The 225386-nt window shown below is 69.0% G+C and carries 212 protein-coding genes, 7 tRNA genes, 3 rRNA genes, 1 other RNA gene and 1 pseudogene (1 of these 224 cut by a window edge); 116 read left to right on the top strand and 108 right to left on the bottom strand.

The features are described 5' to 3' along the window. The 7 genes in view from pknB to FHU35_RS16485 are tightly spaced (at most 46 nt apart) and all read right to left on the bottom strand, a layout consistent with a single transcriptional unit that may run on beyond the window. Window positions 1-1220, bottom strand: partial view of a Stk1 family PASTA domain-containing Ser/Thr kinase gene (pknB, locus tag FHU35_RS16515; RefSeq protein WP_145740614.1) — the 5' portion only. The gene continues 739 nt to the left of window position 1, outside the view; the window shows 1220 of its 1959 coding nt (coding positions 1-1220); it begins with the start codon at window positions 1218-1220; its stop codon lies beyond the left edge, outside the window. Continuing rightward, the gene (locus FHU35_RS16510; RefSeq protein ID WP_145740611.1) at window positions 1217-2569 is read right to left on the bottom strand and encodes a serine/threonine-protein kinase; all 1353 of its coding nucleotides are present in this window, start codon (window positions 2567-2569) and stop codon (window positions 1217-1219) included. Before FHU35_RS16510 ends, pknB begins: the two co-directional genes overlap by 4 nt. A 3-nt stretch (window positions 2570-2572) precedes the next feature. Next, complete coding sequence (locus tag FHU35_RS16505; RefSeq protein WP_145740609.1) at window positions 2573-4027, bottom strand: peptidoglycan D,D-transpeptidase FtsI family protein; 1455 nt, start codon at window positions 4025-4027, stop codon at window positions 2573-2575. Continuing rightward, window positions 4024-5448 carry an FtsW/RodA/SpoVE family cell cycle protein gene (locus tag FHU35_RS16500; RefSeq protein WP_145740607.1) on the bottom strand — a complete coding sequence of 475 codons (1425 nt, stop codon included), beginning with the start codon at window positions 5446-5448 and terminating at the stop codon, window positions 4024-4026. Before FHU35_RS16500 ends, FHU35_RS16505 begins: the two co-directional genes overlap by 4 nt. Continuing rightward, the gene (locus FHU35_RS16495; RefSeq protein ID WP_145740605.1) at window positions 5448-6890 is read right to left on the bottom strand and encodes a PP2C family protein-serine/threonine phosphatase; all 1443 of its coding nucleotides are present in this window, start codon (window positions 6888-6890) and stop codon (window positions 5448-5450) included. Before FHU35_RS16495 ends, FHU35_RS16500 begins: the two co-directional genes overlap by 1 nt. Continuing rightward, window positions 6887-7348, bottom strand: coding sequence for an FHA domain-containing protein FhaB/FipA (locus tag FHU35_RS16490; RefSeq protein WP_145740603.1), 462 nt, complete (start codon window positions 7346-7348; stop codon window positions 6887-6889). The genes FHU35_RS16495 and FHU35_RS16490 overlap by 4 nt, the downstream gene beginning before the upstream one ends. Window positions 7349-7394: 46 nt before the next feature. Beyond that, a complete protein-coding gene (locus FHU35_RS16485; protein ID WP_145740600.1) occupies window positions 7395-8717 on the bottom strand; it encodes an FhaA domain-containing protein in 1323 nt (440 codons plus the stop codon). 214 nt (window positions 8718-8931) lie between these two features. Here FHU35_RS16485 and FHU35_RS16480 point away from each other — a divergent pair. The 4 genes from FHU35_RS16480 to FHU35_RS16465 all read left to right on the top strand — a co-directional run bounded on the left by FHU35_RS16480 (window position 8932) and on the right by FHU35_RS16465 (window position 12138). After that, window positions 8932-9014 (top strand) — tRNA-Leu (locus tag FHU35_RS16480). A 354-nt stretch (window positions 9015-9368) separates the two neighbouring features. After that, entirely contained in the window at window positions 9369-10157 is a 789-nt protein-coding gene (locus tag FHU35_RS16475) for an IclR family transcriptional regulator (protein ID WP_145740599.1), read from the top strand. A gap of 359 nt (window positions 10158-10516) precedes the next feature. Next, window positions 10517-11149, top strand: coding sequence for a hypothetical protein (locus tag FHU35_RS16470; RefSeq protein ID WP_145741441.1), 633 nt, complete (start codon window positions 10517-10519; stop codon window positions 11147-11149). Window positions 11150-11481: 332 nt separating this feature from the next. Further along, a complete protein-coding gene (locus FHU35_RS16465) occupies window positions 11482-12138 on the top strand; it encodes an SDR family oxidoreductase (protein WP_145740598.1) in 657 nt (218 codons plus the stop codon). Here the strand turns inward: FHU35_RS16465 and FHU35_RS16460 are convergent, their stop codons facing one another. Next, window positions 12139-13473, bottom strand: coding sequence for a D-arabinono-1,4-lactone oxidase (locus tag FHU35_RS16460; RefSeq protein WP_145740597.1), 1335 nt, complete (start codon window positions 13471-13473; stop codon window positions 12139-12141). 88 nt (window positions 13474-13561) lie between these two features. On the opposite strand from FHU35_RS16460, the gene FHU35_RS16455 reads away from it, so the two are divergent. Then, window positions 13562-14767, top strand: coding sequence for an amino acid deaminase/aldolase (locus FHU35_RS16455; protein ID WP_145740594.1), 1206 nt, complete (start codon window positions 13562-13564; stop codon window positions 14765-14767). On the opposite strand, the gene FHU35_RS16450 is transcribed toward FHU35_RS16455, so the two are convergent. Continuing rightward, the gene (locus tag FHU35_RS16450; protein WP_246110356.1) at window positions 14737-15429 is read right to left on the bottom strand and encodes a TetR family transcriptional regulator; all 693 of its coding nucleotides are present in this window, start codon (window positions 15427-15429) and stop codon (window positions 14737-14739) included. The two genes, FHU35_RS16455 and FHU35_RS16450, sit on opposite strands and share 31 nt — an antisense overlap. A gap of 367 nt (window positions 15430-15796) precedes the next feature. On the opposite strand from FHU35_RS16450, the gene FHU35_RS16445 reads away from it, so the two are divergent. Continuing rightward, window positions 15797-19189 carry an L-tyrosine/L-tryptophan isonitrile synthase family protein gene (locus FHU35_RS16445; RefSeq protein ID WP_246110355.1) on the top strand — a complete coding sequence of 1131 codons (3393 nt, stop codon included), beginning with the start codon at window positions 15797-15799 and terminating at the stop codon, window positions 19187-19189. Between the two features lie 640 nt (window positions 19190-19829). Here FHU35_RS16445 and FHU35_RS16440 read toward each other — a convergent pair. Next, complete coding sequence (locus FHU35_RS16440; protein ID WP_145740590.1) at window positions 19830-20168, bottom strand: hypothetical protein; 339 nt, start codon at window positions 20166-20168, stop codon at window positions 19830-19832. Window positions 20169-20671: 503 nt separating this feature from the next. On the opposite strand from FHU35_RS16440, the gene FHU35_RS16430 reads away from it, so the two are divergent. The 4 genes from FHU35_RS16430 (at window position 20672) to FHU35_RS16415 (ending at window position 26102) form a co-directional block, all read left to right on the top strand. Further along, the gene (locus FHU35_RS16430) at window positions 20672-22042 is read left to right on the top strand and encodes a helix-turn-helix domain-containing protein (protein ID WP_145740586.1); all 1371 of its coding nucleotides are present in this window, start codon (window positions 20672-20674) and stop codon (window positions 22040-22042) included. A gap of 53 nt (window positions 22043-22095) precedes the next feature. Then, window positions 22096-23004 carry a phosphotransferase family protein gene (locus FHU35_RS16425; RefSeq protein ID WP_145740585.1) on the top strand — a complete coding sequence of 303 codons (909 nt, stop codon included), beginning with the start codon at window positions 22096-22098 and terminating at the stop codon, window positions 23002-23004. A 182-nt stretch (window positions 23005-23186) separates the two neighbouring features. Then, on the top strand, window positions 23187-23495 hold the full coding sequence (locus FHU35_RS16420; protein ID WP_145740583.1) for a hypothetical protein: 309 nt from the start codon (window positions 23187-23189) through the stop codon (window positions 23493-23495). A 189-nt stretch (window positions 23496-23684) separates the two neighbouring features. Beyond that, window positions 23685-26102 carry an L-tyrosine/L-tryptophan isonitrile synthase family protein gene (locus tag FHU35_RS16415; RefSeq protein WP_145740581.1) on the top strand — a complete coding sequence of 806 codons (2418 nt, stop codon included), beginning with the start codon at window positions 23685-23687 and terminating at the stop codon, window positions 26100-26102. Between the two features lie 151 nt (window positions 26103-26253). Here FHU35_RS16415 and FHU35_RS16410 read toward each other — a convergent pair whose 3' ends face one another. The 3 genes from FHU35_RS16410 to FHU35_RS16400 all read right to left on the bottom strand — a co-directional run bounded on the left by FHU35_RS16410 (window position 26254) and on the right by FHU35_RS16400 (window position 28056). Continuing rightward, window positions 26254-26793, bottom strand: coding sequence for a copper resistance CopC family protein (locus FHU35_RS16410; protein ID WP_145740579.1), 540 nt, complete (start codon window positions 26791-26793; stop codon window positions 26254-26256). Beyond that, a complete protein-coding gene (locus FHU35_RS16405; protein WP_145740577.1) occupies window positions 26790-27524 on the bottom strand; it encodes a YcnI family copper-binding membrane protein in 735 nt (244 codons plus the stop codon). The genes FHU35_RS16410 and FHU35_RS16405 overlap by 4 nt, the downstream gene beginning before the upstream one ends. Before the next feature lie 85 nt (window positions 27525-27609). After that, window positions 27610-28056, bottom strand: a complete 447-nt coding sequence (locus FHU35_RS16400; protein WP_145740574.1) for a hypothetical protein — start codon at window positions 28054-28056, stop codon at window positions 27610-27612. A 459-nt stretch (window positions 28057-28515) separates the two neighbouring features. Here FHU35_RS16400 and FHU35_RS16395 point away from each other — a divergent pair, with 459 nt between their 5' ends. Genes FHU35_RS16395 through FHU35_RS16375 form a run of 5 tightly spaced genes read left to right on the top strand, consistent with a single transcriptional unit; the run spans window position 28516 to window position 33741 of the window. Then, window positions 28516-30117: a BCCT family transporter gene (locus tag FHU35_RS16395; RefSeq protein WP_145741437.1), complete on the top strand. Its 1602-nt coding sequence runs from the start codon at window positions 28516-28518 to the stop codon at window positions 30115-30117. A gap of 4 nt (window positions 30118-30121) precedes the next feature. Continuing rightward, window positions 30122-30769, top strand: a complete 648-nt coding sequence (locus FHU35_RS16390; protein WP_145740571.1) for an ABC transporter permease — start codon at window positions 30122-30124, stop codon at window positions 30767-30769. Next, the gene (locus FHU35_RS16385; protein ID WP_145740567.1) at window positions 30762-31982 is read left to right on the top strand and encodes an ABC transporter ATP-binding protein; all 1221 of its coding nucleotides are present in this window, start codon (window positions 30762-30764) and stop codon (window positions 31980-31982) included. Before FHU35_RS16390 ends, FHU35_RS16385 begins: the two co-directional genes overlap by 8 nt. Next, window positions 31979-32746: an ABC transporter permease gene (locus tag FHU35_RS16380; RefSeq protein ID WP_145740565.1), complete on the top strand. Its 768-nt coding sequence runs from the start codon at window positions 31979-31981 to the stop codon at window positions 32744-32746. Before FHU35_RS16385 ends, FHU35_RS16380 begins: the two co-directional genes overlap by 4 nt. Then, window positions 32743-33741 (top strand): glycine betaine ABC transporter substrate-binding protein, encoded by a 999-nt coding sequence (locus FHU35_RS16375; protein ID WP_145740562.1) that lies wholly within the window; start codon window positions 32743-32745, stop codon window positions 33739-33741. Before FHU35_RS16380 ends, FHU35_RS16375 begins: the two co-directional genes overlap by 4 nt. 48 nt (window positions 33742-33789) lie before the next feature. On the opposite strand, the gene FHU35_RS29650 is transcribed toward FHU35_RS16375, so the two are convergent. After that, window positions 33790-34545 (bottom strand): DUF6474 family protein, encoded by a 756-nt coding sequence (locus FHU35_RS29650; RefSeq protein WP_222429408.1) that lies wholly within the window; start codon window positions 34543-34545, stop codon window positions 33790-33792. A 175-nt stretch (window positions 34546-34720) separates the two neighbouring features. Here FHU35_RS29650 and FHU35_RS16365 point away from each other — a divergent pair, with 175 nt between their 5' ends. Further along, on the top strand, window positions 34721-36355 hold the full coding sequence (locus FHU35_RS16365; RefSeq protein WP_145740558.1) for a TM0106 family RecB-like putative nuclease: 1635 nt from the start codon (window positions 34721-34723) through the stop codon (window positions 36353-36355). A 145-nt stretch (window positions 36356-36500) separates the two neighbouring features. Here FHU35_RS16365 and FHU35_RS16360 read toward each other — a convergent pair whose 3' ends face one another. Together FHU35_RS16360 and FHU35_RS16355 are read right to left on the bottom strand one after the other, a co-directional pair. Next, window positions 36501-37259 (bottom strand): SDR family NAD(P)-dependent oxidoreductase, encoded by a 759-nt coding sequence (locus FHU35_RS16360; protein WP_145740555.1) that lies wholly within the window; start codon window positions 37257-37259, stop codon window positions 36501-36503. Window positions 37260-37314: 55 nt separating this feature from the next. Beyond that, entirely contained in the window at window positions 37315-38271 is a 957-nt protein-coding gene (locus FHU35_RS16355; RefSeq protein WP_145740552.1) for an aldo/keto reductase, read from the bottom strand. Window positions 38272-38431: 160 nt separating this feature from the next. Between FHU35_RS16355 and FHU35_RS16350 the strand changes: the two genes are divergently transcribed. Next, window positions 38432-39736 (top strand): UDP-glucose dehydrogenase family protein, encoded by a 1305-nt coding sequence (locus FHU35_RS16350; RefSeq protein WP_145741433.1) that lies wholly within the window; start codon window positions 38432-38434, stop codon window positions 39734-39736. A gap of 83 nt (window positions 39737-39819) precedes the next feature. After that, a complete protein-coding gene (locus FHU35_RS16345; RefSeq protein ID WP_145740550.1) occupies window positions 39820-41622 on the top strand; it encodes a gamma-glutamyltransferase family protein in 1803 nt (600 codons plus the stop codon). A 109-nt stretch (window positions 41623-41731) separates the two neighbouring features. On the opposite strand, the gene FHU35_RS16340 is transcribed toward FHU35_RS16345, so the two are convergent. The 5 genes from FHU35_RS16340 to FHU35_RS16320 form a co-directional block, all read right to left on the bottom strand. Beyond that, window positions 41732-42868, bottom strand: coding sequence for a glycerate kinase family protein (locus FHU35_RS16340; protein ID WP_145740548.1), 1137 nt, complete (start codon window positions 42866-42868; stop codon window positions 41732-41734). An 18-nt stretch (window positions 42869-42886) separates the two neighbouring features. After that, window positions 42887-44308, bottom strand: a complete 1422-nt coding sequence (locus FHU35_RS16335) for an SLC13 family permease (protein ID WP_145740546.1) — start codon at window positions 44306-44308, stop codon at window positions 42887-42889. Between the two features lie 232 nt (window positions 44309-44540). After that, window positions 44541-45203 carry a response regulator transcription factor gene (locus FHU35_RS16330; RefSeq protein WP_145740544.1) on the bottom strand — a complete coding sequence of 221 codons (663 nt, stop codon included), beginning with the start codon at window positions 45201-45203 and terminating at the stop codon, window positions 44541-44543. Continuing rightward, the gene (locus FHU35_RS16325; protein WP_145740542.1) at window positions 45200-46657 is read right to left on the bottom strand and encodes a sensor histidine kinase; all 1458 of its coding nucleotides are present in this window, start codon (window positions 46655-46657) and stop codon (window positions 45200-45202) included. Before FHU35_RS16325 ends, FHU35_RS16330 begins: the two co-directional genes overlap by 4 nt. Then, window positions 46647-46922 carry a hypothetical protein gene (locus FHU35_RS16320; protein WP_145740541.1) on the bottom strand — a complete coding sequence of 92 codons (276 nt, stop codon included), beginning with the start codon at window positions 46920-46922 and terminating at the stop codon, window positions 46647-46649. The genes FHU35_RS16325 and FHU35_RS16320 overlap by 11 nt, the downstream gene beginning before the upstream one ends. Before the next feature lie 140 nt (window positions 46923-47062). Here FHU35_RS16320 and FHU35_RS16315 point away from each other — a divergent pair, with 140 nt between their 5' ends. Continuing rightward, window positions 47063-50284 (top strand): glycosyltransferase, encoded by a 3222-nt coding sequence (locus tag FHU35_RS16315; RefSeq protein ID WP_145740539.1) that lies wholly within the window; start codon window positions 47063-47065, stop codon window positions 50282-50284. Window positions 50285-50359: 75 nt separating this feature from the next. Here FHU35_RS16315 and FHU35_RS16310 read toward each other — a convergent pair whose 3' ends face one another. Next, window positions 50360-51601, bottom strand: coding sequence for a hypothetical protein (locus FHU35_RS16310; protein WP_145740536.1), 1242 nt, complete (start codon window positions 51599-51601; stop codon window positions 50360-50362). Between the two features lie 239 nt (window positions 51602-51840). Between FHU35_RS16310 and FHU35_RS16305 the strand changes: the two genes are divergently transcribed. Both FHU35_RS16305 and msrA read left to right on the top strand, forming a co-directional pair. Further along, window positions 51841-53331, top strand: a complete 1491-nt coding sequence (locus tag FHU35_RS16305; protein ID WP_281290240.1) for an acyltransferase family protein — start codon at window positions 51841-51843, stop codon at window positions 53329-53331. A 20-nt stretch (window positions 53332-53351) separates the two neighbouring features. Further along, entirely contained in the window at window positions 53352-54008 is a 657-nt protein-coding gene (gene msrA / locus FHU35_RS16300) for a peptide-methionine (S)-S-oxide reductase MsrA (protein ID WP_145740535.1), read from the top strand. Between the two features lie 170 nt (window positions 54009-54178). Here the strand turns inward: msrA and FHU35_RS16295 are convergent. Then, window positions 54179-54251: transfer RNA gene (locus FHU35_RS16295), tRNA-Gly, on the bottom strand. Between the two features lie 93 nt (window positions 54252-54344). Beyond that, window positions 54345-54743: a PPOX class F420-dependent oxidoreductase gene (locus FHU35_RS16290; protein WP_145740533.1), complete on the bottom strand. Its 399-nt coding sequence runs from the start codon at window positions 54741-54743 to the stop codon at window positions 54345-54347. Window positions 54744-54992: 249 nt separating this feature from the next. Between FHU35_RS16290 and FHU35_RS16285 the strand changes: the two genes are divergently transcribed. The 15 genes from FHU35_RS16285 to FHU35_RS16215 all read left to right on the top strand — a co-directional run bounded on the left by FHU35_RS16285 (window position 54993) and on the right by FHU35_RS16215 (window position 68907). Then, on the top strand, window positions 54993-55430 hold the full coding sequence (locus tag FHU35_RS16285) for a DUF983 domain-containing protein (protein WP_186459459.1): 438 nt from the start codon (window positions 54993-54995) through the stop codon (window positions 55428-55430). A gap of 39 nt (window positions 55431-55469) precedes the next feature. Further along, complete coding sequence (locus tag FHU35_RS16280) at window positions 55470-56321, top strand: Fpg/Nei family DNA glycosylase (protein ID WP_145740529.1); 852 nt, start codon at window positions 55470-55472, stop codon at window positions 56319-56321. A gap of 168 nt (window positions 56322-56489) precedes the next feature. Further along, window positions 56490-57743 (top strand): histidine kinase, encoded by a 1254-nt coding sequence (locus FHU35_RS16275; RefSeq protein WP_145740527.1) that lies wholly within the window; start codon window positions 56490-56492, stop codon window positions 57741-57743. Between the two features lie 9 nt (window positions 57744-57752). Continuing rightward, window positions 57753-58664: a S49 family peptidase gene (locus FHU35_RS16270; protein ID WP_145740525.1), complete on the top strand. Its 912-nt coding sequence runs from the start codon at window positions 57753-57755 to the stop codon at window positions 58662-58664. 303 nt (window positions 58665-58967) lie between these two features. Beyond that, window positions 58968-59804 carry a LytR/AlgR family response regulator transcription factor gene (locus tag FHU35_RS16265; protein ID WP_145740523.1) on the top strand — a complete coding sequence of 279 codons (837 nt, stop codon included), beginning with the start codon at window positions 58968-58970 and terminating at the stop codon, window positions 59802-59804. 10 nt (window positions 59805-59814) lie between these two features. Further along, window positions 59815-60219, top strand: a complete 405-nt coding sequence (locus FHU35_RS16260; protein WP_145740521.1) for a DUF485 domain-containing protein — start codon at window positions 59815-59817, stop codon at window positions 60217-60219. 109 nt (window positions 60220-60328) lie between these two features. Next, entirely contained in the window at window positions 60329-62068 is a 1740-nt protein-coding gene (locus tag FHU35_RS16255) for a sodium/solute symporter (RefSeq protein ID WP_145740519.1), read from the top strand. Between the two features lie 351 nt (window positions 62069-62419). Continuing rightward, a complete protein-coding gene (locus FHU35_RS16250) occupies window positions 62420-62734 on the top strand; it encodes a DUF485 domain-containing protein (RefSeq protein WP_132626942.1) in 315 nt (104 codons plus the stop codon). Between the two features lie 14 nt (window positions 62735-62748). Next, complete coding sequence (locus FHU35_RS16245; protein ID WP_145741429.1) at window positions 62749-64365, top strand: solute symporter family protein; 1617 nt, start codon at window positions 62749-62751, stop codon at window positions 64363-64365. Between the two features lie 181 nt (window positions 64366-64546). Continuing rightward, the gene (locus tag FHU35_RS16240) at window positions 64547-64903 is read left to right on the top strand and encodes a rhodanese-like domain-containing protein (protein WP_425474144.1); all 357 of its coding nucleotides are present in this window, start codon (window positions 64547-64549) and stop codon (window positions 64901-64903) included. Beyond that, the gene (locus FHU35_RS16235; RefSeq protein ID WP_246110353.1) at window positions 64900-65811 is read left to right on the top strand and encodes a DUF4328 domain-containing protein; all 912 of its coding nucleotides are present in this window, start codon (window positions 64900-64902) and stop codon (window positions 65809-65811) included. The genes FHU35_RS16240 and FHU35_RS16235 overlap by 4 nt, the downstream gene beginning before the upstream one ends. Before the next feature lie 51 nt (window positions 65812-65862). Continuing rightward, window positions 65863-66648, top strand: coding sequence for a glycerophosphodiester phosphodiesterase (locus tag FHU35_RS16230; RefSeq protein WP_145740516.1), 786 nt, complete (start codon window positions 65863-65865; stop codon window positions 66646-66648). Window positions 66649-66672: 24 nt separating this feature from the next. Beyond that, the gene (locus FHU35_RS16225) at window positions 66673-67626 is read left to right on the top strand and encodes a DUF5926 family protein (RefSeq protein WP_145740514.1); all 954 of its coding nucleotides are present in this window, start codon (window positions 66673-66675) and stop codon (window positions 67624-67626) included. Window positions 67627-67795: 169 nt separating this feature from the next. Beyond that, on the top strand, window positions 67796-68374 hold the full coding sequence (locus tag FHU35_RS16220; protein WP_425474143.1) for a SigE family RNA polymerase sigma factor: 579 nt from the start codon (window positions 67796-67798) through the stop codon (window positions 68372-68374). Continuing rightward, a complete protein-coding gene (locus FHU35_RS16215; RefSeq protein WP_145740510.1) occupies window positions 68374-68907 on the top strand; it encodes a hypothetical protein in 534 nt (177 codons plus the stop codon). The genes FHU35_RS16220 and FHU35_RS16215 overlap by 1 nt, the downstream gene beginning before the upstream one ends. A gap of 53 nt (window positions 68908-68960) precedes the next feature. Here the strand turns inward: FHU35_RS16215 and FHU35_RS16210 are convergent, their stop codons facing one another. From FHU35_RS16210 to FHU35_RS16200, 3 genes are all read right to left on the bottom strand, one after another. Then, on the bottom strand, window positions 68961-69521 hold the full coding sequence (locus FHU35_RS16210) for a ferritin (protein WP_145740508.1): 561 nt from the start codon (window positions 69519-69521) through the stop codon (window positions 68961-68963). 272 nt (window positions 69522-69793) lie between these two features. Next, entirely contained in the window at window positions 69794-71014 is a 1221-nt protein-coding gene (locus tag FHU35_RS16205) for an arginine deiminase (RefSeq protein ID WP_145740506.1), read from the bottom strand. Between the two features lie 119 nt (window positions 71015-71133). Further along, complete coding sequence (locus tag FHU35_RS16200) at window positions 71134-71943, bottom strand: CPBP family intramembrane glutamic endopeptidase (protein WP_145740504.1); 810 nt, start codon at window positions 71941-71943, stop codon at window positions 71134-71136. 136 nt (window positions 71944-72079) lie between these two features. On the opposite strand from FHU35_RS16200, the gene FHU35_RS16195 reads away from it, so the two are divergent. After that, window positions 72080-72457, top strand: coding sequence for a hypothetical protein (locus FHU35_RS16195; RefSeq protein ID WP_145740502.1), 378 nt, complete (start codon window positions 72080-72082; stop codon window positions 72455-72457). 282 nt (window positions 72458-72739) lie between these two features. On the opposite strand, the gene FHU35_RS16190 is transcribed toward FHU35_RS16195, so the two are convergent. Continuing rightward, on the bottom strand, window positions 72740-73522 hold the full coding sequence (locus FHU35_RS16190) for a DUF2470 domain-containing protein (protein ID WP_145740499.1): 783 nt from the start codon (window positions 73520-73522) through the stop codon (window positions 72740-72742). A gap of 332 nt (window positions 73523-73854) precedes the next feature. Here FHU35_RS16190 and FHU35_RS16185 point away from each other — a divergent pair, with 332 nt between their 5' ends. From FHU35_RS16185 to FHU35_RS16155, 7 genes are all read left to right on the top strand, one after another. Next, the gene (locus tag FHU35_RS16185) at window positions 73855-74736 is read left to right on the top strand and encodes a hypothetical protein (protein ID WP_186459457.1); all 882 of its coding nucleotides are present in this window, start codon (window positions 73855-73857) and stop codon (window positions 74734-74736) included. Continuing rightward, on the top strand, window positions 74733-75938 hold the full coding sequence (locus FHU35_RS16180) for a fumarylacetoacetate hydrolase family protein (protein WP_145740496.1): 1206 nt from the start codon (window positions 74733-74735) through the stop codon (window positions 75936-75938). Before FHU35_RS16185 ends, FHU35_RS16180 begins: the two co-directional genes overlap by 4 nt. Window positions 75939-75942: 4 nt before the next feature. Next, on the top strand, window positions 75943-76629 hold the full coding sequence (locus tag FHU35_RS16175; RefSeq protein WP_145740494.1) for an IclR family transcriptional regulator: 687 nt from the start codon (window positions 75943-75945) through the stop codon (window positions 76627-76629). Window positions 76630-76800: 171 nt separating this feature from the next. Then, on the top strand, window positions 76801-78312 hold the full coding sequence (locus FHU35_RS16170; protein WP_145740492.1) for a cytochrome ubiquinol oxidase subunit I: 1512 nt from the start codon (window positions 76801-76803) through the stop codon (window positions 78310-78312). 9 nt (window positions 78313-78321) lie between these two features. Beyond that, window positions 78322-79344, top strand: a complete 1023-nt coding sequence (cydB, locus tag FHU35_RS16165; RefSeq protein ID WP_145740490.1) for a cytochrome d ubiquinol oxidase subunit II — start codon at window positions 78322-78324, stop codon at window positions 79342-79344. Then, entirely contained in the window at window positions 79341-82565 is a 3225-nt protein-coding gene (cydD, locus tag FHU35_RS16160) for a thiol reductant ABC exporter subunit CydD (protein ID WP_246110352.1), read from the top strand. Before cydB ends, cydD begins: the two co-directional genes overlap by 4 nt. A 56-nt stretch (window positions 82566-82621) precedes the next feature. Continuing rightward, window positions 82622-83770, top strand: coding sequence for a GAF domain-containing sensor histidine kinase (locus tag FHU35_RS16155; RefSeq protein ID WP_145740488.1), 1149 nt, complete (start codon window positions 82622-82624; stop codon window positions 83768-83770). Window positions 83771-83779: 9 nt separating this feature from the next. On the opposite strand, the gene FHU35_RS16150 is transcribed toward FHU35_RS16155, so the two are convergent. Beyond that, complete coding sequence (locus FHU35_RS16150) at window positions 83780-84175, bottom strand: Rv3235 family protein (protein ID WP_222429407.1); 396 nt, start codon at window positions 84173-84175, stop codon at window positions 83780-83782. 109 nt (window positions 84176-84284) lie between these two features. Between FHU35_RS16150 and FHU35_RS16145 the strand changes: the two genes are divergently transcribed. The 4 genes from FHU35_RS16145 to rrf all read left to right on the top strand — a co-directional run bounded on the left by FHU35_RS16145 (window position 84285) and on the right by rrf (window position 90296). Continuing rightward, the gene (locus tag FHU35_RS16145; RefSeq protein ID WP_145740486.1) at window positions 84285-84668 is read left to right on the top strand and encodes an HAD-IA family hydrolase; all 384 of its coding nucleotides are present in this window, start codon (window positions 84285-84287) and stop codon (window positions 84666-84668) included. A 557-nt stretch (window positions 84669-85225) separates the two neighbouring features. Then, window positions 85226-86748: ribosomal RNA gene (locus FHU35_RS16140) — 16S ribosomal RNA — on the top strand. Window positions 86749-86987: 239 nt separating this feature from the next. Then, window positions 86988-90061 (top strand): 23S ribosomal RNA (locus FHU35_RS16135). 118 nt (window positions 90062-90179) lie between these two features. Continuing rightward, a 5S ribosomal RNA gene (rrf, locus tag FHU35_RS16130) occupies window positions 90180-90296 on the top strand. Together the 16S, 23S and 5S rRNA genes form the textbook arrangement of a ribosomal RNA operon. Before the next feature lie 204 nt (window positions 90297-90500). Here the strand turns inward: rrf and FHU35_RS16125 are convergent. Next, complete coding sequence (locus FHU35_RS16125) at window positions 90501-91262, bottom strand: TrmH family RNA methyltransferase (RefSeq protein ID WP_246110351.1); 762 nt, start codon at window positions 91260-91262, stop codon at window positions 90501-90503. Window positions 91263-91343: 81 nt separating this feature from the next. Between FHU35_RS16125 and FHU35_RS16120 the strand changes: the two genes are divergently transcribed. Both FHU35_RS16120 and FHU35_RS16115 read left to right on the top strand, forming a co-directional pair. Beyond that, window positions 91344-92780 carry a WS/DGAT/MGAT family O-acyltransferase gene (locus FHU35_RS16120; protein ID WP_145740481.1) on the top strand — a complete coding sequence of 479 codons (1437 nt, stop codon included), beginning with the start codon at window positions 91344-91346 and terminating at the stop codon, window positions 92778-92780. Then, window positions 92777-93274, top strand: coding sequence for a DUF6912 family protein (locus FHU35_RS16115; RefSeq protein ID WP_145740479.1), 498 nt, complete (start codon window positions 92777-92779; stop codon window positions 93272-93274). Before FHU35_RS16120 ends, FHU35_RS16115 begins: the two co-directional genes overlap by 4 nt. A gap of 4 nt (window positions 93275-93278) precedes the next feature. On the opposite strand, the gene FHU35_RS16110 is transcribed toward FHU35_RS16115, so the two are convergent. The 3 genes from FHU35_RS16110 to aroA all read right to left on the bottom strand — a co-directional run bounded on the left by FHU35_RS16110 (window position 93279) and on the right by aroA (window position 96548). Then, window positions 93279-94130 (bottom strand): SCO4651 family lipoprotein, encoded by an 852-nt coding sequence (locus tag FHU35_RS16110; RefSeq protein ID WP_145740477.1) that lies wholly within the window; start codon window positions 94128-94130, stop codon window positions 93279-93281. A gap of 125 nt (window positions 94131-94255) precedes the next feature. Next, window positions 94256-95263 (bottom strand): ribosome small subunit-dependent GTPase A, encoded by a 1008-nt coding sequence (gene rsgA, locus FHU35_RS16105; protein WP_145740475.1) that lies wholly within the window; start codon window positions 95261-95263, stop codon window positions 94256-94258. A 16-nt stretch (window positions 95264-95279) separates the two neighbouring features. Then, window positions 95280-96548 carry a 3-phosphoshikimate 1-carboxyvinyltransferase gene (gene aroA / locus FHU35_RS16100; RefSeq protein ID WP_145740472.1) on the bottom strand — a complete coding sequence of 423 codons (1269 nt, stop codon included), beginning with the start codon at window positions 96546-96548 and terminating at the stop codon, window positions 95280-95282. Window positions 96549-96677: 129 nt separating this feature from the next. On the opposite strand from aroA, the gene FHU35_RS16095 reads away from it, so the two are divergent. The 3 genes from FHU35_RS16095 to FHU35_RS16085 are packed head-to-tail and all read left to right on the top strand — an operon-like array spanning window position 96678 to window position 98779. Then, complete coding sequence (locus tag FHU35_RS16095; RefSeq protein ID WP_145740470.1) at window positions 96678-97433, top strand: SOS response-associated peptidase; 756 nt, start codon at window positions 96678-96680, stop codon at window positions 97431-97433. Window positions 97434-97454: 21 nt separating this feature from the next. After that, window positions 97455-98171 carry an SOS response-associated peptidase gene (locus tag FHU35_RS16090; RefSeq protein ID WP_145740468.1) on the top strand — a complete coding sequence of 239 codons (717 nt, stop codon included), beginning with the start codon at window positions 97455-97457 and terminating at the stop codon, window positions 98169-98171. After that, window positions 98168-98779 carry an alpha/beta hydrolase family protein gene (locus FHU35_RS16085; RefSeq protein WP_145740466.1) on the top strand — a complete coding sequence of 204 codons (612 nt, stop codon included), beginning with the start codon at window positions 98168-98170 and terminating at the stop codon, window positions 98777-98779. Before FHU35_RS16090 ends, FHU35_RS16085 begins: the two co-directional genes overlap by 4 nt. A gap of 283 nt (window positions 98780-99062) precedes the next feature. Here the strand turns inward: FHU35_RS16085 and ybaK are convergent, their stop codons facing one another. Next, on the bottom strand, window positions 99063-99539 hold the full coding sequence (ybaK, locus tag FHU35_RS16080; protein WP_145740464.1) for a Cys-tRNA(Pro) deacylase: 477 nt from the start codon (window positions 99537-99539) through the stop codon (window positions 99063-99065). Window positions 99540-99766: 227 nt separating this feature from the next. Here ybaK and FHU35_RS16075 point away from each other — a divergent pair, with 227 nt between their 5' ends. Together FHU35_RS16075 and rsrA are read left to right on the top strand one after the other, a co-directional pair. After that, window positions 99767-100435 carry a sigma-70 family RNA polymerase sigma factor gene (locus FHU35_RS16075; protein ID WP_145740462.1) on the top strand — a complete coding sequence of 223 codons (669 nt, stop codon included), beginning with the start codon at window positions 99767-99769 and terminating at the stop codon, window positions 100433-100435. Continuing rightward, a complete protein-coding gene (gene rsrA / locus FHU35_RS16070; RefSeq protein ID WP_145740460.1) occupies window positions 100432-100752 on the top strand; it encodes a mycothiol system anti-sigma-R factor in 321 nt (106 codons plus the stop codon). Before FHU35_RS16075 ends, rsrA begins: the two co-directional genes overlap by 4 nt. A gap of 32 nt (window positions 100753-100784) precedes the next feature. Here the strand turns inward: rsrA and FHU35_RS16065 are convergent, their stop codons facing one another. The 3 genes from FHU35_RS16065 to FHU35_RS16055 form a co-directional block, all read right to left on the bottom strand. Further along, complete coding sequence (locus FHU35_RS16065) at window positions 100785-101423, bottom strand: response regulator (protein ID WP_145740458.1); 639 nt, start codon at window positions 101421-101423, stop codon at window positions 100785-100787. A 57-nt stretch (window positions 101424-101480) separates the two neighbouring features. Then, window positions 101481-101996 carry a DoxX family protein gene (locus tag FHU35_RS16060; RefSeq protein ID WP_145740455.1) on the bottom strand — a complete coding sequence of 172 codons (516 nt, stop codon included), beginning with the start codon at window positions 101994-101996 and terminating at the stop codon, window positions 101481-101483. A 74-nt stretch (window positions 101997-102070) separates the two neighbouring features. Then, window positions 102071-102685, bottom strand: coding sequence for a macro domain-containing protein (locus FHU35_RS16055; protein WP_145740453.1), 615 nt, complete (start codon window positions 102683-102685; stop codon window positions 102071-102073). A gap of 173 nt (window positions 102686-102858) precedes the next feature. Between FHU35_RS16055 and pheA the strand changes: the two genes are divergently transcribed. The 4 genes and pseudogenes from pheA (at window position 102859) to FHU35_RS16040 (ending at window position 105050) form a co-directional block, all read left to right on the top strand. Next, on the top strand, window positions 102859-103782 hold the full coding sequence (pheA, locus tag FHU35_RS16050) for a prephenate dehydratase (RefSeq protein WP_145740451.1): 924 nt from the start codon (window positions 102859-102861) through the stop codon (window positions 103780-103782). Beyond that, window positions 103779-104426 (top strand): histidine phosphatase family protein, encoded by a 648-nt coding sequence (locus FHU35_RS16045; protein ID WP_145740449.1) that lies wholly within the window; start codon window positions 103779-103781, stop codon window positions 104424-104426. Before pheA ends, FHU35_RS16045 begins: the two co-directional genes overlap by 4 nt. 28 nt (window positions 104427-104454) lie before the next feature. Then, window positions 104455-104682, top strand: a pseudogene (locus FHU35_RS29935) (maleylpyruvate isomerase N-terminal domain-containing protein); the annotation flags it as partial. Beyond that, window positions 104601-105050 carry a TIGR03086 family metal-binding protein gene (locus tag FHU35_RS16040; RefSeq protein WP_246110349.1) on the top strand — a complete coding sequence of 150 codons (450 nt, stop codon included), beginning with the start codon at window positions 104601-104603 and terminating at the stop codon, window positions 105048-105050. The pseudogene FHU35_RS29935 and the gene FHU35_RS16040, both read left to right, overlap by 82 nt. A 45-nt stretch (window positions 105051-105095) precedes the next feature. On the opposite strand, the gene FHU35_RS16035 is transcribed toward FHU35_RS16040, so the two are convergent. Both FHU35_RS16035 and FHU35_RS16030 read right to left on the bottom strand, forming a co-directional pair. Beyond that, entirely contained in the window at window positions 105096-105446 is a 351-nt protein-coding gene (locus FHU35_RS16035; RefSeq protein WP_145740447.1) for a metallopeptidase family protein, read from the bottom strand. Window position 105447: 1 nt separating this feature from the next. Further along, window positions 105448-106446, bottom strand: a complete 999-nt coding sequence (locus tag FHU35_RS16030; protein WP_145740445.1) for a septum formation family protein — start codon at window positions 106444-106446, stop codon at window positions 105448-105450. 128 nt (window positions 106447-106574) lie between these two features. Here FHU35_RS16030 and FHU35_RS16025 point away from each other — a divergent pair, with 128 nt between their 5' ends. The 3 genes from FHU35_RS16025 to serS all read left to right on the top strand — a co-directional run bounded on the left by FHU35_RS16025 (window position 106575) and on the right by serS (window position 110047). Further along, a complete protein-coding gene (locus FHU35_RS16025; RefSeq protein WP_186459456.1) occupies window positions 106575-107252 on the top strand; it encodes a hypothetical protein in 678 nt (225 codons plus the stop codon). A 3-nt stretch (window positions 107253-107255) separates the two neighbouring features. Beyond that, window positions 107256-108422 (top strand): glutathionylspermidine synthase family protein, encoded by a 1167-nt coding sequence (locus tag FHU35_RS16020; RefSeq protein ID WP_145740444.1) that lies wholly within the window; start codon window positions 107256-107258, stop codon window positions 108420-108422. Window positions 108423-108781: 359 nt separating this feature from the next. After that, window positions 108782-110047 carry a serine--tRNA ligase gene (gene serS / locus FHU35_RS16015; RefSeq protein ID WP_145740441.1) on the top strand — a complete coding sequence of 422 codons (1266 nt, stop codon included), beginning with the start codon at window positions 108782-108784 and terminating at the stop codon, window positions 110045-110047. A 66-nt stretch (window positions 110048-110113) separates the two neighbouring features. Here the strand turns inward: serS and FHU35_RS16010 are convergent, their stop codons facing one another. Beyond that, a complete protein-coding gene (locus FHU35_RS16010) occupies window positions 110114-110740 on the bottom strand; it encodes an endonuclease (RefSeq protein WP_145740439.1) in 627 nt (208 codons plus the stop codon). Between the two features lie 266 nt (window positions 110741-111006). After that, complete coding sequence (locus FHU35_RS16005; RefSeq protein WP_145740437.1) at window positions 111007-111879, bottom strand: LLM class flavin-dependent oxidoreductase; 873 nt, start codon at window positions 111877-111879, stop codon at window positions 111007-111009. Between the two features lie 118 nt (window positions 111880-111997). Between FHU35_RS16005 and FHU35_RS16000 the strand changes: the two genes are divergently transcribed. Then, entirely contained in the window at window positions 111998-112810 is an 813-nt protein-coding gene (locus FHU35_RS16000; protein WP_145740435.1) for an HAD family hydrolase, read from the top strand. A 123-nt stretch (window positions 112811-112933) separates the two neighbouring features. Here FHU35_RS16000 and FHU35_RS15995 read toward each other — a convergent pair whose 3' ends face one another. Further along, window positions 112934-113992 (bottom strand): peptidoglycan recognition protein family protein, encoded by a 1059-nt coding sequence (locus FHU35_RS15995; RefSeq protein WP_145740433.1) that lies wholly within the window; start codon window positions 113990-113992, stop codon window positions 112934-112936. A 132-nt stretch (window positions 113993-114124) separates the two neighbouring features. Then, on the bottom strand, window positions 114125-115366 hold the full coding sequence (locus tag FHU35_RS15990) for a glycosyltransferase 87 family protein (protein WP_145740431.1): 1242 nt from the start codon (window positions 115364-115366) through the stop codon (window positions 114125-114127). A 298-nt stretch (window positions 115367-115664) separates the two neighbouring features. On the opposite strand from FHU35_RS15990, the gene glf reads away from it, so the two are divergent. The 5 genes from glf (at window position 115665) to FHU35_RS15965 (ending at window position 122229) form a co-directional block, all read left to right on the top strand. Continuing rightward, complete coding sequence (glf, locus tag FHU35_RS15985; protein ID WP_145740430.1) at window positions 115665-116855, top strand: UDP-galactopyranose mutase; 1191 nt, start codon at window positions 115665-115667, stop codon at window positions 116853-116855. Between the two features lies 1 nt (window position 116856). Continuing rightward, complete coding sequence (locus FHU35_RS15980) at window positions 116857-118812, top strand: glycosyltransferase (protein WP_145740427.1); 1956 nt, start codon at window positions 116857-116859, stop codon at window positions 118810-118812. A 22-nt stretch (window positions 118813-118834) separates the two neighbouring features. Next, a complete protein-coding gene (locus FHU35_RS15975; protein WP_186459454.1) occupies window positions 118835-119407 on the top strand; it encodes a phosphatase PAP2 family protein in 573 nt (190 codons plus the stop codon). Continuing rightward, on the top strand, window positions 119400-120509 hold the full coding sequence (locus tag FHU35_RS15970; RefSeq protein WP_145740425.1) for a decaprenyl-phosphate phosphoribosyltransferase: 1110 nt from the start codon (window positions 119400-119402) through the stop codon (window positions 120507-120509). The genes FHU35_RS15975 and FHU35_RS15970 overlap by 8 nt, the downstream gene beginning before the upstream one ends. 145 nt (window positions 120510-120654) lie before the next feature. Further along, window positions 120655-122229, top strand: a complete 1575-nt coding sequence (locus tag FHU35_RS15965) for an alkaline phosphatase D family protein (RefSeq protein ID WP_145740423.1) — start codon at window positions 120655-120657, stop codon at window positions 122227-122229. Between the two features lie 103 nt (window positions 122230-122332). Here FHU35_RS15965 and FHU35_RS15960 read toward each other — a convergent pair whose 3' ends face one another. From FHU35_RS15960 to dprE1 (FHU35_RS15920), 9 genes are all read right to left on the bottom strand, one after another. Beyond that, the gene (locus FHU35_RS15960) at window positions 122333-123595 is read right to left on the bottom strand and encodes an NAD(P)/FAD-dependent oxidoreductase (protein WP_145740421.1); all 1263 of its coding nucleotides are present in this window, start codon (window positions 123593-123595) and stop codon (window positions 122333-122335) included. Further along, window positions 123592-123990: a GtrA family protein gene (locus FHU35_RS15955; RefSeq protein ID WP_145740419.1), complete on the bottom strand. Its 399-nt coding sequence runs from the start codon at window positions 123988-123990 to the stop codon at window positions 123592-123594. Before FHU35_RS15955 ends, FHU35_RS15960 begins: the two co-directional genes overlap by 4 nt. After that, window positions 123977-124987: a glycosyltransferase gene (locus FHU35_RS15950; RefSeq protein WP_145740417.1), complete on the bottom strand. Its 1011-nt coding sequence runs from the start codon at window positions 124985-124987 to the stop codon at window positions 123977-123979. The genes FHU35_RS15955 and FHU35_RS15950 overlap by 14 nt, the downstream gene beginning before the upstream one ends. A gap of 2 nt (window positions 124988-124989) precedes the next feature. Next, window positions 124990-128016, bottom strand: a complete 3027-nt coding sequence (locus FHU35_RS15945) for an arabinosyltransferase domain-containing protein (protein WP_246110348.1) — start codon at window positions 128014-128016, stop codon at window positions 124990-124992. 137 nt (window positions 128017-128153) lie between these two features. Beyond that, window positions 128154-131330: an arabinosyltransferase domain-containing protein gene (locus tag FHU35_RS15940; RefSeq protein WP_145740414.1), complete on the bottom strand. Its 3177-nt coding sequence runs from the start codon at window positions 131328-131330 to the stop codon at window positions 128154-128156. A gap of 126 nt (window positions 131331-131456) precedes the next feature. Further along, entirely contained in the window at window positions 131457-132281 is an 825-nt protein-coding gene (locus FHU35_RS15935; RefSeq protein WP_145740412.1) for a class I SAM-dependent methyltransferase, read from the bottom strand. 509 nt (window positions 132282-132790) lie between these two features. After that, window positions 132791-133552, bottom strand: coding sequence for a decaprenylphospho-beta-D-erythro-pentofuranosid-2-ulose 2-reductase (gene dprE2, locus FHU35_RS15930; RefSeq protein WP_145740410.1), 762 nt, complete (start codon window positions 133550-133552; stop codon window positions 132791-132793). After that, the gene (gene dprE1, locus FHU35_RS15925; RefSeq protein ID WP_145741414.1) at window positions 133549-134901 is read right to left on the bottom strand and encodes a decaprenylphosphoryl-beta-D-ribose oxidase; all 1353 of its coding nucleotides are present in this window, start codon (window positions 134899-134901) and stop codon (window positions 133549-133551) included. Before dprE1 (FHU35_RS15925) ends, dprE2 begins: the two co-directional genes overlap by 4 nt. Window positions 134902-134909: 8 nt before the next feature. Continuing rightward, the gene (gene dprE1, locus FHU35_RS15920) at window positions 134910-136274 is read right to left on the bottom strand and encodes a decaprenylphosphoryl-beta-D-ribose oxidase (protein WP_145740408.1); all 1365 of its coding nucleotides are present in this window, start codon (window positions 136272-136274) and stop codon (window positions 134910-134912) included. A gap of 174 nt (window positions 136275-136448) precedes the next feature. On the opposite strand from dprE1 (FHU35_RS15920), the gene FHU35_RS15915 reads away from it, so the two are divergent. After that, window positions 136449-136880: a GtrA family protein gene (locus FHU35_RS15915; RefSeq protein WP_145740406.1), complete on the top strand. Its 432-nt coding sequence runs from the start codon at window positions 136449-136451 to the stop codon at window positions 136878-136880. A gap of 456 nt (window positions 136881-137336) precedes the next feature. On the opposite strand, the gene FHU35_RS15910 is transcribed toward FHU35_RS15915, so the two are convergent. The 5 genes from FHU35_RS15910 to FHU35_RS15890 all read right to left on the bottom strand — a co-directional run bounded on the left by FHU35_RS15910 (window position 137337) and on the right by FHU35_RS15890 (window position 144092). Further along, window positions 137337-140552: an arabinosyltransferase domain-containing protein gene (locus FHU35_RS15910; RefSeq protein ID WP_484336722.1), complete on the bottom strand. Its 3216-nt coding sequence runs from the start codon at window positions 140550-140552 to the stop codon at window positions 137337-137339. A 297-nt stretch (window positions 140553-140849) separates the two neighbouring features. Further along, complete coding sequence (gene glfT1 / locus FHU35_RS15905; RefSeq protein ID WP_145740402.1) at window positions 140850-141761, bottom strand: galactofuranosyltransferase GlfT1; 912 nt, start codon at window positions 141759-141761, stop codon at window positions 140850-140852. Then, window positions 141758-142576 (bottom strand): galactan export ABC transporter ATP-binding subunit Wzt/RfbE, encoded by an 819-nt coding sequence (gene wzt / locus FHU35_RS15900; protein ID WP_145740400.1) that lies wholly within the window; start codon window positions 142574-142576, stop codon window positions 141758-141760. Before wzt ends, glfT1 begins: the two co-directional genes overlap by 4 nt. A 14-nt stretch (window positions 142577-142590) precedes the next feature. After that, window positions 142591-143454 carry a galactan export ABC transporter permease subunit Wzm/RfbD gene (gene wzm / locus FHU35_RS15895; RefSeq protein ID WP_246110347.1) on the bottom strand — a complete coding sequence of 288 codons (864 nt, stop codon included), beginning with the start codon at window positions 143452-143454 and terminating at the stop codon, window positions 142591-142593. Between the two features lie 104 nt (window positions 143455-143558). Continuing rightward, window positions 143559-144092 (bottom strand): bacterial proteasome activator family protein, encoded by a 534-nt coding sequence (locus FHU35_RS15890; protein ID WP_425474142.1) that lies wholly within the window; start codon window positions 144090-144092, stop codon window positions 143559-143561. A gap of 135 nt (window positions 144093-144227) precedes the next feature. Here FHU35_RS15890 and FHU35_RS15885 point away from each other — a divergent pair, with 135 nt between their 5' ends. Continuing rightward, entirely contained in the window at window positions 144228-145427 is a 1200-nt protein-coding gene (locus tag FHU35_RS15885) for a cysteine desulfurase-like protein (RefSeq protein ID WP_145740394.1), read from the top strand. An 86-nt stretch (window positions 145428-145513) separates the two neighbouring features. Here FHU35_RS15885 and FHU35_RS15880 read toward each other — a convergent pair whose 3' ends face one another. Continuing rightward, window positions 145514-146491, bottom strand: coding sequence for an NAD(P)H-quinone oxidoreductase (locus FHU35_RS15880; protein ID WP_145740392.1), 978 nt, complete (start codon window positions 146489-146491; stop codon window positions 145514-145516). A 153-nt stretch (window positions 146492-146644) separates the two neighbouring features. Between FHU35_RS15880 and FHU35_RS15875 the strand changes: the two genes are divergently transcribed. Then, on the top strand, window positions 146645-148153 hold the full coding sequence (locus tag FHU35_RS15875; protein WP_145740389.1) for a M28 family metallopeptidase: 1509 nt from the start codon (window positions 146645-146647) through the stop codon (window positions 148151-148153). Between the two features lie 79 nt (window positions 148154-148232). On the opposite strand, the gene FHU35_RS15870 is transcribed toward FHU35_RS15875, so the two are convergent. Both FHU35_RS15870 and FHU35_RS15865 read right to left on the bottom strand, forming a co-directional pair. Beyond that, complete coding sequence (locus tag FHU35_RS15870; RefSeq protein ID WP_145740388.1) at window positions 148233-148829, bottom strand: hypothetical protein; 597 nt, start codon at window positions 148827-148829, stop codon at window positions 148233-148235. A 158-nt stretch (window positions 148830-148987) separates the two neighbouring features. Next, complete coding sequence (locus FHU35_RS15865; RefSeq protein ID WP_145740386.1) at window positions 148988-149416, bottom strand: hypothetical protein; 429 nt, start codon at window positions 149414-149416, stop codon at window positions 148988-148990. 107 nt (window positions 149417-149523) lie between these two features. On the opposite strand from FHU35_RS15865, the gene FHU35_RS15860 reads away from it, so the two are divergent. Further along, window positions 149524-150204: a TetR/AcrR family transcriptional regulator gene (locus tag FHU35_RS15860; RefSeq protein WP_186459452.1), complete on the top strand. Its 681-nt coding sequence runs from the start codon at window positions 149524-149526 to the stop codon at window positions 150202-150204. A gap of 1 nt (window position 150205) precedes the next feature. Here the strand turns inward: FHU35_RS15860 and FHU35_RS15855 are convergent, their stop codons facing one another. The 6 genes from FHU35_RS15855 to FHU35_RS15830 form a co-directional block, all read right to left on the bottom strand. Then, window positions 150206-150853, bottom strand: coding sequence for a dihydrofolate reductase family protein (locus FHU35_RS15855; RefSeq protein WP_145740381.1), 648 nt, complete (start codon window positions 150851-150853; stop codon window positions 150206-150208). 147 nt (window positions 150854-151000) lie between these two features. Next, complete coding sequence (locus tag FHU35_RS15850) at window positions 151001-151189, bottom strand: hypothetical protein (RefSeq protein ID WP_145740379.1); 189 nt, start codon at window positions 151187-151189, stop codon at window positions 151001-151003. 80 nt (window positions 151190-151269) lie between these two features. Further along, on the bottom strand, window positions 151270-151488 hold the full coding sequence (locus tag FHU35_RS15845) for a helix-turn-helix domain-containing protein (RefSeq protein WP_145740377.1): 219 nt from the start codon (window positions 151486-151488) through the stop codon (window positions 151270-151272). Between the two features lie 50 nt (window positions 151489-151538). After that, on the bottom strand, window positions 151539-152426 hold the full coding sequence (locus tag FHU35_RS15840) for an LLM class F420-dependent oxidoreductase (RefSeq protein WP_145740375.1): 888 nt from the start codon (window positions 152424-152426) through the stop codon (window positions 151539-151541). A 78-nt stretch (window positions 152427-152504) separates the two neighbouring features. After that, a complete protein-coding gene (locus FHU35_RS15835; RefSeq protein ID WP_145740372.1) occupies window positions 152505-152954 on the bottom strand; it encodes an SRPBCC family protein in 450 nt (149 codons plus the stop codon). A 13-nt stretch (window positions 152955-152967) separates the two neighbouring features. Continuing rightward, window positions 152968-153882 (bottom strand): RNA polymerase sigma-70 factor, encoded by a 915-nt coding sequence (locus FHU35_RS15830; protein ID WP_246110346.1) that lies wholly within the window; start codon window positions 153880-153882, stop codon window positions 152968-152970. Window positions 153883-154043: 161 nt separating this feature from the next. Here FHU35_RS15830 and FHU35_RS15825 point away from each other — a divergent pair, with 161 nt between their 5' ends. Both FHU35_RS15825 and FHU35_RS15820 read left to right on the top strand, forming a co-directional pair. After that, window positions 154044-154817, top strand: coding sequence for a sporulation protein (locus FHU35_RS15825; protein WP_145740370.1), 774 nt, complete (start codon window positions 154044-154046; stop codon window positions 154815-154817). Between the two features lie 227 nt (window positions 154818-155044). Further along, the gene (locus FHU35_RS15820) at window positions 155045-155803 is read left to right on the top strand and encodes a S1 family peptidase (protein WP_145740367.1); all 759 of its coding nucleotides are present in this window, start codon (window positions 155045-155047) and stop codon (window positions 155801-155803) included. Window positions 155804-155919: 116 nt separating this feature from the next. Here the strand turns inward: FHU35_RS15820 and FHU35_RS15815 are convergent, their stop codons facing one another. Next, window positions 155920-156354: a hypothetical protein gene (locus FHU35_RS15815; RefSeq protein ID WP_145740365.1), complete on the bottom strand. Its 435-nt coding sequence runs from the start codon at window positions 156352-156354 to the stop codon at window positions 155920-155922. 48 nt (window positions 156355-156402) lie between these two features. Then, window positions 156403-156846, bottom strand: a complete 444-nt coding sequence (locus FHU35_RS15810; RefSeq protein WP_145740362.1) for an ASCH domain-containing protein — start codon at window positions 156844-156846, stop codon at window positions 156403-156405. Window positions 156847-157278: 432 nt separating this feature from the next. Between FHU35_RS15810 and FHU35_RS15805 the strand changes: the two genes are divergently transcribed. Next, window positions 157279-157587, top strand: a complete 309-nt coding sequence (locus FHU35_RS15805; protein WP_145740360.1) for a hypothetical protein — start codon at window positions 157279-157281, stop codon at window positions 157585-157587. Window positions 157588-158478: 891 nt separating this feature from the next. Here FHU35_RS15805 and FHU35_RS15800 read toward each other — a convergent pair. After that, window positions 158479-159231 carry a hypothetical protein gene (locus tag FHU35_RS15800; RefSeq protein WP_145740357.1) on the bottom strand — a complete coding sequence of 251 codons (753 nt, stop codon included), beginning with the start codon at window positions 159229-159231 and terminating at the stop codon, window positions 158479-158481. Window positions 159232-159392: 161 nt separating this feature from the next. After that, complete coding sequence (locus FHU35_RS15795; protein WP_145740355.1) at window positions 159393-159647, bottom strand: winged helix-turn-helix domain-containing protein; 255 nt, start codon at window positions 159645-159647, stop codon at window positions 159393-159395. 81 nt (window positions 159648-159728) lie between these two features. Between FHU35_RS15795 and FHU35_RS15790 the strand changes: the two genes are divergently transcribed. Continuing rightward, complete coding sequence (locus tag FHU35_RS15790; RefSeq protein ID WP_145740351.1) at window positions 159729-159917, top strand: hypothetical protein; 189 nt, start codon at window positions 159729-159731, stop codon at window positions 159915-159917. 517 nt (window positions 159918-160434) lie between these two features. On the opposite strand, the gene FHU35_RS15785 is transcribed toward FHU35_RS15790, so the two are convergent. The 3 genes from FHU35_RS15785 to FHU35_RS15775 form a co-directional block, all read right to left on the bottom strand. Further along, the gene (locus tag FHU35_RS15785; RefSeq protein WP_145740349.1) at window positions 160435-161280 is read right to left on the bottom strand and encodes a hypothetical protein; all 846 of its coding nucleotides are present in this window, start codon (window positions 161278-161280) and stop codon (window positions 160435-160437) included. A gap of 384 nt (window positions 161281-161664) precedes the next feature. Continuing rightward, the gene (locus FHU35_RS15780) at window positions 161665-162411 is read right to left on the bottom strand and encodes a formylglycine-generating enzyme family protein (RefSeq protein WP_246110345.1); all 747 of its coding nucleotides are present in this window, start codon (window positions 162409-162411) and stop codon (window positions 161665-161667) included. A 242-nt stretch (window positions 162412-162653) separates the two neighbouring features. Then, window positions 162654-163433 carry an aminotransferase class IV family protein gene (locus FHU35_RS15775; RefSeq protein ID WP_145740345.1) on the bottom strand — a complete coding sequence of 260 codons (780 nt, stop codon included), beginning with the start codon at window positions 163431-163433 and terminating at the stop codon, window positions 162654-162656. Window positions 163434-163629: 196 nt separating this feature from the next. Between FHU35_RS15775 and FHU35_RS15770 the strand changes: the two genes are divergently transcribed. Further along, window positions 163630-163830 (top strand): hypothetical protein, encoded by a 201-nt coding sequence (locus tag FHU35_RS15770; protein ID WP_145740343.1) that lies wholly within the window; start codon window positions 163630-163632, stop codon window positions 163828-163830. Between the two features lie 26 nt (window positions 163831-163856). Here FHU35_RS15770 and FHU35_RS15765 read toward each other — a convergent pair whose 3' ends face one another. After that, window positions 163857-164240 (bottom strand): GntR family transcriptional regulator, encoded by a 384-nt coding sequence (locus FHU35_RS15765; RefSeq protein ID WP_186459451.1) that lies wholly within the window; start codon window positions 164238-164240, stop codon window positions 163857-163859. A 104-nt stretch (window positions 164241-164344) separates the two neighbouring features. Between FHU35_RS15765 and FHU35_RS15760 the strand changes: the two genes are divergently transcribed. The 9 genes from FHU35_RS15760 (at window position 164345) to FHU35_RS15720 (ending at window position 172621) form a co-directional block, all read left to right on the top strand. Beyond that, window positions 164345-164605 carry a hypothetical protein gene (locus FHU35_RS15760; protein WP_145740339.1) on the top strand — a complete coding sequence of 87 codons (261 nt, stop codon included), beginning with the start codon at window positions 164345-164347 and terminating at the stop codon, window positions 164603-164605. Then, window positions 164602-165135 carry a hypothetical protein gene (locus tag FHU35_RS15755; protein ID WP_145740338.1) on the top strand — a complete coding sequence of 178 codons (534 nt, stop codon included), beginning with the start codon at window positions 164602-164604 and terminating at the stop codon, window positions 165133-165135. The genes FHU35_RS15760 and FHU35_RS15755 overlap by 4 nt, the downstream gene beginning before the upstream one ends. 121 nt (window positions 165136-165256) lie before the next feature. Then, window positions 165257-166108 (top strand): ABC transporter permease, encoded by an 852-nt coding sequence (locus FHU35_RS15750; RefSeq protein WP_145740330.1) that lies wholly within the window; start codon window positions 165257-165259, stop codon window positions 166106-166108. Next, window positions 166105-168309, top strand: a complete 2205-nt coding sequence (locus tag FHU35_RS15745) for an FtsK/SpoIIIE domain-containing protein (RefSeq protein WP_145740328.1) — start codon at window positions 166105-166107, stop codon at window positions 168307-168309. The genes FHU35_RS15750 and FHU35_RS15745 overlap by 4 nt, the downstream gene beginning before the upstream one ends. 141 nt (window positions 168310-168450) lie before the next feature. Next, the gene (locus FHU35_RS15740; protein WP_145740326.1) at window positions 168451-168708 is read left to right on the top strand and encodes a hypothetical protein; all 258 of its coding nucleotides are present in this window, start codon (window positions 168451-168453) and stop codon (window positions 168706-168708) included. A 10-nt stretch (window positions 168709-168718) separates the two neighbouring features. Then, the gene (locus FHU35_RS15735) at window positions 168719-169720 is read left to right on the top strand and encodes a bifunctional DNA primase/polymerase (protein ID WP_145740324.1); all 1002 of its coding nucleotides are present in this window, start codon (window positions 168719-168721) and stop codon (window positions 169718-169720) included. 29 nt (window positions 169721-169749) lie between these two features. Further along, the gene (locus tag FHU35_RS15730) at window positions 169750-171045 is read left to right on the top strand and encodes a DUF3631 domain-containing protein (RefSeq protein ID WP_145740321.1); all 1296 of its coding nucleotides are present in this window, start codon (window positions 169750-169752) and stop codon (window positions 171043-171045) included. Beyond that, complete coding sequence (locus tag FHU35_RS15725) at window positions 171042-171341, top strand: helix-turn-helix domain-containing protein (protein ID WP_145740319.1); 300 nt, start codon at window positions 171042-171044, stop codon at window positions 171339-171341. The genes FHU35_RS15730 and FHU35_RS15725 overlap by 4 nt, the downstream gene beginning before the upstream one ends. 11 nt (window positions 171342-171352) lie before the next feature. Further along, a complete protein-coding gene (locus FHU35_RS15720; protein WP_145740317.1) occupies window positions 171353-172621 on the top strand; it encodes a tyrosine-type recombinase/integrase in 1269 nt (422 codons plus the stop codon). Between the two features lie 92 nt (window positions 172622-172713). Here the strand turns inward: FHU35_RS15720 and FHU35_RS15715 are convergent. Beyond that, window positions 172714-172798, bottom strand: a tRNA-Ser gene (locus FHU35_RS15715). 50 nt (window positions 172799-172848) lie between these two features. Then, window positions 172849-173277, bottom strand: coding sequence for a MarR family winged helix-turn-helix transcriptional regulator (locus FHU35_RS15710; RefSeq protein ID WP_145741409.1), 429 nt, complete (start codon window positions 173275-173277; stop codon window positions 172849-172851). 169 nt (window positions 173278-173446) lie between these two features. Between FHU35_RS15710 and FHU35_RS15705 the strand changes: the two genes are divergently transcribed. The 4 genes from FHU35_RS15705 (at window position 173447) to FHU35_RS15690 (ending at window position 176727) form a co-directional block, all read left to right on the top strand. Then, window positions 173447-174418 carry an ABC transporter ATP-binding protein gene (locus FHU35_RS15705; RefSeq protein WP_145740315.1) on the top strand — a complete coding sequence of 324 codons (972 nt, stop codon included), beginning with the start codon at window positions 173447-173449 and terminating at the stop codon, window positions 174416-174418. Further along, complete coding sequence (locus FHU35_RS15700) at window positions 174415-175185, top strand: ABC transporter permease (RefSeq protein ID WP_145740312.1); 771 nt, start codon at window positions 174415-174417, stop codon at window positions 175183-175185. Before FHU35_RS15705 ends, FHU35_RS15700 begins: the two co-directional genes overlap by 4 nt. A gap of 281 nt (window positions 175186-175466) precedes the next feature. After that, a complete protein-coding gene (locus FHU35_RS15695; protein WP_145740310.1) occupies window positions 175467-176279 on the top strand; it encodes a L,D-transpeptidase family protein in 813 nt (270 codons plus the stop codon). Window positions 176280-176328: 49 nt separating this feature from the next. After that, window positions 176329-176727, top strand: coding sequence for a hypothetical protein (locus tag FHU35_RS15690; protein ID WP_145740307.1), 399 nt, complete (start codon window positions 176329-176331; stop codon window positions 176725-176727). A gap of 219 nt (window positions 176728-176946) precedes the next feature. Here FHU35_RS15690 and hisC read toward each other — a convergent pair whose 3' ends face one another. After that, entirely contained in the window at window positions 176947-177999 is a 1053-nt protein-coding gene (gene hisC / locus FHU35_RS15685) for a histidinol-phosphate transaminase (RefSeq protein ID WP_145740305.1), read from the bottom strand. A 311-nt stretch (window positions 178000-178310) separates the two neighbouring features. Between hisC and FHU35_RS15680 the strand changes: the two genes are divergently transcribed. The 4 genes from FHU35_RS15680 (at window position 178311) to FHU35_RS15665 (ending at window position 181323) form a co-directional block, all read left to right on the top strand. After that, window positions 178311-178997 (top strand): dienelactone hydrolase family protein, encoded by a 687-nt coding sequence (locus tag FHU35_RS15680; protein ID WP_145740303.1) that lies wholly within the window; start codon window positions 178311-178313, stop codon window positions 178995-178997. Window positions 178998-179062: 65 nt separating this feature from the next. Beyond that, a complete protein-coding gene (locus FHU35_RS15675; RefSeq protein ID WP_145740301.1) occupies window positions 179063-181039 on the top strand; it encodes an acetoacetate--CoA ligase in 1977 nt (658 codons plus the stop codon). 79 nt (window positions 181040-181118) lie between these two features. Continuing rightward, window positions 181119-181208, top strand: a tRNA-Ser gene (locus tag FHU35_RS15670). Between the two features lie 42 nt (window positions 181209-181250). Next, window positions 181251-181323, top strand: a tRNA-Arg gene (locus tag FHU35_RS15665). A gap of 104 nt (window positions 181324-181427) precedes the next feature. On the opposite strand, the gene FHU35_RS15660 is transcribed toward FHU35_RS15665, so the two are convergent. The 11 genes from FHU35_RS15660 to FHU35_RS15610 all read right to left on the bottom strand — a co-directional run bounded on the left by FHU35_RS15660 (window position 181428) and on the right by FHU35_RS15610 (window position 188987). Further along, a complete protein-coding gene (locus FHU35_RS15660; protein ID WP_145740299.1) occupies window positions 181428-182621 on the bottom strand; it encodes a tyrosine-type recombinase/integrase in 1194 nt (397 codons plus the stop codon). A gap of 1 nt (window position 182622) precedes the next feature. Further along, window positions 182623-182805 carry a helix-turn-helix domain-containing protein gene (locus tag FHU35_RS15655; RefSeq protein ID WP_145740296.1) on the bottom strand — a complete coding sequence of 61 codons (183 nt, stop codon included), beginning with the start codon at window positions 182803-182805 and terminating at the stop codon, window positions 182623-182625. Window positions 182806-182807: 2 nt separating this feature from the next. Further along, entirely contained in the window at window positions 182808-184181 is a 1374-nt protein-coding gene (locus FHU35_RS15650; protein ID WP_145740293.1) for a replication initiator, read from the bottom strand. A 114-nt stretch (window positions 184182-184295) separates the two neighbouring features. Continuing rightward, window positions 184296-185012: a hypothetical protein gene (locus FHU35_RS15645; protein ID WP_246110344.1), complete on the bottom strand. Its 717-nt coding sequence runs from the start codon at window positions 185010-185012 to the stop codon at window positions 184296-184298. A gap of 185 nt (window positions 185013-185197) precedes the next feature. Continuing rightward, a complete protein-coding gene (locus FHU35_RS15640) occupies window positions 185198-185386 on the bottom strand; it encodes a hypothetical protein (RefSeq protein ID WP_145740288.1) in 189 nt (62 codons plus the stop codon). Window positions 185387-185397: 11 nt separating this feature from the next. Beyond that, window positions 185398-185967 (bottom strand): GGDEF domain-containing protein, encoded by a 570-nt coding sequence (locus FHU35_RS15635; RefSeq protein WP_145740286.1) that lies wholly within the window; start codon window positions 185965-185967, stop codon window positions 185398-185400. A 75-nt stretch (window positions 185968-186042) separates the two neighbouring features. Continuing rightward, window positions 186043-187524 carry an FtsK/SpoIIIE domain-containing protein gene (locus tag FHU35_RS15630; protein ID WP_145740284.1) on the bottom strand — a complete coding sequence of 494 codons (1482 nt, stop codon included), beginning with the start codon at window positions 187522-187524 and terminating at the stop codon, window positions 186043-186045. Between the two features lie 85 nt (window positions 187525-187609). Beyond that, on the bottom strand, window positions 187610-187789 hold the full coding sequence (locus FHU35_RS15625) for a hypothetical protein (protein ID WP_145740282.1): 180 nt from the start codon (window positions 187787-187789) through the stop codon (window positions 187610-187612). Further along, window positions 187789-188037 (bottom strand): hypothetical protein, encoded by a 249-nt coding sequence (locus FHU35_RS15620; protein ID WP_145740280.1) that lies wholly within the window; start codon window positions 188035-188037, stop codon window positions 187789-187791. The genes FHU35_RS15625 and FHU35_RS15620 overlap by 1 nt, the downstream gene beginning before the upstream one ends. 100 nt (window positions 188038-188137) lie before the next feature. Then, the gene (locus FHU35_RS15615; RefSeq protein ID WP_145740278.1) at window positions 188138-188371 is read right to left on the bottom strand and encodes a hypothetical protein; all 234 of its coding nucleotides are present in this window, start codon (window positions 188369-188371) and stop codon (window positions 188138-188140) included. A gap of 295 nt (window positions 188372-188666) precedes the next feature. Continuing rightward, window positions 188667-188987: a hypothetical protein gene (locus tag FHU35_RS15610; RefSeq protein WP_246110343.1), complete on the bottom strand. Its 321-nt coding sequence runs from the start codon at window positions 188985-188987 to the stop codon at window positions 188667-188669. Window positions 188988-189165: 178 nt separating this feature from the next. On the opposite strand from FHU35_RS15610, the gene FHU35_RS15605 reads away from it, so the two are divergent. Together FHU35_RS15605 and FHU35_RS15600 are read left to right on the top strand one after the other, a co-directional pair. Further along, window positions 189166-190011, top strand: coding sequence for a GntR family transcriptional regulator (locus FHU35_RS15605; RefSeq protein ID WP_145740274.1), 846 nt, complete (start codon window positions 189166-189168; stop codon window positions 190009-190011). Next, window positions 190008-190667 (top strand): HAD family hydrolase, encoded by a 660-nt coding sequence (locus FHU35_RS15600; RefSeq protein WP_145740271.1) that lies wholly within the window; start codon window positions 190008-190010, stop codon window positions 190665-190667. Before FHU35_RS15605 ends, FHU35_RS15600 begins: the two co-directional genes overlap by 4 nt. Before the next feature lie 23 nt (window positions 190668-190690). On the opposite strand, the gene FHU35_RS15595 is transcribed toward FHU35_RS15600, so the two are convergent. Then, complete coding sequence (locus tag FHU35_RS15595) at window positions 190691-190861, bottom strand: MerR family transcriptional regulator (RefSeq protein WP_246110399.1); 171 nt, start codon at window positions 190859-190861, stop codon at window positions 190691-190693. 1784 nt (window positions 190862-192645) lie between these two features. Here FHU35_RS15595 and FHU35_RS29320 point away from each other — a divergent pair. After that, entirely contained in the window at window positions 192646-192795 is a 150-nt protein-coding gene (locus FHU35_RS29320; RefSeq protein ID WP_186459449.1) for a hypothetical protein, read from the top strand. A 591-nt stretch (window positions 192796-193386) separates the two neighbouring features. On the opposite strand, the gene FHU35_RS15590 is transcribed toward FHU35_RS29320, so the two are convergent. Next, the gene (locus FHU35_RS15590; protein WP_145740267.1) at window positions 193387-193677 is read right to left on the bottom strand and encodes a hypothetical protein; all 291 of its coding nucleotides are present in this window, start codon (window positions 193675-193677) and stop codon (window positions 193387-193389) included. 390 nt (window positions 193678-194067) lie between these two features. On the opposite strand from FHU35_RS15590, the gene FHU35_RS15585 reads away from it, so the two are divergent. Next, on the top strand, window positions 194068-194490 hold the full coding sequence (locus tag FHU35_RS15585; protein WP_145740265.1) for a hypothetical protein: 423 nt from the start codon (window positions 194068-194070) through the stop codon (window positions 194488-194490). Window positions 194491-194522: 32 nt separating this feature from the next. On the opposite strand, the gene FHU35_RS15580 is transcribed toward FHU35_RS15585, so the two are convergent. The 5 genes from FHU35_RS15580 to FHU35_RS15560 form a co-directional block, all read right to left on the bottom strand. After that, the gene (locus tag FHU35_RS15580; RefSeq protein ID WP_186459448.1) at window positions 194523-195089 is read right to left on the bottom strand and encodes a GrpB family protein; all 567 of its coding nucleotides are present in this window, start codon (window positions 195087-195089) and stop codon (window positions 194523-194525) included. Between the two features lie 28 nt (window positions 195090-195117). Then, a complete protein-coding gene (locus tag FHU35_RS15575; RefSeq protein WP_145740260.1) occupies window positions 195118-195405 on the bottom strand; it encodes a putative quinol monooxygenase in 288 nt (95 codons plus the stop codon). A gap of 58 nt (window positions 195406-195463) precedes the next feature. Next, entirely contained in the window at window positions 195464-196009 is a 546-nt protein-coding gene (locus FHU35_RS15570) for a DinB family protein (RefSeq protein ID WP_145740258.1), read from the bottom strand. A gap of 115 nt (window positions 196010-196124) precedes the next feature. Beyond that, window positions 196125-196319 (bottom strand): hypothetical protein, encoded by a 195-nt coding sequence (locus FHU35_RS15565; RefSeq protein WP_145740256.1) that lies wholly within the window; start codon window positions 196317-196319, stop codon window positions 196125-196127. Between the two features lie 133 nt (window positions 196320-196452). Continuing rightward, the gene (locus tag FHU35_RS15560) at window positions 196453-197742 is read right to left on the bottom strand and encodes an MFS transporter (RefSeq protein ID WP_222429406.1); all 1290 of its coding nucleotides are present in this window, start codon (window positions 197740-197742) and stop codon (window positions 196453-196455) included. Between the two features lie 43 nt (window positions 197743-197785). Here FHU35_RS15560 and FHU35_RS15555 point away from each other — a divergent pair, with 43 nt between their 5' ends. Further along, entirely contained in the window at window positions 197786-198853 is a 1068-nt protein-coding gene (locus FHU35_RS15555; RefSeq protein WP_145740253.1) for a GlxA family transcriptional regulator, read from the top strand. On the opposite strand, the gene FHU35_RS15550 is transcribed toward FHU35_RS15555, so the two are convergent. From FHU35_RS15550 to FHU35_RS15535, 4 genes are all read right to left on the bottom strand, one after another. Further along, window positions 198843-199046 (bottom strand): hypothetical protein, encoded by a 204-nt coding sequence (locus FHU35_RS15550; protein WP_145740251.1) that lies wholly within the window; start codon window positions 199044-199046, stop codon window positions 198843-198845. The two genes, FHU35_RS15555 and FHU35_RS15550, sit on opposite strands and share 11 nt — an antisense overlap. Before the next feature lie 310 nt (window positions 199047-199356). Next, entirely contained in the window at window positions 199357-199827 is a 471-nt protein-coding gene (locus tag FHU35_RS15545) for a YbaK/EbsC family protein (RefSeq protein ID WP_145740248.1), read from the bottom strand. Between the two features lie 45 nt (window positions 199828-199872). Then, window positions 199873-201051, bottom strand: a complete 1179-nt coding sequence (locus tag FHU35_RS15540) for a cytochrome P450 (RefSeq protein WP_145740246.1) — start codon at window positions 201049-201051, stop codon at window positions 199873-199875. A gap of 23 nt (window positions 201052-201074) precedes the next feature. Next, window positions 201075-201758 carry a TetR/AcrR family transcriptional regulator gene (locus FHU35_RS15535; RefSeq protein WP_145740245.1) on the bottom strand — a complete coding sequence of 228 codons (684 nt, stop codon included), beginning with the start codon at window positions 201756-201758 and terminating at the stop codon, window positions 201075-201077. A 211-nt stretch (window positions 201759-201969) separates the two neighbouring features. Between FHU35_RS15535 and FHU35_RS15530 the strand changes: the two genes are divergently transcribed. Beyond that, window positions 201970-202161 carry an antitoxin gene (locus FHU35_RS15530; protein WP_145740243.1) on the top strand — a complete coding sequence of 64 codons (192 nt, stop codon included), beginning with the start codon at window positions 201970-201972 and terminating at the stop codon, window positions 202159-202161. A 150-nt stretch (window positions 202162-202311) separates the two neighbouring features. Here the strand turns inward: FHU35_RS15530 and FHU35_RS15525 are convergent, their stop codons facing one another. Beyond that, complete coding sequence (locus FHU35_RS15525; RefSeq protein ID WP_145740240.1) at window positions 202312-203283, bottom strand: prephenate dehydrogenase; 972 nt, start codon at window positions 203281-203283, stop codon at window positions 202312-202314. A gap of 122 nt (window positions 203284-203405) precedes the next feature. On the opposite strand from FHU35_RS15525, the gene FHU35_RS15520 reads away from it, so the two are divergent. From FHU35_RS15520 to FHU35_RS15510, 3 genes are all read left to right on the top strand, one after another. Continuing rightward, window positions 203406-203894: a tRNA adenosine deaminase-associated protein gene (locus FHU35_RS15520; protein WP_145740237.1), complete on the top strand. Its 489-nt coding sequence runs from the start codon at window positions 203406-203408 to the stop codon at window positions 203892-203894. Further along, a complete protein-coding gene (locus FHU35_RS15515) occupies window positions 203891-204364 on the top strand; it encodes a nucleoside deaminase (RefSeq protein WP_145740235.1) in 474 nt (157 codons plus the stop codon). The genes FHU35_RS15520 and FHU35_RS15515 overlap by 4 nt, the downstream gene beginning before the upstream one ends. A gap of 213 nt (window positions 204365-204577) precedes the next feature. Further along, a tRNA-Ser gene (locus FHU35_RS15510) sits at window positions 204578-204662 on the top strand. 159 nt (window positions 204663-204821) lie between these two features. Here FHU35_RS15510 and FHU35_RS29645 read toward each other — a convergent pair. Further along, the gene (locus tag FHU35_RS29645) at window positions 204822-205109 is read right to left on the bottom strand and encodes a hypothetical protein (protein ID WP_222429405.1); all 288 of its coding nucleotides are present in this window, start codon (window positions 205107-205109) and stop codon (window positions 204822-204824) included. Then, entirely contained in the window at window positions 205106-205423 is a 318-nt protein-coding gene (locus FHU35_RS29640) for an alpha/beta fold hydrolase family protein (RefSeq protein WP_222429404.1), read from the bottom strand. Before FHU35_RS29640 ends, FHU35_RS29645 begins: the two co-directional genes overlap by 4 nt. 183 nt (window positions 205424-205606) lie before the next feature. On the opposite strand from FHU35_RS29640, the gene FHU35_RS15500 reads away from it, so the two are divergent. Both FHU35_RS15500 and FHU35_RS15495 read left to right on the top strand, forming a co-directional pair. Further along, window positions 205607-205945 (top strand): GatB/YqeY domain-containing protein, encoded by a 339-nt coding sequence (locus FHU35_RS15500; RefSeq protein ID WP_246110342.1) that lies wholly within the window; start codon window positions 205607-205609, stop codon window positions 205943-205945. A 117-nt stretch (window positions 205946-206062) separates the two neighbouring features. Continuing rightward, window positions 206063-207862 (top strand): endonuclease/exonuclease/phosphatase family protein, encoded by a 1800-nt coding sequence (locus FHU35_RS15495; RefSeq protein WP_145740233.1) that lies wholly within the window; start codon window positions 206063-206065, stop codon window positions 207860-207862. A gap of 2 nt (window positions 207863-207864) precedes the next feature. Here FHU35_RS15495 and FHU35_RS15490 read toward each other — a convergent pair whose 3' ends face one another. Beyond that, window positions 207865-209226 (bottom strand): FAD-binding oxidoreductase, encoded by a 1362-nt coding sequence (locus FHU35_RS15490; RefSeq protein ID WP_186459447.1) that lies wholly within the window; start codon window positions 209224-209226, stop codon window positions 207865-207867. Between the two features lie 150 nt (window positions 209227-209376). Then, window positions 209377-209462: transfer RNA gene (locus tag FHU35_RS15485), tRNA-Ser, on the bottom strand. A gap of 121 nt (window positions 209463-209583) precedes the next feature. On the opposite strand from FHU35_RS15485, the gene ffs reads away from it, so the two are divergent. Both ffs and FHU35_RS15475 read left to right on the top strand, forming a co-directional pair. Next, an RNA gene (gene ffs, locus FHU35_RS15480) (signal recognition particle sRNA small type) lies at window positions 209584-209678 on the top strand. A 59-nt stretch (window positions 209679-209737) separates the two neighbouring features. Continuing rightward, complete coding sequence (locus FHU35_RS15475) at window positions 209738-212044, top strand: DNA polymerase III subunit gamma and tau (RefSeq protein WP_145740228.1); 2307 nt, start codon at window positions 209738-209740, stop codon at window positions 212042-212044. A gap of 6 nt (window positions 212045-212050) precedes the next feature. Here the strand turns inward: FHU35_RS15475 and FHU35_RS15470 are convergent, their stop codons facing one another. Next, window positions 212051-213853: an alpha/beta hydrolase family protein gene (locus FHU35_RS15470; protein ID WP_145740226.1), complete on the bottom strand. Its 1803-nt coding sequence runs from the start codon at window positions 213851-213853 to the stop codon at window positions 212051-212053. Window positions 213854-214072: 219 nt separating this feature from the next. Between FHU35_RS15470 and FHU35_RS15465 the strand changes: the two genes are divergently transcribed. The 8 genes from FHU35_RS15465 (at window position 214073) to FHU35_RS29315 (ending at window position 221592) form a co-directional block, all read left to right on the top strand. Further along, window positions 214073-214393 (top strand): YbaB/EbfC family nucleoid-associated protein, encoded by a 321-nt coding sequence (locus FHU35_RS15465; RefSeq protein WP_222429403.1) that lies wholly within the window; start codon window positions 214073-214075, stop codon window positions 214391-214393. 16 nt (window positions 214394-214409) lie between these two features. Then, window positions 214410-215006 (top strand): recombination mediator RecR, encoded by a 597-nt coding sequence (gene recR / locus FHU35_RS15460; RefSeq protein ID WP_145740223.1) that lies wholly within the window; start codon window positions 214410-214412, stop codon window positions 215004-215006. Window positions 215007-215334: 328 nt separating this feature from the next. After that, on the top strand, window positions 215335-217029 hold the full coding sequence (locus tag FHU35_RS15455; protein ID WP_145740221.1) for an ABC transporter substrate-binding protein: 1695 nt from the start codon (window positions 215335-215337) through the stop codon (window positions 217027-217029). An 83-nt stretch (window positions 217030-217112) separates the two neighbouring features. Further along, on the top strand, window positions 217113-218123 hold the full coding sequence (locus tag FHU35_RS15450) for an ABC transporter permease (protein ID WP_145740219.1): 1011 nt from the start codon (window positions 217113-217115) through the stop codon (window positions 218121-218123). Between the two features lie 6 nt (window positions 218124-218129). After that, window positions 218130-219062, top strand: coding sequence for an ABC transporter permease (locus FHU35_RS15445; RefSeq protein ID WP_145740217.1), 933 nt, complete (start codon window positions 218130-218132; stop codon window positions 219060-219062). Window positions 219063-219074: 12 nt separating this feature from the next. Further along, window positions 219075-220073, top strand: coding sequence for an ABC transporter ATP-binding protein (locus tag FHU35_RS15440; RefSeq protein WP_145740215.1), 999 nt, complete (start codon window positions 219075-219077; stop codon window positions 220071-220073). A gap of 144 nt (window positions 220074-220217) precedes the next feature. Next, the gene (locus FHU35_RS15435) at window positions 220218-221327 is read left to right on the top strand and encodes an ABC transporter ATP-binding protein (RefSeq protein WP_145740212.1); all 1110 of its coding nucleotides are present in this window, start codon (window positions 220218-220220) and stop codon (window positions 221325-221327) included. Window positions 221328-221415: 88 nt separating this feature from the next. Then, window positions 221416-221592: a hypothetical protein gene (locus FHU35_RS29315; RefSeq protein ID WP_186459445.1), complete on the top strand. Its 177-nt coding sequence runs from the start codon at window positions 221416-221418 to the stop codon at window positions 221590-221592. 9 nt (window positions 221593-221601) lie between these two features. Here FHU35_RS29315 and FHU35_RS15430 read toward each other — a convergent pair whose 3' ends face one another. After that, a complete protein-coding gene (locus FHU35_RS15430; RefSeq protein WP_186459444.1) occupies window positions 221602-222501 on the bottom strand; it encodes an EamA family transporter in 900 nt (299 codons plus the stop codon). Between the two features lie 72 nt (window positions 222502-222573). On the opposite strand from FHU35_RS15430, the gene FHU35_RS15425 reads away from it, so the two are divergent. Next, window positions 222574-223485 (top strand): LysR family transcriptional regulator, encoded by a 912-nt coding sequence (locus FHU35_RS15425; protein ID WP_145740207.1) that lies wholly within the window; start codon window positions 222574-222576, stop codon window positions 223483-223485. Here FHU35_RS15425 and FHU35_RS15420 read toward each other — a convergent pair. Beyond that, entirely contained in the window at window positions 223474-225090 is a 1617-nt protein-coding gene (locus tag FHU35_RS15420; RefSeq protein ID WP_145740204.1) for an alpha-amylase family protein, read from the bottom strand. The genes FHU35_RS15425 and FHU35_RS15420 overlap by 12 nt on opposite strands. Continuing rightward, window positions 225087-225299: a hypothetical protein gene (locus tag FHU35_RS15415; protein ID WP_246110341.1), complete on the bottom strand. Its 213-nt coding sequence runs from the start codon at window positions 225297-225299 to the stop codon at window positions 225087-225089. Before FHU35_RS15415 ends, FHU35_RS15420 begins: the two co-directional genes overlap by 4 nt. Between the last annotated feature and the right edge of the window lie 87 nt (window positions 225300-225386).

Below are 225386 nucleotides of genomic sequence, written 5' to 3'. Positions count from 1 at the left end.
TGGTTGACGATCTTCCCGCGCTTGTCCTCGGGAGAGGGGCACGAGCGGGGGAGCACCATCCAGCCTTCGGACTTGGCCTTCTCGGAGGCGGCCGGGGCCGTCATGCCGACCAGGTTCGGCACCGGGACGCGATCCGGATCCCCCGCTCCGACCAGCATCGTCACCAGCCAGGCGGCCAGCGCGAACACGGCGACGCAGGCCAGGGTGACCAGCGCTACGACGGTGTTCTTGCTGCGCCGGCGCTCCGGCTGGGCCGGCGGGTAGTCCTCGATCTCGTCCGAGCGGTGCCGGCCGGAGCCGATCATCTCGGTGGCGCCGCCGCCCTGGCCGAGCATCGCGGTGTGCTCTTCCTCCGACATGATCATCGGAGCCTTCGGGCGCTGACCGGACAGCACCCGCACCAGGTCCGCGCGCATCTCCGCCGCGGACTGGTAGCGGTTGGCCGGGTTCTTGCTCAGCGCCTTGAGCACCACCGCGTCCAGCGAGGCCGGCGTCGCCGGAACCACGTCGGACGGCTTGCGGGGCTCCTCCCGGACGTGCTGGTAGGCGACCGCGACCGGCGAGTCACCGGTGAACGGCGGCTCCCCGGTGAGCAGTTCGAAGAGCACGCAGCCGGAGGCGTAGACGTCGCTTCGCGCGTCCACCGCCTCGCCGCGCGCCTGCTCCGGGGAGAGGTACTGGGCGGTGCCGATGACCGCTGCGGTCTGGGTGACCGCCGCCTGGCCGTCGTGCAGCGCGCGGGCGATGCCGAAGTCCATCACCTTCACCGCGCCGGAGCGGGTGATCATGATGTTCGCCGGCTTCACGTCGCGGTGCACGATCCCGTGCCGGTGGCTGAAGTCCAGCGCCGCCGAGCCGTCCGCCATGACCTCCATCGCCCGCCGAGGCGACAGCGGTCCCTCGGTCTTGACGATGTCGCGCAGCGTCCTGCCGTCGACGTACTCCATGACGATGTAGGGCAGCGGCCCGCTCTCGGAGTCCGTCTCACCGGTGTCGTAGACAGCGACGATCGCCGGGTGGTTCAGGGCTGCGGCGTTCTGCGCCTCGCGGCGGAAGCGCAACTGGAAGGTGGGGTCCCGGGCTAGGTCGGCACGCAGGATCTTGACCGCGACGTCCCGGCTCAGACGGGTGTCGCGGCCCTTGTGCACCTCCGACATACCGCCGTAGCCGAGTGTCTCGCCGAGCTCGTAGCGGTCGGATAGCAGTCGAGGTGAACTCATCGAATCGTCGTTCCGATCCTTGTCAACGATCGTCCCATCTCACCCGCTGGAGGCATTCCGATCATGGGTCCCTGCCGTTGCGAAGTTTGTCCCAAACCGTTCGTGGAATCCAGGCTCGAGGTGGCCACCGGACCGCGTCCGGGCATGCCCAGGTCGAGCCTGTGGATCCCCCAATAGGTCAGCAGACCGATGGCGACCAGCAAGACTACCGCCAGCAGCGCGACCAGGATCCAACCGACGACCCTGGTGTTGCCGCTATCCCGGTGAGCATTGCCACCCATGGCCCCTGCCACTCCCGCGCTACCGGCCGGAACCGGCATCGGGGCCTGCTGCTGTGAAACCTGGTGTTGCTGCACCGCCTGCACGGGTTGCTGGGGCGGGATGATGCCGGGCGGATAGGTGTTGCCCATCGGCGGCGGACCCGGCGGTACCGGGTGCACGCCGGTGCCCGGCCCGTGCACGTTCACCGGTCGCTGCTGTTGCGCGACCAGCGCCGACGGTGTTGGAAGCGGACGACCCGCGCGCACCGCGGCGACCGCGGCGGCGAACTCCCCGCCGTCGGCGTAACGCCGCCGGGGGTCCTTCACGAGGGTCGCCTCGATCAGCGCTCGCACTCCCGGCGGAACGTCCGGCGGGAGCGGCGGAGCGATGTCGCGGATGTGCATCATGGCGACCGTCACCGCGTTCTCGGAGAGAAACGGGCGGTGCCCCATCAGGCACTCGTAACCGACCACGGCCAGCGAGTACACGTCGCTGGCCGGTGTCGCGTCACTGCCGAGGGCCTGTTCCGGCGCGATGTAGTGCGCCGTTCCCATCACCATCCCGTTGCGGGTGACCGGTGCCGCGTCGGCCGCCTTGGCGATGCCGAAGTCGGTCAGCTTCACCTTGCCCTCGGGGGCGATCAGGATGTTGCCGGGCTTGACGTCCCGGTGCACCAGACCGCGCTCGTGCGCGGCCTGGAGCGCCTGGCCGGCCTGCTCCAGCATGTCCATCACGTGATCGGTGTTGATCCGTCGTTCACGAGCCAGGATCGCCGCCAGCGGCTCTCCCTCGACCAGCTCCATCACCAGGTAGGCGGTGTCCTCCGGACCGTCCGGTACGGCAGCGGTCTCGCCGTAGTCGTGGACCGCTGCGATTCCCGGGTGGTTCAGCGACGCCGTGGTGCGGGCCTCGGTGCGGAAGCGGTGCAGGAACTCGGCGTCCCCGCACAGCTCGGCCTTGAGCACCTTGACCGCCACCGTCCGGTCCAGCCGGACGTCCACCGCCTCCCACACCTCGCCCATGCCGCCGACCGCGATGCGGCGGCCGAGGCGGTAGCGCTCGGCGAGTAACTGGCCGGTGGTCAGCACGGATCAGCCACCTCCCCGCAGACCGGCCCGGATGACCTCCCGGCCGATCGGCGCGGCCAGCGAGCCACCGGTGGCCTCGTCGCCCTCGTCGCCACCGTTCTCCACGATCACCGCGACGGCGATCGTGGGGTTGGCGGCGGGGGCGAACGCGACGTACCAGCCGTGCGGCTTGTCACCGGGGTCGCCGTGCTGTGCCGTGCCCGTCTTGGAGGCGATCTCGATCCCGGTGATCTTGCCGGAGCCCTTGGTGTTCTGCTCCGACTTGATCATCATGTCGCGGATCTTGCCCGCGACGTCCGGGCTGACCGCCTGGCTGAGCTCCTCCGGCCGGAGGCTGTCGAGCTCCTCCATGTCCGGTGCCTTGGTCGAGGCCACCACCTGCGGCTTCATCACCTTGCCGCCGTTGGCGATCGTCGCCGCCATCATCGCGTTCTGCATCGGCGTGACGCGCACGTCGCGCTGTCCGATGCCGCTCTGGTAAAGCGCCGCGGGGTCGGACATCGGCCCGAGGTCGGACTTGGCCACGCTCATCGGCATCTGGATGTCCTGCCCGAAGCCGAAGGACGCCGCGGTCTCCCGCAGCTTGTCCGCGCCGACCTTGCCCGCGATCTCGGCGAAGGCGGTGTTGCAGGAGTGCGCCAGCGCCTCGGTCAGGGTGTTGCCCGAGCACTTCTTGCCGCCGTAGTTCGGCAGCGGCGTCGACGAGTTCGGCAGCGTGATCGAGGCGGCGTCCTGCACCTTGCTGCTCGGGTTGTACCCGCTCTCCAGCGCGGCCGCCGTGGTGATCAGCTTGAACGTCGAACCGGGCGGGTAGATCTCGGAGACCGCGCGGTTCGCCATCGGGTTGCCCTCGGCGCTGTTGAGCGCCTCCCACTGCTCGGCGACCTGGTTGTTGTCCGGGCCGGTGAGCAGGTTCGGGTCGTAGGACGGCGCGTTGACCATCGACAGGATCTCGCCCGTCGACGGGTTCAGCGCCACGACCGAACCCTGGTAGCCCTTCTTGGTCAGCTGCTCGTAGGCGACCTGCTGCATCTCCGGGTTGATCGTCAGCTCGACGCTGCCACCGCGCGGCGTGCTGCCGGTGATCATGTCCGAGAGCCGGCCGAACGCCATGCTGTCGTCGGTGCCGTTGAGGATCTTGTCGTTCGCGCGCTCGACGCCGTTCGATCCGTAGAAGAACGAGTAGAACCCGGTGACCGGCGCGTACATCGGGCCGTTCGGGTAGTTCCGCTGGAACTTGTAGCGGTCGTTCTCGATCGGCTGCGAAGTCGCCAGCGACTGGCCGGACGCGATGATCTGGCCGCGCTCCCGGGAGAACTCCTCCAGCTGGGTGCGCGTGTTGCGGGAGTCGTCGCGGTACTCGTCGGCCTTGATGACCTGGACGTAGGTCATGTTGCCCATCAGCAGCAGGACCATCGCCATCATGGCCAGCGCCACCCGGCGCAACGGCTTGTTCATCGGGGACGCTCCACCAGTTCCGTATGTGCTTCCGCGATCGGCGCCTGCTTCGGCTTCGGCTTCGCGGGGGCCTGCGGGCGGCGCGCCGCGTCCGACACCCGCAGCAGCAGGGCGATCAACACGTAGTTGGCGAGCATCGACGAACCACCGGCCGCCAGGAACGGCGCCGTCAGACCCGTCATCGGGATCAGGCCCGTCGAGCCGCCCGCGACCACGAACAGCTGCAGCGCGATGGTGAACGAGAGACCGCCGGCGAACAGCTTGCCGAAGGAGTCGCGCACCGCCAGGGCGCTGCGCAGCCCGCGCATCATCAGCAGCACGTAGACCAGCAGCACCGCCATCAGCCCGACCAGGCCGAGCTCCTCGCCCAGCGCCGGGACGATGAAGTCGCTGAACGACAGCGGCGTCACGTTCGGCATCCCGCTGCCCAGACCCGAACCCGGGATGCCGCCGTGCGCCATCCCGAACAGGCCGGTGCGCAGCTGGTAGCCGGGGTCGGAATCGCCGTCGGGGACCTGCATCATCGGGTCCAGCCAGGTGTTCACCCGGACCTGGACGTGCGAGAACAGGTTGAACGCGAGCACGGCGCCCAGCGCGAACATGGACAGGCCCAGGCCGACCCACACCGCGCGCTCGGTGGCGATGTAGATCATCACCAGCACGATGCCGAAGAACAGCAGCGAGGTGCCCAGGTCCTTCTCCAGCACCACGATGCCGATCGACAGGACCCAGGCGACCAGCACCGGGGCCAGGTCGCGCGGGCGCGGCCAGTCCACGCCGAGGAACCGCTTGCCCGCCGTGGTGAACAGCTCGCGCTTGCCCACCAGGAACGAGGCGAAGAAGATCAGCAGCAGGATCTTGGCGAACTCGCTCGGCTGGATCGAGATGAAGCCGAGGTTGACCCACAGCTTCGCGCCGTTGGCCTCCGAGATGCTCGCCGGCAGCACACCGGGCAGCGCCAGCAGCGCCAGCCCGACGAAACCGCAGGTGTAGCCGTACTGCGCGAGCGTCCGGTGATCCTTGACCAGCCACAGCACCAGCGCGAACATCGCCACGCCCGCCGTGGTGTAGAGGATCTGCTTCGGCGTGTACGGCGCCCCGACCACGGGGGCCAGGTCCAACCGGTGCAGCATCACCAGACCGACCCCGTTGATCAACGAGACCAGCGGCAGGATCAGCGGATCCGCGTACGGCGCGAAGTAGCGCACCGCGAAGTGCGCGGCGCCGTAGAGGACCAGGAACGCGACACCGTAGAACAGCAGCTCACGGGTGACGGTCTGCTCCTGCGAGACCTCGACGACGACCAGCGCCGCCGTCACGATGATCGCGGAGAAAACGAGCATGAACAGTTCGGTGCCCCGCCGAGTGGTGACTCGGGGGGCCCCGTTGACTGCTCCGGTCGTAGCGGCCGGTTCGGACATCAACTCACCGTCCGGCAGTTCACGCCCGGCTTCGGCTCCTCCGGTAGCAGCGGCGTCGCGTCCGCCGCGGAGGACTCCGGCGGCAGGGCCTGACCAGGCGGCGGTGCGCCCTGGGTGGACGGCACCGGTGGCTGACCCGGAGGTGTCGGCGCTCCCGGGGGAGTGCTGCCGGGAGCGGGCGGAACCGTCGGCACCGAAGGCTCGGGCGTCTGGCACTCGGGCAGCAGAGCGGTCATCCGCAGCCGCCGCATCGCCTCCCGCGCCTCCGTGAGGCCGTTGACCTCGGTGATGCCGTTGCGCACGTCGGGCCGCTGAGCTTCCTGGAGGTCGCTCAACTTGATCGGCTGGCAGTCCTTGGCCGAGTCCGGCGCGCACGAGGTCTCGACCTGCCAGTTCAGCGCGACACCGAGAGTGCTGCCCTGAACGCCTTGGTAGATCACGACCTCATCAGCGCGGTTGACGCCGATGTAGTACTGGTTGAGCACCCACCAACGCCCAACCAGCGCGACAGCCGCCAGCACGATGAGCACGCCGCATGCCACCACCAGCGACCAAAGCCAGCGCCGTGTGCGCGGCTGCTGCGCTGGAGGTGAGGTGGGCTCGAAACGCTTCGGCTGCGGCCGCGGCATGGTCACCGCGGAAGCGCGCGCCGCCGACGAATCGGGTTGCGGATGCTCATCGCCATTTCCCGCCGCACCCCCGACTATGGGGGCGTCGTCGCCGAACTCGACGTCGACGACGTCGGCGATGATGACGGTCACGTTGTCGGGACCGCCGCCCTTCAGCGCGAGCTCGATCATCCGGTCCGCGCACTGCTGCGGATCCTGGATGCGCAGAGCTTCCGCCATCGTCTCCGTGCTCACCGGGCCGGTCAGGCCGTCGGAGCACAGCAGGTAGCGGTCGCCCGCGCGAGCTTCGCGGATCGCCAGGCTCGGTTCCACCTCGTGGCCGGTCAACGCGTGCAGCAGCAACGAGCGCTGCGGGTGGTTGGCGGCCTCCTCCTCGGTGATCCGGCCTTCGTCGATCAGCGACTGCACGAAGGTGTCGTCGTGGGTTATCTGGGTCAGCTCGCCGTCGCGGACCAGGTACGCGCGGGAGTCGCCGATGTGCACCAGACCCAGCTTGCTGCCTGCGAACAGAACAGCGGTGAGTGTGGTGCCCATCCCGTCGAGCTCCGGGTCGTTGGCCACCAGCTCGGAGATCGCACCGTTGCCGTCCAGCACCGCGTTGCGGAGCTGTCCGAGCAGGTCGTCACCCGGCTCGTCGTCGTCCAACGGCGCCAACGCCGCGATGACGACCTTGCTGGCGACCTCGCCGGCGGCATGTCCACCCATGCCGTCCGCGAGGGCGAGTAGTCGTGGGCCGGCATAGACCGAGTCCTGGTTGTTGGAGCGCACCAGGCCGCGGTCGCTGCGGGCTGCGTAGTGAAGGACGAGGGTCATGAGCGCAGCTCGATCACCGTCTTGCCGATTCTGATCGGAACGCCGAGCGGAACCTTTGTCGGTCCCGTGACCTTCGCCCGATCGAGGTATGTGCCGTTAGTGGAGCCTAGATCCTCCACGTACCAGTCGGAGCCGCGGAGCGACAACCGAGCGTGCCGGGTCGACGCGTAGTCGTCGTCCAGCACCAACGTGGAGTCATCGGCTCGGCCGATCAGGATCGGCCGGCCGTCCAGGGAAATGCGCGTGCCGGCGAGAGCGCCGTGCGTGGCCACCATCTGGCGGGGCACCTTGCTCTTGCCCCGGGCCTTGCCCGGGGCTCGACTCGCACCTGGCATCGGGACGCGCATCCCCGACGCGGAGTAGAGATCTGAACGAACCACGCGAAGCGCAGCTAGCACGAACAACCAGAGCAGGGCGAGAAACCCTGCTCTGGTCAGCTGAATAACCAGCTCCGGCACTTGTTGTGAACGCTCCTACTCGTATCCGGGGACCGGCGATCCGCGCTCAGCCCTGCTGGGCGCGGAAGACCAGGGACGAATGCCCGACCCTGATCACGTCACCATCTGCCAACTGCCAAGTCTGCACCGGAGTGCCGTTCACCGTGGTGCCGTTTGTCGAACCGAGATCAGCCAGCATCGCGCTCTGACCATCCCAGGTGATCTCGATGTGCTTGCGCGAGACCCCCGTGTCGGGCAGTCGGAACTGGCCCTCCTGGCCGCGGCCGATGATGTTCGAGCCGTGCTGCAGCGTGTACGAGCGGTTCGAACCGTCGTCGAGGTGCAGCGTGGCGGTCATCTGACCACGCGGACCACCGGCCGGGTAACCGCCGGGTGCGCTCTGCGGGTAACCACCGCCGGGCTGGCCGAAGCCGCCCTGGTCCGGGAAACCGCCCGGGGCGCTCTGCGGGTAACCGCCACCCGGCTGTCCGTAGCCCTGGTCGAAACCGGGCTGCTGCGGGTAACCCTGGTCGAAGCCCTGCTGCGGCTGACCGTAGCCCTGGTCGTACCCGGGCTGCGGCTGGCCGTAACCCTGGTCATAACCCTGCTGCGGCTGACCGTAACCGGGGTCGAAGCCCTGCTGCGGCTGACCGTAACCGGGGTCGAAGCCCTGCTGCGGCTGTCCGTAGCCCTGGTCGAAACCGGGCTGCTGGGGCGGCTGACCGTAACCCTGGTCGTACCCGGGCTGCGGCTGACCGTAGCCCTGGTCGTACCCGGGCTGCGGCGGCTGGCCGTAGCCCTGCTGGTCGTAACCCTGCTGCGGCTGTCCGTAGCCCTGGTCGTACCCGGGCTGCGGTGGCTGGCCGTAGCCGTAGTTGGGGTCCTGGCCTTGGCCGTAACCCTGGTCGTAGCCGTACTGCCCCTGCTGGTTGTACGGATCTCCCTGGGGGTAGTGGCCTGGTGGCTGGCTCATGGGTCGGTCTCCTGCGGTACGCGGTTGTGTCGGCCGTCGAGTTACATCGGGGTCAACGGTCGAACTGATTCGAAACTGTCCCGTGTGCAGCGTCTCAGAGCGCTCCAGGGAGACTACGACGTCACCATATGTGTCCCACGCTTGCTCGGTGAGATGCTCTTGAACGCAGTCGGCGAGGAGGTCCGTGACCCGGTCCTCATCGCCCGAGAGTCGATCATGGTCCGACGGGCTCAATTGCACAACGTAGTGGTTACAAGCGAGCAACCGTCCACCGGCAAGCTCCCTGACCTTCAGCTCGGCATCTCGCTGCAGCGCCTGGGCGACTTCCTGGGGGACGACCTTCCCGCCGAACACGCGCGCAAAGCCATTGCCGACCACGCCTTCGATCCGGCGCTCAAAGCGCTGCACGAGGCCCACGGCAATATCCCTCCACGCGTACGACTCCTGCTGACCATCGTATCTGGGCCCGCGGCCCGAGACACCGCCCTGTTCCCAACTTCCTGACCCCCCTGGGCAGACCCCTCTCAGGGCCGTGCTAATCTTCTTCTCGCCAACAGGGCAGCAGGGAAAGCCGAGGCCAACCCCGCTGCTCAACGGTGAGAAGCGGCAAGCTAAGCTTTCATCGTGCCACGGGCGAGTGGCGGAATGGCAGACGCGCACGGTTCAGGTCCGTGTGTCCGAAAGGACGTGAGGGTTCAACTCCCTCCTCGCCCACCGAGAAATCCCCTCCCGGCTCATGCTTCGCCGGGAGGGGATTTCTCTATTTTGGGGGGTCGAACCCCCCACGCCCCCCACGGTTCGGCTGAGCGCTTATGGCCTGCTCCCTTGGGTTTCGGGTTCTCGGCCTGCTCTCGGACCAGCACTTCCGCCGGTTGCGGCCCTCTTCGCTGACGGTTGTTCGGTGCCGTTCTCCTTCTGCCCTCTTGGCCTGATGTGGGCTTGTGCTGTTTGTCATGGGGGTGGGGTTCAGCGTTGAGCGAAATCTTTTCGTGATCTTTCTTGGTGTTCTGTGGGTGGTGTGCTGGGGTGGGGGTGTCCGGCTGGGGGTGTGTGCTCGGAGGTGGCCTCGTGGCGGGAAACAGTCGGGATCCCGGTCGGTCGGTGACCGCTCGCGCGTTGAGCGTGCTGACGGCCTTCGACGCGGATCACCCCAGGTTGACGTTGACCGCGATCGCCACGCGGGCCGACATCCCGCTGGCCACCGCGCATCGCCTCGTGCGCGAGCTGGAGCTCTGGGGAGCGCTGCAGCGCGACTCCGACGGGCGGTACGTCATCGGCCTGCGGCTGTGGGAGATCGGCCTGCTGGCCCCGGTGAACGGGCGGCTGCGCGAAGCCGCGCTGCCCTACATGCAGGAGCTGTGCGAGACGACGCACGACAACGTGCACCTGGCCGTGCGCGACGAGCTCGACGCCGTCTACGTGGAGAAGCTCACCACGCCCCGGGCCGTGCCGATCATCTCCAGGACCGGCGGGCGGTTGCCGCTGCACGCGACCGGAGTCGGCAAGGTGCTGCTCGCCCACGCGCCCGCCACCGCGCTGCACACCTGCTGCGAGCGCGGGCTCACCCGGCACACCGCCTACACCATCACCGAGCCCGGCCGGCTCGGTCGCGAGCTCCAAGGCGTGCGGACGCGCGGCTACGCCTCGGCCAACGAGGAGATGACCCTCGGGAACTGCTCGGTGGCGGTGCCCGTCCACGACGCCTCCGGAACCGTCGTCGCGGCCCTCGGCGTGGTCGCCCACAGCGTCCGCGCGGACGTCGCCCGGCTCGTCCGCGCACTGCTCCCCGCGGCCGACGGCATCCGGCAGCGCCTGGCCGACGGCGAACGGGTCAACCTCGACGTGCTTCAACGGTGAATAATCTTCCGCTTACCGGGTGAATAATCGTCCGGCTGTACATTTGTGCAGGTCGGATGACCGGTGCAGATATCATGCGGCGATTTCCGTGGCCACGAATGATGGGTGGGAGGCGTGGTCGGCCGGGTGTCGGGTAGCGCTCACCTGTTTGGCCGCATCGCTGGGCTGAAGCCCCCATGTCATTCGTCGACCGGTCACCGACAGCTGCCCGCCGCCGATCGCAGCGACCCCCGATGAGCAGCGCAGAACCGCCTCGGAGCTGTTTTAGTCAACTTGGCCACGCACTGGTGGCCGGGGGAAGTTGACAGTCGTGGAGCGAGTGCACGAAAGCGCGAGGGAGGCGGAACGCTGTGACCGCAATGCCGGGACATGCCTGGTCCGAAGACGAGCTCCGAGCCTGCTCGACGACGCAGGTGCGGTCGCCGCTGGGCCAAGCGGCCTCGATGGGCCGGCTCGCCCAGCGGTCGGTCGACGCCATGGGCTGGTCCGGCAGCGTGCTGCCGCCGGTCAAGCTGCTCGGGCGTCAGATCATCGCCACCGCGGAGGTCGTGCCGGACGCGCACGCCGAGCGCCTGGTGTTCGGCAGCGACCCGGTCCTGGACCGAGCGGAGATCGCGACCTGGGTCTGGCCCGAGATGGACGGCCGGGTGCCGCCGCCGGCGGCCCGCATCACCGGAGTCCTGGCACCGGCCCGGCACTGGCGCACCGCGCTGACCGCAGCCGTGCCGTTCGCCCGCTTCGCCGACGCGGCCATCGTCGTGCCGCGCAGCGTGGCCGTCGCCCCGGACTTCGCCGAGACCTGCCTGATCCGCGCCCGCCAGTTCGGCATCGCGGTGCTCAGCGCCGACGGTGACGACGTCCGGGAGGAGCTCCCGGGGCACAGCTTCGACGACGCACCGCCCGTGGAGCACACCGCGATCTCGCGGTGGGTGAACGAGGTCGTCTACCAGCAGCTGCTGTCGGCCGAAGCCCCGACGCCGTCGCGCAGCTGAGGACCCCTCGGCCGCAGTTCCAGTTGGACCGGGGGGCTTCAACTGGAACTGCGCTTTTCCAAAACCGGCGGGCGGGGGAGTTGCTCGCCGGAAGGGGGGAGAGGAGCGGACGGAGGCCCGCCCGAACCACGCACCGCGCAGCGTGGGGCGGGCACTCCGTCCGCTGCGGCACGAAGAGATCTGTGATCAGGTGAGGACCCGGCGGCCCGAGAACCGGGCAATCCCGAGTTGTCCACAGCTCTGTCCACAGGTGTGTTGTCCACAGGAATCGGCAGTTGTCCACAGGGCGTGCTTGAACGGTTGAGCAGGGCCTCCGGGCATACCGTGGGGACATGCGCATCGTCATCGCAGGAGCCCACGGGAAGATCGCCCGGCCGCTCGGCCGACTGCTCTCCGAACGGGGCGATCAAGTCCTCGGAATCATCCGCAACGCCGACCACGCGGCCGACCTCGAAGCCGACGGAGTCGAGCCCCTCGTGCTCGACCTGGAGAGCGCCGAGGCCCCGGCGCTGGCCGACCGGCTGTCCGGAGTGGACGCCGCGGTCTTCCTCGCCGGAGCGGGCCCGGGCAGCGGGGCCGCGCGCAAGGACACAGTGGACCGCGGCGCCTCCGCGCTGCTCGCGGATGCCTGTCAGCGGGCCGGAATTCGACGTCTCGTGCAGGTGAGCTCGATGGGCACCCGCGGCCCGAACCCGTCCGACGTGGACCCCGTGTTCGGGGCCTATTTGGACGCCAAGCGGGCCGCCGAGGACGACCTGCGCGGACGCGATCTCGACTGGACGATCCTGCGCCCCGGGCGGCTCACCGACGACGAGCCGACCGGCCGGGTCAGGCTGGCCGAGGACGTCGCCCGGGACGTCGTCACCCGTCGCGACGTGGCCGCCGTGCTGGCGGCCCTGCTGCACGAACCGGGGACCGCCGGACGGGCTCTGGAACTGGTCGGCGGTGACGTGGAGATCGCCGATGCCGTGCGCGCCGCGGCGGGGTAATCAGTTCGGGTTATCCACAGGCCCCAGGACCCGATCCAGGTACGAGTTGTGGAAGATCCCGCCCGGATCGACCGAGGCGCGGACCTGCCGAAACCGGTTGAACCGGGGGTAAAGCCCGGACAACGCCTCGGCGTCCAGGCGGTGCATCTTCCCCCAGTGCGGCCGTCCGCCCGCGTCCCGGGCGATCGACTCGAAGGCGTCGAAGAAGTGCCGGTAGGGCATGCCCCGGTACTGGTGCACCGCCACGTAGCCGGTGTCCCGGCCGTGAGCGGTGGACAGCCACACGTCGTCGGCCTGGGCGACCCGCACCTCCACCGGGAACATCACCGGATCGGCCAACCGCCCGGCCACGCCGCGCAGCTCGCGCAGCACGTCCGGGATCAGCTCGCGCGGGAACGCGTACTCGGTCTCCACGAAGCGGATCCGGCGCGGCGTGACGAACACCCGGTGCGATCGGTCCTGGTACGAGCGGGCCGACCAGGTCGCCGCGCACAGCCGGTTCAGCGGCCGGACCAGGGACGGCGCCCTCCGCCCGATCCCGCACACCGCGCCGAACACGCGGTTCTCCATCACCTCGTACTCCAGGAAGTGCCGCGCCGGGTGCAGCGGGCGCGGCGGTCCCGGGTGCCGGTTGTTGCGCTTGACCATGGCCTGCCGGCTGTGCGGGAACCAGTGGAACTCGAAGTGGTCGTTGTCGTCGGCCAGCCGGTCGAAGTCGGCGAGCACGTCCTCCAGCGGCGCCGGGCGCTCCTCGGCCGCCAGCGTGAAGGCCGGGACGCAGCGCAGCGTCACGGTGGTGATGACGCCGAGCGCGCCGAGCCCGATCCTCGCAGCTGCGAACAGCTCCGGGTTCTCCGTCGCCGAGCAGCGCACCTCGGAGCCGTCGGCGAGCAGCAGTTCCACCGCTTCCACCTGCGTGGCCAGGCCGCCGAGACCGGCGCCCGTGCCGTGCGTTCCGGTCGAGATGGCGCCGGCGACGGTCTGCTGATCGATGTCGCCGAGGTTGGCCATCGCCAGGCCCAGCGAGTCGAGCTCGGCGTTGAGCGCGTGCAGCGGAGTGCCGCCATGAGCGGTGACCAGACCGGTGGCCGGGTCGGCGTGGACGATCCCCGACCAGTGCCGGAGGTCCAGCGCCACACCGGATTCCGGTGAGGCGACGGCCGAGAAGGAGTGGCCGGACCCGATCGGCCGCACGCGCAGGCCTTCCCGGGTGGCGGCGCGGACGGCCTCCGCCGCCTCGGCGGTGTCGCGGGGCGCCACGACCCGTGCCGGGTTCGCGGTGGTGGTGCCGCTCCAGTTCGTCCAGGTCTGCGCGGCGGCCGGATCACGCTGCATGCCGGGCCTCCAATGGGTGAGGTGGTCGGCGCGATGGGCTGAAGTTATGTGAAACCAATTCACATAACAAGCCCCCGGGCATACGGTGATGTTCGTGCTCCGGATCGACGAGATCACCAGCGAAATCGAGCCACCGTTCGTCGCGGTGGACTTGGCAGCCTTCGACCACAACGCTCATGACATGGTGCGCCGAGCGGCCGGTGTGCCGATCCGGATCGCCACGAAATCCGTCCGGTGCCGGGAGCTCATCACCCGCGCGCTGCGGATCGACGGCTACTCGGGCCTGATGTGCTACTCCCTGGCCGAAGCGCTGTGGTTGCACGCCGAAGGGCTCAGCGACGACCTCCTCGTCGCCTACCCGACCGCAGACCGCTCCGCGCTGCGGGAGCTCGCGGCGAACCCGGCCGCCGCGGCGGCGATCAGCCTCATGGTCGACTCGACCGGTCACCTCGACCTCATCGACGCCGCCGTCGGACGCGACCGCCCGGACATCCGGCTCTGCGTCGAGGTCGACGCCTCCTGGCGGCCGCTGCCCGGTCTGCACATCGGCACCCGGCGCTCCCCGCTGCACTCGGCCGCGCAGGTCCGGCGCTTCGCCGAAACCGCGCAGCGCCGCGAGGGTTTCCGGGTGGTGGGGCTGATGGCCTACGAGGGTCAGATCGCTGGGCTCGGCGACGCCCCGCCAGGCAGGCCGCTGCGCGGGGCGCTGCTGCGCGCGATCCAGCGGCGTTCCGCGGCCGAGCTCGCGCAGCGCCGCGCCGCGGTCGTCCGGCAGGTGCGCGAGGTGGCGGACCTGGAGTTCGTCAACGGCGGTGGTACCGGCAGCCTGGAGCGGACCGCGGTGGAGGACGGGATCATCACCGAGGTCGCGGCGGGTTCCGGCCTGATCGGCCCGACCTTGTTCGACGCCTACCGCGCTTTCCAGCCGCGGCCGGCGCTGCTCTACGCCCTGCCGGTGGTGCACCGCCCGGCCGGGCGCATCGCGACGTTGTTCGGCGGTGGCTACATCGCTTCGGGACCGCCAGGGGCGGACCGGGTTCCGGCGCCGCACTGGCCGAAGGGGCTCGGACTGCTGGGCGCCGAGGGAGCCGGTGAGGTGCAGACGCCGGTGACCGGTGCGGCGGCGCGCGGCCTGCGCATCGGTGATCGGGTCTGGTTCCGGCACGCCAAGGCCGGTGAGCTGGCGGAGCGGTTCAACGGGTACCACCTGGTCGACGGCCGCCTGGTGAGCGTGGGGAGCTCGGCCGTCGAGGAGGTGCCGACCTACCGCGGTGAGGGCAAGTCGTTCGGGTAGCCCGGCATGATCGTCTGCGCGACGACGGTCGGGTTCGCCCGTTGTTCTCCGGTGATCCTGTTGGACAGGTACCCGCGAACCAGGTCCTTGGCCTCGGCCAGCATCGCCGGGTCGCCGTTGGGGTCGCGCCGGAACGCCATGTGGAGCACGGCGTCCGCCGCTTCGACGGCCACGGTCAGGGGCAGGGCCAGGTCGGCCGGGTCGAGCTGGAACTCCTCGGCGATCAGCCCGGTGAGCTTCTCCGCGATGACCGCGTTGTTGTCCTTGCCCGGGTCGAGCAACCGCAGGTCGACCACGTCACCGAAGTGCAGCCGGCTGAACGCCGGTACCTCGCGGTGCATGGTCAGGTAGGTGTCGAAGACGGCGTCCACGGCATCCCACCAGTGCGCCAGCTCCAGCTGCTCGAAGCGGCTGGAGACCGTCCGCACGAAGCGGTCGAGGTTGCGCAGCGTCAGCTCTTGCACGACCGCGCGCTTGTCCGGGAAGAACTGGTAGAGCGATCCCACCGCGACTCCGGCCCGTTCCGCGATGAGGGTGGTTGTTAATCCGTCGTAGCCCACCTCGTCGATCAGGCCGGCGGTGGCGGCGAGCATCTTCTCCACTCGCTGGGCACTCCGCTGCTGCACGGGCTTGCGCCGCAGCGGTGCTATTTCTGCAGGCAATGCGACTCCCTGGGTTGGAGTTGTGTCGACCAGTCTGCTGCTGGGCCGACATCCGTGCGTCCCGGACATGCCGCCGACATCGTCAGGCAAAAGGGTGAATTCGATGGGCGTTACTTGACCTGAGGCCAGTGTTACATCCCAAGCGGGTGAAAAGCTGATTCGGCCCGATGATCCGTGAGCGTTACAGGAAATCGGTATGCATTGAGTCATGTTGTCAACGCGGAGGGTCGCTATCTAGTGTGACGTGAGTCGTCATTCTCCGTGACAGAAGGGTCATTGTGGGTTACTGCGCGGCTGCCTCACGTCTGCTCGCCGCACCCGGATTCCCCCGCCGGTGTGCCGAGACCGTCCGCCCGGCCTCCACCCCGTGACGGCCCGGGACACCATGACGGCTCGACAGGTGGACACCGACCTGCCGCTGCTGGCGGAAGGCGATGACTGGCCGGTCGAGGAGTTCCCCGCCCCCGGCCCGTGGCGGTCGCTCACCATCGCCGAGGCGAACGACCTGCTCACCGCGGGCGGCTACGAGCTGTGGGTGGAGCAGGGCGCCGACGGAGGGCTGCTGCTCGCGGGCATCGGCACCGGAATCCCGCTGCGCGCCGACGCGACCTGGGCCGACCTGTACCGGGCGCTGGTCCGGCTCCGCCGCACCAGGCGGGTTTTCGACGCGGCCTGGCTGAACCGGCTCGCCGGCTCGCTCGCCCCGCAGAACCCCGGAACCGCGCGGATCACCGAGGTCCCGGCCGAGCGCGTCGACCTCCTCCCCGGCGCTGACCGCGAACTGGCCCACCGCGTGCTGGCCTCCCTGCACGGCCCCGGAACCGGTCCGAAGGTGCCGTTCCCGGAAGCCCGGGTGACCGTGGGGCGACGAGAACGCGCCGTGCGCGTGCAGGCCATCGACTCCCAGGACCGCGCGATGCAGGAACTCCGCGGCTGGGAGCGGTTCGCCTCGGTCGTCGCAGGAGACCCGGACCTGCGAATGCACTGCGCCACCCAGCCCGTGCCGGGCGCGGTCATCGACACCGGGACCGGCACCACCGCGCTCCTGCGCGTCGTCGACCCCGCACCCCCGCACCCGAGGCACCCCGGCGGCACCATCGCCGCCGACCTCGACGCGCTGCTGCACCGGGACTCCGACGGTGCGCCGAAACTGCTGCGCGTTGTGCTCGACAACCGGTTCGCACGACGCGAAGACGAGCTCGACCACTTCCTGGAGCACTTCGTCCGGCCGCTGCTGCGGGTGTTCCGCCTCGCGCTGGACGCCCACGACCTCGGGATGTTCGCGCTGGACGAGACGGGATTCGCGGTCGAGCTCTCACCCGAGCTGCAGGCCACCGGCCGGATCGTGGTCACCGACCACGAGCGGATCGTCGCCGCGCCCAGCCGCTCCGAAGTCACCACCGGGGTGCGGGCGCTGGTCAGCACGCTGGAACGGCTCGGCGAGGGATTCGCCGCGCTGCGCGCCGACGACCACCGCCGCGAGGTCCGCGACGCGGTGTGGCGGGTCATCGCGGAAGAACTCCGCTACCTCGCACCGCACACCGCCGACCTGCTCTCCGGCGAGCAGCCGCTGCAGAACTACGCGCACACCGTCCCGGAGAGCCAGGACAACGTGCTCAAGGCGGTGCTGGACCGCGTCCAGCAAGGCACCCGCGAACGCAGGTGGAACCCGCGAGCCCGGACCCCCGCCGTCGTCATCGACGTCGACCTGTGCGGGCTGATCCCGCTGCAGCGGATCACCGACGCCGCGCGCAGCGTCTCCGGGCCACGTCCCGGGGCACCCGGCGGAATCCTCGAACTCGCCGGACCGGCGGCACTCCCGGTGCTGCCCACGCACCTCCCCGGCAGTTGGGAGAGGTTCGTCCGGGAATCCGGCCTCGGCGAGCGCTACCCCGCGGTGGACTGGGACGAGCTGCGCGGCGACTTCCTCCGCGCCTTCCAATCCCGCCCGCGCGAACGGCTCCGCACCGACGAGGTCAACGCGGGCCTGGCCCGATTCGTCTGGGACGTGCAGGACGCGGGCGGCCGCGTGGTCTTCTGCACCGCCCGCAAGGAGCGGTTCCGCGAGATCACCGAAGAAGTCCTGGCCGAAGCCGGCGTGCCCGACGCGACGATGCTCGTCGTGCCGAGCGACGTCTCCCGGCCGATCGCCGAGGTCAAAGCGGAGCGGATCAGCGCCCTCGGCGGCCTGGACGTCGTCGCGATCTTCGACGACGAGCCCGCCAACCGGACCGCCGTGCGCGCGGAGCTCGGCGACGTGCTCCCGGTCGCGGTGGAGATCCCCGGACTGGCCGCGCAGCGGTCGCCCGACGAACCCGTCGCCGACGACGCCGCCGTCGTCACCACCTTCGAGACACGCCCCAGCGCGCCCGGCGGGCCGAAGCTGTCCAACACGCATTCGCTGGAAGAGCTGCAGATCGGCGCGCTGCGGCGCAACCGGCTGGTCCGCCGCTGGGCGGTGCACCTCACCGAAGGCGAAACCCAGGCCATCGTGGACTCGATCGTCACCGACACCGACCGGGCGGCCCTGCGCACCGGACGCGGCGCGGTCGCCAAGTTCGGCCTGGACGATCACCCCGACGACGTGGAACGAGTGCTGGCCGGGCTGCACCACGTGCTCACCCGCAAGCAGTTCATCAAGGGATCGCGGGCCAACTACCGGCTCGACGACCTGAAGCGGGACGCGGAAGCACCGGTGCGCGCGGGCGAGCCGATCGACGTCGTCCTGCTCGGCTTCCCCGTCAAGCAGTGCCTCAACCGGCTCAAAGCATCAGGCCCGCTGCCGGACCTGGCCGAGCTGGGAGCGATGGCGCGACTCCGGGAGATGCAACGAGCCGTCGCGGCCGTGTACCCACCGGGACTGCGCTTCAACATCCTCACCGACGGCAGGCACTTCCGGAGCAGGCCGGCCGCGATCGCCGACGCCTACCAGCGGAAACTGCGCGAGTACGGAGAACTCGTCGGCATCGGGGACCGGACTCTGGTGGCCGACATCGACGAAGTCGCCGAGCAGCGGCTCGGGCCCGGCCTGCCCGCCGAACGCGCCCGCCGGATCGCCAACTACCGGAAGCTGCTCAGCGACCGGCTGCGCGACTTCGACATCACCGACAACCCGCTGCGCACCCTGGAATCCGTGCACGATTGGTCCACCGCGGAAACGGACTTCGCCCCCCACGTCATCGGGCTGTTCCGGGAAATCCTGATGTCGCTGGTCTACTCGGTACCGGTGACCGTCCCAGCAGGCACCGACCGGCTCGAATGGTCAGCCGCGCTCTACGCCGACATCTACAACGTCACCGACCAGAACGCCACCGCCGCAGTCCTGCAAGGCCGCCGGGCGGTGCTGCGCCGCGCGTGGCACACCGTGATCCGCTACATGGCCACCATGCAGGTCGACGACGAGTTCGGCTACGAGCTGATGTTCCCCCACCGCGTCCGGCTCACCCTCAGCGCCGTCCGCCAAGGCTGCCTCGGCTTCACCTACCTCGGCGGCTCCGGCCTGCTCCCCTGGCAGGGCACCGGAGTCCTCGACCCGCGCGGACACGTCGCCATCGACTTCGCCATCTCGCTGCTCGACCAGGGATTCGTGCCCGTCTACTCACCGCTGCTCGGGCCTCGCCAGCCGTGGGCCATGGTTCCCGCCGGCCGGACCCAGCTGATCGAACCGCCACCGGTTCCGGTGCCTAGGCGGGATTCGCTTCGGGTGGGGCTGAAGCTCGACGAGGAGTTCGTCCAGAAGGCCCGGCTTCGTCGGAAGTAGCGCGGGCTGGTCGCTGCAGCGGCTTAGGTTTCCGTTTTTGGTTGCGTCTACTGACACTGCTCTGTGGTCTTGTTGCTTCGCGGTGCGGGTAGCGGAACCTGAGCGGCTCTCTGGCTCCGGGATCCGAGACTTGAGTATGAACGGATACGCGGCGCTACGGCTGTCCTCACCAGAGAGCCGCTCAGAACCCGCGGCGGTGCCGGTTGCTCTGGTGGGGCACTGAGAAAGCGACTCCGTCGCTTGCCTGACGTGGGTTGCTTGCTGGGGTACTGCGAAAGCACCTTCGGTGCTTGCCTGACGTGGGTTGGTCAGCTTGGCCTGGTTCGGCTGGGTATGTGGAAAGGCCCTGGGCGCGAGTCGGGGAGATCGCGTCCAGGGCCTTTTTCGCCTCCGGGCCGTCCGGGGAAACGGGGTTCCGGAGTGGTTGGAGTCCGCGGACCGGTACCGGTCGGGGGGAGGGGAGTGCGTCAGCACCGGCCCGCGGAAGTCTGCTGTTGGTGACGGTTGGAGCTTGGTGGCGGCCGACTTGCGTTGGCCGGGGTCGGGGATTCGCGACTAAGCGCTCATCGGCCGCCACCCTGGCGGTTCTCGGTCCCGGGTCGGGGAGGAGGTGCTGCTGTCCGGGACCGAGTCCGCCGGCTTACGGCACCGGCGTGGCCGGCTGCAAAGCGTGCGCCGGTCGCAGGTGCCGTGCGGGACGGGGTGCCAGGGCGCCTGCGACCAGGTGCTCGTACGCCGACTCCCACACCGAGCACGGTGCTTTCATCGGGCGTCGACGTCCGGAGCACTCCGGGCAGTTGCCCTTCTCGTCGGCTTCGTGCGCGGTGAGCAGCGCTCGCCATCCCGCGGTCAGGCGCGGGATCTCGGAGCGCGCCACGGAGAGCAGGGAGGAGGCGTCCGCGCGGTCGGCGAGCTCGGAAAGAACATCGAGCCGCTCACGGACCGCGCCGCGCAACACCTGCCCCAGGACCTCATCCATGAGACGTCACCGTCACTTTCTCGCCTGCGCTGCGGCATCCCGCAACGCCATCGACAACTGGCCAGCACCACGGCTTTCAACTTCCGCGGCGTGACCGGGCGGTCCGACGAGCACCACCTTGTCCCCATTGACGAGCACGGCCAGGCTTCGGTGCGCGTTGGCGACATCGCGGCAGTCGACGTGCCACCAGCGACGGCGGTTGGCGGGGGCCGGAACGTACGGGGATCCGCCACCCTCCTGCCGCCTGTTCGTCGCTCGTGAGGCCATCTGCTCGATCCCGTCCGTCCGCTCGGTTCCCGGCTGTGCTCGCTGCTTGCTGATGACTACATTGGTGCCTGGCGGTCGCTTCGCCTAGAGGACAGGCGACGACCGGACCGAAGGCCGCGACGAGCGGTAAGCGGACTTCACCGCAACCGATCACCTCTACCGATACGGGCTTCACCGAGTTGCCGCAGTGCGCTTACTCTGCGATCAACGCCCGTTCGAGAGCGTCAGGGGGTCAAATGAACATCATCGGATCTGGCGGCTCGCCCGTTACTCCCGACGTCTGGAACGAGCGGGACATGCGGGATGCGCTGGCCCGGAGAGACGTCAGCGAGGTCTACCGGCAATTACGCCGGCACGGGGTCTCGCAGCGGCAGATCGCCGCCTCCACGGGGCAGTCCCAGTCCGAGGTGTCCGAGATCCTCAAGGGTCGGCAGGTCATGGCGTATGACGTGTTGGCCCGAATAGCCGACGGGCTCGGCATCCCGCGGGGCTACATGGGCCTCGCCTACGACGGGGCGACCGCGATGCGGGTCGCGAAAGCGACGAACGCCCTGGAAGCTGAGGAGGACGAATCGGTGAAGCGTCGGAAGTTCCTGTCCCACGCGGCCGCGGTGACCATGGGCGCCGCGGTGTTCGGCACCGAAGACAGCGCGTGGGCGCCCGCCAGCGCCGCGACTCCGGCTCCGGTACGCATCGGCATGACCGATGTGCAGCAGATCCAGGCCGCCACCAAGGCGCTGCGTGACCTCGACTACCGATACGGCGGCGGCACCTGCCGCGACGCCGTGGTCGCCCAGCTTTCATGGGCCCAGCAGCTGCTGGAATCGACCTCCAGCGACCCCGTCCGCAAGCAGCTGTTCGTGGCGCTGGCCGACATGCACAGCCTGGCCGGCTGGACCTCGTTCGACGTGGGCCTGCTGGACCCGGCGCGCAGCCACTTCGGCCGCGCGCTGGAGTTCGCCAAGCGCGCCGACGACGACAGCCTCGTGGCCAGCGTCCTGTACCGGATGGGCCGGGTCTACCTGCACTACCAGGAGCCCAACGAGGCGCTGAAGCTCTTCCAGCTCGGCCAGATCGCCGCGCAGGAATCGGGTTCTTCGCTGACCGTCGCGGTGCTCTGCGCCAACGAGGCGTGGGCCTACGGGATGCTCAACAAGCCCGACCAGGTGCAGAAGATGGTGGGCCGCACCAAGGACGAGTTCGCCCGCGCCAACGTGGACGACGCTCCGGACTGGGTCCGCTTCTTCACCGAGAACGACCTGCACGGGATGATCGGCTCCGCGCACGACGCGCTGGCGGTGTTCGATCCCAAGAAGCACGCCTCGATCGCGGTCGCCGAGACCATCAAGTGCAACGAGGCCTATGGCGCGGACATGCAGCGAACCCACGTTTTCGGGCTGAGTCTGCAGGCAACCAACCACTTCCGGGCAGGCGACCTCCAGGAGGGCCTGAAGGTCGGGCGTCGTGCGCTGCAGTTCGGTGAGCGCGTGAAGTCCGCCCGTGTCGCCGACCGGCTCAAACCACTGGAGCTGGAAGCGGGCAAGCACCGGGCCAACTCGGATTCCCGTGACCTCTTCGAGGAAGTCCGGCGGTTCCGCCAGGCGTGAGGTCGCCCCGGATTCGGGTGGCCGCCGGCGACGTCGGTGTTGAGAACATGCGCATGAAGACATACCAGGTTCAACAGGATCAGAGCGTCCCGCCGGAACTCGAACTGGCGCTGACCGAGATCTGCGAAACCGTCGGCCTGAACCCGCGTGGTGCTCGGCTGATCAGGTTCATCAACAACGGGGTTTTCCTGCTGCGGGACGAACCCGTCATCGTTCGCGTCGTGCTGTCCTCGTCGTTCGCGCACCGGGCCCGCACCGCCGTCGAGGCGGCGCACTGGCTGGCGATGCACGGGGTGCCCGCGGTCCGGTTGCTCCCCGGTGTGGAGCAACCGGTCCACTCGGGTGCGCACTGCGGGACGTTGTGGCAGTTCGTGCCCGAGGAAGGCCGCGTTCCCGGCAGCGCTGATCTGGGAAATCTGCTGCGGCAGATGCATTCCCAGCCGCTCGCCGAGGAGACCTTCAAGCCCTGGAAGCCGATGGCCGACATCCGGCGCAGGCTGAACGACGCGGTGGACATCGACCCGGAGGACCACGCGTTCCTCCAGCAGCGGTGCGACTACCTGGAAGAACAGCTCGACGAGCTGGAATTCCCGCTGTCGCCGGCGGTGATCCACGCGGACGCGCACCTGGGCAACGTGATCGGTGGTCCGGACGGCCCGCTGCTGTGTGATCTCGACTCGCTGTGCATCGGTCAACCGGAGTGGGATCTGACGCCGATCGCGGTGGGCAGCCTGAGAATGGGCTACCCGGCCGAATGGCACCGCGAACTGGCCGACGCCTACGGCTTCGACATCACGTCGTGGGAGGGCTTCCCGGTGCTGCGCGAACTGCGCGAACTCAAGATCACCACCGGGGTGCTGCCGATCCTGCGCACCAACCCGGGCGTGCGGGAGCAGCTGAGCTGGCGCCTGCGCACGATCCGCGAAGGTGATCTGGACACCCAGTGGGCGCCGTACAGCTGACCGCCCGCGCGGGTGGAAGCTCCAGGTGATCCGTTCAGGTCAACCTCGATGCGTCTGATCGGACCATCTTGACCGGTTCGCGACGTCTTTCTGGTCGTTCGCGGTCACAGGATTCGACCTGGAGGGGTAGACCATACGAGCGAACTGGTGCATCGAGTCGGTGCTAAGCGGATGGGCTGTCGATGAGGATCGCTGAGTTCTCGCCGGGTGAGCAGGTTCCGCGATCGCGCCGCGAACGCGCGCTCGCCAGCGCGCGGCTGCTGGACGAGATCGTGGACGACCACCTCGAGTCGATGCGGCAGCTGCCGCCCGAGTTGCGCGAGCCCTACGCCGACCACCTCGCCGAGCTGGTGCTGGTGGCCCAGGCGTACCGGCACTACGCGGCGGGCTGGATCTCGCGTCGTGAGCTCCACCGACGCGCCCGGGCCGCGCTCCGGGGGATGGACGGGCCGAACGGGTTCGCTCCGGTGCAACTCGTCGACGGTGAATGACCGCTCGCAGACTTGCGCGTCGTCGTCTGCCGGGCCGTGCCCCTGAACCGAATCCCCCGCGGTGACCTGCGGGTTCGCCGATCGGTTCCCGTCGGTTTCGGTCGAACCGAAGTGTCGCGCCTCCTCGCGCAGCCGCCATCCGCCACACGTGGAAGGCCTGATGAGCGCTGCAATCGTTAAGGAGACGCGGTGTACGCAACCGGCACGCTGCCGGAACGCGCGCTGGAAGAACTCGCGCGCGACCCCCTTCTCGCGAAGTACTGCCTGGTCGGACCCGCCCCGAACGGCACCGTCGGACTGACCGAGCCGCTGGACCTGTCCGAGGACGAGCTGATCGAGCGCGTGGTGCGACCCGTGGTGATCACCGTTCGGGGCCTGCTGGCGGCCGGGAAGGTCCCGAGCGGCGAGCTCGGCGTGCACCTCCCGAGCGACCGGGTGGTGGTGCGGCGCCTGGAGCCCGCCGATCCGGACCGCGTGGCCGAGGTGATCACCAGGCTGCACCGCCGGCTGACCGCGATCAGTCCGCACGTGGACGAGGTGCTGGCCGCCGAGCTGCGGTTCTGCTCGGCCGGGCTGCTGTCGGTGCTGACCGGTGAGCACCCGTGGGGCCGGCACCGGCACCACGTCCCGTCCGCCCAGCACGAGCTGGTGCAGCGGGTGCTGCTGCTGGTCAAGGATCGGGCGGCCGCGCACCGCCGGGACCCCGCCGCGCCGCGGCCGCTCGTGGCCCTCGACCTGGACTTCTGCGCCTTCCACCCCCGCGCGCGGGTGCGTGCCGCGTTGGAGGCCCTCGGCGTGACCGGCCCGCTGCCCGTGCTGCCGGGGTTGTACGAACCGGGCTGGCGGCCGTTCCGCGACCTGGCCGGTCTGCCGGACGACGAGGAGCACGCGGAGTTCCGGCGGGCGATCTCGTGGGACCGGGAGGCGCTGCTGACCGACGAGCTCGCGCCCGGCGTGCGGCAGTTCGCGGGCGACGTCGAGCAGGCTGGCGGACGGGTGGTGCTGCTGACCGGACGTCGGCACCGGATGCGGGCGGCCACCGAGGAGGCGCTCGCCGAGCACGGTCTCGGGCACCTCGAACTGCGCACCTGCGACGAGGGCGCGGACGTCGCGGAGCAGAAGGTCGCGGCGCTGCGGGCTGCGACCGGCTGGGAACCGGTGGCCGCCTTCGACGACAAGACCGCCAACCGGCTGGCCCTGCGCACGGCGTTCCCGCAGGCGCTGGTCGTGCCGGTGGCCGCGCCCGGGTTCACCGGGGTCGACGAACCCGACGCCATCGCCACCTTCGAGACGCTGCCGCAACCGGTGCCGCTGGGCCGCGGTCACCTGGCGAAACCCGCTCTGTCGCACGCCACCTCCGTCGCTCAGCTCCGGCTCGGCGAGATGCGCACCCGGCCGACGTTGTGGCGCCGCGGGGTCCGGCTCACCGAGCGGCAGCAGGCGGAGATCGTGGACGGGCTGTGCCGGAGGGCGGTGGAGACCGGGGTTCGCCTCGGTGACCGCGTGGCGGCCATCGAGATGGGCACGACCCGGGCGATCTGGCAGGTCGTGCAGGCCAAGCTGTTCGGCGCGTCCCGGAAGGCGTACCCGCTGGAGCAGGCGGAAGCGGACCTCTCGCGGTCGACGGCGGCCGGGGAGCCGGCGGAGTTCGTGCTGCTCGGGCCGCCGACGAAGCAGGACGGTTCGCGGCTCAAGGCGCTGGGCGGCCTGCCGGACCTGGCGGAGGTCGCGATGCTCGCCCGGTTGCTGCAGCTCGACGCGGCGGTGAGACGGGTCCATCCGCCGGGGATCCGGGTGACCGCGCTGGCGGACCCGAGCCACTTCCGGGTCCGGGACGCCAGCCGGTACCGCGACTACCAGCGGGAGTTCCGGCGGATGCTCGAGCTGACCGGAGCGGACCGGGTGGTGTCGGTGCGCAACATCGACGAGGCGGCCGCGGAGTTCGGCTGCGGGGACGCGGCCGAGCGCGCGGAACTGCTGGAGCACCACCGCGGCCGCTACGAGTCGGCCTTGGCCGGGCTGGACGTGCGCGGTGATCCGCGTGCCGCGCTGGCCGCGGCCGACGAGCGCGATCCGGGTTGCTCCGGTCAGCCCAGGTTCGCGGAGATGTTCCGCTCGATCGTGCACGCGGTCGACGTCCCGGACGCCGGCGACGATCCGGTGGAGTTCGCCCGTCGCGTCTACACCGCCCCGTTCGACCTGGCCGATCCCGAGCTGGGCGACACCCGGCGGGAACTGCTCGCCCTGGCCTGGGACGAGACGGTCACGTACCTGGCCAACAAGCACGTGGACGCCGAGCTCGACTACGCCGCCCTGTGGCGGCACGACAAGGTCCGGATGAGCCTGTCGCTGCGTCCGGAGCCGGGCCGGTTCCGGTTCGTGCCGCTGGGGGGTTCGGCGGTGATGCCGTGGCAGGGGACGGCGGCGCTGGGCAGGGGGAACGAGGTCTCGACCGACTTCGCGATCTCGTTGATCGACCAGGCCCACCTCCCGGTCTGGGGGCCTGAGGACCGGTCCCAGCCGTGGGTCGTGGTCCCGCCGAACCTGGTCCGCGACGGCGTCCTCGATCCGTCGGTCGTCTCGGGGATCCAACTCCGCACGAAGTGATCGGCAATTCCGCGGAATAGCGGAACGAACAATTCCACAAATAGCGCGTCCCGGGTTATGCCGAGAGCGCCTGTTCTGTGGATTTCACTAGATTCGAAGAGGTATGGGGAGAGCGCCCGGGCGCGAAACCCGGACGCCCTCCCCGCGGGGATCAGCTCTTCGGCTTGCCCAGGCGCAGCGCCAGGACGAGACCGAGGACCACGACCAGGACCGCACCGGCGATCCACGGCCAGATCGGCATCCCACCGGACTGCTCTTCCTGGTCAGAGGGCTGACCGGTGCTCTGTCCGCCCTGCGGGCCAGGTGCCGGGGTGCCCTTGCCGGGGGCGGTCAGCGTGAAGGTGACCTTGCCCGGGACCGGGTGCCCGTCGCTGGAGAGGATCCGGTAACCCACGGTGTAGGTGCCGGCCGGTCCGAGCTCGCGGACCGGAGCGACGACCGAGTTGCCCTCGACCCGTGCCGGACCGTCCGCCCAGAACGAGCCGTCCGGACCCACGACGTTGACGGTGTTGTAGGACTCGCCCGCGCGGACCGGCTGGTCGAAGGTCAGCCGGACCTCCCGCGGACCGGCGGACAGCTGCGCGCCCTCGGCGGGATCACTACCGACCAGCACGTTGTGCGCGAGGGCCGGAGCGGCGCCGCCGACCAGGGCGACCAGGGCGAACGCGCCGACGGTCAGCAGCCGCCTCATGACGCGTCCCCACCGGAACGACGTCCGCGGACCAGCGCACCGGCGCCGACGCCGAGGCCCAGCGCACCCACGAGCAGTCCGGCACCACCGAGGTAGCGGGCCGTGTCGTCGCTCGAACCGTGCTGGTCAGCGGCCTGTCCGTGCTGCTCGGGCGAGCCGGCTCCGTGGCTGTGGCCCTCACCGCTGCCCTCGACGAGCTTCAGCGACGGGGCCGGGTGCTCCGGCTCCTCGCCACCCGGTGCGGGCGGCGGGGCGTTCCAGTCGACGACCTTGCCGTTGTCGTAGGTCTGCGTGGTGGGCAGGACCAGCTGGTCGGTGTTCTCCGGCAGGGTGCCGAGGGTGGCCTCGAACTCGTTGAACTCGTTCGGGCCGATCCGGGTGCCCGGCTGCGCGGTCCAGGTGATGGAGCGGACCGCCTCGGTGACCTGCGCTCCGTCCACCTCCACCGGTGCGATCGGTCCCTTCTCGACCTGCGCGGTCCAGCCGGGAACCGGCTTGGTGCGCACCGAGCTCAGCGGGTACTGCTCCGGCAGCGTCACCTTGACCTGCACCGTTCCGGCGACAGGGTCCTCGTTGGGGACGCGGAAGGCGATCTTGGCGTGATCGCCCTTCTCGGCCTGCTCGGGTTGTGCGGAGACGTGCGCGAACGCGGGGGCGGTGCCCAGGGCGACGGCGACGCCGCTCACGACGAGCCAGCTCGCGGACCTCGCGAGGAATCGATTTGTCGACATGTTCTCTTGAAATCTCCCGTAGTAGTCGGCTATTCACGCGCGCATAGGCGCGAGAGCAGCGGAATAGCAATGATCAGTCGGCGATTTACACCGGATCGTTGTTTTCTGCGGGAGATTCTGGTGGTCCGCGGCGCCCGTGAATCCGCTGGTAGATCAGTTGGGCGAGAGTCCGGGGAACCGGCGCCGGCACGCAGATCGCGGGCGGCGGAGTCACAACCGGTAACGGGGTCGTCTTCCTGGGGAGGATCGCCTGCAACAACCGGGTGACTACGAACAGTACCTGTTCGGCATGGGCCATGAGCAGGGCCGTTGCCATGGTCGCGAGCACGTGCCCGAGGGTCATGAGCGCCGGCGAGAGCGGGATCGGGGCGGGCCCGTGCACGTGCCCGGACCCGTGGTGGCCGAGGGCCGTGAGCTCGAGAAAGAAGTGAAGCGCCAGCTGGCTGACCGACAGTGCCCCTAGAATGCCCCACGACCCGCGCTTGCGATCAGCCAGAGCCACCCCGGCACCGGCCAGCAGAACGGTGATCACGACGGTCGTTCCCATCCCCGGGAGCGCCCCGCCCGCGGCCGCGTGAGCGGCTACGGACAGTGATGCCGCTGTGCAGGCCAAACCAGCACCGCGCAGGACGCGCAGAGCGCCCCGCGTGGGTGTCAGACCAGCCTTCACGGTTGGTCAGTCTAGGTGTCGGTTCGGCCACGCTGACCGCAGGTGAGCTTGCCTTGTTAACCCGATTGGGTCACGGTTTATAGGTTGACGACGATTTGGAGCCACCAACGACCGGATTAAGCGGTTCGATTGTTGGGGAAAACGTCGTAACCGACGACGGAGAGGAGGGGGCGTCGCCGAAAGTCGGCGCCGATACCTGTGTCGACCGAAACTGAACAAAGCGGTGGACCCGCCAAGGGCGGTCAATCCACCGAACCTGATGCCGAGTTCCTCGGCAAACCCAGAACCGACTGGGTCGTGTTCGGCGTCACGGCGATCATCATGTTCTTGGTGGTCGCCTGGGGCGCCTTGGCGACCGAATCGCTCAGCACCGCCTCCGGCGCAGCGCTGACGTGGTTGATCGAGAACACCGGCTGGGGCTTCGTGCTCGCGGCCACCGGGTTCGTCATCTTCGCCCTGTTCCTGGCCATCAGTAAGTACGGCAGGATCCCGCTGGGCCGCGACGACGAAGGACCCGAGTTCCGCACGGTGTCCTGGATCGCCATGATGTTCAGCGCCGGTATGGGCATCGGTCTGATGTTCTTCGGCGTGAGCGAGCCGCTGAGCCACTTCGTCTCGCCGCCGCCCGGGATGGACCCGAGCCAGAGCGAAGAGGCCATCAAGACGGCCATGTCGACCTCGCTGTTCCACTGGACCCTGCACCCGTGGGCGATCTACGCGGTGGCGGGTCTGGCGATCGCCTACAGCAGCTTCCGCCGTGGGCGCAGGCAGACCATCTCGGGTGTCTTCACGCCGCTGATCGGCAAGAAGGCCGCCGAAGGTCCGCTCGGCAAGGTCATCGACATCCTGGCGCTGTTCGCGACGCTGTTCGGCTCCGCGGCCTCGCTGGGTCTCGGTGCCCTGCAGATCAAGTCGGGCATGAAGGCAGCCAACTGGCCGATGGGCGATGCCGGGACCGGCGTGCTGGTCGCCATCATCGCCGTGCTGACGCTCTGCTTCATCCTCTCCGCCGTCTCGGGCGTGGAGAAGGGCATCCAGTGGCTGTCCAACATCAACATGGTGCTGGCCGCCATCCTGGCGTTGTTCGTCTTCGTCCTCGGTCCGACGGTGTTCATCCTGGACCTGCTGCCCACCGCGGTCGGCTCCTACCTGAGCGACTTCGGTGAGATGGCGTCGCGCGCCGGTGCGACCGGCGGCACGGAGATGCAGGACTGGCTGGGCGACTGGACCGTCTTCTACTGGGCCTGGTGGATCTCCTGGACGCCCTTCGTCGGCATGTTCATCGCCCGGATCAGCCGGGGCCGCACGATCCGCCAGTTCATCGGTGGCGTGCTGATGGTGCCCAGCGCCGTGAGCCTCGTGTGGTTCGCGATCTTCGGTGGTGCCTCGATCGACACTCAGAAGCACGCGAACGTCTACGGGGACGGCAGTCCGGAGGCGCAGACCTTCGCGGTGCTCGACCACCTGCCGCTGGCCCTGGTCACCGCCGTCCTGGTGATGATCCTGGTCGCGATCTTCTTCGTGTCGGGTGCCGACGCGGCGTCGATCGTCATGGGCACGCTGTCCCAGCGCGGCGCGATCGAACCCAGCAAGTGGGTCGTCATCTTCTGGGGTGCGGCCACCGGTGCCGTCGCCGCGGTGATGTTGGTGATCGGGCAGGACAAGGCGTTGGAAGGCATCCAGAACTTGACGTTCATGGGTGCGCTGCCCTTCGCCATCGTGATGATCTTCATGTGCGTGGCGATGCTCAAGGACCTGCGCTCGGACGACATCACGGTTCGCGACCAGAAGGGCGCCGAGGTGCTGGAGCAAGCGGTCATCGCGGGCACCGAGGAGCACGACGGTGAGTTCCAGCTGGTCACGACGCCAGCGGAGGCCTCCGACGAGGAGACCGAATCGGCGGATGCCGACAAGAAAGAGTAAATAATTGAATCTCCTGGACTACGTAGCATCCAGGTGGCAATCGTTGCTGGTGAACTCGTACCAGCACGTCAGCATGGTGGTTCAGTGCATCCTGCTGGCAACGATCATCGGCGTCCTCGTCGGGGTTGCGGTGTACCGCAGCCCCGCCGGGGCGGCGATCGCCACCGCTCTCTCCAGCGCGATCCTGACGATCCCGTCCTTCGCGCTCTTCGGGCTGCTGATCCCGGTGTTCGGCCTGGGCGTGGCCCCGTCGGTGGTGACGCTCGTGCTCTACGCACTGCTGCCGATCGTGCGCAACACGATCGTCGGCCTGTCGAACGTCGATCAGCCGATTCTGGACGCGGCGCGAGGAATCGGCATGAACCGGTTCAGCGTTCTCACCCGCGTCGAACTCCGCCTGGCCTGGCCGGCGATCCTCGCGGGCATGCGGGTGAGCGCCCAGATGTTGATGGGCATCGCCGCCATCGCCGCGTACGCGAAAGGCCCTGGTCTCGGGAACCTGCTGTTCCAGGGGCTGGGCCAGCTGGGCGGCGCGAACGCGTTGAACATGGCCGTCTCCGGCACCGTCGGCGTGGTCATCCTGGCGCTCCTGCTCGACGCCTTGTTCGTGCTGTTCGGGCGGTTGACGACTTCGAGAGGTATCCGTGGCTGACGACGACAAGAAGACCGCCGGGCATGGCGTGGAGATCAAGCTCGAAGAGGTCTCCAAGCGCTACCCGGGGCAGAAGCAGGCGGCCGTCGATTCGGTGACCATGACGATCCCCGCAGGGGAGACGGTGGTTCTGGTCGGACCTTCGGGTTCGGGCAAGACCACCACCATGCGCATGATCAACCGCTTGATCGAGCCGACCTCCGGCAAGATCACCATCGGCGGGCAGGACGTGCTCAGCCTGGACGCGGACAAGCTGCGCCGCGAGATCGGCTACTCGATCCAGCAGGCCGGGCTGTTCCCGCACATGACCGTCGGCGACAACGTCGGCATGGTCCCGGGCATGGTCGGCTGGGACCGCAAGCGCATCGCCGAGCGCGTGGACGAGATGCTCGACCTGGTCAACCTCGACCCGACCGAGTACCGGGGCCGCTACCCGCGGCAGCTCTCCGGTGGGCAGCAGCAGCGCGTCGGCGTGGCCCGCGCGCTCGCGGCGAACCCGCCGGTGCTGCTGATGGACGAGCCCTTCGGCGCGGTGGACCCGATCACCCGCGGTGTGCTGCAGGACGAACTCATGCGCCTGCAGGCAGACCTGGGAAAAACGATCGTGTTCGTCACGCACGACTTCGACGAGGCGGTCAAGCTCGGCGACCGGATCGCGGTGCTGGGCGAGCGCTCGAAGATCTTGCAGTACGACACCCCGGAAGCGATCCTGACCAACCCGGCCGACGACACGGTCGCCGGATTCGTCGGGGCGGGCGCGGCGCTCAAGCAGCTCACGCTGCGCCGCGTGCGCGAGATCGAGGTCGGCCAGGTGCCGACCGCGACGGTCGACGAAGCGCCTTCGGTGCTGCGCGAACGTCTGGGCACCCGTCGTGGCGCGATCGGTGTGGTGCTCGACAAGCGCAACCGCCCGCTGCGCTGGGCGACCGCTCGCGAGGCGGGCTCGGTGTCGGACCTGGCGCGGGCCGGCCGTCCGGTCGAGGACTCGGTCTCGAGGGCCTCGACGCTGCAGGACGCCCTGGAGGCGATCCTGACCGACGACGACGGCGTCGCCGTGGTGACGGGTTCGCGCGGTGAGTACGTCGGCGTGGTCGACATCGACACCGTGATGAACACGATCAAGGCGCTGCGCGAGGAGAACGCCACCGACGACGCCGACGAGCCGGCAACCGCTGGTTCGGATACCGCGGGGTCTGGGGCTGACGCCTCATGAGCAGCGCTTACGCTTCCGACTCCGGGTCCACGCGGGCCGAACGGCTGCGGCTGCTGGTGCAGCCCGTGACCGTGGTGGTGCTGGTCGCGGCGGTGCTGACCTGGGCGTTCACCCGGGACAACGACGAGGTGACGCTCCGGAACCTCAACCCGTCGACGATCCTGGGCCTGACCTGGACGCACTTCATGATCAGCCTCACCGTGGCGCTGATTGTCGTGCTGGTCGCGGTGCCGCTGGGCGTGGTGCTCAGCAGGAGCTGGGCACGTCGCGTCGCACCCGTGGTCATCGGCATCGCCAACATCGGCCAGGCGGCCCCCTCGATGGGGTTGCTCGTGCTGTTCTTCCTGTTCACCGGTGGTTCCACCGGGTTCTGGATCGCGGCGCTGCCGATCGCCTTCTACGCGCTCCTGCCGGTCCTGCGCAACACGATCGTGGGGCTGCAGTCGGTGGATTCGTCGCTGGTCGACGCGGGTCGCGGCATCGGCATGTCCGGTTCGAGCGTGCTGATGCGCATCGAGATGCCGCTGGCGGTGCCGTTCATCCTCGCCGGTCTGCGGACCTCGCTGGTGCTGGCGGTGGGAACCGCGACGCTGGCGCTGTTCGTCGGCGCGGGCGGCCTCGGTGAGCTGATCGACACCGGGTACAAGCTCAACGACTACACGGTCATGATCGTCGGTTCCGTGCTGGCGATGGCCCTGGCGCTGCTGGTCGACTGGCTCGGCGCGCTGGCCGAGACCTACCTGTCGCCGAGGGGGTTGCGATGAATCTCCGCATGCGCAGTCGCGCGCTCAAAGCGGCCTCGCTGGCGATGGCCGGGTTGCTGCTGTCGAGCTGCGGGCTCAGCTCCGGTTCGTCGCTCCCGCTGGCGGTGGAACCGGGCATCATCCAGCCCGTTCCGGAGCTGGAGGGCCAGACGATCACGGTCGGGTCGAAGAACTTCACCGAGCAGCTCATCATGGGCTACCTCGGCGAGTTCGCTCTGGCCGCTGCCGGCGCCAACGTGCGGGACCTGAGCTCCATCCAGGGGTCCACCACCGCGCGCAACGCGCTGACCAGCAACCAGATCGACATCCTGTGGGACTACACGGGCACGTCCTGGGTCAACTACAACGGCAACAACAACCCGATCCCGGACGCCCGGGCCCAGTTCGAGGCCGTCAAGAAGCAGGACCTCGAACGCAACGGGGTGGCCTGGACCGCGATCGACTACCAGGTGGACAACACCTACACGTTCTCGGTCAACCAGGACGCCGCCAAGCGGCTGGGCGTGGAGAAGGTCTCGGACATCCCGAGGGTCATGGCCGAGCACCCGGAGGACGCCACGTTCTGCGTGGACACCGAGTTCGCCAGCCGCAACGACGGTCTGCCGGGCGTCGAGCAGGCCTACGGGTTCAAGACCGATCCGAGCAAGGTCAAGGTGCTCACCGAAGGTGCGATCTACCAGGCCACGGCCCAGGGGACCTGCACGTTCGGCGAGGTGTTCACCACCGACGGCCGGATCCAGTCGCTGAACCTGAAGCTGCTGGCCGACGACAAGCAGTTCTTCCCGCGGTACAACATCGGAGTCACGCTCCGCGACGAGATGCTCAAGCGCTACCCGCAGCTGACGCAGGTCTTCGCGCCGGTCTCCGAACGGCTGACCAACCAGGAGCTGATGAAGCTCAACGCGCAGGTCGACGTCGAGGGCCGGGACCCGGCCGACGTCGCGCGTGACTGGATGGCAGAGCAGGGCCTGATCAAGATCCCCGGTCAGGGCTGATCACGCGACAAGGCGGGGCGTCTCCGAGGAGGAGGCGCCCCGCCCTCGTCACGCCGTGGGCACGCCGAAGCGGGTGAGCAGCTCGCTCTCGATCCGGGAGAGCTCCCCGTCCACGGCCCGGTGCGCGGACCGGCGGCGGTGCGTGGGCATCCGCTCGGCGGCGCGGACCGCGCTGCTCAGCTGAGCCAGCCGGGCCTCGGCCTGGTCGGCGTAGGTCGTGGCGTGGCCTCGTTCGTCCCCCTTGGCCTGCTGGCGCAGATCGCGCACGGCGGCCGAGTCCCCGGCGATGCGCGCGTGCAACGAGGCGCCGTGGCCGGTGAACTTGCCCAGGTCGTCGACCGGGACGCCCAGCTTGCGGGCGCGGGACTTGTCGTAGCCCGCCCGCGCCTTGCTCATCGCGCGCAGCGCGTAGGGGGCCAGCAGCGGGCCGACGATCTTGAGGATGCCGACGATCTTCTTGGCGTTGCCCGGGGTGACCGTCCCGAACTCGCCCTTCTTGATCGCCTTGGCCGTCTGCTTGTCGGCCTTGAGCAGCGCCTTCGCCGCCTTCTTGCCCACCGGCGCCGAGGTCAGCGGTGGTGGGGTCGCCGGGTCGGCGTGCTGCTCGGTCGAGGGCTGCTCCTTCTTCGCCGCCTTCTGGGCCGCCTTCTGCTCGGACGCCTTCTGGGCCGCTTCCCGCTTGGCCGATTTGTCGACTCGGCGACGAGTCCTCCTGTCGGCCTTCGACTTCTTGGCGGCGCACTTCCGGCACCCTCGCTGTGCACCCTGAGTGGTCTTCCCGCGTCGCTTGGCGAGTTTCCTCACCGCGCACACCTCCCCGATCCGCGTACTCCCAGCACCGCGATCACCATAAGTCCGGATGGACGAGCGCACGAAAGCAGAACGCGATCGGGTGTGCACCAGGCGTGGTCGTCGCAGGCCCCGGATGTCACCGGGGTGATGGGCGCGGCTGTCAGGGCCACCGCATACCCTTTTACCCGTGAAGGATGAGGTGCTGCTCGACGCAGGCGTGGTGACGCGGTGCCGTCGACGCGTGCACCTGGAGAACGACCCGACGATGCGCGACGCGCCGACCTCGCCGCTGGACCTGGGAGTCGAGCAGCGGATCGCCGACGCGGTCGAGCACCGCCGCTCCGTCGCCGCCCAGCTGGGTGACCTGCTCGGGGCTCAGCGGACGGAGGTCCCTCGCGGCCTGCCCTACGCCGAGCGCGCGACCCTCACCCTCGACGCGATGCGCGAGGGCGTCGGCTACATCTCCGGGGCGCAGCTGCCCGACGACGCCGAAGGCGGTCGCCGAGGTGCGATCGACCTCCTGGTGCGCAGCGGGAACGGCTACGTCCCCGTGCTGGTCGTCCGGCACAAGATCACCGACCCCGGCCGTGGCGCGAAGACCTCGCCGATCGAGCACCCGGTGCCCGAGGCCGCGGAGGCCGACCAGACCCGGAAGGTCCGGCCGCAACCCCGCGACCAGCTGCGGCTGGTCCACGCGATCCGGCTGCTGGAGGCCTGCGGGTTCGACGCGGGCGACCGGACCGGCGGCGCGATCGGCGTCGAGGCCGACGCGGTCGTCTGGCACGACCTGCGCAGCCCCAACTGGCCCGGTGGTCGCACCGCGCTCGCCGAGTACGACGCCCGGTTCGGCGACCGGCTCGCGGTCGCCACCGCCGCCGCCACCGGAGACGAACCGCTGGCGCAGCCGTCCCGGATCACCGAGTGCCGCGGCTGCCCGTGGTGGCCGATCTGCGAGTCCCAGCTGCGCGAGGCGAACGACGTGAGCCTGGTGGTGCGCGGCGAGGACGCCACCGTGCTGCGCGAGCGGGGCATCACCACCGTCGATCAGCTGGCCGGGATGCCGCTGGAGAGCGCCGAGGACCTGCAGCTCACCGGCGTGCGCAACACGGACGCGATCCTGCTGGCCAAGGCGTGGCTGCGGGAGATGCCGCTGGTGCGCCGGGTCCGCGAGCTCGACGTGCCGCGAGGTGACGTCGAGATCGACGTCGACATGGAGAGCTACGCCGACGCCGGCGCCTACATGTGGGGCTGCTGGCTGTCGGGCACCAACATCGACGAGGAGCAGGGCTACCGGGCGTTCGTCACCTGGGAGCCGCTCCCGGACGACGACGAGGCGCGGTCCTTCGCCGAGTTCTGGGGCTGGTTCACCCGCGTTCGCCGCACGGCGTTCGAGCGCGGCCTGAGCTTCCGCGCCTACTGCTACAACGAGCTCGCGGAGAACCGCTGGATGCTGGCCTCCGCCGAGCGCTTCGCCGGGAAGCCGGGCGTTCCGCCGGTGTCCGAGGTCAAGGAGTTCATCCACTCCGCGGAGTGGGTCGACCTGTTCGCGGTGGTCCGCGACCAGTTCCTGTGCCCGAACGGCAAGGGGCTCAAGGTGATCGCTCCCAGCGCCGGGTTCGGCTGGCGCGACCCGGAGGCCAGCGGCGAGAACTCCATGCGCTGGTACCGCGACGCCGTCGCCCTCGACGGCGGGGAGCGAGACCTCACGCAGCGGGAACGCCTCCTCACCTACAACGAGGACGACGTCCGCGCCACCTTCACCATCCGCACCTGGATGACCTCCGAAGCGGCCAACGAAATCCCCTACGCCGAAGACCTCTGACGGGGTCCTCACCTGCGGCGAACCGCCACCACTCCCAGTTTTAGTCCAAACCGAGCCATGATCATGTCCGAAATGTCGGCTCAGTTATGACTAAAACTGGGAGATCCCAGGGCTTCGCGCTCCCCAGGGGTGAGCTTCGGGGTGGTCAGCGGGGGGCCATGCGGAGGGCTCCGTCCATCCGGATGACCTCGCCGTTGAGGTAGTCGTGCTCGACGATGCTCAGCGCCAGCTGCGCGTAGTCCTCCGGGGAGCCGAGGCGCTTGGGGAACGGGACCCCGTCGGCCAGCCCCTGCCGGAACTCGTCGCTCACGGTCGCCAGCATCGGGGTGTCCACGATGCCCGGGGCGATGGTCATGACCCGGATCCCGCTCGACGACAGGTCGCGGGCGGCCGGCAGCGTCAGGCTCGCGACACCGCCCTTGGACGCGGCGTAAGCGGCCTGCCCGATCTGACCGTCGTAGGCGGCCACCGACGCCGTGTTGATCACCACGCCGCGCTGTCCGTGCTGGTCGGCCTCGGTTTCGCCGACGGCCGCAGCGGCCAGCCGCATGACGTTGAAGGTGCCGAGCAGGTTGATCTCCAGCACCTTGCGGAAGAGGTCGAGGTCGTGGACGCCCTTGCGGCCGGCGATGCGCGCGGACGGGCCGATCCCGGCGCAGTTCACCACGATCCGCAGCGGGTTCCCCGACCCGGACGCCTGCTCGACCGCGGTCTGCACCTGGTCGGCGTCGGTGACGTCGGCCGCGGTGTAGGTGACGCCGTCGACGATCGGAGCCTTCTCGATCCCGCTCGGCAGGTCCACCGCGAACACCTTCGCGCCCCGCCCGGCCAGCGCCCGGGCGGTGGCGGCGCCGAGCCCGGAGGCTCCGCCGGTGACGATCGCTGCGGTGTCGGTGATCTGCATCGTTGTGCGTCCTGTTCTCGAACTCGGTTCGTGATCGGTGATGGCGGGAACTGCCTCAGACCTGCGGGCAGAGGGCGTTGAGCGTCGCGAGGTCGGCGTCGTCCGGGCTCCAGTTCGCGGCCTGCGCGTTGGCCTGGACCTGCTCCGGGCTGGTTGCTCCGGCGATGACCGAGGCGACCGGGCTCCGGGCGGCGAGCCAGCCGAGCGCGACGGTGCTCATCGTGATGCCGCGCTGCTCGGCGAAGAGCCGCAGCTTCTCGATCCGGTCCCACGGCGCTTCGGTCAGCAGCTGCGCGCGCCCGGCCAGCCTGCTGTCGGCCGGGGGGATCTGGTCGCGCCGGTACTTGCCGGTCAGCAGGCCGTTGGCCAGTGGGAAGTACGGCAGCAGGCCGAGTCCGAAGCGCTGCGCGGCGGGCACGACCTCGCGCTCCACCTCGCGGGAGAGCAGCGAGTAGTGGTGCTGGCTCGACACCGGAGCGGTCAGTCCCGCGGAGGTCGCGGTCCAGCTGGCGTCGGCGACCTGCCAGCCCGCCAGGTTGCAGTGCCCGACGTAGCGGATCTTGCCTTCGCGGACCAGGTCGTCGAGCACCGAGAGGGTTTCCTCCAGCGGCGTCAGCGGGTCCGGCCGGTGCAGCTGGTACAGGTCGATCCAGTCGGTCGCGAGCCGTCGCAGCGAGGACTCGACGGCTCGCCGCACGTACCGGCGGGAGCCTCGGGCGCCGAAGTCGGGCCCGTTGGAGCCCTGCATGTCCATGCCGAACTTGGTGGCGATGACCGCCAGGTCCCGCCGTCCCGACAGCGCCTGCCCGAGCAGTTCTTCGCTGCGTCCCCGCGGTGACCCGTAGGTGTCGGCCACGTCGAAGAAGGTGATCCCGGAGTCCAGCGCCGCGTCCACGACGGACCGCGTTCCGGACAGCGTTTCGGTGGCGGTTCCGGGTCTTCCGAGGTTGTTGCAGCCGAGGCCGACCGCGCTCACCGCGAGCCCCGATTCCCCCAAGCGTCTCTGATCCACGCGCGCAGCCTAAACGGCAGGTTCCCAACTCGTCACCTGCGTCATATAGCTCGTGAACTCTGGGCGAAGCGGGTTTTCCCAGCTCGAAGATGTGCCACGATCAATTTTCGAGGGGGCAGAGGCGACCGGCTGGTCGTTCGAGGTGAAGGGGTTGGGGCCTGTGTTCGCCCGTCGCATCGTCGTTGTCGGCACCGGGTACGTCGGATTGACCACCGGTGCGTGTCTGGCTTCGCTCGGCCACCGGGTGGTCTGCAGCGACGTCAACGAGGAGAAGGTCGCGGAGCTCTCCCGAGGTGAGGTCCGGATCCACGAGCCCGGTCTCGCCGAGCTGGTGCAGGAGGGCATCGCCGCGGGGAGGCTCGAGTTCGTCGTCGGCTCGGCCGGGGCGGTCGCCGACGCCGAGGTCGTGTTCCTGTGCGTGCCGACCCCGATGGGTTCCGGCGGCGCCGCCGATCTGGCCGTGGTCGAAGCCGTGGCCCGCGAGGTCCGCGAGGTGCTGCCCGCCGGGTGCGTGATGGTCACCAAGTCGACGGTCCCGGTGGGGACCTCGCGGCGGCTCGCCGAGCACCTCGGTCGCGAGGACGTCGCCGTGGTCAGCAACCCCGAGTTCCTGCGCGAGGGGTCTGCGGTGCACGACTTCCTCAACCCGGATCGCATCGTCGTCGGCTCCGACACGCAGGACGCCGCCGAGCGCGTCGCCGCCCTCTACGCGCGGCTGGGTGCTCCGACGGTGCTCACCGACGCCGCCAGCGCCGAGATGGTGAAGTACGCGGCGAACTGCTTCCTGGCCACCAAGCTCTCCTACGTCAACGCGATCGCGGAGCTCTGCGAGCAGCTGGGTGCGGACATCACCGACGTCACCGAGGGCATGGGCTACGACCGGCGGATCGGCCAGTCGTTCCTGCAGCCCGGGCCGGGCTGGGGAGGGTCGTGCCTGCCCAAGGACACCGCGGCCCTGCTGCAGGTGGCCGAGGCGGTCGACTTCGACTTCCCGCTGCTGCAGGCCACCATCTCGTCGAACGGCCACCAGCGGCAGCGGATGGTCGGCAAGGTCCGCGAGGCGTGCGGCGGCTCGCTGGAGGGGGAGCGGATCGGCCTGCTGGGCCTGACGTTCAAGGCGGGCACCGACGACCTGCGCGATTCCCCCGCCCTGGAGGTGGCCTGCCTGCTCGCCCAGGAGGGCGCCGAGCTGATCGCCTACGACCCGGGCCTGCGCGGTGACGAACCGGAGCTGCCCGCCGGGTTGACGCTCGTCGACGACCCGTACCAGGCGGCGAAGGAGGCGGCGGCGCTGGTGCTGCTGACCGAGTGGCAGGAGTTCCGCGCGCTGGACTGGAACCTCGTCGCGGAGTCCCTCAGCGGCCTGGTCGTGGTCGACACCCGCAACCACCTCGACCCCGACGTCCTGCGCCGAGCGGGCCTGTCCTGCCGCGGCGTCGGCCGGACCCCGGTCAACGCCGCCTGACTCACCACCTCCGTCTCCGCACGAGAACTGCGGTGTGGCGCGCGGGTCTTCTCCGCGGGTTTTCGGGTGCCTAGGCTCGCCGGGTGTTCACCACTCGACCCGAGCTCGCCGGCACCCACGGGATGGTCGCCTCCACGCACTGGCTGGCCTCGGCGGCCGGGATGGCCGTGCTGGAGGACGACGGGAACGCCTTCGACGCGGCCGTCGCCGCCGGTTTCGTCCTGCAGGTCGTCGAACCGCACCTCAACGGGCCGGGCGGTGAGGTTCCGGCGTTGTTCGCCACCGGGGCCGATCCCCGTCCGCGCGCGCTGTGCGGGCAGGGCCCGGCCCCGGCCGCCGCGACCGTCGAGCACTACCGCGACGAGCTCGGCCTCGACCTGGTGCCCGGCACGGGTTTCCTGGCCACCACGGTGCCCGGGGCCTGGGACGGCTGGCTGACGCTGCTGCGCGACCACGGCACCAAGACGCTCCGCGAGGTGCTGACCTTCGCGATCGGCTACGCGCGCGGCGGATACCCGATCGTGCCGCGCATCAGCGAGACCATCGGGCTGGTCGCCGACATGTTCCGCCGGCACTGGCCGAGCTCGGCCGAGTGCTGGCTGACTCCGGGCGGTTCGGTGCCCGAACCGGGCTCGGTGCTGCGCAACCCGGTGCTCGCCGGCACCTGGGAGCGGCTGCTCGCCGAAGCGGAGTCGGTCTCCGGCCGGGAAGCCCAGATCGACGTCGCCCGCCGGGCCTGGTCGCAGGGGTTCGTGGCCGAGGAGGTGGAGAAGTTCGTGCGGGTCCCGCACCGGGACAACTCCGGCCGCGATCACGCGGGCGTGCTCACCGCGCAGGACATGGCCGAGTTCTCCACCACCTACGAGGAGCCGCTGACGGTCGACCTGGACGGCGGCTGGACGCTCGCGAAGTTCGGCATCTGGTCGCAGGGCCCGGCTCTCGCTCAGCAGCTCAAGCTGCTCGAAGACCTCCCGGTGTCCTACGTGGACGGTGTGGCGACGGCCGACGTGGTGCACGCGGCCGTGGAGGCCGCCAAGCTCGCGTTCGCCGACCGCGAGTCCTACTACGGCGATTCGGCCGACCCCGGTGTGCTGGCGGATCTCGTCTCCGACGAGTACTCGGCGCAGCGCCGGGACCTGCTGGGCCCGAGGGCCTCGCTGGACCTGCGGCCCGGGTCGCCCGGCGGTCGCGCGGGCCGGTTGCCCGCGTTCGTGGCCGAAGGACGCGGTGTGGGCGGGTTGTCCGACCCGAGCGGTGTCGGGATCGGCGAGCCCACCGTGCTGCCCAACGGCGAGAGCCGCGGCGACACCGTGCACGTCGACGTCGTGGACCGCTGGGGCAACATGATCTCGGCGACGCCGTCCGGCGGGTGGCTGCAGTCCTCGCCGACGATCCCGGAGCTCGGGTTCTGCCTGGGCAGCCGGGCTCAGATGTTCTGGCTGGAGGAGGGCCTGCCGAACTCGCTGGTGCCGGGCAAGCGCCCGCGCATCACGCTGAGCCCGTCGCTCGCGCTGCGCGGAGGCGTGCCCGCGCTCGCCTTCGGCACTCCCGGCGGTGACCAGCAGGACCAGTGGCAGTCGTGCTTCTGGCTGGCGCACGTGCGCGGCGGCCTCGACCTGCAGGCCGCGATCGACGCTCCCGCCTGGCACACCACCGCGTTCCCGCGCTCGTTCTACCCGCGCGAGTGGGAACCTGGTGCGGTGGCGGTGGAATCCCGGCTCGGTGCCGAGACCATCGCCGAGCTGGAATCCTGGGGGCACGAGGTGATCGACCACGGGCCCTGGTCGCTGGGCCGGCTCTCGGCGGTCTCCCGGGATCCCGAATCCGGGCTGCTCAAGGCCGCCGCCAACCCGCGCGGCGCCCAGGGCTACGCCGCGGGGCGTTAGGAACCCGATTTCGGTTCCGTTGTGGGGTGGGGGAAGTTTTCATGAAAACTTCCCCCACCCCACAACGGAACCCACCACCAAACCCGATCTCATCAGGACTTCGTAGGGCTCACGCGGCCGTGAGGGTGGTCCCGAGCAGCAGCATCCGGAGCGTCCGGGCGGTCGCGTCGGTGATGAGGCCCGGTGCCTTGGTGATGGCGTCGGACAGCGCCACCGGTCCGGTGAGGATGCCGGTGATCGCGTCGATCCCGTGCTCGTAGCTGGTGTCGGCGCCGGGCCCGATGGTGCCGCACAGCGCGATCACGGGTTTGCCGTGCCGCTTGGCCCGCCGCGCGACCTCGGTGGGGATCTTGCCGAGCGCGGTGGACGCGTCGATGGCGCCTTCCGCGGTGATCACCAGGTCCGCGGTCCGCAACCGCTGATCCAGATCGGTGCTGGTGAGGAACACGTCGAAGCGCGATTCGAGGCGCGCGCCCAGGGCTCCGGCCAGGCCGGCGGCCAGCCCGCCGGACGCGCCGGCGCCCGCCATCTCGGTCAGGCCCGCGTCCAGCAGCCGCGCCCAGTGCGACATCGCGGAGGACAGCAGGTCCGCCGTCTCCGCCGATGCGCCCTTCTGCGGGCCGTAGCGGCGAGCGACCCCGTCCGGTCCGCAGAGCGCGTTGCGCGGGTTCACCGCGACGGTCATGTCCACATCGGACAGACGGGGGTCGGCCCCGGAGACGTCGACGTGGTGGGCCTGCAGCAGCGCAGCACCGCCCGGCCCGATCTCCCGGCCGCGCTCGTCGGAGATCCGCACGCCCAGCGCCTGCAGCGCTCCGGCGCCGCCGTCGCAGGTCCCCGAATCGCCGCAGCCGACCACGATCCGCCGGGCACCGGTGCCCAGCGCCGCGCGGATCAGCTCGCCCACACCCCGGCTCGTGGTCCGGCACGGGTCGCGTCTGCTGGGCGGGACCAGGGATAACCCCGCGGCGGCAGCCATCTCCACGAACGCGGTGTCCTCGTCGAGCATCGCGAAGTGCGCCGCGACCGGATCGCCGACCGGGCCGGTGACGGTCACCGGCACGAGCGTGCCGCCGGTGGCGCGGGCCAGCAGCCTGGCCGAACCCTCGCCACCGTCGATCAGCGGCACGGTGTCGACGACGCCGCCGGGGATCACCCGGCGGACGCCCGCCTGGATGGCGTCGGCGACCTGCTCGGCGTCCAGGCATTCCTTGAACCCGCTCGGCGCGATGACGATCCGGAACATTCTTTCCTCCACGGTGGATCACAGGGACAAACCCAGCAGGGGCCAGATGAGCAGCGAGAACAGCAGCACGAGCGCGGCCGTGACCGGCCCGAGGACGACCGCGAGCCTGCGCAGCTCGCGCGGTTCGTAGTGCTCGGCGAACATCGCGAGCGGTTTCGCCGAAGCCGGCAGCGAGTGGCAGAACCCGGCCGCCGCGGTCGAGGCGAACGCCACCGCCACCGGGTTCGCGCCGACGGCCACGGCGGCCGGAACGAGCAGCGGGATCAGCACCGCGGACCGGGCTGACCGGGACGTGACCAGCAGGTGCAGCGCGGTGCTCAGCACCACGGCCGCGACCAGCAGCGCCACCGGGCTGTCGCCGACCAGCGCGTGCCGGGCGATCCACCCGGCCGCGCCGGAATCGGTGAGCGCGGTGCCGAGCGCGCCCGTCGCCGCCATGAACAGCAGCAGCGACCAGGGGATCTCACCGACCGCCGTCTTCATCGGCACCGTCCCGACGCGGGGCGAGGTGACCAGCAGCGCCGCGCCCAGCGCGACCAGCGCGGGCGGCAACCCGTGCCAGGGCTCGGTGCTCCACAGCAGGACCACGACGCCCAGCAGCGCTCCGGCCCGGACCTCGGCGGGGCGGAGGCGTTCGGGAACCTCCAGCTCGGCGCGCAGTGCGGACACCTCGATGCGCAGCGGTGTCCGCCGCTCCGCTCCGCCGGTGCGGAGCACCAGCTCGGCGGCCACGTGCGAGCTGACCAGCGCGAGCGGCAGTCCCCAGCACAGCCACCAGCCGAATCCGATGCCCTCGCCGGTGGTCGCGGCGAGCACCTGGCTGGTGATCAGGTGCGCTCCGGCGCCGGTGAGGGTGGCGACGGCGGACAGCAGGATCACGACCGGCACCAGCAGTCCGACCGTCCGGACGAGCCGGTCCGGCAGGGCGGACGCCAGCGCCCGGTGCAGCGGAACGGCCATCGCCGCCCGGCCGCTGGTGCTGGGAATCAGCAGCGCCGTGCCGACCAGCCCGAGCGCGAGCAGGTGGCACAGCGACCGCGGAGTTCTCGCCCGGGCCGCCAGCCCGAGGGCCAGCCGCGCGGGCAGTCCGGTCCGGTTGACCCCGGAGGCGAGCATGAACGCGGCCACCAGCAGCCAGATCTGGTCCTCGCCGAGCGCGGCGAACAACCGCTCGGACTCCAGCACGCCCAGCACCGCGAGCACGGCCGCGGCCAGCAGCGCCACGAAGGTGTCGTCGATCCTGGCCCGCGTCCAGCCGATGACGGCCGCGCCGAACACGATCAGCGTGAGCAGCGCGTCGCGGTTCAGCTCCTCGCCCAGCGCCTGGTCCGGGACGGTGAGCACGGCTAGGGCTCCGAACACGCCGACGCCGGCGAGGGTGAACGCGACCGCCCACCCCCAGCCCGCGACCGGGTCTTCTCGCACTCTGGTGACCTGCACGAGAAGGACTCTCCGGCCTCGGCCTGAGACTCCCGTGAAGCTCCGGTGAGAGCACCTTCATCCAGGTTCTCCACAGCCTGTGGACAAACTTGTCCACAGGTCTCCGAACTGCGAATTCGCCGTGGCTCAGGCGTGGTTATGCACAGCTGTGGACAGAGTTATCCACACCTGTGCACACACCGGGGTCCACCCGGGAAACCCATGCCCAAGATTCGATCGTGCGGACGTCGCGTCAGCCGCCGAGGCGGTAGCCCATGCCGCGGACCGTGCCGATGCGACCGTTGCCGATCTTGCGCCGCAGCGCGCGGACGTAGACGTCGACGACGTTGGAGCCCGGGTCGAAGTCGTAGCCCCAGACGTGGGAGAGGATCTGCTCGCGGCTCAGGACCTGACCCGGATGCCGCAGGAACAGCTCCAGCAGCGCGAACTCCCGCGCCGTCAGGTCCACCGTGCCGCTGGGCACCTGGGCTCGGCGGGTGCGCAGGTCCAGCGACAGCTCGCCGTCGCGCAGCACCGTGACCTCCTCGGCGCGGTCGGCCGAGCGCAGCCGCAGCCGGATGCGGGCCAGCAGTTCCTCGAACCGGAACGGCTTGGTCATGTAGTCGTCCGCGCCGCCCTCCAGCCCGGCGACCGTGTCGTGCACGGTGTCCCGCGCGGTGAGGATCACCACCGGCAACGTCACCCGCTTCGCGCGCACGTCGCGCAGCACCGCGAACCCGTCGCGGCCGGGCAGCCCGAGGTCGAGCACGGCCAGGTCGTACTCGCCGTCGACCAGGTGGTGCAGCGCGGCGTCGCCGTCGGCCACGACCGTGGTGCTGAAGCCGTTGGCGCGCAACCCCTTCTCGATGAACGCGGCGATGCGCTCCTCGTCCTCGACGATCAGGATCTTGCTCATGCCTCGTCCCCCGTGGTCGTCGCGGGCAGCTCCAGCCGGAACGTCGCGCCCGAGCCGGGCGCGGAGCGCACTCGGACCCGGCCGTGGTGGGCGTCGGCGATCGCGCGGACGATCGCCAGTCCCAGACCGGCACCGCCCTTGCGGCCGCTGCCGTGGGTGAACCGCTCGAAGATCTTCTCCGCCTCCGAGGGGTCGATGCCCGGGCCCTCGTCGGTGACCCACAGCTCCACCGCGCCGTCGCCGACGGCCGAGCCGATCCGGATCGTCGATCCGGCGGGGCTGTGCTGCACCGCGTTCTGCGCCAGCTGCACCATCGCCTGGGTGATCCGCTGCCCGTCCAGCGCGAACTCGCCCTCACCGATCTCCGACAGCACCCACCGCCGATCGCCCAGCGTCCGCACCTTCGCATCGATGTCGCTGGTCAGCTCCGCCAGCGAGACGGTGGTGGGGGAGACGAAGTCCGGGCGGTCGGCCTTGGCCAGCACCAGCAGGTCGTTGACGATCCGGGTCATCCGGTCCAGCTCGTCGGTGCACAGCCTGACCACCTCGTCGCGCTCGGCGGGGTCGACGCCGAGCAGCTCCAGGTTCCCGCGCACGATCGTGATCGGCGTGCGCAGCTCGTGGCCGGCGTCGTCGACGAACTGCCGCTGGATGCGGAACGCGTCCTCCAGCCTGTCCAGCATCGCGTTGAACTGATCGGCCAGCGCCGCGATGTCGTCGCGGCCCTCGACCGGGATGCGCCGGGTCAGGTCGTGCTCGGTGATCTCGGCGGCGGCTTGGCGCACGGCGCGCACCGGGGTCAGGATCAGACCCGCCACGACCCAGGAGATCATCGCGGCCAGCAGCACGCCCAGCGCGCTGACCAGCAGCAGGATTCGGACGCTGCCGTCGACCTCGGCGGTCTCGGCGGCGGTGTGCCGCTCGACGACGAACCACGCGCTGCCGCCGTTCGCCGTTTCGGCGCGCACCTTGACCCAGTGCACCGGGCCCGCCGCGGTGTCGAGCACGCCGTGCGCGCTGGGGGCGTCGACGATCTGCCGCAGCACGGTCCGGTCCTGCGCGACGGCCTTGATCGGCTCGGTCTGCTCCTGGGAGACCACGCCGAGACCGCCCGCGACGGGCCACGCGCCGATCAGCGCCTCGTCGGTGTCCGGGTACTGGTGGCCGAGGTAGTTGTGCAGCAGCGTCCCCGGATCGCCGAGCACCCGGCCGCTGACCGGGTCCTGGCCGCGCTCGGCGAAGGCGACGAACTCCTTCGCCTCCTGCTCCAGCGAGTTGGTGACCCGGCGGCCGACCTCGTCGTGCAGGTACTCGCGGACGATCACTATGACCGTCAGCAGCACCAGGACCAGCACGAGCAGCAACCAGCCCATGATCTGCGCGCGGGCCGGGACGCGGGTGCCGCGGCGACCGGCGAGGCGGGTCAGCGGACGGGTGGGTTGCTCAGTCGTCATGGCCGTCCGTCGCGTCGTCGTCATCGTCCGCGTCGTCGTTGGGCGCGGGCGGTGGCAGTTCCGCGGGCGGCGGCAGGTCGGACGGGCCGGGGACGACGGGGATGGCCGGGCCCGGGCTGCTCGGGCCGGGCGAGCTGCCGACGCGCACGGTCTCCGGGACCTCCGGAGCACGGGCCCCGCCGGTCAGCGCGAAGCTGATCAGCACGGCGACGACGGGCAGTGCCAGGGCCGCCAGCAGCAGGACTCCCCGGGGAACGGAACGCATGGGACCCACTCTGGCGTCTCGGGGGCAACCGCAGGTGAAACCGCGATGAGAACCTCCTCATCTTCCTCGCCGGAACCGGCCACGACAGCCTGCGGAGGGGCGATAACCTGCGAGCGGATTCACAACTCGGTGAGGGGCCCATGGACGAGCGGCTGATCGACTGGACCGGGGAGCGCTGCGTGCCCTGGACCGAAGACGTGCAGGTGGTTTACGAGCACTACCACCGCTACGCGCTGGCGGCCCCCTTCGCGCGAGGCAAGCGGGTCCTCGACCTCGCCTGCGGTGAGGGCTACGGCGCCGCCCTGCTGGCCGCCGAGGGCGCCGAGGTCGTCGGCGTGGACATCGACGAGCGGACCATCGGCCACGCCCGGCACAACTACGCGAACCGCGACGTGAGCTTCGAGGTCGGTTCGATCACCGACCCGGAGCTGCTCGCCGACGCCAAGCCCTTCGACGTCGTGGTGTGCTTCGAAGCCATCGAGCACGTCTCCGACCACGCCGCCGTGCTCCAGCTGGTCCGATCGCGGATGAAGCAGGGCGGGCTGTTCCTGTCCAGCACCCCGGACACCGCCGTCTACAGCCACGAGCACGGCAACGACAACCCGTTCCACGTCAAGGAGCTCACGGCCCGCGAGTACGAGTCGATGCTGGAGGACACCTTCCGGCACGTGGCGGTGCTCAAGCAGAACGTGACCGTCGGATCGATGGTGGTGCCCGCCGATCACGGCGACCGCGACACCGCGATCGAAGGCGTCCGCCTGCAGACCATCGAGCGCAGCGAGACGGGTGACTGGGCGATCAGCCAGGGCGTCCCGCACACGTACCTGCTGGGCGTCGCCTCCGACAAGCACCTGCCGAAGCTGCCCGCGGCGGCCTTGCTCACCGACGCGCAGCTCACCCTCGCCCGCGCGGGCGACGCGGGGGAGCTGATCGCGCAGCGCGACGAGGCGGTCGCCGACGTCACCAGGCTCAACGAGCTCTACCAGCGCAGCCGCGGCGAGGCCGACGAGCTCAAGGCCGCCATCGGGCGCTTGGAGGAGTTGCGCAAGTCCGAGGAGCAGCGGGCCGACACCCACCACCAGGAGCTCGCCGAACTCCGCGAGCAGCTGCGGGAACGCGGCCTGCAAGCGCAGCGCGACGCCGCCCGCGTGGAGTGGCTGCGCGACACCGCGGGCCGGCTCGAAGGCCGGCTCGCCGACGCCGAGGGCCTCGCGGGGCGGCTCACCGCCGAGAACGCCGAGCTGGCCGCGCAGAACTCGGCGCTGGTGCAGCGCGTCGTCGGCAAGTACCGCAAGGTCGTCGAGCGGGTCGCCCCGCGCGGCACCACCCGGCGCGACGCCTACGAGATCGCGCTGGGCCGCAAGCCCGGCGTGCCGGAGGTCGCCGCGGAAGACGACACCGGGCCGCTGCCGGTCCCGTGCAGCGACCAGCCGCTGGTCAGCGTGATCGTGCCGGTGCACGGGAAGTGGCCCTACACCCGCCAGTGCCTGCGATTCCTCGCCGGTCACCTGGTGTCGGTGCCGTTCGAGGTGATCGTTGTGGACGACGCCTCGCCGGACGACAGCGCCGAGAAGCTCGCCGCCTGCGACGGCGTCCGGCTGGTGCGCGCCGAGCGCAACCTCGGCTTCATCGGCGCCTGCAACCTGGGAGCCGAGCACGCGCGCGGCGAGCACCTGTTCTTCCTCAACAACGACGCCGAGGTCACCGAGTCCTGGCTGGACGTGCTGGTCGACACGATCACCTCGGATCCCCGGATCGGGCTGGTCGGCGCCAAGCTGGTGTACCCGGACGGGCGGCTGCAGGAGTGCGGCGGCATCGTCTGGGCCGACGGGAGCGGCTGGAACTACGGTCGCGGGACCGACGGCAGCGGCGCGGAGTTCAGCGTGCTGCGCGACGTCGACTACTGCTCGGGTGCGGCGATCCTGGTGCGCGAAGCCCTGTTCCGGCAGGTCGGCGGCTTCGACACGCGCTTCGCCCCCGCCTACTACGAGGACACCGACCTGGCGTTCGCGATCCGCGCCGCCGGTTACCGCACCGTCGTGCAGCCGAAGGCCGTGGTGGTGCACCACGAAGGCGTCTCCAACGGCACCGACACCGGTTCCGGGGTCAAGAAGCACCAGGAGCTCAACCGGCAGGTCTTCGCCGAGAAGTGGGCGGAGGTGCTGCGCGCCGAACACCTCCCGGAGGCGTCGCCGCGCAACCTGTGGCTCGCGCGGCAGCGCGGCGCCCGTGGCCACCACGGCCCGATCGTGCTGGTCAAGGATCACCAGGTGCCGCGTCCGGACTTCGATTCCGGTTCGGTGCGCATCTTCCGGGTGCTGGCGCAGCTGGTCGAGCTCGGCTACCGGGTGGTGTTCTTCCCCGCCAACCACGCGGCCCTGCAGCCCTACACCGACGACCTCCAGCAGATCGGCGTGACGGTCCTGCCGCAGCCGGAGCTGCAGCAGGCGTTCCTGCACGAAGCGGGCTCGGAGATCTCGCTGGCGCTGCTGTCGCGCCCGCAGGTCGCGTGGAGCCTGGTGGAGGAGCTGCGCACGCGCGCACCGCAGGCCGTCATCGCCTACGACACCGTGGACGTGCACTTCCTGCGCCTGGAGCGGGAAGCCGAGCTCGCCGAGCGGCAGGGCCAGGCCGACCGCGCGAAGGCGTTGCGCCGCAAGGCCTTCGCGTCCAAGCAGATGGAGCTCGGGCTGGCCAGGGCCTGCGACGTGACGCTGGTGGTCTCTGAGGCCGAGCGGGCGCTGCTGGACGAGCTGGTCCCGGACGCCGACGTCCGCGTGCTGTCCAACGTGCACGTGATCGACAGCGCCCCCGTTCGCGCGGAAGGCCGCAGCGACGTGCTGTTCGTCGGTAGCTTCGACCACCCGCCGAACGTCGACGCTGCCCGCTGGGCGGTCCGCGAGATCATGCCGCTGGTCCGCGAGGAGTGCCCGGACGCCGTCCTGCACGTCATCGGCAGCAACCCGACGGCCGAGGTCGAAGCCCTGGCCGGGCCGGGCGTCGAGGTCCACGGCTGGGTCGAGTCCCTCGAACCGCACTACGCGCGGGCCAGGGTCACCATCGCCCCGCTGCGCTTCGGCGCGGGCGTCAAGGGCAAGGTCGGCGAGAGCCTCGCCGTGGGAGTTCCGGTGGTGGGCACCGGTGTCGCGTTCGAGGGCATGCACCTCAAACCGGGCCAGGACGTCCTGTTGGCGGACGAGCCAGGGGCCTTCGCGTCCTCGGTGACGCGCCTGCTCACCGAGGACGAGACCTGGACCGCGCTCGCCTCGTCGGGGCGCACCGCCATCGAGGCCCAGTTCGGCCCCGCGGCGTCCCGCGAAGCCCTCAAGTCCCTCCTCACCACGCTCGACCCCGCGGGCTGACCACCGCGCGGTGTGCGGGGATGAAGAACGGCCGCTCACCTCGGGTTCGAGGGAGCGGCCGCGGGTGTCCGGAGATCAGTCGCGGACCGTGGGCGGGGTCTGGGTGAGCTGCTGGTCGAGGACGGCCTTGAAGGCCTGCGCTGCCGCGTCCTTCTGCTCCGGCGGGCCGCTCACGTCGATGATCACCGCGTAGTTGTGCGCGACGTAGGCGGTCCGGAAGGTCGCGCCGGCGGAGACCACCGAAACGCCCTGGTAGGACAGGTCTTCGACCTCGGACAGGCCCTGCTGCGCGGCCAGGTACTTGTCGGCCGCGGTCTGGGCGGCGTTGGCGTCGGGCATCTTCAGCGCGAGCAGCGTCGTCTTGGGCTGCACGCCCTCCGTGCCGTTGAACCAGCCCTCGGCGAGGCCGTTCTGGAACGCCGTGTCGAGCACGGCCTTGGGCTGGAGCAGCCCGCCCTTGGCGCCCTGCAGGTTGGGCAGGTCCAGCAGTCCCGCCCACGGGTGCGCCGGGCCGTTCGCGGCGACCAGCACCTCCTGCGTCGTCGCCGGCGGAGCCTTGGCGGCGGGCGGCTGCGGCAGCTCGGTCGTCGTCGGTGCGGGCGGCGCGGGAGGCGCGGCCGTCTCCTGCTCGGGCCGGCTCTCACCGCCGGCGAAGTAGAAGATCACGGCGACGATCACCACGACCAGCAGCACGGCACCGATGGACAGGCCGGCGATCAGCTTGCCCTTGCCCGGCTTCCCCGCCGACTCGAAGACCTCCGGGCCCTGGCGCATCCAGGGCGCCTCGCCCGAGTCGCCGGATCCCGGCAGGTCGTCGCCCCAGGGCGTGCCGGTCGTCTCCACCGGCCCCCAGCCCTGCTGCTGGCCGTTCCACTGCTGCTGCGACTGGTTCCACTGCTGCTGCTGCGGCTGCTGCGGGACGCTGACGATCTGGGTGCTGCCGGAATCAGCGGGCGGCTGCTGCTGCTGTTGCTGCTGCTGGAGGAACGGGTTCTGCACGACCTGCGTCGCCTCGTTGTTGCCCGCCTGCTGCTGGGGTTGCTGCTGCTTGGCGGCGTCGCCCCAGCTGAACGCGGGCGGGAACGGGCTCGACTGCTGCTGGCCGGGTTGCTGCTGCGGGAACCCCCCGGACGAGGGATCAGCCGGTGGTGTCTGCTCCTGCTGCGGGAAACCGTCCGGGTTCGACGGCGTCTGCCCGGTCTGCCCGGTCTGCGCCCGGCCCAGCACGGTGTCCCTGCGCTGTCGGTACTCCTCGGCGGAAATGCGTCCTGCCGCGAGTTCGGCGTCGAGGTTCTGCAACTCGTCTTGCCAGGTCACCGATAGCGCCCTTTCCGGATTTCCATGAACGCCGCTGCTGCGAACGAAGCCATTCTGGCACTCGGCGACACCTTCGCGGTGCACCGGCCGAATAACGATACGGTCTGCGGTCTGGTCCGGACGGGTGTCTGGGTTGTAAAGGGTCCCGAACCGCTGAGCCCTTGGCTAGGCTACGCAGCGTTGACGTCCAGGTCGGGCACAAATCGATGGGGTGAGCCGGGTTGAGTGCTGCGCGTGTTGTGCACGCTCGCCCTGAGTTGTTCGCCGGTCCCAACCACGGCTTCGCCTGGATCCGCATGATCGGTGCGCTGCTGGTCATCTACGGTCACAGCTCCCCGCTGGTGGGCAGCGGTGAGCTGTTCCCGCCGGAGTGGCCGGTGCAGCCCGACGAGGGCGTGCTGATGGGTTTCTTCGCGCTCAGCGGTTTCCAGATCACCGAGAGCTGGATGCGCGATCCGCACGCGCTCCGCTTCGCGGTCAAGCGGGTGCTGCGGTTGTGGCCGCCGATGCTCACGGTGTCGGTCGGCATGGCCCTGATCGTCGGCCCGATGATCACCAGCCTCTCCGTCGGCGAGTACTTCAGGTCCCACGAGACCTGGGGTTACATCGTCAACAACGCGGGATTGCTGACCTTGCGCCACGACCTGCCGGGGGTCTTCGAGAACAACCCGTGGCCCGACGCCGTCAACGGTTCGCTGTGGACGCTGCCGATGGAACTGCTGGCCTACGGCGGCCTGTTCGCGCTGTTGCTGCTGGGCACGGCCAAGCAGCGGTTCCGCTGGCTGACGGTCGTCGCGCTGATCGCCCTGGTTGTCTGGGACCGGCACCTGGAGGAGATCCCGGGTTCGGAGTCGGCGGGTTCGCTGCTGAGCGTTCCGGTCGAATCGCTGGTGGCGTTCCTGGTCGCCTTCGCGCTGGGCGTGCTGCTCAACCTCTACCGGATCCCGCTGTCCCCGCTGGCCGCCGGCGCCGGTCTGGTGGCGTTGTTCGTGATGCCCAACAGCATCACGACCTCGGCCGTCATGCCCTTCGCGGTGAGCTACGCGGTGATCGTGACCGGGCACTTCTGGCCGTCGCGGCTGACCGTGCCGGGCGTGTGGGTCAACGGCAGCTACGGCGTCTACGTCTGGGGCTTCCCGGTCCAGCAGCTGCTGGCGATGGCCGGGATCGCCAACCAGTGGCTCATGCTGCTGTGCGCCGCGCCCGCCGCCTACGTGCTGGGAACGCTGTCGTGGAAGTACGTCGAGGACCCGACGATGCGCTTGCGCCACCTCCTCACCCCGGCCCCGGAGGGGGAGCGGGGAGGCGACAAGGTGCCCGAGCCGGAGGAGGTCCCGACCGACACCGAGATCCCCCGAACCGGCACCGCCGCTCCCGGCGTTCCGGAACCGGCCGGCACCGTCGCTCCCACGGCCGAATCCGCCGGGCACCGAGGTGCGGACCGCCCGCTCCCCGAGCGGCCGCGCGGGGCCTGGCCGCCACCCCCGCGCCCGCCGGGCGCCGGTGCGCCGCGACCCGGAGGCCGGGTGTCCCCGCCGGACCAGGGACTTCCGCCGGACCGGAGGGGTCAGCGCCGGCCGCCGCCTGGCTGGTCGCCGCCCGAGGAGTCACCGCTGTCGCGGCGGTTGTCCGGTGAGATCGACGAACCGCCGCAGGGCAGGCACGCACGCCGTCCGCTGCCGCCGGACCCGGGCCGCTACGGCGATCCCAACCGGCTGGATCGGCGTTGACCACGGCGTACTCTGGAAACATGTTCGGTGCGAAGCTGAAGATGATCGACCCGTCGTCGGCGCTGCCCGGCCGAGACTCCCCGATGCCGGTGGACGAGCACCACGCGGTCTTCCCGGACCGCCGCATCGTTCCGCCGTTCCCGGAGGGCCTGGCCACCGCGGTGGTCGGGATGGGCTGCTTCTGGGGTGCGGAGCGCGTGTTCTGGCAGACCGAGGGCGTGTGGAGCACGGCCGTCGGCTACGCGGGCGGCTACACGCCGAATCCCGGCTACGAAGAGGTCTGCTCCGGTCTGACCGGCCACACCGAGGCCGTCCTGATCGTGTTCGACCCGGAGAAGATCAGCTACGCGCAGGTCCTCAAGGAGTTCTGGGAGAACCACGACCCCACCCAGGGCATGCGCCAGGGCAACGACCTCGGCACCCAGTACCGCTCGGCGATCTACTGCACCGACGAGCAGCAGCTGCGCGAGGCGGAGGCCAGCGCGCAGGCGTTCCAGCAGGCCCTGACGGCCGCGGGCAAGGGCCAGATCACCACGGAGATCGCCCCGCTCGAGGACTTCTTCTACGCCGAGAGCTACCACCAGCAGTACCTCTCGGACGCCAAGAACCCCAACGGCTACTGCGGACTGGGAGGCACCGGAGTCGCCTGCCCCATCGGCCTCGGCGTCGAGAGCTGATCCCGCCCGCACTCCGGCGCACCGTAGCCGGACCTGGGCACTTCCCAGTTTTAGTCCAAACCGAGCCATGATCATGCCCGAAATGTCGGCTCAGTTAGGACTAAAACTGGGAGCTGGTGAGGCGGAAACAGAAGTGGGGCCGAGGTGACAACCTCGGCCCCACTGCAACGAGCGGATGACGGGACTCGAACCCGCGACCCTCACCTTGGCAAGGTGATGCGCTACCAGCTGCGCTACATCCGCATGTTCATCGCTTCCCGGTGGCTTTCGCCGCCGGTGTGCTGTTGGTGAATACTTTAGCCCATGGTTCGGTGACCGTTCACCGGGGGGTCCGCCTCAGCCGACCGCGCGGGTCGGGGTGAGCCGCAGCAGCACGCGCTTCTCGGAGCGCATGGCCTCGCGGTAGGAATCCCAGTTCTCGTGCTCCCCGGAGAGGGAGCGGTAGTAGTCCTCCAGCAGCGGCAGGGCCTCGGGGAGCTCGACGATCTCGACGTCGGAGTCCACCTGGAACCAGCGGCCGAAGAACGCGTCCGGCAGCACGCACAGCCAGGCGCGCGGGTCGCGCCGGAGGTTGTGGACCTTCCCCGAGCCGGACTTGGTGCTGACCACCACCCGGCCCTGCTCGTCCACCGCCGCGAGGACCGGGGTCATCAGCGGTGTTCCGTCCTCGCGCAGGGTTCCCAGCACCGCGTGGTGCTGGTCGCGGATCAGCCCCACGGCCTCGTCGACGTCCATCGGATGCCTCCTGGAATCAGGTGTGCCCGGAGCGTAGTGGTTCGAGCGGGTCGTTCTCAGGGCCAGAGGGTTGGCCGGAGGTGCCGTCATGATCGACAATGCGAGGTGGCGATGGTCCCGCTGCGTGCGGACGATCACCCTTCGGGCCGATGACAGGAGCGGTACCGTGGCACCACGCTCGGTGACAGGTGTGGTTCGAGTGGCGAGTTTGCGTTCGAGTGACCAGCCCGGGTGGGCGGGGAGGCGACGATGAACCGGGTGGTTCGAGGCTCCGACGGCCGGGAATGGACGATCAGGGCGAACCTGGAGTGGTCCAACCCGATCGTGGTGGACGAGTTCGAGCACGACGTCAACGGCGGTTCGACACCGGCGATCGTGGTGGGGGCAGCGCTCGCGGCCCTGGTCGTGGTGTTCATCGCGTGGACGCCCCAAGAGGTGATCATCCCGTGGTGGTTCATCGCGGTGGTCGTGATCGCGATCCTGTTCTTCCCGGTCCGCTGGGTGCTGCACCGCCCGTGGACGCTCACCGCGTCGACGCCGGGTGACGCCGAGGAGAACCCGCCGGAGACCTGGGTGGGCATCGTGCGCGGCTTCGTCGAGGTGCGCACCGAGGTGTCGCAGGTGGCCCGGCACATCGAGCTGTACGCGGAGCCGGACATGAACGGCAGGCTGCAGCCGACGGAGTAGAGCGCCGCTGCTGTCCCCTCGTTGGGGCACACTGGAGTCGTGCCCGAACTTCCCGAGGTGGAGGCGCTGGCGAAGCACCTCCGCGATCACGCCGTGGGGCGGATGGTGGCGCGCGTCGACGTCGCCTCGATGAGCGTGCTCAAGACCGCGGACCCGTTGTGGACCGCGCTGCACGGGCGCGAGGTCACCGATGCCGTCAGGCACGGCAAGTACCTCGACCTGGACTGCGGCGGCCTGCACCTGGTCTGCCACCTGGCGAAGGCCGGCTGGCTGCGCTGGTCGGACAAGCTCTCAGCGACCCCGCCGAAGCCGGGCCGCGGACCGATCGCGCTGCGCGTCCACCTCGGCGGCGTCGGGTTCGACCTGACCGAGGCCGGCACCCAGAAGAGCCTCGCCGCGTGGATCGTCGAGGATCCGGCGGAGGTTCCCGGGATCGCGCGGCTGGGGCCCGACGCGCTGGAGGCCGACGCCGACGGGTTCGCCGCGCTCCTGGAGGGCCGCACCGAGCGGATCAAGACCGTGCTCACCGAGCAGTCCACGATCGCGGGAATCGGCAACGCCTACTCGGACGAGATCCTGCACGCCGCGAAGCTCTCCCCGTTCGCCACGGCGGGCAAGCTCGACGCCGCGGCGGTGACCCGGCTGCACGGCTACGTCCAGGAGATCCTCCGGGACGCCGTGGACCGGTCGCTGCGGCAGGACGCCGCGCGGCTCAAGGCGGAGAAGCGGTCGGGGATGCGGGTGCACGGCCGCACCGGTCTGCCGTGTCCGGTGTGCGGCGACGCGGTTCGGGAGGTCTCCTTCGCGGACCGCTCGATGCAGTACTGCCCGACGTGCCAGACCGGTGGGAAGCAGCTGGCGGATCGCAGGATGTCCCGGCTGCTGAAATGAGTTGCCCCCAGGCTGTGGACAACTCCCGGAGTTGCGCACGGGCCGGATCTGCTGAACGGGCGAATCGATTCCGCTGAATGGAACGAGCCTGGACCGTTCACCGATGGAAAACTCGCACTGGCCGTAGCCGTCTTGATTCAGAGCGTGCGACTCGGGCAGATTGATGTTGTGGCGGAGTTGTTGACAGAGCGGACGGTCCTGACCACGCTCGCGGCGCTCGCCGTGCTGGGCATGTTCGTGCTGCTGTGCCGGGCGCGTCGGGTGAGCACTTCGGTGGAGGACGCCACGCTGGCGGCTCTGCACCGGGTCACCAGCGCGGCGCCCTACCTGCGCGAAGGCCTGAACCAGGAATCGGCGGACAAGACCGGTCCGCACCTGAGGGAGCTGCTGGCCTGCGTTGCCGTCGGCATCGTCGACGCCGATGGAACCCTGCTGACCTGGGACGGCGAGGCCAACCACCACTACGCCGATCTGCGCACCAAGATCGAGCAGGTGCTGCGCACCGGCAAGCGCGACTTCCTCGACCACGGCGACGTGGTCTGCGAGCAGCGGCCCTGCCCGATGCGGCACGCGGCCGTGGTGCCGCTGGAGGTCGAGGGTCAGGTCCGCGGTGTCCTGACGGTCATCGCCGACGGCGACCGCAAGCGGCTCCTGCGCGCCGCCGCCGAAGTCGCCCACCACGTGTCCACCCAGCTCGAACTGGCCGAGCTGCAGGAGTCCAAGGAGCGCCTGGCTCAGGCCGAGGTGCGCGCGCTGCGGGCGCAGATCTCGCCGCACTTCATCTACAACGCGCTCAACACGATCTCCTCGCTGATCCGCACCGACCAGGAGCACGCGCGCGACCTGCTGCAGGAGTTCGCCGACTTCACCCGCTACTCGTTCCGGGCGAGCGGGCTCTACACGACGCTCGCCGACGAGATCCGCAACATCGACCGCTACCTCACGCTGGAAGCCGCGCGGTTCGGACCCGATCGGCTGAACGTGCAGCTCAAGATCGCCCCCGAGGTGCTGCCGGTCGTGGTGCCGTTCCTCGCGCTGCAGCCGCTGGTGGAGAACGCGGTCCGGCACGGGCTCGCCAACAAGCCCGGCGGCGGAACCGTGTCGGTCATCGCGGAGGACAGCGGTTCCGAAGCGCTGATCAGCGTTGACGACGACGGCATCGGGATGGACCCGGAGCTGCTGGACGCGGAGCTCGCCAACGCCCACCTCACCGGTGCGCACGTCGGGCTCGGCAACATCAACAACCGGATGCGCGCCACCTTCGGCAACGACTACGGGCTCGTCGTGGAGACCGAGAAGGGCGCGGGCATGAAGGTCATCATGCGGGTGCCCAAGTTCGCTCCCGGAGTCCGGCCGGAGCCGTTGGCCCCGGTGGACGAGCCGGAAGTGGGTTTGGCCGCCGGACCGGCCGCGGGCCGGTAACGTCGAGGTATGGACGAGAAGGCACCGCAGAAGTTCGCCGACATGGTCACGGCCAAGTTGCCCAAGGAGCTGACCGAGAAGTTCGGCGGGAAGCTGCCCGGCATGGCCGAGCGCGGCCCCGTCGTGGCGGTGGTCAAGCTGCACGGCGTCATCACGCCGCAGCCGTCGCCGATGGGGCGGCCCTCGATCTCGTTGCAGAGCGTGGACTCGGCGCTCAACCGCGCGTTCTCGCACGACCGGCTCAGCGCCGTGGTGCTGTCGATCAACTCCCCGGGCGGCGCCCCCACCCAGTCCGCACTGGTCGCGGACCGGATCCGGGGCCTGGCCGCGGAGAAGAACGTGCCGGTGCTGGCCTACTGCGAGGACGTCGCCGCTTCCGGGGGCTACTGGCTGGCCTGCGCCGCCGACGAGATCTACGCGCACCAGACCTCGCTGGTCGGGTCGGTCGGCGTGGTCAGCGCGAGCTTCGGGATGACGGGCCTGCTGGACAAGCTGGGCGTCGAACGCCGCGTCTACACCGCCGGTGAGAACAAGGTGCGGCTCGACCCGTTCCGCCCGGAGAAGTCCGAGGACGTGCAGTGGCTGCGCGGTCTGCAGGACGAGCTGCACGGCCAGTTCACCGACTGGGTCCGCGAGCGCCGCGAGGGCAAGCTGAACGGCGGCGAGGACGAGCTGTTCTCGGGCGAGGTGTGGACCGGCGCGAAGGCCGCGGAACTGGGCCTCGTCGACGGTGTCGGGACGCTGCGCGAGATCATCGAGCGGAAGTACCCGGACGCCCAGGTGCAGACGGTGGAGGGCCGCAAGCCGCTGCTGGCGCGACTCGGGATGTCCTCGGGCGTCTCGCGCAACCCCGTGGCGAACCTGGTTTCCGGGCTCGACGCGCTCGAACACCGCGCCATGTGGGACCGTTTCGGCCTGTAGAGGCTTGTGCTTCGGGTCCCCGCCGGGAAAGCTCGGCGGGGGCCCGTTTTGCGCGTTGTTCCGGAGAGTGTTGATCCGGTTCGCCCAAACGAGGATGGCTCGATCAGCCGAAAAATTGATCCGTTCGGGCGAAAATCTGCTTCGTGAAGCAGATTCTTGTCGCTGAGCCCTCGTGGAGGACCCTCGTTCTGCGCTAACAACTAGGGTCCGCAAGCACGTTTCGCACACCGGCGCGGGAGGCGTCGAGCGCAGGAGCCGGGACATGGACAGTGCGCCGGAGGCGCGGCACGATATGGCGTTGCATTGAGTACACGAGAGAACCCCGCCGGGCTCGTCGTCCTTGCCGTCGACGACGAGCGGGCCGGGCTTGACGAGATGAAATTCCTGCTCGGCAGCAACCCTCGCGTCGGGCGGGTGCTGACCGCGTTCGACGCCGCCGAGGCGTTGCGCCTGCTGCGCAGCGACGACCCGGAGCTGATCGCCGGTCGCGAGGAGAACGAGTCCATCGTGGACGCCGTGTTCGCGGACGTGTCGATGCCCGGCCTGTCGGGAATGGAACTCGCTCGCGTGCTCACCGCGTTCCGCATTCCGCCCGCACTGGTGTTCATCACCGGGCACGAGGAGAACGCGCTGGAGGCGTTCGAGGTCGGCGCGCTGGACTACATCATGAAGCCGGCGAACGCCGACCGCGTCGACCGCGCGCTGCGCACCATCGAGAAGAACAAGGAGCAGTCCGGCAAGAGCGGGACCCCCCAGCCCCTGGAGGCCGCCGTGCCGGACGACGACGAGGTCATCCCCGTCGAACTCGCCGGCACCACGCGGATGATCCCGCGCAAGGAAGTCCGCTGGGTCGAGGCGCAGGGCGACTACGCGCGGCTGCACACCACGGAAGGTTCGCACCTGGTGCGGATCCCGCTGGCGCAGCTGGAAGAGCGCTGGGGAGAGGCCGGTTTCCTGCGCATCCACCGATCGTTCCTGGTCTCGCTCGCGCTGGTCAGCGAACTGCGGATGTCCTCGTCCGGCTACTCGGTGGTGCTCGGCGGCGGACCGCCCAAGGAGCTCCCCGTGTCCCGGCGCCACACCAGGGAGCTCAAGGACCGCTTGGTGAAGGCGCCGCGCGACAGCTGGGGACAGCCGTGAGCCGCGCCGGATGAGCCCGGAGAACTTCGACGTCCGAGCCCGGCTGGGGGACTACTCGCCCCGGCCGAGGCGCAAGCGCGTCGTGCTCGCCGACCGGCGCGGGCCGCACGTCCCGCGAGTCCGCGTCGAGGTCGAGGAGCGCACCGGCGCGCTGGAAGGCCTGGTCCGGGACCTCGTCGAGAAGCAGTTGCGGGCCGCGCTCCGGCTGTCCGGGATCGTCGCGGTCGTGCTGTTCGGCCTGCCGCTGATGTTCTGGCTGGTGCCCTCCACCGGTGATGCCGAGGTCCTGGGGATCCGGCTGCCGTGGTTGCTGCTCGGAGTGCTGGCGTACCCGTTCCTGGTGGTCGTCGGGCTGATGTACACCAGGAGGGCCGAGCGCAACGAGGACGACTTCCTCGGAATGCTCGAGGAGTAGCGGCGAGTTCGTCGTGCGCACGGCGGAATTCAGGTGAGCTGCTTCGGGTTCGTCGACCGCTCTGCGTAAAGTGGTCGCGACTCTTCGAAAAGCCGGGTGGCTGGGTGAGATGTTGTCGAATCTGTGGTCCTTGGGCGGCGTGCTGCTAATCGTCGTCGCGACGCTGGGCATCGGGCTGTGGAGCTCGCGCTCGGCCGGGACCACCGATTTCTCCGCCGCCCGCAAGCCCGTCCGGGAAGAGCGCAACGCCGCCGCCATCTCCGGCGAGTACCTCTCGGCCGCCTCGTTCCTGGGCGTTGCCGGGCTGGTGATGAAGGACGGCGTCGATGCGCTCTGGTACCCGATCGGCTTCGCGGCGGGCTACCTGGCGCTGATGCTGTTCGTCGTGGCGCCCATGCGCCGGTCCGGCGCCTACACGATGCCGGACTTCGTCGAGGCGCGGCTGAACTCGTTGAGCCTGCGCTCGATGACCACGGTGGTCGTCGTGGTCATCGGCTGGCTGTACCTCGTCCCGCAGTTGCAGGCGGCCGGGATGGCGCTGTCGGCGATCGTCGGTTTCCAGTACCAGGCCGGGATCCTCGTGGTCGCGCTGATCGTGCACATCAGCGTGGTCGGCGGGGTGCTGCGCGCGGTGACGCTGGTGCAGGCGTTCCAGTACTGGGTGAAGCTCTTCGCGATCACCTTGCCCGCGTTCGCGCTGCTGATGGTGTTCCTGGTCAGCGAGCAGCGGCAGGCTCTGGACGACCCGCACGCGCCGTTCTTCCAGGAGGACACCGCGGTCCGCGTCGAGACCGACGTGACGCTGGAGGTCGGCGAACCGGTCTGGATGACCTCCGCGGAGGGCTCGGGGGCGCCGGGTGCGGTGTACCTGCAGCCGGGGCAGCACCCGGTGCGGGCGGGCAGCGAGCTGCGCTTCCCGGCCGGAGCCGCGGTTCCGGTGGTGACCGGCTCGGCTGCGGACAACGAGAGCTGGCTGCGACCGCAGCAGGACGGGCTCCCCGGAGTGCTGGAGACCTACTCCGTGCTCATCGCGACCTTCCTGGGCACGATGGGCCTGCCGCACGTCCTGGCGCGCTTCTACGCCAACCCCTCCGGCACCGGAGCGCGCCGGACCGCGCTCTACGTTCTGGGACTGCTGGGCGCGTTCTACCTGTTCCCCACGATCTTCGGGCTGCTGTCGCGGCTCTACGTGCCGCAACTGCTGGTCACCGGCCGGACCGATGCCGCGGTGCTGCTGCTGCCGCACGCGATGCTGGGCAACTGGGTCGGCGGAGTGCTGGCCGCGATCACCGCGGCGGGTGCGTTCGCCGCGTTCTTGTCCACCTCTTCCGGCCTGGTGATGAGCCTCGCCGGGGTGCTGTCGTCGCGAGACGTGCTGTGGGGCAGGACGATGCGGTTCGGCTCGGCGGCGGTGCTCTCGTGCGCGGTCCCGGTGGTGCTGGCCCTGGCGGTGGACGACCACGACATCGCGCGCAGCGTCGGGCTGGCCTTCGCGATGGCGGCGTCGACGTTCTGCCCGGTCCTGGTGCTGGGCATCTGGTGGCGCGGGCTGACCGCCGCCGGCGCCGCGTGGGGCATGCTGACCGGCGGATCGCTGGTGCTGATCTCGGCTCTGAGCTCGTACTTCGCCGATGGTGGCTGGTGGTCGCAGCTCGCCCAGCAGCCGGCGCTGGTCACGGTGCCGCTGGCGTTCGCGGTGACCTACCTGGTCAGCCTGGCCACCCGGTCCCGCGTGCCGAGCGGTGTCTCGCGGCTGATGCTGCGGCTGCACGCTCCGGACCGGTTGGGCTTCGTGGACAGCAGGCCGACCGCCGAATCGGGGCCACGTCAGGGCCGCCACGAGCGCTGAGGATTCCGGGATCAATTCCTCCGCTGCGGATTCCGCGCGTCCGAACGTGTCATTGCCTCGGCAATCAGTTACTTTCTGTCGATAAAATTCGACAATAGGAAGACGATCAATACTCCGTTGGAATGAAAACCTTCCCATTCGCCGCAATTCACTGCCGCATGTTGAGCAGTCAACCTTCACTCGATCGTTAGCACCCGTACTCCCAACGGGCCTACCCACCGGAGCGTCGGATTCCGTAGCGTTCCGGCGTTGTGTGATTCAGGCTCACGCTTGGCGATTACGCGAGGCTGGGCCTTTCTTTGTGGAAGGAGAGCCGTGAGCGCCACGGACCAAAACGGGTCCGGGTCCGGTATTGACGCCGAAACCTGGGCCGCTGCGCAAAGCAGCCCCGAATTCGCCCAACTGCGCAAAAGACTGCGCAACTTCGTATTTCCCGTATCGGCGTTATTCCTGGTCTGGTACCTGGTGTACGTGCTGCTCGCCGACTACGCGCACGGCTTCATGAGCATCAAGCTGGTCGGCAACATCAACGTCGGACTGGTTCTCGGCCTGCTGCAGTTCGTGTCCACCTTCGCGATCACGACCTGGTACGTCCGCTACGCCAACAAGAACCTGGACCCGGTTGCCGAGAAGATCCGGGAAGACGTTGAGGGAGGCGGCAAGTGAGCACGTTCCAAGCGATGACCGCCACCCAGCCGCTCGCGCAGGACGCGCCCGCCGGTGGCAACTCGTTGCTGAACATCGGCATCTTCGCGATCTTCGTCGCGGTCACGATGGTGATCGTGTTCCGCGCGAGCCGGAACACCAAGACCGCGTCGGACTACTACGCCGCCGGGCACGCCTTCAGCGGGCCGCAGAACGGCATCGCGATCTCCGGTGACTACCTGTCCGCGGCGTCGTTCCTCGGCATCGCGGGAGCCATCGCGGTCAACGGGTACGACGGCTTCCTCTACTCCATCGGCTTCCTGGTCGCGTGGCTCGTCGCGCTGCTGCTGGTCGCCGAGCTGCTGCGCAACACCGGCCGCTACACGATGGGCGACGTGCTCAGCTTCCGGATGCGCGAGCGTCCGGTGCGCACGGCGGCCTCGCTGTCCACGCTGGTGGTGAGCTTCTTCTACCTGCTGGCCCAGATGGCCGGTGCGGGTGGGCTCATCGCGCTGCTGCTGGGCATCACCGACAAGGGCGGACAGGCCATCGTGATCGCCGTGGTCGGCGCGCTGATGATCCTCTACGTCCTGGTCGGCGGCATGCGCGGCACGACCTGGGTGCAGATCATCAAGGCGGCCCTGCTGATCGCCGGCGCCTTCGTGATGACGCTGTGGGTCCTGGGCATCTACGGGTTCAACCTCTCCGGCCTGCTCGGCCACGCGGCCGAGGTCGCAGGGGACAAGGTGCTCAACCCGGGCGCCCAGTACGGCAAGACGGAGACGAGCAAGCTCGACTTCATCTCGCTGGGCATCGCCCTGGTGCTCGGCACCGCGGGCCTGCCGCACGTGCTGATGCGCTTCTACACCGTGCCGACCGCCAAGGAAGCGCGTCGTTCGGTGGTCTGGGCGATCTGGCTGATCGGCCTGTTCTACCTGTTCACCCTGGTCCTCGGTTACGGCGCCGGTGCGCTGGTGGGCCCGGACGCGATCAAGGACGCCCCCGGCGGCGTGAACTCGGCGGCTCCGCTGCTGGCCTCCTACCTGGGCGGCCCGCTGCTGCTGGGCTTCATCTCCGCGGTCGCCTTCGCGACGATCCTCGCGGTGGTGGCCGGTCTGACGATCACGGCCTCGGCCTCGTTCGCGCACGACATCTACGCGAACGTGATCAAGAAGGGGCAGGTCGACGACAAGCAGCAGGAGGTCCGCGTCGCGCGGATCACCGCGGTGGTCATCGGCATCGTGTCGATCCTCGGCGGTATCGCGGCCAACGGGCAGAACGTGGCCTTCCTGGTCGCGCTGGCCTTCGCCGTCGCCGCGTCGGCGAACCTGCCGACCCTGCTGTACTCGCTTTTCTGGAAGCGGTTCAACACCACGGGCGCGCTGTTCAGCATCTACGGTGGTCTGGCGATCACCATCGTGCTGATCGTCTTCTCGCCCGCGGTCTCCGGTGGTGAGGAAGCGATGTTCCCGTCGATGGACTTCGCGCTGTTCCCTCTGAAGAACCCGGGTCTGGTGTCGATCCCGCTGTCCTTCCTGCTCGGCTACCTCGGAACGATCCTGAGCAAGGACGAGAACGGCGGCAAGAAGTACGCGGAGATGGAGGTCCGCTCCCTCACGGGTGCGGGCTCGGAGAAGGCGGTCCAGCACTGACCTGATCCACCCATCCCGAGGGGCCCCGGACCAACACCAGGTCCGGGGCCCTTCCCATCGCACCAGGTCCCAGTTTTAGTCCAAACCGAGCCATGATCATGTCCGAATTGTCGGCTCAGTTATGACTAAAACTGGGCGCACCCTCACGTCGGGAACACGTGCGACGTGGCAGCATCGGGGTGTGACTACTCCACCCCCTGGACAGGTCCCCCGCGTTCAGCCGGAAGAACTGCCCGAGAACCTGTCGTCGAACAGCGTGCTGCTGGACGTCCGCGAGGACGACGAGTGGCAGGCCGGGCACGCCCCCGAAGCCGTGCACATCCCGATGAGCAAGATCATCGACCGCCTCGACGACATCCCCGAGGCGGATCAGGTCTACGTGGTGTGCCGGTCCGGCGGCCGCTCCGCGAAGGTCACCGCCTACCTCAACGCCAACGGCTGGGACGCCGTCAACGTCGAGCGGGGCATGCACGGCTGGTCGAGCATCGGCCGACCGATGGTGTCCGGTGATTCCGACGGCGAGCCGTACGTGCTGTGACCGATCAGCCCCAGCCCGACCGGACGGAGTGGATCGCCACTCCGCCCGGCGGTCCGCGCCGCGCCCGGCAGGCCCGCCGGCCGCGGCCCTACACCGGCCCGCCCTCGTATCCGGCGCCTCCGCGCTGGGGCTTCCCGCTGCTGGCCTGGCGCTGGCCGCTGGCGCTGCCCACGCACGGCCCCGTCGACCACGCCGAACGAGCGGGCGCGACCGGCGGCACCGCCATCGCGGCGCTGTGGGTGACCGCCGGAGTCGGCGCGCTGGCGACCGTCGCCGAGGTGTGGCGCTACGTCCTGCTGCTGCTCAGCAGGGGTGATGCGCTCTCGCGCACGGTGCTGGCGATCTCGGACGCCCTGGTGGGCACCACCGGGCTGATCCTGGTGCTGATGGGCGTGCTGACCGGAGTGCTCGTGGTGCTCTGGGGCCTGCGGGCGCGGCTCGCGGCGACCGAGCGGATCGGTGTCCGCAGCGCCCGGCCGGACTGGCAGGTCGTGGCAGGCGTCCTGGTCCCCGGGCTGAACCTGCTGATCCCCGGGTCGGCGGTCGCCGAGCTCGAGCACTCCCTGCTGGTCGCCGAGGGCGACCGGGAGAAGGGCGCGCGACCGTCGCCGAGCCTCCTGGTCCGGTTCTGGTGGGCGCTGTGGGCGGCGACCGCGGTGGTCGGCCTGCTCACCTTCGGCTGGACGTTCCGCGACGGGGTCCAGGCGCTGGCCGACGGCGTCGTGCTGCACGCGGTCAACAACGCGCTGGTCACGGCCCTGGCGGTGGTGACCGCTCTGCTCATCGACCACTTCATGCGACTGCTGCTGCCGCCCGACCCGGCCGACCTGAGCCTGATGCGGGTGCACGCGGTCCGCGCCGCGCCGCCACCGCAGCGCGCCGCGCGTCCGGACACGGCCCGCCGCTGAAGTGGGTCACAAGTGACGGCGGTGCCCGCGTCCGGTCCGGATACTGGCGGTGTGGCGGAATTCCCTGAGGTCGTCGCGCACCGGGGCGCCTCGGCGCACCGCGCCGAGCACACCCGGTCCGCCTACGAGCTCGCGCTGGAGCAGGGCGCGGACGCCCTGGAGTGCGATGTCCGGGTCACCCAGGACGGGCACCTCGTCTGCGTCCACGACCGGCGCATCGACCGGACCTCCACCGGCCGGGGCGTGGTCAGCGCGCTGACCATCGCAGCGATGTCCGAAGTGGACTTCGGCCGTTCCGCCGCCGAGTACGGCGTGCTCACCCTCGACGAGCTGCTCGGCATGGTGCGCGCGAACCCGCGTCCGACGAGGCTGTTCGTCGAGACCAAGCACCCGGTCCGCTACGGGGGACTGGTGGAGCACAAGCTCGTCGCGCTGCTGGCGCGGCACGGCCTGGCCGCGCCGGGCGAGCAGGCGGACTCGCCGGTGTTCATGATGTCCTTCGCGTCCGCCGCGGTCCGCCGCTTCAAGGAGGCCGCGCCCCGGGTGCCGACGGTCCTGCTGTTCTCCCGCTTCACCGGGGTCCGCCGGGGCGGGGTGCTGCCGCCGTGGGCGGACCTGGCCGGACCGGACGTGCGGCTGCTGCGCGAGGACCCCGGATTCGTCGCTCGCGCTGCCGCGCTGGGCCGCGACACCTACTGCTGGACGGTCGACGAACCTGACGACATCGACCTGTGCCGACGCGCGGGCGTTCGCCACATCGCGACCAACTCGCCGGAGGCGACCCGGTTCCACCTGGCTGATCCCGATCGAGCCCGCTTCGGTAGCGTCACGGGGTAGTCACCGCCAGCGATTGGATCAGCCGTGTCGAAGCGAGCCGCGACGAAGCCAGCCCAGCCAGAAGGCGCCGTCGGTCCCCGCCAGCCCTGCCCGTGCGGTTCGGGCAAGCGCTACAAGGCCTGCCACGGCAAGGCCGGTGGCGCCGCGGACGTGATCGTGACCCGGCCGTTCGAGGGCCTGGCCGCCGAGTGCGAGCTGGTCGCGCTGCGCGAGTTCGTCCCGTCGGCGATCGCGAAGCTGCCGATGCGCGACGGCTCGGAGATCACCCTCGCGACCGTGCTGCCGATGGCCGCTGCCGCGCTGCACCGCAACGACGGTGTGCGTTTCGTGGGCCTGCAGGTGCAGACCCACTCCGGTGACATCAGCCGCGACCTGGCCCGCGCGATCGAATGGGTCCAGGAGGCCGAGACCGGGCAGTCGCTGTCGGTCGTCGGGCCGGAGACCGCCGAGACGGGCACCGTGCCGGCGCGCCTGCAGGACCTGATCGACCCGGAAGCCGCGCTGGACGTCGAGCTGCACTCGGACTTCGGCTGGTGGCTGCCCGAGGACGTGGACCCGACCGGCGAGGTCGCGCTGTCGCTGGAGCGGGCCAACGCCGCGATCATGCCCACCGACCGCCTCCGGGGCGAGCGCGTGACCTCCGCCTACTGGGTCGACGCGGGCGAGAAGGCGCACCTGCGCTGGGTCCGCCCGGAGCCGGAGGAGAAGCTGCTGGCCGCGCTGGCCCGGCTGTCGGCGCGCGGCGAGCTCGCCCTGGGCGAGGAGAGCCGCTACGCGGGCTCGTTCCGCGCGCACGGCCTGCTGGTCCCGGTCTGGGACCTCGACCGCGAGCTGCACGCCCGCGAGTGGGACGAGCCGGCCGCCGCTCTGGGCGACCGCATCGACGACGCTGTCGCCTCCCTCGACGACGAGCCCCTGACCAGTACCGAACGCCGCGCGCGGGACGGTCTCAGGGGTCGTCAGATCACCATCCGCTGACCGGGGTGCGCTGAGCCGGGGAGCCTGAGCGTTCCCCGGCGGCCCCGGTCGCGAACGGACTTCGCCCGCCACCTGCTCCGTTCGGGTGATCGCGGTTGCCCGGGGCAACGGACTGGCGGCGGGCTGCGTATCCCACCACAGTGGTACCCGGCGTCTAGGGGGTGGAGGGGTGACCGCGCACTCGCCTGCCGTGCCGGCCGCTGCCGAGGCGTCCGGAGTACCTGTTGGGCGGGCGCGCCGGGGGGACATGGCTGCGACAGAAGACGATTTCGCCGAGTTCGTCCGGGTGGCTCTGCCTGGACTGATGCGTTACGGCCACGCCCTCACCGGGAATCCGCACGACGCCGCCGACCTGGTGCAGACCGTGCTGGAGAAGGTCGGCGCGCGCTGGAGCAAGATCAGCCGCACCACCGAGGACCCCACCGCCTACGTGCGCAAGGCGATGGCGAACGCGCACATCAGCCGCTGGCGCCGCACCCGCCGCGAGACCCTGCTGGCCGAGTTCCCCGACGTGCCCGCGATCCCCCAGCAGGACCGCCTGGAGAACGAGCCGGTGTGGCAGGCGCTGCGCGATCTGCCGCCGAGGCAACGCGCGGTGGTCGTGCTGCGTTACTACGAAGGTCTTTCCGAACTGGAGATCGCCGACACCCTCGGCGTCAGCTGCGGAACGGTGAAGAGCCAGGCGAGCAAGGCGCTCACGTCCTTGCGGAAGCGGCTCGGCGATGCCCTCGAGGGAGGTGACGTGTGATGGATCTGGACCGAGAGCTGCAGCGCCTGCTGGGCGACGACCGACTGGACGTCCCGGTCCGCACCGGTGCCGAGTGGTCGCTGGTCGCCGCCGCGCGTCGCCGGCGGCAGCGCAACGGGATGCTGGCCGCCACCGTCGCGGCGATCGGATCGGTGCTGCTGGTGGGCGGGGGAGTGGCCCTCGTCAACCAGGACTCGGGGCCGCTGCCGCCGGCGCGGCCGCCCGTGGTCCAGCAGCCGGGTCCGAACGTGCCGCCGCCGCTCCCGCCGAGCGGGTCCGCACCTGCTCCGCACACCGGGCACCTCGTCCCGCCGCACTCGACTCCGGGCACACCGGGGCAGCGGACGAACCCGCACGAACCGGTGCCCTCGACGAGCGAGTCGTTCGACCCGTCGATCCTGCGCACGGCCCCGTCGCAGACGGTGGACCCGGAGACCTCGCAGCAGCAGCCCGACCCGGAGACCTCGCAGCAGCAGCCGGGTCCGTCCGAGCAGAGCCCGCCGAGCGAAATGCACATCACCCCGAGCGGCTGAGCCGCCCGGGGTGATGTCGCCTTCGAGCGGTCAGACCGCTCGGCATCGCTCGCTCAGAGAGCGCCGCCGGCCGCCTTGGGCGCGGTGGCGTCGGCACCCTCGTCGCCCACCGACTCGCGGGCGAGGAAGGTCTCGACGTCGAAGAGGTTGCCGTTGGAGCGGTCCACGACGTTGAGCAGCGTGGACATCGAGGCGACCTCCTCGACCTGCTCCTTGAGGAACCACTGCATGAACTGCTCGCCGATGTAGTTGCCCTCGTCGCGGGCGGTCTTGGCCAGCGTCTCGATCTCGCGGGTGACCTCGCGCTCCTGCTCCAGGGCGAGCGCGACCAGCTCCCGGGTCTCGGAGAAGTCGTTGCGAACCTGCTCGATCGCCGGGATGTGCGGCTTGACGCCGTTGTCCATCAGGTACTGGACGATCATCATGCCGTGGTTGCGCTCTTCCAGCGCCTGCTTGTAGAAGTGCGAGGCCAGCTGCGGCAGATCACTGTCGTCGAACCAGACCGCGACCGCGATGTACTGCTGCGAGGCGGTGAACTCGTTCTTGACCTGTCCCTGCAGCAGGTGTTCGAACTGCGATTCCTTGTGCTGAATCTTCTTCGCGGTGACAGCCATGGCATCAATATAACTTTGAATTGGTCCAGTTACATTCCAGGCAAACCTAATTATGATATGGGTAGCCTTAGTTATTCAGGCCGTGAAGATAGGTTTGCCTCAATTAATCAAGCCAAGCCATGCCTTGGCGTTTCCGCTGGTAGCGGGCCTGCTACTAGCGGAAACGCGAAAGGTTGCGGATTCGTTCTCCGCGCGCGGGCGAGACCGCGCTCGATCGGGCCGTCGCAGATCTTTCCACTTGTTCTCGGTCACACTCGACAATGTTCGCCCGATCAGGTGGCGGTGATTCCTGATTCGGCCAGCGGCGCGCGGCTGATCGGGCACGACATGCACCGCGGACCACCCCGGCCGGAACCCAGTTCCGAACCCCTGATCCGCAGCACCTCGATGCCCGCGTCCTCCAGCCGGGCGTTGGTCTCGGCGTTGCGCTCGTAGGCCACCACCGCGCCGGGCGCCAGCGCGAGCGTGTTGTTGCCGTCCTCCCACTGCTCGCGCTCGGCGGTGACGGGGTCGAGCCCGGTGTCGATGACCCGGAGCCGGTCGATGCCCATCGCCTCCGCCGCCGCGTCCAGGAAGGGCTGCGGGCCGGACACGTCGAGCTCGCCGTCCTTGGGGCGCAGCGCGTAGGCGTGCAGCGAGTGCTGGATCGCCGGGTACATCACCACCGCGTCGCGGTCGACCATCGTGCACACGGTGTCCAGGTGCATCGACGCGCGCGTCTGCTCGATCGGAACGGCCAGCACCGTGTGGGCCAGGTCGTCGGCGAACATCGAGCGGGCGAGCGATTCGGCACCGGCCGGAGTGGTGCGCTCGCCGACGCCGATCGCGACCACTCCCGGTGCCAGCAGCAGCACGTCCCCGCCCTCCACGGGCGCCGAGTGCGCGCCGTACGCGCGCGCCGCGTGCGAGAACCGCGGGTGGTAGGCGTAGATCAGGTCGGTGATCGCCGACTCCCGCCGCCGGGCGGGCATCGCCAGCGCCGCGATGGCCACCCGGTCGCCGATCCACACCGACGAGTCGCGCGTGAACAGCAGGTTCGGCAGCGGCTCGATGGCGAAGTCGTGCGGCTGGTGCATCCGGCGCACCAGCGAACCGCCGTCGGCCTCGGGCAGTTCCTCGAAGGTCATCCCGCCGATGAGCACCTCGGTCAGCGCCCGGTCGGGGACGCCCGAGAGGTGCGAGCGCAACGAGTCCGCCACGTCGGTGCCGAGCTTGAGCTCGTCGAGGCCGGCGTGCACCGCGGCGGCGCGAGCTCGGGGGTCGGCGAGCGCCTCGGTCAGCAGGTCGCGCAGGAGCAGCACCTCGGTGCCGCGCCCGCGCAGCACCTCGGCGAAGGCGTCGTGCTCCTCCTGCGCCCGATCGACCCAGGGGATCGCGTCGAACAGCAACTGGTCGGTGTTGCGCGGGGTGAGGCGCTTGAGCTCGGAACCGGGCCGGTGCAGCACCACCGAGTTCAGCGGTCCGACTTCGCTCTGGACGTGCGGTCGAGTCACAGCTCGGAGCCTAGCCCGGACGAACGTAACCGTCGCTGATCACGCTTGATTTCGATGGAACGTTAACTTTCCCTAGCGCTGAACGATCGGTTCGTTGCGTCCAGTGCGGGATTCCAAGTTCACGGGAGCCAGCCGACGTGACCGCGCAGCGCCGAGTAGCCGACGAACGCGACGACATCGATCAGCGCGTGCCCGACGATCAGCGGGACCAGCCGGTTGGTGCGCTGCCAGATCCGGCCGTAGACCAGGCCCATCACGACGTTGCCCACGAAGCCGCCGAAGCCCTGGTAGAGGTGGTAGCTGCCGCGCAGCACCGCCGCCAGCCACAGCGACCGGTTCTCGCCCCAGCCGAGCTGCCGCAACCGGGTCAGCACGTAGCCGACGACCAGGACCTCCTCGGCGAAGGCGTTGCCGAACGCCGCGAGCGCCAGAACCGGTGCCCGCCACCACGCGTCGGTCAGCGTCGACGGTTGCACGGTCAGGCTCAGGCCCAGCGCGTGCGCGAGCAGGTACAGCCCGAGGCCGGGGATCCCGATCAGCGCGGCGAGCCCGGCGCCGCGCAGCGCGTCGCCGCCCGGCCGGGTGCGGTCCAGGCCGATCCGCCACAGCGCCATCCCGCCGCGCCACAGCAGGAACGCGCCCAGCGCGCCCCAGGACACGAGCCGCAGCACGTTGACCAGCTGGGCCAGCATGTCCAGCAGCCCGAGGCCCGCCTGCGGCTGGTTGATCGCGACCTGCTGCTGGGCCAGCGGCGTCGGTTGCAGGAGCGCGTCGAGCAACGAGATCAGGCTCTGCAGCCCGGACATCCCCAGGGTCACGGCGAACACCACGATCAGCTCGATGCCGATCGCCTTGCGTTCCGCCGGATCGGTGAACTCCGCGGGCTCAGCGGGGCGTGTAGGGCTCAGCCAGGCGCGCAGGGTGCTCACCGGACGAACCGTACCCGCAACGGGCGGTGCCGCCGGAGGCCTGACGCACCTGGCGAAGAGGGGAAGCGGTTCCGGAGGGAACCGAAGGAGGTCCGCCTCCCGTCGCAGGAGTGGTCGCCGACGCCGGAGGGGTGGCGTGGACGTTTACGTGTGGGGCACGCAGGACGCGGAGCCCGTGGCAGAGACGCTGCCCGCGCTCGCGATGCGCGTGCTCCGGGAGGTCCGCGAGTTCGACTCGATCAACTGCGCGCTGGGCGCCACCGACTTCTTCGGGATCCGCAACGGCGTGCTGGTGGAGCTGCGGTTCGCGGATCCGGGAGGTCTGCAGGTCCGCTTCTCCGACGGTCTCCGCGCGGGGCAGGCGTGGTCGGTGGCGCACGCCTTCCTGTGGCTGGTGACCCGCCAGACCCAGGTCGCCGAAGCCGTCCTGCTGGGCGGCGACGACGGGTCGCTGCGCTTCCGCCACGGCCGGATCACCCGCGCCGCGACCTGGTTCTCGGACGAACTCTCCTGACCAGGTCCCAGTTTTTGGGATGATTGCAGTATCACTTTGCTTGGCGGTGCGGGTGGCGGAACCTCACACGCCGTCTGGACTCCGTGCGCCACTCCTTTTGTATGCCAATACACGGCGTCGCGGCGTACTCATCCAGACGACGTGTGAGAACCCGCGGCGGTGCGGGCTGAGTCCCACACCTGAAGCAACGACACCCACCAGGTCCCAGTTTTAGTCATAACTGAGCGGACATTTCGGACATGATCATGGCTCGGTTTGGACTAAAACTGGGAAGTGCCGAGGTCACGAGCCTTTGCGTTGTTGAGCCAGGAAGGGGCAGCCGACGAGGCGGCGGAGTTCGAAGCCGAGGCGCTCGGTGGTGTCGGCCGGGCGCGAGAAGCCGAGCCGGACGTCGTGATCGCCGTCGGAGGACTCGACGCGCAGCCGCAGGCCGTAGCGGTCCAGCCCGAGGGGGCGGATGTGCCCGCCGCGCAACTGCTCCGGCAGGTGCCGGGCGAGCAGGCCGACGACGTCGCGGTGCGAGAGCTCCAGGTGCCGGAGCCAGTCGTCCTCGAAGGTGCAGAACGGGTCCGGGGTCGCGGCCTGGAACTCGGTGGGGTCCACCGAATCCGTGCCCTCCGCGTCGGCCAGCACGATCGACGCGGACTCGAGCCGCAGCACGCGGGCGCCGTGGCCGGCGTCCAGCAGCCGCGGGTCCGGCCTGTCGTCGACGATCGACAGCACCTCGTGGTGCGCTTCCTCGGCATCGAGCAGCCGCAACCAGCCGGTGAGCCACAGCAGTCCGCGGACCGGTTCGCGGAGTCGCACCGGGGTGGGGTCGGTGACCTCGATGACGGCGGCGAGCTCCCCGCGCGGCGCGTGCCAGGTGGCCGCGATCAGCGGGTGGTCGTCCGCGAGCAGCACCGCGGCGCTGCCGTCCGAGTGCACGTGGTGCAGCAAGGGAGCCACGCGGGCCGAGACCTCGCCGGACGGCAGCAGCGCCGCTTTTCCGCCACGTTTGGCAATGCTCCTGGCTCGTTCCGCGACACTGGGCCGGGCCGGCCTGCGGATCGTCTTCTCGCCCACCTGCTCACCTCCAACTTAGGCAAGCCTAACTTAAGCTGGTGCGCGGCGAAAGCCCCCGACCCGGTGAGCGGATCACGGATTTCACGGACTTCCCGCGCGATTCAACGCCCTTACTACCAGGTGCGACGGTCGAGCGGGGAGCTGACCGGAGTAGTGAGCGGGGGCCATGCGGGTGGTGTTCGGGCCGATCCACCCGGGTGGTGGATGCTCTGACTACGCAGGGGTGCATGATGTCGGCCAAACCCGTCGTCGGGAGGCACATATGACCCGGTCAGACGTCCGTTATTCGGGCATCTTTGTTCACTGGGCGCAACGGCACTAGCGTGTCCCACGTGTCAAGCGCTGTTGAGCTTCGCGCGCCAGGTCCGCGCGGCATCCCACCCCTGTTCGCCCGACTGGTCGATGACGCCGCGCTCTTCCCGCCCGGGAACCGCGAGGAGGTGGCCACTCCGGTGCCGCAGGCGGTCGCCGAGCACCTGGACGCGCGGGCCGGTGAGTTCGCCGGTCTCTTCGGGCCGATGCTGTGCCAGGCGTCCCGGCTCGCCGAGCTGATCACCGAGCTGGCCAAGGCCAAGCCCTCCTCCCCGGTTCCGCTGTCGCTGGTCTGCGACACCGGTCTGGGCGGGGTGCCCAAGGCGCTGTCGATCATCGAGGGCCGGCAGGAGCTGCTCGCGCTGCGGATGGTCGAGATGCCCGCGCCCTCCGACGTCGACGACATCTGGCTGGAGCGCGTCTCGGAGTTCGTGCCCGAGGACATCACCCGGGTCGTCGAGCCGCGCCGCGGCGGCGAGGGATGGCTCGACGGCATCCGCCGCGTCGCCGGTCACGGCTGCTGGCCGAAGCTGCGCACCGGCGGACAGACCGCGGAAGCCGTGCCGACCGTCGACGAGGTCGCCGAGTTCCTCGCCGTCGCCGGTTCGCTGGACGTGCCGTTCAAGGCCACCACCGGCCTGCACGCGGCGGTTCGAGGCGCGGATCCGGAGACCGGGTTCACCCATCACGGTTTCCTCAACCTGCTCGTCGCGACCGCGCGGTCCCTTTCCGGGAAGGATGTGCGGGCGGCGTTGGAAAGCACCGACGGCGCCGCGCTGGCCGAGGAGGCTCGCTCGCTGTCCGACGACGCGGCCAACGCGGTGCGCGACGTCTTCGCCTCGCACGGCTCGTGCTCGCTGAAGGACCCCGTCGCCGAACTGGAAGGATTGGGGTTGCTTTGAGCTGGATCGAGGACGCGGAGTTCGCCCCGGACAAGCCGTTCGGCCCGCAGACCCTCCCGTACGGGGTGCTGGTCACGGGCAACGGCCCGGTGATCGCGGTGCGCGTCGGGCGGCACGCCCTGCCGCTGCGCGGCATCGCAGGCGAACTCGGTCCTCGGCTGGCCGACCTCGTGTCCGGCCACTCCCTCGACCCGCTCCTCGCAGCAGGCAGGGACGCCTGGCGCGAACTGCGGGAACGGCTCGTCGGCATCGTGACCGCCGACCGGGCCCCCGCCGGTGCCGAGCTGGTGCGCACCGACTGGCACACGCTGTCGATGCCGTTCACCGTCGGCGACTACGTCGACTTCTTCGCCTCCCGGCACCACGCGGAGAACGCCGGCCGCATCATGGCGCGGGGTTCGGCCCCGCTGCCGGAGAACTGGACCCACCTGCCGGTCGCCTACCACGGTCGTTCCGGCACGGTCCGGGTCTCGGGCACCGACGTCCACCGCCCCAGCGGGCAGCGCAAGGCCGCCGGTGACGCGCACCCGGCGTTCGGCCCGACCCGCAGGCTGGACTTCGAGGCCGAGGTCGGGTTCGTCTGCGGCGGTGAGGCCGCGGCGCAGATCCCCACCTCCGAGTTCGCCGATCACGTCTTCGGCGTGGCGCTGGTCAACGACTGGTCGGCGCGCGACGTCCAGAGCTGGGAGTCCAAGCCGCTCGGACCGTTCCTGGCCAAGTCCTTCGCGACCTCCATCGCGGGCTGGATCACGCCGCTGGAGGCCTTCGAGCACGCCAGGGTCCCGGTCCCGGCGCCGGAGCAGCCGCTGCAGCCCTACCTCGTGGAGGACGAGTCGTGGGGTCTCGACCTGCGGCTCGAGGTGCGCTGCAACGAGACGTCGCTGTCGCGGCCGAGGTTCGCCGACATGTACTGGTCGCCCGCTCAGCAACTGGCGCACATGACCGTGGGCGGAGCCCCGGCCCGGCCGGGAGACCTGTTCGCCTCCGGCACCGTGTCCGGGCCCGAACGCGATCAGCGCGGCTGCCTGCTGGAGCTGACCTGGGGCGGATCGGACCCGATCACCCTCTCCGACGGCGAGCAGCGGACCTTCCTCCAGGACGGCGACCGCGTGACACTGAGCGGCAGCGCACCGGGTCCCGGCGGTTCCGTCGTCGGGCTCGGCGAGGTGACCGGCACGGTGCTCGCGGCGGCTCGGAGGTGACGCGATGGCTCAACCCGATCCGGCCCACGCCGCCCCGCGCCTGCCGCACGAGGTGCCTGCGAGCACCAAGGAGAGCTCGCTGACGCTCGAGCGCGGGCTGAGCCTGCTGCAAGCGGTGGCCGACGCGGAGAGCGAAGCGCCGACGATCAGCGATCTGGCCGCCCGGATCGGGGTGAGCCGCGCGGCGGTGTACCGGCTGCTCGGGCCGTTGCAGAGCCGCGGCCTGGTGCGCCGCGAAGGATCTCGGGTCCGGTTGGGCTTGGGCGTGCTGTGGTTGGCGGGACGGGTCCTGCCGCAGCTGCGCGTCGCCTGCACGCCCGCGCTGCGCGGGCTCGCGGAGAAGGTGGGCGCGACGGCGCACCTGACGGTTGCCGACGGCAGCGAGGCCCAGGCCGTCGCGGTCGTCGAACCGTCCTGGACCAGCTATCACGTGTCGTACCGCGTGGGCACGCGTCATCCCATCCAGCGCGGCGCCGCCGGACGCGCCGTCGACCTGCCGGTCGGCGCTCCCCGGTGGATCTCCAGCAGCGGTGACCTGCAGCAGGGCGCGTTCGGCGTGGCGGCGCCGGTGCGCGGGGTCCCGGGTCTGCGCGCCAGCGTCGGAGTGGTGGCGCTGCAACCGATCGCCGCCGACGAGATCGGTCCGATGGTCGTGGAGACGGCGGAGGCCGTGGCCGAAGCGCTGCGCTGACGGTCCGCACCGGGCCGGCCACCTGATCGTTCGGATGCACCGGCCCGGACGGGCGTCCGGATCGCGCTGCGTCGACGAGGACCTTGGTCCTGCGTGAACCGGGACGCTCGACCGGGCGATTGGGGGCCCTTGCCTCTGCGCGCGCGGGCGAGCGCGCGGCAGTGTGGTGTTGTGGATCTGCTCGACATCGCGCGCTGGCAGTTCGGGATCACGACCGTCTACCACTTCCTGATGGTGCCGCTGACCATCGGACTGGCGGTCCTGGTCGCCGGGATGCAGACGGCCTGGTACCGCACCGGGAACCGCCGATACCTGAAGATGACCAAGTTCTGGGGCAAGTTGATGCTGATCAACTTCGCCATGGGGGTGGTCACCGGGATCGTGCAGGAGTTCCAGTTCGGCATGGCCTGGAGCTCCTACTCGCGCTTCGTCGGCGACGTCTTCGGCGCACCGCTGGCGATGGAGGGCCTGCTGGCGTTCTTCGTCGAGTCGACCTTCCTCGGCCTGTGGATCTTCGGCTGGGACAAGCTGTCCAAGGGCGTGCACCTGGCCTGCGCGTGGGCGTTCTCGCTGGCCACCGTGCTCTCGGCGTACTTCATCCTGGCCGCCAACTCCTGGATGCAGCACCCCGTCGGCATCCGGATGGTCGAGGGCAAGCCCGAGCTGATCTCGATCTGGGCGGTGCTGACCAACTCCACCGTTCTGGCCGCGTTCCCGCACACGATCTTCGGGTGCTTCGCCGTGGCGGGCGGGTTCCTCATCGGCATCGCGGCCTGGCAGATCGTCCGGCAGCGCAAGCAGGCCGGCAAGACCGGGGAAGCCGTCGACGAGGAGGACCGGCGGACCTGGCACGGGTCGATGCGGCTCGGTGCCTGGGTGGCCGTGTTCGCCTTCGCCGGCCTCGCGATCAGCGGCGATGTTCAGGGCAAGCTGATGTTCGACCAGCAACCCATGAAGATGGCCTCCGCCGAAGCGCTGTGCCACAGCGAAGCCCCGGCCAGCTTCTCGATCTTCGCGATCGGCGACGTCCGGAGCCCCAACTGCGAGGACGTCAAGAGCCTGACCGTGCCCTACATCCTGTCCTACCTCGCGGAGGGGGACTTCACCAGCGAGGTCGACGGGGTCAACGAGCTCCTCCCGCGCTACCAGGAGCTCTACGGCACCCACTACCCGGACGACCCGCGGCTGGGCGAGTACGCGGGCCAGCCGATCGACTACCAGCCGCTGCTCCCGGTGACCTACTGGGGATTCCGGTTCATGATCGGCTTCGGCGGGCTGGCCGCGCTCGGCGGCGTGGTGGTGCTGTGGCTGACCCGCAAGCAGCGCTTCCCGAAGGGCAAGCTGTGGGCGCCGCTGGCGCTGCTGGGCATCGGCGCCCCGTTCGCGGGCAACGTCGCGGGCTGGGTGTTCACCGAGATGGGTCGCCAGCCGTTCGTCGTCGCGCCCAACCCGAACCCCTCGGGTGTGGACGGTGTGTTCATGTACACCGCCTCCGCCGTGTCCTCCGGCGTCACGCCCGGCGAGATGCTGACCTCCGTGATCAGCCTGACAGCCCTGTACGGGGTGCTGCTGGTCGTGGAGGTGTTCCTGATGATCCGGTTCGCGCGCGGCGGTTTCGCGGCGGTGATGCCGCCGGAGAAGAAGCCGGGATCCGACGACGACGCCCTGTCCTTCGCGTACTGAGAGGCCGAGATGGATCTGCCCACCTTCTGGTTCCTCGTGATCGCCCTGCTGTGGCTGGGGTACCTGTTCCTCGAGGGCTTCGACTTCGGGGTCGGCATGCTGCTGCCGATCTTCGGATCGCGCAGGCGCGAGGGCGGCGAGACCCGCCGCCGAGTCATGATCAACACCATCGGGCCGGTCTGGGACGGCAACGAGGTGTGGCTGATCGTGGCCGGTGGCGCCACCTTCGCGGCCTTCCCCGGCTGGTACGCCTCGCTGTTCTCCACCGCCTACCTGCCGCTGCTGTTGCTGCTGCTGGTGCTCATCGGCCGAGGTGTCGCCTTCGAGTACCGCGGCAAGGTCGACACCGACCGCTGGCGCCGCACCTGGGACGCAGTGATCGTGCTGGCCTCCTGGACCGCCCCCGCGATGGTGGGACTGGTCCTGTCGGCCAACGTCTTCGGCCTGCCGCTGGACGCCAACGGCGATCGGCTCGGCGGCTGGTGGACGATCTTCAGCCTGCCCAGCGTCGTCGGTGCCCTCGCCGTGGTGACCTTCTCGATGCTGCACGGCGCGGTGTTCCTGGCGCTCAAGACCGAAGGTGAGATGCGGTCGCGCGCCCGGCGGTTCGCCCTGCGCGCGGGCGTGCCGCTGCTGCTGCCGGTGGTCGCGCTGGTGCTGCTCGCCCAGTTCCGCGCAGGCTCGGCCTGGACCTGGGTCCCGCTCGGCATCGCCCTGGTGGCCGGTCTGCTCGGGATCGCCCGTGTCGCCGCCGGGCGCGAGGGGCAGGCGTTCTTCCTGCAGGCCGTCGCGCTGACCAGCGTGGTGGTGACGCTGTTCGGCTCGCTGTGGCCGAACGTCATCCCGTCCACCGTGGACCCGGCGTTCTCGCTGTCGATCGCCGACACCGCCGCGAGCGACTACCCGCTGATGATCATGACCTGGGTCGCCGCGTTCGGCACCCCGGCCGTGATGATCTACCAGGGCTGGACCTACTGGGTCTTCCGCAAGCGCATCGGCACCAAGCACATCCCTCCGGTGCACGCGCCGTGACCGGGCCGCTCGGCGCCCTGCCCCGGTTGTCCCGGGCGACCCGGCGCGCGCTCGTCATCGCGGGGCTGCTCGCCGTCGGCAACGCCGTCGCGCTCATCGCGCAGGCCTGGGCGATCGGCAGCGCACTCGCGGACGTCGTCGTGCGCGGCGTGCCCGCCGCCGAGATCAGCGATCGCCTGGTGGTCCTGGCCGTCGCCGTGATCGCCCGCGCCGCGCTCAGCTGGGCGACCGAATCGGTGTCCGCGCGCGCAGCGGCCGGAGCGAAGGAAGAGCTGCGCGGACTGCTGCTGGACACCGCGCTCCGGCGCGGGCCCGAGTGGATCGGCAGGCGCGGGCCCGCCGAGCTGACCGCTCTCGCCACCCGCGGCCTGGACGCCCTCGACGCCTACTTCACCAAGTACCTGCCCGCGCTGGTCACGGCCGCGGTCGTCCCACCGCTGGTCGGCGCCTGGATCCTCTGGTCCGACTGGGTGTCGGCGCTGGTCGTGGTGCTGACCGTGCCGCTCATCCCGCTGTTCGCCTGGCTCGTCGGCCGCTACACCGAGAAGCGCACCGCCCGCGCCACCGACTCCGAGCACCGGCTGTCCGCGCGCCTGCTCGAACTGATCCGCGCGCTGCCGGTGCTCACGGCGTTCCGCCGCGCGCGGGCGCAGCGCGAGGTGGTGCGCCGGGTCAGCGAGGACCACCGCCGCAGCACCGTGGCCACGTTGCGGATCGCGTTCCTGTCCGCGCTGGTGCTGGAGCTGTTCTCGTCGTTGTCGGTCGCGATGGTCGCCGTCGGCATCGGCCTCCGGCTCGTGTCCGGCGACCTCGACCTGAGCACGGGGTTGCTCGTGCTGGTCCTGGCTCCGGAGTGCTACCTGCCGCTGCGCGCGGTCGGCGCCGCGCACCACGCCAGCGAGGACGGCGTGGAGGCCGTCCGGCGCGTGGACGAGCTCGTGTCCGAGCCGGACGGAACCGGGTTCGCGATCACCGGGGACCCGGACGACGACCCCGGTGTGCTGCGCGTGTCCGGACTGCGCGTCCGCCGCCGCGACGCCTTCGTGCCGGACGGGCTGAGCTTCACCGCGCGACCCGGGACCGTGGTCCGGCTCGCCTTCGGCGACATCGGCCCCAGCGGCAGCGGAAAATCGACCGCGCTGGCGGTTGTCCTGGGCTTCGTGCGCCCGGATTCCGGCACGGTGACCTGCGGTGGAGCCGATCCCGACGTGGTGGAGTGGCGGCGCCGGATCGCGTGGGTCCCGCAGCACCCGACCTTCACCGGCGGCACCGTCCACGACGAGCTGCTGGTGGCCGGCGCGGACCAGCCCGATCTGTCGGCGCACGTCGACGAGGCGCTGGCCGAGGCCAACGCCGGACACCTGCGGGACCGGCGCGTCGACGAGCTGTCCGCCGGTGAGCGGCAGCGGGTCGCCGTCGCCCGCGCGCTGCTGCGGCTGCGCGGCGAGGCGCGGTTCCTGCTGCTCGACGAACCCACCGCCCACCTGGACGCGGCGAGCGCGCAGCACGTCGACGCCGCGATCGAACGGGCCGCCGCGTCAGGCGCGACCGTCGTCCTGGCCAGCCACCGCCCGACCGGAGAAGGCGTCGAGGTCGAGACCTCGGCTCCGACCGCCGAGGTGGCGGACTCCTCGCCGGGAGAGCGTCGCGGTCGGCTGCGCGACCTGATCGGACCCCGGGTCCTGGCCGGGGCCGGACTCGGGGCGTTGTCGCTGCTGTCCGGGCTGGCGCTCACCGCGGTCTCGGCCTGGCTGATCGCGCGCGCGTCGCAACAACCGCCGATCCTGACGCTCTCCGTCGCGGTCGTCGGGGTTCGCACCTTCGCGCTCTCGCGCGCCGCCCTGCGCTACCTGGAACGGCTCGTCACCCACGACGCCGCCTTCCGCGTCGCCGGTCATCTGCGTGAACGGCTGTGGGCGGGGCTGGTCCGGCTCGGGCCCGTGCGCACCGCCGGCTTGCGACGCGGGGAGGGCGTGGCGCGTCTCGTCGACGACGTCGACAAGGTCCGCGACCTGATCCCGCGCGTCCTGCTGCCACCGCTGATCGCCTTCGCGGTGCTCGCCGCGGCCGTCGTCGTGCAGTCGCTGGTGCTGCCGGAGGCCGGGCTCGTGCTCGCCATCGCCCTGGTCGTGGCGGGCGTGGCGACCCCGGTGGTCGCGGTGATCGCCGAACGGCGAGCCAGCGACGCGGTCGCGGAAGGTCGTCGCGTGGTGTCCGCGCGGGTGCTGGCGCTCCTCGACGGTGCGGCCGAGCTGCTCGCCTTCGGGGCGCACACCAGTCGCAGGGCGGAGCTCGCGGCGGCCGACACCCGGCTGGCCGCCCGCGCTCGGCGGGCCGCGTTCGGAACCGGTGCCGCGACCGCCGTGCACACGCTGCTGATCGGTGTCGCCGTTCTCGGCAGCGCCCACCTGGCGGCGGTCGCCGTCTCCGAAGGGCGCCTGGCCCCCGAACTCGCACCGCTGCTCGGGCTCGTCCCGCTGGCCGCGGCCGAAGCCATCGCGCTGCTCCCGCCCGCCGCGCAGCAGTGGCGGTCGCTGCGCACGGCCCACGACCGGATCGCACCGCTGCTGACCGGTGACGACGACGAACCGGTGGCCGGGCAGACCGACGGCGAGATCGAACTGGTCGATGCCGACTTCTCCTGGCCCGGCGGCGAACCGGTGCTCACCGGCGTCGAGGTGACCATCCCCGCCGGATCGCACGTCGCCGTGGTGGGTCCGTCCGGAGCGGGCAAGTCGACGCTGGTCGCCCTGCTGCTCGGGTTCCTGCCACCCGCTCGCGGCCTGGCCCGGGTGCCCGAACGCGTCGCGTGGTGCCCCCAGGACCCGCAGCTGGTGACCACCACCATCCGCGAGAACCTCCGGCTCGCGGCACCTCGCGCGGACGACGCCGAACTCGCCGACGCGCTCGACGTCGCCGGGTTGCCCGGCTGGGACCTGGGCACACCGGTCGGCAGCGGCGGAACCGAGCTGTCCGGTGGCGAAGCTCAACGGCTCGCGCTGGCCCGCGCGTTGCTCGCCGACGCCGACCTGGTGCTGCTCGACGAGCCCACCGCGCACCTCGACGCCGAGACCGCCGACCCGTTGCTGGACCGGCTGCGCGCGCGCCTGCGCGACCGGACGGTCGTGCACGTGACGCACCGGCTCGACGAGACCGCCGGCGCCGACCTGGTGCTGCGCGTGGACGACGGCACCGTCACCGCCACGGCGGATGTGTCATGAACCGCAGTCGCAACTCCCTTCACCGCGTGTACGGGCGCTATAGCCTCGAAAGCGTCATGGATTCCACCCTCGCCAGGCGGATGCTCACCGCGTCCACCGAGATCACCAGGGTGGCGCTGTCCGCGGAAGATCCCGAGACCGTGCTGCCCCTGGTCGTCCGCCGCGCCGCGGAGCTCGCCGAAGCGGACCTCGGCGTGGTCACCGTGCGCTCGGACGACGGCAGGCTCACCGTCGAGGCCACCTACGGCGCGCCGAGCGCGACCGGCCCGCTCGCCGACCCGGTCGGCACCGTGCTGTCCTCCCGCTCCGCTGCCGCCCGCGTCGCGCGAAGCGGCGTTCCCGTGGTCGTCGACGACCTGATCGACGATCCGCTGACCGCGCCTTACGTGCCCGCGTCGCTGCGGGTCTACGGCCCGTTCGCCGTGGCGCCCTTCGGCACCCGCGAGCGACGCCTCGGCGCGCTCGCCGTCTACCGGCGGCGCGGCGCCTCGACCTTCAACCGCGTCGCCGTCGACGTGCTCACCTCCTTCGCGGCGCAGGCCGGACTCGCGCTCGTGCTGGCCGAAGGTTCGACCGCCCGGCAGCGGATCGCCGTCTACCAGGAGCGCGAGCGCATCGCCCGCGATCTGCACGACGTGATCGTGCAGCGGCTCTACGCGGCCGGAGTGCAGCTGGACGTCCTGCAGCGCCGGGTCGCGGGCAGCCTGGACGTCGCCGACGGAGACCGGTTGGCCGAGACCGTCGAGCAGATCGACCAGGCGATCGCGGAGGTGCGCGCCACGGCTCGCACGCTGCGCTCCGCCGATCCGGAAACGCCCACGCAGGCACCCGCGCTCGACGACTCGATCCGGTCCGAGGTGCAGATCGCCGGTGAGCTGATGGGCCGACCGCCGACGCTGGAGATCGACGGCGACCTCACCGACGTCCCGGTCCCCGTGGCCGACCACGCGCGGGCCGCGTTGCGCGAAGCCCTGTCCAACGTCGTCCGGCACTCCGGGGCCCGCACCGTGCTGGTTCGCGTTCGCCGTTCGGAGGCCGGACTGCGGTTGCAGGTGGTCGACGACGGCTGCGGGATCCCCCGCGACGTCAGCAAGCGAGGACTTCGCAACCTCGAAGAACGTGCCGCAGCGTCCGGCGGCCGCTGCACCCTGACGTCCTCCCCGGACAGCGGCACGACGGTGACCTGGGAAGTACCGCTCTCCTAGGGGTTGTTCTCAGGCCGCACCTCGCTCGATCGGCGACAACCGGGTGCACACCCAGCGCTCGGACCGCCGCTCCAGTCGAAGGGCCAGCGCGCGGATCCGGTGCGCGCCCACGATCAGACAAGCCTCCACGGCCGAGTCACCGATCGCGCACGCGTGGACCGAACGCAGCCGGTACTCCGGGGAGCGGGCCCCGTGCAGCCGGGAGCTGATCAAGCTTCCGAAAACCGGGCCCGTCAGGTGCTCGCGCACCCGTTCGGCGCGCGTTCGTCCGGCCAGCACGGCGAAGACCTGGGCACCGATCGTCGAGGCCACGGCCACCGCGGTCCGCTGAGCAGCGTCGGGGGCCGCAGTGCGCGGTGGATCGGTACCGGGCAGGAGCGCTGTGCTGGTGCGGACTTCGGTCATGGGGCCCTCCCCGGTCGTCGATTCGCCTTCGAGGGGAAGAGGCGCGAGGACCCCGATTTCGGTCACCTTTCCGCCGGTCCCACCCGATCGTGTGGCATACGGTGCTCACGTGGATCTGCGAGGACTGCTGCTGGACTACGCCGGCGTGCTCGATCAGCCGGGCATGGACGCCGTGGCCAGAGCGGTGCGCGCCGCAGGGGTGCGGACCGCCGTCGTCTCGAACACCGACCGCCTTCCCGGCTCGGTGCGGTCGACGGATTTCGACGCGGTCGTGCTCTCCGGTGCGGTCGGATGCGCCAAGCCCGATGCCGAGATCTACCGGCTCGCCGCGCGCAGGCTCGGGCTCGTGCCGGGGGAATGCGTGTTCGTCGACGACCTCCGCCGAAATGTGGACGGAGCGGTCGCGACCGGAATGGTCGGCGTCCACCACTCCGACGCCGAATCCACGAGCCTGGAGCTCCAAGCGCTCTTCGACCAAGACTTGGCGCTGTGACCTGCGGTTTTGGCTTTAGAGGGGGGTGGTGTTCACCGGGTTTTTCGGGGTGCGTAAAGTATTCCAAGTCAGAGCGACACGGACCGGGAAAAACCGGGCCGGGCCTGACGGGGCCCCGAGAACTTCGTGAATGCCTTTGGGTGTTAGCGTGGTGGGACCCCGGTGAGAACGGGTAAGACCTTTTGATAATGTGAATACCGATTGAGCGGTTGTTTCTGCTTGATGTTGCCGGGTACGGGGCTTTGTTGAAGGTCACGGAATGGCGACGGACGAGAATGAGACCCCCCGGTTTGACCGAGGAAATCAGGATGGTCTAAAGTAGGGATCACCGCGAGAGCGGGAAAACATCGAGGAAATGACTCCCCGGAGTTGGTGGGCCTTGGGTCCATTGCGATGGTGTGGGTGTGTTCTTTGAGAACTCAACAGCGGATCATTTTGGTTAGTGTTCTTTTATGCCCCTGACCAGCATCTTTTTGGTGGTGGTTGGTGGTTTCTTTGAGTATCACGCTCCGACCTTTGGGTTGTTGAGTGTGTGCTGGGATTGTTTCAACAAAGCATTGTTGGAGAGTTTGATCCTGGCTCAGGACGAACGCTGGCGGCGTGCTTAACACATGCAAGTCGAACGATGAAGCCGCTTCGGTGGTGGATTAGTGGCGAACGGGTGAGTAACACGTGGGTAATCTGCCCTGCACTCTGGGATAAGCCTTGGAAACGAGGTCTAATACCGGATATGACATACGGCCGCATGGTCTGTGTGTGGAAAGTTCCGGCGGTGCAGGATGAACCCGCGGCCTATCAGCTTGTTGGTGGGGTAGTGGCCTACCAAGGCGACGACGGGTAGCCGGCCTGAGAGGGTGACCGGCCACACTGGGACTGAGACACGGCCCAGACTCCTACGGGAGGCAGCAGTGGGGAATCTTGCGCAATGGGCGAAAGCCTGACGCAGCAACGCCGCGTGGGGGATGACGGCCTTCGGGTTGTAAACCTCTTTCGACAGGGACGAAGCTTTCGGGTGACGGTACCTGTAGAAGAAGCACCGGCTAACTACGTGCCAGCAGCCGCGGTAATACGTAGGGTGCGAGCGTTGTCCGGATTTATTGGGCGTAAAGAGCTCGTAGGCGGTTTGTCGCGTCGGCCGTGAAAACCTGCAGCTTAACTGTGGGCGTGCGGTCGATACGGGCAGACTTGAGTTCGGCAGGGGAGACTGGAATTCCTGGTGTAGCGGTGAAATGCGCAGATATCAGGAGGAACACCGGTGGCGAAGGCGGGTCTCTGGGCCGATACTGACGCTGAGGAGCGAAAGCATGGGGAGCGAACAGGATTAGATACCCTGGTAGTCCATGCCGTAAACGTTGGGCGCTAGGTGTGGGGATGGGTTCCACCGTTTCCGTGCCGTAGCTAACGCATTAAGCGCCCCGCCTGGGGAGTACGGCCGCAAGGCTAAAACTCAAAGGAATTGACGGGGGCCCGCACAAGCGGCGGAGCATGTGGATTAATTCGATGCAACGCGAAGAACCTTACCTGGGTTTGACATGCACTAGACAGCCGTAGAGATACGGTTTCCCTTGTGGTTGGTGTACAGGTGGTGCATGGCTGTCGTCAGCTCGTGTCGTGAGATGTTGGGTTAAGTCCCGCAACGAGCGCAACCCTTACCCTACGTTGCCAGCGGGTTATGCCGGGGACTCGTGGGGGACTGCCGGGGTCAACTCGGAGGAAGGTGGGGATGACGTCAAGTCATCATGCCCCTTATGCCCAGGGCTTCACACATGCTACAATGGCTGGTACAGAGGGCTGCGATACCGTGAGGTGGAGCGAATCCCTTAAAGCCGGTCTCAGTTCGGATCGGGGTCTGCAACTCGACCCCGTGAAGTCGGAGTCGCTAGTAATCGCAGATCAGCATTGCTGCGGTGAATACGTTCCCGGGCCTTGTACACACCGCCCGTCACGTCATGAAAGTCGGTAACACCCGAAGCCCATGGCCTAACCCTTTGGGAGGGAGTGGTCGAAGGTGGGACTGGCGATTGGGACGAAGTCGTAACAAGGTAGCCGTACCGGAAGGTGCGGCTGGATCACCTCCTTTCTAAGGAGCAAGATAAACCCAGCGTTTTCGCTGGAGTTTCCGAGTGGAGTGGCCGCATGTGTCACTGCTCGGGTGCTCGATGGATTGTGGAACACACTAACTTTCGCCGGCTGTGTGCTGGTGCTTTATGGTCCGCTGTTGGGTGTCTGAGAGAACACACCGCCTCCACGTTGTGTGGGGGTGTGTTGTGGTCTCGGGTTGTTGTTTGAGAATTGTATAGTGGGTGCGAGCATCTTTGTGGCCAAGTTTTTTAGGGCACATGGTGGATGCCTTGGTACCAGGGGCCGATGAAGGACGTGGTAGGCCGCGATAGTCCTCGGGGAGTTGTCAAACGAGCTGTGATCCGAGGGTGTCCGAATGGGGAAACCCAGCCCGAGTGATGTCGGGTTACTCATGCCTGAATGTATAGGGTGTGAGGGGGAACGCGGGGAAGTGAAACATCTTAGTACCCGTAGGAAGAGAAAACACTGGTGATTCCGTGAGTAGTGGCGAGCGAAAGCGGAAGAGGCTAAACCGTGCGCGTGGGATACCTGGTAGGGGTTGCGTGTGCGGGGTTGTGGGACACTGTTGGAAGGCGCTACTGAGCCTTCAGCGTGTCAATGATGGCTAGTTGAACAGGTTGGGAAACCTGACCGTAGACGGTGAGAGTCCGGTAGGCGAAAGTCATTGTTGAGCGTGTGGTGGTGTTCCCGAGTAGCAGCGCTTTCGTGGAGGGTGCTGTGAATCTGGCGGGACCACTCGCTAAGCCTAAATACTTCCTGGTGACCGATAGTGGATAGTACCGTGAGGGAATGGTGAAAAGTACCCCGGGAGGGGAGTGAAATAGTTCCTGAAACCATGTGCCTGCAATCCGTCAGAGCGGTCTTTGCAACCGTGATGGCGTGCCTTTTGAAGAATGAGCCTGCGAGTTACTGCTGCGTGGCGAGGTTAACCCGTTGGGGGTAGCCGGAGCGAAAGCGAGTCTGAATAGGGCGTTGGAGTCGCGTGGTGTAGACCCGAAGCGGAGTGATCTACCCATGGCCAGGGTGAAGCGCGGGTAAGACCGTGTGGAGGCCCGAACCCACCAGGGTTGAAAACCTGGGGGATGAGCTGTGGGTAGGGGTGAAAGGCCAATCAAACTCCGTGATAGCTGGTTCTCCCCGAAATGCATTTAGGTGCAGCGTCATATGTTGCTTGGGTGGGGTAGAGCACTGGTTGGTTGATGGGCCTTCACGGGTTACTGAGATCAGCCAAACTCCGAATACGCCTGAGTTGAGTGTGGCAGTGAGACGGCGGGGGAGAAGCTTCGTCGTCGAGAGGGAAACAGCCCAGAGCATCGGCTAAGGCCCCCAAGTGTGCGCTTAGTGGGAAAGGATGTGGGATCGCTTAGACAACCAGGAGGTTGGCTTAGAAGCAGCCATCCTTGAAAGAGTGCGTAATAGCTCACTGGTCAAGTGGTCCTGCGCCGACAATGTAGCGGGGCTGAAGCGCACCGCCGAAGCCATGCCAATTCAACTTTTGTTGGGTTGGGTAGGGGAGCGTCCTGCACGAGGTGAAGCGTCCGCGTAAGCGTGGTGTGGATTGTGTGGGAGTGAGAATGCAGGCATGAGTAGCGAGTGAAGAGTGAGAATCTCTTCCGCCGGATGACCAAGGGTTCCTGGGGAAGGTTCGTCCGCCCAGGGTGAGTCGGGGCCTAAGGCGAGGCCGACAGGCGTAGTCGATGGATAACGGGTTGATATTCCCGTACCCGTGCATGCGCGTCCATGATGAATTCTTTGATGCTAACCATCCGCGATATGTGGATCCTTCGGGTGAAGCGTGGAGTGCATGGGACCCGATGGGATAGTAGTCAAGTGATGGGGTGACGCAGGAGGGTAGCTCTGCCAGTCAGTGGTTGTACTGGTGTAAGCCTGTAGCCCGGTGTGTAGGTAAATCCGCACATCTTGTGGGTGAGAGGTGATGCGTAGCCGTTGTGGTGAAGTGAGTGATCCCACGCTGCCGAGAAAAGCCTCTAGCGAGTGTGTGCACGGCCCGTACCCGAAACCGACACAGGTGGTCAGGTAGAGAATACCGAGGCGGTCGGGTGAACTGTGGTTAAGGAATTCGGCAAATTGCCCCCGTAACTTTGGGAGAAGGGGGGCCACTGCTGGTGAACGCCCTTGCGGTGGGAGCTGGTGGTGGTCGCAGAGGCCAGGGAGAAGCGACTGTTTACTAAAAACACAGGTCCATGCGAAGCTGTAAGGCGATGTATATGGACTGACGCCTGCCCGGTGCTGGAACGTTAAGAGGACCCGTAAAGCCCTTTGGGGTGTAGCGGAGAATTTAAGCGCCAGTAAACGGCGGTGGTAACTATAACCATCCTAAGGTAGCGAAATTCCTTGTCGGGTAAGTTCCGACCTGCACGAATGGCGTAACGACTTCTCCGCTGTCTCGACCACAGGCCCGGTGAAATTGCAGTACGAGTAAAGATGCTCGTTTCGCGCGGCAGGACGGAAAGACCCCGGGACCTTTACTATAGCTTGGTATTGGTGTTTGGTTCGGCTTGTGTAGGATAGGTGGGAGACTGGGAAGCTATCACGCTAGTGGTGGTGGAGTCGTTGGTGAAATACCACTCTGGTCGTTCCGGGCATCTAACTCGGGTCCGTGATCCGGATCGGGGACAGTGCCTGGTGGGTAGTTTAACTGGGGCGGTTGCCTCCCAAAGGGTAACGGAGGCGCCCAAAGGTTCCCTCAGCCTGGTTGGCAATCAGGTGTTGAGTGTAAGTGTATAAGGGAGCTTGACTGTGAGACTGACGGGTCGAGCAGGTGCGAAAGCAGGGACTAGTGATCCGGCACTGGCTGGTGGAAGCGGTGTCGCTCAACGGATAAAAGGTACCCCGGGGATAACAGGCTGATCTTGCCCAAGAGTCCATATCGACGGCATGGTTTGGCACCTCGATGTCGGCTCGTCGCATCCTGGGGCTGGAGTTGGTCCCAAGGGTTGGGCTGTTCGCCCATTAAAGCGGCACGCGAGCTGGGTTTAGAACGTCGTGAGACAGTTCGGTCCCTATCCGCCGCGCGCGTAGGAGACTTGCGGAAGGCTGTCCCTAGTACGAGAGGACCGGGACGGACGAACCTCTGGTGTGCCAGTTGTTCTGCCAAGAGCACGGCTGGTTGGCTATGTTCGGGAGGGATAACCGCTGAAAGCATCTAAGCGGGAAGCCTGTTCCTAGATGAGGTCTCCCACCCCTTTGTGGGTTAAGGCCCCCGGTAGATGACCGGGTTGACAGGCCGGATGTGGAAGCACAGTAATGTGTGGAGCTGACCGGTGCTGATAGGCCGAGGACTTGCTCACAAAGATGTTACGCACCCACTATACGATATCTGAGACAACAACCCAGGGTTGTTAACTCAATATGTGTCAACGTTGTTGGCGCCCATTGGTTTCCCGTTTTCGGACGGGGCTGAGGGTTGTCGGTGGCGATGGCGGGGAGGGTCCGCCCGGTCCCATTCCGAACCCGGTAGCTAAGCTCCCCAGCGCTGATGGTACTGCACTCGCTAGGGTGTGGGAGAGTAAGACACCGCCGACACATTCCTTAAAGAGGGGTGGGGTGGACAGAGTGATCTGTCCACCCCACCCCTTTTTGCATTTCTATTAATTCGCCAGGTGGTCGATTGGCGTCGTCGCCATTCGAGAACAGCGGGAATCGTCGTGCGGGGAACAGCGGTTTCGCGTTCACGAATCCGGCAGTTCCCGACACCACGATTCCCGCTGCGATGCGGCGATGGAGTGCTCAGCGGGACATGCGGCGGCGTAGTTCGAAGCAGAGGACCGCTGCGGCGCTGGCGACGTTGAGGGACTCGACCCCGTTGGCCATCGGGATGGACAGGGGCTGAGCGATGCGCTCCTCCACCTCCGCGGACAGGCCGGCGGTCTCGCTGCCGAGCACGAACACCGCGCGGTCGCCGAAATCGGTGTCGTAGAGGTTGTGCTCGGAGTCGGCGTCGAGGGCGTAGAGCGGGTACCCGGCGTCGGTGAGCAGCTCCGCGGCCTCGGCTGCGGTGCGAGTGCGCAGGACCGGGGCGTGGAACGCGACTCCGGCGGAGGCCTTGATGACCAGCGGGTCGAGACCGGCGACGCCTCGGTGCGGCACCACGATCCCGTCGATGCCGGAGGCCGTCGCGGTCCGCAGGATCATGCCCACGTTGGCGGGCGTGGTCAGGCCGTCGAGCAGGAGGATCGTGCGCGGGGCGGTGGCGGGATCGGCGAGCGCGTCGACGAGCGGCCGCATCTTGCGGGCGACGACGTCGGCCACGACTCCCTGATCGTGCCGGCCGTTGCCGGCGAGCACCTTCACCCGGTGCGCGCTGGCGCGTTGCACCTTGACCGCGCGGTCGGCGGCCGCCTCCTCGATTTCCGCGATGGGCCCACCGCGGAGTCCTTCCGCGACGATCACCTTGTCGACCCGCAGGTCGTAGTCGGCCAACGCCTCCAACACGGGCTTGCGGCCGTAGACGGTGACGAATCGGTCCTTCGGGGAAACTTCGCTGGTCACACCATCAAGTGTCACATGCCCCGGTTTGGAGCTGGAGGGTGAACCCCTCGGCACGATGAGCATGTGTGCCAGGATCTCCGCATGCCCGATCGCCTCTCCGCCGTCGACGCCTCCTTCCTCTACCTGGAGGACTACACGACGCCGATGCATGTCGGCGGTGTCGCGGTGTTCCGCCGGCCGCGCAGCGATTTCGACTACGAGAGCCTGCTGTCGCTGATCGACCGGCGGCTCGGCCTGGTGCCCCGCTACCGGCAGCGGGTCATGGAGGTTCCGGGCAGCCTCGCGCGTCCGGTGTGGGTGGACGATCAGGACTTCGACCTGACCTACCACGTGCGCAGGTCGGCGCTGCCGAAACCGGGCAACGACGATCAGCTGCACGACCTGGTGGCGCGCCTGATGTCCCGCAAGCTCGACCACACGCGCCCGCTGTGGGAGTTGTACCTGGTCGAGGGGCTGTCGAAGAACCGGGTCGCGATCATCACCAAGACCCACCAGGCGATGATCGACGGCATCGGCGCGATCGAGATCGGGCAGGTCATCTTCGACGTGAAGCGGAACCGCGAGATGGAGGACGTCGACGCCCTGTGGATGCCGCGACCGGCTCCGACCGTCGCGCAGCTGCTGGTGGAAGCGGCCACGGACGCGGTGCAGCGGCCCGGCGAGGTCGTGGAGAACGTCCGGGCCGCGATGGTCGACGCCTCGGCGACGGTGCAGAAGGTGACGCGCGCGCTCGGCGGCGTGGCCTCCGCGGTCCGCGCTGCGCTCGTGCCCGCGCCCAGCGGCCCGCTCAACGCCCCGACGTCGACTCAGCGGCGCTTCGCCGTGGCCAAGGCGAAGCTGGACGACCTCAGGTCGGTGCGGCAGGCGCACGGCAGCACGGTGAACGACGTGGTGCTGGCAGTGGTGGCCGGCGCGCTGCGCAACTGGCTGCTCTCCCGCGGCGAGGTGGTCACGCCGTCGACGACGTTGCGCGCGATGGTCCCGGTGTCGGTCCGCTCGGACGACGCCGAGGCGGACGCCACCTACCAGGACACCGCGAGCCTGCCGGTGGGAACGCCCGGCAACCAGGTCTCGGCGTACCTGGTGGACCTGCCGGTGGGCGAGGGCAACCCGACCATGCGGTTGCACCAGGTCAGCCATGCCATGCGCGCGCACGCGGAGTCCGGTCAGTCGGTCGCCGCGGACACCCTGGTGAAGGTGGGCGGTTCCGCGCCGCCGACGTTGCACGCGCTGGGCGCCCGGGTGGCCAACGAGTTCTCGGACCGGTTGTTCAACGTGCTGGTCACCAACGTTCCCGGGCCGCAGGTGCCGCTGTACGCGGCGGGGGCGAGGATGATGGAGATGTTCCCGGTGGTGCCGCTGGCCAAGAACCAGTCGCTGTCGGTCGGTGTGACCTCCTACAACGGCGCGGTGTACTTCGGGCTGAACGCGGACCGGGACGCGATGCCCGACGTCGGCGTCCTGGCGGCGATGATCGGTGAAGCTGTAGACGAGATGATCGGGACGGTCGACGCATGAGGATTTACCTGCCCGCCACGCTGCCGATGCTGCAGCAGCTGGTGGCGGACAAGCAGCTTCAGCCGCTGGGCGGGACGGCGTTCGCGCTGACTCCGGCGCTTCGCGAGTCCTACGCGGCCGGCGACACCGAAGAGCTGGAGTACGCCGCGATGCGGGAGGCGGCTCGGGCATCGCTGCGGCTGCTGGCCGCCGACGAGGAGGGCAAGGTCGAGCCGCGGCGGGTCGTGATCTCCGCCGACCTGGACGACGTGACGCTTCGCCCTGACCTCGACCACGCGGTGGTGAAGGTGTCCGGCCCGGTGAGCTGGAGGCAGCTCGCCGCCGTTCACGTCGACACCTCGGAGGCCGAGGAAGCGGTCCGCGCGGCCGCCGAGGTCATCGATGCCGCCGACCTCGGCGACCCGGACGCGGAGTTCGCGCTCGGCGAGGCCGAGGATCACGAGCTCGCGTGGTTCGCCCCGCAGGAAGTCCCCTTCCTGCTCGAGCTCATGTGAGGTCTCAGCGCGGTGGCTGCGCCATCGGGGGGAGGTCGTCGAAGATCCCGACCTCGGCGGCGGGAGGCAGGTGGATGTCCACCGGGCTTCCCCAGTCGCGGTAGGTGGAGACGAGCGAGACCTGGCCGGCCTGAGCGACCTTGGTGGTGGCGGCGAACTTCGCAGGCAGACCGCTCTCGTCGAGCCACAGCTGGTAGCCGAGTTCGCGCTCGCCGTTCTCGGCGGCCCGCTGGAAGCGCTCGCGCTGCTGCTCGTCCGTGGCGGTCCTGGCGGCCTCTTCGGTGAGGACTCGCAGGTCGTAGCGGGTCGTCGGGCGTCCGTCGACGGTGTCCGGCGCGGAGTCCTGGATGCGGGTGGCCTGCTCGATGCCGCTGAAAGTGGCTCGCGGGTCGACGGATTCGTGCAGCTGGTCCAGCGCCGGGCTGAGCAGCTTCGAGCCGAAGTCCGAGCCGTCCTGGGAGATCTTCAGCCACGGTTTGGTCGCGTCGGGCCGGGCCAGCGGGGTGTTGAGGTAGCCGACCTCGTCCACGATGGACACGGCGAGGTCCTCGGTGCGCGTGTTGCGGGTCTTGCCGTCGAGGGCGAGGTCCGCTTGCGGGCCGCGGTAGCGGACGGCGCCGTCGGCGTTGAGTTGCCCGACCACGCCGAGACTTCCGGACATCGTGGCGTGCGCGGTGCCGTGCTGGTTGATCTTGTTGATGGTGTCGGCCAGCATCGCCTCGGCGACGGGACGCGGATCCGGGCGGGCCATGGGCATCGCGGCGTGGGGTTGTGGCGCGCCGGTGCACGCACCGAGAGTTGCGGTCATGACGAGGCCAGCGGACAACACCGCAGTCCTGGTGCGGGCACGGGGCATCGGGCGTGCTCCTCGGCGAGAAGTGGCGGAAGGTTCGGACGTCGTCGCCGGCCAACGCTAACAACGAAGTCCCGACCCCACCCGGGACGCGTTTCCCCATTCGGGGGAACGACTTCGCCCGCTGATCAGGTCTCTTCGCGTCCGGCCCGGGAGTGCAGGAGCCGGCGCAGCGAGGCGAGCTGATCAGCGCTGCCGCCTCCCTCCTCGGCGTAGGTGTCGAGGTAGCAGTCGGGATCGTCGGTGCCGCCGAGATGTCCGCAGTTCGGCGGGCATTCCTCGGCCGCTTCGGCGAAACCCTCGAACGGGGCGATCACGTCGTCCGCGGTCACGTGCGCGAGGCCGAAGGAGCGGATGCCGGGTGTGTCGACGACCCAGCCGCTGCCGGGAAGGGCCAGCGCGACCGCGGAGGTCGAGGTGTGCCGTCCCTTGCCCACGCCGCTGACCTCGCCGGTCGCGCGCTCGGCGTCCGGGACCAGCCGGTTGACCAGCGTCGACTTCCCCACGCCGGAGTGCCCGACGAGCGCGGAGACGCGCCCGGCGAGGAGTTCCCGCAGCTCGGCGGGTTCGGCGTCGAGTTCGGTGATGGTGATCGGCATGTCCAGCGACGAGTAGTTCGCGATCCACTCGCCCGGGTCGGCCAGGTCGGACTTGGTCAGGCACAGCACCGGGGACAGCCCACCGGCGTAGGCGGCGACCAGGCACCGGTCGATGAACCCGGGGCGCGGTGGCGGATCGGCGAGCGCGGTGACGATGATGAGCTGCTCGGCGTTCGCGACGACCACCCGCTCGTAGGGGTCGGTGTCGTCGGCGGTGCGGCGCAGGACGCTCGTGCGGTCGGCGACGCGGACGATGCGCGCGAGCGTGTCGGGCTTGCCGGAGGTGTCGCCGACGACGCCCACCAGGTCGCCGACGACGACCGGGCTGCGGCCGAGCTCGCGGGCCCGCATGGCGGTGACCACCCGTCCCGGGTCGCCGTCGAGGGCGACGGTCCACCTGCCGCGGTCCACGGCGATGACCATCGCCTCGGCTGCGTCCGCGTGCTTGGGGCGCTGCTTGCTGCGGGGCCTGCTGCCCCTGCCGGGACGCACCCGCACGTCGGATTCGTCGAGGTTCCGCCAGCCGCGCTTGCTCATCTCCTGGCTCCCGGGATCACGCGGAGTCCCCGAGCATCGCGGCCCACATCCCCGGGAAGTCCGGGATGGTCTTGCTGGTGGTGGCGACGTCCTCGACCATCACGCCCGGCACCTTCAGCCCGAGGATCGCGCCCGCCGTCGCCATCCGGTGATCGGCGTAGGAGCGCCACTCGGCGCCGGTGAGCGGCCTGGCGTCGATGATCAGACCGTCCTCGGTCTGCTGCACCTGGCCGCCCAGCCCGTTGAGCTCGTTCTCCAGGGCGGCGAGCCGGTCGGTCTCGTGCCCGCGCAGGTGCGCGATGCCGCGCAGGTGGGACCGGCCGGAGGCCAGCGCCGCCAGGGCGGCGACGGTGGGCGTGAGCTCGCCGACGGCGCGCAGGTCGATGTCGACCGGCGCCAGCTCGTCGGGTCCGGTGACGGTGAGCCCGTCGGAGTCGAGGCGGACGTCGGCGCCCATCTGGGCGAGGATTTCGCGGATCGCGTCGCCGGGCTGGGTGGTCCTGGCCGGCCAGCCGGGCACCGTGACGCTGCCGCCGGTGACGGCCGCGGCGGCCAGGAACGGAGTCGCGTTGGACAGATCGGGTTCGACGTCGGCGTCCAGCGCGCTGATCTTGCCCGGTTCGACGCGCCAGGTGTTGCGCTGCGAGGCGTCGACGACGACACCGGCGTCGCGCAGCATCGCGACCGTCATCTCGATGTGCGGCAGCGACGGCACCGGCGAGCCGGAGTGGCGGACGGTGACGCCGTGGTCGAAGCGCGGGGCGGACAGCAGCAGGCCCGAGACGAACTGCGACGACGCCGAGGCGTCGATGGTGACCGTGCCGCCGTGGAGGTTGCCGGTGCCGTGCACCTCGAAGGGCAGCGAACCGCCGGTGATGTCCGCGCCCAGCTCGCGCAGCGCGTCGAGCACGGTGCCCAGCGGTCGCTTGCGGGCCTGCGGATCGCCGTCGAAGGAGATCCGGCCGGTGGCCAGGGCGGCCACCGGGGGCAGGAAGCGCATCACGGTCCCGGCCAGCCCGCAGTCGACCTCCGCCGGTCCGCGCAGGTCAGCCGGGTCGACCTGCCAGGATCCGTCCGGGCCGTCGGTGATCGTGGCGCCCAGCGAGCGCAGCGCGGAGGCCATCAGCTCGGTGTCCCGGCTGCGCAGCGGCGCGCGCAGCGCGGACGGTCCGTCGGCGAGCGCGGCGAGCACCAGCGCCCGGTTGGTGATCGACTTCGAACCGGGCAGCGGGACGGTCGCGCGCACCGCGCCGGCGGCGACGGGAGCAGGCCAGAGCTGGGTCATGGGTCAATGATCCCGCATTCCACCCGGGTATTTCAGCGCCGGGGCGTCAGGACGCTCGCCAGGGATGAACTCGGACTGCCAGGATGAAGTGGACTACACGGCCTTCGACGCGCAGGAGGTGGCTGGCGGATGTGCGGCAGGTACGCCTCCAGCAAGGACCCGGGGAAGCTCGCGGCGGAGTTCGCCGCGCTGGACGCGACCGGGGGCGCGGCGCCGGGAGCGGACTTCAACGTCGCCCCGACCAAGAGGGTGCTCACCGTGGTGCAGCGGCACCCTCAGGACGAGACCGGCGAAGCCGACCTGGAGCGCACCGAACGGTCGATCCGGGTGATGCGGTGGGGTCTGGTGCCGTTCTGGGCGAAGGACAAGTCCATCGGGAACCGGATGATCAACGCCAAGTCGGAGACGGTGACCAGCAAGCCCGCGTTCCGCAGCTCGATCAAGCGCTACCGCTGCCTGGTGCCCGCCGACGGTTGGTACGAGTGGAAGCGCGAGGGCGGCACGAAGCAGCCGTTCTTCATGACGCCGCCGGACGGTTCGAGCCTGGCGATGGCCGGGATCTACTCGACCTGGCGGGAGAACGACGAGGCCGAGCCGCTGGTGACCTGCTCGGTGCTGACCGCCGCGGCGGTCGGGCAGCTGACCGGGGTGCACGACCGGATGCCGATGGTGCTGCCGTCGCAGGCGTGGTCGCGCTGGCTGGATCCGGATCAGCCGGACGTGTCCGATCTGCTCGCGCCGCCGTCGCTGGAGATCGCCGAATCGCTCGAGGTCAGGCCGGTTTCCACGGCGGTCAACAGCGTCCGCAACAACGGCGTGGAACTGCTCGATCGCGTGTCTCTCGATGCCCGCGGCGAGGCGGTAGGTTTGGACCGGGAGAAGTAGTCGAGTTCGAGGTGGGAGCGGATGTGTGGTCGCTACGCCGTGCGGCGGGACCCGGCGGCGTTGGCCGAGGAGTTCGCGGCTGCGGATCGGACGGGTGGTGCGATCGGCGCGGACTTCAACATCACGCCCACCAAGACCGTCCCGATCGTGGTCCAGCGCGGTGCTGAGCGCAGCGTGCGCCCGGTGCGCTGGGGTCTGGTGCCGACCTGGGCGAAGGAGGCCACCGGCGGTCCGCCGATGATCAACGCCCGGGCGGAGACGATCACCACCAAGCCGGCCTACGCCGAGTCCGCGCGGCGGCGCCGCTGCCTGATGCCCGCGACCGGGTGGTACGAGTGGAAGCCCGGTGACCAGCGCCGCCAGCCCTACCTGTGCCGACGCCGCGACGGGACGAGCATGGCCATGGCCGCCGTGTTCTCAGCGTGGTGGGACCCGAACTCGGCGGCTCAGCCGCTGGTGACCTGCGCTGTGGTCACGACCGACGCGGTCGGTGAGCTGGCCGACGTGCACCACCGGATGCCGCTGGTGCTGCCCGAGGACCGCTGGGCGGAGTGGCTGGATCCCGCCCGGAGCGAGATCGACGAACTGCTGAGCCCCGACTCCCGTGCGCTCGGCGAGCTGGCGCTCCACACCGTGTCGACCGAGGTGAACAGCATGCGCAACAACCATCCCGACCTGCTGGAACCGTCCGACCCGGTGCCCGAGCCGGCCGAGCAAGCGGCGTTGTTCGACTCATGACCCGCGTCGAGGTCGACACCCCGCACGGCCCGGCGAGGGCCGAGCTGCACTGCGCCGAGGAAGGTCGTGCCGCGCTGCTGCTCGGTCACGGCGCGGGCGGTGGGATCAACGCGCCCGACCTGGTCGCCGCGACTCGCGCGGCCACCGATGCCGGAGTGCACGTGGCGCTGGTCGAGCAGCCCTACCGGGTGGCGGGCCGGAGGGCGCCCGCCCCTGCCAAGCAGCTGGACGCCGCGTGGCTGGCGGTGGTCGAGGACCTCGGCGAGCGCTGGTTCGCGGAACTGCCGCTGATCTTCGGCGGGCGGTCGTCGGGGGCCAGGGTGGCCTGCCGGACGGCTGAGGCGGGTGAGGCGCAGGCGGTGCTGTGCCTCGCGTTCCCGCTGCACCCGCCGGGCAAGCCGGAGAAGTCGCGGGCGGGCGAGATCGACGAGGTCGGCAACCCGGTCCTGGTCGTGCAGGGGGAGCGCGACGCGTTCGGCAGGCCCGAGCCCGCGCACAACCGCGAGGTCGTGCTGGTGTCCGGGGACCACTCGCTCAAGGCCGACGTCGACGCCGTGCACCGGGCCACGTCGGAATGGCTGACCCGGGTGTTGCGGCTGATCGACTGAGGTCGCCCGGTCGGGTGGTGTCTCCTGGTGGCGCGGGTTCCCGCGGCGGTGTTCGGCGCAGGTGGGCGGCCCGGACCCGGGGCTCGATCACCATCTGAAATTCCCCGCATTGATCCTCGGCGCCGGGAGCCGCACCATCGGGCGGCGCCGAGCCCCCGAGCTCTCGCAACACCGGGCGGGGCGGACTCCGTCCTGTCCGGCGCGGGGTGCGGCTGTTTGCGCGGCAGCGGCACCGGGGTGCCGGGGGGAGCGGCCCTGCGTGGGTCGCTCCCCCCGGATTCCCTCAGGCGGAGATCTCGGCGAACGTCGCGCCCAGCAGGTCCGCCAGGTCCTGCGGGGCCAGCTCGATCTCCAGGCCCCGGCGTCCCGCGCTGCAGAAGATCGTGTCGAAGGCCTGGGCGGAGGTGTCGATGACGACCGCGAGGCGCTTCTTCTGGCCGAGCGGGGAGATGCCGCCCGCCACGTAGCCGGTGGCTCGTTCCGCTGCCGCGATCTCGGCCATCTTCGCCTTCTTGCCACCCGCTGCGGCGGCGAGCGCCTTGAGATCGAGCTGCCCGGTGACCGGGACCACGCCGACCGTGAGGTTGCCGTCGACGTCCGCGACCAGGGTCTTGAACACCCGATCGGGTGACTGCTGGAGGGCTTCGGCCGCTTCGAGCCCGAACGAATCCGCACGCGGGTCGTGGTCGTAGGCGTGCACGCGGTGCGTCACGCCCTTCTTGTTCAGCAGCGCTGTCGCTGGAGTCTCCTTGCCTGCCACGCACGTCACTCTAGAAGCTCGGAATAAGTGGTCACCGGAACCGCGTTCTCCCGAGCGTGACGATGGATTCGACGAACACCTGCGTGCTGGACCGCCCCCCGCGCCCGCAGTCCTCGCCATCAGGAAATGGCAGGACAGCACGGGTATCCTCGAACACGGACCATGCGAAGGAGTGCATGGGTTCGTCGTCTGCCGCCACGTCGTCCGGGCGGCGGGAAAGGAGCCTGGTGCCTAGCACCCCCGAGGACTCTGCCAACACCCCGCGCGTCGACTCCGCGTCAGCGCAGGAAGCCGATGGCGCGGAGGAGACGGAAGCGCAGCGGGCCGCCCGCTTCGAGCGGGACGCGATGCCGCTGCTGGACCAGCTCTACGGAGCCGCGCTGCGGATGACCAGGAACGCGCAGGACGCCGAAGACCTCGTCCAGGAGACGTACCTGAAGGCCTACTCGGCGTTCAAGTCCTTCACGCAGGGCACGAACCTGAAGGCCTGGCTGTACCGGATCCTGACCAACACCTACATCAACGGCTACCGCAAGCGGCAGCGCCAGCCGCAGCAGCAGCCGACGGATGAGATCGCCGACTGGCAGTTGGCGCAGGCGGAGAACCACACGTCGACGGGCTTGCGCTCGGCGGAGGTCGAGGCGCTGGACAGGCTGCCCGACACCGACGTGAAGGCCGCGCTGCAGCTGCTGGCCGAGGAGTTCCGCATGGTCGTGTACTACGCGGACGTGGAAGGTTTCGCTTACAAGGAGATCGCCGAGATCATGGGCACCCCGATCGGCACCGTGATGTCGAGGCTGCACCGTGGTCGCAGGCAGCTGCGTGAGATGCTCACCGACGTCGCCCGTGATCGAGGCTTCTTGCGGCAGAACCAGCAGGAGGTGAGCACTTCATGAATTGCGGTGAGCCGGATGAGGCTTCCTGCCAGGACGCGCTCGCCGAGGTGTGGCTGTTCCTGGACAACGAGTGCGACCAGGAGCGGCGCGAGGCCGTGCAGCGGCACCTCGACGGTTGCGGGACGTGCCTCGAGCACTTCGGCATCGAGGAGCACCTGAAGGCGCTGCTGCAGCGCAAGTGCAGCGGTGAGCACGCTCCGACGGAGCTCAAGGACCGCCTCCGCTCCTCCATCCGCGAAGCCGTCCTGAGCAAGGCCGAGATCACCGTCGAGCACGGTCCCGAAGGCACCTCGGTCGAGGTCCGGACCAAGAAGTGATCGTTCGGGGCGCCTGAGCCCGGACCACCGGTTCAGGGCTTCTCGCGACGGGCTACCCAGGCGGCCGCCTGGGTTCGCCGCTCCATCCCGAGCTTCGCCAGCACCGAGGTCACGTAGTTCTTGACGGTCTTCTCGGCGAGGAACAGCCGCTCGGCGATCTGGCGGTTGGTCAGGCCTTCGCCGATCAGCTCCAGGACCCTGCGCTCCCGCTCGGTGAGCGCGGCCAGCTCGTCGGGCTCCGGGCTGCTCGACTGCCGCAGGTGGTCGAGCACCCGCCCGGTGGTGACCGGGTCCAGCAGCGAGCGGCCGGCGGCGACCTCGCGGACCGCGTTGACCAGGTCCTGTCCGCGCACCTGCTTGAGCAGGTAGCCGGACGCGCCCGCGTTGATCGCGCCGACCAGCGCCTGCTCGTCGTCGAAGGCCGTCAGCACCAGGCAGTACGGCGGGTCGTCGAGCGCCCGCAGCTTGCGGCACAGCTCCAGCCCGTCCCCGTCGGGCAGCCGCATGTCGATGACCGCGACGTCCGGCGCGGTGGCCTGCGCTCGGGCCAGCGCCTCACCGACACCGCCCGCTTCCGCGACGATGTCGACGTCCGACTCGGTGTCCAGCAGATCGCGAAGACCTCGCCGGACCACCTCGTGATCATCGACCAACAGCACCCTGACCGCCACGGCGCCCACGCTAGTGGGCGCTCGGGGCGGTCCGCTCAGCAGTGCCGAGTTCGGGGGTTACTTCTTGCTCTTCTTCGCCTTCTTGCCCGCCGTCTTGTTCGCGGTCTTCGCCGTCTTCTTGGCGATGCGGGCGCTCTTGCGGGCCCGGTAACCGACGCTCGGCTTGCCGCCGGTGTCGACCGCGGCCAGCAACACCCCGCCGAGCAGGCCGAGGTTCTTCAGGAAGTGGATCTGCTGCTCAGCGCGCTGCTGCGGGTCGTCCTGCTCCCAGAACCGGTGAGCGGCGAGCGTGGTCGGCACGATGCTGCCCGCCAGCAGCAGCGATGCCAGTCGCGGGAACTTGCCCAGCGCCAGCAGAGCGCCGGCGCCGATCTTCACCCCCGCGTCGATGCGCACGAGCGTCTCGGTGTCGGTCGGCACCTGCTCCGGCAGCGAATCGCGCACCGGATCGATGGCCTTCTCCAGCATCGGGGCGACGCCCTTGGCGTGGTTCGGGGTGTCCTTGAGGGCACCGATCCCACCCATGATGAAGATCGAGGCGAGCATCGGACGCGCCAAACGGCGAATCAGCATTGGGGCAACCTCCTACGTTCGTCGGCCGTGCCTGACGGTACTTACTGCCCACCCGTTCCGCCTGGCAACGGGACTCAGCGAAGATCCGCCTGGGCGAACACCTCGTCCCAGGCGGCCGCGACCTGGCGTGCGCACAGCTCCGCTGCGGCACCGCCGATTCCGGTCCCGAGGCCGGGCATCGCGATCGAGTGCACGACGCGGTGCACCGGGGCTCCGTTGTCGAGCGCCGCGCTCGCCCACAGCCGCAGCACCGCGCGCGCCGCGAGGTAGGGGTGCACGGTGTCGGCGGGCAGCGTCTCACCGGGTTCGCGCATCGTGGGCGCGCTGATCAGCCAGATCGGGCTGGGCACGCCGGTGGGGACCAGCAGCGCTTCGCCCACCGGCAGCTCGCCGCCGTGGTAGGCGAGGACGGCGCTGCGCACCTGCTCCTCGACTTCCGGGAAGGTGCGGGCGTACACGGCGTCGATGCCGCCGCGCATCCACCCGTAGGAGTTGGCGGGGCTGACGACGGCGTCCGCCCGGGCGTCGAGAACCGAGCCTTGATGAACGGAAATGCCGGACCGGCTTTCCGCGATCTCGTGCCAGGCCGCTGCCAGCGACTCGTCCAACGCGCAGAGGACGAGCTGCAGCTCCGGCTCCGCTCCTTCTGACGATGAGCGCCCCGAATCTGCGGTCACGCCACACAGCATCGCAGGAATGCGCCGCGTAGTGGCATTGGGTAGGTCACATCTGCGGCGACGTGCCGTTTAGCGGTGAACGGCCCGGCAAGAGCGATCACGGAGCGTCGAAACCCCCGGTGTCCGGTGAAAACCGTTCACGTGGCCGGGTCCGATCGCCGCCGATCGGGCCGTAATCTGGGCGGGTGCCAGAAATCGCCTACCTCGGCCCGCCCGGAACCTTCACCGAGCAAGCGACCCGGCTGCTGACCGCGGACTTCGACGCCGAGCTCGTCCCCAGCGACACCGTGCCGGTCGCGCTGGCCGCGGTGCGTTCCGGGGACGTGCTGGCCGCGGGCGTTCCGGTGGAGAACTCCGTGGAGGGTTCGGTTCCGGCCACCCTCGACGCGCTGACCGACGACGATCCGCTGGTCGCGGTCAAGGAGGTCGTGATCCCGGTCCAGTTCGACGTGCTGGCCCACCCGGATGTGGACCTGGACCGGGTCGAGACCGTCGCCAGCCATCCGCACGCGCTGGCGCAGGTGCGCGGCTGGATGACCGAGAACCTGCCGAAGGCCGATGTCCGCGCGGTCAGCTCGACCGCCGCCGCGGCCGCCGCGGTCGCCGCGGGCGAGTTCGACGCGGCGATCTCCGCTCCGGTGGCCCTCGAGCACTACCCGGAGCTGCGCGCGCTGGAGACCGGCGTCGCCGACGTCCGCGACGCGGCGACGCGGTTCCTGCTGGTCCGCAAGCCCGGCGCGTTGCCGGAGCCCACGGGCGCGGATCGGACGTCGATCTGCGCGGTGATCAGCCACGAGGTCGGCACGCTCGCCGACATGCTGGCCGAGCTGTCGTTGCGCGGCATCAACCTGAGCCGGATCGAGTCCCGTCCGGTCAAGCACAGCTTCGGGCACTACCGCTTTTACCTGGACTTCGACGGGCACGTGGCGGATGCGCGGGTCGGCGAGGCGATGGCGGCGCTGCGGCGGCGCTGCGATTCGGTGCGCTTCCTCGGCTCGTACCCGAAGGCGGACCGGGCGGTCGCGTCGGTGCGCCCGGGATCATCGGAGCAGGCGTTCCGGAACGCGGCCGAGTGGTTGGCCGCAGTGCGTGCGGGGAGGCTCGCGTGAGCGAATTCGAGTTGTCGGCTCCGGAGGGCGTCCGGCTCGTGCTGGCGAGGCACGGGCAGACCCCGGCCAACGTCGCCAAGCTGCTCGACACCCTGCCGCCGGGCCCGGGCCTGACCGATCTCGGCGCGCAGCAGGCGGAGGAACTGGCCGAGCGGCTGGCCGCGCGGGAGGACAAGATCGTCGCCGTGCGCGCCAGCGCCGCGCGGCGCGCGCAGGCGACCGCCGCACCGGCCGCACGGCGGCTCGGCCTGCCGTTGCAGGTGGCGGAGGGGACGCACGAGGTGTTCGTCGGCGAGCTGGAGGGCCTGGGCGGCCCGGCGCTGGCGGTCTTCGACGACGTCTACGCCCGGTGGCACGGCGGCGAGCTCGACGTGCCCATGCCCGGTGGCGGGGAAAGCGGGCGCGATGCGATCAGCCGCTTCCTCGGCGGAGCCCGCGGCGCCCTGGACGGGGTGGCGGAAGGCTCGGTGGTGATGGTCAGCCACGGCGCGATGCTGCGGCTGGTGGCGGGCGTGCTGGTCGAGGAGATCACCGGTGCCGAAGCCGACTCGCTGCACCTGCCCAACACCGGCCTGATCGTGATCGAGTCGGACCCGGAGGCCCGCACCGGCTGGCGCTGCCTGACCTGGGACGGCCTTCTCTAGCGCGTGCCCGCTGTGAAGTGACGCGCGGATGTCGGGGCCGAGCCCTACGGTGCCGTTCATGAGCGACGTGAACGCGCGGATCGGCGCGGTGGCCGGGCAGGCGCTGGACTTCTTCGTGGAAGCGGTGGACCAGGTTCCCGAGGATCGCTGGGACGAGCCGTCCAACCTCGAGGGGTGGAGCGTGCGCGACCTCGTCGGTCACGTCACCGGCAGCGCGACGAAGGTCGCCGTGCTGCTGGAGGACGGCACGACCTGGGACCGGCCGTCCGAGCCCGCCGACTGGGTGCGCGACGACCCCGCGGCGGAGCTGCGCGCGATCGGCGCGCGGTCCCCGACGCCGATCTGGACGCGCCCCGGAGCTCACCGGCGGGCGAGGTTCCGCTGCACCAGGCGCTGGCGTTCCCGATCGCCGATCTGGCCATGCACGGCTGGGACCTGCACCGGAGCTGCGGTCGCTCGGCTGAGCTGCCCGCCGACCTGCAGGTCTTCTGCCAGGAGTTGATCGACTCCGTGCCGGAGGAGGCGATGCGCAGGCCGGGAGGCTTCGCCCCGGCCACCACCCCTCCCGAGAACCCGTCACCCACCGATCGCCTGATGGCCTTCCTCGGCCGCAACGTCGACTAGGAGCTGTTCAAGAACGCGGCGGAACGCAATTCTTCACCAGGTTTCCTAGCCCCAGCCGAGTTCGTGGAGCTTGTCGTCGTCGATGCCGAAGTGGTGCGCGATCTCGTGGACGACGGTGATCGCCACCTCCTCGACGACCTCCTCCTCGTCGCCGCACATCGCCAGCAGCGGATCGCGGAAGATCGTGATCGTGTCCGGCAGGACGCCGCTGTAGGTGTGGTCCCGCTCGGTCAGCGCGATGCCCTCGTAAAGCCCCAGCAGCTCCGGGTCCTCGGGATGGGCGTCTTCGACGAGCACCACCACGTTGTTCATCGCCGTCGCGAACTCCGGTGGGAGCCGGTCCAGGGCGTCGCTCACCAGCTCCTCGAACCGGGTGCGGGTCATCTCCACCGGCATGTCAGCGCGGCTGCTCGGTGGCCGGGGCACCCGGCTCGGTCGACGCCGGGTCGCGGCCCGCCGGGGCGTTGCCCACCTGCACCTGGCCCTTGACGCTGCCGGTGACCGGTGCGAGGCCGCTGCCGTCCTGCAGCTGCGCGCTCAACTTGCAGTTGACCTGCCGCGAACCCGCGGCCCAGCTCTCCTCGGAGAGCGTGTCCCAGTAGACGACCAGGCCCTTGTCCTTGGCCGCGGTCGGCCCGCCCGCGTAGCCCGCGGTCAGCTCCTCGCACTTGCCCGCCAGGAACCCGTCCTGGTCGTTCTCCGGCGGGAAGTTGCCCTGGAACTGGTCGGCCAGGTTGATCACGGCGCTGAGCTCCACCGAGTGCGGCCGCGCGCAGTCCACCGGGTCCCAGACCTGGGTGCCGTTGATGCCCAGGCACCGGCCGGCGGGGTAGACGTTCGACTGGTCCATCTTCGCGGCCTCACCGCTGATCGGGAACAGCTTCCCGGACGGCCCCGGCTGCTGGAGCCCGCAGTGCAGCGTGCGGTCACCGTCGGCCCAGCCCTCCTGGCTGGGGGTGAAGGCGCCGACCGTGAAGCGGCCCTCCTTGTCGAACTTGTCCCCCAGGTACTGGTCGGAGACCTCGATGCAGCGCTGCTGCTTGACGTCCTGCCACTGCTGGGTGGTCGGGAACGGCGCGTTCGGGCCGAACTCGCGCAGGTCGTAGGGGCCGGTGACCTCGAACAGGTGCGGCTCCGCGCAGGTGACCTTGCGGATGTCGGCGGCGTCCGGCTCCGTCCAGTTCAGGCACTCCCCGGCGCGGGTCTCGAAGACGACCTCCGGCGCGGGTGCCTCGCCGACCCCTGCCGGCCCGCTGACCTTGCCGGACTCCGTCGGCCAGTTCAGCAGGAGGCTGACCGTCAGGATCAGCAGTGCGCCGATCGCCGCCGCGACCATCACCAGCTTGGTGTTGGGCGGGTTGCGTCGCGGTTTCGGGGTGCGTGCGGGCTGGGACATCGAACACATGATGCCTGGTCCGGGCTCGCGTCGGCACTCCTGCGCCCCGGAAGTGCGGAGGAAAGGGAACTCATTCGTTGCCGGGCGCGTCCCTTCATTGAGTAGTGTGGGCTCTTGGGAGTGGGTCAATGACTGAGAATGGCGAGCCAGTGGCAGACAACGAGCGGCCGAAGGGGGACTCCTCCCCGGACGAGCCGACCCAGCAGGTGCCTGCGGACAACCAGGGGCAGATCCGCTACCAGGATCCGCAGAGCACGACGCCGCGCGAGCCCACGCTCGCCGAGCAGAAGGCCCGGCAGATGGCCGAGCAGCGCCGCGCCGACGCCGAGCGCGCCGAGCAGGCAGCAGCCGCGGCCAAGACCGCCAAGCGCCGGAAGGCGATGATCGGCGGCGGAGCGACCGTCGGCGTCGTGGCGCTCGTGGCCGCCATGTACTCGGCCTCCGAGGTCAGCGCGTCGGCCAACGCCTCGGAGCAGTTCTGCGCGCAGGAGCAGCAGGGTGGCTCGGCGACGACGGCGGCACCGGAGAACTGCGACGAGAACTACGTGAAGAGCCAGGGCGGCTACGTCGACCACCACTCGGGCTTCGTGTTCATGCCGCTGTTCCTCGGTGGCCCGATGTCGCCGACCCCCTCGTACCGCTACGCCTACACCTCGCCGGGCTCGCCCGCGCCGAGCGTCGGCTCGCCCGTGTCGAGCTCGTCGTTCAACAAGCCGTCCGGCACCACGATCAAGGACTCCAAGGGCTCGACCGTCCAGCGCGGCGGGTTCGGCATCAGCAGCAAGTCCGGTAGCAGCGGGAGCTGACGAGTGAAGCGCACGACCGGGGCCAGGCGCCCGGACTGGCAGTCGAAGGTCGAAGAGCTCGGACTCGTCTTCGGGACCCCGGCGCGCGCCGCCGACGGCAGCAACCGGCCCTACTGGGACGAGGGCGTGCACTACGAGTTCAGCCTCGACGAGGTCCTCTCCCTGGAGGCCGACGTCGAGCTGCTGCACTCCATGTGCCTGGACGCCGTCGACCACGTGATCACCACCGAGCGCTACAAGGACTTCGGCATCCCCGAGTGGGTGTGGCCGCAGATCGCCGAATCCTGGCGCCGCCGCGACCCGCACCTCTACGGGCGCTTCGACCTGCGCTACGACGGCTCCGGCCCCGCCAAGCTGCTGGAGTACAACGCCGACACGCCGACCTCGCTGCTGGAAGCCGCGGTCGTGCAGTGGCACTGGCTCACCGAAGTCCACGACGGCGACGACCAGTGGAACTCCATCCATGAGAAGCTCGTCGAGCGCTGGACGGAGATCAAGCCGCAGCTGGCCACCAACGAGGTGCACTTCACCTGGTCCGGCCAGGAGCACACCGGCGAGGACAACATCACCGCCGCCTACCTCCAGGAGACCGCGGCCGAGGCCGGCCTCAACACCGTCGGCCTGGCCATCGAGGAGATCGGCTGGGACAACCTGCTGGAGCGCTTCGTCGACCTCGAAGAAGCGCCCATGAACACCGTCGCCAAGATCTACCCCTGGGAGTGGATGGTCGACGACGAGTTCGGCAAGCACGCCGTCAGCACGCTGCCCGCCACCCAGTGGGTCGAACCGCTCTGGAAGATGCTGCTGTCCAACAAGGCGCTGCTGGCGATCCTCTGGGAGATGCACCCCGGACACCCCAACCTGCTGCCCACCTACCTCGACCAGCCCGGACTGCTCACCGAGTACGTGCGCAAGCCGCGGCTCGGGCGCGAAGGCAACAACATCACCATCGCCGCGCCCGGCTGGGAGACCGAGACCGCCGGGTTCTACGGCGAAGAAGGATTCGTCTACCAGGCGTTCGACCCGCTGCCCGAGTTCGACGGGATGCGGCCCGCGCTCGGGGCGTGGATCGTCGGGGATGAGTCGGCCGGGTTGGGGATTCGGGAGACGGCCGGGCTGATCACCGATGACGGGGCGGCGTTCGTTCCGCACCGGATTCCGCAGTCCTGATCCCTTTCCTCGACCTCTTTGCCTGGTGGGTTGCGTCTACTGACAAGACTCAGTGGTCTTGCTGCTGGGCGGTGCGGGTCGCGGAACCTCAGACGCCTTCTGGGTCCGGGATCCGAGACTTGAGTATGAACGGATACGCGGCGCTACGGCTGTCCTCCCCAGAAGGCGTCTGAGAACCCGCGGCGGTGCGGGTTGCTCTGGTGGGGTACTGAGAAAGCGACTTCGTCGCTTGCCTGACGTGGGTCGCTTGCCCGGCGTGGGTTTTCTCCTGGCGTGGGTTGCCTGGGGAAATGGTGTTGCTGGGGTTGTGGGCACCCTGGGCACGCCTCGTTCTTGTGGTGCGACTACGCTGACCAGCTGTGATCGACCTGAAGACGCTACGCGAGGATCCGGAAGCGGTGCGCGCGTCGCAGCGCGCACGTGGTGAGGACGCGTCCTTGGTGGACGCGTTGCTGTCGGCCGACGAGCGTCGCAGGTCCGCGGTGTCCCGGGCGGACAACCTGCGTGCTGAGCAGAAGCAGTTCGGCAAGCAGGTCGGCAAGGCCCAGGGCGAGGAGCGCGATGCGCTGCTGGCCCAGGCCAAGGAGCTGGCCGGGCAGGTCAAGGACGCCGAGGCCGAGCAGACCGAGACCGACGCCGAGCTGCTGCGTTTGCAGAAGGCCGTCTCCAACGTCGTCGAGCCGGGCGTGCCGCCGGGCGGCGAGGACGACTTCGCGGTGCTCAAGCACGTGGGCGTCCCGCCGGAGTTCGACTTCGACGTTGCCGACCACCTGGAGCTGGGCAACGGGCTCGGGGCGTTCGACATGGAGCGCGGGGCGAAGGTCGCAGGCGCCCGCTTCTACTTCCTCACCGGCGTCGGCGCGCAGCTGGAGCTCGCGCTGCTGAACATGGCCGCGGCGCAGGCGACGGCCGCCGGTTTCACGCTGGTCGTGCCGCCTGTCCTGGTGCGCCCGGAGATCATGGACGGGACCGGTTTCCTCGGCGCCCACTCCAGCGAGGTGTACCGGCTGGAGGAGGACGACGCCTACCTGGTGGGCACCTCCGAGGTGCCGCTGGCCGGATACCACTCCGGCGAGATCCTGGACTTCGCCGACGGGCCCGCGCGCTACGCGGGCTGGTCGACCTGCTTCCGCCGCGAGGCCGGCTCCTACGGCAAGGACACGCGCGGCATCATCCGCGTGCACCAGTTCAACAAGCTGGAGATGTTCGTCTACTGCCGCGAAGAGGACGCGCACGACGAGCACCAGCGCCTGTTGGCCTGGGAAGAGGAGATGCTGGCCAAGATCGAGGTGCCCTACCGGGTGATCGACACGGCTGCCGGTGACCTCGGTTCCAGCGCCGCCCGCAAGTTCGACTGCGAGGCGTGGTTCCCCAGCCAGCAGACCTACCGCGAGCTGACGTCGACCTCGAACTGCACCACGTTCCAGGCGCGGCGGCTCAACACCCGCTACCGCGACGCCGACGGCAAGACCCGCTTCGCGGCGACGCTCAACGGCACGCTGGCCACCACTCGCTGGATCGTGGCGATCCTCGAGAACCACCAGCAGGCCGACGGTTCCGTCCGGGTTCCCGAGGCGCTGCGCCCGTTCCTCGGCGGTCGCGAGGTCCTCGAACCGAAGAAGTGACGGCCACCTGAACGGCGAAGACCCCGGGTTCCCACCCGGGGTCTTCTGCGTGCGGGGGTGAAGCCCTCAGCTGAGGGCGCTGGCCAGGCTCCGGTCGAGGGTCGCGCGCACGAGGGCGGCGGCCAGCCTCGCGAGCTCGTGGCCCTCGACGTGACGGGCCAGCTCGTCGGGCTCCGTGGACAGCCCGAGCTTCTTCGCGCCGTTGAGCGCCTTGGTGTCGAAGTAGGGGCGCAGTTCCGGCCAGACGAGCTGGGCTTCGCGGCAGAAGATGTCGGCGCCGACCGGCCCCAGCCGCGGCAGGTCCATCAGCAGGCGCCGGACCTCCTCCGGGTCCCCGTTCGCCTTGGACCGCAGCTTTCGCAAGTCACCGCCGTAGCGGTCGAGCAGCAGCTCGGCGCCCTCTCCGAGCGCGGTCGACGTGCTCTCGTCGTAGCGCCGGTAGTGGGCCTGGACGAGGGCGTCCACCCGTTGCTGCCAGGTGGCGTCGAACATCCGCTGCGGGGTGCTCCACTGCGACAGCTCCCGGGCGGCGTCGACCGCGATGCCCGCCTTGATCCGGGTCGACAGCAGCACCGAGAGCACCGAGAGCCGGTACAGCGGAGATGGTTTGTTGGCCAGCGAGATCCCGGCTTCGGTCGCGAAGCTGGTTCCCGCCTCATCGAGCAGGTTGCGGACCTTGGTCTGCGCCGACATCGACACCACCTCCTGCCGACGACGGATACCCGGGTCGGCGGGGCGGCACACCTACAGCTGTTGAGGAAGGCGGCGGAGCCGCTGTTTCAGGTGTGGGACTCAGCTGGCACCGCCGCGGGTTCTGAGCGCCTTCGTGGCGAGTACGCCGCCGACGCCGATGTCCACCCCTGGGTAAGCGGAAGACATCAGGAGCGGCGCACGGAGTCCACGAAGGCGCTCAGGTTCCGCTACCCGCACCGCCACGCAAAACGACTCATAAACAGCTTTTAGAGCTCGGGCAGGACCTCGGTGGCGATCTCCTCGACGGTCGACTCCTTGCCGGCGTACGGGCTCTCGGCCCGCGGCCAGTGCGTGATGACGTCGGTGAAGCCGAGCTCCCCGGCCCGCCCGACCACGTCGCGGAAGTGCTCCACACTGGACAGCGAGAACTCCGGTGCGGCGTCGACCTGCAGGTAGCGGTCCACCCGATTCGGATCGCGGCCCTGCTCGTGGCAGATGTCGGTGAAGCGCAGCGACAGCTCCGCCACCGCTCGCCACCAGCTCTCCGGGTCGTCGCCGCCGCGGCCGGTGGTCACCCAGCCCTGGCCGTACTGCGCGGCCAGCTGCATCGAGCGGGTGCCGTTGGCGGCCACCACGAACGGGACCCGCGGCAGCTGCACGCAGCCGGGCGCGCGGCGCGCCTGGACCGCGGAGAAGTAGGTGCCGTCGTAGTCGGTGACGTCGAAGCGCAGCACGTGGTCGAGGAGTTCGAGGAACTCGGCGAACCGGTCGGAGCGCTCCGGCGGGGAGAGCTCGGCCTGGCCCAGCACGCTCGCGTCGAACCCGGTACCGCCGGCGCCGACGCCGAGGGTGACGCGGCCGTCGGCGATGTCGTCGAGGGCGGTCAGCTCGCGGGCGAAGTGCACCGGGTGCCGGAAGTTCGGGGAGGCGACCAGCGTGCCCAGCCGGATCGTCGAGGTGACGGTGGCGGCAGCGGTCAGCGTGGGCACGGCGTCGTACCAGGCCTTGTCCACCAGGGAGCGCCAGCCGAGGTGGTCGTAGGTCCAGGCGTGGGCGAAGCCGTACTCCTCGGCCATTCGCCAGAGCGGCTCGGCCGCCCACCAACGGTGTTCGGGCAAGATCACGATCCCAACGCGCACGGGTAGACGGTACTGGTCCCGCCCGACGTCGCTCGACCCGATCAGGTGATGAACGTCCCTCGCCGCTTCACCAGCGACTTTGCCCGCACGCCCGGTTCTGGCGGGCATGATGGTCCTCGTGCGTGAACCTGGCCTGGTGGCATCAGACGTGGACGGAACCCTGCTCGGCCCGATGGAGGAGGTCTCCGCCCGGACAGCGGCCACGGCCCGCCGCGTCGCCGCGTCCGGAACGCCGTTCGTCCTGGTCACGGGGCGACCGCCGAGGTGGATGCCGCGCGTGGTCGACGCGCTCGGCGTGTCGGGGATCGCGGTGTGCGCCAACGGCGCGGTCACCTACGACACCGCTGCCGACAAGGTGCTGAGCAGCCACGACATCGACCCGGTGACGCTGCACGACGTGGTCGGGGAGTTGCGGCGGGAGCTGAGCGGCTGCGCGTTCGCCGTCGAGCGCGCCACCACCAGCGCCCGCGACGACCTGCGGGAGCAGTTCCTCGCCGAGGCCGACTTCCACCGCAACTGGAGCAACACCGACATCCGCGTGTCGCCCCTCGACGAGCTGACCGGCAAGCCGGCGATGAAGCTGCTGGTGATGAACCCCGGTCTCAGCAGCGCCGAGTTGGCGGCGGCCACCGGCGAGATCATCGGTGACCAGCTGAAGTCCACCTACTCGGTGGAAACGGGGCTGATCGAGCTCTCCGCCCCGGGCGTGGACAAGGCGTCGGGGCTGGCCAGCGTGGCGGCCGAGCTCGGCGTCGCGCGCTCGGAGGTGATCGCCTTCGGCGACATGCCCAACGACGTGCCGATGCTCGGCTGGGCGGGGCACGGGGTGGCCATGCGCAACGCCCACCCCGACGCCCTCGCCGCGGCCGACGAGGTCACCACCACCAACGCCGAGGACGGAGTCGCCCAAGTCCTCGAACGCTGGTGGTGACCATCTGGTCTCGGGGTCACGTTGCTCGGTGACGCGCGGCAGGGCCCAGTTTTAGTCCAAACCGAGCCATGATCATGCCCGAAATGTCGGCTCAGTTATGACTAAAACTGGGACAGGCCCTGGTCACGCGCCTTCGTGCCGCTGGGCGTTGGTGGCCTGGCTCCGGATCGTGCCCAGGCGGTCGTAGCCGCGCTGGCCCGGGCAGGCCGTGTAGGCCGCGTCGCGGTGGCCGAAGATCGTCGGCAGCGTGACCACCGTGCCCGCCGGGTACTTCGACCCCTTGGGCGCTTCGGAGGTCAGGCGGGTCGTGCCGTCGGCGGGAACGCCCGAGGCCTTCAGCTTCCAGGCGACGACGTCGGCGACCGCGTTGACCGTCTTCGACGACGGCGTCGCACCGTCGTAGTTGCCCATCATCGAGATGCCGAAGGTGTTGCGGTTGAACCCGAGCACGTGACCGCCGATCACGTTGCCGGCGAGACCGCCCGTGCGGCCCTCGAAGACGGTGCCGCACTTGTCGACGAGCGCGTGGTAGCCGATGTCGCCCCAGCCCAGCTCGACCGCGTGGTACTGGTAGATGCCGCGCACGAGCTTGGCCGACTGGTCGCAGGTGTAGTTGTTGGTGCCCGCGGTGTGGTGCACGACGGCGGCCTTGGTGCTGGTCCGCTCGATCGGCCAGGTCATCTTCGACTCGTCGGCGCCCCACTGAGCCCGGCTGATCACCGCTGGCCGGCCCGCGCGCGGTTCGGAGGCCTGCGGCGGGGTCGTCTGCTCGCCGGGGTCGATGCCGATGAACTGCAGCCGGCCGGTGGCGTCCTGGCCCTGCGCGGTCGCGCGGACCTGCACGTCGTTGCTGCGGCCGGTCCACATCGGTTCGCTGCCGCCGCCTTCGGCCTCCAGCGACGTCCACGGGCCCCAGCCGTCGGTCGCGCGCGTGCGCACCTCGACCCGGTCGGGGGCCGGTCCGTCCCAGGTGAACCCGATGAGCTCAAAGGCCTTGTCGCTGTGCACCTCGCGCACCGCGGACCGGTCGGTGGCCACGTCGCGCAACGGGATGTGGATGCTCTGCGTCCCGGACGGTTCGGGGGTCGGCCCGGCGATGCCGGAAGGCCCGGAGATCGGGAGAACGGCCATGGTCAGCAGTGCGGCGGCTGCCAACCGCGGTCGGTGGGCCCGAGAACGCATGGGCAATACCTCGCTTCGGCTGAGGGCGGGTGTCCTTTGTCGACACCCGCTTCGCGACGAAGAACGAGTATGGGTCCAGAACCGATCACTCGCCGTCTGGAATTCCGTTATGCCCGATTCCGCGGGAGGTGTTCAGCGTCCCGGAATCAGAGACCCGCTGGGGAAATCCGGGGAATTCACCGGGCTCCTGCCGAATCGCGCGTAGGCCACCGCAGCGGACACCAGGAATCCGATCCCGATCAACGTGTAGGCGTTGCCCACGATCTGCTGCGAGAAAGTCCAGTCCAGTTCGCGATCCCCGGTGTTGGGCAGGTACCACTGCGGCCCGGCCAGAACCGTGATCGCGGAGATCACCACCGCGATCATCATTCCGTACCAGCGGTTGCGCAGCGCCATCATGAACATCAGCGCGATCGCGGGACCTGCCCACACCCAGTGGTGCGACCAGGAGATCGGCGAGACCAGCAGGATCCACACCGCGTTGAGCACCAGCGCCAGCGGCAGGTCGGCGGTGCTCAGCGCGTAGCGGATGCCCACCACGACCAGCGCGAGCAGCAGCAGCGAGCCGACGATCCACAGCGAGTTCAGCGCGAAGCCGGTCAGCTCCTGCTTGGCCAGCAGGCTGCGCAGCGTCAGGTTGCCCGCGTAGACGGTGCCGAACGAGTCGCCGGTGGACAGCATCTTGTCCAGCCACCAGTCCGCGGAGTCGCGCGGCGCCGCCAGCAGTCCGAGCAGCACGGTGGCGGCGAAGGTGGCCGCGGAGACCGCCATGGCCCGGTAGTCCCTGCGCAGCAGGAAGAACAGCAGGAAGCCCAGCGGCGTCAGCTTGATCGCGGCGGCGATGCCGACCAGCATCCCGCGCGGCCACCGGGTGCGCGGGAGCAGGCAGTCGGCGGCGACCAGACCCATCAGCACCAGGTTGATCTGGCCGTAGTTGAGGGTGTCGCGCGCGGGCTCGATCAGCGTCAGCCACGGCAGCAGCAGCGCGGTGGCGACGGCGATCTTGCCGGCGTGCGGCGCGACGTGCCGCGAGGAGCGGGCCAGCGAGTAGGAGGTCAGCAGGATCGCCAGGTGCGAGCACAGCGCGACCACGACCACGGCGGACGTCTCGGACATCCAGGTCAGCGGCACGAACAGCAGCGCGGCGAACGGCGGGTAGATGAACGGCAACGTCGAGGAGTCCGGGCTCTCCGGGGTCAGGTCGTCGCCGTAGACCTGGTAACCGTTGAGCCACGCGCGCGCACCAAGCCGGTAAATCTCGGTGTCCATGTAGCCGCGGGTGTCGATCCAGTGCACGAACCAGACCGCCAGGACCTCCAGCAGAATTGCCGCCACCAGCAAGTGACGCCCGTCACGGGCGCGCGTCGACCCCACAGCTCACCACCCAGCGTTGCGCGCCCGTCCCGGAGTCTCGGACCTGCGTGAAGGGGTTTCACCGGCGCGTCGGTACGGCGTGATGGTAGTCGTCGTCCGACGCGCCGGGAGCGTCGCCTAACGGGTATTAACAGCCACGAATAGTCGCGGCTATCACCTCGGATGGGTGACGAACTGCCTGGACAGCGAGCAAGAGGCAGTCTTCGGCAGCGATATCGACACTCTTCGTGGTCATATGTAGCCAATAACGTCAACGCGGTTTCGGGGTGTCCTCGCGCTCCAGCTACCCTCGACGACTGTGAGCTTCGCAGGCTATGACCTGATCGTTGTTGGTTCCGGATTCTTCGGCCTCACGATCGCAGAGCGCGCCGCCACCCAGCTGGACAAGCGGGTGCTGGTGCTGGACCGACGTGACCACATCGGGGGCAACGCCTACTCGGAGGCGGAGCCCGAAACCGGTATCGAGGTGCACCGCTACGGTGCGCACCTTTTCCACACCTCGAACAAACGCGTGTGGGATTACGTAAACCAGTTCACCGAATTCACCAACTATCAGCACCGGGTGTTCACCAAACACCAGGGGCAGATTTACTCGTTCCCGATGAACTTGGGTCTGTTGTCCCAGTTCTTCGGTCGTGCGTTCACCCCGGACGAGGCGAAGGCGCTGGTTGCCGAGCACGCGTCCGAGATCGACACCGCGGACGCGCAGAACCTCGAGGAGAAGGCGATCTCGCTGATCGGCCGCCCGCTGTACGAGGCCTTCGTGCGCGGGTACACGGCCAAGCAGTGGCAGACCGACCCCAAGGAACTGCCCGCGGCGATCATCAGCCGGCTGCCGGTTCGCTACAACCTCAACAACCGCTACTTCAGCGACGACTACGAGGGCCTGCCCGTCGAGGGCTACACCGCGTGGTTGGAGAAGATGGCGGAGCACGCGAACATCGACGTTCGGATCGCGACCGACTTCTTCGACGTGCGCGGAGAGCTGCCCGCCGACGTCCCGGTCGTCTACACCGGGCCGCTGGACCAGTACTTCGAGTACGCCGAGGGCGAGCTCGGCTGGCGCACGCTGGACTTCGAGACCGAGGTCGTGGCCACTGGCGACTTCCAGGGCACGTCGGTGATGAACTACGCCGACGAAGAGGTCCCCTACACCCGGATCCACGAGTTCCGGCACTTCCACCCCGAGCGGGACTACTACCCGTCGGACAAGACCGTGGTGGTGCGGGAGTACTCGCGGTCCGCGGAGAGCGGCGACGAGCCCTACTACCCGATCAACACCTCGGAGGACCGGCGCAAGCTGGAGGCCTACCGCGAACTGGCCAAGAAGGAGGCCAAGGAGCGCAAGGTCATCTTCGGTGGTCGATTGGGCACCTACAAGTACCTGGACATGCACATGGCCATCGGCTCGGCGCTGAGCATGTTCGACAACAAGATCGCTCCATACTTCACCGAGGGTCGTTCGCTGGACGGCTCGCTGGAGGACTGACGTGACCGACCGGACCCCCCGAGAGCCCAACGCCGCTGGTGAGAGCAAGCTCAGCGACGTCACTTCGGTGCGCGCAGGGACCTCGGACGTGGCGCCTGAGCAGGTGCTGCAGCGGATCGTGTTCCCGCGTGGCCAGGACCCGCTGGACGTTCGTCCGCTCTACATCGACGAGCCCGAAGCGCTGGCCAGCACGGCGACGGTCGTCTCCCGGCGCAACCTGCGTCTGCCCGCGCACAGCAAGATCTCGCTCGCGTCCTACTTCAACGCCTTCCCGGCCAGCTACTGGAAGCGTTGGACCAAGATCGAAGAGGTCGTGCTGCGGCTGCAGGTCAAGGGGTCCGGTCGGCTCGACGTCTACCGCTCGAAGGTCAACGGCGACAGCGTTCACCTGCAGGGCTCCCCGGTGTCCAGCGAGGACTGGACGGCGCTGGAGTTCAAGGTCTCGCTGCAGCCCTTCGAGGACGGCGGCTGGATCTGGTTCGACCTGTTCACCAACGACGCCGAGCTGGAGATCAGCGACGGTGCCTGGACCACCGAACAGCCGATGCCCCGGCAGCAGGTCGTCGTCGGTACCACCACCATCCGGCCCTCGGAGTGCATCGAGGCGCTGAAGACCCTTGGGGAAGACCCGCAGGTCATGGCCGTGGTGGAGCGGGTCATCGTGGCCGACCAGGGTCCGCAGAAGATCCACGAGGTCGAGGGCTTCGACGAGGCCGCCAAGGCCATCGGCGACAAGCTGCACGTCATTGAGCAGGACAACCTCGGCGGTTCCGGCGGTTTCGGCCGGGTCATGTACGAGGGCATCCACAACTCCACCGCCGCCCAGGTGATGGTCATCGACGATGACATCGCCCTGGAGCCGGACGGCGTGCTGCGGGCCAACGCCTTCGCCCGCGCCGCCACCCAGCCGGTCATCGTCGGTGGTCAGATGCTCAACCTGCAGGCCCGTTCGCGGCTGCACACCATGGGCGAGGTCGTCGACCTCGGCCAGGGAATCTGGCGCGCGGCGCCGGGCGCGGTCACCGACCACGACTTCGCCAAGAAGCCGCTGCGCAAGACCAAGAAGCTGCACCAGCGCATCCACTCGACCTACAACGGCTGGTGGATGTGCCTGTTCCCGCGCGAGATCATCGAGCGCACCGGGCTGCCGCTGCCGCTGTTCATCAAGCACGACGACTCGGAGTACTCGCTGCGCGCGGGCGGCCACGGCTACCCGACGGTGACGCTGCCGGGTGCCGCGATCTGGCACATGCCGTGGACGGACAAGAACGACGCCACGGACTGGACCGCCTACTTCCACACCCGCAACCGGCTGATCCTGGCCGCGCTGCACAGCCCGGAAGAGGTCAAGAACAACATCGTCAAGCAGGGCCTCAAGCTCACGCTGCGGCACCTGCTGTCGATGGAGTACTCCACGGTGGCGGTCCAGCAGAAGGCCATCGAGGACTTCATGAAGGGCCCGTCGGGCCTGTTCGACAGCCTGCGCTCGGCGCTGCCCGAGGTTCGCGAGCTGCGCAAGGACTACGCCGACGCCACGACGTTGCCGTCGGCGCGGGAGTTCCCGCCGCCGACCGCTGATCCGATCATGGCCGAGGGCATGCTCAACCCGCCGGTGAACCCCGCGGTGATCGCGGCGCGCGCGTCCAAGGCGCTGCTGCACAACCTCAAGGAACCGTCGCACGAGGCGTCCGACCGGCCTCAGCTCAACGTCCCGGCCGCTGCGGCGCGCTGGTTCCTGCTGGGCAACCTGGACAGCGCCACGGTGTCCAACGCCGACGGGAGCGGTGTGGCGTTCCGCCGCCGCGACCCGGAGACGTTCCGGCGGCTGGGCCTGGAGGCGCTGGCCAACTACAAGCGGCTCGGCCAGGAGTGGGCGAGGCTCCGCGAGGAGTACCGCGCCGCGCTGCCGGAGCTGACCAGCGCGGAGTCCTGGAAGCAAGTCTTTGATCCCCAATGACGCCGACTTTCCCGGAGACGAAGTGGCAGAGCTGACTACGCTGATCGCCCCCGAGGACGTGACCGACCTCAAGCACGACGAGGAGGTCACGGCCGAGACCATCGCGCTGCGCAAGGTGCAGGGCGCGTTGGCCAAGCCCGCGGTCGTCAAGACGGCGCACGCGATGTCGCTGTTCGGTGAGCACGCCGCAGGCTGGCTGGCCATCGGCGCCGTCGGTGCGCTGGTCGACCGCAAGCGCCGTGGTGAGTGGGTCACCGCCGCGGCCGGGGTCGCTGCCGCGCACGCGGCGTCGATCGCGGTCAAGCGGGTGGTCCGCCGCCCGCGCCCGAAAGACCCCGAGATCCAGGTGCTGGTCGGTACGCCGAGCCAGCTGAGCTTCCCGTCCTCGCACGCGACGTCCACGACGGCCGCCGCGGTGCTCTACGGCGGGTTGACCGGCAAGAAGCTGACCCCGGCATTGGTGCCGCCCATGATGGTCAGCCGTCTTGTCCTGGGGGTTCATTACCCGAGCGATGTGGTCGCCGGTTCGGCGCTCGGCGGTGCCGTTGCGCTGGTCACCCGGCGGTTCATGAGACGGCGGAGGAACCGTGCCTGACAACAAGCAAGCTTCGGCCGACGTGGCCGACGCCGCCGAGGCGGTCGAGGCGAAGAAGGCCTCTGAGGACACCAGTGCCTCGAAGAAGGCCGAGGTGGAGGCTGACGCGGAAGGGACCATCGGCGCCGAGTTCGGCGACGAGGTGCTGGAGGCGGAGCCGGAGAAGACCAACGACGAGAAGGACAAGTCGTCGGACGCCTACCACGCGAAGGTGACCTCGAAGGCGGGAACGCCTGCCGGTCTGCTGACCGGTCTGGTCAAGGAGCTTCGCCCCAAGCAGTGGGTGAAGAACGTCCTGGTGCTGGCCGTGCCGTTCGCGGCGGGCGCGATCCTGGACCCGGCCATCCTGCTCGACGCGGTGATCGCGTTCGTGGTGTTCTCGATGGCCGCTTCGGGCATCTACTTCGTCAACGACGCGATCGACGTCGAGGCGGACCGGCAGCACCCGACCAAGCGCAACCGCCCGATCGCGGCCGGCCTGATCCCGGTGCCGATCGCCTACGTGGTGTGCGTGCTGCTGCTGGGCGGCTCGCTGCTGATCTCGGGTCTGACGAGCATGCAGCTGCTGGCGGTGATGGCGCTCTACATCGCGGTGCAGCTGGGCTACTGCTTCGGTCTCAAGCACCAGCCGGTGATCGACCTGTGCATCGTGGCCTCCGGGTTCCTGCTGCGCGCCATCGCCGGTGGTGCGGCGGCGAACCTGGTGATCACCCAGTGGTTCTACCTGATCGTGGCGTTCGGCTCGCTGTTCATGGTGGCGGGCAAGCGCTACGCCGAGGTGAAGCTGGCGGCTGAGACCGGCGCGAAGATCCGCAAGTCGCTGAAGGCGTACTCGCCGTCGTACCTGCGGTTCGTGTGGGCCATCGCGGCTGCGATCACGATCATGACCTACTCGCTGTGGGCCTACGACATCCGCGAGTTCGAGATGTCGCGCTGGGGCCTGATCTCCATCGTGCCGATGGTGATCGCGATCCTGCGGTACGCGGTGGACATCGACAAGGGCGTCGCCGGTGAGCCGGAGGAAGTGGTCCTCAAGGACAAGGTCCTGATGGTGCTCGGCGTGATCCTCGCCGGTTGCCTCTTCCTGGCGTTCTACCTGTAAGCAGCGTTTCGTCGAAGTCCCCGGTCACTCCTGTGGCCGGGGACTTCGTCGTTCGGCACGCTGTGTTCACGGTCGATCACCGGTGCGTTCATCCGGGCCGGTGAGAGTGGTCGTCGTTCCCGAACCCGATGGAGGACCGACCCCGATGGACAAGTCCGATTCGCTGTTCTCCCGCCGCGGCGTGCTGATCGGTGGCGCTGCCGGTGCGGCCGCGCTGACCGTCGCCGCCGCCCCTTCCGCGCTGTCGCTGCCGGGCGCCGGCGCGACCCGGCGAGGTGAGGTGTTCACCCTCGGCGTGGCCTCCGGTGATCCGCTGCCGAACGGTTTCGTGCTGTGGACGCGCCTGGCCGCCGACCCGCTCGCCGAGGACGGTTCCGGCGGCATGCCTGCCAAGACCATCCCGGTGCAGTGGGAGGTCGCCGAGGACGAGAGGTTCACCCGCGTCGTGCGGCGCGGTGAGGCGCAGGCGGCACCCGAGATGGGCCACAGCGTGCACGTCGAGCTGGAGGGCCTGCGCCCTGGGCGCGACTACTTCTACCGGTTCCGCGCGGAGGGCTCGGTCTCGCCGGCCGGGCGCACCCGGACGGCTCCGCTGCCGGGCACGATGGGCGAGCTGTCGATGGCCTTCGCCTCCTGCGCCCAGTACGAGCACGGTTACTTCACCGCCTACCGCCACCTCGGCGACGAGCGTCCGGACCTGGTCCTGCACCTGGGCGACTACCAGTACGAGTACCAGGCGGGCGACTACGAGATCCCGGGCGGCAACGTCCGCGACCACGCCGGTCCGGAGACCGAGACGCTGGCCCACTACCGGCAGCGGCACGCCCAGTACAAGACGGACGCCGACCTGCAGCACGCGCACGCCGCGGCCCCGTGGGTGGTGGTCTGGGACGACCACGAGGTGGACAACAACTGGGCGGACGAGGTCTACGAGCACCCGGACGAGCCGCAGCCCCACTTCCGGGAGCGCCGCGCGGCCGCGTTCAAGGCCTACTACGAGAACATGCCGCTCCGCCGCGCCCAGCTCCCGCAGGGCATCGACCTGCGGCTGTTCCGGCGGATCGAGTGGGGTTCGCTGGCCACCTTCCACATGCTCGACACCCGCCAGTACCGGGACGACCAGGTCGGCAACGACGAGTTCCCGACCCAGGACCCGGCACGGCTGGACCCAGCGCGCAGCCTCACCGGCGCCGAGCAGGAGCGCTGGCTGCTGCAGGGCCTGCGCTCCTCGCGGGCGCGCTGGGACGTGCTGGGGCAGCAGGTCATGTTCGCCGAGATCGACTACCTCAATGGCCAGGAGAGGGCCTTCAACCCGGATGCCTGGGACGGCTACGTCGGCTCGCGGCAGCGGGTCATCCGGGGCTGGAAGCAGGCGCGCACGCGCAACCCGGTCGTCCTGACCGGCGACGTCCACACCCACTGGGCGAACGAGGTCCGCGATGGTGAGGACGTCGTGGCCACGGAGCTCACCGCCACCTCCATCACCAGCGGCGGCGACGGTTCGGCTGAGCTGACGGAGAAGGAGAAGGCCTACCTGGCCGAGAACCCGCACGTCCGCCTCTACAACAACCAGCGCGGTTACATCTCCACCAAGATCACCGAGACGGAGATGACGGCGACCTACAAGGTCCTGCCGCAGGTCTCCAAGCCCGGAGCCCCGGTGCACGACCTCGCCACGTTCACCATCCACGATGGCACCCCGGGCCTCGACGAGTCCTGACCCGGGGCGCTACCTCGAAGTTCGAGTACCGGAGTGTGGTCCCGTACGGGGTGGGGGAAGTTCTCATGAGAACTTCCCCCACCCCCACACGAAAACGAGAGCCTCAGCGGAGTCCGAGGCTTTCGGTGATCTGGTGGGCCATGGCGATGGCGTAGGACTGGCCGCGGTCCTGGGGGTAGATCTGGGACATCGTGGCCAGGGTGACGCCCGGCATGTGCGTCTTGTGCGGCGGGATGAGCGACCGGTAGGTCGGGGTGACGATGGGCTGGGCGAAACCGGCCTTGGAGAAGTGCCAGTTCTTGATCCAGGACTCGTCGAACTCCGGGTTGAGCCGCTTGAGCCACGGGACGTACGCCTGCAGCAGCTCGGCCGGGTCGGTGGTGAACCGCCAGTCATCGCGCGGAACGTAGTTGCCCACGTAGACGATGTGGTTCCCGTGGTACTCCTGCCGGTCGACCATGTTCGTGTGCTCGACGACCGCCAGGAACGGGAACTCCGGGTCGTTGATGTTGAGCCAGTAGTGGGGGATGACGCTGCGGTCCACCTCGAGGATGAAGCAGGTCGCGCCCAGGTACTGGTTGCGCCAGAGCACGTCGTCGGACTCGATGTCGGCGGCCTTGGCGAAGGCGGGCTGCGGGACCGTGACGATGAGGTGGTCGAACTCGTAGGTGCTGCCGTCCGAGGCTCCCACCAGCACCGACTCCGAGGGCTGGGTGATGGACGAGACCGGCTTGGTGAACTCGATCTTCCCGCCGCGCTCGGTGACCGCCTCGGTCAGCGCGCGGTAGACCTGGTCGAAACCGCCGTGGACGTAGCCGAGTTCGAAGGTGCGGCAGTGGATCCTGGCCCACAGCCACGCCATCGAGATCTCCTCGGCGTGCTCGCCGAACTTGCCCTGCAGCAGCGGTTCCCAGATCGTCGCCGTGACGTTCTTGCCCGCCCAGCGCCGCATCCAGTCCAGTGCGCGGACCCCGTTGAACCGGGAGCCGTCGCGGATCACCTTCAGCGCCGCGGCCGACGCGCCGAACCGCAACCGGTCGAGCATCGAGAACTCGGGGAACTTCAGCATCTCCAGCGGGGTGCCGAAGTCGTGCAGCTCGCCCTTGAAGTAGACGCCGGTGGTCGGCTTGTGGAACCGCAGCTTGTCGCTGAGCCCGAGGTCGTCGATGAGCTCGATCATCGCCTCGTCGCTGCGGAAGCTGTGGTGGTAGAAGCGCTCCAGCGGGGTGCCACCGACCTCGAGCGACGCCGCGAGCCCGCCGAGCTCGGCGGAGGCCTCCAGCACCGTCACGTCGTGTCCGGCGCGCACCGCGTCGAAGGCCGCGGTCAGCCCGGTGGCGCCGGCGCCGACGATCCCCACTCTCATCCGAAACTCCACCTCTTGTTGATCGTGTACTGGAACAGCAGGACCACCGGGAGGCTGGCGAGCTTGACCAGGTTCGCGTCGATCCCGATCCCCGTGGAGAACACCGCCAGCAGCAGGAACGTCAGCACGATCCCGGCGATGCCCACAGCGTAGAACCGCAGGAACCGCACCACGATCCGGTCCGTCTTGCGGAAGTTGAACAGCGAGTTGAGCACGAAGTTGTTGGTGATCCCGGCTGTCGTGCTCAGCACGTTGGCCAGCTGGTGGTGCATCCCGACGTAGTTGAACAGCACCAGGAACAGCAGGTAGTCCAGCAGCACGCCGCTGCCGCCGATCACCGTGTAGAGCAGCAGTTCCCGGCTGATCAGCCGGGGACGCGGCTCAATCTTCGTCATGCCGGATCACATCCCGGACGATGTAGAGGGGTCGTTGTTGCACTTCGCTGTAGATGCGGCCGATGTAGCTGCCGATGACTCCCAGCGACAGCATCTGCAGCCCACCGAGGAACAGCATCACGACCATCAGCATCGTCCACCCCGAGACGGTGACTTCGGGGAAGAAGAGCCGCAGCGTTACCGAGTAGATGATCCCCAGAAACGCCAGGGCGAGGGCCGCGAACCCCATCCGGGTGATCAGCTTGAGGGGTGCGGTGGAGAACCCGGTGACGCCGTCGGCGGCCAGCCGCAGCATCTTGCGCATCGGGTACTTGGTCTCGCCCGCGAGCCGCTCGTCCCGGTCGAAGAGCAGTTCCTGCTGGTTGAAGCCCATCGAGGCGACCATGCCGCGGATGAACCGGCTGCGTTCCCGGAAGCTGCGCAGCTCTTCGGCGGCACGTCGGTTGAGCAGCCGGAAATCGCCCGTGTCGACGGGGATGTCGACGTCGGAGCAGCTGCGCAGCACCCGGTAGTAGGCGTGCGCGGTGGCGCGCTTGAACGGGGTGTCGCGCCGGGTCCGCCGCCGGGCCTGCACGACCTCCGCGCCGGCCAGCCAGGCGTCGATCATCTCCAGGCTCACCCGCGGCGGGTCCTGCAGATCGGTGTCCATCACGATCACCGCCTCGCCCGCGGCGTAGTCCAGGCCCGCGGTGATGGCGATCTGGTGGCCGAAGTTGCGCGCGAAGTCGATCACCCGCACTCGCGGGTCGTTCTTCGCCACGTCGTGCAGGATGCGCAGCGAACCGTCGGCGGAACCGTCGTTGACGTAGATGAACTCGAAGTCGAACTCGGGCCGCTGCGCGACAGCGGAGGTCAGCTCGGTGTGGAAGTGCTTGATCCCCTCGGCCTCGTTGTAGACCGGCAGCACGTAGGAGATCAGTTGCGGTGCCTCGGCATCGGAGGTTCGTGCCTGCTGCGGTACCGGTATCCCGACCTCGTGGCGCATCGTGTCGGCCATGGTCACTCCCCTCGCCAACCCCACCGTGGAGCTTGAACGCGGTGGACGTCGAATCGGTTGCCCGGGTAGGGGTATTGCACCTGGATGAGGTGGCCCCACTCGGAATATTCGGGTGTTTTCTCGTAACCGTTGAGCCTCGTCGGGATCTCCTCCTGCGCACCGACGTCGCGAACCCCGGCGAACGCCCCGCCGATCCCGCGCTCGAACGCGGCGGTACCGCCGAATCCCATCGAGCCGGGCGGCGTGATCAGGTAGGCGGGCGCTTCGACGAGACCACCGCCGACCTGCGGGAGATCCCGCAGGCACGGCATGTTCCAGGTCATCGACCAGTCGACGTAGGTCGGGGCCCGGTCCTGCATGTACTCGGTCAGCGGGATGACCTGCCGGAGCCGAGGGCCGCTGACCGCGAGCCAGCCGGCCGGATCGGTCGTGCCGTCGGTCGCGGTGATGCGGACCTGCTCGGCGCCCGCGGGGATCTGCGCGGGGGACAGGTGCATGTCCCGCCAGCCCGGGTGGTCCTGCGGCTCGTCCTCGATGACGTGGTCGGTCGGGTAGGTCTCGCGCTCGTCGGCGTCCATCCAGGTGTCGTCCAGCACGACCTCCCGGGTACCGCCGGGACCGGAGAACTCCAGCGCGACCCGGTTCCCGTCGCCGCTGCGCCCGGCCACTCCGAAGGCGAGCTCCTGGTCGGGGGCGAGCGCGGGCAGCGGGAACCAGCCCGTGGTCAGCGTCCCCGTGTTGATCTGCCCGCCGGTCAGGCTTCCCCACACGGGGACGTTCTCGGGCGGGGTGAAATCCGGTGCGAAACCGGTTCCTTCGGTGAACCCGGCCATCTCGGCGCCGTCGCCGCCGGGCAGCGGGCGCAGGTCCGGGGTGACCACGATCTTGTCGGCGATGCCGCAACTCCCACCGCGCGCTGCGGCGATGCCCTGCCCGCCGATGGAGTAGGCGTCGCCCTGCCGGATCGGAGCGACCGCGAAGGAACCCAGCACGACCGTCACCGCCACCCCCATCGCCGTGACGCAGACCAGCATCGGCGCGCGGATCAGCGCGCGTCGCACTCGGTCGTCGCCCTTCCCGGCCAGCGCGGACGCGGCCACCAGCAGCCCGGCGATGAGCAGCCAGCTCAGCGGGTTGTTCAGCGGCCGGACCGGGCTCTCGCCCCAGAGCACCCCGTACTGCGAGTGCAGGAACCAGTTGTTCTTGCCGGAGAACACCAGCGCCGCCGCACCGACGGCGAGCACGGTTCCCACCAGTCCGGCGACGAGCACCGCTCGGTCCCGGCTCGCGGTGACAGCGGCGACGCCGATCAGCACCGCGCCCGCGGTCAGAGTAGCGGCTCCCACGCCGGCGAGCGCGCCGAAGTAGTGCGTCCACTTCGACGGCGTCAGCGTCATCAGAGCCATGCTGATCAGCAACGACGCCACCGGCACGTGCGCGAACCGCAACCCCGCCCCGCCCAGCGGACCGCGGTCCTGCTCGCCGTGATCCCCGCGGTTCACGCGGTGGGTGCGCAGCAGGATCGCGGCGCTGAAGGCCGCGACGACCAGGGTGAGCAGGATGGCGGCGCGGCGGGCGACGTCGCCCTGGAGGTCGAAGCCCAGCAGGTACTGCCAGCGCGTCACCTCCTGGAACCACGGCACGTCGGGTCCGTAGTAGCCGTGCAGGTCGGTGGCCTTCGCCGCGCCGAACAGGGACTGGTCGGCGAACATCACCACCAGGCCGAACGAGGCGATCCCGGCCAGCAGCGCGGCCACCCCGACCCCGGCCATCCGCCACAGACGGGGCGCGAGCACCACGAACGGGGCGATCGCGGTGATGCCCATCGGGTTGATCGCGATCGACAGCCCCGCGGCCAGGGCGGCGACGCCGAGCCACACCCGCCGCTCGGTGCGCGCGGCCTGCAGCACGACGGCCAGCACGACGGTGAGCCCCAGCGCTTCGAACGCCTCCGGCCGCACGCCCATCCCGAACGGCAACCACCAGGACAGGAAAGCCAGCGCGGCCAGCGCGCGGACCAGCGGCCGGTGGTGCTGGCCGGGCATGGCCGCGCCGAGCACGCCCCGGCTGAGCACCAGCCAGGTCACCAGCGCGGCCAGGATGCTGGGAATGCGCATGGCCAGCGGGTTCTGGTTCCAGTCGGCGACGTGCATCAGCATCTGCTGGACCAGCGTGAAGGGCGCCTCGGAGGCGTTCTCCCAGCGGTAGTAGTTGCCGATGTCGCCGGTGCGCAGCCCGTTCTGCGCGGTCACCGAGGCGAACGAGTCGTCGGGACCGTTCGGGCCCACCAGCCACCAGCCGGCCAGGACCGCCACCAGGCCGAGGTCGATGCCGTAGCCGAGCAGGCGGTGCAGGGGGCGCTGGACCGGGCGCTCGATGTCCCTGCGGCGTCGTCGGTCCAGCACCGCCAGGATCGCGAAACCCGCTGCCACCAGCACCACCTGGACGGCGATGAGCAGGAGTTTCGCCTGCGCGGGCGAGGTTTCGAACCAGTTGGCGGTGACCACCTCGACCTGGGTTCCGGTGGCCTGGTCGGGGGAGAGGTCGGTGGTGAACGCGACGATGTCGCGGATCCCGGCCGGAACCGAGGCGGTCCGGTCGCCGATGCGCGCGGTCGTGCTGGACGGCCCGCCGTCGATGGACACGTCGCAGGCCTCGCCGATCGGCGCGCGCAACGCCTCCCGGCCCGCGACCAGGGCGATCACGTGGTCCTGGGCGGTGGTGATCGCGAACCCCTCGGTGGGCTGGCCGGGAGGTCGGGACGACACCAGGGTCGTCGACTCGCCACGTTCCTGACCTGCTCGGACGACCTCGCACGGAACTCGGACGTGCACCTGGTCCGGGTGGTAGGGCACGACGAACGCGAGCGTGCTCTCCGGCGGCTGACCGGCCATCGGCCAGGTGACCGTGACCCGGTCGCCGACGACCGGGGCGAACGGGACGGCGATGGCCGCCAGCACGGCGAGAACGCCGAGGATCAGGCCGAGGGCGCTCGCGACGCGCCGGCGGGGGCGGGGTGCGGCGGGCATCGGCGGAGGGGCGTCCGCGGTTCGCTCCATCCCGTCCAGCAACGTTCCCCCAGTTCAGCGATCCTCAGCAGGTCATCCGCACACATCGGTCCCGGGAAAATCAGTTTCGGTCATCGAGCGGCGGTTCGCACAAACGATCACTCCTGCTCGAACGGGTACGCGCCGTCCCCCTCGGCGCCGCCGATGCGTTCCCGCTGGCGAGTCGTCGTGTAGGAATCGCGTTCACGTTCGTAGCGGACCACGAGCAGGTGACCCCAGTCGTAGCCCGGCGTCCCGCGCAGGCGGGTGGGCAGCTCCATGCGTTCCGTGAGCGCGGGCACTCCGGCGAACACGCCGCCGAGGTTGGCGTCGTAGCCCATCGAGTACTCGCCCTCCGGGGGCGTGATCAGCATCCGCGGGCTCGCCGCGATGCCGTGGCCGACCCGCGGGTAGTCGGTGCGGCAGGGGAACAGGAAGCTCATCGGCCAGTCGATCAGCAGCGGCCCCTGCGAATCCAGCGCCTGCCTCACCCCGACCACGTCGCGCACGACCGGGCCGCTGACGCTCAGCCAGCCTTGCGCGTCGGTGCTGCGGTCGGTGGCGAGCACGCGGACCCGGTCGGCACCGGCCGGGATGTCGCCGGGTTCGACGGTCATCGAGCGCCAGGCGGTGAAGTCGCGCCAGTCCACGTCGCGGCCGTGCCTCGGGTCCTCGTAGGGCAGGTCGGCGGGCGGCGGGTCGCGGAGTTCCACGCGGCCCAGCGGACGTTTCCCGGCCGCGAACTCCAAGGTCAACGAGTTGCCCTGCTCGGGACGGCCGGACACCCACAGCGACAGGGTCTGCTGCGCGTCCAGCTCCGGCAGGCCGAACCACGGGGCGATCAGCGTGCCGGTGTTCTGCGGACCGCCGTCCTGGCTGGTCCAGGCGAACTCGCTCGCCTGCCGCGCGACGGGCTCGTCCGCGCGGGGCGCCTCGGGATCGACCGGCTCCGGTCGTCGCAGCGGCTCACCGGGGTTCTCCAGCCGGAGGTCCGGTTCCTGCGGCGGAGCTCCGCCCGCGACGAATCCCTCCAGCTCCCCGGTGTCGTCGGAGTCGAGCGGTGTGAGGGACTCCGCGATCGGCAGGGCCTGGACCTCGTCCTCCAGCCCGCAGCTGGACGCCTCGTGGCTGAGCCGGTTCATCCGCGCCACCGAGAACCGGTCGCCCATCGTCTCCGGCACCGACAGGAACGAGCCCAGCAGCACCAGCGCCATCGCCAGCGCGGACCCGGTCAGCACGGAGGCGGGGGCGATCGTCCACATCAGACCGCCGAGGGCGCGGGAGCGCAGCCGCATCCGGATCAGCAGGCCGATCAGCGTCACCAGCCCGGCAACCGCGCCCAGGAGCATCCACAGCACCGGGCTGTCCAGCGGGACGTCCGGGCGCACCGGGGTGTCCGCCCACGGCATCGCCAGGTTCGACTGCCACGGCCACGCGTTCGGGCCCAGGAACGCCAGGCCGGCGGCGACGGAGGCGGCCAGCGTCCCGAACACGCCCAGCAGCCGGGATTCCCGCTGTCCGTCGGCGAGCGCGCCGACGCGAACCAGCAGCACGACCGTCACCGCCACCAGCGCGGGGCCGAGCCCGATCAGCGCGCCGAAGTGGTGCGTCCACTTCGACGGCGTCAGCCACAGCGCCGCCAGGACGGCCGCCACCGAGCCCAGCAGCACCGGCAGGTCGGTCATGGCGGTGGTCCTGTGCAGCCGCCGCATCGCGCACGCCGCGGCGATCAGAACTGCCGTGATCACCAGGAACACGACCATGCGCTTGCCTGCCGAGCCCCACATAGTGGTGCCCAGCAGCTTCGCGTAGCGGTCGATCTCCTGGTACCAGCCGAGGCTCGGGCCGAACTCGTCGTGCACCTCGGTCGCGCGGAGCACGCCGTTGAAGGACGAGTCGGCGAACATCGCGACCAGTCCGACCGAACCCAGGCTCGCCAGCAGCGCGACGCGGGTCGGGACCAGCGCCCAGCGCGGCAGCGCGCCCCGACGCATCAGCAGGGTCCAGATCCGGGGCGCGAACACCAGCACCACCAGGGCCGCGCTGACGCCGGTCGGGGTGATCGCCGCGGTCAGCCCGCACGCGAGCGCCGCGATGCCCAGCCAGCCGAACGGCGCGCTGCTGCGCGAGGCCCGCAGCAACGCCGCGACCAGGATCGACGTGCCCAGCGCGAGGAACGGTTCCGGGCGGATGCCCAGGCCGTAGGGCAGCCAGCAGGCCAGGAAGAGCACCGCGGTGACCAGGTGCACCGGAAGTCGCCTGCTGCCCTGGCAGATCGGGGCCACGATGCCGCGGCTGATCACCAGCCAGAGCAGCAGACCGGCCGCGGCGCTGGGCATCCGCAGCCAGAACGGTTCCAGGCCGTCGGCCGACCACCAGCGCATGAAGTGCTGCACGAGGGTGAAGGGGGCTTCGGAGGCGTTGAACCACCGGTAGTAGTTGCCGATGTCGCCGGTCTCGGCGTAGTTGCGGACGGTCATCATCGCGAAGCCGTCGTCGTCGGTGAGCGGTCCGATGAACAGCCAGGTCCAGATCACCGCGGCCACTCCGGCGTCCACCGGCCACAGCAGCGGGTGCGGCCGGAGTCCGCGCAGCACCGGAGGGGTGTGCGCGAACAGCAGCAGCAGCGAGCACACCGCGAGCAGCAGAGCCGACTCGATCAAGCCGTCCTTGGTCTCGGTGGGCGACGTGTCACCCCACGCGTAGGTCCGCGCGGTGACCGAGAGCCCGCGCAGCTGCTCGGGTTCCAGCGCGGTGGCGAAGGTGAACACCTCCGGTGCCGGTACACCGGGCAGCGCGATCGGCGCACGTCCGGCGGGTTCGACGACCGAGCCGGCGCCGTCCCCGCGCACGGTCAGGCCGCAGGAACCGGCGGGCAGCTCGATCTCGCGCTCGCCCAGCAGCAACCGGGGTTTCCCGTCCTGAGTGGACAGCGTCAGGCCCTCGCGGTCGCTGCCCGGTGGCAGCGTGCTCAGCACCGTGGTCGGTTCGGACCGCGCTTGCGCGGCGCGCATCGTGGCGCAGGGCGCGGTCGCGGTGAACTCCGCGGGCCGGTAGGGCGTGAGGAACGCCGTCGTCGTGGGGTTCTCGTCCGTCACCGCCGGCCAGTGCACCTCGGTGCGGTCGACCAGCACCGGAGCCAGCGGCAGCGCGACCGCGCAGCACAACCCGGCGACACCCAGGCACAGCGCGATCACGTGCGCCAGCCACCTGCCCAGCGCCGATCGCCGAGGCTCTTCCTCGACGTGCGGTTCTGCGGCTGGTTCGACCGGTGCCGTGCTCGTCAGGTACTTCACCCTGCTCGTTCTCCCGGGGGTGGTGGTGCCGATGCCGGTGCGGGAACTGCCTTGAGTCTCATGCAGTTTCACGAGCGGCACAGCACCGGGGGTTGCCCGACACGCCGGAGAGATCGGGAAGAGATGTCAGTGGGACCTGCGTGCGACCGCCATGAGATGCGGGCTCGCGCCCAGCAGCTCCGGGGCCGACTCGACGCGGCGGATCGCGCGCAGCGTCGCGTCGCGGTACTCCGGCTCGGCCAGCCGGCGGGTGTCGGCGGCCCACGCCGCGACGCTCTCCACGCCCACCAGCTCGATCGCCCGGAAACCCGCGTCGGCGACCTCGTCGCGCAGGTCGGCGGGCCGGTGGAAGTAGGTGAGCGTGAACCAGCGCGGGAACTCGTCGGGCTTGGTGTTGCGGTGCAGGCCGTCGCGCAGCGCGCCCTCCACGAGCTCCTGGAAGTCGGGGTTGACGATGTCGCCCATCGCCACCCCGTCGAAGGTGGAGGCGTAGCGCGACACCGCGGCCGCCAGCAGCACGCCGCCGGGTTTGAGCACCCGGTGCGCCTCGCGCAGCGCGCGCAGCCGGTCGGCGCGTTCCAGCAGGTGGTAGAGGGGGCCGAGCAGCAGCACCGCGTCGGCGGTGCCGTCGTCGAAGGACAGGTCCCGGGCGTCGCCGACGGTGCAGCCGGCCAGCGGGGCGGCGGGCTGCGCGGCCGAGGCCTCGGCCGCGGCCGTCACGTGCGGTCCCCACGCGTCGACCAGGTGCACCTCGTAGCCGTCGCGGGCCAGCGGCAGGGCGTAGGCGCCCTCGGCGCCGCCGACGTCGTAGACGACGCCCGGCGCGGGCGGCAGGTATCGGCCCAGCAGTTCGGCGGTCCGCAGTGCTTCCAGATACCCCCAGGTGCTGAGGCGATCCCGCTCCGGGCCCAGCCGGTAGTACTCGGCGATGGCCGTCTCGAAGTCGTCCACGAAAGATCAGGTTACTGGGGGTGTCCAGGCGTCCACACGCAGTCCGCGAACAATTCGTCCTTGATAGGCCGAACGGGCGAAAATCGTTTCTCCGGGGCCGATTCGACGTTGGAGAGAAACCCGGGAACCGTCCGGGACGTCGGAAGGGCGTCCGCTCGCGGACGTTCCGTGGGTCCCCCGGAATTGATGGCAGGCGGAGGACCCACGGACGCGGATGCCTGGTGAACCCCACTTCTCCGGGCATCCGCGCTTCCTGATGCGCGCCGCGCTCCGGAAGCTGGGAGCGGGTGCCGCAACACCCGCACTGTTACAGATCGTTTCGCGAGGGTGAAACGTTGCCCGTCGCGCAGGACATTTTGTCCCGATCGAGAATTCTCATCAGTGGTCTGGACAAACCGGACGGCAGGACTCGAATTCTGGACCTCGTCCCGAGGGCCGGTCAACCCGGGAAAAGCGAAAGGGGCCGCCGGGATTCACCCGACGGCCCCGTTCGGCCGAAGCCGGTTCGATCAGAACGGCAGCTTCTTGAAGATGAAGCGCGGAACGTGCTTGAGCACGAACATGACCCAGCGCATCTGGCCGGGCGCGTAGACCTCTGCCTTGCCCTTGCGGACGCCGTCGATGATCGACGCGGCGACCTGGTCCGGGGTCTGCGACATGGGCGGCGGCTTCATGCCCGCGGTCAGCTTCGTGTGCACGAAGTTCGGCCGGATCACGGTGACCTTCACGCCGTGCTCCTCGAGCGCGTAGGTGAGGCCCGTGTAGAAGATGTCCAGGCCGCCCTTGGAGGAGCCGTAGACGAAGTTCGAGCGGCGAGCGCGCTCGCCGGCCGGGGAGGCCATCACCGCGATGCTGCCGTGGCCCTGCTTCTTGAGCTTGTTGGCCAGCAGCACGCCCAGGCCCACCGGGGCGACGTAGTTGATGTCGGCGACGGCGCGGGCGGCCTCGAAGTCCGTCCAGCCCTTCTCGTTGTCGCCCTGGATGCCGAAGGCGATCAGGGTGACGTCGACGTCTCCGTCGGCGAAGGCCTTGTCGATGACCTCGGAGTGCGTCTCCGGCTTGCGGGCGTCGAAGTGCAGGATCGACACCGTGCTGCCGGTCTTGCGCAGCTCTTCGGCGGCGGCTTCGAGCCGCTCGGACTCCTCGGGCCGGTCGGCCAGCACGACGCGCAGCGGGCGGGTCTGCGCGTACTGCTTCGCGGTGGTCAGGGCGATGTCCGAGGTTCCGCCGAGCACCAGCAGGGATTGGGGGTTGCCAACAGCGTCGATCACAGCTCAAGCCTCCGGCTCATGTCTGAGGCGAATTTGCCTTCGGGGTCAATGGTCTGGCGGATCTTGGTGAACTCGTCCACCCGCGGGTACATCTGGTGGAACGTCTCCGCGGACGTCCGCGAGTCCTTGGCGGTGTAGAGCCGGCCGCCGAGGGACAGCACGTCCTCGTCCAGCTCGGTGCAGAACTTGCCCAGACCGTCGACGATCGGGAAGTCCAGGCACACCAGCCAGCCGGGGTGCGGGTAGGACAGCGGTGCCCGGTTGCCCTCGCCCATCTTCTTGATGACGTTGAGGAACGAGACGTGGCCGGACTCGGCGACCTTGCGGAGGATCCGCTTGAGGTCCTCGTCCTTGCCGTAGGGCAGCGAGAACTGGTACTGCGCGAAGCCCTGCGAACCGTACGCGCGGCTCCACTCCCCGATGAGGTCCAGCGGGTGGTAGAAGGCCGTCAGGTTCTGGATCAGGTCCCGGCCGCGCTTCGGCGTCTTCCAGTAGTAGAGCTCGCCGATGGTGCCGAAGGTCAGCTTGTTGGCCAGCCGCGGCGGGAAGACGTCCGGCAGCGTCAGCAGCTGCGGCGCGTCGAACTTCAGCGGGTCGGCGCGCAGCTTCGGCGGCAGCTGGTCGAGAGTGGCCAGCGAACCGCGGCCGAACGCGCCGCGCCCCATCTTCGCGCCGGTGGACATCGAGTCGAACCACGCCGACGAGTAGGTGTACTTGTCGTCGGAACCGTCGTTGAACAGCTCGATCGTCTCGTCGAGGTTCGCGGTCCGGTCGGCGTCGGCGATGAAGTACGCGGTCTCGGTCCGGGTCATCCGGATCGAGGCGCGCAGGATGATGCCGGTCAGGCCGATGCCCGCGACGGTCGCCCAGAACAGCTCGGCGTCCGGTCCGTTCGGCGTGATGGTGCGGATCTCGCCGTCGGCGGTCAGCAGGTCCATCGCCACCACGTGGTTGCCGAAGCTGCCCGCGCTGTGGTGGTTCTTGCCGTGGATGTCGTTGGCGATCGCGCCACCCACCGTGACCTGCCGGGTGCCCGGCAGCACCGGGACCCACAGGCCGTAGGGCAGCGCGGCCTTCATCAGCTCTTCCAGGCTCACGCCCGCGTCGACGTCGACGATGGCGGTGTCCGGGTTGATGTCGTGAACGCGGTTGAGCGCGGTCATGTCGATGACCACGCCACCGGCGTTCTGCGCGACGTCGCCGTAGCTGCGGCCCAGGCCGCGGGCGATGACGCCCCGCTCGTCGGCGGTGCGCACCGCCTCGGCGATGGCGTCGACGTCGGTCGTGCTGAGCACGCGCGCCCGGGACGGCGCGGTTCGTGCCCAACCGGTCAGCGTGCGGTTCTCCATTGCTGCGGTCACAGGCCCAGCCTTCGCGAAAGGTCGGAGACGAAGATGCCCTGCGGGTCGACTCCGGCGCGAATCTTGCGCCACTCGTCGATGCGCGGATACATCTTCTCGATCATCTCGGCAGTGGTCCGCGACTCCTTGGCCAGGTACAACCGGCCTCCGGCGTCGAGGACCATCTCGTCCAGCTCCTGGCAGAGCCGGTCCAGCCCCGGTGTGATCGGGATGTCGACGGTCAGCGTCCAGCCTTCCCGGGGGAAGGACATCGGGGCGTCGTTGCCCGGGCCGAAGGTCTTGAGCACGTTCAGGAACGACACGTGGCCCGAGGCGCTGATCTTGTCGATGGACCGGCGGAACATCGTTTCCTGGCCGAACGGCACCATGAACTGGTACTGCAGGAAGCCGTTCGGGCCGTAGATGCGGTTCCACTCGCCGACCAGGTCCAGCGGGTGGAAGAACTGCGTGATGTTCTGCACCGCGCCGTGCTTGGTCGGTGCCTTGCGGTACCAGACCTCGTTGAACGCGGTGATCGTGTACTTGTTGACCAGCCCGTTCGGGAAGACCGGGGGAGCGGTCATCAGCTGCGGGGCGTTGAACCTCAGCGGGTCCTTGCGCAGCTTCTTCGGCAGGTCTTCCAGCTTCGCCGAGTTGCCGCGGGTCAGCAGCGCGCGTCCCAGGTTCTCCCCGCGGGCGAGCGAGTCGAACCAGGCCACCGAGTACACGTAGTTGGCGTCCGAGCCGTCGGTGAAGTGCTCGATCAGCTCGTCCAGGTTCTTCGTCTGCACGTTGTCGACCACGAAGTACGCGGTCTCGACGCGCTTGAGCTTGACGGTGGCCCTGACGATGATGCCGGTCAGGCCCATGCCCCCGACCGTCGCCCAGAACAGCTCCGAGGTCGTGCCCTCGGGCTTGAGGGTGCGGACCTCGCCGTCCGCGGTGAGCAGGTCCAGCGACAGCACGTGACTGCCGAAGCTGCCCTGCGAGTGGTGGTTCTTGCCGTGGATGTCGGAGCTGATGGCACCGCCGATGGTGACCTGGCGGGTGCCCGGCAGCACGGGGATCCACAGCCCGTGCGGCAGCAGCCGGCGCATCAGGGTGTCCAGCGAGACCCCGGCGTCGACGTCCACCACGGCGTCATCGACATCGATCTTGTGCACGCGGTCCAGAGCGGTCATGTCGATGACCGTGCCGCCCGCGTTCTGCGATGGATCGCCGTAGCTGCGGCCCAGGCCGCGCGCGATGACGCCGCGTTCGCCCGCCTTCCGGACCGTCTCGGCGATGACCTCGACGTCCGGAGTGCTGACGACGTGTGCCCTGGTGGGCGACGTGCGTCCCCAGCCGGTCAGCGTCTGCAACTCGTCCTTTACCGATCCCACCCAGCCGAGTCTATCCGCGCATCGGGTTCTTCTACCGCCGGGTACGAGCGGTCCCCGGGGGATCGCGAAGCGTCATCGCTACACTCGCGGGGGACGTGTGTGCCGCGATCAGGGCATCCTGACGCGGACGGTCCTGGGCGTTTGGTCCTGCCGTCGTTACGTGAAGGTGAACCTGTGACAGTGGCCGATACCGCAGCCGACCAGAAGAAGCTGGGTCTCGTGGCCCAGCTGACGCGCTTCATCGTGATCGGCGGTGGCTGCGCGGTCATCGACTTCGGCACGTACTCGCTGCTGCTGGGCGTGCTGGGCTGGCCGGTCTGGTTGTCCAAGTCGATCTCGTTCATCCTGGGCACCACGGCGTCCTACGTGATCAACCGGAAGTTCACCTTCCAGGGCGCGGGCCAGGGCAACACCACCGCGAAGGCCGGGGCCTTCGCCGTGCTCTACACCACGACGTTCTTCGTGAACATCGGCACCAACCAGCTGCTGTGCGTGGTGTTCGACGCGCAGGCTGCCTGGCAGTTCACGCTGTTCTGGGTCATCGCCCAGGGGCTCGGGACGATGATCAACTTCGTGATGCTCAAGCTCCTCATCTTCCGCGACTGACCCACGCGAACACCGCTTCGAAGGGCGCTCGGCCACCTGGCCGGGCGCCCTTCGTCATCTCCACCCGAAGGCGCCCAACGCACCGCCGAACACGAGCTCAGCACTACGACCAGCCCACCGCACCCCGCACGGCGCCGGCGAGGACCACCCGAGCCACCAGCCCCATCCCGGGGAGCCGCCAGCCCCATCCCCGGGAAGCCACCAGCCCCATCCCGGGGAGCCGCCAGCCCCCATCCCCGGAAGAGAACAGGAGAGCCCCACACCCGGGCTCCCGACCACCCCGCGGCTGCGGACCAGGCGGCCCCCCGGTTCTGACTCGGCGGTCCCCCGGTCGGGACGCCGAGTTCTGCCGGGTGAATTCAGGGCAAGTCCCAGTTTTAGTCCAAACCGAGCCATGATCATGTCCGAAATGTCGGCTCAGTTTGGACTAAAACTGGGACTTGGTGAGGTCGCGCCTTACTGGTCGGACTCCTCGGGGGCTTCGAAGCCCTTGACGTCGTTGCGGTCGTCGGAGCTGGGGACGTCGCCCGGCAGCTGCAGCGACTTCGGTAGCGGTCCGGGGGACCACCGGCCCCAGTGCGTCTCCGTGTGGACGTCCATGGCCGACTGAGCGGGCACCGCGTCCGCGTCGTACGGGTCGACCGCGTACAGCGAACCCCAGTCCCGGTGGATGTTGTTCTTCATGTACGTCGGCAGCTCGCGCATGCTCGTCGCCACGTTCAGCCAGCCGAACGGCCCGCCGGCGTCCGGGGACGACCAGCCCTGACCGATGTCGCGGACCTCGGCACCCGCGGAGACCCGGAACTTCGGGATCTCGGCGACGCCGTGGTGCACGGGCGGAAGCTGCATGCACGGGTGCACCAGCGCGGCCGTCCACTCCACGAACGTCGGCTGGTCGCCGACGAAGTCGGTCATGTTCACCAGCTGCGGCGCGCGCGGGGCGCTGACCGCCACCCAGCCGTTCGGGCCGAGCGAGTTGTCCACGGCGACGACGCGCATCTTCGTGGCGCCTTCGGACTTGCCGCCGATGGTGTAGCGGAAGTCCCGCCAGCCCGGTCCGCCGTCCCGCTGCACCACGTACTTGCGCTCGGTGACCCGGAAGCCGTCCGGGGAGTCCTCGCCGAACTCCAGCGCCACCGAGTTCGCGCCCAGCTCGGCGCCGGCCAGCGACAGCACGACCGGCACCTCGCCGCGCTGCGCGCGCTCCGGCAGGTCGTACCACTGGGTGCGCAGCTCACCGGTGCCGATGGCAGCGGCGTCGTAGCTGCCCCACACGGGTGCGTTGTCGTTGCCGAACTGGTGCGGCGGCTTCCAGTTGGGTTCCTGCGGGTCGGTGCCGTCGCCCGGCGGCAGGCCGGGCCGGTTGAAGCCCTGCAGCTTCGCCCGCATGTACTCGTCGGCGTCTTCCTTGTCCTGCAGCCGCTTGGGCGGGACGCCGATGTCCTTGTCCTCCGACGGCGCCGCCGTGGACGGCTGGTCGGGGGAGACGCGCAACATCCCGGACCGCGGGTTCGTCTCGACGTAGATGTAGTCGGACAGGCCGCAGCTGGTGCCCACGATCTGCTTGATGTTGTCCGCGCCGAGGCTGTAACTGCCCCACTGCTTCTCGATGACCTTGCCGAAGTTCGCCAGTTCGAACAGCACCAGCAGCGCGCAGATGATCGACAGCGGCGCGGTGCCCATCCGCAGCGCCCGGCTGCGCCCTTCCTCGCGGGTGAAGCGCTCGTCGACGACCTTCGGGTTGTGCGGGTCGATCCGCAGGTGCTCGACGAACGCCACGACCAGCGTGATGAACGCGATGATCAGCAGGATCGTGCTCAGGTGCCTGCCCTTGAGCTGCGGCGGCATGTTGAACCAGGGCACACCCCACCCGGAGACGTACCACCACGCGTTGGGGCCGGTGGCGGCGAACGCCAGGATCACCAGCAGCCCCGCGAGGAACACCGCCCGGTTGCGCCTGGAGCGCAGCACGGTGCTGCTGGTGGCGAGCGCGGTCAGCGCTGCCAGCGCACCGCCGGTCGCCGCGAAGATCCCGAAGTGGTGCGACCACTTGGTGGGGGTCAGCACCAGCACGAGGAAGGACATGGCGGTGATCGCCAGCAGGCGCCGGCTCGGAGCCAGCGCGGCACCGCGGATGCGGCCCCGGCGCAGCAGCACGACCGCGCAGGTCACGAGGCACAGGATGACCAGCAGCACCGGGAACCGACGCGTCAGCGAACCGTCCGCCGTGGGGCTGAACAGCAGGTTGTAGCGGCTGAGCTCCTCGTACCAGCTCTGGCTCGGGCCGATGTCGGTGCGCAGCTCGGTCGCGTCCATGACCGACTGCCAGGTCTGGTCGGCGAACACCAGGGTCAGGATCACGAACCCGGAGGAGGCGATCGGTGCCAGCACCGGCAGCCAGCCGAACTCCAGTGCTCGCTTGCGGACCAGCTGGAACAGCGGCTTGAGGGCGGCCACGAACGGCAGCACGGACACCATGCCGTGCGGGTTGGCACCCACCGACAGCGCGGCGACCACCAGACCCAGAGCGGCGGGCATCAGCCGGTCGGTGGCCACGGCGCGCTCGACGGCGCACAGCGCCAGCAGCGAGAACAGCACGACGACCGGCTCGGGGCGCAGGCCGTTGTTGTAGGGCAGCCAGAACGCCAGGAAGACCGCCGCGGCGGCCCATCCCGCCGCGTTGCTGCGCCGGACCTGCTGGCCCAGTCTCGGCAGCACCTCGCGGGAGATCAGCAGCCAGCTGACGATGCCCATCAGCAGCGCGGGCAGCCGCACCCACGGCGTGGCCGTGGAGACCTGCACCCACACCGAGTACAGCTCGTAGAACCAGCCGAACGGTGCCTCCGGGACGCCGAACCACCGGTAGTAGTTGCTGATGTAGCCGAAGCTCTCGCGCGTGCGCGCGATGTTGAGGATGTAGCCGTCGTCCGAGGTCATCGCACCGACGACCCACCACACCAGCAGCGAGCCTATGACGGCGATGTCCCGGAAGGTCGGTCTCCACCACCCGACCGCCAGCCACTTCGGGGGACGTCGGCCGGCGCGCACGTCCAGGCGGCGCAGACAGATCACCGAGCCGATGAAGGCCAGCACGGTGAGCGCGATGACGGCCAGCTTCAGCGGCGTCGCCTGGCTCTCGTAACGGGTGTCCACGCGCGCCTCGAACGACAGGCCGCGCACGTCGTCGACGCGGTCGTCGATGCCCGAGTAGATGCCCGTCAGCTGCGGGCGCTGGTCACCGCGCGAGTTGGCGATCGACTGGTCGCCGACGCTGGCGGTGCTGCCGAAACCGTCCGAGTGCAGGGAGATCGCGCAGTCGCCCGCGGGCAGCGCCGCGGTGCCGACCTGTTGGCCCTTGGTCAGGAGGGTCAGCTGGCCGTTGTCGACCTGCAGCGTCAGGCCGGTGAGCTTGCCGTAGTCCGACGACGGCGGGTTGGTGCTCAGCACGACGGCGGGACCGGTGGTGCGCGCGTCGAGGCTGCGCGCCGAGGCGCAGGGGATCTCGGCGTTGAGCCACAGCGGCGAGTAGCTGATCAGCGGAGCCGACACCGACTTGGTGCCTTCCGAGGTCGGCCACTTCAGGGTCGTGATGTCGTGGTTGACGGGAAGGAACGGCACCGCCAGCGCGAGCACCGTGCCCAGCAACCCCAGAACGGACGCGAAGAGCTTCAACCGTCGGGCTGACGGTCGGTCGGTCCCGTTGTTCGCCGAAGGGTCGTCCGTTCGGCGGCTGTCTTCCTGGCCACTGAGCACGAAAGGAGAATAGTAGTTGCTGGTCCGGGCGCTTTCGCGGCATTCCGGAGGTGTGCGAATCGACACCAGCGGTAACGCGTTGAGCTGCGAACTCAGTTCGATCTCAGGTCTTTCTCAGCGTCCCGTGATCGTCCGGTTATCGAGTCCGATGTGAAGTGGGCGCAAAAAAGCGAGCGGCCACCGGGAGTTCCGGTGACCGCTCGCGGAAGTCGTGCATCAGCGGCGGAAGAAGCGTTCCTTGCGCCCCTGGATCACCAGGCGCAGCCACTCGCGGAACGCCTTCGGGTCCTTGCGCTGCACCACGAAGTACAGGCCGAACCGGACGACCTCCAGCGCGCCGATCTTGCGCATCCCCGGCTGCGAGAGCAGGTAACCGCGGTTGCGGTAGGTGTAGTAGCGCTTGTTGGCGTCGGAGGGGTCCTGGGCGTGGAACCGGCCGCCCAGCATCGGCTTGAACTCCGCCGAACCGTCCGGGTGCAGGAACTTCGTGCGGAACGTGGTCCCGAACGGCAGTCCGGAGCGCACCAGGCGGCGGTGGATCTCCACCTCGTCGCCGCGGAAGAACAACCGGTAGTCCGGCACGCCCACGACGTCGAGCGTGGTGGCGCGGAACAGCGCGCCGTTGAACAGCGAGGCGATGCCCGGCAGGAAGTCCTCGGGCAGCTCGTTGACCTTGCGCTTCCAGGTCAGGCCCCGGCGCAGCGGGAACGCCAGCGTGTCGGGGGTGTCGATGTTGACCACCACCGGGGACACCGCGGCCAGCCGGCGCTTCTCGGCGACCTCCAGCAGCGTGGACAGCGCGTGCTCGTCGGCCGGGCGGCCGTCGTCGTCGCCCAGCCACACCCACTCCGCGCCCAGCGACAGCGCGGTCAGCATGCCCAGCGCGAAGCCGCCGGCACCGCCGAGGTTGCGCTGCGAGCCGATGTAGGTGGAGGGCACCGGGCAGTCGTCGACCACGTCGGAGGCCGACTGGTCGGGACCGTTGTCCACCACGACCAGGTGGTCGGGCAGGCGGGTCTGGCTCGCGATGACCTTCAGGGACTCGGCCAGCAGCTCACGGCGATGCCTGGTGACGATGACCGCGACTACGGATCCGGCGGGCAGCTGCTGTGCGGAGTCGGTGCTCATGAGCCTTCTTCGCTCCCGATCGTTGCCCGCGATTCGCCGATCCGGGCCAGGGTTTCGTCACTGAGGTTTTTGAAGGGGTCGTAGCCCTTGTAGTGCGTCAGGACCGAGCGCAGCGAACCCTCTTCGCGGATGCCGCCCTTGTCCATCCAGATCGCGGTGCTGCACAGCTCGACGAGGAACTCGTCGGAGTGCGAGGCGAAGACAAGCATGCCGGATCGCTTCACGAGGTCGTTGAGGCGGTCCCGCGCCTTCTCCAGGAACTCCGCGTCGACCGCGCCGATGCCCTCGTCCAGGATCAGGATCTCGGGGTCGATCGAGGTCACGACGCCCAGCGCGAGCCGGACCCGCATGCCGGTGGAGTAGGTGCGCAGCGGCATCGCCAGGTAGTCGCCCAGTTCGGTGAACTCGGCGATGTCATCGATCCGCTTCTCCATCTCCTTGCGGGACATGCCCAGGAAGAGACCGCGGATGATGATGTTCTCGTACCCGGAGATCTCCGGGTCCATGCCGACGCCGAGGTCGAAGACCGGCGCGACCTTGCCGACCACGCGAGCGCTGCCCCGGGTCGGCTCGTAGATGCCCGACAGCAGCCGCAGCAGCGTGGACTTGCCCGCGCCGTTGTGCCCGACCAGCGCGACCCGGTCGCCTTCGCCCAGCGACATGTTGATGTCGTGCAGCGCCTCGATGACCGGCACCTTGCTGTCGGTGCCGATCTTGCCGCCGGCCTTGCCGAGGACGGCCTTCTTCAGCGAGCGGGACTTCGCGTCGAAGATCGGGAAGTCGACCGCCGCGTTCCATACGTCGATGCTGACCATGGTTTCGGCCTCACTCAGACCCAGTAGGAGACACGGGAACGGTAGTTGCGCAGCACGAACAGCGCCAAAGCCCAGCCCACGACGGTGATCGCGAGGCAGATGCCCCAGTGGTGCCAGGCGATCGGGCTGCCGAGCATCGGCTGCCGCACGATCTCCAGGAAGTGCATGAACGGGTTGATCTCGGCGAGCTGCGCCCGCTCGGCGATCACGGGGTTCGGGTTGCTCTTGAACTGGTCGTAGTTCCACACGATCGGCGTCATGAAGAACATCAGCTGCACCATGCTCTGCGTCACCGGCGGGATGTCGCGGAAGCGGGTGGAGATGGTGCCGATGACCATGATCGCCCAGGCGCCGTTGAGCGCGATCAGCGCGAAACCGGGCAGGACCAGGAGGAGCGTCCACGACAGCGGCTGCGGGAAGATCAGCAGCAGCACGAAGTAGACGACGAGGTTGTGCAGGAAGAACAGGAACTGCCGCCACATCAACCGCAGCACGTGGATGCTCACCGGAGCCGGGAGCTGCTTGATCAGCCCCTCGTTGGAGATGAACACCTCGGCGCCGTCGTTGATGCAGTTGCTGATGAAGCCCCACACGATGAAGCCGACCGCGAGGTACGGCAGGTGGTCTTCCAGCTTCTGACCGAACAGCTGCGAGTAGAGCAGGCCCAGCGCGGTGACCGTGACGGCCATGCTGATGGTGATCCACAGCGGGCCGATGACGGAGCGGCGGTAGCGCTGCTTGATGTCCTGCCAGCCGAGGTGGGCCCACAGCTGTCGCTGGTTGAGGGCATCGTTGATGTCCTTGAACGCTTTTCGCCAGGACCGCGGCGAGATCTCCGAAGGTGCCGAGGGGCGATCCAGCGTGCTCGTAGCATGCACAGCGAAAGAGTACCGACCACCGGTACGCGCCCTCGGCCTGGGCATCACTCGAAGGAGTAGCGCCCGCTCGGCGTCGAGCGCTACCGACCGTTACGTCCGGATGGCTACAGGTACTGCCCGGTGCCCTTGGTCGGGCCGATGTCCGGTTCGGCGCTTCCGGCGGGCAGTCCCCGGCGCATCTGCTCCAGCTGGGCGCGGGCGGCCATCTGCTGGGCGAACAGCGCGGTCTGCAGGCCGTGGAACAGGCCTTCCAACCAGCCGACCAGCTGCGCCTGGGCGATCCGCAGCTCGGCGTCCGAGGGCGTGCTCTCCTGCGCGAACGGCAGCGACAGCCGCTCCAGCTCCTCGATGAGCTCCGGCGCCAGGCCCTGCTCCAGCTCGCGGATGGAGGACTGGTGGATCTCCTTGAGCCGGTGGCGGCTGGCCTCGTCCAGCGGCGCCTGGCGGACCTCCTCCAGCAGCTGCTTGATCATGGTGCCGATGCGCATCACCTTGGCCGGCTGCTCGACCAGGCCGTTGATGTCCTCGCCCTGCTCCGGGGCCTCTTCGTCGGTTCCGGCGGCACCGGCACCCACGGGGTTGCCGTCCTCACCGACCAGGAACACCTGCGGACGCTCTTGCTCGTTCATCGGTCCCATCATTCCAGTCTGCCGCGCGGGAGCATGACCAGTCGTGCCGACTCACCCGCAGCGCTGGGGAAACGGATCGGCTAACGATCCCGCAACGGCCACCCTGAGGCTTCGCCGAGCCCGGCGTTTCAGTAATGTCGCAGCATGTCGTTCGACGTCGCGGCGGTTCGCGGACTCTTCCCGGCGCTCGGCGACGGGTGGGTGCACCTGGACACCCCGGCCGGCATGCAGGTGCCCGAGCAGGTGGCCACGGCGGCGTCGACCGCGCTGCGGGCCCCGGTTTCCGGCCCGGGCGGGAACTTCCCCGCCTCGCAGCGCGCCGAGGCGATCGTGGAGGCCGCTCGTCGCGCGATCGCGGATCTGGTGGGGGCCAAGCCTTCCGGCGTGGTGCTCGGGCCGAACTCGGCCGTGCTGCTCGGACGGCTCGCCGACGCGCTGGGGGAGGGCTGGCTGATCGGCGACGACGTCGTGGTCTCCCGGCTGGACTCGCCGGCCAACGTCGACCCGTGGCAGCGCGCCGCCCAGCGCTCCGGGTCCACCGTGCGCTGGGCCGAGATCGACATCGAGACCTGCGAGCTGCCGACCTGGCAGTACGGCGAGCTGGTCACGCCGCGCACCAAGGTCGTGGCGATCACCGCCGCCTCGGGGGCCGTCGGCACCCGGCCGGACATCCGGCCCGCCGCGGAGGCCGCCGACGAGCACGACGCGCTGCTGGTCGTCGACGCGTCGTCCGCCGCTCCCTTCGTGCCGCTGGACGTCACCGAGCTCGGCGCCGACGTGGTGGCGGTCAACGCGTCCGCCTGGGGCGGCCCGCAGGTGGGCGCGCTGGCCTTCCGCGACCCGGCGATGCTCGACCACCTGCCCTCGGTGGCCCTGGACCACAGCGCTCGGGGCCCGGAGCGGCTGGAGATGGGGCCGCACGCGTATCCGCTGCTCGCGGGCCTGGTCGCGTCGGTGGACTACCTCGCCGGCCTCGACGACGCGGCCATCGGACCGCGCCGCGAGCGGCTGCTGACCTCGCTGCGCTCGGTGAAGTCCTACCAGGCGGGTTTGCTGACCACCCTGACCAACGGGCTGCGCAAGCTGCCCGAGGTGATGCTCATCGGCGACGCGATGCGCCGGATCCCGTCGGTCGCCTTCACGATCAACGGCGTCAAGGCGGAGGACGCCGTCGCGCACCTGGCCGAGCAGGGGATCTGCGCCTTCGCGGACCCGGGCGCCCACGGCGTCTTCGCGGCGCTGGGCGCGGCCGAGGTGGGCGGAGCGGTCCGGGTGGGCCTGGCCCACTACACCAACACCACCGAGGTCGACCTGCTCCTCGACGCCGTCGCCCGCCTCACCTGACCGAGCGGGGATTCGAACGTCGCGCGACATCCGAGCCCCGGACTTCGAGGCCGAACTTCGCGCGACAGTCGAATCCCACCACCGCGTCACCGGACCAGGAGGATCTTGCCCCGGACGTCGCCGGATTCGAGGGTGGCGTGGGCGCGGGAGGCCTCGGCCATCGGAACGCGGGTGTGCACCGGGATCCGGACGTCGCCGCTCTCGATCAGCGGCCAGAGACGACTCCGGACGTCGGCGACGATGGTCGCCTTCCCGTTCGGACCTTCGACGGGACGTCCGCGCAGGCCCAGGGCCGACATGCGGAGGCGCTTCATCAGCATCTTGCCCATGTTGAGCTCGGCCTTGTTGCCGCCCTGCATCCCGATCACGGCCAGGAACCCGTCGGTGGTCAGCGCGGAGAGGTTCCGGTCCAGGTAGGACGCCCCCATGTTGTCCAGGATGACGTTCGCGCCGCCGAGCTCCTTGACGACCTCGACGAAGTCCTCGTCGCGGTAGGAGATCACCGGATCGGCACCCAGCTCCGCGCACAGCGCGCGGCTCTCCGCCGACCCCGCGGTGGCCGCGACCCGGGCGCCCAGGGCCTTGGCGATCTGGATGGCGCAGGTCCCGATGCCGCCCGCGCCGCCGTGCACCAGGAAGAGGTGCCCTTCCCGCAGCCCGGCCTCCATGACCACGTTCGACCAGACCGTGCAGGTGACCTCGGGGATGCCGGCGGCCTCCACCAGGTCCACCCCGGCGGGCTTGGGCAGGACCTGGGCCGCCGGGACCGCCACCCGCTCGGCGTACCCGCCGCCGGCCAGCAGCGCGCACACCTCGTCGCCGACGTTCCAGCCGGTCACGCCCTCGCCGAGCTGGGCGATCGTGCCGGAACACTCCAGTCCGGGGATGTCGCTTGCGCCCTGGGGCGGCGGGTAGTTGCCTTGGCGCTGAGCGAGGTCGGCGCGGTTGATCGCGCTGGCGGCGACGTCGATGACCACCTCACCGGGGGCGGGCTGGGGGTCCGGGTGTTCGGTCCACACCAGAACGTCGGGGTCACCGGGCTCGCGGATTGAAATCCCATGCATGCCCGTGACGGTAGTCAGCCGCGGGCGGCGCGAAAACCGAGGACGCGGCCCCGAGCCGGTAAATATGGGAAAGATTCCCACTTCTCCAACTCGGCCGGGGTCGGTTGACTGGATCGGACATTCACCCAATCCACACGAAAATCGGGGAGCATGATGAGTTCGCGAACCATCACATCCAGACGCGCGGTCACCGCACTGGCCGCCACCTGCGCGGCGGCACTGGCCGCCATCGCCCCGGCTTCCGCCGCACCCGCGGGCCTCGGTGACCAGATCACGGGCGACGCGGTGAACCGCCACCTGATCGCGCTGCAGCGGATCGCCGACACCCACGGCGGGAACCGCGCGTCCGGGCTTCCCGGGTACGAGGCGAGCGTGGACCACGTCGCGGACAAGCTGCGCCGAGCGGGCTTCGACGTGACCACCCCGGAGTTCACCTACGACGCCTTCTACCTGGATTCCTTCAGCCTCGCGGTCGCTGGTCAGCCGACCGAGGGCGACGCGCTGGAGTACTCCCCGGCCACTCCGCAGGGCGGGATCACGGCTCCGCTGTCGGTCGCCGCGGTCGACGAGACCCCCGGCTGCGAGGCCACCGACTTCCCCGCTGACGTGGCAGGTTCGGTTGTGCTGATCCAGCGCGGCTCGTGCACCTTCGCCGACAAGCAGCGGATCGCGGCGGATCTCGGCGCCGCAGGCGCGATCGTCTACAACAACGTCGAGGGGCCGCTCAACGGCACGCTCGGCGACCCCGCGGACGCGCGCATTCCGAGCGCGGGCGTGACGATGCAGACGGGCCAGGCCCTGGCCGGTCAGGCGGGCGCCGAGGTGAAGTTGGACGTGCAGTCGCGGCTGGAGTCGGTGACGACCCGCAACGTCGTCGCGCAGACCCGCACCGGTCGTCCGGACAACGTCGTGATGGCGGGTGCCCACCTGGACAGCGTTCCGGAGGGCCCGGGCATCAACGACAACGGCAGCGGCAGCGCCGGACTGCTGGAGACCGCGCTGCGGATGGGCGGCAGCCCGCAGTCCGAGAACGCCGTCCGGTTCGCCTGGTGGGGCGCCGAGGAATCGGGTCTGGTCGGTTCCACGCAGTACGTGCAGAGCCTGACCTTCGAGCAGCAGCTCGACATCGCGCTGTACCTGAACTTCGACATGATCGGCTCGCCGAACGCGGGCTACTTCGCCTACGACGGCGACGACTCGGACGCCGAGGGCTCGGGTCCCGGCCCGCAGGGCTCTGGCCAGATCGAGCAGGACCTCGCGGCCGCGATGGCCGCGCAGGGCGTGGAGCTGGAGGGCACCGACTTCGACGGGCGTTCCGACTACGGCGAGTTCATCGCCAACGGGATCCCGGCGGGCGGCTTGTTCACCGGGGCCGAGGGCGTCAAGACCGAGGAGCAGGTCGCGAAGTGGGGAGGCACCGCGGGTGTCGCCTACGACGCGAACTACCACCAGGCCGGTGACCACCTGGGCAACATCGACCGCGTCGCCCTGGAGCGCAACGCGAAGGGCCTGGCCAACGTCATCGAGGCGTACTCGCGCAGCACGGAGGCCGTCAACGGCATGACCCGCGACGAGCGGGCTCGCCTCCGCCAGTCGCAGCTGTCCACCTTCGCCGAGCACGCCAGGGGCCCGGCGGTCCCGCACGGCCACAACGCGATCTGACCGCAGTCGGTGTTGTGGGGGTGGGGGAAGTTTTCATGAAAACTTCCCCCACCCCCACACCCTTCCGTCGTCGGTTCGATCAGGAGATCGTGACTTCGGCAGGGAGCTGCAGCGTGCCGCTGAGCGTGGCGCTGTTCGCGCCGTCGCACAGCAGTCCGCTCTCGCTGATCGGGAACGAGGCGCCGGAGTTGGCGGTCACCTGGTGGGTGCCGTTGTCCCAGCCGTTGCCCGGGACGGCGGCGTTGTCCACCGTGATCGTGCACATCCCGCTGATGGTCACCGTCGCGCTGGCCTGGGTGATGTCCACGCTGCCGGTGCCGGTCGCGGTGGCCAGCCACTGACCGCTCGGGGTCACGGTGGTCGCCGCCGAGGGCGCGATCGAGTTGGTGCAGTTGGTGATCGCCGGTGCCGCAGGAGCGCCCGAGGAGTCCACGGTTCCGGCGACCGCCGGGTCGCCGCCCACGGGGGCCTGCACGTTGCCGCTCACGGTGTCGCAGGTGATCGTGGCGCCGGTGTTGGCCGTCATGACCAGCTGCGTTCCGCTGGCGAGCGTGAGCGGTTCGACGGTGTTCTGCGGGTTCCACTGCACGGCTGCGGCCTGGGCCGCCACCGATCCTCCGAGGGAGAACGCGGCGATCATGGCCACGCCGGCGATCGTGCGTCGGGTTGCGCGCATCGTTTACCTCCTGTGTTCGGGCAGGCCTCGTCCCTCCGCGACACGGCGTTCGCGCGTCGCGGAGTTGCTGGGAGTGGTGGTGAATTCGAGGCGATGCCTGAGGAAAAACTATAGAAACATGAGTGTTTCTAATGCGCAACGGTGAAGTGCGGGAAGCATTATCGCGATCCGTCGTCGTGCGAGAGGAGAAGCGGGGTGAAACGGGTGAGCCGGTGCGCCAAACGGGCGTGGTCCACGGTTTCCCTGCGTAATTCCTCGCGGACCAGTTCGTGGCACGCGCCGATCACGAATTCGATCTTCGTTCGATTCCGGAGGTCGTCGTGCGCCACGCTCATCTCCACGATCAACCTGGTGAGATGGCTCGTGGCATCCCTGACGTAGGTGGGCAGCCAGGGATCTTCGGTCTCGTCGAGGCCACCGAAGTACAGCCGGGCGGCGGCCGGGTTCTCGGCCAACCAGGTGATCAGCACGCCGACCACGGCGTCGTACCGATCGCGGCAGTTCTCGTTCTCCAGGCACGCCTGCCGACAGGCCAGGTGCCACGACGCCACCGCATCGGCGAACAAGTTGGGCGAATTGGCAGTCATGTCATCCCCCCGGATTGTCTACGCAGGCACGTTAGCGGGCCGGTAAGCTCGATTTGAAGATCTCATCGGTGAACGGATCCTCAGACCACTGGAGAGGTAGCGGACAGGTGGGCGCCAGGGACCCCCGCGACCAGCGGAAGCTGCCGCCCGGGCGGCACGGGATCCCGGCCGATCAGGTCGCCGATGATCAGCGCGCACGCATCCTCGCCGCGGTCGTGGCGGCCGTCGGCGAGCGCGGCTACGCCGAGGCCACGGTCGAGGACTTCACCGGCCGCGCCGGGGTGTCCCGCAAGACCTTCTACCAGCACTTCGCCAACAAGAACGCCGCCTTCCTGGCGGCCTACGACGAGATCGCCGAACGCGTCGTGGTGGTCGCGCGCACCGGCTACGCGGCCCACGACGACTACGCGGCCAGCGCCCGCGCAGCGCTGGAGCGCTCGTTGCGCGAGCTCGCCGCCGATCCGGACGCGGCCGTGCTCGGCGTCGTCGAGGTCTTCGCCGCCGGCCCCGAAGCGCTGCGCCGCCGCAGCGAGAACATCCGCGGGCTCACCGCGCTGATCACCGACCGGACGCGGGATCTGCCGCAGGCCGCGCCGGGCGCGAGCTTCACGGCCGAGACCATCGTCGGAGCTGTGCTGGAAGTCGTCTACAACCGCGTCCAGCGGGGGGAGGCCGCGCAGCTGCCGGACCTCGTTCCGGACCTGCTCTACTGCGTCGTCGCGCCGTTCTTCGGGCACGAGCGCGCCACCGAGGAGCGCGCGAACGCGCAGCGCCTCCTGACGAGCTAGCTCAGCGGCGCCAGAAGAAGTGGTGCTCGACGCCGCTCGACGCCCGGACGCGCTCCAGGTGGTACCGGTCGGTCAGCTCGTCCGGGCTCGCCCAGAGTCGGATGCCGTCGCCGAGCTCGACCGGGATGACCGCGATGTGCATCTCGTCGACGAGGTCGGCGTCGATGAACTCGCGCAGCGTGCTGATGCCGCCGCCGATGCGCACGTCCTGGCCGCCCGCGGCGGCCTTGGCCTGCTCGACGGCCTCCTGCGGCGTCGCGTTGATGAAGTGGAAGGTGGTGTCGGAGAGGCTGAACGAGGGTCGCTCGTGGTGGGTGAGCACGAAGACCGGCGTGTGGAAGGGCGGCTCGTCGCCCCACCAGCCCTGCCAGTCGTGGTCCGGCCAGGGGCCGCGAACGGGGCCGAACTTGTTGCGCCCCATGATCTCGGCGCCGATGCCGTGGGCGAAGTCGCGCGAGATGTAGTCCTCGAAACCCCGGGTGCCGCCCTCCTCGGTGCGGTTGACCCAGCTGGCGGTGGCGCCGATCCACTCGAACAGCGCCTGCGGGGTCACCGCCCGGCCGAACGGTCGCTCGAAGGTCTGGTCGTGCCCCGCTCCGATGCCGTCCCGGGAAACGCTCATGCAGTGAACGCGAACCCGCTGCGCCATGATGCGCCCTCCACGTCGGTGGTCACTCTTGGCACCAACGTAGGGCCGCTCACCGGCGGTGTCTTCTCCGATCTTGCGCAGTCGCCGCGCTCCTCGGGGCGCGCTTCGACCGGCGGGCGACGAACGCCCACCTCGTTCCGGCCCGGCTCAGGCGCCGACGACCTCGGCTTCGGCCTGCTCGCCTGCCAGCAGCGCCACCCGGTAGTGGGCCAGCGACTTGTTGAGCCGGTCGCGGGCGAGCTTCGCCTGTTCGTCGTCGACCCCGATTCCGAGGTGCGCGCACACGGCGGCGCCGGTGGGCTTGTGCCGGACGTTCACGTCTTGCTTCTCATCCACGGCCCCATGCTCGCAGCCCGGGGGATCGCTCGTACCCCGAGCCCTCCTTCCGGGGGCTGAACCCTCGGTGACGGGAGAGTTCACGACTGCACCACGACACCCATCGCCTCCAGGAAGCGCAGCGCCAGCGGCTTGGCCGGAACGATCCGCTGCGCCTCGAAGCTCGCCACGTCGGACTCGGGGATTCCGGCCGCCGCGGCGAGCTTCGCCTGGTCCCAGCCCAGTTCCTGCCGGGTGATGGAGACCAGGCGGACCAGGTCTTCGGTGTCGTGGGGGTGTTCTTGCTCGGTTCCACTCACGCGCTGACCCTATCCGCACAAGATCGGCTCACCGCTCACGGACGTCAAGCTCACAGATCCAGAGCGGGTGCGATCTCGCGCAGCGCGGGTAGCGGATCTTCGGAGCTGCTGTCGCCGAGGACCTGGATGACCACGTGATCGGCGCCCGCGTCGAGGTGGCGCTTGACCTGCGCGGCGATCGTCCCGGCGTCACCGATGGCGACCAGGTGTTCGGCGAGCCGGTCGGATCCGCCCACGACGACGTCGGATTCGTCGAAACCCTGCCGCAGCCAGGAGTTCCGGTAGTTCGGCAGTTGCGAGTACATGTGCAGGTGGTCGTGCGCCCGGCGCAGCCCGGTCTCCCGGTCGGTGGTCAGGGCGACCGCCTGCTCGCTGACGACCCACTTGTCGGGTCCGAGCAGCTCGCGCGTGGTCGCGGTCTGCTCCGGGGTGATCAGGTAGGGGTGCGCGCCGTCGCCCGCTTCGCCGGACAGCTGAATCATCTTCGGCCCGAGCGCGGCCAGCAGCCGAGCCGGACGCGGCGCCCCGGGCTCGACCTTGTCCGACAGCTCGTCCATGCGCTGCAGGTAGTCGCGCATGGTCGTGAGCGGCTTGGCGTAGGTGCCCGCGTTGCCCTCGACGAGGGGAGCGTGGCTGACGCCGAGACCGAGCACGAACCTGCCCGGGTGCAGCGCGCTGAGCGTCCGCGCACCGGCCGCGGCGGCCTTGGGGTCGCGGGCGTGGATGTTGGCGATGCCGGTGCCGACCACCAGCCGCTCGGTGGCTCCCAGCAGGGCACCGGCCTGCGTCAGCGATTCCTTGCCGAACGCTTCGCCGTAGAACAGGGAGCCGTAGCCGAGCTCCTCGATCGCCCGAGCGCGTTCCTGCACGTCGCGGATGCCCCACGCATCGCTGGTCCACCAGACGCCGACACGAGACTTGAATTCGATCTCACCCATGCCTCGACGCTATACCCGCGACCGGCGGGCCGCGCTCCGCTGAGGAGTCGTCCCGGGCTGGTTCGCGCGGCTAACCCGCTACGAGGTGCGGAGCAGGTCCCGCTCGCACTGCCGCAGGATCCGGCCGAACACCAGGCGCGTCAGGGGTTTCACGATCGTCCGGGTCGCGAGGTCGCGCGCCACGGGCGTTCTCATCTCGGCCTCGGTGACCCAGGTGACCCTGGTCCCGCCGGGAACCTCGGTGAAGGTCATGCTCCCGCCGCCGTGCCGGGACGGCGGGAAGCTCTGGGTGACCAGGTAGTTCATCGAGCGCGGGCGTTCGGCCGCGGTCACCTCCTCGAGGAACCAGCCGATCGACCAGAGGTGGGACCTCACCGCGCCCGCACCCCACCGGTCCGGTTCCCCGGCCTGCTTGAGGCGGTTGCGCAGGACCCAGGACGAGCTCTGCCAGTGGGTGGTTTCCGCGCACCAGTCGTACACCGACTCGACGGGGGCGGGGATGGTGCGCTCCACGGTGATCGTTTCCATCGCGACTCCTCGTTCAGAACTTGATGGAGGTGAGCTTGTGCGGGTTGCGGACGGTGTAGACCGCCCGGACCTGGTCGTCGCCCACCTCGATGGAGGTGACCTGTTCGAGCTCGCCGTCGACCAGGACGAGCATCGAGTGCATCCCGTTGTGGACGCCGATCCGGAAGTCCAGCTCGCCCTTCTTGCGCCCCCTGGTGAGCAGGCCGGCGATGAGGTGGGCGACGTCCTCGCGTCCCCGCACGGGGTTTCGGACGGCGGTGACCTCGCCGCCGCCGTCGGAGAGGTACACGACGTCGGGGGCGAGCACGTCCAGCAGCGCCTGGACGTCGCCGGTGGCCGCGGCCGCCGAGAACCGCCGCGCGACCTCGGAGGCCTCCGACGGCGTCGCGATGGCCGTGCCGCGCCGTGCGTGCACGTGCTGCCGCGCACGGCTGTTGAGCTGCCGCACGGCCTCTTCGGATCTGCCCAGCGCGGCGGCGATTTCGGGATAGCTGAAGTCGAAGACCTCGCGCAGCACGAAGGTCGCGCGCTGCGCGGGTGTCAGGGTTTCGAGGACGAGCAGCATCGCCGTGGTGACGGCCTCGCCGGTGAGCACGTGGTCGAGCCCGTCCGGCTGGTCGTCGGCGGTGATGAGCGGCTCGGGAAGCCACGTCCCGACGTAGGTCTCGCGACGCCGGGAGGACGATCGCAGCAGGCTCAGCGCCTGGCGCGTGACGATCTGCACCAGGTAGGCGCGCGGGTGGGTCACCGAGTCGCGGTCGACGTCGCGCCAGCGCAGGTAGCCGTCCTGCAGCACGTCCTCGGTGTCGGCCACCGACCCGGTGATCTCGTAGGCGATGGAGAACAGCAGCGGGCGGTGTTCGGTGAACGGATCGGGGTTCTCGGTCATGCCGGGCCTGTCGCCATCTCGCGCCTCCTGGTCGGTCACCGCCCGCACGAACCTCCACGGTCCGGGGTCTCGAACACGGGATGCCGCCCGCGCTCGTCCTGTGACCTCCCGCGACGGTGACGTGCATCACCACTAGGGGTTTCTCCCGGTTTCTCGCGAATCGTGATCCGCGCGGAACGCGCAGCCGGAAGACTGGGCCCATGTTCAAGAAGTTACTGGCCGCGGTCGGTGTCGGCGGCGCGGAAGTGGAGACGGAGCTGCACACGCCGGGCGTGCAGCCGGGCGGTCAGGTCCAGGGGGTCGTGCGGCTGCGCGGCGGCGAGGTCCCGCAGCAGCTGGACGGGGTGTCGGTCGAGTTCGTGACGCGCGTGGAGCACGAGGTCAACGACGACGAGGTCGAGTCCAAGCGCGCTTTCGGCCGGCAGCGGATCGGCGCGGGCGTCGCGCTGCAGCCCGGTCAGATCGTGGAGCTGCCGTTCCAGGTGACCGCGCCGCTGGAAACCCCGATCACGTTCTTCGCCGGTCGGCACCTGCCGGGAGGTGAGGTCGCGGTCCGCACGAGGCTGGAGATCAGCGGCGCCGTCGACGCCACCGACACCGACCCGATCGGCGTGGGTGCTCTGCAGGCCCAGCACGTCCTGCTGGAGGCGGTGGAACGCCTCGGCTTCCACCTGCACCGGGTGGACTGCGAGGCCGGCCACTTGCGCGGAACCCGGCAGACGCTGCCGTTCTACCAGGAGATCGAGTTCCACCGGTCGCCGAACTACCCGCGCCTGAAGCAACTGGAGGTCACCTTCATCGCGGGCCACGACGGGATGGACGTGGTCATCGAAGGCGACAAGAAGGCGGGCCTGCTCACCAGCGGCCGCGACCTCACCAACGTCGTGAACATCGACTACGCGGCGATCCCCCAGGTCGACTGGGCCGCCGAGCTGCACAAGCACGTCGAGCGCATGGGCAGCGGCTTGCTGTGACCATTCCCGGGACGGTGTGCGAGGGGTGGGGGAAGTTTTCATGAGAACTTCCCCCACCCCGAACCGGTCGTGGAGCCCATCCCGAGTGGGGACTGCGCCCCAGGCGCAGCCGACGTCCGCTCTGGCCGGAAGTGCTAGCGCATCCTGGCCATTCAGCTGATCCTCTTCTCGTCGTCGTTCCTTAGCGTCGTTGCTGACCGAGTTCGCGGGAGCAGCAGGAGGAACAGGTGGCCAAGCCAGGAAAAGCGGGACTGCTCGGGGTGATCGGGGCGTTCGCGCTCACGGCGGCCTTGGCCCCGCCGGCATCGGCGATCATCGGCGGGCACGACTCGACCGAGCGGTTCCCGTTCATGGTCAGCGTGCAGAAGGACGGCCACCACTACTGCGGGGCGTCGCTGATCAAGCCGGACTGGATCGTGACCGCCGGGCACTGCGCGGTCAACGTCGTGCCGGAGCAGCTGGCGGTGCGCATCGGCGACCAGGACCGCACGAAGGGGGAGGAGGCGAAGGTCGTCGAGTTCGCCACCCACCCGGACTTCTCCTACGAGCCCTTCCACGACGACGTGGCCGTGATGAAGCTCGACCACCCGGTGACGGCGCAACCCGTCGAGATCGCGTCGGAACCCGGGCCCATCGGCACCGCAACCCGCATCCTCGGCTGGGGGATGACCTGCGAGGACGGCAGCGAGTGCCCGGATCCGCCGATCCGGCTGCAGGAGCTGGGCACCGAACTCGTCCCGGACGAGCGCTGCAGCGAGAACTACGACCGCGACAACGAGCTGTGCACCGACAGCCCCACGGAGAACGCCCAGGCGTGCATCCTCGACTCCGGCGGTCCGCAGTTCAAGGGACGCCCGGGCCACTGGCAGCTGATCGGCGCCACCAGCCGCGACGGCGACGCGGACCCCACCTGCGCCACGGGCCCCGGCATCTACACGGACCTGACCGCCCACCGCGACTGGATCGAACGAGCCACGGCGGGCTGAGAAGCGGAGCCCCGGCTCGGGCGTGCGCGCCGATGGGGGTCGAGCCGGGGCTCGTCCACTGATGCGGACTGATCGTCCGCCTGTCGAGGCCGGTAGCGCTGCGCTGCTCGACGTCGCTACTGGCCCGTGGACACCGGTCGTCCCCGGCGTCGCACCGCAGCACGGGCGACGGCGGTGATCCCGCTGACCGCACCGGTTCCGACCACCATGCCGACGAAGACCAGCACCGCACCGATGACCCAAAGACCGGTGCCGTCCGCCCCGGCGGCCGTCCAGGACCACGCCGCGGTGAACGCGACGGGCATGACCGGGACGACGAGCCACGCGGGGATCCGAACGGTCGCAGCCACGCAGAGCACGACGAGGCAGACGACGCAGCCGGCCACCTGCCACGCCTCGTAGGGGCCGCTGGTCGAGCCCGTCGCCGGGTCGGTCTGGTAGCCGCGATCCCACGCCATCCAAGCCCACCAGCAGGCCGCGGTCAGCACCGCCAGCCCCGCGCCGAGGACCAGGCGCTCAGCAGGCCGTTGCCCACGCTGTTGGTTGATCATTGCGCGATGGTGCCACCCGCACCACGCGGAAGGGATCCGTGAAAGTACTCAACCCGGCGAAAGGCCGGGATCTCCGACGGTGCGCACCAACCGGAATCGCTCGGCGAGCACCAAGGTGTCATCGGTCGCGGTGAACCCGGGAGCACCCAGTTCGGCGCGCACTTCCGCGCTGTGCCAGAACTCCTCATGCCCAGCACGCCATTGCGCTACGGACTCATCACCTTCGCCCTCATCCAGGGCGTGCTGCAGGTCCACATCGGCGAGCCGGACGATCCGCACCTCGGTCACCTCGATCACCGCGACCCGCCGATCAAGGGAGTCCACCACCGCCGAGAGCTGTCCCACCTCGGGGAACGGCTCGTTCGCACGCTCGTAGGCGAGCACCAAACCGGAGGTCGACGTCTTAGCGCCGGAGAGGATCGCCGCCACCAACCGATCCCGCAGGGGCCCGGGGAAAGCGAACTCCGCCCGAGGAAGCTCATCAGGATTCACGCGGAGAAACCTACCGGCGGATCGGGAGAATCAATTGAGACCAAAAGCGAGACCAGAGGCAACATGGCCCGGCGGGAGAGAGCCCCGTCGGGCCATGTTCGTGCTGGTCAACACAGCGGAAGCGGCGGGATTCGAACCCGCGGTCGGTCTCCCGACGCTCGCTTTCAAGCTCTGAGAACGCCAGTTCGGCGGGGGTCACGATGGCCGCGACCAGGGACTATTCGAGATTTCTGAACTTCGATGAACTTGGCTGAACCGTTGCAACTGCTACCGGGACTGCTACCACGAACGTGAGTCACGGAGCTGGCCAACTGCCCAGGGAACAGGGCGCTGCCGGATTGTTGATGGGCCGGTCGCACCGGGTTGTTGCGACCGGCCCGTTGGGCCGCTGAGGACTTCCCCTCCGTCAGCAGCAAGCGCATCATAGAACCTGTGTTCGATGAAGTTAAGGCCTATCCGCCGTCAGAGCCTGGGGATGATCGGCAACGCAGGCCACCGGTGCCGGTCAAGCTCGATCTCCGGCGTGCCTTCAACCAGAGCCCGCCGGGCGGTGGGGTACTTCCGGATGGGTGGGTGCTCGATGCCGTTATCGACGGAGAACTGATCTGCTGGCGGCGGGATACCCGCCGTCGCTGGTGGGCCGAGGTCAAAGTCGTTCTCTATCGCGGGCAGAACCCCGGCTCCGGCGGGAGTCGAGTCGTCATGCTGGTACCGGCGCACGCAGTCTGGCGGCGGTCGTGACGTCGTGGTTATCGCCGCAGGAGAGTTGTTAGAAGCGGGCCGATCGTCGCTGCGATCAAGGTGGCGGCAATTGTGTAAGTCGTTTGTGCTCGGAGGACTGTCTGAATTCGCGACTTGAGACGTGGTGGGCGCGGAGCAGGTAGGTTTGGCATGCCATGTACCCGAGGCGTCGGATCGTATAGCTTGCCTGTGTAAAGCTGAGCAATATGTCGGGATATTGCTTTGTAAGCTAGGTTTCTGCGCCTTCTATTGAATGGCTCATCCGCGGCGTACAGAACAGCGCGGGATGTCCTGCTCCATCGTGGATCCGTACGCTCGCGTGTTGTATTTCCTGCCAGTCTCGCTACCTTTTTTGTGAACCTCCAAGAAATTGCTTCAAGTTTCTGCTTTGTCTCTCTTATCCTTGCGCTGATTAGAGCATAGCCAGGCCATTTGTGCCCGTCAGCAGGTACGGTGGCGTCCCCCTGTCCGCCTTCGAAAATGGTTAGATTGACTGTCATCGAAAGTAGGTCTTCCAAGAGGGATATTGGGTTTGATCGGAACAGAGGTCTGTGCCAAATCCATGACAAGTAGAAGAATGCAAGGCTGGGTAGTGGGGCGGTGCTTATAAACAAGCGTTCAAACTGCGGCACGTCTGAGACGGAGGCGGTAGCGTGTAAAGCGATCGTCGCGAAGTAGGGAACAGCGAAGGCCACAAATATGCGGTAGTAGCGGTGCGCTGCTGTTCTAATTGCCCAGGAACCGACCTCGGGGTCGAGTCCGTGCTCTATAAGGGTGTCGATTGCATACTCGTTGACCCATTTTGCAAAGGTCAAGAACGGTTTCACTCCAAACTCTGCCCTTCCGCTACGGCTATGGCGATTTTGGTGGTGTCAGGCTGGTCCCCCGACCCTACTTAAGCCAGTAACCAAAGATTGCGCCGAAAACACAGATGACTACGCCGGTGACGATTGGTCGCCATATGTCGCCGCGGAGTAGCTCTGATCGAAGCTTGTAAAGCGCCAGGGGGACGGATGTCTTTGTGATAGGCATTCGTTTGACGCGCAGACCCCCGCAGTATGCCCGCAGTGTCACAATTAGTGCGGCAGCAATAATGGTTGCTGGCCAAAACAGGATGGCAACCGACATAGCTTCGTGTACCCAAGGAGACAGGGGTGGGCGGACCCCTTCTGGGGTAGGCTCGAATAGCCACTTTCGGCGGGCGGGGTCGGTTAGTGAAGAGATGAAAGCCATTCCGATTCCGAGCGCGAAAGGCCACAGGAAAAGGAATGCAACGAAGTTTATTCCGGTAAAGCTAGTGGCGCCACTCTTGATGCGATTGCTGAACTCCTTAATATTTTTGGTAAGGCTGTCGGAGCCGGTGATCTCTCGATGGGAACGGTCGGCCAAGTTGACCAGCGCAGCGCCGCCGTCGCTCCACGTGATGTACAAGGATACGCGGCGTGATTTGGCCAGTCTCGGGTCCAATTCGTTCCCAAGTTTGACATCGTCACCTGGGCCGAGTGTGAGTCCTTCTTGTTGCGCTTTTCCTGTGTCCCAGTTCAACTTTGAACGAGTTACATGGAACGTCCACGATTCAGCCGACTCGATGAGGTTCTTGAGGGACTCCCCAAGCACCTCAGGCTCCACCAGTTTGCTGTGCAAGCCGCAGCCTCCCACTGTCCACTCAGAGTGTCATTCGATCGACTCTGAGTGATCATTTTGGCTGGCCAGCGGTCGCTCGTAAGCAAATCGGCCCGAATGTGGCCTCTGACACATTGAGGTAGCTGTGAGTCTGAGGGGCGAGCCGTGGTGGGCGCTAGGGGTCAGCCTGCGGTGACGTAGGTGCCCATGCCGTTGACCACGATCAGTAGGCCGGCTTCTTGCAGGTGGCGGATGGCCTTGGTGGCGGTGACCTTGGTGACGCCGTAGATCTCGGCGAGTTCGGGGCCGGAGGGGAGGCGTTGGCCTGGGGTGAGTTCGCCGGAGTCGATGTCGGCTCGGAGGTCGTCGGCGATCTGGGACCAGACGTAGACCGGCAGGTCTCGGTTGATCCTGTCTGCGCGGCTCTCCCAGCTCATGGACCGACGCTATGCAGGCAGAGGAACCTACGCCTGATGAGATGAACCCATAGGTACGTGTAGGTAGCTACACTAGCGCTTATGGACGTGACCCAGGCCGAGGAGCCGAAAGCGGTCTTCGTCGACGGCCGGCGGTGGCTCGTGTGCCCGGTCGATGGTCCCGACTGCTTCCGTGTCGTGGCCGACCTTGGACGCATCGCCGTCGACGCGGTGGAGTTCCACGTGGAGAACCACTACCTAGGCCGGTGCTGTCCCAGCTGCGGGCGATGACCCGTCAGGCCGTCGCAGGGTAGGGGGTTGGTCACCGAAGCGCGAGGGTGCCCGGAGAAGCGATCTCACGGACCGCTGAGATCGCCTTAGAGGCAATGGAAAGCATCGTCCGGTGTTATCCCTGGTTGGCGGAACTGCTCAGTCGGATTATGTGGCAGGGTTCAGACCTGTGAACTGGCTGAATCGCGATCAGTCGGCCGCGACAGGTCGAGCAGGCTCCCGAGTGGAGATTGCATGTCCGCCACATCAGGTGGCGGGAGTCTGGGAAGTGGTCCTTCGGCGGGGGTCGCAGGTTACCGACAGAGTCGTTTCAGAGTTGATCCCCTTGTTGGCTCTCTTGGAGCTCATGGGATGCACGGAGGCGCGTCCGCCGTGGTCGAGATTTATCGGTGAAGGCGACAAGCGGCTATCACGCAGGGTGCGCTCCGGGGTCCGAGAAGTGGTCCGCAGAAGCAGGACCGGATCTGCTGTAGTGCTTGTCATTTCTGAGGGGAACTTGAGTTGAGCGCAACGCAAGTTACTTCCCAGAACTTTCCTCGTCATCGCTCGTACGATCTGTCGGGATCATTGCGTCCAGCAGCTCCGCAGCGGTACTTTGTGCACGCTCGCTTGCGAAAACTCCTTCCTTCTCTCCGTCCTTTATCTGCCCCAGCATCTCGAAAAACATCATTCCTCGAATTATCGTGTAAAGCCTTGGGTGAAGAATCAACGACATCTCGTCACTAATTCTATTTATGTTCGATAGAAACTGCGGATCATCTGGCTCCAGCCACGGTATTGATTCCTCATTCGGGATGCTTCCTTGTGCTAGTTCAGAGTAGGCTGGCAGCAGCCCCCGTTCCTCTCGTGCTCGTTTGATACGGCGTTTCGCTGTTGCTTCGGAGAAGCCAAAATGCGTTTTCACTGCCTGGACAGGATCCTTGCCAAGCAGGTGTGCAAGGGAATACACGACAGCGACTTGGTAGTCGTCCTCTTCGTTTACAGCCTTCGTGCCCCTGCGAAGCTTTCGAAGGGCGCTTTCTGCTAGCGTTTTGCTGCGCCTGTCCCATCTTTGCGCGTATGCGTCTTTGAGCTGCTCGCGCACATATGAAACCACCTTTTTTGTTCGATCGATACTGATCGAATCTAGTGGGGTGCTGTCGGCTTCAATTTGCAGCTTTTTTAGGGTTGGTTTTCCGTTTTCAACTTTAGCGGATGCGGTAACCGAGTAGCCATGCAAGTTGGTGTATTTTAGCTCTGCTTCCTCCCTGTTGAAAACTGCAAGTGTGCCGTCTTTGAGTTCAATTTGTAGTGACTCTTCTTCGGCGTCCAGAACTTCCTTGTAAACCTGCTCATCGGGTCCCTCGTCCTCTGCGCTGGGCATGTGAGCCCCCTCCAGTTTTCGTGAGCCCCCTCAGGGGCTGGCGTGGGCGGGTCGTCGCGGCCAGGCTTGTACTTGCGGGCCGGCCGCAGTGGAAATAGATCCTGACAAGAAAGTGCGAGGAATAGGATGAGTGAAGGAAACAGCGAGGCGGGGAACCAGATCTCGGTTCGTTGGGTGCTGATTATCTCGGTGAGTGCGGCAGTCGGAGTTGGCGTCGGCCTCGCCGAAGGCGTCGGAGCTGGAGTCATGGCCGGATTCGCCGCAGCAGGATTCTTGCTTCTTGCGGTGGGCTCGTGATCTGGGGTTAGGCGTATAGCGTTATCGGAACAGCCCTGTATCCGCAGGGCTGTTCCGACGCTTGCAGTAAGTGCTTCCAACTGGGAGTTAATCGACGTCGTGAAGTAGTCGTTCGAGGTCTTCGGCCGGTGCTGCGCAGCGGAAGCCGGTGTCGTCGTCGCACATGGTCTCGTTGGCGTCGTTGAACTGCGACGGGACCGCGCGGTCGAATTGGCTGGTCCAGGCTCCGCCCTTGAGCTCACGCCGGCCGGGCGTGGATTGAGTGTCGAGCCATTCCCAGACATTGCCGCACATGTCGTAGATGCCGTAGGGGCTGGTCCCGGACTGGTAGCAGTCGACGGCCGTGGTGATGCCGACGCCGTTTTCGCGGACGTTGCACTTGGCCGGCGTTGGCTGGTCGCCCCACGGGTAGGTCGCACCGCGGGTTCCCCGGGCCGCCTTCTCCCACTGCTGCGTGGTTGGGAGCGTCTTGCCTGCCCACTTCGCGTAGGCGGCGGCGTCCTTCCAGGTCACCCACACCACGGGGTGGTTCGCGAGTCCCGGCGGGAAGATGCCGTTCTCCCAGTGCTGCGGCATGTCGTGGCCGGTTGCGGCGACGAACTGGGCATAGTCGGCGTTGCTGACCAGGTAGATGTCGATGTAGTACGACGCCACCCACAGCGGCGTGTTGCTCGGGCCGGACTGGTAGATGCTGCCGTCGACCTTGACCATCGAGCTACCGGTGAGCGGGTGGCGAACTTGGCCGCTCCCAATCGGTTCGATGGTCTCCGCGCCGGAGATCTCCGCGCCGCCGGTCAGGCCCTTGAACCGGGCCTTGGTGTCGGGGTCGGACATCCGCAATGCCGTGTCCAGAATCGCCTGGTTGACCGGAAGCGGGGTGACGTCTGAGCCTCTAGCCTCCCACTTTGAGATGTTCCGCTCGCTCACGCCCAGGTGAGCGGCGAACTCCCGGAGACTCAACCGCATTGCGGTGCGAAGAGCCTTGATCTCGGTCCCGGTCCAAACCTGCACATTCGCCACTTCAAGCTCCCCTGCCACGTCTTCCGCAGGGGAGCCTAAAGGTCATGCCCGCTCGACTACACCCTTTCGCCAGGGATGTCCGCGTAGTGCTCGCGCAGCTTGTCCAGCACGTCATGCTTCTCTGGCGATTCGTGCTGCTCAACGGCAGTAACGGCACGGATGCCGGTGGCGGCGTTGGTGGCGAAGATGGCATCCATCTCGCCGAGGTCGGACAGCGTCACCGGTTCCACGGTTACCGATTCGTCGAGCTCCTGCTGAAGCAGGGTCATGGTGACTCCGGACAGGTATTCGGCCTTGGGCCAGATGATCTGTCCATCTCGGACGAAACCGATGTTCGAAGTCGCGATCTCGCTGATGGTGCCGTTGGGGTTGAGGAACAGCACGTCGTCGAAGCCGTCTCGCTGGGCGATGCGGCGTCGGCGGAGCGCGGCGTACAGGCCGATGTGCTTCACCGGCGGATCGTCGCGGACGTAGGACATCGCTCGGAGCCGCAGTGGTGAGGCGATGCCCGGAGACGCCTCGCGCGTGGTTACGAGCACGTGCGGTTCGGCGTCTTGGCCGATCGTCCCGAGTCTGAGCGCCGGGTCATAGATCGTCACGCGCGCCGTGGTCAGTGCGGGCGCGTCTTCGAGCGCCAGACGGACGAAGTGTCGGACGCGATCAATGTCCAGCTCGACATCGAAGAGCTGCCGGGAGTCGCGCAGCAGCCGCTGCATGTGGTGGGACAGGCCGCGTACACACCCGTCCTCGACCCGCATCGAGGTGAAGTGGCCGTAGTTCGTCAGAGCCAGGGTCTTGACCTGCTCCATCTCGGGCGGGGTGCCGTTCAGCTGCATGACACCCAGCTTGGCATCTGACCGGCCGATTCTGAACTTCAACGGAACCGGAGTGCAGCACGGGTTCAGGGGCGCCGGTTCTGCACGGGTTCAGTGCAGGGCGTTCAAGGGCAGTTCTTTGCAGCTCGCTTAGGCCGCAATCTTGAGTTGTCAGCGGAACGGGCAACGAAAAGCCCTAAGCGAGAAGGAGAAAGTCATGGCGAAGCAGGCGTTCCCCGGAGTCCAGACCGGCGGCGGCTTCATGTCCAAGCTCATCGGCGCGGCCGTCACGTTCGCGGTCCTGGTCCTCATCGTGAAGCACCCGGCCGAGTCGGCAGTGTGGGTCAAGGGCGCGTTCGAGCTCTTCATCGCCCTCGTCAACGGCATGGCCCAGTTCTTCCAGGGACTCATGGCATGAGGGCGCCGGCCACAAAGCGGTACGCGCTACTCGTCGCGGACTCGGCCGATGAGGTCGTCAAGGCGCCCTTCCATCGCGCTGATGGCGGCGTCGGCCTGCTGAACTGTCTTGCGAAGTTCGGTCAGCTCGGACCGCGTGCGGGTGAGTTCAGCAGCCACGTCGATCTGCTCCGAAGGCTCCCGGACGTAAGCGCCGGCGTTGGCCCGGATCGTGACCATGCCGGCGTCCCGGAGCAGGCGCACCGCAGCCAACGCGGTGTTGACCGCCACCTCGTACTCCTCCGCGAGCAGGCGATATGTCGGCAGCTGGGCACCCGGGGCGAATTCGCCGGCGTCGATCCGCCCCTGTAGGGCGTCCGCCACACGCCGACTAGCCGGGCGCTTGTCCTCGTGAGCGTCGTCAGTAGCCACGTGATCAGCGTACTCGGCATGTCTTGAGACATGGGTTGACAGCTCATCCCGCGCACCCTAATGTCTCGCGACATAGAAATATCTTAAGACATCAGGAGGTAGCAATGTCCTACCAGGGCTACAAGACCCTCGGTGCCGAACTGGCGAACTGTGAGGTCGAGCTCGGTGAGTTCGAGCAGGAGGCGGTGCAGGACTACTGGGATCAGGTCATTGCCGAGGAGTTGGGCGAGCTGCCTGTGGCGCCGTTCGTGTGGTCGGAGCTCGGCGCGGGGGAGCGGACGCGGTTGCGGCGTTACGAGCGTCGCGAGGCCGGCGCCGCGCTGCGGCTGATCACGACGGATGTGGATTCGGAGGAGGCGGCGTGAACGGGTTGTTGAGTTGGCTGTGGTCCAGGCGGCGGGTGTCGCAGTTTTCGACCGAGGACGGTTCTCGGGGTGCTCGGCGGCGGCGTGAGCTGATTTGCCTGGAGCACAAGCCGAGTAGTGGTGAGCAGGTTTCGGCGATTTCGGTGCGGTGGACCTGCGAGTGCGGTGCGTTCCGCTTCGAGATCGACGCACCTGCGCCGCTGGTTCGCGAGGTTCCTACGGCGGCCTATCTGGAGATGGAGCGCAGGGGTCTTCGGGGGCAGAAGGGTCCGTGGCGTTCGCAGATCACCGGCAAGCCCCTGCCGGTCAACTGGACCGCATCGGCTGGCGAGACGGCCGAGTCGGGGGCTACGGCGCCGTGCGAGCGGATGTATGCGCGGAGGGCTGAGGAGTACGTCGAGCGGTTCGGGCCGTATGCGGCGCGGGATGAGGGCGACCGGGCGGATCACCGTCACGACCTCTGGTTGGCCGAGGCCCTGTTCAGGGCTGCCGAGCGCGCCGACGGCGGCCACACCAGTTGGCCTTTTTGAGGCACCCGACCCAGCAGGCGAGTCGCCAAACCAGCTGCTGGGCCGGGTCTCCCACCGATCACGAAACCGTTAGGAGATCTCTGATGCTACGGATCGCCACTAGCCCCGGTGGGGGTGTGCGATGACCACCGCGAAGAGCGGCTACCCCGTGCCGGTCGCCGAGCTGCTGCCGCAGGCCCGCCACCTGGTCACGCAGCTTGGGCGGATGCCGAGTCGGAACCAGTTGATGACCGAGCTGCGGATCGGGGCACCGAAGGCCCGCGAGATCCTGGAACACCTGGCCGACGGGCAGCGGGTCAAGGCTGCCAACCCGGGGGGTCTGCACGTGGTCACCGACCCCGCCCCGGCTGAGACCGAACCCGCCGAGACCCACGACGACGAACCCGCCGAACCTGAGCGTGAGTCCGCCGAGGCGGAGCAGGTGACCGAGTCTGAGGCGGTTCCGGCCGAGGAGTCGGAGCCGGTCGGTGGGGCGGTGTCGGAGCCGATCACGGTGGACGCAGACCTGGCCAAACTCGCCGACGAGCAGCCGGTGAAGCCGGTGGCGGTGTGGCCGGTCATGTTGCTGGCGCTGCCGGCGTTCGTGGCGATCTGGTCCGGCTGGGTCGGGCTCGGGCAGCTCACCGGGTTCGGCATCGTCCACCCCCTGCCCGGCATCGCCGATGGGTTCGCGATCAACACGGCGATCACATTGCCGATCGGGGTGGAGACCTACGCCGCCTACGCCCTGCGCGTGTGGCTGTCCGGCCAGGTCCCGGCCAAGGCCCGCAGGTTCGCGAAGTACTCCGCGCTCGGCTCGCTCGCCCTGGGGGCGTTGGGGCAGATCGCTTTCCACCTGATGAAGGCCGCCGGCATGACCGAGGCCCCTTGGCTGATCACCGCCGGCGTGGCCTGCCTGCCCGTCGCCGTACTCGGCATGGGTGCCGGCCTGGCCCACCTGATCCGTGACACCCACCGGGAGGTGCAGCGATGACCGAAGAGCCGCAGAACCACAGGTCCGACGACGAGCACCAGGCCCACGGGGACGGTGAGCAGGCGCGGGTGCTGCGCTTCCCCTCCGAACGCCTCAACGCTGACCAGACCCACGATGAGGGTGAGACAGGGCCCCGGGTCATCGATGGCGAGCTGGTGGAGGAGGACCAGGCCCCGCAGGTCGACCAGTCCCACACGGCCGAGGCGGGTTCGAGCCTTCTTCACCGAGGGAAGCGCGAGCCGGTCTTGCCCAAGTGGGCGAGCAACGTGGAGGAGTTCCGGGAGACCGCAAAGTGGGCGGTCGGCTACGCCGGCCACACCTCCGCCTTCCACGCGGTGCGGTGCCCGGTCTACATCGCCCGCATCCTGATGCGGGTTCCACAAGGGACGCTGCGTCTGCTGGGCGGTTTCCTGCGGTGGGTGACCGACGCCGAAGGCCGAACCGTTCGCCACGCTGCCGCTGACCGCGCCGACGCCGCCGAATACCTCCGGCTGTCTGGTCAGCGTGATAGTCGGGTGCGTGGCCGGGTCTACGCCACCGTGGGCCTGGGCGCGGCCGCGCTGGCGGCGTTCTTCCTCGGACGGGCCTTCCTCCCGGAGCTGGTCCAGTACGCCATCGTGGCCGGCGCCCTCGGTGCCGTGGGCTGGTTGGGAGCTCCGGCCGACCAGCCGATCGCCACCCGGGCGGTAGAGGCCACGAAGGTGCCGAAGCTGACCAGCAACGCAGTGGAGATCGCCCTCAACGCCCTCGGGATCTCGGGGATCAACCAGGCAATGGGCAAGGGCGGGGAGGGCATCGGGTTCCCGAAGCCCATCTCGCGGGATGGCAAGGGGTGGCGTGCGGATGTGGACCTGCCGCACGGGGTGACAGTCGGGGACATCATGGACCGCCGCGAAAAGCTCGCCTCCGGCTTGCGTCGGCCCCTCGGCTGCGTGTGGCCGGAAGCCGACAACTCCGAGCACGCCGCTCGGCTGATCTTGTGGGTGGGGGATCAGGACATGCGCAAGGCCAAACAGCCCGCGTGGGCACTGCGCAAGGGCATCACGGTCGACCTGTTCCAACCGCAGCCGTTCGGCACCGACCAACGTGGACGGTGGGTCGATCTGCGGCTGATGTTCACCTCGGTGGCGATCGGTGCGATCCCGCGTATGGGTAAGACCTTCGCCCTACGCGAGCTGCTGCTCATCGCTGCATTGGACCCGAGGGCGGAGTTGCATACCTACGACCTCAAGGGCACCGGTGACCTTGACCCCTTGGAGAAGGTCACCCACGCCCACGGCGTCGGAGATGACGACGAGGAGATCGAGAAGGCTATTAGTGACCTGCGGAAACTTCGCGACGAGCTGCGTCGCCGCGCCAAGTTGATCCGGGATTTGGCCAAGCAGGGTCTTGCTCCGGAGAACAAGGTCACGCCAGAGCTCGCGGGCAAGAAGTCCCTTGGTCTGCACCCGATCGTCATCGGGGTGGACGAGTGCCAGGTGTGGTTCGAGCACCCCGACTACGGCGAGGAGTTCGAGGCCATCTGCACTGACCTGGTCAAACGCGGCCCAGCGCTCGGGATCATCATCATGCTGGCCACCCAGCGCCCAGACGCCAAGAGCCTTCCCACGGGCATCTCGGCAAACGTCTCGACGCGGTTCTGCTTGAAGGTGCAGGGGCAGACCGAAAACGACATGGTCCTGGGCACTTCGAAGTACAAGCAGGGCGTCCGTGCCACCACGTTCGCCTGGGCCGACAAGGGCATCGGCTACCTGGTCGGTGAAGGCTCCGACGCCCAAATCGTGCGCACCGTCGCAGGTTTGGATGGCCCGGCGTCGGAGAAGGTCGCCGCCTACGCCCGCACCCTCCGCGAGGCCGCCGGCACCCTGACCGGTCACGCCATCGGCGAGGTGCAGGACGTCGACGAGACGGCAGCCCGGAAGGACACGCTGCTGGAAGACATCCTGGCGGTGTTCGGTGAGGCCGAGGCGAAGGTGTGGAACGAAACCGCGGTTGCCCGCCTCGCCGAACTACGCCCCGAGGTCTACGGCCAGTGGGAGCCCGACGAGTTGACCGCCGCGTTCAAGCGCCACGGGGTGCGGGCCAATCGCCAGATCTGGGGCACCGATGCCACCGGCACTGGCCGCAACCGGCGTGGCTTCCACCGCGCCGACGTCGCCGAAACCTATACGCAGCGTGACCACGGGCGGGGTGCTGGCTAAGCCCAGCAACGCCGCTAGGTCTAGCCGACCAGCCCGCTAGACCTAGCGGCCCCGCTAGCGCCCCATCTCCACCACGACCAGCGCCCTAGCTCCTAGCGCGCTGCGGGCCAGTGCGCCCAAAAACAGCCCTGGAGGCCATCTGTGACCCCCTCCGACTCCGCTAGCACCGCCCTGTTCCTCGCGCTCCTCCTGTTCACGTTCGGTTACGGCGTGACGTGCTGGTTCTGGCCCTTCAAGGCCTGCCGCACCTGCCGAGGCACCGGCAAATTGCGCTCCCCATTCCTGCGAGCCATCCGCCTCTGCAAGCCCTGCGGCGGCACCGGCCTCCGACTCCGCGCCGGCCGCCGAGCCATCAACGCCGCCCGCCGCGTCCACCGCGCCAACCACCACCGCAACTGAAGGGGCAGCCATGACTACGAACATCACCATTCCCAGCTGGCTTGCCGCCCAGGGCATGTACGTCTTCCCGCTGCGCCCGTTCAGCAAGCGACCGTTCGCCAACTGCCGGCACTGCAAGGCCGGCCACGCCGCACCCAAGGCCTGCCGGTGCCTGACCGCCGAGCAACCCTGCCACGGACTGCTCGCGGCTACCACCGATCAGGAGTTGATCCGGCAGTGGTGGACCCGCACACCCCGCGCCGGCGTGGGCATCGCCACCGGCCCGTCCGGTCTGGTTGTGCTTGACCTCGACCGCAAGCCCAAGCCGCCGGCACCGGCTGCCTACGACGTGCCCAGTCCGGTCGGCGACGGGTTGGAAGCCCTCGATGCCCTGACCATCGCCGCCGGAGCGTCCTGGCCGACCACGCTCACCGTCGCCACGCCCAGCGGCGGCCGGCACCTATATTTGCGCGCCCCGGCCGGGCTGGACGTGCCCAGCGATGCGACGGGGCGTGTGGGGCACCAGATCGACGTCCGCGCTCAAGGCGGCTACGTCCTGGCACCGGAAACCACGATCGCCGCGCCCCCGGAGGACACCGCCGGCACCTACAGCCGGATCTCCGCGACCGCTGAGATCGCCGAGCTGCCCGCCTGGCTGCGACACCGGGTCACGCCCCCGGCCACACCGGAACCGGTCGCTCCCAACCTCGGCGCGGGGCGGCCGGGTGATCACACTCCGGGCTACTGGGAGCGGGTCTGGGAAGGCCAGCTGACCAAGGTCGAGACCGAGCCGGGGGAGCGTTGGCAGCTCGTCTACGCGGCCGCGCGCCGCCTGGCCAACCTCGCTACCCACGACATCGCCCCGTGGACGGCGACCGAGGCGATCGACGCCCTGACCGCCGCCGCGCTTCGTCGGCGTGAGCGCACCGGCAAGCCGCTCGAACCCGCTGCCGCCCGACGCAACGCAATCCGGGGTTGGGAGCGCGGAACCCACGACGGCCCGGAATCCCTGCTGGGACGAGGCGCGGCATGACCACCACCGACACGAAGGGAGGTAGCTCGATGACGGCACCCACCACCGGCGCTGAGCTTTTGGACGAGCTCCACCAGGCGGTGACCCGGTACGTGATCCTGCCCAGCCCGCAGGCTGTCGACGCCGTGGTCCTGTGGATCGCCGCGACCCACGCCCAGCCTGCGTGGGCGCACGCCCCGCGCCTGGTGATCCGCGCACCGGAGAAGCGCTGCGGCAAGTCGCGACTGCTCGACGTGGTCGAAGCTGCCTGCCACGAGCCGCTGATCACCGTCAACGCCTCACCGTCGGCGGTGTACCGCTCGATCGACGATGACCCGCCCACCATGCTCGTCGACGAGGCCGACACGATTTTCGGTGCCGATGCCGGCAGCAACGAGGACCTGCGTGGCCTGCTCAACGCCGGCCACCAGCGGAACCGCCCGGCGATCCGGTACGACGCCAACACCCGCAAGGTCGAGGCCATCCCGACGTTCGCGATGGCAGCTCTGGCTGGCATCGGCGCGATGCCCGACACGATCGAAGACCGAGCGGTCGTGATCCGCATGCGCCGGCGCGCACCGGGCGAGAAGGTCTCGCCCTTCCGTCACCGCCGCGACCGACCGTCGCTCACCCGCATTGCGGAGAAGATCGGTGGATGGCTGCGTGCTGACCTGGACAAGCTCGAAGCTGTCGAACCCGAGATGCCGCTCGAAGACCGAGCGGCCGACACCTGGGAACCGCTGATCGCAATTGCTGACCACGCAGGGGAGACGTGGCCGGAGCGAGCGAGGCAAGCCGCTGTGGACCTGCTGGCCGAAGCCGACAACAGCGATCAGGGCTCGGTGCGAATCCGCCTGCTGGTCGACATCCGCCGCGCCTTCGCCGATCAGCAAGCCATCTCCACCAGCGACCTGCTGGGAAAGCTCAACGCCGACCTCGAAGCGCCCTGGTGCGAGTACGGCCCGCTGGGGCTCAACCCCAGCAAACTCTCGAAGCTGTTGACGGACTTCGAGATCCGATCCGGAAACGTCCGGTTTCCCGACGGCTCCCAAGCTAAGGGTTACCGCCGCTCGGACTTCGTCGACGCTTGGCAGCGCTACTGCCCACCCGAGGACGGTCCCGGAGAAGCGTCCCAGCCGTCCCAAGCGTCCCAACCCAGGTCAGCGCGGGACGGCAACACCGGCTGGGACGGCACGAGCCGTCCCACCCAGATCACCGGCCCAGTCCCGTGGGACGGCAAAAGCCGTCCCAACACCCCAAGCCGTCCCGCGCTGACCTGCATCGGGACGGATGGGACGGCTGGGACGGCTACCCCGGACGCCACGAACCACAGGGGGGTCGCATGACCGCGAACACCGCACAGCTCGCCGCCACGCTCGCATCGCTTGCGGCCTTGCTCGCGGATCAGCAGACCGCCGAGCCACCTCAGCCAGAGCAGGTAGTCCGTGCGATGCCGGAACGAGTGCTGCTGACGGTTGAGGAAGCCGCCGAGTGCCTCGGAATTGGCCGGACGAAGACCTACTCCCTGGTCCGCGATGGCGAGCTCGAATCCGTCCAGATCGGCCGGCTGCGCCGCGTGCCCAAGAACGCGATTGAGGACTACGCAGCCCGACTCGTTCAACGTCGACCGTCGAAGGCCTGAGGGAGATACCAATGGCGAAGAAGAGCAGGAACGCCAACGGCGGTTCGAGCATTCACAAAGGCTCTGACGGCTCGTGGCATGGATGGGTGAGTGTTGGAACCAAGGACAACGGGCGGCCGGACCGTCGGCACGTGCGTGGCAAGACGAAAACCGAAGTAGCAGCGAAGGTCCGCAAGCTTGAGCGCGAACGAGATGAGGGAAAGGTGCGCAAGGCCGGCCAGCCCTGGACGGTTGCGCAGTGGCTCACGCACTGGCTGGAAACCATCGTCGCGCCGCCGGCCATCACGGAAAACGCATGGGATGCCTACGCCAATGCCGTCCGGGTGCATCTTGTCCCCGGAATCGGTGGTCACAGGCTCGACAAGTTGGAACCGGAGCACCTTGAACGCCTTTACCGGAAGATGATCCAAGCCGGGGCGAAGGCGGGAAATGCGCACCAAGTTCACCGGACCATTCGTGCGGCGCTCAACGAGGCGAAGCGGCGCAAGCACATCACTGAAAACCCGGCGTCGATTGCCCGCGCGCCGAAGGTCGACGAGACCGAGGTTGAGCCGTACACGGTCGAAGAGATCAAATGTTTGCTCGAAACCGCTCAAGAGCAGCGAGACAGTGCGCGTTGGGCGATTGCCCTGGCTCTCGGCCTCAGGCAGGGCGAGGTGCTTGGCCTGCAATGGTCGGACGTCGACCTTGAGGCCGGGACACTCGTTGTTCGCCGGAATCGGCTCCGACCGAAGTGGAAGCACGGCTGCGGCGAGAAGTGCGGGCGCAAGCGCGCCGGACACTGCCCGCAGAGGGCCCCGGGCAGGGAGGAGACCGCAGGGACGAAGTCGCGGGCGGGGATGCGCGGCATGGGCCTTCCCGATGAGCTGGTTCAGCTGCTCAAGGAACACCGCGACCAGCAGGAGAGCGAACGGTACCTTGCGGCCGACATGTGGGAGGAGAGCGACTACGTGTTCACCAAGCCCAAGGGCGGCCCTCTCCATCCGCGAACGGACTACGCCCACTGGCTCCGGCTTCTGGAACGAGCCGGCGTCTCAGAAAGGCGGCTGCACGACGCCAGGCACACTGCCGCGACGGTCTTGCTCTTGATCGGAGTCCCGGAGCGGACGGTCATGGGCGTCATGGGGTGGTCCAACACCGCGATGGCGGCCAGGTACCAGCACGTGACCGCTGCGATCCGTCGCGACGTGGCCCACAGCGTCGGGGGACTGCTGTGGAAGTCGGCGGACGGCGAATCCGACTCAGATGGAAAGGTGGCCGAACCGTCGCGGACGGCCTGACGGGGCGCAACTGCTACCAAAACTGCTACCAGCAGCAACAGGGCCCGGTGGGGGAGATCCCCGCCGGGTCCTGTTTGTGCTGGTCAGCTGAGCGGAAGCGGCGGGATTCGAACCCGCGGTCGGTCTCCCGACGCTCGCTTTCAAGGCGAGTGCATTCGGCCGCTCTGCCACGCTTCCACGCCGCAGCGTAGCCAACTGCGCGTGGTCGGCCTACAGCCGGTCCGGGGTCATTCGATGCTGCGGAGGTGGCCGGTGAGGCGGGTGAAGATCTCTCCCAGGGTCTTCTGCTCGTCGGGCTCGAGCAGGTCGATCATGTGCTCGCGGACGCCCTGGACGTGGGAGGGGGCCGCTTCGCGCAGCTTGGCCATGCCCTTGTCGGTGAGGGCTGCGAGCACGCCGCGGCCGTCTTCCGGGCACTCCTGGCGACGGACCAGGCCCTCGCGTTCCAGCCTGCGGATCTGGTGGGACATGCGGCTCTTGGAGTGCGCGATGCCGGCCGCCAGTTCGCTCATGCGCATCCGCATGTCCGGCACCTCCGACAGCGAGACCAGGATCTCGTAGTCGGCGATCGACAGGCCGTGCGAGAGCTGCAGCTCTCGGTTGAGCCTGTGCTCCAGGAGCGCGCTGCCCACGATGTAGGCGCGCCACGCCGTCATCTCCGTGTCGCCGAGCCAGGGGGTCAGCTGTTCGGTCGTCGCCTCACTCACCCGGTCAGGCTACCGAGCTCCTGCGTGCTTCGGGATCGACTCGTGAGCCTCCGAACTAAATTGGATTGCCGGACCTCCGCTTCCCGTGACTAACATCGAACCCGAGCGAGGGGGCGATGTGACGGTCGCGGTCGAGGTCAACGAGCTGGTCAAGCGGTATCCCAAGAGTCGTGCCAACGCGGTCGACGGGCTCTCCTTCCAGGTGCGAGCGGGAGAGGTCTTCGGGCTGCTCGGCCCCAACGGTGCGGGCAAGACCACCACCGTCGGCATCCTCACCACCCGGGTCCAGCTGAGCAGCGGCACGGCGACCGTCGCCGGGGTCGACGTGGCCGCTGATCCGGTGGGTGCGCGCAGCAAGGTCGCCGTCGTGCCGCAGCGGGTGAACCTGGACCGCTCCCTGGACTCGCGGCAGAACCTCATCTGGCACGCCAACTACCACGGGGTTCCGCGGGCCGAACGGCATCGGCTGGCCGACGAGCTGCTGGACCGGATGGGTCTCTCCGACAAGGCCAAGGCCCGCGTCGACGACCTCTCCGGCGGTCAATCGCAGCGGCTGATGATCGCCCGCGCGCTGATCCACAAGCCCGAGGTCCTGTTCCTCGACGAACCCTCCACCGGCCTGGACCCGCAGGCGCGGCTGTTCGTCCACGACCGGATCAACGACCTGCGCGCCGAGGGCGTCACGGTGGTGCTGACCACGCACGACATGGACGAGGCGGAGAAGCTCTCCGACCGGGTCGGCGTCGTCGACCACGGCAAGCTGCTCACGCTGGACACCCCGGACGCCCTGATCCGCTCGCTGCCCGGCAGCGGGACGATCGACGCCACGGTGCTCCCCGACGGCTACGAGCCGGACAAGATCTCCGATCTGCTCGGGGAGGTCGACGGGGTGCAGCAGGTCGAGCGGATCAGCGGCGCCGACGCCGCCGAGCTGCGGATCCGGCTCTACGTCGGCTCCGAGCCCGCTGCGCTGCTGGGCCCGATCGCGCAGACACTGCACCAGCAGCGGATCCCGGTCAGCGACCTGTCGCTGGGCTCGGCGACGCTGGAAGACGTCTTCATCGACCTGACCGGACGGGAGCTGCGATGAGTTCGGTGCGCGCGTTTCTCGCCGTGCTCGGGCGCGACGTCTTCGTCACCGGCCGGGAGCTGCCGAGCTTCCTGGCGCAGGTGCTGGTGCAGCCGGTGGCGCTGCTGTTCATCTTCGGCAAGGTCCTCGGCGAGCTCGGCTACACCCAGCCCGGCTACGCGCAGGTGCTGCTGCCCGGGATGATCGCGCTCAACGCGTTCCTGGTGGCCCTGCAGAACACCTCGTTCCCGCTGGTCCTGGACTTCTCGTACTCGCGGGAGATCGAGGACCGGCTGCTGGCTCCGCTGCCGATCAGCTGGGTGGCGGTGGAGAAGATGCTCTTCGGAGCGCTGCGCGGGCTCTTCGCGGCGGTGCTGATGGTGCCGTTGGGCATGTGGATGCTCGGCCGGATCGACTGGGACCTGTCGGGTCTGCCGTTTGCGTTGCTGTGCATGGTGCTCGGTTCGGCGGCCGGGGCCGCGGTCGGGCTGACGGTGGGCGCGGCCGTGCCGCCGCGGCGCATCAACATCATGTTCGCGGTGATCCTGGCTCCGCTGATGTTCACCGGCGCGACCCAGTTCCCGTGGGCCCAGCTGGAGCACCTGCGCTGGTTCCAGGTGGTGTGCGCGATCAACCCGCTGACCTACGTCAGCGAGGGCATGCGCGGGGCGCTGCTGCCGGGGATCCCGCACATGGCCCCGTGGGTCTGCGTGGTGGCGCTGCTGTTCGCGCTGCTGCTGTTCGGCACTCTCGGCATCAGGTTCTTCCTGCGCCGCGCTCTCGACTGAGTGGTGTTCCAGGGCGGGTCGTCGCTCGAACGAGGGAAAAGATCCACACCATCAGGTGATCAGCTCTCCGTAACGACTCTGACTCGGTCCGTGAGCGAACACGTTTTCGCAGTTCAGCCGCCGAATGGGGGTCCTCGGCGAAGCGCAGGCCGGTGTAGTGGCGCGAAGGGGCGCGGATAGCTTCCCGTTGGCATTTGATCTCTCCGATCAGAAGCCGACCTCCGGGCGCCCAAGGTATTTCGGCCCGGAGGCCCACAGCGCCAACGGGCCAGGAGCCGATGATGAGCCTACGTCGCACAGCCGGCGGCACCGCACGCGTGGCGCGGTCTCTGACTGCCGCCGCGCTGGGTGTGGCATGCCTCGCGCTGACCGGTTGCGCTCCGGATCCGGACGCCGCCCCGGTCGAACGTCCGCCCTACGCCATGGCCAGGGCGGACCTGGGGATGCAGGCCGACTCCACCACCTTCGCCGACTTCCCCACCGCCCCAACGGACCCTGATCCGGCTGCGGCGAACGGCGGAGTGCTGCTGCGGGTTCTCTCCGACGTGGGCGTGCACCAATCGCCCGACGGCCCGGTGTTCGCGAAGCTGCCCGCCAAGCAGCTGAACAACCCGACGTGGGTGCCGGTGATCGCCGAGCGCGGCGGGTGGGCGCAGGTCCTGCTGCCCTCCAGGCCCAACGGCGCCACCGGCTGGGTGCAGGTGAACGGGCAGGTCGAACGTGCCCGCACCCCCTACGCGGTCGACGTCGAGGTCGACGCGCGCAAGCTCATGGTGCGCCGGAACGGCGCCGTGATCGGCGAATGGGTCGTCGGAGTCGGGGCGTCGGATTCACCGACGCCGCGCGGACGCACCTACATCATGGCCGCGATCGAAGAGACGGTCACCAAGTTCAGCCCGATCATCCTGCCGCTGGGCACCCACTCCAACACCTTCAGCACGTACGGAGGCGGACCGGGCACGGTCGCGCTGCACGGCTGGCCCGACCCCTCGGTCTTCGGCCAGGCCAGCAGCGACGGCTGCGTCCGCGTTCCCGACGACGCGCTGCGCCTGCTGGCAACGCTGCCACTGGGCACGCTCGTCCACCTGTGGTGACCGCGCCGCAGGAGGAATTCCCCCGAGGAAAAGGAAGAGGAAGCGATCTATGCGCAAGACTGCTTATCTGGCGGGCGCGCTGGCCATGGGTACCGCGAGCATGGTCATCGGTGGCACCCAGGCGTTCGCCGACAGCACCGACAACGACGGCGTCAACGTCGGCAACGACAACAACCTGAGCTTGCTGCCGGTCCAGCTGTGCGGCAACAACATCGCCATCCTCGGCGCGGTCGTGCCCATCGCGTCCCCGCAGAACGTGGTGTGCGCCAACGCTCCGATCGAGGAAGGCCCGAGCGAGCCGCCGGCCGAGGAGCCCACCGAGCCGCCGGAGACCGAGCCGACACCGCCGACCGAGCAGCCGCCGAACGACGAGGTTCCCCCGAGCGAGACGCTGCCCGAGGCTCCGGCACCCGTTGCGGTGCAGGGCCACCACGCGGTGACCGGCTGAAGTTCGCTCGAACGGATGGGCCAACCACCTGAACGGGTGGACACCTGCCGCTTTTGTGGCGGCAGGCCTGGCCCGCCACTACATTCCGGTGCTGCGTAGATCGCTACGCGTAAAAAGTGCGGTCGTTTCGGCTCAAACGACCGCATCCGCAGCGGTGGCGGTCGGCGAAGTCACTCCCCCTCTCTTCGCCGGCCACCACCGTTGCTCCTCCTCAGGAGTTCAGCTTCCGAAGGACTTCGCGGCCGCCAGGAACGCGTCGTTCTCGTGCGCCTGGCCGATGGTCACCCGGGCTCCCTCTCCGGCGAAAGCCCGCACCACGACGCGGTTCTCCAGGCAGTGCTCGTTGAATTCGCCGGTGCGCCCGCCGAGCGGCAGCCACACGAAGTTGGCCTGCGTCTCCGGGACCTCGTAGCCCATCGCGACCAGCTCTCGGTGAACCCGCCCGCGTTCGGCGACCACGTCGGCGCAGCGCCTGCGGAGCTCGTCCTGCGCCTGCAACGAGGCGATCGCCGCGGCCTGGGCGAGAGCGTTGACGCTGAAGGGGATCGTGACCTTGCGCAACGTCTCGGCGACCTTCACCGGTCCGATCGCGTACCCGGCGCGCAACCCGGCCAGCCCGTAGGCCTTCGAGAAGGTCCGCATCGACACGACGTTGTCGCGCACCCGCGAGATCTCCACCCCGTCCGGCGCGTCAGGGGAGTCGACGAACTCGAAGTAGGCCTCGTCGAGCACGACCAGGACGTCCTCGGGCACCCGGTCCAGGAAGGCGTCCAGCTCGGCCGCGCGGACCAGCGTTCCGGTCGGGTTGTTCGGCGTGCACACGAAGATCAGCCGCGTGGCCGGGGTGATCGCGGCCAGCATCGCTTCGAGGTCCAGGGCGTGGTCGCCGGTCAGCGCCACCTTGACCTGCTTGGCCCCGACGACCTGCGTGATGATCGGGTAGGCCTCGAACGACCGCCACGGGAAGACGACCTCGTCCTCGGAGGTGCAGGTCGCCTGCACCAGCTGCTCGCACAGCGCGACCGAGCCGCAGCCGACCGCGATCCGCTCGGGCGCGACGTCGTAGTGCGCGGCGAGGGCCTCGGTCAGCGCGCTGACCCCCATGTCCGGGTAGCGGTGGACCTCGGTCGCGGCGTCGTTGATCGCCGTCACCGCGCTCGGCAACGGTCCCTCGGAGACTTCGTTGCTGGCCAGCTTGATCGAACCGGGAACGGTCCGGCCCGCCACGTAGGGCGGCAACTGCTCCAGGTCGGCACGGGTGCGCACGCTCATCGACATCTCCTACCTCGATCCGTCACCAGCGACGTTATCCCGCCGCGGCCCGTCCCCACACCACCGCTGTCCCCTTCCCGCCGCGGGCACGAGGACCCCTCGACTGGGTGGTGTGTCCAGGAGCAGCCCAGTTTTAGTCCAAACCGAGCCATGATCATGTCTGAAATGTCGGCTCAGTTTGGACTAAAACTGGCCGTTTCCCATGCTCGTTGTCATCGTCCGGGCGGCGGGGGAAGCCTTTCGATCGAGTGTTGGTCCGTATGGATGACGCTGTTGCCCCGCGTTCACCTACCTGTGGTTACCTGCCGGGCATGATCCAAACCCGTACCGAGACGATCTCGCTCACCGACGGCACGGGGTTGCGGCTCACGGTCGCCGAGCCCGACAACGTGGTGCGCGGTGGCCTCGTCTTCCTGCACGAGGCGCGCGGAATCACGGATCGGGTCCGCAAGCTCTGCCGCGTCCTGGCTCAGGAGGGCTGGCTCACCGTGGCACCGCACCTCTACCACCGCGACGGTGCCGACGAGGTCGCCGACGACCAGAGCGAGCACGAGCAGGTCCGGAAGCTCTCGGGCGAGTCGATCCTGGCCGACACCGACGCGGCGTTCCTGTGGCTCTCCGACCAGGGCGTTCCCCTCGACCGGCAGGGGATCATGGGCTTCGACATCGGCGGCTCGGCGGCCCTGGTGGTCGCCTCGAGCCGGTCGATCGGCGCCGCGGTCAGCGTCGGCGGCACCGGCATCCTCGAACCGCTGTCGGCGGCGCTCCCGCCGCTGGTGGACGTCGCGGGCGAGCTCGCGTGCCCGTGGCTCGGCATCTACGGCGACGACGTCGAGGCCGGTGAGGTCGACAAGCTCCGCGAGGTCACCGACGACGCCGAGGTCGTCACCGACGTCGTCCGCTACCCGGGCGCCGGCCACCGCTTCGACCTCGACGCGGACGCTGCGGCCGACGCCCTGCGCCGCGCTCGCAACTGGTTCGACCTGCACCTCCGCTGAACTGGTACGCACGGGGTGACGTTCGCCCTGGCAGGATCGCGCTCCGGTGAGTTAGGAAGTAGCTCATGACGACCGCACCGGAGCTGTTGTGGGAACCGAGCCCGGAACGAGTGGCCGAGAGCAGGATGGCCGCCTTCCGCTCGTGGCTGCGCGAGGAGCGCGGGCTCGACCTGGCGGACTACCGCGCCCTGTGGGAGTGGTCGGTGTCCGACGTGCCGGCCTTCTGGTCGGCGATAGCCGAGTTCTTCGACGTCACCTTCCACGACCGCGCGGAGGAGGTGCTGGTCGAGGAGGTCATGCCGGGCGCTCGCTGGTTCCCCGGTGCGACGCTGAACTACGCCGAGCACGCGCTGCGCGACGGCGAGGGCAAGGGCGATGAGGACCTCGCGGTGGTCTTCGTGCGCGAGGACGGGCTCAGCGAGGAGATCAGCTACGGCGAGCTGCGCAACCGGGTCGCCGCCGCTCGGTCCGCGCTGGCGGAGCTGGGCGTCGGTGCGGGTGACCGGGTCGCCGCGCTGGCCCCGAACAGCCCGGAGACGCTGGTGGCGTTCCTGGCCGCTGCGAGCCTGGGTGCCACCTGGTCGTCTTGCTCCCCGGACTTCGGCGTCCGCGCAGTCGCCGACCGCTTCGTGCAGATCGAGCCGAAGGTGCTCATCGCCGTGGACGGCTACTGCTACGGGGGCCGCCGCTTCGACGTCCGCGAGACCGTCGACCAGCTGCGCGCGGAGATGCCGGACCTGGCCGCGACGGTCCTGATCGACTACCTCGGCGAGGAGCACGGGCTGTCCGGCGCGCTGGACTGGTCGGAGCTGCTGGCCCACCATCGCGGGGCTTCGCTGGAGTTCACCGCGGTGCCCTTCGACCACCCGCTGTGGATCCTGTACTCGTCGGGCACGACGGGTCTGCCGAAGGGCATCGTGCACGGCCACGGCGGCATGGTCCTGGAGCACCTCAAGGCCGTTGGTCTGCACTGCGACCTGGGGCCGGGGGACCGGTTCTTCTGGTTCACCACGACCGGCTGGATGATGTGGAACTTCCTCCTCGGCGGCCTGTTGACGGGCACCACGCTGGTGCTCTTCGACGGCAGTCCGGGCTACCCGTCGCTGTCGTCGCTGTGGGAGCTGGCGGCCCGGTACCGGGTGAACTTCTTCGGCACGTCGGCTCCGTTCATCCAGAGCTGCCTCAAGCGCGAGCTGCGCCCGAAGGACGAGTTCGACCTCTCGGCGCTGCGCGCGGTCGGTTCGACCGGTGCGCCGCTGAGCACCGACGGGTTCCGCTGGGTGGCCGACGCGGTCGGCTCGGACGTGCAGATCGCGAGCGTCTCCGGCGGCACCGACCTGTGCACGGCGTTCGTCGGCGCGAGCCCGGACGTCCCGGTGTGGCTGGGGGAGATCTCCTGCCCGATGCTGGGCGCGGCGGCGGCGTCCTACGACGAGTTCGGCAAGGAGCTGCACGAGGAGGTCGGCGAGCTGGTGCTGACCAAGCCGATGCCGACGATGCCGGTGTTCTTCTGGAACGACCCGGACGGAACCCGCCTGCGCGAGGCCTACTTCGACGAGTTCCCGGGCGTGTGGCGGCACGGGGACTGGGTCCGGATGACCGATCGGGGCTCCCTGGTGATCTACGGCCGGAGTGATTCGACCCTCAACCGCGGTGGCATCCGGATGGGCACCGCCGAGTTCTACCGCGTGGTCGAGGGTTTCGAGCAGATCGCCGACTCGCTGGTGATCGACACGTCCGGTGCGGGCGAGACCGACGGCGAACTCCTGTGCTTCCTGGTCCTGGCGGAGGGAGTGGAGCTCCCGGAGGTCATCGATGATCTGAAGGCCGCTCTGCGCACCGAGCTCTCGCCGCGCCACGTGCCGAACCGCTTCATCGTCGTCGACGAGGTTCCGCGCACCCTGAACGGCAAGAAGCTGGAGGTGCCGGTGAAGAAGATCCTCGCCGGAACCCCGCCGGAACGCGCCGTCAGTCGCGACGCATTGCTCAACCCGTCGGCACTGGATCCGTTCGTGCAGCTCAGCGGCGACGCGGCGACGTGAGCCGGCGAGAGGGGACCCCCCTGTTTCAGGGCCAGATGGAGGTGTGTAAAGTTTTCTCCGGTGGCCGCGAAGGACGCCGGGAGGCTTCGCCTAGTCTGGTCTATGGCGCCGCACTGCTAATGCGGTTGGGGGTTACGCCCCCTCCCGGGTTCAAATCCCGGAGCCTCCGCAAGGGGCCTACCCTACGGGGTAGGGTCCGACAATTGAACAAGCGCCCGTAGCTCAACGGATAGAGCATCTGACTACGGATCAGAAGGTTTGGGGTTCGAATCCCTACGGGCGCACGTCTGGTCGAGACAGCAGAAACCCCCTCTCGCAGGGGGTTTCTTGCTTTTCGGGGTGGCAGTGGGGGTCGCGTGCTGATCTTGCCGCGACCCCCACTGCCACTTTATTGCCACTTTTGCTCATCGTCCGAGCGCACGAGCTCGTCGAGCACGTCGGCGCTGCGGCGCGTCTCCTGACCGCGCCCCATGTAGGTGTTGAGCGTGGTCCAGGGGTTCGAGTGGCCCAGGAGATCGGCGATCTCGCGGGCGGTCAGCCCGGCCCCATCGAGGAGCGTCGCGAAGGTCTTCCGAAGGGTGTGGAAGGTGACCCACTCGTAGCCCGCTCGCTTGCGGAAGGGCAGCCACACGCGGTTGGTGAGGTTGGCGAAGTTGAGGTAGCCGCCCCGGGAGTTCGTGAAGACCGGCTTACCCGGATCGACCTGTCCCAGCTTCGCCCGCCGCTCGGTGAGCATCGCGACGGCCCAGCTCGGCAACGGGATGTCGCGCTCGGCCGACGTTTCGCTCTTGCCCTTGTTCCGGACCGCTCCCTTTCCGCGTGCCTGGATGAGGTTGCCACCCATCCGCAGCTTCTGAGCCTCAGCGTCGAAGTCCTCCCAGTGCGCCCCGAGGGCTTCACCGGCACGTTCGCCGGTCGCGGTGACGAAGCGCACCAGGTCGGGAAGGTCCTTGCCCCGAGCTTGTTCGTCCGCGTCGAGCTTGCCGAGGAAGTCCATCAGCTCATCAGCGGTCAATGCCCGCGGCTTCTTCTTCTTGGTCTTCGCTCGGCGCTCGGTCAGCGGAGCGATCTGCCTGACCGGGTTCTCTTCGACGGCGCCGGCCTGGACCGCGTAGGTCATGACGTTGCTGATCACGGCTTTGACGTGCTTGGCCAGACTCAGGCTGTTGGCCTTGAGCTTGGACTGGCACAGTGCGTTGACCACCGGAGTCTTGACCTCGAAGAGCCGGAGGTTTCCGAGCTGCGGCTTGACGTGGTTGCGGTAGGTGTCACTGTAGGTGTCCACAGACGACAGCGAGTAGATCCCGTTCTCGGCATCCGTCCGGAACTCGCCAAGCCACATCTCCGCGACGTCGGAAAACAAGGACTGGGCAGTGATCTGGGCACTCAAGGACCGCGAGGTGATGTTCTTTACCGCGTCCCGGACAGCCTGCTTGGCCTGCTCCTTGTTCTTCCGCGTGCGCCGGACATCGATGTACGAGCCGTCTTCGTGCCGGTACTTGCAGCGAGCCGTCCAGCCTGCGCTGACTTCCTTGACCCGGATCTCGCCCATGCTGCCCAGCGGCAGCGCCAGCCGTCCCATCTCAGATCACCCCCTCTGCCAGCGACTCGAACCATCGCTCGACGTCCTCGGGCTTGTACCGGACGTACTTGCCGATCTTGCGCCCGGCAGGACCGTAGCCCCGGCAACGCCACTGGTAGACGGTGTTGAGCGGTACGCCGAGGTAGTTCGCCACCTCCGAAGGGCCCCACAGGTTGCGGATCATGGTCAGTCCTTCCTTTCGTTGGCGTAGCGGTGTTTTCGTGCTTCGCGTTGGCGGTCGGCGATGGCGAGTGCGAGTTCTTGTTCCTCGGGGTCGCGGTGGCCGATGCTGGTCATTTCCCAGTGGTTGATCACGGCCACGGAGTCGGCGGTGACGCCGATTTCGTCGAGGTTCTGTTCCAGCCGCCAGGTCTGGCGGTCGCCCCGGATCTGTTTGAAGGTCGTGGAGTAGCGCTGGGACTTGGACAGGAAGTGCCCTCGGAAGGCGAGCATGTGGCACCAGCGGCGCAGGTTGAGCCCGTCGAGCTCGTTCAGGCCGCCGAGGTCCCACGCGGTGCGCATGATCTTCCGGTGGTGCTCGCTGGCGGCCAGGAGCTCGATGTGTTCGCGGGAGCGGATCGGCCGGTCGGCCGCTTCCGATTTGCCGGTGCCCTTGGTGGCGTACTTGGCGACGTAGGAGGCCAGCCGGTCATCGGTGATGGTGCCCTGGTCGTCTTCGACCTGGTGGGCATCCACCGCACGGATCGGGCGAACGTCGATCTGATCGCCCCAGGTCAGCAGCCGTGTCGTGCTGTCGATCTCGGGAGCTTCGACGCCGGTCGCGGCGTGTGCGGCGTGAACAGCGTCGGTGAGCAGATCCGCCGTGGCCCATGACGGAGTCGCGTCGCCCGCTCCCTCGGGGCCGTCGATGCGGATCATCGCGTGGAAGTGGATGATCCCGCGCTTCTGGAACTCGGCGACCTTGGCATACGACAGCCGAGCGTGGTCCTTGAGCTCCTTGACCGGGAGGCCGGCCGCGCGGGCGATATAGCGCCGGAGGTAGATGGTGAAGCGGTTCCACAGCTTTCCGGCGTGGGCCTGCCATAGGACGTGGCCGGTGTAGTCGTAGCCGCTCGGGTCGACGGGCTGGCCGATGGCCGGGTCGTGTTCGTGGTGGTAGCGCGCGCAGCGGCACGGAACCTGCTTGCCGTTGGGAGAGGTGCGGCGGTTGTGGACCGGCCCGAAGCTCGGGGCGGTCAGGGTGACGAACAACCGCGGTTTCTCGGCCACGGTGACCGGCACGCCCTTGGAGCCGCCGGACATCCCGGCACGCACGAGGTGGAAGGCGTCAGCGGCGTAGCGGTCCGAGCACGCCGGGCAGACGGACTCGCGGCGGTTGCCGCAGGGGGCGAACAGGTGCCCGGACTTCATCGCCGGGGTGCCGTCGGGCTTGGACAGCACCGTGCCGGTGGTCTTGTCGGTGAGCATCCAGTGTCCGGACAGCCGGACCGGGTGGGCGCATCCGCCGGTGGCTTCGACCATCGAGCGCCACTGCTGGTAGTCCGGGGACTGGAGCCGCCGGGCGAGGCGGTCCACCGCCGGGACTTCGGGCAATGCCATGTGACCTCCCAGAAGAGTGCTCGGCGGAGCACCCACGGAGGTCGGTCCCGTGCCCGGTGGATGCCCGCCGAGCAGGGTTGAACTCGCGATCTTCAGTTGTGCGGTGCCGTCGCATCAGGCCACAGCGTGGCCGTTGGTGACGGGCTTGTCGGTCGCGTTGAGATCGGCGACGATCTGCGCGGCCATCGGTTCCGGCAGCCGGACAAGCTGGCGGACATCAGCCGGGGTGAAGTCCCGGCCCTCGGTTTTGGCTCGTTCCCAGGCGTCGGTAATCGCCTTGAGGATGTCCGGCGGAAGGTTCATTGATTTGCCGATGACCGAGGTGGTGTCCGGTCGGTCCGCCGGTCGCGGACGTTCGGTTGACTCGGTGGCCGGCCTTTTCGGCACCTCCGGCTGTTCTGGCGGAGGTGGTGGGTCGGTGGCGGCGTAGGCGGCCAAGATGACCTGCCGTTGCCGGGCCTGAATGACTGGGATGACTTCGGCGATGCCATAAACGATGACCGGAATGATCGCGTGCACGACCGCCGAACCGGCGTTGAACTCCGCCCACCGGCCCCGCAGCAGCGGGATCAGTTGCGGGATGACGTTCATCAACAGCGTCGAGGTCAGCAAGACCCGCTTGAGCCGGGACCACCACTGGTGATCAGGCGACACCCCGTGGGCGAGGATCACCGCCTCGAAGTTCAGCAGCACGATCAACAGCCCCGCGAACATCGGCTCGACCGTCCAGGCCGCCCACCACAACGGATCAGCCGGTGTGGAACGTCCGGCGAGGAACTGCTGAACACCGGTGGTGGTGAACACCAGCCCCAGCGCCAGGAAGAACCACAACCCGGCCAGCGTCCGCCGCCCGTTGCGCTCCATCTCCACGGCCTGAAGGTCAGGGTCGCGGATCAAACCCCGAAGGCGACGTGCCTCGGAGATCCGGTCGCCGAGCTTGCGCACCCGCCGCGTCCGCCCGTCGCTACCGGAGTCCTCGGTCTCGGTCTGTTCGGTTTCGGGCATGGTGGTGCCTCCTACTGCTTCGCGGGAGAAAACAGCGTGATCAGGACCCGGACCAGCAGGATTAACCCGATTCCGATGCCGATCGCGACGGCGGGGCTCAGCACGAGCCACACGAGTGCCAGCACGGCAAGGACGAGGGCCAGGACGCCGAGGCTGGTCAGGACGCCTTTGCCGGACAGTTCAACGTGGACTATGTGCATGGTGAATCTCCCTACTGTGGTTGAGGAATCGCAATATCGGTGCGCGAGTGGTTGGTGTGTTTGTCTCCGTACATCCGGTCATCTGCCGATCCGAGCAGGTGGCTGAGGTCTGCCGATTCGGCCGGCATCGTCATCACCCCGAGCGCCATCGAGACTTCGACGGGCTGGCCGTCGATGGCGGTGATCTGCGTGATGGCGGATTGGAGCTGGCGCACCCGGTGTTCGGCGGCGGCCTGGTCGGTGATGCCGGGCAGCAGGACGGCGAACTCGTCGCCATGCAGCCGGACCGGGATCTCACCGCGGCAGGTTTCGCGTGCCAGCACGCGGGCGACCTCGATGAGGACCTGGTCGCCGAAGCGGTGGCCGTAAGTGTCGTTGAACGCCTTGAACCCGTTCATGTCCCCGACCGCCACCGCGACCGGTCCCGAGCGACGCCGACGCCGGAACTCGGCTTCCAGCGCAGCCCGGTTGGCCAGACCAGTCAGCGGGTCGGAGAGGGTCTTTTGCCGGTAGCGCCAGGCGTAGCCGGTAGCGGCCACCGTGGTTGCGGTCGTGACGCTTAAGGCGAGTTGTGCCAGCATGGGTCTTGCCTCCATTCGAGGTAAGGCCCGCCCGACTCCGCCAAGAGTTCTCGGGCGGGCCGCTTGATTTCCTGGTCAGGCGATCTCTTCGTCTTCTTCGTCGTCGCCCTCGAACTGCTCGATGGTGTCGATCTCGTCGTCCTCGAAGTCTTCGAAGTCGACCTCGTAGGGGTTGGTGACCGTGCCGTCCGGGAGCTCGATCTCCTTGCGGATCGGGGTCACGTTGGACAGCTCGGTGCAGAAGGCCACCAGCTCGGCGATGTCGTCATCGGTGCTGAAGGCCGCTCGCACGCGCTGGGGCTCCTTGCGGCCGTCGTTCTTGGCGTAGGCGACACCGGCGAGGTAGGTGGGGATCTTGTCGGCGAACGCGCCGAGGTCCCGCATCCCTTCGCCGAGGCACATGTCCACGTACGAGGCGGCATCGACTCGCAGCGCGATCTTGGTTGGGAACAGCCCGCGCATCGGGACGACGTCCTTGGTGGGTTCCTGCGTCGCGGCGATGATCCGGCCGCCCACCGCGCGGAACTGCGTGAGCCCCTTGGACAGCAGCTGGTGGAACTCCACCCGGATGTCCCGGTCGGTGTAGGCGGTCATCGCGGCCAGCTCGTCGCAGATCAGCACATCCAGCGGGGTTTCCCGGGACGGGGTGGCGTTGCGGATGCCCTGACGGCCGAGGTCGAACTTGCGCTCGTCCAGGGTCTCGACGTACTCCCGCATCAGCGCGAGCCCGGCGCGGTCGGAGTCGGCGAAGCGGTGGAACATCTCCCGGCCGCCACCGAGTTCCATGCCGCCCTTGGGGTCGATCACCCACAGCCGGACGTGACCGGCCCGGATCAGCGGTGCCAAAGCGCGCTGGATGCCCCACAGCCACGAGCCCTTACCCGCGCCGGTCTCCCCGGCCAACAGGACGTGGATGTCCCGCTTGAGGAGGTCGAGGTGGAAAGGCCGGCCGAATTCAGTCCGGCCGATCTCCAGCTTGCGCAGATCCACCGTGTCCACCGATTCCGGCAACACCGGGAGCGGGATAACCATCTCGTTGAACGGTTCGCGCCGCTGGAAGTCCAGGGCGATCTTGCCGGGCTTGAGGATGCGCATCGAGGCTGCGTGGGCCTTGAAGGAGTTGGCTAGCCGGTCGAGCGCCTGGCCGTAGTCCTCGGGCTGTTGGCCCTTGGCCATGCGGATGTGCAGCGAGTCCCACACCCAGTTCGAGCGCACCGCCACCAGCTTCGGCACCAGCGAATCGCCCCGGTGGTCAGCGGTGACCAACCCGCAGGAGGCGACCACCCGCATCCATTGGCGCTGGTAGATGACCCATCGTCTCCACCAGGCCCGCAGAAGCCGTCCGGCGAAGCGGTCGAAGGTCGGGGCGTCCAGCAGCCGCCACGAGGCACCGGCCAGCACCGCGAGGCCAGCCGCCCACAGCACCATCTGATAGCCGAGCATCACGCCCGCCGAGCTCACCGCCGTCGTGCTGCCCATCGTGCGGGGGTGCCGCAGCATCCAGCCGCCGACCACCCGCGCCGGAGTCCGTTCCGTGCCCACTCGCGTGTCTCGCATGACTGCCTGCCCTTTCCATGAAAAAGGGCGTCGGACTCCCGCTCTGGGAATCCGACGCCCTGCCGTGCTTGACGTTCGTTGTGGGTTAGCTTCTGCGCTGCGACATCTCCATGTGGGCGACCAGGTCGCCGACCGCCCGCTTGAGCGTGTTCAGCGGGCCGCCGAGCCCTTTCGGGATCCCGAAGTTGGTCACGGTCTTGGTCAGCTCCAGCATCGTCGCGTCGATCTCGCGCACCGTGCCGGTCACACCGTCTGTATCGGCCATTACTTGTACTCCTTCGCAACACTCGATCCACCGTGCTCGGCGATGCCCTCACGCACCGCATCCGCCGCCTTCGCCACCGCAGCGGCCAACTCCTGGGCCTCCACGTAGTGCCGGTCCTCGACAAACTCACCGTCAAGGAACTCGACCTTGTTCACGTCCTGGTTGAGCTGATCCATCAGCCCACCAATTGCCGACAGCCGCTTGACCCCGCGCGAATTGCGCCGGAACAGCTGCTTCGAGATCTCCACCAACTCTCACCCTTCCCAATCCGCCCCCGAGACCATCCCGAGGGAAACCTATGGCTACCGACGACGCCCGAGGCAGCCCGAACCATAAAGTTCCAGAACGTCACTCACCGGAATTCACCTCGATCTCGTCAACCACGCCGATCGCCTTCTGGACCGTGTGCAGGCAGTCGTAGAGCTGCCGAGGCACCTCATGCATCTCGCGGCCAATCACGCTTGGCCCGCCGGGAACATCGATCGAATACGCCACGTCACCAGCGGTCGTGAAAGCCTCTGTAAGCTCCGTGGACAGCCGCCGCAGGTCTTCCAGGACGCGATCGCGATCAACACTGGTCATCACAGAACCACCAACCACGACCGGTCCTTGCAGAACTGATCATGCGTGTGCCGGTAGAGCCACTTATCGCAGTGACACGCCGGACAATACTTGAGCGACATTTCCCAATCTCCTTTCCGAAAGGCCATAAAGACCCCCGGTGCATCCGCAGACGGCCGGGGGCCAATAAAGCCCTACCGGTGCAATTTTCACCGGTTTTGGGCATAGCTCGGCCCACTATGTAATTCTCAAACAACAAGCAGCCGGAATTGGCTTAGAAAGAGTCAGATAGAAACGGTCAGGCTCGGTGGCTCAATCAGGCGGCGGCCGAAGCCTTCGCGCCGAGCGGGGTCATGCCGTTGGCTCGGAAGGACAGACCTGAGCGACCGTTGCGCTCCCAGTAGCTAACCGTCGCGTCGATCAGCTCGATATAGGTGCCTTCCTCGAAGTCCTCGCCGGGGTCGGCGGTCAGGGTCACCTTGATCTCCTCGCCCTTCCCCGCGAACTCGCCGGGCTGGGCCTTGCGCTTCGCGAACAGCGAGACGATGAACTGCTGAACGCCGTTCCGGTCAGTCGCGACCTCCTGAACGCCCTTGTCGTTCTCGAACATCTTCAGCGCCGGGGCCTCGGTGACCATGAGCTTGTGACCCTGCAGGTTGACCGGGATGTTTCGCACTGTCCTACCTCCGCTTGATCTCTGTGAATGTTGGCCAGCTTGGCTAGCCATGTACAGATTAGACCAGCCTGGCTAGCCATGTCAAGAAATTGGCCAGGTTGGCTAGTCAGATCAAGGAGCACTGCGATAACCTGGGCAAATGTCAGAACTTGATCCCGACGACCCCCGTCCGCCGTACCAGCAGGTCGCGAACTCGCTGCGGGCCGCGATCCTCACGAAGAAGCTCCAGCCGGGCGACAAGCTGTCGTCACAGGCCGAGCTCGCGCAGCGCTACGGCGTCGCTCGGATGACGGTGCAGCAGGCGCTGCGCATCCTCCGGGAGGAAGGCCTGGTGATCTCCCGGCAGGGCAGCGGGGTTTACGTGCGTGAGCGAACGGAGCGGCCGGTTGGTCTTCGGCCTCACCTTGAGCGGGCGTTCGAGGAGCCCGAGGTGCGCATTGACTTCGCGGGCTTCTCCGGCGAGACGCTGCACGGCGCGCTGACCGAACCACTGGACAAGATCCGCAGCGGGCGCGTTCGGCCCGAGTCTGTCCGCGTGCGTCTGTTGGTGCCGGACACCAACACTCCGTGGACACTTCCGGCTCGCGTGGAAGACATGGCGGACAGCCCGGAGTTCCGGAAGCGCGCCGCCGGAATCATGGAGCGCCACACCTTCGCGATCGTCGACGCGGTCAACGAGATGGAGCGCATCGGCCTCATCGCGGATTCCAAGGCCGAACTCCGCGTGTACCCGGCGGTTCCGCTGTTCAAGCTGTACCTGATCAACGAGCTGGAAGCGTTCTTCGGCTACTACCCGGTGCGCGAGCACGTCGTGAACCTCGAAGGCACCAACACGCCGATCTGGGACCTCATGGGCAAGGACGCCACTCTGTTCCACCACGCCGCCGAGCCCGATGACGAGTCTCTGAGCTCGCTGTTCATCCAGCAGTCGCAGATGTGGTTCGACAGCATCTGGAACACCGTCGCCCAGGAAGTGCCCCGATGAGTCGGCCGGCCGAAATCCTCGCGCGCAGCCAGGTCGTCTTGCTCGACTTCGACGGCCCGGTCTGCGCGGTGTTCGGCGGTCTCAGCGACCACGACGTCGCCGTCGAACTCCGCGCTCTCTTCCCGGAAGCTCTGCCCGAAAGCGTCGAGCAGAGCCGCGACCCCTTTGACCTCCTTGAGTACGCGGTTCAGTTCGGCGACCTCGCCGACCAGGTCGAACAACGTCTCCGCGAGCTCGAAGTTCGCGCGGTGTCGCTCGCGCCCGCAACACCAGGCACAGTTGAGGTACTGAGAAGCCTTCACAGCCAGGGCAAACGGGTCATGATCGTCTCGAACAACTCCGAGGCCGCCGTGAGGGCGTACCTACACGCCAACGGACTTGAGCACTTCATCGATGGCGTGTCGGCGCGGGCGAGTTCCGAAGTCGCCCAGCTGAAGCCCTCGCCGTTCCTGCTCCGAGAGGCCATGAGAGCGACCGAGGCCGAAGCCGCGGCTTGCGTGATGATCGGTGACTCGGCTACTGACATCGAGGCTGCTCACGCCGCAGGAACATCAGTCGTCGCCTATGCCAACAAGCCTGGCAAGCGGGACCGGTTCGCGCCCTACGAGCCAACCGCCATCATCGAGCACATGACGGACCTACTCGAAGACCGTTGATTCAACTCCGGCGAGCCGCAGCCTCAGGATTCGCTCTGCCGCTTCTTCCGCAGCTGCGCCTTCAGATCTTCGACATCCCAGCGCTGATGCCCTCCGGCAGTCACAAGCGCCGGTTCTACAGCGCCCTCAGTCGCCCAGCGCTGGAGCGTCCGGCGGTCAACACCGATCGCTTTCGCAGCTTCCCCGGTCGACACGTAGGTGGAGGGCACTCGCCTACATTCACCCGCGTTTAGACGCTAAGCCAGCCGAATGTCGCGACTGCCTACCTATACACGCAAATGTCGCGTTTACGTACGATTGCCGCGTGGAGCACGTCCAAGTAGGCGGGTGGGAGTTCGAACTCGGCGTGGCTGTCGTCGACGGCCGCGCCTGGTGGGCATGCCCAATCGGCGGCGAACGCTGCGGGTTGGTCCTTGCCGCCTTCGGATCCATCGGCCTCGACTGCATGGCGTGGCACATCGAGCACGCGCATGTGCATGCCTTGACTCACCGACTTGGCGGCCAAACCCGGCGATCACACGAAGCTCGCTGACCTGCAGCTTCGGTCCGCGTGTTTAGACTTTCTCTTCTTCATCAAGGGCGGCCCCTTCGGGGCCGCCTGCCGCTGTATGCGAGTCGGGTTGGAGCTGCCGACCTTCCTGTATGCGAGCCCGGTCAAGCGGTCGTTGGCCGGCCGGGCATGCGGCTCGCTTCGCTCACCGGTCCCGGCAGGCCAACGCCGCGACCGGGCGCGAGCGGAAAGGTCGGCAGCCACACCCGACGCCAGCGGAGGCAGGCGACCCCGAAGGACCACGCCAGAGGTAGACCAAGCCAACCACGGCTTCTCCACCGCAGAGCGTCACTCGCCTGGGCAAACTCAGAACCACCTGCTGGGCACGCTGCCGACCTGGTCGCCTTACCACTGCCGATGAGCACTGACCTGGTCTTTTCGACGTGGTTGCCTGCTTGTGGTCCATCTGCGCGTACGGGGTGAAACAGTTCCCTCAATCTCCACGATGTAGCCAATGGACTGAGCAGTAGCTACGATCCCGACCGGGCTGAACTGCAAGGAGCAGCCTTTAAAGAAACCCGGCCAGCGCTGCGAACACTGGCCGGGTTGCGGGATGGTGCTACAGGAAGAGCCACCAGCTCCAGTGGTCACGGAACCACTGGGCAAGCTGAGTACGAACTTCCTGCCATGCCAGCCAAAGAAGAAGCCGGATCACCAAGCTGAGCGAGCTGCGGGTCCGGCTTTCTTCTTGGTTGGAGTGCGACACCTTGCGATGCCGCCTTCCGCGACGCGCGGCAGCCAACGGCCTACCTCCTCCGTCTGGGGGCAACCTTTTGCCGCCCCACGTCCGGAGTCGCCCCGACTCGACAGAGTCAGAGGAAGCGACGCGCAGCCCGACGCCGCCACGGAAGTCATCCAAGTCGATCTCGGATGTCCGGAGGTTACGGGGCGGAGAATCGTCAGCGCATCTTGCCGGGGTGTGAACGTGAGCACAGTAACACTGTGTAAGGGAATGGCGATCCCGGACATAAATACTGGTCAGAGGGTGGTATCGGATCGTTTTTTAGGCCAAAAACGATCAGTAGCGCTGTGACATGGGACTCAGTTGACGCGTAATAGACAGTAATGCGCCTGAGTGTTATTAGTAGCTCCCTGGCGCCGCGCCATGGGCGAAGCTGGCGATCTTCGCACGTGTGTTCTAGCCTCAGGGGTGTCGGGCTGGAGGGTGGGGAAGATCCAGAAGGCTCGGCGCGGGTCGGTCGCTGCACCTTCTCTGGCCGACCCGACCAAACTTCACGTCAGAGCGGGCACTAGGTGGCGAACGAGGGTGGTGATGGCTGGCAGGGCACACGGCGACGGCCGGCCACCCCCCAACCCATCTGGGTCCACCTGGTTCAGGCGCTTCCGCCACAGCGTGGCATCGGCTACGGCAGCACCCCGCTCCGCGTACGAGCGGGCGGGATCGACATCTCGGCCACGGTCCCCGGCGTGCTGCTAGCTTGGCATCAGACGTGCGTAGGCGACTGGTGGGCACTCGCCACCTTCGAGCTGACGAGCCGCACCGGCAAGCCGGGTCTGGTCGTGACTCAGCTCGTACCCGCGAAGGCCGTCATGCCCCGGCAGGAGGGGACCGGCTGAATGCCACTTTATTGCCACCAATCAACCGAAGTGGACCGAAAACGACGGCAAGCATCGGTGCCTTCGGTTCACTGTGGATCATGCAAACGCGCAGGTGGCGAGCGGGTTTTGATGAACGTTCAGAAATGACGAGAAGAACCACATGCGGGCCGATTGAAGATCAGAAGGTTTGGGGTTCGAATCCCTACGGGCGCACGTCTGGTCGAGACAGCAGAAACCCCCTCTCGCAGGGGGTTTCTTGCTTTTCAGGGGTGGCTCTCGACCTCTTCGCGGTAGTAGCCCTCAGCAGGCGTGCCAATTTAGTGCCAACTTTGGGATCGGCCGTCCGGCCAGCTGGCCGCGTGCCGCCGATGGTGCATCCAGCCTTTGATGCTGCGGACCGGTCGATCTGTGGTGTGACCGACGGCCCCACTAAGCCCCTGTCTTCGGTGCCCCCGCGCGGACCAGATCGGTAGGCGGGGGCAAGCTTGAGTGCCGGGCGGCACGTGGCCACCCGGCCGCTGCCCCTTTGCGGGGGCAGATGAGAAAGCAGTGTCCGGGTCCACCTGACGGCTGGTCACCAGACGGTTGTTAGAGGCAGCCCGGAAGCTCCTACTGGGCAACTGGACCGCCGGGTGGTTGCTGGTTCTGCTGTCCCCAGCGGCGGGCCTGGTCTTCCTGGTAGGCAGCCAGCTCGAAAGAGTACCGCTGCATGGCTTCCTGGAAATGACGTTGCTTCTGACTGTTCTCCGCCCCAACGATGAGGGCGAGCAGTGCCCAGACGATCACCCAAGCGCCGCAGGTAAGCAGCGTCAACACCAGATGAAGCAGGTGGTTCACCTGCTTGTCGACGGGCTGCGGCGGCGGGACGGGCGCAGCATAGGGGCCCGGGGCGTAGGTCACTGCTGGTTCCTTTCAGAGGGACGGCGTTGTCCAGACGAACGGACCGCGATCTTACTTGCGAGAACTACCCAAAGTCAGCAAGAAACGTCAAAGAGTAGTTTGATGCGTCCTGCGTTACGGATGTTGCCGGTTCGGGCTGGAAATCTGGAACAGTGAGCCAGAGGCTCGACGGGGGTGCTTCGAATCCCTACGGGCGCACGACTGGTCGAGACAGCAGAAACCCCTTCTCGTAAGGGTTTCTTGCTTTTCGGCGTTTGCTGCGCCGTTCGGTGTGAGAGCGAGCTCGTCGCGCGCTTCGACGCGATCCGGTTTCGGTTTTTCATCGGGGGCGGCGTCGTGATCGGGTTTGCGCTTACCGTGGTCGGGGAAAACGATCATGGGAGTTTGAGCATGTTCAGCGCCGGGAAGAGCGTCGGTCTTGGTTTGGCCGGGAGCGTGGTCGTTGCGGTTCTCGGTCTGGGGTGGTGCTGGTACTTCCAGCTCGCCAAGGTCGTCACGCCGTGGTTCTGGGTGGCGTTCGCCGTGGTGCTCGTCGCCGTGTCGGCGGGTTTCGGGCTGGAGATCCACCGGAAGAAGACGGCCCCGTCTCCCGGTCGTGCGGGTCTGCGGCGGCCGCGGGTGTTCGCCATCGGCCAGCTCGCGCTGATCTACGGCGTCATCACCAACATGGCCAGCCTCTACTGCGGCAGAGTCCTCCACGCGGAACTGGCGTCCGGGCTGCTGGTCGCGTTGGCGGTCACGTTGATGGTCGTCGCCGCCGTGACGCTGTACCGCGCGTCGCGCGGGGGCGGCACGCAGCGCGAGGTCACCTGAAAACCTGTTATTCGGCGGGGGTTTCGCTTGAGTCATCCGGTGCTCTGCGAACCGCCCAGCACGCGTCGGACGAAGGCGGTTTTCGCAGCCGTGTAGGCGTCGCGGTCATGAGGGTGCCGGAGTGCTGCCGCCACTTTGAGGCGGGCGTACTCGTCGACGAGGGCCGGCGAGCCGCGCAGTTGATCGCGGAAGGTCAATTGCTGTTCCCAGCGGGGCTCGCCGGGACGCATGAGATGCAGGTGCGCCAGCCGGTGCTCGCCGGCCTGGTCAGCGCGGACGACGAACCACCGCCAGGGGCGTCGGTCGAGTTCGCGCGGGACGAAGTACCAGGACGCCGCTGCCAGGGCTTCCTGCGCGCTCCCGATCGCGACGGACGGATCATCAGCCGTCGCCTGCAGGTCGATGACGGGTTTGGCCGGAAGGCCCGGAACCGCAGTGGAACCGACGTGGACGATCGGACCGGTGAGCTCGTCTCCGAGCAACGCGCGCACCTCGCCCGCGAAGACGTCCGCCAACCTCGCCCAGTCCGGGTCGGCGTCGACGACGTGGATGTCTTCGACAGCCCACGCGGGTGGAGAGGAAGAGTCGTCGGCGTGCACGGCCACCAGCTTGGCAGGTTTGCCGGGCTCAGAACGGCGGGCGGGTGGTAACCACTTCGAACGCCGTGACGTCCACGTCGCGCATCTCGATGCCCGTGTCCGGGGCATGAGCCCGCCCGCGCCACGCCTCGATCGCGTCCCAGGACTCCCAGCGCTCGTAGTTGTTCACCCGTCCCGGGTCCACCGGATCCGCGGTGATCGCGACGTCGAGGCAGCCGGGGGCTTTCCGGGCGCGCTCGACGAGGTCGCGGTGCGCTGCGACGTAGGTGTCCCGCTCGTCCGCGTCGACGGTCACGTGACCAGCGATGATCCACATGGGTGCTCCTCGGTTCAGTCGGGTGAGTCCCTGGAACGACTGATCCGCGGACCGAAAATCATCGGTGGCCGGAGGACGCCCGCTGCGCGCGCTGGAGGATGCGGAGGGCGCCGATCTCAGCGACGTTCTTGGTGAGTTCGACGTTGACCCAGCCGGCCACGTCGCCGAGGGTCATGTCCGGGCCCCACGGGAGATCGGACGTGAGGTCGGTGGAGTCCAGCTCCGCGTCGCTTCGGCCGCTCAGCTGCGCCCGCCACCGGTCGTGGAGGTCGCGGAGCTGCTGCACGGCGGCCTGCGCGCTGCCCGGCCAGTGCTTCGCCGACCGCATCGCCTCCACGTCGCCGTCGAGGCACTCCAGGACCGTCGACCACCAGTAGTCGATGTGCCAGGTGATCCAGCCGATCGTCACCGCGGGCACGGGATCGGGCTCGGTCTCCTGGAAATCGGCCACCCAGTTGCCGTTCTCGTCGGGACGAACGGTCCAGTGGTGTTCAGCGGGCGTCCACAGGCAGTGCGCGTCGCCGAGCCCGTCCGCGTGGTACTCGAAGAGCGCCCACGTGATGTCGAGCTGGTGCAGCAGCAGTTCAACCCTGGAAACCGGCATGCCCGGATGCTCCCATTCCCGCCGCGTCAGGGGCACCGAATATTCACGTCCTCAGTGGACGGACAGAGTGCCGCGAGAACCCCCTGCGGCGCAGGAAGTTCTCGCGGCCTGCGGGTCAGTTGTCGTCGCCGCCGTCTTCCTGGTCGCCGCCGCCTTCTTGGTCGTCACCGTCCTGCTGCTGGTCGCCGTCCTGCTGCTCCTGCTGGTCCTCCTGCTGCGGAGGCTGTGCGAAGTCGCAGCCGGCGGTGGTGCCGAGCGCGAAGGCGGCACCTGCGATGGCCGTGGCGATCCGGATCTTCGAGTTGCGCATAACTGGACGATACGGGCAACCCGGTCGATTCGTCAGGGGTGGCGCACAGGTGCTCGCGTGCCGAGATCACGCAAACCCGGATGAGCAGCGGCAATGAGAGCGGCTCCCCAAGAGCGTCCGAGGGCCGATCCGCCTAAGGAGAGCGGTGGCAGCACCGCAGGCCATCCTCGGCACGCTCTTGAGGAGCCGCTGCGAGCACAGTAACCGGCTCGCGCGGGATGGTGGGGATTCGGAGGGCGAGGGCCGCGGCGGTGAGGCAGAGCAGGGCCGCAGCGGTCCAGAGGGGCGTGTAGGTGCCGGTGAGGTCCCGGGTGAGACCTCCTGCGAGGGCGATCGTTCCCGCGCCGAGCTGGTGGGCGACGCTGATCCAGCCGAAGACGATCGGCCCGTCGGAGCCCCACAGCTCCCGGCACAGCGCGATGGTCGGCGGGACCGTGGCCACGTCGAGCAGTCCGAAGACCACCGCGAACGCGATCAGCGCGGGTTGCGCGGACGGTCCGAGCAGACCCGGGAGCAGCGCCAGCGACCCGGCTCGCAGGCAGTAGTAGGCCGTGAGCAGCAGGCGGGGGTTCAGGCGGTCGGTGAGCCAGCCGGAGCCGATGGTGCCGAGCACGTTGACCACGCCGATGACCGCCAGCAGCGAGGACGCGACGCCGGCCGGCATCCCGTGGTCGTGGGCGGCCGGGGTGAAGTGGGTCCACATGATGCCGTTGGTGGACGCGCCGCAGATCGCGAAGGTGCTCGCGAGGAGCCAGAAGGCGCCGCTGCGCCAGGGGAGGACGCGGACCGCGCGGGTGACCGACGTGGCCGGATCCCGCGGTTCCGGGCGCGACGCGCCGTAGGGGAGGAGGCCGACGTCGGAGGGCCGGTCCCGCAGCACCGCCCAGGCCAGCGGCGCGACCAGCAGGGCGACGGCGACCAGCGTTCCGGTGGCGGCGCGCCAGTCGAAGTCCACCAGCAGCGAGAACACCGGCAGCAGTGCGAACTGCCCGAACACCGTGGCGGCCGTGAGCGCTCCCGCGACCAGCCCCCGACGGGCGGCGAACCACCGGTCGGCCACCAGCGCCGCGAAGGTCGTCGCCAGCGCGCCGCACCCGGTGCCGACGAGCAGGCCCCAGCCGAGAACGAACTGCCACGGCGCGGACATCAGCGTCGTTAGCCCCGCTCCCGCGGCGATCAGCAGCAGGGCCGCGGTGGCCATCCGCCGCATCCCGAAGCGATCCATCGCGGCGACGCCGAAGGGCGCGGTCAACCCGTAGAGCACGAGGTTGACCGACGCGGCCGCGCTGATCGTGCCGTGCGGCCAGCCGAACTCGTGGTGCAGCGGGCTCACCAGCAGTCCGGCCGTCGTGGCGCAGGCACCGGCTCCGATGATCACCAGGGCGGCTGCGGACGCCACCCACCAGGCTCGATGAACAGACATGACCTCACCCTGCGGCCCGGCGACGCGCACCACGAGTGGCCTGATGGCCAACATGTGCAAGGATCAGGCCATGACCACTCGGGTGGCGGTGCTGGTGCGCGATGGCGTGATGCCGATGGAGCTCGGCCTGGTCCACCAGCTGCTCGGAAGCGCTCGCTCGCCCTCCGGCGAAGCGCTCTACGAGGTCGTGACCTGCGCGGTCGTGCCCGGCTCGATCCGCAATGACGCGGATTTCCCGATCCACGTCGCGCACGGCCCGGAAGCGCTCGACGGCGCGCACACCGTGGTCCTGCCGGCCAGCCACGAACCGGACGAGACGGAGACCGAGGGGACGCTGCCGCCCGACCTCGCGGCCGCGCTCGCCAGGATCCCGCGCGGCGCCCGGATCGCGTCGATCTGCACGGGGTCGTTCGTCCTGGCGGCGGCCGGGCTGCTCGACGGCAGGCGCGCGACCACGCACTGGAAGTCCTGCGACCACTTCCGCCGGCTGTTCCCGCAGGTCGCGCTGGAACCGGACGTGCTCTACACCGACGACGGCGACGTGCTGACCTCGGCAGGGGAGGCCTCCGGCATCGACCTGTGCCTGCACCTGATCCGGCTCGACCACGGGGCTTCGGTGGCCAACGAGGTCGCCCGGACCACCGTCGTCCCGCCGCACCGGGAGGGTGGTCAGGCGCAGTACATCCGCCGTCCGGTTCCCGAGCCGCGGATGTCCACGACGGCGCGGGCGCGCTCCTGGGCGCTGGAGCACCTCGACCGGCCGCTCGCGTTGCGGGAACTCGCCGCGCAGGACTCGCTGAGCGTGCGCACGTTCACTCGGCGATTCCGAGAAGAGGTCGGAATGTCGCCGGTTCAGTGGATTACCGGGCAGCGGATCGAACGAGCGCGGCAACTCCTGGAGGAAACCGACCATCCGGTTGAGAAGGTGGCAAGAGATTCAGGATTTGGTACCGCAGCGTCGTTGCGGCAGCACTTGCAAAGCGAACTCGGTGTTTCCCCCAGCGCTTACCGGGCGACATTTCGCGGGGTGCCGCCGGGTGGTGCGGACATAGGTGAGGCCCCGCCGGGTGTGGCCGGCGGGGCCTCGGCACGGGGTCAGGTCAACCGATGATGCCCGCGTTGATGATGGACGTCTCGGTGTCGTTGTCCTGAACGGTGGTGTCGATGTCCCACCAGTTGCAGGCGAAGTGGTGACAGGAGCCTCCGCGCTCCGTCATCTCCCCAGCGGAGGCCAGGCCAGCTCCGGCGAAAGCGAGGGGCAGGATGAAAGCGCCGACCACGATGGGGCGAACCAGCGAGCGCATAATTGCCTTCCTTCCAATTCGGCTAACCCAGTTCGATTTCTGGATCCGGCTGACCCGAAATCGGGCAATTCAATGTTTACCTGCCGAGGCCGCCGGGCGCATATTTGCCACCGGCGCTTCACCGGAAAGTGTTCGAGGCGCTGAACCGTTGCGCGTGGCAACCCAATTCATTCCGCGAAGGGGTGACTTTCGCGCTTTGTCACAACGCGTGCCGGAGTCGGATCCGAAAGGGTGGTTTGAGGGCGGGCCACCGCGAGAACGGCCCAGTCCGGGTCGCACGAGACGTAGAGCGCTCCCCGGACGGTGGAGTTCAGGATTGGGCGACCGCCGACGCCGATCCGCCGGTGATGCGCAGCAGCTCGGCGAAGCTCGTCGGAAACATCGCGTGCTTGCTGCCCGCTCCGGCCCAGACCGTCGGGTGGGCCCCCAGCGCTTCGTCCACCACCGTCCGGATCGGCTGCGGATGACCCACCGGACCGACTCCGCCCACCGGTTGGCCGGTCGCCTCCAGGACGAACTCCGGACTCGCCCGGCGGATCTTGCGGATTCCCAGAGATCGCTCCAGCCCGCGGGTGTCCACCCGGTGAGCGCCGCTGGCCACGACCAGCAGCGGTTCCCCGTCGGCGGTGAACACCAGGCTGTTGGCGATGGCTCCGACGGCGCAGCCCAGCTCCTCGGCGGCCGCTGCGGCCGTCGGGACCTCCGCGCTGAACTCGACGACCTCGCCCTCGGCCCCGAGTTCGCGCAGCCGCGCGGTGAACGCATCAGTCGTGTTGGTCATGCCGCGCAGGCTAGTGAGCCGCGCGGCACGACGGCGAGCGGGTTCTCACAGCAGCAGCGGGAGCCGGCTCAGACCGGTCATGTTCGGGCTGGGCATGAACCGAGGTGCGTCGTCCGGGTCGGTGCGCAGCTGCGGAAAGCGGTCCAGCAGCAGGTTCAACGCGATCTTGCCCTCCAGCCTGGCGAGCGGAGCGCCCAGGCAGAAGTGGATGCCGCGACCGAAGCCGAGCTGCGGGTTCGGGTCGCGGGTCACGTCGAAGACGTTGGGGTCGGCGAACTGCCGGGGATCGCGGTTGGCCGCGGCGATCCACAGCAGCAGCATCTGGTCGGCCGGGATGCGGACCCCGCCGAGCTCGGTCTCCTCGGTGGTCACCCGGGACACCGCCGCGAAGGGGCTGAGGAAGCGCAGCGATTCCTCGATCGCCGCGGGCACCAGCGATCGGTCGGCCCGCACCGCCTGGAACTGGTCCGGGTGCGCGTCCAAGCACAGCAGCGTGTTGCCCAGCAGCATCGTGGTGGTGATGTGCCCGGCGACCAGCAGCACCATGCCGAAGTTGGTGATCTCGGCGTCGGTGAGCCGAACTCCGTCGACCTCGGCCTCGACGAGCTTGGTCAGCAGGTCCGCGCGCGGCCGCTCGCGGCGTTCGCGGATGTGCCCGGCCAGGTAGCTCGCGAGCTCGCCGACCTGCTCCATGGCGTCGGCGAAGTACTTCTCGTCCTCGGGCGAGCGGTCCTTGAGCGCGACCTTGTTGGTGGAGTTGAACATCCCGTCGACCCACCGCTTGAACTGATCCCGGTCGCTGCTGGGCACTCCGAGCAGTTCGGCGATCACGATCACCGGCAGCGGGTAGGCCAGTTCGCTCACCAGCTCAGCGCGGCTTCCCATCCCGTCCATCAGCTCGGTGGTGAGCTCGGCGATCCGCGGCTCCAGGTCGGCCACGACCTTCGGGGTGAAGGCGTGGCTGACGAGCTTGCGGAGCTTGTGGTGGTCCGGCGGGTCGAGCTGGGTGAGGTTGCCCTCGGAGAACCCGCTCGCCTCCGGGACCAGGCGCTGGGTGTGGGAGGAGAAGGTGGCGGGATCGCTGAGCGCGTGCAGGATCTCCGGATAGCCGTGGACGTCCCACATGCCGGTCTTCTCGTCGTAGCCGACCTCGTGGTCGGGTCGTTGGCCGCGCAGCCAGAACTGCGCGGTGTTGGCTCCCCAGGTGTCAGCGAGCGCGGTCATGGTCTGCCCCCGATCGCGGCTGGTCAGCCGCGTTGTTGTGGTGTGTAGATCCACTCCCGGAACTGCGCGTTGAGCTCGTCGAAGAGGCGTCCGATCTCGTCGGCGACGGTCGCCAGCGACTCGGGATCGGGATCACCGGCCGGCTCGTAGGCGCTCCGGATGGTGTGCTCCAGCGCGTTCGCCTTGGCCTCGTCGTCGAGGGCGGCGAACTCCGGGTTGATGTTGTCGGTGAGGTGGTACCCGGTCGCGGTGGCGGTGACGGCCAGGTAGACGTTCGGCACGTCGTCGCGCAGCAGCCGGTGCTTGAAGATCAGCTCGCGGTACCGGTTGGCGAGGCGCCTCGTCTCGCCCTGGTTCGCCGTCTGCTTGAAGCTGCCCAGCAGCTCGGTGTCCCCGGTGACCAGCGCTCTCATCAACGGGTCGTGCATGGTGGCGAGGAAGCTGCGGCGGAAGAACCGGTGCGGCAGGGCTTCCGCGGGATCGGCGCGCATCGCCTCGACCAGTCCGTCGAGCAGGCCGATGGACTCGCGCAGGATCAACGCTTCGAAGAGCTGCTCCTTGGTGCGCCAGTGCAGGTAGATGGTGCCCTTGCCGATCTCGGCGCGGCGGGCGATGTCGTCGATGGTGACCTTGCGGGAGCCCAGCCTGACCATCAGCTCTCCGGCCGCGTCGAGGATGCGGTCGGCTCGGTCGGTGGGCTGGGTCATGCGCTACCTCCGTGACTGTTTGACCAGAATCGCAAATCTGGTCACCGGGTCACCTCACGGTAGACCTGCGATCGATCGCGCACAAGGTGTCACCTGAAAGGGTCAACGGCTGTGCCTCGGAGGGGCGTTGCGCCTAGCAGGAAAGGCCCATCGGGCTTAGCTTCGCCAGGGGCACCACAAGGGCTTTCCACGAAGCAGGGGAAGGAGCACCATGGGCTTCAAGGACAAGCTGATGAACTTGGGCAAGCAGCACAGCGACAAGGTCGACCAGGGCATGGACAAGGCCGGTGACATGGCCAAGAAGAAGTTCGGCCACGAAGAGCAGGTCGACCAGGCCGTGGAGAAGGGCAAGGGCTACGTCGGGGGAGAGAAGGAAGACCCCCCGCCGCCTCCCGGCCAGTAAGTCCAACCGAGACAACGGCGCTCCGTCCGAGGCTGGCGGCGGGACCAGGTGAGAGCGGTCCCGACCAGTGGTCGGAGCGCACCATAGAAGAGGTCGCCCCAACGCACAGGGCGACCTCTTCTTTCGCGTTCTTCCGGTCTCGCCCGGTGGTCAGCCGATCGGGACCTGGGTGGTGGCCTGGTCGTCGTCGATCGCGGTCACCCGGCCACCGAGCTCGCCGAGGTCTCGCAGGCGGGACAGGGCTTCCGGGCGCAGGCGGACGGTCGAGGTCGTCATGTCCTCGCCGGTGGTGAGGGCGTCCAGCCGAGCTCGGGCGTCGTGACCCGAGTCCACTGTGGATTTCAGGCCGCCGGTGGAGGCCAGCGAACCGCGCGCGGCTCCCAGCCGGCCGAGGGCGTCGTCGACCGCGTCGAGCAGGGCCGCCTTGTTGCCCTCGGTCATGGCCCTGACGAGGTCCGGAGGGCTTCCCGCGACCCGGGTCCCGTCCCGGAACGAGCCCGCCGCCAGCGACAGGGCGAGCGGTCCACCGTCCGCGCCGACCGTCGCGAGGATCGCCGCGAACAGGTGCGGGAGGTGCGAGATGCGGGCCACCGAATCGTCGTGCGCCGCCGCGCCGGTCGGGACCACGTGAGCGCCGCAGTCCAGCGCCAGCTGAGCCGCCTCGCGCCACGCGTCGATCGTGGTGGCCTCCTCGATCGTGACCGCCCACGGCGCGCCCTGGAACAGCTCGGCCGAACTGGCCGCGAATCCCGAGTCGGAGGTGCCCGACATCGGGTGACCACCTGCGTAGCGGGCGTTCGGCGCGAGCTTGCGGACCTCGAAGTCGACCGGGTCCTTCACGCTGACCACGTCGGTGAGCCACGCCCCGGGGTGGATCTCGGCGATCCCGCGCAGCACGTCGCGAACGGCGGTCACCGGCACCGCCATCACCACCAGCGCGTCCTCCTGCTTGGCGCGGCGCAGCGCGGCATCGGTCTCGAGCACCTCGAAACCTTCGTCGCCCGCTGCGGCGGCATCCGCCTCAGACGCGGTGGCACCCCACGCGGGGCGCCCGGCGCCGGACGCGGCCCGCAGCACGGATCCGCCGATGAGTCCCAGTCCGATCACGCACACGGCACGCATCCGTCCATCTTGCCCGACGAAGCCGCTTCGCACGCACCCGGTTGAGCGCAATCCATCCCCTGATGGATACGACAATCGCAATAGTGCTTTCGGGTGGCCTTCGTACGCTTTACGGTGTCTTCATGACGGTGCAGGAGCCGGTCGCAGGCTTCGCCGTCGCCGTGGTCCGGGAAGACGGGCGGTGGCGGTGCAGCGAGATGGACAACTCGGTGCTGACCGGCCTTGACGCCTCGATCACGGCGTTGCGCGAGCTGCGTTCCACCGGCGCGGTGTTCGGAATGTGCAATGTGGACGACGAGTTCTTCGTGCTGATCCGGCCGGTCCCGGGGGGTGTGGACCTGCTGGTGTCCGACGCCGCCGCGGCGCTGGACTACGACATCGCCGCGGACGTCCTCGACCTCCTGCGCATCGATCCTCCGGATGAGGACGACGAGGAGGTCTGGCCGGAGGGCAATCTCGCCGTCCTGTCCGACCTGGGGCTTCCCGAGGGCGAGCTGCTGGTCATCATCGAGGAGGTCGACCTCTACCCGGACGAGCAGCTGGAGATGATCGCCCAGCGCTGCGGGTTCGGAGACGACTTCTCGAAGCTGTTGGAGAAGATATACCGGTGAACACCACCGAGGCCCGCGCCGGCGACGTCGAGCTGGTGCGGGCCGCGCTGCGGGTGGCCGCAGAAGCACCGTCCACAGGGGATGTGCCGATCGGTGCCGTGGTCGCCGATGCCGACGGCCGGGTGCTGGCCGGGGCGTGCAACCAGCGCGAGGCCCGCGGCGATCCGACCGCTCACGCCGAGATCCTCGCGCTGCGCGCCGCTGCCGAGGCGCACGGGGACGGCTGGCGGTTGGAGGGCTGCACCCTCGCGGTCACGGTCGAGCCCTGCACCATGTGCGCAGGTGCGCTGGTGCTCTCCCGCGTCGCCAGGGTGGTCTTCGGCGTGTGGGAACCCCGCACCGGAGCCGTCGGGTCGCTCTGGGACGTCGTTCGCGACAACCGCCTGAACCACCGCCCGGAGGTGGTGGGCGGCGTCCTGGCCGACGAGTCGGCGGCGCTCCTCGACTCCTTCTTCTCCACCCACCGCTAGCAGGTGCTGTGCTCTGGGCGCCTCGCCAAGTCCCAGTTTTAGTCCAAACTGAGCCGACATTTCGGACATGATCATGGCTCGGTTTGGACTAAAACTGGGTTGCTCCCGGGCCTCCGCGGGGCTGGAGCGACGAGCGCAGGGGTTTTGGGTCTCGGGGGCCGGGGTGGACCCCCCTTTGCGGGGTTCGAGGAGGCTGCCGGTAGCCTTATCGGCGGTAGCGTGTCCGAGCGGCCTAAGGAGCGCGCCTCGAAAGCGCGTGAGGTGAGAGCCTCCGTGGGTTCGAATCCCACCGCTACCGCTCGTGAAGAGCCGGTCCCCTCCAGAGGGGACCGGCTTTTTCATGTGCAGTTTCGGTTCCAGTCTCATTTGCCCTGTTCAGGCGAGTGTGAGGGCCCATCCGGAGAGAGGTCGGCTCTTTCGTTTGCGCCCTTCGGCGCGGGGTCGTCCGGCCGAGCGGTCATGCGCGGGTGATGCGTTCTGCGGTCAGGCGGGCGGTGATCAGGTTGCCCAGGACTCGTGACGCTCCGCGCCGGGGCAGTGTCGCGAGGCGGTCTGCGCGGTCCGGCAGAGCGGCGTGGGTGCCTTCGGTGACCGCGTGCGCGACGTGGAGCCCGGCCAGCCGGTGGGTGTCCAAGGCGCTGTGGCCCATGCCGGTCAGCGGGACGAGCACCGCGTCGGGCAACAAGTCGACAAGGCGCTCGGCGATCACCCTGGGAGTCCGCAGGTCCCGTTCGCCGGAGATCACCGCGCACGGCCAGTCGAACCCGGGCAGCTCAGCGACGGGGTCGAAGGGACGGCGAGATCGTCGGCCACCTGCGCCATGGTCAACGCGTCCTGCGGGAGGTCAGCGCCCTCGCCGTCGGTGCGGGAGAGGCCGACACCGCGGTGCTCGACCATGATCGTGTCCAGTCCCCGCGCCGCGGCGGCCGCCCGCAGCGGGCGGTACGGCATCACCGAGGCCAGCCCCGGGCCGCCCGGGAGGACCAGCAGCGGACGGTCGTTCCTCGGTCCGGCGCGCACGTAGGCCAGGTCGAAGTGCTGCTGCTCGCCTGACACCACCGGCCGTCGCAGCCACCTCAGTCCTGGCGTCCTGACGAGCTTCCTGCGGATTCCGGCTTCCCCTGATCTCCCCATGCCCACTCAACTGCTGAGCGCCCGGCTCAGTTCCTGGCGCGTGGACGTGCCCGTGGCCTGGGGAAATTCGGTTGAGAGCGGTGTGGTGGCCGCTCTACCGTCCTGGCCATGTCCCTTCGAGTCCAGATGCGGCGGGCGCTCACCGAGGCGATGCGCGCTCGCGACCGGAACGCCGTGAACGCGCTGCGCGCGACGCTGGCCGCCGTGGACAACGTCGAGGCCGTCCCGCTGGACGAGGTCGAGCTCAGCGCCGTCGCGGACGGTCCGGTCCGCGCGGGCACGACGGAGGTCGCGCGGCGCGAGCTCGACGACGAGGCCGTGGCGGGCATCGTGCGCGCGGAGGCTGACGAGCGCCTGGCGGCCGCGGCGCAGCTGTCCGCGGCTGCGCAGGAGGACCGCGCGGCCCGGTTGCGGGCCGAGGCCGACGTTCTGGCCGGTCTTCTCTGAAGCAACGGCCGGTGATCTTGGCGAGTTCTGCTCAGGGCCTTCGGTGTTCACCTCGTCGTCGAGTTGGCTGGTTAGCGTCCGCGTTGATCGGCTCTTCGACTTCAGGGGGAACGCGACGTGCGCGTCTTGCCGTTGATCGCCACGGGTCTGCTCGTCACCGCCATCTCGCCTGCTGCGGCCTCGATCGCGGCCGCTCAGCAGGCCGTCCGCGTCCACGACATCCAGGGCACCACGCGGGTCTCGCCGCTCGACGGGCAGCGGGTGAGCGGGGTGACCGGCGTGGTCACCGGGGTTCGGGCGGCCGGATCGGCGCGCGGGTTCTGGTTCCAGGACCCGCAGCCCGACGCCGATCCGCGCACGAGCGAGGGCCTGTTCGTCCACACCGAGGAGCAGACGCCGCAGGTCGCGGTGGGCGACGCGGTCGCGGTCACCGGGACGGTCGCGGAGCACTACCCGACTTCCGGTGACCAGACCCCGGAGAACACGCCGAACCAGTCGGTCACCCAGCTGACCGGGGCGACGTGGCAGGTCAGCGGTACCGGGGCGATCCTGCCCGAGGTGCTGACCGAGGACGCGGTGCCGGTCGAGCACGCGCCCGCCGACGGGGCCATCGACTCGCGCGAGCTCGAACCCCAGCGCTTCGCCCTCGACTTCTACGAATCCCGCGAGGCCATGGTGCTGCGGGTGGACGACGCGCGCGTGGTCGGACCGACCGACGAGTACCGGTCGCTGTGGATCACCAGCAAGCCCGCGCAGAACGCCAACGAGCGCGGCGGCACCACCTACACCGGCTACGCCGACGCCAACGCGGGACGGCTCAAGGTCGAATCGTTGCTGGCCGACGAATTCCCGTCGGCAGCGGTCGGCGACCGGTTGCGGGGCAGCACCTCCGGTCCGCTGGACTACAGCTCCTTCGGCGGGTACGTCCTGGAAGCGGGGCAACTGGGGTCGCACGTCCCCGGCGGGCTGCGGCCGGAGACGACCCGCGCGCAGCAGGACGACGAGCTCGCCGTCGCCACCTACAACGTGGAGAACCTCGACCCGGCCGACGAGCAGGCCAAGTTCGACCGGCTCGCGCAGGGCGTCGTCGGGAACCTCGCGGCACCCGACGTCCTGGCCCTGGAGGAGGTCCAGGACAACACCGGCGCCACCGACGACGGCGTGGTCGCCGCCGACGAGACGCTGCGGCGCTTCACCGACGCCATCGCCGCCGAGGGCGGGCCGCGCTACCAGTGGCGGCAGATCGACCCCGGCAACAACGCCGACGGTGGCGAACCCGGCGGCAACATCCGGGTGGCGTTCCTGTTCAACCCCGCCCGGGTGTCGTTCGTCGACCGGCCCGGGGGCGATGCGACGACACCGGTCGAGCCGGTGGCCGACGGCGACCGGGCCGCGCTGACCGTCTCACCCGGCCGGATCGACCCGGCCAACCCGGCCTGGACCGACAGCCGCAAGCCGCTCGCCGGTGAGTTGCTGTTCCACGGCCGGCCGGTCTTCGTGGTCGCCAACCACTTCAGCTCCAAGGGCGGTGACCAGCCGCTGCACGGGCGCTTCCAGCCGCCGGCCCGGTCTTCCGAGCAGCAGCGCACCGAGCAGGCGAAGGCCGTGCGCGGGTTCGTCGACCAGGCCCTCGCCGTCGATCCGCAGGCCTCGGTCGTGGTGGCCGGGGATCTCAACGACTACGGCTTCTCCCCGGCGCTCGCACCGCTGACCGAGGCCATGACCGCGCCGGCCGACGCGCTGCCGCCGGTGGAGCGCTACAGCTACGTCTACGAAGGCAATTCGCAGCAGCTCGACCACATCCTGCTGACCGGGCCGCACACCGCCGACTACGACATCGTGCACGTCAACGCCGAATTCCCCGATCAGATCAGCGATCACGATCCGCAGGTCGTCCGGCTCCGCGCCGCGGAGTGACGTCAGGGCCCGATGTTCTGGTTCAGGTGGAACAGGTTCCCCGGGTCGTAGCGCCGCTTGATCTCGGCGAGCCGGTCGTAGTTGTCGCGGTAGTTCGCCTTGACGCGCCCCTGGTCGTCGCCCGCCATGAAGTTGACGTAGCCGCCTTCCTCGGAGTGCGGAGCGGTCGCCGCGTAGTAGTCGCGCACCCAAGCGGTGTTCGCCTCGTTGTCGGCGGGGTTGGGCCACATGCCGGCGATGACGGTCGCGAAGTTCGCGTCCCGGTAGGCGAAAGCCGTCTCGTCCTGGGAAACCCGGTGGCACGCACCGTTGATCGGGTAGATGTGCACCGTCGAGTTCACGACCGGCACCCGCGGCCCGTGCTCGACGTGCGCGGCGATCATGTCGTCGGTGAGCTCCGCGGCGAAGTTGGCCTTCCAGTAGTGCTGCAAGCCTGGCGGGACCAGGGCGTCGAAGGCGGAGTTCAGCGCCGGGTAGGGCATCGGACCGAGGTGTTCGGCGGCCACCGGCGCCAGGTCCCGCAGCGCGGCCACGGCTCCGGGGCCTTCCTCCACCGGTCCCGACCAGCAGGTCACCACGGCGATGTGCGGGACGCCGTGGCGGTGCTCGGGGATGAACGGCAGCGGCGGGGCGATCTGGAACGCGGGGAACGCCCCGAGCTCTTCGGGCGCGTCGGCGATCAGCTCGCGGAACCCGCGCAGCACGTCCGCCGCGTGCTCGACGTCGAAGAAGATCGGGCCGCCGTAGATCTCGCTCACCGGGCTCAGCCGGTATTCGAACGACGTCACAGCGCCGAAGTTGCCGCCGCCACCGCGCAGCGCCCACAGCAGGTCGGTGTTGTGCTCCTCGTCGGCGACCACGACCTCGCCGGAGGCCAGCACGACGTCGGCGGAGATGAGGTTGTCGCAGGTCAGGCCGAGCCCGCGAGCCAGGTATCCGATGCCGCCGCCGAGGGTGAGCCCGCCGATGCCGGTGGTCGAGATGATGCCGCCGGTGGTCGCCAGCCCGTAGGCGTGCGTGGCCGCGTTGAAGTCGCCCCAGGTCGCGCCGCCCTCCGCGCGGGCGGTCCGGCGCTGGGCGTCGACGCGCACGCCGCGCATCCCGGACAGGTCGGCCACGGCGCCGCCTTCGCAGGTGCCGAAACCGGGCACGCTGTGCCCGCCGCCGCGCACCGCGAGGTCCACCCCGTTCTCGCGGGCGAAGCCGACGGCCGCCAGCACGTCACCGGCGTTGGCGCAGCGCATCACCACCGCGGGGTGCAGGTCGATCATCGCGTTGTGAACCCGCCGGGCCTCGTCGTAGTCGTCGTCCGGCGGGGTGATCACCGGGCCTCGGACCTGTTCTCGCAGTCGTTCGATCGTCATGGCCACGACAGCCGCCCCCGCTCCGCTTCCGCACGTTCGCCTCGTGGAGAACCGTGCGACCGATTCGGGGCGCTGCACAGAGACGTTCGGCCCGGGAAGGGGCGGAAACGCAGAAGAGCCCCGGACCGCTGGTCCGGGGCTCTTCGCGAGCGGAGGATACGGGATTCGAACCCGTGAGGGCTATGAACCCAACACGATTTCCAATCGTGCGCCTTAGGCCGCTCGGCCAATCCTCCGTGCGGAAGCCTAGCAGGGGGTTTCGGCGCGATCCGTGGGGGGCCCGAGGGATCGCGGTCCCGGTGGTGGGCGTCTCAACCCCCGGTTCGACGGCGCCCGCGCCGGTCTGGGTACACTGTCCGTGGACCTCGTGCGGCGTCCATCCTGTGAACTCCCCCAGGGCCGGAAGGCAGCAAGGGTAAGCGGGCTCTGACGGGTGCACGGGGTCCCCTTACTTTCCAGGGGAAGCTCACCCTGGTCCGAGTTGTCAGTCCGACCGCGTAGGGTTCCGACCGTGGCGCTCGCCCTTTACCGCAAGTACCGTCCGGCGACCTTCGCTGAGGTCGCCGGGCAGGAACACGTCACCGAGCCGTTGCGGACGGCGCTGGCCGCCGGGCGGATCAACCACGCCTACCTGTTCTCGGGCCCGCGCGGCTGCGGCAAGACCTCCAGCGCGCGCATCCTGGCCCGGTCGCTGAACTGCGCGCAGGGGCCGACGGCGGATCCGTGCGGTGAGTGCGACTCCTGCGTGTCGCTCGCTCCCGAAGGGGGCGGCAGCGTCGACGTCGTCGAGCTCGACGCGGCCAGCCACGGCGGTGTCGACGACACCCGCGAGCTGCGGGACCGCGCGTTCTTCGCGCCGGCCCAGTCGCGGTACCGGATCTTCATCATCGACGAGGCCCACATGGTCACCACGCAGGGCTTCAACGCTCTGCTGAAGATCGTCGAGGAGCCTCCGGAACACCTGATCTTCGTGTTCGCCACCACCGAGCCGGACAAGGTGCTGACCACCATCCGCTCTCGGACGCACCACTACCCGTTCCGGCTGATGCCGCCGGGCGTGATGCGCGAGCTGGTGGAGCGGATCTGCACCGACGAGGGCGTGACGGTCGAGCCCGCGGTGTTCCCGCTGGTCATCCGGGCCGGTGGCGGTTCGGCGCGCGACACCCTGAGCGTGTTCGACCAGCTGCTGGCGGGCGCCGGGGACGAGGGCGTCACCTACGAGCGCGCCGTCGCGCTGCTCGGGGTCACCGACGTCGCGCTGATCGACGACATGGTCGACGCCCTCGCGGCGGGCGACGCCGCGTCGGTCTACGGCACGGTCGAGCGGCTGGTCGAAGCCGGGCACGACCCGCGTCGCTTCGGCTCCGACCTGCTCGACCGCCTGCGCGACCTGGTGCTGCTCAGCTCGGTTCCGGACGCGGGCGCGCGCGGCCTGGTGGAGACCGCGGGCGACGAGCTGACCCGGATGCAGCAGCAGGCCGAGCAGCTGGGCGCGGCCACGCTGTCCCGGTTCGCCGAGATCGTCCACACCGGACTCTCCGAGATGCGCGGCGCCACCGCACCGCGCCTGCTGCTGGAACTGCTGTGCGCGCGGATGCTGCTGCCGGCCGTGTCGGACTCGGAAACCGCTCTGCTGCAACGGATCGAGCGCGTCGAGCGCCGGATGACGATCGCGCCGGGCGACGCTCCGGCCGCGGAACCCGGTGCTCCTGCTGCGGTTTCGGGTGACGGCGACAAGCCGAAGCGGGTCTTCCAGCGACCGCACGAGCGGGCCGCCGCTGACACCGCCCAGCAGGCCGAGGCGCCCGCGGAGCCGGAAACCCCTGCTGCGCAGGAGAAGGCCGCGCCGCAGCGCCCAGCCGCGCAGGCCGAATCGACGCCCGCAGCCCCACCGGCACCGGCCCAAGCCGCTCCAGCTCAGCCGGCGCAACCGGCACCGGCCCAGCCGGCGCAGACCCAGCGCCCGGCCGAGCCGCAGCGCCCCGAGCCGCAGCAATCGCCCGAACCGGCTTCGGAGCCCGCGCAGCCCGCGGCTTCGGAGCCCGCGCAGCCCGCGGCTTCGGCCCCGAGCGGCTTCGACGCGGCCGCGGTGCGGCGGGTGTGGACCGACGTGCTGCAAGGCGTCGCGAAGCGGAACCGGCCGACGCAGGCCTTGCTGCTCAACGCCACCGTGCAGGACCTCAACGATGGCGTCCTGGTGCTGTCGATGCCGACGTCAGGGCTGGTCAAGCAGCTCGCGCAGCAGCGGCGACTGGACTTCGTCCGGGAATCGCTGCGCGAGGTCGTCGGCGGCGAGTGGGACATCCAGTGCGTCGAGGGCGGGGCCGCCCCGCCGGCCCGCCCGGCAGCGCCGAAGCAGCCGCCGCAACCACCGCAGCGTCCGCAGCGCCCGGAGCCCGCCGCCGAGCAGCGCCCGCAGGAGCCGAAGCCCTCCAGCGGCAACGGGCAGAGCAACGGGCAGGGCGCGAGCAACGGCAGCAACGGCCGGGGCGGCGGCGCGCAGCAGCGCAGCACCGGCGGTGCGCGAGGTGGTTCCATTCCGCGCACACCGGAGCCCGATGACATCCCGCCCCCGCCGGAACCTCCGGACGAGGAGCCCCCGCCGGACGACGTGCCGCCGCCTCCGGCGGATCCGCAGCGCCCGGAGCCCAAGCGCGCGGAGCCGCAGCCCCCGGCGCCGCCGGACGATGAGGACCCGGAGTCGATGCTGGCCGAGTCGTCCCCGCTGGAGGCGGGCGCGCGCGTCGGTCGCGACCCGGACAGGGCCGCGGTCGAGCTCTTCGAGCGGGAGCTGGGCGCCCGCCGCATCGAGGGCTGAGAAGCCTCAGCCGAGGCGGCGGGCCAGGAAGTCGAGCGCCTTCGGGTAGGCGTCCAAGCGGTTGGAGCGCTTGGCCAGACCGTGCCCCTCGTCGGGATAGACGTGGAACTCGCACGGAACCTCGTTGGCGCGCAACACTTCCACGATCTGCTCGGCCTCGGTCAGCGGAACTCGCGGATCGTTGGCGCCGTGCAGCACGAACAGCGGTGCGGTGATGGCCGAAGCGCGGGTCAGCGGGGACGCCTCGCGCAGGAAGTCCGCGTCGGTGGCGAGACTCCCGTACTCGCGTTCCCGGTGCGCCCGGCGGTAGGGCGCGGTGTTCTCCAGGAACGTCACCAGCGACGAGATGCCGACGATGTCGACCCCGGCGGCCCACAGCTCGGGTTGGAAGGCGAGCCCGGCCAGCACCATGTAGCCGCCGTAGGAACCGCCCCACAGCGCCGCCCGCGACGGGTCCACGCCCACCGCGGGCAGCCACCGGTGCAGGTCGGCGAGGTCGTCGACGGATTCGAGGCGATTGCGGGCGTCGTCGGCCGAGTACCAGTCCTTGCCGTAGCCGGTGGAGCCGCGGACGTTGGGGACCAGCACCGAGTGGCCTTGCGCGACCATCGCCTGCACCACCGGGTTGAAGGCGCGCACCGACTGGCTCTCCGGCCCGCCGTGGATGAGCAGCACCGCCGAGCCGTCCGGCTCGGCGGGGGAGTAGCGGAAGCACGGGATCTGCTGGCCGTCCCGGGCGGGAACCCGGTGCACGCTCGGTTCGGCCAGGCGCTCGCCGGCCAGTTGCGCGGCCGAGAAGGTGAGCGGTGTGCAGGTCCCGGTGGCGGTGTCGGCGAGCAGCACGTCCCCGGGAGCGGTGGGGGAGCTGAAGGAGATCGCCGCGAACCGCGAGTCCGGCGACCAGACGGGTTCGGGCAGCGGGTGGCCGCACCAGCCCTCGGTCGGCAGCACGAGGTCCCTCAGGTGTTCGCCGGTCGCCGCGTCGTGCAGCGCGGGCCGGTGCGATCCGTCGACGGCGGCCCAGACCAGGAGGGTCCGCCCGTTCGGTGACACCCGGCCGGTGAGGTCGTGTGAGGGGGAGGTGATCAGCCACGTCCGCTCGCCGGTGCGCGGGTCCAGCCGCGCGATGCCGGTGTGGTCACGCCCCGCATCGCTGGTCACGACCAGCCCGTCGGCGTGCCAGCCGGGCAGCAGGTGGCGGCCGTCCTCGTCGTGGGCGGTGATCTCGCGCAGCCGGTCGGCACCCGTCTCGGGCATGGTGTCGGCCAGGATCACCTGGTCCGACAGGGGTTTCGCGGCGGGCACGGTGATTCCGGCGAAGCGCGAGTCCGGGGAGAGGGAGACCTCGGCGACCATCCCGCCGCCGTCGTAGAGGACGTGTTCCTCGCCGGTGACGACGCTGCGGATCACCACGTCGAAGTCGACGCCGTTGCGGCGGTTGGTGGCGTAGACGATGCGGCCGGGGAGCACGTCGAGCAGCCGGTGCACGTGGTCCGTGTCGCGGACCAGCGGTTCCAGCTCGGACAGCCGGGCGGGCCTGGTCCGGCGATCGTCGAGGCGCAGCAGCGAGAGCTGGCCGCGCTCGTCGCCGTCGCTGTCGTGCTGCACCACCACGGCGCGCTCGCCGGGCAGGTAGCGCCCGGTCACCGCCCCCGGCAGGGCCGTCAGCTCGGTGCGCCGGTCGTCGGTGAGCTCCACGAGTTGCACGGATCCGGACTCGTCGCAGCCTGCGAGCACCCGTCCGTCATCGGCCACGTCGAACGCCCGCCAGGTGGTCAGCTCCAGCAGCCGCGTGATGTCCAGCGTCACGTGATCAGCCTTTCACGTCGTGTGATGACCGACCAAGAGCGGGAGGAGCCCGTCCGAGGGGTGCAGCCACCCCGCGGCGCCGCTGTTGTCCACCCGGACGCTCCGCAAGGTGAGTTCGGACCGGGAACGGGACACCCTCTACGCTGGTCTTGTGCCCCGCGCAGGGGTACTGACCCGGGCGAGGAGGAGTCAACGGTGCAGCCAGGTGGCCAGCCGAACATGCAAGAGATCATGGAACAGGCGCAGAAGATGCAGGAGCAGCTGATGTCTGCGCAGCAGGAGCTCGCCGATGCGGAGGTCACCGGGAGCGCCAGCGGTGGGCTGGTGACCGCGACGGTCACCGGTGCCGGTGAGCTCAAGGGTCTGGTGATCGACCCGAAGGCGGCCGATCCGGAGGACACCGAGACGCTCGCGGACCTGGTCGTCGCGGCCGTTCGCGATGCCAACCGCGCCGCGCAGGAGATGCAGGCCCAGAAGATGGGTCCGCTGACGGGTGGTCTGGGCGGCGGCCTGGGCGACCTCGGCCTGCCGGGCATGTGATTCGAGGCGAGTCGACGTGTACGAGGGTCCGGTACAGGATTTGATCGATGAGCTGGGACGGCTTCCCGGCATCGGTCCGAAGAGCGCGCAGCGCATCGCCTTCCACCTGCTGGCCGCCGAGCCGGCGGACGTGACCCGCTTGCAGGAGGTCCTGCAGCAGGTCAAGGAGGGCGTGGTGTTCTGCGACGTCTGCGGCAACGTCTCCGAGGAGACGACCTGCCGCATCTGCCGGGACGCCCGGCGGGACAAGACGCTGGTCTGCGTGGTGGAGGAGCCCAAGGACGTGCTCGCGGTGGAGCGCACCCGCGAGTTCAAGGGCCGCTACCACGTGCTCGGTGGTGCGCTGGATCCGCTGTCGGGCGTCGGACCGGATCAGCTCCGCGTCCGGGAGCTGCTGGCGCGGATCGGGACCGACGAGATCAGCGAGGTGATCGTCGCGACGGACCCGAACACCGAGGGCGAGGCGACCGCGACGTATTTGGTGCGGATGTTGCGCGACTTCCCGGGTCTGAACGTCACGCGGCTCGCTTCCGGACTGCCGATGGGTGGCGACCTCGAGTTCGCCGATGAATTGACGCTCGGCCGGGCGCTGTCCGGTCGGCGTTCGATGTAGTACGCGCGAACGTTTAAAACGCGAACAAATCAATAGCGAGAACGGCGGCGCCTTTCTTCTCGGACTCTCGGGAGGTCAGGCGCCGTCTTCGTGTCCGAGGAAACAAGTCGCCAGGGTCTTGACTGGGACGATTCCTTCCTCTATTCGCCCGCGCCTAGCGGAGAACTCGCAGTTCTGACAAGTCCCTTCTTCTGTCCGATTGCTCCCCGTTCGCTAAGGATCGCCTAAGTAGCGCGATCGTAACCTTGTTTGTTCCATTCCCCTCCTTTCGAGGGTTACTCTCACGGAACTCTGCTACCTATGGACACAAAACGGGTGGGTAAATCCAATGAGTAGAGCTCCATCGGCGCGGCGAAGCGGAACCCGCTCCTTGCGCCGGATCATCACCGTCGGCATCGCCTTCACCACGGCTGCGTCCCTGGCGGGCTGCGCGCAATCCGAACGCGGCTCGGGCGGCGGAGAAGGAGGCACCCTCACCTTCGGTGCAGCGGGTGCTCCGGACCTCTTCGACCCCTTCTACGCCTCTGACGGCGAGACCTTCCGCGTCACGCGCCAGATGATGGAGGGTCTGGTCGACTTCAAGCCGGGTTCGGTCGACGTCGAACCGGCGCTGGCCGAGAGCTGGGAGCACACCCCGGACGGCAAGACCTGGACGTTCAAGCTGCGCAACGGCGTGAAGTTCCACGACGGCACGGACTTCAACTCCGACGCGGTCTGCAAGAACTTCCAGCGCTGGTACAACCAGACCGGGGCCGGGCAGAACAACGCGCTGTCCTACTACTGGATCGAGAACTTCGGCGGCTTCGCCGACGGCAAGGCCCCCTCGTTGTTCCAGAACTGCGAGAACCCGGACCCCACGACCGCTGTCGTGCACCTGACCCGGGCGACCTCGAAGTTCCCCGACCTGCTGGGTCTCCCGTCGTTCAGCATGCAGTCGCCGACGGCGATGGAGCAGTACAAGGCCAACGACGTCAAGGCGCAGGGCGACAGCTTCGTCTACCCCGAGTACTCCAAGTCCCACCCGACCGGCACCGGGCCGTTCAAGTTCGACTCCTACGACCAGTCCAACGGCACCATCAAGCTGGTCCGCAACGACGGTTACTGGGGTGAGAAGACCAAGCTCAACGAGCTGATCTTCCGGATCATCCCGGACGAGACGGTCCGCAAGCAGGAGCTGGAGTCCGGCTCGATCGACGGGTACGACCTGCCCAACGCCGCGGACCTCAAGGCGCTGCGCGAAGCGGGCAACAACGTCCAGGTCCGCGACCCGTTCAACATCATGTACCTGGGGATCACCCAGAAGAACAACCCGGCGCTGCAGAACCTCAAGGTGCGGCAGGCGCTGGCGCACGCGGTGGACCGCGAGACCCTGGTCAAGGCCAACCTGCCGGAAGGCGCGTCGGTGGCCACCCAGTACTACCCGGAGAACGTGGACGGCTACGCCAAGGACGTGCAGCAGTACCCGCACGACCCGGCCAAGGCCAAGCAGCTGCTCGCCGAAGCGGGCGCGTCGAACCTGACGGTGAACTTCTACTGGCCGACCGAGGTCACCCGGCCCTACATGCCGGACCCGCAGGGCATCTACAACGCCCTCGCCGAGGACCTGCGCGAAGCGGGCATCACCGTCAACCCGGTGAGCAAGCCGTGGAACGGCGGCTACATCGACGACGTCGACAACGCCAAGGCCGACATCTTCCTGCTCGGCTGGACCGGTGACTACAACACGCCGGACAACTTCATCGGCACCTTCTTCGGCACGCCGACCAACCGCTTCTACACCGCGGGCGCCCCGTGGGGCGAGGACCTGGCGGCGCAGCTGCGGGCGGCCGACTCCGAGCCGGACGAGGCCAAGCGCACCTCGATGTACCAGGACATCAACCGCAAGCTGCTGTCCGAGTACCTGCCCGCGGTCCCGCTGTCGCACTCGCCGCCGGCGATCGTGACGAGCCCCCGAGTCCAGGGTCTGGTGACCTCTCCGCTGACCGCCGAAGAGTTCGCTTCGGTGAGCGTCTCGGAGCAGTGATCCTCCGGCGCTCCGCGCGGGGCCGGTGCGGCCGGTTCCGCGCGGGCGCCTGGGCTCGCTGATTTGAACACGGGGGTTTTCGCGTGCTCCGCTTCACTGTCCGACGACTGGGCCAGCTCGTGCTGGTCGTCTTCGTCCTGTCGATGCTGCTGTTCGGCTGGCTGCGCATGCTGCCGGGCGGGCCGGTGTCGGCGTTGCTGGGCGACCGCGCCACACCGGCGGCGCGGGAGCAGCTCGAGAAGGCTCTCGGGCTGGACCAGCCGATCTTCGTGCAGTACTTCAAGTTCCTGGGCCGGGCGGTCACCGGTGATTTCGGCACGTCGACCGGGGTGCAGCGCGGTGACTCCGCGCTGGACGTCTTCGTCACGCGCTTCCCGGCGACGCTGGAGCTGTCGATCCTGGCGCTGATCCTGGCCGTGGCGATCGGCATCCCGATGGGATACCTCGCGGCCCGCAAGCGCGGCGGGTGGCTGGACAACCTGAGCATCACCTGGTCGCTGGTGGGCGTGGCGGTGCCGGTGTTCTTCCTGGCGTTCCTGCTGAAGTTCGTCTTCGCCATCGAGCTCGGCGCGCTGCCCGCGTCCGGGCGGCAGGACTCGGCGATCAACGCCACCCGCGTCACCGGCTTCTACATCCTCGACGGTCTGCTGACCCGCGAGTGGGACGCCTCCTGGAACGCGTTCGTGCACCTGATCCTGCCCGCCATCGCGCTGTCCACCATCCCGTTCGCGGTGATCTTCCGGATCACCAGGGCCGCGGTGCTCGACGTGATGGACGAGGACTACGTGCGCACCGCGCGGGCGAAGGGCCTGGGGCAGATGGTGATCCGGCGCAGGCACATCCTGCACAACGCGATGCTCCCGGTGGTGACGACGATCGGTCTGCAGACCGGTGCGCTGCTGGCGGGGGCGGTGCTCACCGAGAGGGTGTTCAACATCGCGGGCGTCGGGCAGGCGGTCGCGATCGGCTTCGAGCGCAAGGACTTCCCGGTGCTCCAGGTGGTCATCCTCGCCTCCGCGATGGTCTACGTGCTGGTCAACCTCGTAGTCGACCTCTCGTACGCGTTGATCGACCCACGACTGCGGACACGGTGAGGGACGATGGTGCTCAACACGCAGCGCAAGGACAAGCTGGACGCGCTGGCGGACACGGCCTCCGACGCAGGTGTCAGCCTGGCGGCGTCCGCCTGGCGCCGGCTGCGGCGCAACCCGGTGTTCATCGTGGGTGCGCTGGTCATCGTGGCGTTCGTGCTGCTGGCCCTGCTGGCGCCGCTGCTGGCGCCGCACGATCCGGCGCAGCGCCTGCTGGAATCGCAGGTCTCCCGCGCGGAGAACACGATTCCTCCGTCGCAGCCCGGATTCCCGCTCGGCGGTGACCAGTACGGCCGGGACCTGCTGTCCCGGCTCCTGCTGGGGTCGCAGCAGACGCTGCTGGTGGCGGTGCTGGCGACGGTGATCGGGCTCGGTGGCGGCCTCGTCCTCGGCTTGCTCGCGGGCGCGTTCGGCGGCTGGGTGGACTCGCTGGTCATGCGGATCGCCGACGTGATGCTGTCGGTTCCTTCGCTCCTGCTGGCGGTGTCGATCGGCGCGCTGTTCGCCGAGCAGACCCAGTTCACCGTGATCCTCGCGGTGGCGATCGTGCAGGTGCCGATCTTCGGGCGGTTGCTGCGCGGCACGATGCTGGCGCAACGAGCCAGCGACCACGTGCTGGCGGCGCGGGCGCTCGGGGTGAAGGAGAGCGCGATCGTGTTCCGGCACATGCTCCCCAACGCGCTCGGGCCGGTGATCGTGCAGGCCACGCTGGTGCTGGCGGTGGCCATCATCGACGCGGCCGCGCTGTCGTTCCTCGGTCTGGGCGCTGCCGACGACTCGGTGCCGGAATGGGGCCAGATGCTCGGCGGTGCGCAGAACATCATCGATTCGCATCCGCAGCTGGCGTTCTGGCCCGCGGGTTGCATCATCCTGGTCGCCTTCGGGTTCACGCTGGTCGGCGAGTCGTTGCGCGACGCGCTGGATCCCAAGCGACGCCGGTAAGGGGAGATGGCAATGGCACTGCTGGAAGTTCGCGACCTCTCCGTGGTCTTCGCCCGCAAGGGCGAGCCACCGGTGACCGCGGTCGACGGGATCTCCTTCGACGTCGAGCCGGGCAAGACCGTCGGCCTGGTCGGGGAGTCCGGCTGCGGCAAGTCGGTGACCTCGCTGGCGATCATGGGTTTGCTGCCGCCGCGCGGTGCGGAGGTCTCCGGGTCGGTGTCCTTCGACGGGGCGGATCTGCTGCAGCTGCCCAAGAAGGAGCTCGACGCCCGGCGGGGCAAGGACCTGAGCATGGTGTTCCAGGACCCGCTGACCTCGCTGAACCCGGTCGTTCCCATCGGGTTGCAGGTCTCCGAGGTCATCGAGCGGCACCGGGGGCTGCCTCGCAAGACGGCGATGCCCGAGGCCGAGGAGCTGCTGCGCAAGGTGGGCATCCCGGACCCGAACCGCAGGTTGAAGGAGTACCCGCACCAGCTCTCCGGCGGGATGCGGCAACGGGCGCTGATCGCGATGGCGCTGGCCTGCAAGCCTCGGCTGCTCATCGCCGACGAACCGACGACGGCCCTGGACGTGACGATCCAGGCGCAGATCCTCAAGCTGCTCTCGGAGCTGGTCGCCGAGACCGACACCGCGCTGATCATGATCACGCACGACCTGGGCGTGGTGGCCGGCCTGTGCGACGAGGTGAACGTGCTCTACGCGGGGCGCGTGGTGGAACGGGCGGCCCGGCACGAGCTGTTCGCCCGGCCCAAGCACCCCTACACCGCGGGTCTGCTCGCCTCGATCCCGAGGCTGGACTCGCCTCGCGGGCAACGCCTTTCGCCGATCACCGGTTCGGTGTCCGACAACATCCCGTGGGACTCCGGCTGCGCGTTCTGCCCGCGCTGCCCCAACGCCATCGAGATCTGCGAGCGCGAAACCCCCGAGGTGAGCATCGATGTCGGCGCGCGCCTGCTGCGCTGCCACAACCCGGTCCGCGAACCGATCACCAACAGCGTGGAGGCGTCATGAGCGAAAATTGTGCGCTCGTCGCTGATGTAAGCCGACCGGGTGCGGGTGCCCCGCAGGACGGAGGGGCGTCATGAGCGAAAACTGTGCGCTCGTCGCTCACGTGAGTCGACCGGGTGCGGGTGTCCCGCAGGACGGAGGGGCGTCATGAGCGAGAACGTGTCCGGTGCCGAGGAGAGCGGACCGGTGGACGCGACGAGCGACGAGGACGTGCTCGTCGAGCTCGACGACGTGAAGGTGCACTTCCCGATCAAGAAGGGCGTGGTGCTGGACCGGACGGTCGGCCACGTCTTCGCGGTCGACGGGGTGTCGCTGACCATCCGCCGCGGTGAGACCTACGGGCTGGTCGGGGAGTCCGGCTGCGGCAAGTCGACGCTGGGCCGGGCGGTGCTGCGGCTGGAGCAACCCACCGGAGGCAAGGTCGTCTTCTCCGGGACCGACCTGTCGGGCATGAGGGGCGAGAAGCTGCGCAGGATGCGGCAGCGGATGCAGATGGTCTTCCAGGATCCGCTGTCCTCGCTCGACCCGCGCCAGTCGGTGGAATCGCTGCTGGTGGAGGGGATGCGTGCGCACGGCATGGCCGGCGACAAGGCGTCCACCGACGAGCGGCTGCGCGAGCTGCTCGACGCCGTCGGGTTGCCGCCGACCGCGCTGCGCAAGTACCCGCACGAGTTCTCCGGCGGGCAGCGCCAGCGCATCGGCATCGCCCGCGCGCTCTCGGTCGGCCCGGAGCTGGTGGTGGCCGACGAACCGGTCTCGGCGCTGGACGTCTCGGTGCAGGCGCAGGTGCTGAACCTGCTGGAGGACCTGCAGGAGGAGTTCGGCCTGACCTACCTGGTGATCGCGCACGACCTCGCCGTGGTGCGCCACATCGCCGACCGGGTGGGCGTGATGTACCTGGGCGGGATCGTCGAGGAGTCCGCCTCGGACGACCTCTACGCGGAGCCGCTGCACCCGTACTCCAAGGCGTTGCTCTCGGCCGTTCCGGTGCCGGACCCGCAGGTCGAGGACGGCCGCGAGCAGATCCTGCTCTCCGGTGACCTGCCCTCGCCCGCGAACCCGCCGTCGGGCTGCCGCTTCCACACCCGGTGCCCGTGGCGGCAGGAGGAGCGCTGCGACACCGAGCGCCCCGCGCTCCGCGAGCTCGCGACCGGCCACCGGGTCGCCTGCCACTACGCCGAGCAGATCCGGGACGGCGAGATCGAGCCCCGCCAGGCCGGTCCGGAGGCGGTGGACCTCGTTCCGTCGCACTCGTGACCTGCCCGGACGAGGCGGGTTCTCGCTCGCCCGTTTCCCCGAGGCCTGCGTCCACATAGGATGCCCGGCTGGGGAAGGGAGTTCGCGCGTGAGGTACAGCAGTGCGCTCAGGTGCTCGGCGTGCGAGCACCGGGCGATTCTGGACGAGGTCGTCGCCACCCGGCTGGTCGCCGAGTCCCACGAGGTGTTGGTGCTCTTCGACTGCCCGGTCGGCAACGGCGTGCACGTCCGCAACCCTGATTTCGAGAAGGGCCCGGTGAGCTGACGAGGAGGCTCACGCGGGCGCCGGTTCCAGCACCGGTGTGCGCCGGGCGAGGCGGATGCTGCCCAGGAGCACGCCGATGACGACGACCGCGCCCGCGGCGAGTTCGAAGGGATGCGGCTGCTCGCCGAGGATCAGCCACGCCGTGCTGAACCCGACGATCGGCACCAGCAGGGAGAACGGCGCGACGGTGCTGGCCGGGTACTTGCTGAGCAGCGTCGTCCACAGGCCCGACCCGACGACGGTGGCCAGCAGCGACGTGTAGGCCAGCCCGGCGAGCGCGGACGTCCCGGCCGGCGAGTCGAGGATGGTGGCGACGGCGTTCCAGCCCGTCGTCGGCCCTTCGAACAGCGCGGACGCCGCGAACATCGGCAGCGGCGGGACGATCGCGACCCACAGCGACAGGTGCAGCGGGTTCGGCGCTTCGGCCTTGCGGCTGCACAGGTTTCCCAGCGCCCACGAGAACGCACCGCACAAGGTGATCAGCATCGGCAGCAGCGTCGCGGTCTGCGAGCGGTGCCAGCCGATGGCGACCATGCCCAGCACCGCCGTGGTGATGCCCAGCAGCTGCAGCCCGGTGATCTTCTCCCGCAGCAGCAGCGCTCCCAGGGCCACGGTGAACGGCGCCGATCCCTGCTGCACCAGCGAGGCCAGCCCGGTGGGCATGCCGATCCTCATCGCGACGAACAGGAACGCGAACTGCAGGGTCCCGAAGAACAGGCCGTAGCCGATCAGCCAGCGCCACTTCACCTTCGGGCGCGGCACGAAGAAGAGGATCGGCAGCAGCACCGCGAAGCGCAGTCCGGCGAAGAAGAACGGCGGGAAGTGCTCCAGCCCCCGGTCCAGCGCGATGAAGTTGCCGCCCCAGAACACTGCGACGACCACCGCCAGCAGGCGATCTCGTGTGGTCATACCGATCAGCCTGCGGTCCGCATCTGTGAAGGACAAGCGATACTATCTGCACGTAGTGTGTAGGATTCCTCTATGGACGTTCGCAGGCTGAGACTCCTGCGCGAACTGGCCGATCGCGGAACTGTCACCGCGGTCGCCCACGCCCTCTCCTACACGCCCTCCTCGGTGTCCCAGCAGATCCGGGCCCTGCAAGCGGAGGTCGGGGTGCGGCTCACCGAGCCGGCCGGCCGCGGGTTGCGGCTCACCGACGCCGGGTGGGCGCTGGCCACCCGGGCCGACGAGGTGCTGGCCTCGCTGGACCGCGCCGAGGCCGAGCTGGACTCCTACCGCTCGTCGCCGCGCGGGGTCGTGCGCGTGGCGATGTTCCCGTCCGGCGCGTTCCTGCTGCTCCCCGGCCTGCTGGAGCGCATCACCGAGCACCCGGACGTCCGCCTGGAGGCCAGGGACGTCGACATGGTCCCCTCCGAGGTCTCCCGGCTGACGGCCGATTTCGACCTCGTCGTGACGCACCGGGACGACCAGGCCCCGCCGCACGACGGCGATCGGGTCTCCGTGACACCGCTGCTGCGCGAGCCGCTGGACGTGGCGATGCCGCCGGGTCATCCGCTGGCGCACCGGGAGCGCGTCGAGCTCACCGAGCTGGTCGGCGAACCGTGGCTGAGCGTGGACATCGGCTTCCCGGTCGACGACGTGCTGCGCTCGCTGGCCGTGCGCACCGGGATGCGGCCGACGGTCGTCCAGCGCATCAACGACTTCCGGGTCACCGAAGCGCTCGTCGCCGCAGGTCACGGGATCGCGCTGCTGCCGAGGTACACGATCAACAGCGCGCACCTCGTGATGCGCCCGCTGGCGGGAGTCCGAGCGGGCCGCAACATCGAGGTCGTCTCGCGCAAGGGCGCCACCGAACGCCCGGCCGTCCAGGTCGCCCTCGACGCGCTCATCGCCGAAGCGCGCGCCCGGACGGAGGCGAACTCACCGGGGTGAGTTCGCGGCGGCCCACCGGCAGATGGCCGCCAGCTCGTCGCCGTGCAGCGCGACGGTGTCGTCCACGACGCCGACGACCGGCAGGTGGCCCTCCCGCACGACGTCCGGTGGTCTCGGGATGTAGCCCTTCTCGTGCACGCCCGTGCTGCCGCGTCCCGGGGTGCCCTCGGCGAGGTGCCCGGTGGTGCGGGCGTAGTGCGACACGACGCGGGGCGCGCGCAGATCGCGGTCGGTGCCGAACCACTGCTGGCTCAGCGGGAACAGCGCGCTGAGCGCGTCCCACCAGCCCTCGGCGGCCAGCACCAGGCCGGGGTGGCGGCGGTGGAGCTCCTCGACCAGCAGCCGGTAGCCGTCGAACACGTCGTGGCGGGGATCGTTGAAGTAGTAGCCCACGGTGTCCAGGAACGCGGCGTCGACGCCGAACTCCTCGACCAGCGCGGAGATCGACTCGACCAGGTGCGTGCGGAACCCGGGTTCGGCCGGGTTGAGGAAGACCTGATCGCCCTCGCCCGAGCGGTCGGAGTCCCAGTCGGGGCGGTTGAGCAGCTCGACGTACCGGTCGGTGTCGTTGCGCATCACCGCCCGCTCCCAGTCCGGGTACTGCGTGACGTTGGCCCCGTGCCCGCCGAACATCGGCATCAACCGGAACCCGAGATCGTGCGCGGTGCGGACCAGCTCGGCGAACCCGTCGGCTCCGCCGAGGTCCTCGCCCGGCCGGTAGCGCGGGTAGGCGTAGTAGTAGCGGCCCTCCCACCCGGGCAGGTAGGCGAGCACCCGGTGCGGGTCGATGTGCTGGGCGATGAACCGCAGGGCATCGCCCATCTGCGAGAACGTGTTGAACACGTAGCCGGTCCAGTGCTGGCCGTGCAGCGTCACGACCAGCGAGGTGTCGCGCAGCCAGTCCGGCACGTCCGGTCGCGATTCCCACGGGACCAGCCCGTGCGCCTCCTCGACGAACCGCAGGTGCTCGTCCAGGTCCTGATCGACCGGGTCGGCGTTCGCGCGCAACCTGATCTCCGGGACCTGGCAGGTCGTCCCGCGTGCCGAGGCGGCGGGCACGTGCAGCAGCTCCACGATCGGTTCGGGGGAGTGCGCGGGCTGGTGGACGTGCAGGACGTGCTTGCGCACCGAGGGGTCTCGCACGCTCAGGGACGAGCAGTCGGACTCGGTGCCGACCGCGACCCACGGCGTCGCCCACTCCGGGCCCGGGTACTCCAGCTGGAACCGCTCGTGGTGGGTGTGCGAGCGCCCGGTGTTGGGCGTCCACCAGCCGGCGCGCAGCTGCTCCTGCGGCAGACCGCGCAGCAGCAGCTTGACGGCCTTGATCGGCTCGGCGTGCTGCGCGGTGATGGACCAGGTCAGGACGCCGTCGGAGAGGGAGACCTCGATCTCGACCTCGCCGGCGTCGACGGTCCGCTGCTGGCCGAGCGCGGCGTAGCCGGTCCGCAGGTGGACCCGGTCCGCCTCGACGAGCGGTTCGGCCGGCCGGAGGCCGTACCCGTTGCCGGTGGTGAACACCTGCACCGACCAGGTCAGCGCCCCACCGGGCACCGGGAACCGCGGATCCCGGGGGTCGAAGCTCAGGTCCGTGTCGATGAGGCTCATCGCGGCACCGAGGCGTAGCCGATCGCCTTCTCCACCAGGTGGGCGAGGCTGTCGGCCTCCGCGGCGGTGAAGATCAGGGTGTCCCCGGGCGGCAGCACGACTCCGACGCGATCGCCCATGACCAGCACGGTCACGTTCCCGCTGCCGTTGGACGTGGCGCACTCGATGCGCCAGCGCAGCTGCTCCGTCGGATCCTCGGTCGGCCACATAGCCACATCACTGAACCGTGCGAGCCGTCGAACATCAAGTTCCGTGGACCGTTCGAGTGACGGATGGGGGCCGGACGAGAGCCGGGA

Source organism: Saccharopolyspora dendranthemae, from assembly GCF_007829955.1.
Classification (GTDB): domain Bacteria; phylum Actinomycetota; class Actinomycetes; order Mycobacteriales; family Pseudonocardiaceae; genus Saccharopolyspora; species Saccharopolyspora dendranthemae.
The sequence above is the reverse complement of the archived record's forward strand: the minus strand, read 5'-3'. Positions and strand labels throughout refer to the sequence as shown.

Excerpts from the sequence above, each read along its gene's own strand:
- FHU35_RS16505 (WP_145740609.1), bottom strand. The coding sequence starts at position 4,027 with ATGAACAAGCCGTTGCGCCGGGTGGCGCTGGCCATGATGGCGATGGTC.
- FHU35_RS16500 (WP_145740607.1), bottom strand. The coding sequence starts at position 5,448 with ATGTCCGAACCGGCCGCTACGACCGGAGCAGTCAACGGGGCCCCCCGA.
- FHU35_RS16495 (WP_145740605.1), bottom strand. The coding sequence starts at position 6,890 with ATGACCCTCGTCCTTCACTACGCAGCCCGCAGCGACCGCGGCCTGGTG.
- FHU35_RS16470 (WP_145741441.1), top strand. The coding sequence starts at position 10,517 with ATGCCGGGACATGCCTGGTCCGAAGACGAGCTCCGAGCCTGCTCGACG.
- FHU35_RS16465 (WP_145740598.1), top strand. The coding sequence starts at position 11,482 with ATGCGCATCGTCATCGCAGGAGCCCACGGGAAGATCGCCCGGCCGCTC.
- FHU35_RS16460 (WP_145740597.1), bottom strand. The coding sequence starts at position 13,473 with ATGCAGCGTGATCCGGCCGCCGCGCAGACCTGGACGAACTGGAGCGGC.
- FHU35_RS16455 (WP_145740594.1), top strand. The coding sequence starts at position 13,562 with ATGTTCGTGCTCCGGATCGACGAGATCACCAGCGAAATCGAGCCACCG.
- FHU35_RS16440 (WP_145740590.1), bottom strand. The coding sequence starts at position 20,168 with ATGGATGAGGTCCTGGGGCAGGTGTTGCGCGGCGCGGTCCGTGAGCGG.
- FHU35_RS16430 (WP_145740586.1), top strand. The coding sequence starts at position 20,672 with ATGAACATCATCGGATCTGGCGGCTCGCCCGTTACTCCCGACGTCTGG.
- FHU35_RS16425 (WP_145740585.1), top strand. The coding sequence starts at position 22,096 with ATGAAGACATACCAGGTTCAACAGGATCAGAGCGTCCCGCCGGAACTC.
- FHU35_RS16420 (WP_145740583.1), top strand. The coding sequence starts at position 23,187 with ATGAGGATCGCTGAGTTCTCGCCGGGTGAGCAGGTTCCGCGATCGCGC.
- FHU35_RS16410 (WP_145740579.1), bottom strand. The coding sequence starts at position 26,793 with ATGAGGCGGCTGCTGACCGTCGGCGCGTTCGCCCTGGTCGCCCTGGTC.
- FHU35_RS16405 (WP_145740577.1), bottom strand. The coding sequence starts at position 27,524 with ATGTCGACAAATCGATTCCTCGCGAGGTCCGCGAGCTGGCTCGTCGTG.
- FHU35_RS16395 (WP_145741437.1), top strand. The coding sequence starts at position 28,516 with ATGTTCTTGGTGGTCGCCTGGGGCGCCTTGGCGACCGAATCGCTCAGC.
- FHU35_RS16380 (WP_145740565.1), top strand. The coding sequence starts at position 31,979 with ATGAGCAGCGCTTACGCTTCCGACTCCGGGTCCACGCGGGCCGAACGG.
- FHU35_RS16375 (WP_145740562.1), top strand. The coding sequence starts at position 32,743 with ATGAATCTCCGCATGCGCAGTCGCGCGCTCAAAGCGGCCTCGCTGGCG.
- FHU35_RS16360 (WP_145740555.1), bottom strand. The coding sequence starts at position 37,259 with ATGCAGATCACCGACACCGCAGCGATCGTCACCGGCGGAGCCTCCGGG.
- FHU35_RS16340 (WP_145740548.1), bottom strand. The coding sequence starts at position 42,868 with ATGTTCCGGATCGTCATCGCGCCGAGCGGGTTCAAGGAATGCCTGGAC.
- FHU35_RS16330 (WP_145740544.1), bottom strand. The coding sequence starts at position 45,203 with ATGAGCAAGATCCTGATCGTCGAGGACGAGGAGCGCATCGCCGCGTTC.
- FHU35_RS16325 (WP_145740542.1), bottom strand. The coding sequence starts at position 46,657 with ATGACGACTGAGCAACCCACCCGTCCGCTGACCCGCCTCGCCGGTCGC.
- FHU35_RS16320 (WP_145740541.1), bottom strand. The coding sequence starts at position 46,922 with ATGCGTTCCGTTCCCCGGGGAGTCCTGCTGCTGGCGGCCCTGGCACTG.
- FHU35_RS16315 (WP_145740539.1), top strand. The coding sequence starts at position 47,063 with ATGGACGAGCGGCTGATCGACTGGACCGGGGAGCGCTGCGTGCCCTGG.
- msrA (WP_145740535.1), top strand. The coding sequence starts at position 53,352 with ATGTTCGGTGCGAAGCTGAAGATGATCGACCCGTCGTCGGCGCTGCCC.
- FHU35_RS16290 (WP_145740533.1), bottom strand. The coding sequence starts at position 54,743 with ATGGACGTCGACGAGGCCGTGGGGCTGATCCGCGACCAGCACCACGCG.
- FHU35_RS16285 (WP_186459459.1), top strand. The coding sequence starts at position 54,993 with ATGAACCGGGTGGTTCGAGGCTCCGACGGCCGGGAATGGACGATCAGG.
- FHU35_RS16270 (WP_145740525.1), top strand. The coding sequence starts at position 57,753 with ATGGACGAGAAGGCACCGCAGAAGTTCGCCGACATGGTCACGGCCAAG.
- FHU35_RS16260 (WP_145740521.1), top strand. The coding sequence starts at position 59,815 with ATGAGCCCGGAGAACTTCGACGTCCGAGCCCGGCTGGGGGACTACTCG.
- FHU35_RS16255 (WP_145740519.1), top strand. The coding sequence starts at position 60,329 with ATGTTGTCGAATCTGTGGTCCTTGGGCGGCGTGCTGCTAATCGTCGTC.
- FHU35_RS16245 (WP_145741429.1), top strand. The coding sequence starts at position 62,749 with ATGACCGCCACCCAGCCGCTCGCGCAGGACGCGCCCGCCGGTGGCAAC.
- FHU35_RS16215 (WP_145740510.1), top strand. The coding sequence starts at position 68,374 with ATGGATCTGGACCGAGAGCTGCAGCGCCTGCTGGGCGACGACCGACTG.
- FHU35_RS16210 (WP_145740508.1), bottom strand. The coding sequence starts at position 69,521 with ATGGCTGTCACCGCGAAGAAGATTCAGCACAAGGAATCGCAGTTCGAA.
- FHU35_RS16175 (WP_145740494.1), top strand. The coding sequence starts at position 75,943 with ATGGCTCAACCCGATCCGGCCCACGCCGCCCCGCGCCTGCCGCACGAG.
- cydB (WP_145740490.1), top strand. The coding sequence starts at position 78,322 with ATGGATCTGCCCACCTTCTGGTTCCTCGTGATCGCCCTGCTGTGGCTG.
- FHU35_RS16155 (WP_145740488.1), top strand. The coding sequence starts at position 82,622 with ATGGATTCCACCCTCGCCAGGCGGATGCTCACCGCGTCCACCGAGATC.
- FHU35_RS16150 (WP_222429407.1), bottom strand. The coding sequence starts at position 84,175 with ATGACCGAAGTCCGCACCAGCACAGCGCTCCTGCCCGGTACCGATCCA.
- FHU35_RS16120 (WP_145740481.1), top strand. The coding sequence starts at position 91,344 with ATGCCCGATCGCCTCTCCGCCGTCGACGCCTCCTTCCTCTACCTGGAG.
- FHU35_RS16115 (WP_145740479.1), top strand. The coding sequence starts at position 92,777 with ATGAGGATTTACCTGCCCGCCACGCTGCCGATGCTGCAGCAGCTGGTG.
- FHU35_RS16110 (WP_145740477.1), bottom strand. The coding sequence starts at position 94,130 with ATGCCCCGTGCCCGCACCAGGACTGCGGTGTTGTCCGCTGGCCTCGTC.
- rsgA (WP_145740475.1), bottom strand. The coding sequence starts at position 95,263 with ATGAGCAAGCGCGGCTGGCGGAACCTCGACGAATCCGACGTGCGGGTG.
- aroA (WP_145740472.1), bottom strand. The coding sequence starts at position 96,548 with ATGACCCAGCTCTGGCCTGCTCCCGTCGCCGCCGGCGCGGTGCGCGCG.
- FHU35_RS16095 (WP_145740470.1), top strand. The coding sequence starts at position 96,678 with ATGTGCGGCAGGTACGCCTCCAGCAAGGACCCGGGGAAGCTCGCGGCG.
- FHU35_RS16090 (WP_145740468.1), top strand. The coding sequence starts at position 97,455 with ATGTGTGGTCGCTACGCCGTGCGGCGGGACCCGGCGGCGTTGGCCGAG.
- FHU35_RS16085 (WP_145740466.1), top strand. The coding sequence starts at position 98,168 with ATGACCCGCGTCGAGGTCGACACCCCGCACGGCCCGGCGAGGGCCGAG.
- rsrA (WP_145740460.1), top strand. The coding sequence starts at position 100,432 with ATGAATTGCGGTGAGCCGGATGAGGCTTCCTGCCAGGACGCGCTCGCC.
- FHU35_RS16060 (WP_145740455.1), bottom strand. The coding sequence starts at position 101,996 with ATGCTGATTCGCCGTTTGGCGCGTCCGATGCTCGCCTCGATCTTCATC.
- FHU35_RS16055 (WP_145740453.1), bottom strand. The coding sequence starts at position 102,685 with ATGCTGTGTGGCGTGACCGCAGATTCGGGGCGCTCATCGTCAGAAGGA.
- FHU35_RS16035 (WP_145740447.1), bottom strand. The coding sequence starts at position 105,446 with ATGCCGGTGGAGATGACCCGCACCCGGTTCGAGGAGCTGGTGAGCGAC.
- FHU35_RS16030 (WP_145740445.1), bottom strand. The coding sequence starts at position 106,446 with ATGTCCCAGCCCGCACGCACCCCGAAACCGCGACGCAACCCGCCCAAC.
- FHU35_RS16025 (WP_186459456.1), top strand. The coding sequence starts at position 106,575 with ATGACTGAGAATGGCGAGCCAGTGGCAGACAACGAGCGGCCGAAGGGG.
- FHU35_RS16010 (WP_145740439.1), bottom strand. The coding sequence starts at position 110,740 with ATGTCGGCGCAGACCAAGGTCCGCAACCTGCTCGATGAGGCGGGAACC.
- FHU35_RS15995 (WP_145740433.1), bottom strand. The coding sequence starts at position 113,992 with ATGCGTTCTCGGGCCCACCGACCGCGGTTGGCAGCCGCCGCACTGCTG.
- FHU35_RS15965 (WP_145740423.1), top strand. The coding sequence starts at position 120,655 with ATGGACAAGTCCGATTCGCTGTTCTCCCGCCGCGGCGTGCTGATCGGT.
- FHU35_RS15960 (WP_145740421.1), bottom strand. The coding sequence starts at position 123,595 with ATGAGAGTGGGGATCGTCGGCGCCGGCGCCACCGGGCTGACCGCGGCC.
- FHU35_RS15955 (WP_145740419.1), bottom strand. The coding sequence starts at position 123,990 with ATGACGAAGATTGAGCCGCGTCCCCGGCTGATCAGCCGGGAACTGCTG.
- FHU35_RS15950 (WP_145740417.1), bottom strand. The coding sequence starts at position 124,987 with ATGGCCGACACGATGCGCCACGAGGTCGGGATACCGGTACCGCAGCAG.
- FHU35_RS15945 (WP_246110348.1), bottom strand. The coding sequence starts at position 128,016 with ATGCCCGCCGCACCCCGCCCCCGCCGGCGCGTCGCGAGCGCCCTCGGC.
- dprE1 (WP_145741414.1), bottom strand. The coding sequence starts at position 134,901 with ATGGAGAACCGCACGCTGACCGGTTGGGCACGAACCGCGCCGTCCCGG.
- glfT1 (WP_145740402.1), bottom strand. The coding sequence starts at position 141,761 with ATGAGCACCGACTCCGCACAGCAGCTGCCCGCCGGATCCGTAGTCGCG.
- wzt (WP_145740400.1), bottom strand. The coding sequence starts at position 142,576 with ATGGTCAGCATCGACGTATGGAACGCGGCGGTCGACTTCCCGATCTTC.
- FHU35_RS15890 (WP_425474142.1), bottom strand. The coding sequence starts at position 144,092 with ATGGGACCGATGAACGAGCAAGAGCGTCCGCAGGTGTTCCTGGTCGGT.
- FHU35_RS15885 (WP_145740394.1), top strand. The coding sequence starts at position 144,228 with ATGTCGTTCGACGTCGCGGCGGTTCGCGGACTCTTCCCGGCGCTCGGC.
- FHU35_RS15880 (WP_145740392.1), bottom strand. The coding sequence starts at position 146,491 with ATGCATGGGATTTCAATCCGCGAGCCCGGTGACCCCGACGTTCTGGTG.
- FHU35_RS15875 (WP_145740389.1), top strand. The coding sequence starts at position 146,645 with ATGAGTTCGCGAACCATCACATCCAGACGCGCGGTCACCGCACTGGCC.
- FHU35_RS15870 (WP_145740388.1), bottom strand. The coding sequence starts at position 148,829 with ATGCGCGCAACCCGACGCACGATCGCCGGCGTGGCCATGATCGCCGCG.
- FHU35_RS15865 (WP_145740386.1), bottom strand. The coding sequence starts at position 149,416 with ATGACTGCCAATTCGCCCAACTTGTTCGCCGATGCGGTGGCGTCGTGG.
- FHU35_RS15855 (WP_145740381.1), bottom strand. The coding sequence starts at position 150,853 with ATGGCGCAGCGGGTTCGCGTTCACTGCATGAGCGTTTCCCGGGACGGC.
- FHU35_RS15840 (WP_145740375.1), bottom strand. The coding sequence starts at position 152,426 with ATGGGTGAGATCGAATTCAAGTCTCGTGTCGGCGTCTGGTGGACCAGC.
- FHU35_RS15835 (WP_145740372.1), bottom strand. The coding sequence starts at position 152,954 with ATGGAAACGATCACCGTGGAGCGCACCATCCCCGCCCCCGTCGAGTCG.
- FHU35_RS15825 (WP_145740370.1), top strand. The coding sequence starts at position 154,044 with ATGTTCAAGAAGTTACTGGCCGCGGTCGGTGTCGGCGGCGCGGAAGTG.
- FHU35_RS15815 (WP_145740365.1), bottom strand. The coding sequence starts at position 156,354 with ATGATCAACCAACAGCGTGGGCAACGGCCTGCTGAGCGCCTGGTCCTC.
- FHU35_RS15795 (WP_145740355.1), bottom strand. The coding sequence starts at position 159,647 with ATGAGCTGGGAGAGCCGCGCAGACAGGATCAACCGAGACCTGCCGGTC.
- FHU35_RS15790 (WP_145740351.1), top strand. The coding sequence starts at position 159,729 with ATGGACGTGACCCAGGCCGAGGAGCCGAAAGCGGTCTTCGTCGACGGC.
- FHU35_RS15785 (WP_145740349.1), bottom strand. The coding sequence starts at position 161,280 with ATGCCCAGCGCAGAGGACGAGGGACCCGATGAGCAGGTTTACAAGGAA.
- FHU35_RS15780 (WP_246110345.1), bottom strand. The coding sequence starts at position 162,411 with ATGTCCGACCCCGACACCAAGGCCCGGTTCAAGGGCCTGACCGGCGGC.
- FHU35_RS15775 (WP_145740345.1), bottom strand. The coding sequence starts at position 163,433 with ATGCAGCTGAACGGCACCCCGCCCGAGATGGAGCAGGTCAAGACCCTG.
- FHU35_RS15770 (WP_145740343.1), top strand. The coding sequence starts at position 163,630 with ATGGCGAAGCAGGCGTTCCCCGGAGTCCAGACCGGCGGCGGCTTCATG.
- FHU35_RS15760 (WP_145740339.1), top strand. The coding sequence starts at position 164,345 with ATGTCCTACCAGGGCTACAAGACCCTCGGTGCCGAACTGGCGAACTGT.
- FHU35_RS15750 (WP_145740330.1), top strand. The coding sequence starts at position 165,257 with ATGACCACCGCGAAGAGCGGCTACCCCGTGCCGGTCGCCGAGCTGCTG.
- FHU35_RS15745 (WP_145740328.1), top strand. The coding sequence starts at position 166,105 with ATGACCGAAGAGCCGCAGAACCACAGGTCCGACGACGAGCACCAGGCC.
- FHU35_RS15735 (WP_145740324.1), top strand. The coding sequence starts at position 168,719 with ATGACTACGAACATCACCATTCCCAGCTGGCTTGCCGCCCAGGGCATG.
- FHU35_RS15730 (WP_145740321.1), top strand. The coding sequence starts at position 169,750 with ATGACGGCACCCACCACCGGCGCTGAGCTTTTGGACGAGCTCCACCAG.
- FHU35_RS15725 (WP_145740319.1), top strand. The coding sequence starts at position 171,042 with ATGACCGCGAACACCGCACAGCTCGCCGCCACGCTCGCATCGCTTGCG.
- FHU35_RS15720 (WP_145740317.1), top strand. The coding sequence starts at position 171,353 with ATGGCGAAGAAGAGCAGGAACGCCAACGGCGGTTCGAGCATTCACAAA.
- FHU35_RS15710 (WP_145741409.1), bottom strand. The coding sequence starts at position 173,277 with ATGACGGCGTGGCGCGCCTACATCGTGGGCAGCGCGCTCCTGGAGCAC.
- FHU35_RS15700 (WP_145740312.1), top strand. The coding sequence starts at position 174,415 with ATGAGTTCGGTGCGCGCGTTTCTCGCCGTGCTCGGGCGCGACGTCTTC.
- FHU35_RS15695 (WP_145740310.1), top strand. The coding sequence starts at position 175,467 with ATGAGCCTACGTCGCACAGCCGGCGGCACCGCACGCGTGGCGCGGTCT.
- FHU35_RS15690 (WP_145740307.1), top strand. The coding sequence starts at position 176,329 with ATGCGCAAGACTGCTTATCTGGCGGGCGCGCTGGCCATGGGTACCGCG.
- hisC (WP_145740305.1), bottom strand. The coding sequence starts at position 177,999 with ATGAGCGTGCGCACCCGTGCCGACCTGGAGCAGTTGCCGCCCTACGTG.
- FHU35_RS15680 (WP_145740303.1), top strand. The coding sequence starts at position 178,311 with ATGATCCAAACCCGTACCGAGACGATCTCGCTCACCGACGGCACGGGG.
- FHU35_RS15675 (WP_145740301.1), top strand. The coding sequence starts at position 179,063 with ATGACGACCGCACCGGAGCTGTTGTGGGAACCGAGCCCGGAACGAGTG.
- FHU35_RS15660 (WP_145740299.1), bottom strand. The coding sequence starts at position 182,621 with ATGGGACGGCTGGCGCTGCCGCTGGGCAGCATGGGCGAGATCCGGGTC.
- FHU35_RS15655 (WP_145740296.1), bottom strand. The coding sequence starts at position 182,805 with ATGATCCGCAACCTGTGGGGCCCTTCGGAGGTGGCGAACTACCTCGGC.
- FHU35_RS15650 (WP_145740293.1), bottom strand. The coding sequence starts at position 184,181 with ATGGCATTGCCCGAAGTCCCGGCGGTGGACCGCCTCGCCCGGCGGCTC.
- FHU35_RS15640 (WP_145740288.1), bottom strand. The coding sequence starts at position 185,386 with ATGCACATAGTCCACGTTGAACTGTCCGGCAAAGGCGTCCTGACCAGC.
- FHU35_RS15635 (WP_145740286.1), bottom strand. The coding sequence starts at position 185,967 with ATGCTGGCACAACTCGCCTTAAGCGTCACGACCGCAACCACGGTGGCC.
- FHU35_RS15630 (WP_145740284.1), bottom strand. The coding sequence starts at position 187,524 with ATGCGAGACACGCGAGTGGGCACGGAACGGACTCCGGCGCGGGTGGTC.
- FHU35_RS15625 (WP_145740282.1), bottom strand. The coding sequence starts at position 187,789 with ATGGCCGATACAGACGGTGTGACCGGCACGGTGCGCGAGATCGACGCG.
- FHU35_RS15615 (WP_145740278.1), bottom strand. The coding sequence starts at position 188,371 with ATGACCAGTGTTGATCGCGATCGCGTCCTGGAAGACCTGCGGCGGCTG.
- FHU35_RS15610 (WP_246110343.1), bottom strand. The coding sequence starts at position 188,987 with ATGGTCACCGAGGCCCCGGCGCTGAAGATGTTCGAGAACGACAAGGGC.
- FHU35_RS15605 (WP_145740274.1), top strand. The coding sequence starts at position 189,166 with ATGTCAGAACTTGATCCCGACGACCCCCGTCCGCCGTACCAGCAGGTC.
- FHU35_RS15600 (WP_145740271.1), top strand. The coding sequence starts at position 190,008 with ATGAGTCGGCCGGCCGAAATCCTCGCGCGCAGCCAGGTCGTCTTGCTC.
- FHU35_RS15585 (WP_145740265.1), top strand. The coding sequence starts at position 194,068 with ATGTTCAGCGCCGGGAAGAGCGTCGGTCTTGGTTTGGCCGGGAGCGTG.
- FHU35_RS15575 (WP_145740260.1), bottom strand. The coding sequence starts at position 195,405 with ATGTGGATCATCGCTGGTCACGTGACCGTCGACGCGGACGAGCGGGAC.
- FHU35_RS15570 (WP_145740258.1), bottom strand. The coding sequence starts at position 196,009 with ATGCCGGTTTCCAGGGTTGAACTGCTGCTGCACCAGCTCGACATCACG.
- FHU35_RS15565 (WP_145740256.1), bottom strand. The coding sequence starts at position 196,319 with ATGCGCAACTCGAAGATCCGGATCGCCACGGCCATCGCAGGTGCCGCC.
- FHU35_RS15560 (WP_222429406.1), bottom strand. The coding sequence starts at position 197,742 with ATGTCTGTTCATCGAGCCTGGTGGGTGGCGTCCGCAGCCGCCCTGGTG.
- FHU35_RS15555 (WP_145740253.1), top strand. The coding sequence starts at position 197,786 with ATGGCCAACATGTGCAAGGATCAGGCCATGACCACTCGGGTGGCGGTG.
- FHU35_RS15550 (WP_145740251.1), bottom strand. The coding sequence starts at position 199,046 with ATGCGCTCGCTGGTTCGCCCCATCGTGGTCGGCGCTTTCATCCTGCCC.
- FHU35_RS15545 (WP_145740248.1), bottom strand. The coding sequence starts at position 199,827 with ATGACCAACACGACTGATGCGTTCACCGCGCGGCTGCGCGAACTCGGG.
- FHU35_RS15540 (WP_145740246.1), bottom strand. The coding sequence starts at position 201,051 with ATGACCGCGCTCGCTGACACCTGGGGAGCCAACACCGCGCAGTTCTGG.
- FHU35_RS15535 (WP_145740245.1), bottom strand. The coding sequence starts at position 201,758 with ATGACCCAGCCCACCGACCGAGCCGACCGCATCCTCGACGCGGCCGGA.
- FHU35_RS15530 (WP_145740243.1), top strand. The coding sequence starts at position 201,970 with ATGGGCTTCAAGGACAAGCTGATGAACTTGGGCAAGCAGCACAGCGAC.
- FHU35_RS15525 (WP_145740240.1), bottom strand. The coding sequence starts at position 203,283 with ATGCGTGCCGTGTGCGTGATCGGACTGGGACTCATCGGCGGATCCGTG.
- FHU35_RS15520 (WP_145740237.1), top strand. The coding sequence starts at position 203,406 with ATGACGGTGCAGGAGCCGGTCGCAGGCTTCGCCGTCGCCGTGGTCCGG.
- FHU35_RS15500 (WP_246110342.1), top strand. The coding sequence starts at position 205,607 with ATGTCCCTTCGAGTCCAGATGCGGCGGGCGCTCACCGAGGCGATGCGC.
- FHU35_RS15490 (WP_186459447.1), bottom strand. The coding sequence starts at position 209,226 with ATGACGATCGAACGACTGCGAGAACAGGTCCGAGGCCCGGTGATCACC.
- FHU35_RS15465 (WP_222429403.1), top strand. The coding sequence starts at position 214,073 with ATGCAAGAGATCATGGAACAGGCGCAGAAGATGCAGGAGCAGCTGATG.
- FHU35_RS15455 (WP_145740221.1), top strand. The coding sequence starts at position 215,335 with ATGAGTAGAGCTCCATCGGCGCGGCGAAGCGGAACCCGCTCCTTGCGC.
- FHU35_RS15445 (WP_145740217.1), top strand. The coding sequence starts at position 218,130 with ATGGTGCTCAACACGCAGCGCAAGGACAAGCTGGACGCGCTGGCGGAC.
- FHU35_RS15440 (WP_145740215.1), top strand. The coding sequence starts at position 219,075 with ATGGCACTGCTGGAAGTTCGCGACCTCTCCGTGGTCTTCGCCCGCAAG.
- FHU35_RS15435 (WP_145740212.1), top strand. The coding sequence starts at position 220,218 with ATGAGCGAGAACGTGTCCGGTGCCGAGGAGAGCGGACCGGTGGACGCG.
- FHU35_RS15430 (WP_186459444.1), bottom strand. The coding sequence starts at position 222,501 with ATGACCACACGAGATCGCCTGCTGGCGGTGGTCGTCGCAGTGTTCTGG.
- FHU35_RS15425 (WP_145740207.1), top strand. The coding sequence starts at position 222,574 with ATGGACGTTCGCAGGCTGAGACTCCTGCGCGAACTGGCCGATCGCGGA.
- FHU35_RS15420 (WP_145740204.1), bottom strand. The coding sequence starts at position 225,090 with ATGAGCCTCATCGACACGGACCTGAGCTTCGACCCCCGGGATCCGCGG.
- FHU35_RS15415 (WP_246110341.1), bottom strand. The coding sequence starts at position 225,299 with ATGTGGCCGACCGAGGATCCGACGGAGCAGCTGCGCTGGCGCATCGAG.